The 228,460-nt window shown below is 66.9% G+C and carries 215 protein-coding genes, 7 tRNA genes and 2 pseudogenes (2 of these 224 only partly in view); 141 read left to right on the forward strand and 83 right to left on the reverse strand.

Features of this window, described 5'->3' with window-relative positions; genetic code table 11:
* From recX to FOF45_RS12945, 5 genes are all read left to right on the forward strand, one after another.
* Positions 1–333 carry the 3' portion of a recombination regulator RecX gene (gene recX / locus FOF45_RS12925; protein ID WP_158985493.1) on the forward strand. 168 nt of this gene lie to the left of the window's left edge, so 333 of the gene's 501 nt are visible here — the last part of the coding sequence; the start codon falls outside the window, past its left edge; the stop codon is at positions 331–333.
* A 150-nt stretch (positions 334–483) separates the two neighbouring features.
* The gene (gene alaS / locus FOF45_RS12930; RefSeq protein WP_425481926.1) at positions 484–3,171 is read left to right on the forward strand and encodes an alanine--tRNA ligase; all 2,688 of its coding nucleotides are present in this window, start codon (positions 484–486) and stop codon (positions 3,169–3,171) included.
* 141 nt (positions 3,172–3,312) lie between these two features.
* Complete coding sequence (gene csrA, locus FOF45_RS12935) at positions 3,313–3,519, forward strand: carbon storage regulator CsrA (protein WP_158985497.1); 207 nt, start codon at positions 3,313–3,315, stop codon at positions 3,517–3,519.
* A gap of 66 nt (positions 3,520–3,585) precedes the next feature.
* Positions 3,586–3,678, forward strand: a tRNA-Ser gene (locus tag FOF45_RS12940).
* 174 nt (positions 3,679–3,852) lie between these two features.
* Positions 3,853–3,929: transfer RNA gene (locus tag FOF45_RS12945), tRNA-Arg, on the forward strand.
* Between the two features lie 120 nt (positions 3,930–4,049).
* Here the strand turns inward: FOF45_RS12945 and FOF45_RS12950 are convergent.
* Together FOF45_RS12950 and tviB are read right to left on the reverse strand one after the other, a co-directional pair.
* Entirely contained in the window at positions 4,050–5,117 is a 1,068-nt protein-coding gene (locus FOF45_RS12950) for an NAD-dependent epimerase (protein ID WP_158985499.1), read from the reverse strand.
* Between the two features lie 3 nt (positions 5,118–5,120).
* Positions 5,121–6,389 carry a Vi polysaccharide biosynthesis UDP-N-acetylglucosamine C-6 dehydrogenase TviB gene (gene tviB / locus FOF45_RS12955; RefSeq protein ID WP_425481959.1) on the reverse strand — a complete coding sequence of 423 codons (1,269 nt, stop codon included), beginning with the start codon at positions 6,387–6,389 and terminating at the stop codon, positions 5,121–5,123.
* A 317-nt stretch (positions 6,390–6,706) separates the two neighbouring features.
* On the opposite strand from tviB, the gene FOF45_RS12960 reads away from it, so the two are divergent.
* Together FOF45_RS12960 and FOF45_RS12965 are read left to right on the forward strand one after the other, a co-directional pair.
* Positions 6,707–7,510, forward strand: coding sequence for a 4'-phosphopantetheinyl transferase family protein (locus FOF45_RS12960; protein ID WP_158985501.1), 804 nt, complete (start codon positions 6,707–6,709; stop codon positions 7,508–7,510).
* 141 nt (positions 7,511–7,651) lie between these two features.
* Positions 7,652–9,046, forward strand: a complete 1,395-nt coding sequence (locus FOF45_RS12965) for a TIGR03013 family XrtA/PEP-CTERM system glycosyltransferase (RefSeq protein WP_325063857.1) — start codon at positions 7,652–7,654, stop codon at positions 9,044–9,046.
* A 230-nt stretch (positions 9,047–9,276) separates the two neighbouring features.
* On the opposite strand, the gene FOF45_RS12970 is transcribed toward FOF45_RS12965, so the two are convergent.
* Positions 9,277–9,981, reverse strand: a complete 705-nt coding sequence (locus tag FOF45_RS12970; protein ID WP_158985503.1) for a J domain-containing protein — start codon at positions 9,979–9,981, stop codon at positions 9,277–9,279.
* A 374-nt stretch (positions 9,982–10,355) separates the two neighbouring features.
* Between FOF45_RS12970 and FOF45_RS12975 the strand changes: the two genes are divergently transcribed.
* From FOF45_RS12975 to FOF45_RS12995, 5 genes are read left to right on the forward strand one after another with little or no spacing between them, the layout of a single operon-like run.
* Positions 10,356–17,678 carry a polyketide synthase gene (locus FOF45_RS12975; protein ID WP_158985505.1) on the forward strand — a complete coding sequence of 2,441 codons (7,323 nt, stop codon included), beginning with the start codon at positions 10,356–10,358 and terminating at the stop codon, positions 17,676–17,678.
* Positions 17,675–23,803, forward strand: a complete 6,129-nt coding sequence (locus FOF45_RS12980) for a non-ribosomal peptide synthetase (RefSeq protein ID WP_158985507.1) — start codon at positions 17,675–17,677, stop codon at positions 23,801–23,803. Before FOF45_RS12975 ends, FOF45_RS12980 begins: the two co-directional genes overlap by 4 nt.
* A complete protein-coding gene (locus tag FOF45_RS12985) occupies positions 23,800–24,609 on the forward strand; it encodes an alpha/beta hydrolase family protein (protein WP_158985509.1) in 810 nt (269 codons plus the stop codon). The genes FOF45_RS12980 and FOF45_RS12985 overlap by 4 nt, the downstream gene beginning before the upstream one ends.
* Positions 24,606–25,466 (forward strand): alpha/beta fold hydrolase, encoded by an 861-nt coding sequence (locus tag FOF45_RS12990; RefSeq protein ID WP_158985511.1) that lies wholly within the window; start codon positions 24,606–24,608, stop codon positions 25,464–25,466. The genes FOF45_RS12985 and FOF45_RS12990 overlap by 4 nt, the downstream gene beginning before the upstream one ends.
* A 4-nt stretch (positions 25,467–25,470) precedes the next feature.
* Positions 25,471–26,964: an oligosaccharide flippase family protein gene (locus FOF45_RS12995; RefSeq protein ID WP_158985513.1), complete on the forward strand. Its 1,494-nt coding sequence runs from the start codon at positions 25,471–25,473 to the stop codon at positions 26,962–26,964.
* Between the two features lie 204 nt (positions 26,965–27,168).
* On the opposite strand, the gene FOF45_RS13000 is transcribed toward FOF45_RS12995, so the two are convergent.
* From FOF45_RS13000 to FOF45_RS13010, 3 genes are all read right to left on the reverse strand, one after another.
* Positions 27,169–27,357 (reverse strand): hypothetical protein, encoded by a 189-nt coding sequence (locus tag FOF45_RS13000; protein WP_158985515.1) that lies wholly within the window; start codon positions 27,355–27,357, stop codon positions 27,169–27,171.
* A 146-nt stretch (positions 27,358–27,503) separates the two neighbouring features.
* On the reverse strand, positions 27,504–28,016 hold the full coding sequence (locus tag FOF45_RS13005; RefSeq protein ID WP_158985517.1) for a Cif family virulence factor: 513 nt from the start codon (positions 28,014–28,016) through the stop codon (positions 27,504–27,506).
* Positions 28,017–28,104: 88 nt separating this feature from the next.
* On the reverse strand, positions 28,105–29,985 hold the full coding sequence (locus FOF45_RS13010) for a right-handed parallel beta-helix repeat-containing protein (protein ID WP_158985519.1): 1,881 nt from the start codon (positions 29,983–29,985) through the stop codon (positions 28,105–28,107).
* A gap of 122 nt (positions 29,986–30,107) precedes the next feature.
* Between FOF45_RS13010 and FOF45_RS13015 the strand changes: the two genes are divergently transcribed.
* The gene (locus FOF45_RS13015) at positions 30,108–30,836 is read left to right on the forward strand and encodes a YdcF family protein (RefSeq protein ID WP_158985521.1); all 729 of its coding nucleotides are present in this window, start codon (positions 30,108–30,110) and stop codon (positions 30,834–30,836) included.
* A gap of 4 nt (positions 30,837–30,840) precedes the next feature.
* On the opposite strand, the gene FOF45_RS13020 is transcribed toward FOF45_RS13015, so the two are convergent.
* From FOF45_RS13020 to FOF45_RS13070, 11 genes are read right to left on the reverse strand one after another with little or no spacing between them, the layout of a single operon-like run.
* Positions 30,841–32,088, reverse strand: a complete 1,248-nt coding sequence (locus FOF45_RS13020; RefSeq protein WP_158985523.1) for a glycosyltransferase family 4 protein — start codon at positions 32,086–32,088, stop codon at positions 30,841–30,843.
* Positions 32,088–33,215, reverse strand: a complete 1,128-nt coding sequence (locus FOF45_RS13025) for a glycosyltransferase family 2 protein (RefSeq protein WP_158985525.1) — start codon at positions 33,213–33,215, stop codon at positions 32,088–32,090. Before FOF45_RS13025 ends, FOF45_RS13020 begins: the two co-directional genes overlap by 1 nt.
* Positions 33,212–33,976, reverse strand: a complete 765-nt coding sequence (locus FOF45_RS13030) for a polysaccharide deacetylase family protein (RefSeq protein WP_158985527.1) — start codon at positions 33,974–33,976, stop codon at positions 33,212–33,214. Before FOF45_RS13030 ends, FOF45_RS13025 begins: the two co-directional genes overlap by 4 nt.
* Position 33,977: 1 nt before the next feature.
* The gene (locus tag FOF45_RS13035) at positions 33,978–35,012 is read right to left on the reverse strand and encodes a polysaccharide deacetylase family protein (RefSeq protein ID WP_158985529.1); all 1,035 of its coding nucleotides are present in this window, start codon (positions 35,010–35,012) and stop codon (positions 33,978–33,980) included.
* Complete coding sequence (locus tag FOF45_RS13040; RefSeq protein WP_158985531.1) at positions 35,009–36,364, reverse strand: O-antigen ligase family protein; 1,356 nt, start codon at positions 36,362–36,364, stop codon at positions 35,009–35,011. The genes FOF45_RS13035 and FOF45_RS13040 overlap by 4 nt, the downstream gene beginning before the upstream one ends.
* The gene (locus tag FOF45_RS13045; RefSeq protein ID WP_158985533.1) at positions 36,345–37,496 is read right to left on the reverse strand and encodes a glycosyltransferase; all 1,152 of its coding nucleotides are present in this window, start codon (positions 37,494–37,496) and stop codon (positions 36,345–36,347) included. Before FOF45_RS13045 ends, FOF45_RS13040 begins: the two co-directional genes overlap by 20 nt.
* Positions 37,493–38,695, reverse strand: coding sequence for a glycosyltransferase (locus tag FOF45_RS13050; protein WP_158985535.1), 1,203 nt, complete (start codon positions 38,693–38,695; stop codon positions 37,493–37,495). The genes FOF45_RS13045 and FOF45_RS13050 overlap by 4 nt, the downstream gene beginning before the upstream one ends.
* The gene (locus tag FOF45_RS13055) at positions 38,661–40,019 is read right to left on the reverse strand and encodes an outer membrane beta-barrel protein (protein ID WP_158985537.1); all 1,359 of its coding nucleotides are present in this window, start codon (positions 40,017–40,019) and stop codon (positions 38,661–38,663) included. Before FOF45_RS13055 ends, FOF45_RS13050 begins: the two co-directional genes overlap by 35 nt.
* Positions 40,020–40,038: 19 nt before the next feature.
* Positions 40,039–40,791 carry a P-loop NTPase family protein gene (locus tag FOF45_RS13060; protein WP_158985539.1) on the reverse strand — a complete coding sequence of 251 codons (753 nt, stop codon included), beginning with the start codon at positions 40,789–40,791 and terminating at the stop codon, positions 40,039–40,041.
* The gene (locus tag FOF45_RS13065; RefSeq protein ID WP_158985541.1) at positions 40,791–42,377 is read right to left on the reverse strand and encodes an XrtA system polysaccharide chain length determinant; all 1,587 of its coding nucleotides are present in this window, start codon (positions 42,375–42,377) and stop codon (positions 40,791–40,793) included. Before FOF45_RS13065 ends, FOF45_RS13060 begins: the two co-directional genes overlap by 1 nt.
* Before the next feature lie 11 nt (positions 42,378–42,388).
* Entirely contained in the window at positions 42,389–43,009 is a 621-nt protein-coding gene (locus FOF45_RS13070; protein ID WP_158985543.1) for an XrtA/PEP-CTERM system exopolysaccharide export protein, read from the reverse strand.
* Positions 43,010–43,272: 263 nt separating this feature from the next.
* On the opposite strand from FOF45_RS13070, the gene galE reads away from it, so the two are divergent.
* Positions 43,273–44,358: a UDP-glucose 4-epimerase GalE gene (gene galE / locus FOF45_RS13075; RefSeq protein ID WP_158985545.1), complete on the forward strand. Its 1,086-nt coding sequence runs from the start codon at positions 43,273–43,275 to the stop codon at positions 44,356–44,358.
* Positions 44,359–44,395: 37 nt separating this feature from the next.
* On the opposite strand, the gene FOF45_RS13080 is transcribed toward galE, so the two are convergent.
* From FOF45_RS13080 to FOF45_RS13110, 7 genes are all read right to left on the reverse strand, one after another.
* On the reverse strand, positions 44,396–46,192 hold the full coding sequence (locus FOF45_RS13080) for a sulfatase-like hydrolase/transferase (protein ID WP_158985547.1): 1,797 nt from the start codon (positions 46,190–46,192) through the stop codon (positions 44,396–44,398).
* 178 nt (positions 46,193–46,370) lie between these two features.
* On the reverse strand, positions 46,371–47,222 hold the full coding sequence (locus tag FOF45_RS13085; protein WP_158985549.1) for an alpha/beta hydrolase family protein: 852 nt from the start codon (positions 47,220–47,222) through the stop codon (positions 46,371–46,373).
* Positions 47,215–48,033: a bifunctional hydroxymethylpyrimidine kinase/phosphomethylpyrimidine kinase gene (thiD, locus tag FOF45_RS13090; protein WP_158985551.1), complete on the reverse strand. Its 819-nt coding sequence runs from the start codon at positions 48,031–48,033 to the stop codon at positions 47,215–47,217. Before thiD ends, FOF45_RS13085 begins: the two co-directional genes overlap by 8 nt.
* Positions 48,030–48,710 (reverse strand): YoaK family protein, encoded by a 681-nt coding sequence (locus tag FOF45_RS13095; protein ID WP_158985552.1) that lies wholly within the window; start codon positions 48,708–48,710, stop codon positions 48,030–48,032. The genes thiD and FOF45_RS13095 overlap by 4 nt, the downstream gene beginning before the upstream one ends.
* Positions 48,711–48,967: 257 nt before the next feature.
* Positions 48,968–50,365: a PhoH family protein gene (locus FOF45_RS13100; protein WP_158985554.1), complete on the reverse strand. Its 1,398-nt coding sequence runs from the start codon at positions 50,363–50,365 to the stop codon at positions 48,968–48,970.
* Between the two features lie 133 nt (positions 50,366–50,498).
* Positions 50,499–50,981 (reverse strand): peroxiredoxin, encoded by a 483-nt coding sequence (locus FOF45_RS13105; RefSeq protein WP_158985556.1) that lies wholly within the window; start codon positions 50,979–50,981, stop codon positions 50,499–50,501.
* Positions 50,982–51,055: 74 nt separating this feature from the next.
* Positions 51,056–51,616, reverse strand: coding sequence for a glycine cleavage system transcriptional repressor (locus FOF45_RS13110; RefSeq protein WP_158985558.1), 561 nt, complete (start codon positions 51,614–51,616; stop codon positions 51,056–51,058).
* Positions 51,617–51,819: 203 nt separating this feature from the next.
* Between FOF45_RS13110 and dapA the strand changes: the two genes are divergently transcribed.
* Positions 51,820–52,725 carry a 4-hydroxy-tetrahydrodipicolinate synthase gene (gene dapA, locus FOF45_RS13115; RefSeq protein ID WP_158985560.1) on the forward strand — a complete coding sequence of 302 codons (906 nt, stop codon included), beginning with the start codon at positions 51,820–51,822 and terminating at the stop codon, positions 52,723–52,725.
* 19 nt (positions 52,726–52,744) lie between these two features.
* Positions 52,745–53,245, forward strand: coding sequence for a hypothetical protein (locus FOF45_RS13120; RefSeq protein WP_158985562.1), 501 nt, complete (start codon positions 52,745–52,747; stop codon positions 53,243–53,245).
* A 101-nt stretch (positions 53,246–53,346) separates the two neighbouring features.
* On the opposite strand, the gene fdxA is transcribed toward FOF45_RS13120, so the two are convergent.
* Both fdxA and FOF45_RS13130 read right to left on the reverse strand, forming a co-directional pair.
* The gene (fdxA, locus tag FOF45_RS13125; protein WP_158985564.1) at positions 53,347–53,670 is read right to left on the reverse strand and encodes a ferredoxin FdxA; all 324 of its coding nucleotides are present in this window, start codon (positions 53,668–53,670) and stop codon (positions 53,347–53,349) included.
* Positions 53,671–53,812: 142 nt separating this feature from the next.
* Positions 53,813–53,888, reverse strand: a tRNA-Glu gene (locus tag FOF45_RS13130).
* A 142-nt stretch (positions 53,889–54,030) separates the two neighbouring features.
* Here FOF45_RS13130 and pcnB point away from each other — a divergent pair.
* The 7 genes and pseudogenes from pcnB to FOF45_RS13165 form a co-directional block, all read left to right on the forward strand.
* A pseudogene (gene pcnB, locus FOF45_RS13135) lies at positions 54,031–55,335 on the forward strand (polynucleotide adenylyltransferase PcnB); the annotation flags it as partial.
* On the forward strand, positions 55,332–55,856 hold the full coding sequence (folK, locus tag FOF45_RS13140) for a 2-amino-4-hydroxy-6-hydroxymethyldihydropteridine diphosphokinase (protein WP_158985568.1): 525 nt from the start codon (positions 55,332–55,334) through the stop codon (positions 55,854–55,856). The pseudogene pcnB and the gene folK, both read left to right, overlap by 4 nt.
* A gap of 25 nt (positions 55,857–55,881) precedes the next feature.
* Entirely contained in the window at positions 55,882–56,700 is an 819-nt protein-coding gene (panB, locus tag FOF45_RS13145) for a 3-methyl-2-oxobutanoate hydroxymethyltransferase (RefSeq protein ID WP_158985570.1), read from the forward strand.
* Positions 56,701–56,723: 23 nt separating this feature from the next.
* Entirely contained in the window at positions 56,724–57,572 is an 849-nt protein-coding gene (gene panC, locus FOF45_RS13150; RefSeq protein ID WP_158985572.1) for a pantoate--beta-alanine ligase, read from the forward strand.
* Positions 57,573–57,731: 159 nt separating this feature from the next.
* Positions 57,732–58,112 (forward strand): aspartate 1-decarboxylase, encoded by a 381-nt coding sequence (gene panD, locus FOF45_RS13155; protein ID WP_158985573.1) that lies wholly within the window; start codon positions 57,732–57,734, stop codon positions 58,110–58,112.
* A gap of 7 nt (positions 58,113–58,119) precedes the next feature.
* Positions 58,120–59,631, forward strand: a complete 1,512-nt coding sequence (gene pgi / locus FOF45_RS13160; RefSeq protein WP_158985575.1) for a glucose-6-phosphate isomerase — start codon at positions 58,120–58,122, stop codon at positions 59,629–59,631.
* Positions 59,632–59,725: 94 nt separating this feature from the next.
* Entirely contained in the window at positions 59,726–60,214 is a 489-nt protein-coding gene (locus FOF45_RS13165) for a hypothetical protein (RefSeq protein WP_158985577.1), read from the forward strand.
* Positions 60,215–60,217: 3 nt separating this feature from the next.
* Here the strand turns inward: FOF45_RS13165 and queG are convergent, their stop codons facing one another.
* Positions 60,218–61,282 carry a tRNA epoxyqueuosine(34) reductase QueG gene (gene queG / locus FOF45_RS13170; protein ID WP_158985579.1) on the reverse strand — a complete coding sequence of 355 codons (1,065 nt, stop codon included), beginning with the start codon at positions 61,280–61,282 and terminating at the stop codon, positions 60,218–60,220.
* Positions 61,283–61,327: 45 nt separating this feature from the next.
* Here queG and FOF45_RS13175 point away from each other — a divergent pair, with 45 nt between their 5' ends.
* The 6 genes from FOF45_RS13175 (at position 61,328) to FOF45_RS13200 (ending at position 68,936) form a co-directional block, all read left to right on the forward strand.
* Positions 61,328–62,821 (forward strand): NAD(P)H-hydrate dehydratase, encoded by a 1,494-nt coding sequence (locus tag FOF45_RS13175; protein ID WP_158985581.1) that lies wholly within the window; start codon positions 61,328–61,330, stop codon positions 62,819–62,821.
* Positions 62,818–63,294 carry a tRNA (adenosine(37)-N6)-threonylcarbamoyltransferase complex ATPase subunit type 1 TsaE gene (tsaE, locus tag FOF45_RS13180; protein WP_158985583.1) on the forward strand — a complete coding sequence of 159 codons (477 nt, stop codon included), beginning with the start codon at positions 62,818–62,820 and terminating at the stop codon, positions 63,292–63,294. The genes FOF45_RS13175 and tsaE overlap by 4 nt, the downstream gene beginning before the upstream one ends.
* Before the next feature lie 87 nt (positions 63,295–63,381).
* On the forward strand, positions 63,382–65,037 hold the full coding sequence (locus tag FOF45_RS13185; RefSeq protein WP_158985585.1) for an N-acetylmuramoyl-L-alanine amidase: 1,656 nt from the start codon (positions 63,382–63,384) through the stop codon (positions 65,035–65,037).
* Between the two features lie 92 nt (positions 65,038–65,129).
* Positions 65,130–66,977, forward strand: coding sequence for a DNA mismatch repair endonuclease MutL (mutL, locus tag FOF45_RS13190; RefSeq protein ID WP_425481928.1), 1,848 nt, complete (start codon positions 65,130–65,132; stop codon positions 66,975–66,977).
* Positions 66,977–67,930: a DUF1684 domain-containing protein gene (locus tag FOF45_RS13195; RefSeq protein WP_158985587.1), complete on the forward strand. Its 954-nt coding sequence runs from the start codon at positions 66,977–66,979 to the stop codon at positions 67,928–67,930. The genes mutL and FOF45_RS13195 overlap by 1 nt, the downstream gene beginning before the upstream one ends.
* Positions 67,931–67,949: 19 nt before the next feature.
* Positions 67,950–68,936, forward strand: a complete 987-nt coding sequence (locus FOF45_RS13200) for a TraB/GumN family protein (protein WP_158985589.1) — start codon at positions 67,950–67,952, stop codon at positions 68,934–68,936.
* Positions 68,937–68,955: 19 nt separating this feature from the next.
* Here FOF45_RS13200 and rnfB read toward each other — a convergent pair whose 3' ends face one another.
* The 3 genes and pseudogenes from rnfB to FOF45_RS13215 all read right to left on the reverse strand — a co-directional run bounded on the left by rnfB (position 68,956) and on the right by FOF45_RS13215 (position 72,062).
* Positions 68,956–69,366: an Rnf electron transport complex subunit RnfB gene (gene rnfB / locus FOF45_RS13205; protein WP_158985591.1), complete on the reverse strand. Its 411-nt coding sequence runs from the start codon at positions 69,364–69,366 to the stop codon at positions 68,956–68,958.
* Between the two features lie 32 nt (positions 69,367–69,398).
* Positions 69,399–71,501, reverse strand: a pseudogene (metG, locus tag FOF45_RS13210) (methionine--tRNA ligase); the annotation flags it as partial.
* Positions 71,502–71,624: 123 nt separating this feature from the next.
* Positions 71,625–72,062: a DUF2147 domain-containing protein gene (locus FOF45_RS13215; protein WP_158985595.1), complete on the reverse strand. Its 438-nt coding sequence runs from the start codon at positions 72,060–72,062 to the stop codon at positions 71,625–71,627.
* A 406-nt stretch (positions 72,063–72,468) separates the two neighbouring features.
* Between FOF45_RS13215 and apbC the strand changes: the two genes are divergently transcribed.
* From apbC to FOF45_RS13230, 3 genes are all read left to right on the forward strand, one after another.
* Positions 72,469–73,329 carry an iron-sulfur cluster carrier protein ApbC gene (gene apbC, locus FOF45_RS13220; protein ID WP_158987503.1) on the forward strand — a complete coding sequence of 287 codons (861 nt, stop codon included), beginning with the start codon at positions 72,469–72,471 and terminating at the stop codon, positions 73,327–73,329.
* A gap of 68 nt (positions 73,330–73,397) precedes the next feature.
* Entirely contained in the window at positions 73,398–73,967 is a 570-nt protein-coding gene (gene dcd, locus FOF45_RS13225) for a dCTP deaminase (protein ID WP_158985597.1), read from the forward strand.
* Positions 73,968–74,101: 134 nt separating this feature from the next.
* A complete protein-coding gene (locus tag FOF45_RS13230) occupies positions 74,102–74,878 on the forward strand; it encodes a M48 family metallopeptidase (RefSeq protein WP_158985599.1) in 777 nt (258 codons plus the stop codon).
* Positions 74,879–74,941: 63 nt separating this feature from the next.
* On the opposite strand, the gene FOF45_RS13235 is transcribed toward FOF45_RS13230, so the two are convergent.
* Genes FOF45_RS13235 through FOF45_RS13270 form a run of 9 tightly spaced genes read right to left on the reverse strand, consistent with a single transcriptional unit; the run spans position 74,942 to position 81,306 of the window.
* Positions 74,942–75,235, reverse strand: a complete 294-nt coding sequence (locus FOF45_RS13235; protein WP_158985601.1) for a hypothetical protein — start codon at positions 75,233–75,235, stop codon at positions 74,942–74,944.
* Positions 75,236–75,261: 26 nt separating this feature from the next.
* On the reverse strand, positions 75,262–75,918 hold the full coding sequence (gene pcp, locus FOF45_RS13240; RefSeq protein WP_199244484.1) for a pyroglutamyl-peptidase I: 657 nt from the start codon (positions 75,916–75,918) through the stop codon (positions 75,262–75,264).
* Between the two features lie 7 nt (positions 75,919–75,925).
* Entirely contained in the window at positions 75,926–76,891 is a 966-nt protein-coding gene (locus FOF45_RS13245) for a DUF979 domain-containing protein (RefSeq protein WP_158985603.1), read from the reverse strand.
* Positions 76,878–77,588, reverse strand: coding sequence for a DUF969 domain-containing protein (locus FOF45_RS13250; RefSeq protein WP_158985605.1), 711 nt, complete (start codon positions 77,586–77,588; stop codon positions 76,878–76,880). The genes FOF45_RS13245 and FOF45_RS13250 overlap by 14 nt, the downstream gene beginning before the upstream one ends.
* Positions 77,585–78,340, reverse strand: a complete 756-nt coding sequence (locus tag FOF45_RS13255) for a 5-oxoprolinase subunit PxpA (RefSeq protein ID WP_158985607.1) — start codon at positions 78,338–78,340, stop codon at positions 77,585–77,587. Before FOF45_RS13255 ends, FOF45_RS13250 begins: the two co-directional genes overlap by 4 nt.
* A 20-nt stretch (positions 78,341–78,360) precedes the next feature.
* Positions 78,361–78,525, reverse strand: coding sequence for a LiaI-LiaF-like domain-containing protein (locus FOF45_RS18190; protein WP_199244485.1), 165 nt, complete (start codon positions 78,523–78,525; stop codon positions 78,361–78,363).
* A gap of 26 nt (positions 78,526–78,551) precedes the next feature.
* Positions 78,552–80,216, reverse strand: a complete 1,665-nt coding sequence (gene pxpB, locus FOF45_RS13260) for a 5-oxoprolinase subunit PxpB (protein WP_158985609.1) — start codon at positions 80,214–80,216, stop codon at positions 78,552–78,554.
* Entirely contained in the window at positions 80,213–80,641 is a 429-nt protein-coding gene (locus tag FOF45_RS13265; RefSeq protein ID WP_158985611.1) for an HIT family protein, read from the reverse strand. Before FOF45_RS13265 ends, pxpB begins: the two co-directional genes overlap by 4 nt.
* The gene (locus tag FOF45_RS13270) at positions 80,638–81,306 is read right to left on the reverse strand and encodes a dienelactone hydrolase family protein (protein WP_158985613.1); all 669 of its coding nucleotides are present in this window, start codon (positions 81,304–81,306) and stop codon (positions 80,638–80,640) included. Before FOF45_RS13270 ends, FOF45_RS13265 begins: the two co-directional genes overlap by 4 nt.
* A 135-nt stretch (positions 81,307–81,441) precedes the next feature.
* Here FOF45_RS13270 and rimO point away from each other — a divergent pair, with 135 nt between their 5' ends.
* Entirely contained in the window at positions 81,442–82,773 is a 1,332-nt protein-coding gene (gene rimO / locus FOF45_RS13275) for a 30S ribosomal protein S12 methylthiotransferase RimO (RefSeq protein WP_158985615.1), read from the forward strand.
* 168 nt (positions 82,774–82,941) lie between these two features.
* Here the strand turns inward: rimO and FOF45_RS13280 are convergent, their stop codons facing one another.
* From FOF45_RS13280 to FOF45_RS13300, 5 genes are all read right to left on the reverse strand, one after another.
* Entirely contained in the window at positions 82,942–84,174 is a 1,233-nt protein-coding gene (locus FOF45_RS13280) for an MgtC/SapB family protein (RefSeq protein ID WP_158985617.1), read from the reverse strand.
* A gap of 50 nt (positions 84,175–84,224) precedes the next feature.
* Positions 84,225–84,695: a GNAT family N-acetyltransferase gene (locus FOF45_RS13285; RefSeq protein WP_158985619.1), complete on the reverse strand. Its 471-nt coding sequence runs from the start codon at positions 84,693–84,695 to the stop codon at positions 84,225–84,227.
* Complete coding sequence (greB, locus tag FOF45_RS13290; RefSeq protein ID WP_158985621.1) at positions 84,682–85,194, reverse strand: transcription elongation factor GreB; 513 nt, start codon at positions 85,192–85,194, stop codon at positions 84,682–84,684. Before greB ends, FOF45_RS13285 begins: the two co-directional genes overlap by 14 nt.
* A gap of 86 nt (positions 85,195–85,280) precedes the next feature.
* Positions 85,281–85,772, reverse strand: a complete 492-nt coding sequence (locus FOF45_RS13295; RefSeq protein WP_158985623.1) for a copper resistance protein NlpE — start codon at positions 85,770–85,772, stop codon at positions 85,281–85,283.
* A gap of 33 nt (positions 85,773–85,805) precedes the next feature.
* Positions 85,806–87,344, reverse strand: coding sequence for a helicase HerA-like domain-containing protein (locus FOF45_RS13300; protein WP_158985625.1), 1,539 nt, complete (start codon positions 87,342–87,344; stop codon positions 85,806–85,808).
* A gap of 228 nt (positions 87,345–87,572) precedes the next feature.
* Here FOF45_RS13300 and FOF45_RS13305 point away from each other — a divergent pair, with 228 nt between their 5' ends.
* The 3 genes from FOF45_RS13305 (at position 87,573) to FOF45_RS13315 (ending at position 90,522) form a co-directional block, all read left to right on the forward strand.
* Entirely contained in the window at positions 87,573–89,126 is a 1,554-nt protein-coding gene (locus FOF45_RS13305) for a transglycosylase SLT domain-containing protein (protein WP_158985627.1), read from the forward strand.
* Positions 89,127–89,224: 98 nt separating this feature from the next.
* Positions 89,225–89,875: a DUF6891 domain-containing protein gene (locus tag FOF45_RS13310; protein WP_158985629.1), complete on the forward strand. Its 651-nt coding sequence runs from the start codon at positions 89,225–89,227 to the stop codon at positions 89,873–89,875.
* Complete coding sequence (locus FOF45_RS13315) at positions 89,851–90,522, forward strand: lysoplasmalogenase (protein ID WP_158985631.1); 672 nt, start codon at positions 89,851–89,853, stop codon at positions 90,520–90,522. Before FOF45_RS13310 ends, FOF45_RS13315 begins: the two co-directional genes overlap by 25 nt.
* A gap of 108 nt (positions 90,523–90,630) precedes the next feature.
* On the opposite strand, the gene asd is transcribed toward FOF45_RS13315, so the two are convergent.
* Both asd and FOF45_RS13325 read right to left on the reverse strand, forming a co-directional pair.
* Entirely contained in the window at positions 90,631–91,473 is an 843-nt protein-coding gene (gene asd / locus FOF45_RS13320; RefSeq protein ID WP_158985633.1) for an archaetidylserine decarboxylase, read from the reverse strand.
* Between the two features lie 72 nt (positions 91,474–91,545).
* Positions 91,546–92,199 (reverse strand): SCO family protein, encoded by a 654-nt coding sequence (locus FOF45_RS13325; protein WP_158985635.1) that lies wholly within the window; start codon positions 92,197–92,199, stop codon positions 91,546–91,548.
* A gap of 86 nt (positions 92,200–92,285) precedes the next feature.
* On the opposite strand from FOF45_RS13325, the gene prmB reads away from it, so the two are divergent.
* The 8 genes from prmB to FOF45_RS13365 all read left to right on the forward strand — a co-directional run bounded on the left by prmB (position 92,286) and on the right by FOF45_RS13365 (position 100,616).
* Complete coding sequence (prmB, locus tag FOF45_RS13330; RefSeq protein ID WP_158985637.1) at positions 92,286–93,227, forward strand: 50S ribosomal protein L3 N(5)-glutamine methyltransferase; 942 nt, start codon at positions 92,286–92,288, stop codon at positions 93,225–93,227.
* Between the two features lie 249 nt (positions 93,228–93,476).
* Positions 93,477–94,580: a chorismate synthase gene (gene aroC / locus FOF45_RS13335; RefSeq protein WP_158985639.1), complete on the forward strand. Its 1,104-nt coding sequence runs from the start codon at positions 93,477–93,479 to the stop codon at positions 94,578–94,580.
* Complete coding sequence (locus FOF45_RS13340) at positions 94,573–95,604, forward strand: 2-hydroxyacid dehydrogenase (RefSeq protein WP_158985641.1); 1,032 nt, start codon at positions 94,573–94,575, stop codon at positions 95,602–95,604. Before aroC ends, FOF45_RS13340 begins: the two co-directional genes overlap by 8 nt.
* Before the next feature lie 69 nt (positions 95,605–95,673).
* Positions 95,674–96,033: an NIPSNAP family protein gene (locus FOF45_RS13345; RefSeq protein WP_158985643.1), complete on the forward strand. Its 360-nt coding sequence runs from the start codon at positions 95,674–95,676 to the stop codon at positions 96,031–96,033.
* 82 nt (positions 96,034–96,115) lie between these two features.
* A complete protein-coding gene (locus FOF45_RS13350) occupies positions 96,116–97,141 on the forward strand; it encodes an aspartate-semialdehyde dehydrogenase (protein WP_158985645.1) in 1,026 nt (341 codons plus the stop codon).
* A 111-nt stretch (positions 97,142–97,252) separates the two neighbouring features.
* On the forward strand, positions 97,253–99,127 hold the full coding sequence (locus FOF45_RS13355) for a type IV pilus assembly protein FimV (RefSeq protein ID WP_233264144.1): 1,875 nt from the start codon (positions 97,253–97,255) through the stop codon (positions 99,125–99,127).
* A 38-nt stretch (positions 99,128–99,165) separates the two neighbouring features.
* Positions 99,166–99,975: a tRNA pseudouridine(38-40) synthase TruA gene (gene truA / locus FOF45_RS13360; protein ID WP_158987509.1), complete on the forward strand. Its 810-nt coding sequence runs from the start codon at positions 99,166–99,168 to the stop codon at positions 99,973–99,975.
* Positions 99,972–100,616, forward strand: coding sequence for a phosphoribosylanthranilate isomerase (locus FOF45_RS13365; RefSeq protein WP_158985647.1), 645 nt, complete (start codon positions 99,972–99,974; stop codon positions 100,614–100,616). Before truA ends, FOF45_RS13365 begins: the two co-directional genes overlap by 4 nt.
* Positions 100,617–100,806: 190 nt before the next feature.
* On the opposite strand, the gene FOF45_RS13370 is transcribed toward FOF45_RS13365, so the two are convergent.
* Positions 100,807–101,688: a LysR family transcriptional regulator gene (locus FOF45_RS13370; protein ID WP_158985649.1), complete on the reverse strand. Its 882-nt coding sequence runs from the start codon at positions 101,686–101,688 to the stop codon at positions 100,807–100,809.
* Positions 101,689–101,765: 77 nt separating this feature from the next.
* Here FOF45_RS13370 and trpB point away from each other — a divergent pair, with 77 nt between their 5' ends.
* The 4 genes from trpB (at position 101,766) to glmM (ending at position 106,351) form a co-directional block, all read left to right on the forward strand.
* Positions 101,766–102,974, forward strand: a complete 1,209-nt coding sequence (trpB, locus tag FOF45_RS13375) for a tryptophan synthase subunit beta (protein WP_158985651.1) — start codon at positions 101,766–101,768, stop codon at positions 102,972–102,974.
* Between the two features lie 127 nt (positions 102,975–103,101).
* Positions 103,102–103,902 carry a tryptophan synthase subunit alpha gene (gene trpA / locus FOF45_RS13380; protein WP_199244487.1) on the forward strand — a complete coding sequence of 267 codons (801 nt, stop codon included), beginning with the start codon at positions 103,102–103,104 and terminating at the stop codon, positions 103,900–103,902.
* Positions 103,903–103,992: 90 nt separating this feature from the next.
* The gene (gene accD / locus FOF45_RS13385) at positions 103,993–104,883 is read left to right on the forward strand and encodes an acetyl-CoA carboxylase, carboxyltransferase subunit beta (RefSeq protein ID WP_158985653.1); all 891 of its coding nucleotides are present in this window, start codon (positions 103,993–103,995) and stop codon (positions 104,881–104,883) included.
* A gap of 127 nt (positions 104,884–105,010) precedes the next feature.
* Positions 105,011–106,351 carry a phosphoglucosamine mutase gene (gene glmM / locus FOF45_RS13390; protein ID WP_158985655.1) on the forward strand — a complete coding sequence of 447 codons (1,341 nt, stop codon included), beginning with the start codon at positions 105,011–105,013 and terminating at the stop codon, positions 106,349–106,351.
* Positions 106,352–106,397: 46 nt separating this feature from the next.
* On the opposite strand, the gene FOF45_RS13395 is transcribed toward glmM, so the two are convergent.
* A complete protein-coding gene (locus FOF45_RS13395) occupies positions 106,398–108,251 on the reverse strand; it encodes a DUF3413 domain-containing protein (RefSeq protein ID WP_158985657.1) in 1,854 nt (617 codons plus the stop codon).
* 158 nt (positions 108,252–108,409) lie between these two features.
* Between FOF45_RS13395 and FOF45_RS13400 the strand changes: the two genes are divergently transcribed.
* Positions 108,410–109,363: an isopenicillin N synthase family dioxygenase gene (locus FOF45_RS13400; RefSeq protein WP_158985659.1), complete on the forward strand. Its 954-nt coding sequence runs from the start codon at positions 108,410–108,412 to the stop codon at positions 109,361–109,363.
* Positions 109,364–109,367: 4 nt separating this feature from the next.
* On the opposite strand, the gene FOF45_RS13405 is transcribed toward FOF45_RS13400, so the two are convergent.
* Positions 109,368–109,907, reverse strand: coding sequence for a DNA-deoxyinosine glycosylase (locus tag FOF45_RS13405; protein ID WP_158985660.1), 540 nt, complete (start codon positions 109,905–109,907; stop codon positions 109,368–109,370).
* Positions 109,908–110,011: 104 nt separating this feature from the next.
* On the opposite strand from FOF45_RS13405, the gene tpiA reads away from it, so the two are divergent.
* From tpiA to FOF45_RS13495, 18 genes are all read left to right on the forward strand, one after another.
* Positions 110,012–110,764 carry a triose-phosphate isomerase gene (gene tpiA / locus FOF45_RS13410; protein ID WP_158985662.1) on the forward strand — a complete coding sequence of 251 codons (753 nt, stop codon included), beginning with the start codon at positions 110,012–110,014 and terminating at the stop codon, positions 110,762–110,764.
* A gap of 57 nt (positions 110,765–110,821) precedes the next feature.
* A complete protein-coding gene (gene secG, locus FOF45_RS13415; RefSeq protein WP_158985664.1) occupies positions 110,822–111,289 on the forward strand; it encodes a preprotein translocase subunit SecG in 468 nt (155 codons plus the stop codon).
* Between the two features lie 125 nt (positions 111,290–111,414).
* A tRNA-Leu gene (locus FOF45_RS13420) sits at positions 111,415–111,499 on the forward strand.
* Positions 111,500–111,654: 155 nt separating this feature from the next.
* Complete coding sequence (locus FOF45_RS13425; protein ID WP_158987513.1) at positions 111,655–112,011, forward strand: NADH-quinone oxidoreductase subunit A; 357 nt, start codon at positions 111,655–111,657, stop codon at positions 112,009–112,011.
* On the forward strand, positions 112,002–112,574 hold the full coding sequence (locus FOF45_RS13430) for a NuoB/complex I 20 kDa subunit family protein (protein ID WP_158985666.1): 573 nt from the start codon (positions 112,002–112,004) through the stop codon (positions 112,572–112,574). Before FOF45_RS13425 ends, FOF45_RS13430 begins: the two co-directional genes overlap by 10 nt.
* A 1-nt stretch (position 112,575) precedes the next feature.
* Complete coding sequence (locus FOF45_RS13435) at positions 112,576–113,304, forward strand: NADH-quinone oxidoreductase subunit C (protein ID WP_158985668.1); 729 nt, start codon at positions 112,576–112,578, stop codon at positions 113,302–113,304.
* The gene (locus FOF45_RS13440; RefSeq protein WP_158985670.1) at positions 113,301–114,605 is read left to right on the forward strand and encodes an NADH-quinone oxidoreductase subunit D; all 1,305 of its coding nucleotides are present in this window, start codon (positions 113,301–113,303) and stop codon (positions 114,603–114,605) included. The genes FOF45_RS13435 and FOF45_RS13440 overlap by 4 nt, the downstream gene beginning before the upstream one ends.
* A gap of 30 nt (positions 114,606–114,635) precedes the next feature.
* The gene (nuoE, locus tag FOF45_RS13445; protein WP_158985672.1) at positions 114,636–115,163 is read left to right on the forward strand and encodes an NADH-quinone oxidoreductase subunit NuoE; all 528 of its coding nucleotides are present in this window, start codon (positions 114,636–114,638) and stop codon (positions 115,161–115,163) included.
* Positions 115,164–115,176: 13 nt separating this feature from the next.
* A complete protein-coding gene (gene nuoF, locus FOF45_RS13450; protein WP_158985674.1) occupies positions 115,177–116,544 on the forward strand; it encodes an NADH-quinone oxidoreductase subunit NuoF in 1,368 nt (455 codons plus the stop codon).
* The gene (nuoG, locus tag FOF45_RS13455; RefSeq protein ID WP_158985676.1) at positions 116,541–118,769 is read left to right on the forward strand and encodes an NADH-quinone oxidoreductase subunit NuoG; all 2,229 of its coding nucleotides are present in this window, start codon (positions 116,541–116,543) and stop codon (positions 118,767–118,769) included. Before nuoF ends, nuoG begins: the two co-directional genes overlap by 4 nt.
* A 2-nt stretch (positions 118,770–118,771) precedes the next feature.
* Entirely contained in the window at positions 118,772–119,866 is a 1,095-nt protein-coding gene (nuoH, locus tag FOF45_RS13460; RefSeq protein ID WP_158987515.1) for an NADH-quinone oxidoreductase subunit NuoH, read from the forward strand.
* Positions 119,867–119,879: 13 nt separating this feature from the next.
* On the forward strand, positions 119,880–120,368 hold the full coding sequence (nuoI, locus tag FOF45_RS13465) for an NADH-quinone oxidoreductase subunit NuoI (protein WP_158985678.1): 489 nt from the start codon (positions 119,880–119,882) through the stop codon (positions 120,366–120,368).
* 12 nt (positions 120,369–120,380) lie between these two features.
* A complete protein-coding gene (locus tag FOF45_RS13470; protein WP_158985680.1) occupies positions 120,381–121,016 on the forward strand; it encodes an NADH-quinone oxidoreductase subunit J in 636 nt (211 codons plus the stop codon).
* Positions 121,013–121,339, forward strand: coding sequence for an NADH-quinone oxidoreductase subunit NuoK (nuoK, locus tag FOF45_RS13475; RefSeq protein WP_158985682.1), 327 nt, complete (start codon positions 121,013–121,015; stop codon positions 121,337–121,339). The genes FOF45_RS13470 and nuoK overlap by 4 nt, the downstream gene beginning before the upstream one ends.
* A gap of 4 nt (positions 121,340–121,343) precedes the next feature.
* Positions 121,344–123,518: an NADH-quinone oxidoreductase subunit L gene (nuoL, locus tag FOF45_RS13480; protein ID WP_158985684.1), complete on the forward strand. Its 2,175-nt coding sequence runs from the start codon at positions 121,344–121,346 to the stop codon at positions 123,516–123,518.
* A 52-nt stretch (positions 123,519–123,570) separates the two neighbouring features.
* On the forward strand, positions 123,571–125,067 hold the full coding sequence (locus tag FOF45_RS13485; protein WP_199244571.1) for an NADH-quinone oxidoreductase subunit M: 1,497 nt from the start codon (positions 123,571–123,573) through the stop codon (positions 125,065–125,067).
* Positions 125,068–125,078: 11 nt separating this feature from the next.
* Complete coding sequence (nuoN, locus tag FOF45_RS13490) at positions 125,079–126,539, forward strand: NADH-quinone oxidoreductase subunit NuoN (RefSeq protein ID WP_158985686.1); 1,461 nt, start codon at positions 125,079–125,081, stop codon at positions 126,537–126,539.
* A gap of 86 nt (positions 126,540–126,625) precedes the next feature.
* Positions 126,626–126,702 (forward strand) — tRNA-Met (locus FOF45_RS13495).
* Here FOF45_RS13495 and FOF45_RS18530 read toward each other — a convergent pair.
* Positions 126,659–128,191, reverse strand: a complete 1,533-nt coding sequence (locus FOF45_RS18530) for a recombinase family protein (RefSeq protein ID WP_425481960.1) — start codon at positions 128,189–128,191, stop codon at positions 126,659–126,661. The two genes, FOF45_RS13495 and FOF45_RS18530, sit on opposite strands and share 44 nt — an antisense overlap.
* An 804-nt stretch (positions 128,192–128,995) precedes the next feature.
* On the opposite strand from FOF45_RS18530, the gene FOF45_RS13510 reads away from it, so the two are divergent.
* On the forward strand, positions 128,996–129,346 hold the full coding sequence (locus FOF45_RS13510; RefSeq protein ID WP_158985688.1) for an Arc family DNA-binding protein: 351 nt from the start codon (positions 128,996–128,998) through the stop codon (positions 129,344–129,346).
* Positions 129,347–129,396: 50 nt separating this feature from the next.
* Here FOF45_RS13510 and FOF45_RS13515 read toward each other — a convergent pair whose 3' ends face one another.
* From FOF45_RS13515 to FOF45_RS13525, 3 genes are all read right to left on the reverse strand, one after another.
* Positions 129,397–129,798, reverse strand: coding sequence for a hypothetical protein (locus tag FOF45_RS13515; RefSeq protein WP_158985690.1), 402 nt, complete (start codon positions 129,796–129,798; stop codon positions 129,397–129,399).
* A complete protein-coding gene (locus tag FOF45_RS13520; RefSeq protein ID WP_158985692.1) occupies positions 129,795–130,280 on the reverse strand; it encodes a hypothetical protein in 486 nt (161 codons plus the stop codon). The genes FOF45_RS13515 and FOF45_RS13520 overlap by 4 nt, the downstream gene beginning before the upstream one ends.
* Positions 130,281–130,360: 80 nt before the next feature.
* Complete coding sequence (locus tag FOF45_RS13525; RefSeq protein WP_158985694.1) at positions 130,361–131,017, reverse strand: S24 family peptidase; 657 nt, start codon at positions 131,015–131,017, stop codon at positions 130,361–130,363.
* Between FOF45_RS13525 and FOF45_RS13530 the strand changes: the two genes are divergently transcribed.
* From FOF45_RS13530 to FOF45_RS13720, 39 genes are all read left to right on the forward strand, one after another.
* Positions 131,016–131,267 (forward strand): transcriptional regulator, encoded by a 252-nt coding sequence (locus tag FOF45_RS13530; RefSeq protein WP_158985696.1) that lies wholly within the window; start codon positions 131,016–131,018, stop codon positions 131,265–131,267. The genes FOF45_RS13525 and FOF45_RS13530 overlap by 2 nt on opposite strands.
* Positions 131,268–131,509: 242 nt before the next feature.
* Positions 131,510–131,896: a hypothetical protein gene (locus tag FOF45_RS13535; RefSeq protein ID WP_158985698.1), complete on the forward strand. Its 387-nt coding sequence runs from the start codon at positions 131,510–131,512 to the stop codon at positions 131,894–131,896.
* Positions 131,897–132,255: 359 nt separating this feature from the next.
* Positions 132,256–132,531 (forward strand): hypothetical protein, encoded by a 276-nt coding sequence (locus tag FOF45_RS13540; RefSeq protein ID WP_158985700.1) that lies wholly within the window; start codon positions 132,256–132,258, stop codon positions 132,529–132,531.
* Between the two features lie 14 nt (positions 132,532–132,545).
* On the forward strand, positions 132,546–133,412 hold the full coding sequence (locus FOF45_RS13545; RefSeq protein WP_158985702.1) for a hypothetical protein: 867 nt from the start codon (positions 132,546–132,548) through the stop codon (positions 133,410–133,412).
* Positions 133,409–135,208, forward strand: coding sequence for an AAA family ATPase (locus FOF45_RS13550; RefSeq protein WP_158985704.1), 1,800 nt, complete (start codon positions 133,409–133,411; stop codon positions 135,206–135,208). The genes FOF45_RS13545 and FOF45_RS13550 overlap by 4 nt, the downstream gene beginning before the upstream one ends.
* Positions 135,209–135,556: 348 nt before the next feature.
* Positions 135,557–135,844 (forward strand): helix-turn-helix domain-containing protein, encoded by a 288-nt coding sequence (locus FOF45_RS13555; protein WP_158985706.1) that lies wholly within the window; start codon positions 135,557–135,559, stop codon positions 135,842–135,844.
* A gap of 31 nt (positions 135,845–135,875) precedes the next feature.
* Entirely contained in the window at positions 135,876–136,370 is a 495-nt protein-coding gene (locus FOF45_RS13560; RefSeq protein WP_158985708.1) for a hypothetical protein, read from the forward strand.
* Complete coding sequence (locus FOF45_RS13565; RefSeq protein WP_158985710.1) at positions 136,370–137,116, forward strand: ribonuclease H-like domain-containing protein; 747 nt, start codon at positions 136,370–136,372, stop codon at positions 137,114–137,116. Before FOF45_RS13560 ends, FOF45_RS13565 begins: the two co-directional genes overlap by 1 nt.
* Positions 137,113–137,304, forward strand: coding sequence for a hypothetical protein (locus tag FOF45_RS13570; RefSeq protein ID WP_158985712.1), 192 nt, complete (start codon positions 137,113–137,115; stop codon positions 137,302–137,304). Before FOF45_RS13565 ends, FOF45_RS13570 begins: the two co-directional genes overlap by 4 nt.
* Positions 137,301–137,885 carry a GIY-YIG nuclease family protein gene (locus FOF45_RS13575; RefSeq protein WP_158985714.1) on the forward strand — a complete coding sequence of 195 codons (585 nt, stop codon included), beginning with the start codon at positions 137,301–137,303 and terminating at the stop codon, positions 137,883–137,885. The genes FOF45_RS13570 and FOF45_RS13575 overlap by 4 nt, the downstream gene beginning before the upstream one ends.
* Positions 137,875–138,384 carry a hypothetical protein gene (locus FOF45_RS13580; RefSeq protein WP_158985716.1) on the forward strand — a complete coding sequence of 170 codons (510 nt, stop codon included), beginning with the start codon at positions 137,875–137,877 and terminating at the stop codon, positions 138,382–138,384. The genes FOF45_RS13575 and FOF45_RS13580 overlap by 11 nt, the downstream gene beginning before the upstream one ends.
* Positions 138,385–138,526: 142 nt before the next feature.
* Positions 138,527–138,784, forward strand: coding sequence for a hypothetical protein (locus tag FOF45_RS13585; RefSeq protein ID WP_158985718.1), 258 nt, complete (start codon positions 138,527–138,529; stop codon positions 138,782–138,784).
* Positions 138,781–139,251 (forward strand): hypothetical protein, encoded by a 471-nt coding sequence (locus FOF45_RS13590; protein WP_158985720.1) that lies wholly within the window; start codon positions 138,781–138,783, stop codon positions 139,249–139,251. The genes FOF45_RS13585 and FOF45_RS13590 overlap by 4 nt, the downstream gene beginning before the upstream one ends.
* An 86-nt stretch (positions 139,252–139,337) precedes the next feature.
* Positions 139,338–139,416 (forward strand) — tRNA-Gly (locus FOF45_RS13595).
* Between the two features lie 2 nt (positions 139,417–139,418).
* Positions 139,419–139,499, forward strand: a tRNA-Trp gene (locus tag FOF45_RS13600).
* Positions 139,500–139,532: 33 nt separating this feature from the next.
* Positions 139,533–139,721, forward strand: coding sequence for a hypothetical protein (locus FOF45_RS13605; RefSeq protein ID WP_158985722.1), 189 nt, complete (start codon positions 139,533–139,535; stop codon positions 139,719–139,721).
* Positions 139,718–140,191 (forward strand): lysozyme, encoded by a 474-nt coding sequence (locus tag FOF45_RS13610; protein WP_158985724.1) that lies wholly within the window; start codon positions 139,718–139,720, stop codon positions 140,189–140,191. Before FOF45_RS13605 ends, FOF45_RS13610 begins: the two co-directional genes overlap by 4 nt.
* Positions 140,192–140,294: 103 nt before the next feature.
* Positions 140,295–140,420, forward strand: coding sequence for a hypothetical protein (locus FOF45_RS18445; RefSeq protein ID WP_267902654.1), 126 nt, complete (start codon positions 140,295–140,297; stop codon positions 140,418–140,420).
* 273 nt (positions 140,421–140,693) lie between these two features.
* A complete protein-coding gene (locus FOF45_RS13615; RefSeq protein WP_158985726.1) occupies positions 140,694–141,281 on the forward strand; it encodes a trypsin-like serine peptidase in 588 nt (195 codons plus the stop codon).
* On the forward strand, positions 141,281–141,619 hold the full coding sequence (locus FOF45_RS13620; protein WP_158985728.1) for a hypothetical protein: 339 nt from the start codon (positions 141,281–141,283) through the stop codon (positions 141,617–141,619). The genes FOF45_RS13615 and FOF45_RS13620 overlap by 1 nt, the downstream gene beginning before the upstream one ends.
* 95 nt (positions 141,620–141,714) lie before the next feature.
* Entirely contained in the window at positions 141,715–141,915 is a 201-nt protein-coding gene (locus FOF45_RS13625; RefSeq protein ID WP_158985730.1) for a hypothetical protein, read from the forward strand.
* Positions 141,916–142,062: 147 nt separating this feature from the next.
* Entirely contained in the window at positions 142,063–142,413 is a 351-nt protein-coding gene (locus tag FOF45_RS13630) for a terminase small subunit (protein WP_158985732.1), read from the forward strand.
* 29 nt (positions 142,414–142,442) lie between these two features.
* Positions 142,443–143,714 carry a phage terminase large subunit gene (locus tag FOF45_RS13635; RefSeq protein ID WP_199244488.1) on the forward strand — a complete coding sequence of 424 codons (1,272 nt, stop codon included), beginning with the start codon at positions 142,443–142,445 and terminating at the stop codon, positions 143,712–143,714.
* A complete protein-coding gene (locus FOF45_RS13640) occupies positions 143,714–145,882 on the forward strand; it encodes a portal protein (protein ID WP_158985736.1) in 2,169 nt (722 codons plus the stop codon). Before FOF45_RS13635 ends, FOF45_RS13640 begins: the two co-directional genes overlap by 1 nt.
* The gene (locus FOF45_RS13645) at positions 145,879–146,172 is read left to right on the forward strand and encodes a hypothetical protein (protein ID WP_158985738.1); all 294 of its coding nucleotides are present in this window, start codon (positions 145,879–145,881) and stop codon (positions 146,170–146,172) included. The genes FOF45_RS13640 and FOF45_RS13645 overlap by 4 nt, the downstream gene beginning before the upstream one ends.
* 189 nt (positions 146,173–146,361) lie before the next feature.
* On the forward strand, positions 146,362–147,297 hold the full coding sequence (locus FOF45_RS13650) for a hypothetical protein (RefSeq protein WP_158985740.1): 936 nt from the start codon (positions 146,362–146,364) through the stop codon (positions 147,295–147,297).
* Between the two features lie 21 nt (positions 147,298–147,318).
* Complete coding sequence (locus FOF45_RS13655; protein ID WP_158985742.1) at positions 147,319–148,287, forward strand: SU10 major capsid protein; 969 nt, start codon at positions 147,319–147,321, stop codon at positions 148,285–148,287.
* A gap of 82 nt (positions 148,288–148,369) precedes the next feature.
* Positions 148,370–148,660, forward strand: coding sequence for a hypothetical protein (locus tag FOF45_RS13660; RefSeq protein WP_158985744.1), 291 nt, complete (start codon positions 148,370–148,372; stop codon positions 148,658–148,660).
* The gene (locus FOF45_RS13665) at positions 148,660–149,292 is read left to right on the forward strand and encodes a phage adaptor protein (RefSeq protein WP_158985746.1); all 633 of its coding nucleotides are present in this window, start codon (positions 148,660–148,662) and stop codon (positions 149,290–149,292) included. Before FOF45_RS13660 ends, FOF45_RS13665 begins: the two co-directional genes overlap by 1 nt.
* On the forward strand, positions 149,292–150,776 hold the full coding sequence (locus FOF45_RS13670) for a hypothetical protein (RefSeq protein ID WP_158985748.1): 1,485 nt from the start codon (positions 149,292–149,294) through the stop codon (positions 150,774–150,776). Before FOF45_RS13665 ends, FOF45_RS13670 begins: the two co-directional genes overlap by 1 nt.
* On the forward strand, positions 150,769–151,692 hold the full coding sequence (locus FOF45_RS13675; protein WP_158985750.1) for a hypothetical protein: 924 nt from the start codon (positions 150,769–150,771) through the stop codon (positions 151,690–151,692). The genes FOF45_RS13670 and FOF45_RS13675 overlap by 8 nt, the downstream gene beginning before the upstream one ends.
* Entirely contained in the window at positions 151,693–152,271 is a 579-nt protein-coding gene (locus FOF45_RS13680; protein ID WP_158985752.1) for a hypothetical protein, read from the forward strand.
* Positions 152,271–152,699, forward strand: coding sequence for a hypothetical protein (locus tag FOF45_RS13685; RefSeq protein ID WP_158985754.1), 429 nt, complete (start codon positions 152,271–152,273; stop codon positions 152,697–152,699). The genes FOF45_RS13680 and FOF45_RS13685 overlap by 1 nt, the downstream gene beginning before the upstream one ends.
* Positions 152,700–152,711: 12 nt before the next feature.
* Positions 152,712–153,236: a hypothetical protein gene (locus tag FOF45_RS13690; protein WP_158985756.1), complete on the forward strand. Its 525-nt coding sequence runs from the start codon at positions 152,712–152,714 to the stop codon at positions 153,234–153,236.
* The gene (locus FOF45_RS13695; RefSeq protein ID WP_158985758.1) at positions 153,233–154,147 is read left to right on the forward strand and encodes a hypothetical protein; all 915 of its coding nucleotides are present in this window, start codon (positions 153,233–153,235) and stop codon (positions 154,145–154,147) included. The genes FOF45_RS13690 and FOF45_RS13695 overlap by 4 nt, the downstream gene beginning before the upstream one ends.
* Entirely contained in the window at positions 154,147–155,673 is a 1,527-nt protein-coding gene (locus FOF45_RS13700) for a D-Ala-D-Ala carboxypeptidase family metallohydrolase (RefSeq protein WP_158985759.1), read from the forward strand. Before FOF45_RS13695 ends, FOF45_RS13700 begins: the two co-directional genes overlap by 1 nt.
* Positions 155,673–157,631, forward strand: coding sequence for a hypothetical protein (locus tag FOF45_RS13705; protein WP_158985761.1), 1,959 nt, complete (start codon positions 155,673–155,675; stop codon positions 157,629–157,631). The genes FOF45_RS13700 and FOF45_RS13705 overlap by 1 nt, the downstream gene beginning before the upstream one ends.
* A gap of 201 nt (positions 157,632–157,832) precedes the next feature.
* Entirely contained in the window at positions 157,833–159,365 is a 1,533-nt protein-coding gene (locus tag FOF45_RS13710; protein WP_158985776.1) for a glycosyl hydrolase family 28-related protein, read from the forward strand.
* A 617-nt stretch (positions 159,366–159,982) separates the two neighbouring features.
* Positions 159,983–160,219: a hypothetical protein gene (locus FOF45_RS13720; protein ID WP_158985780.1), complete on the forward strand. Its 237-nt coding sequence runs from the start codon at positions 159,983–159,985 to the stop codon at positions 160,217–160,219.
* A gap of 23 nt (positions 160,220–160,242) precedes the next feature.
* Here FOF45_RS13720 and FOF45_RS13725 read toward each other — a convergent pair whose 3' ends face one another.
* Positions 160,243–161,199 carry an SOS response-associated peptidase family protein gene (locus FOF45_RS13725; RefSeq protein WP_158985782.1) on the reverse strand — a complete coding sequence of 319 codons (957 nt, stop codon included), beginning with the start codon at positions 161,197–161,199 and terminating at the stop codon, positions 160,243–160,245.
* Positions 161,200–161,341: 142 nt separating this feature from the next.
* Here FOF45_RS13725 and FOF45_RS13730 point away from each other — a divergent pair, with 142 nt between their 5' ends.
* The 8 genes from FOF45_RS13730 (at position 161,342) to FOF45_RS13770 (ending at position 167,837) form a co-directional block, all read left to right on the forward strand.
* The gene (locus FOF45_RS13730; protein WP_158985784.1) at positions 161,342–161,746 is read left to right on the forward strand and encodes a response regulator; all 405 of its coding nucleotides are present in this window, start codon (positions 161,342–161,344) and stop codon (positions 161,744–161,746) included.
* A gap of 835 nt (positions 161,747–162,581) precedes the next feature.
* Positions 162,582–163,589 carry an SDR family oxidoreductase gene (locus FOF45_RS13735; RefSeq protein ID WP_158985786.1) on the forward strand — a complete coding sequence of 336 codons (1,008 nt, stop codon included), beginning with the start codon at positions 162,582–162,584 and terminating at the stop codon, positions 163,587–163,589.
* A gap of 131 nt (positions 163,590–163,720) precedes the next feature.
* On the forward strand, positions 163,721–164,173 hold the full coding sequence (locus FOF45_RS13740) for a PA2169 family four-helix-bundle protein (protein ID WP_158985788.1): 453 nt from the start codon (positions 163,721–163,723) through the stop codon (positions 164,171–164,173).
* 42 nt (positions 164,174–164,215) lie between these two features.
* Positions 164,216–164,488, forward strand: coding sequence for a hypothetical protein (locus FOF45_RS13745; RefSeq protein WP_158985791.1), 273 nt, complete (start codon positions 164,216–164,218; stop codon positions 164,486–164,488).
* Entirely contained in the window at positions 164,488–165,690 is a 1,203-nt protein-coding gene (locus FOF45_RS13750; protein WP_158985793.1) for an NAD(P)/FAD-dependent oxidoreductase, read from the forward strand. Before FOF45_RS13745 ends, FOF45_RS13750 begins: the two co-directional genes overlap by 1 nt.
* Before the next feature lie 58 nt (positions 165,691–165,748).
* Positions 165,749–166,171, forward strand: coding sequence for a helix-turn-helix domain-containing protein (locus FOF45_RS13755; RefSeq protein ID WP_158985795.1), 423 nt, complete (start codon positions 165,749–165,751; stop codon positions 166,169–166,171).
* Between the two features lie 531 nt (positions 166,172–166,702).
* Positions 166,703–167,311 (forward strand): type II toxin-antitoxin system MqsA family antitoxin, encoded by a 609-nt coding sequence (locus FOF45_RS13765; protein ID WP_158985799.1) that lies wholly within the window; start codon positions 166,703–166,705, stop codon positions 167,309–167,311.
* Positions 167,304–167,837, forward strand: coding sequence for a protein-export chaperone SecB (locus tag FOF45_RS13770; RefSeq protein ID WP_158985801.1), 534 nt, complete (start codon positions 167,304–167,306; stop codon positions 167,835–167,837). Before FOF45_RS13765 ends, FOF45_RS13770 begins: the two co-directional genes overlap by 8 nt.
* A gap of 114 nt (positions 167,838–167,951) precedes the next feature.
* On the opposite strand, the gene FOF45_RS13775 is transcribed toward FOF45_RS13770, so the two are convergent.
* The 3 genes from FOF45_RS13775 to FOF45_RS13785 all read right to left on the reverse strand — a co-directional run bounded on the left by FOF45_RS13775 (position 167,952) and on the right by FOF45_RS13785 (position 169,336).
* On the reverse strand, positions 167,952–168,287 hold the full coding sequence (locus tag FOF45_RS13775) for a hypothetical protein (protein ID WP_158985803.1): 336 nt from the start codon (positions 168,285–168,287) through the stop codon (positions 167,952–167,954).
* A 195-nt stretch (positions 168,288–168,482) separates the two neighbouring features.
* Entirely contained in the window at positions 168,483–168,842 is a 360-nt protein-coding gene (locus tag FOF45_RS13780; protein ID WP_158985805.1) for a hypothetical protein, read from the reverse strand.
* A gap of 98 nt (positions 168,843–168,940) precedes the next feature.
* Positions 168,941–169,336, reverse strand: a complete 396-nt coding sequence (locus tag FOF45_RS13785) for a hypothetical protein (RefSeq protein ID WP_158985807.1) — start codon at positions 169,334–169,336, stop codon at positions 168,941–168,943.
* Positions 169,337–169,810: 474 nt separating this feature from the next.
* Here FOF45_RS13785 and rimP point away from each other — a divergent pair, with 474 nt between their 5' ends.
* The 9 genes from rimP (at position 169,811) to FOF45_RS13830 (ending at position 180,162) form a co-directional block, all read left to right on the forward strand.
* Positions 169,811–170,386: a ribosome maturation factor RimP gene (gene rimP, locus FOF45_RS13790; RefSeq protein WP_158985809.1), complete on the forward strand. Its 576-nt coding sequence runs from the start codon at positions 169,811–169,813 to the stop codon at positions 170,384–170,386.
* 60 nt (positions 170,387–170,446) lie between these two features.
* Positions 170,447–171,934 (forward strand): transcription termination factor NusA, encoded by a 1,488-nt coding sequence (nusA, locus tag FOF45_RS13795; protein ID WP_158985811.1) that lies wholly within the window; start codon positions 170,447–170,449, stop codon positions 171,932–171,934.
* Between the two features lie 89 nt (positions 171,935–172,023).
* Positions 172,024–174,639 (forward strand): translation initiation factor IF-2, encoded by a 2,616-nt coding sequence (infB, locus tag FOF45_RS13800; protein ID WP_158985813.1) that lies wholly within the window; start codon positions 172,024–172,026, stop codon positions 174,637–174,639.
* Positions 174,640–174,644: 5 nt separating this feature from the next.
* A complete protein-coding gene (rbfA, locus tag FOF45_RS13805; protein ID WP_199244490.1) occupies positions 174,645–175,019 on the forward strand; it encodes a 30S ribosome-binding factor RbfA in 375 nt (124 codons plus the stop codon).
* 158 nt (positions 175,020–175,177) lie between these two features.
* A complete protein-coding gene (gene truB, locus FOF45_RS13810) occupies positions 175,178–176,137 on the forward strand; it encodes a tRNA pseudouridine(55) synthase TruB (protein ID WP_158987523.1) in 960 nt (319 codons plus the stop codon).
* Between the two features lie 172 nt (positions 176,138–176,309).
* Complete coding sequence (gene rpsO / locus FOF45_RS13815; RefSeq protein ID WP_158985815.1) at positions 176,310–176,570, forward strand: 30S ribosomal protein S15; 261 nt, start codon at positions 176,310–176,312, stop codon at positions 176,568–176,570.
* A gap of 183 nt (positions 176,571–176,753) precedes the next feature.
* Complete coding sequence (gene pnp / locus FOF45_RS13820; RefSeq protein WP_158985817.1) at positions 176,754–178,862, forward strand: polyribonucleotide nucleotidyltransferase; 2,109 nt, start codon at positions 176,754–176,756, stop codon at positions 178,860–178,862.
* A gap of 218 nt (positions 178,863–179,080) precedes the next feature.
* A complete protein-coding gene (locus FOF45_RS13825; RefSeq protein ID WP_158985819.1) occupies positions 179,081–179,725 on the forward strand; it encodes a DUF5671 domain-containing protein in 645 nt (214 codons plus the stop codon).
* Positions 179,722–180,162 (forward strand): hypothetical protein, encoded by a 441-nt coding sequence (locus FOF45_RS13830; protein ID WP_158985821.1) that lies wholly within the window; start codon positions 179,722–179,724, stop codon positions 180,160–180,162. The genes FOF45_RS13825 and FOF45_RS13830 overlap by 4 nt, the downstream gene beginning before the upstream one ends.
* A gap of 3 nt (positions 180,163–180,165) precedes the next feature.
* Here the strand turns inward: FOF45_RS13830 and FOF45_RS13835 are convergent, their stop codons facing one another.
* The 3 genes from FOF45_RS13835 to FOF45_RS13845 form a co-directional block, all read right to left on the reverse strand.
* Positions 180,166–180,573, reverse strand: coding sequence for a hypothetical protein (locus FOF45_RS13835; protein WP_158985823.1), 408 nt, complete (start codon positions 180,571–180,573; stop codon positions 180,166–180,168).
* A gap of 67 nt (positions 180,574–180,640) precedes the next feature.
* Positions 180,641–181,909 carry a sensor histidine kinase gene (locus FOF45_RS13840; RefSeq protein ID WP_158985825.1) on the reverse strand — a complete coding sequence of 423 codons (1,269 nt, stop codon included), beginning with the start codon at positions 181,907–181,909 and terminating at the stop codon, positions 180,641–180,643.
* Positions 181,906–182,610 carry a response regulator transcription factor gene (locus FOF45_RS13845; RefSeq protein ID WP_158985827.1) on the reverse strand — a complete coding sequence of 235 codons (705 nt, stop codon included), beginning with the start codon at positions 182,608–182,610 and terminating at the stop codon, positions 181,906–181,908. Before FOF45_RS13845 ends, FOF45_RS13840 begins: the two co-directional genes overlap by 4 nt.
* Before the next feature lie 308 nt (positions 182,611–182,918).
* Between FOF45_RS13845 and FOF45_RS13850 the strand changes: the two genes are divergently transcribed.
* From FOF45_RS13850 to FOF45_RS13860, 3 genes are all read left to right on the forward strand, one after another.
* Complete coding sequence (locus FOF45_RS13850) at positions 182,919–183,659, forward strand: phosphatase PAP2 family protein (RefSeq protein WP_158985829.1); 741 nt, start codon at positions 182,919–182,921, stop codon at positions 183,657–183,659.
* On the forward strand, positions 183,656–185,347 hold the full coding sequence (locus FOF45_RS13855; RefSeq protein ID WP_158985831.1) for a phosphoethanolamine transferase: 1,692 nt from the start codon (positions 183,656–183,658) through the stop codon (positions 185,345–185,347). Before FOF45_RS13850 ends, FOF45_RS13855 begins: the two co-directional genes overlap by 4 nt.
* Before the next feature lie 161 nt (positions 185,348–185,508).
* Positions 185,509–187,008: a ComEA family DNA-binding protein gene (locus tag FOF45_RS13860; protein WP_158985833.1), complete on the forward strand. Its 1,500-nt coding sequence runs from the start codon at positions 185,509–185,511 to the stop codon at positions 187,006–187,008.
* Here FOF45_RS13860 and dinB read toward each other — a convergent pair.
* The gene (gene dinB, locus FOF45_RS13865) at positions 187,005–188,120 is read right to left on the reverse strand and encodes a DNA polymerase IV (RefSeq protein WP_267902655.1); all 1,116 of its coding nucleotides are present in this window, start codon (positions 188,118–188,120) and stop codon (positions 187,005–187,007) included. The genes FOF45_RS13860 and dinB overlap by 4 nt on opposite strands.
* Before the next feature lie 171 nt (positions 188,121–188,291).
* Between dinB and FOF45_RS13870 the strand changes: the two genes are divergently transcribed.
* From FOF45_RS13870 to FOF45_RS13885, 4 genes are all read left to right on the forward strand, one after another.
* A complete protein-coding gene (locus FOF45_RS13870) occupies positions 188,292–190,988 on the forward strand; it encodes a bifunctional acetate--CoA ligase family protein/GNAT family N-acetyltransferase (RefSeq protein WP_158985835.1) in 2,697 nt (898 codons plus the stop codon).
* Positions 190,989–191,087: 99 nt separating this feature from the next.
* A complete protein-coding gene (locus FOF45_RS13875; RefSeq protein WP_158985837.1) occupies positions 191,088–191,261 on the forward strand; it encodes a DUF1328 family protein in 174 nt (57 codons plus the stop codon).
* A 530-nt stretch (positions 191,262–191,791) separates the two neighbouring features.
* Positions 191,792–192,562: a TerC family protein gene (locus tag FOF45_RS13880; RefSeq protein ID WP_158985839.1), complete on the forward strand. Its 771-nt coding sequence runs from the start codon at positions 191,792–191,794 to the stop codon at positions 192,560–192,562.
* A 187-nt stretch (positions 192,563–192,749) separates the two neighbouring features.
* Positions 192,750–193,058 carry a hypothetical protein gene (locus FOF45_RS13885; RefSeq protein ID WP_158985841.1) on the forward strand — a complete coding sequence of 103 codons (309 nt, stop codon included), beginning with the start codon at positions 192,750–192,752 and terminating at the stop codon, positions 193,056–193,058.
* A gap of 21 nt (positions 193,059–193,079) precedes the next feature.
* On the opposite strand, the gene FOF45_RS13890 is transcribed toward FOF45_RS13885, so the two are convergent.
* The 20 genes from FOF45_RS13890 to FOF45_RS13985 all read right to left on the reverse strand — a co-directional run bounded on the left by FOF45_RS13890 (position 193,080) and on the right by FOF45_RS13985 (position 216,512).
* On the reverse strand, positions 193,080–193,973 hold the full coding sequence (locus tag FOF45_RS13890; RefSeq protein WP_158985843.1) for a hypothetical protein: 894 nt from the start codon (positions 193,971–193,973) through the stop codon (positions 193,080–193,082).
* 49 nt (positions 193,974–194,022) lie between these two features.
* Positions 194,023–194,679 carry a glutathione S-transferase family protein gene (locus FOF45_RS13895; protein WP_158985845.1) on the reverse strand — a complete coding sequence of 219 codons (657 nt, stop codon included), beginning with the start codon at positions 194,677–194,679 and terminating at the stop codon, positions 194,023–194,025.
* Between the two features lie 163 nt (positions 194,680–194,842).
* Positions 194,843–195,895 carry a polysaccharide biosynthesis/export family protein gene (locus FOF45_RS13900; protein ID WP_233264146.1) on the reverse strand — a complete coding sequence of 351 codons (1,053 nt, stop codon included), beginning with the start codon at positions 195,893–195,895 and terminating at the stop codon, positions 194,843–194,845.
* Positions 195,896–196,185: 290 nt separating this feature from the next.
* The gene (locus FOF45_RS13905) at positions 196,186–196,950 is read right to left on the reverse strand and encodes a YdcF family protein (protein ID WP_158985847.1); all 765 of its coding nucleotides are present in this window, start codon (positions 196,948–196,950) and stop codon (positions 196,186–196,188) included.
* A 15-nt stretch (positions 196,951–196,965) separates the two neighbouring features.
* Positions 196,966–198,027, reverse strand: coding sequence for an EpsG family protein (locus FOF45_RS13910; RefSeq protein WP_158985849.1), 1,062 nt, complete (start codon positions 198,025–198,027; stop codon positions 196,966–196,968).
* Positions 198,024–198,896 carry a glycosyltransferase family 2 protein gene (locus FOF45_RS13915; RefSeq protein WP_233264147.1) on the reverse strand — a complete coding sequence of 291 codons (873 nt, stop codon included), beginning with the start codon at positions 198,894–198,896 and terminating at the stop codon, positions 198,024–198,026. The genes FOF45_RS13910 and FOF45_RS13915 overlap by 4 nt, the downstream gene beginning before the upstream one ends.
* A complete protein-coding gene (locus tag FOF45_RS13920; RefSeq protein WP_158985853.1) occupies positions 198,857–200,026 on the reverse strand; it encodes a polysaccharide pyruvyl transferase family protein in 1,170 nt (389 codons plus the stop codon). Before FOF45_RS13920 ends, FOF45_RS13915 begins: the two co-directional genes overlap by 40 nt.
* On the reverse strand, positions 200,023–201,342 hold the full coding sequence (locus tag FOF45_RS13925) for a lipopolysaccharide biosynthesis protein (protein ID WP_158985855.1): 1,320 nt from the start codon (positions 201,340–201,342) through the stop codon (positions 200,023–200,025). Before FOF45_RS13925 ends, FOF45_RS13920 begins: the two co-directional genes overlap by 4 nt.
* Positions 201,327–202,502, reverse strand: a complete 1,176-nt coding sequence (locus FOF45_RS13930; RefSeq protein ID WP_158985857.1) for a glycosyltransferase family 4 protein — start codon at positions 202,500–202,502, stop codon at positions 201,327–201,329. Before FOF45_RS13930 ends, FOF45_RS13925 begins: the two co-directional genes overlap by 16 nt.
* A 307-nt stretch (positions 202,503–202,809) precedes the next feature.
* Entirely contained in the window at positions 202,810–204,015 is a 1,206-nt protein-coding gene (locus FOF45_RS13935) for a right-handed parallel beta-helix repeat-containing protein (protein WP_158985859.1), read from the reverse strand.
* 234 nt (positions 204,016–204,249) lie between these two features.
* The gene (locus FOF45_RS13940; RefSeq protein WP_158985861.1) at positions 204,250–205,293 is read right to left on the reverse strand and encodes a right-handed parallel beta-helix repeat-containing protein; all 1,044 of its coding nucleotides are present in this window, start codon (positions 205,291–205,293) and stop codon (positions 204,250–204,252) included.
* A 28-nt stretch (positions 205,294–205,321) separates the two neighbouring features.
* Entirely contained in the window at positions 205,322–206,758 is a 1,437-nt protein-coding gene (locus FOF45_RS13945) for an asparagine synthase-related protein (protein ID WP_158985863.1), read from the reverse strand.
* A 4-nt stretch (positions 206,759–206,762) separates the two neighbouring features.
* Positions 206,763–209,027, reverse strand: a complete 2,265-nt coding sequence (locus FOF45_RS13950; RefSeq protein WP_158985865.1) for a polysaccharide biosynthesis tyrosine autokinase — start codon at positions 209,025–209,027, stop codon at positions 206,763–206,765.
* A 127-nt stretch (positions 209,028–209,154) separates the two neighbouring features.
* On the reverse strand, positions 209,155–211,569 hold the full coding sequence (locus tag FOF45_RS13955) for a UDP-N-acetylglucosamine 2-epimerase (RefSeq protein WP_158985867.1): 2,415 nt from the start codon (positions 211,567–211,569) through the stop codon (positions 209,155–209,157).
* Between the two features lie 272 nt (positions 211,570–211,841).
* The gene (locus FOF45_RS13960) at positions 211,842–212,276 is read right to left on the reverse strand and encodes a low molecular weight protein-tyrosine-phosphatase (RefSeq protein WP_158985869.1); all 435 of its coding nucleotides are present in this window, start codon (positions 212,274–212,276) and stop codon (positions 211,842–211,844) included.
* A 75-nt stretch (positions 212,277–212,351) separates the two neighbouring features.
* The gene (gene ligD, locus FOF45_RS13965; protein WP_158985871.1) at positions 212,352–213,218 is read right to left on the reverse strand and encodes a non-homologous end-joining DNA ligase; all 867 of its coding nucleotides are present in this window, start codon (positions 213,216–213,218) and stop codon (positions 212,352–212,354) included.
* 27 nt (positions 213,219–213,245) lie between these two features.
* On the reverse strand, positions 213,246–214,142 hold the full coding sequence (gene ku, locus FOF45_RS13970; RefSeq protein WP_158985873.1) for a non-homologous end joining protein Ku: 897 nt from the start codon (positions 214,140–214,142) through the stop codon (positions 213,246–213,248).
* A 129-nt stretch (positions 214,143–214,271) separates the two neighbouring features.
* Positions 214,272–214,793, reverse strand: a complete 522-nt coding sequence (locus FOF45_RS13975; RefSeq protein ID WP_158985875.1) for a hypothetical protein — start codon at positions 214,791–214,793, stop codon at positions 214,272–214,274.
* Between the two features lie 188 nt (positions 214,794–214,981).
* The gene (gene wrbA, locus FOF45_RS13980; protein ID WP_158985877.1) at positions 214,982–215,581 is read right to left on the reverse strand and encodes an NAD(P)H:quinone oxidoreductase; all 600 of its coding nucleotides are present in this window, start codon (positions 215,579–215,581) and stop codon (positions 214,982–214,984) included.
* A gap of 229 nt (positions 215,582–215,810) precedes the next feature.
* Positions 215,811–216,512 carry a pirin family protein gene (locus FOF45_RS13985; protein WP_158985879.1) on the reverse strand — a complete coding sequence of 234 codons (702 nt, stop codon included), beginning with the start codon at positions 216,510–216,512 and terminating at the stop codon, positions 215,811–215,813.
* Positions 216,513–216,637: 125 nt separating this feature from the next.
* Here FOF45_RS13985 and FOF45_RS13990 point away from each other — a divergent pair, with 125 nt between their 5' ends.
* On the forward strand, positions 216,638–217,555 hold the full coding sequence (locus FOF45_RS13990; RefSeq protein ID WP_158985881.1) for a LysR family transcriptional regulator: 918 nt from the start codon (positions 216,638–216,640) through the stop codon (positions 217,553–217,555).
* An 18-nt stretch (positions 217,556–217,573) separates the two neighbouring features.
* Here FOF45_RS13990 and ligD (FOF45_RS13995) read toward each other — a convergent pair whose 3' ends face one another.
* A complete protein-coding gene (gene ligD, locus FOF45_RS13995) occupies positions 217,574–220,132 on the reverse strand; it encodes a DNA ligase D (protein ID WP_158985883.1) in 2,559 nt (852 codons plus the stop codon).
* Between the two features lie 161 nt (positions 220,133–220,293).
* Here ligD (FOF45_RS13995) and FOF45_RS14000 point away from each other — a divergent pair, with 161 nt between their 5' ends.
* The 4 genes from FOF45_RS14000 (at position 220,294) to FOF45_RS14015 (ending at position 224,106) form a co-directional block, all read left to right on the forward strand.
* Positions 220,294–220,923 (forward strand): glutathione S-transferase family protein, encoded by a 630-nt coding sequence (locus FOF45_RS14000; RefSeq protein WP_158987529.1) that lies wholly within the window; start codon positions 220,294–220,296, stop codon positions 220,921–220,923.
* Positions 220,920–221,702, forward strand: coding sequence for a hypothetical protein (locus FOF45_RS14005; protein WP_158985885.1), 783 nt, complete (start codon positions 220,920–220,922; stop codon positions 221,700–221,702). Before FOF45_RS14000 ends, FOF45_RS14005 begins: the two co-directional genes overlap by 4 nt.
* A gap of 183 nt (positions 221,703–221,885) precedes the next feature.
* The gene (locus tag FOF45_RS14010) at positions 221,886–223,481 is read left to right on the forward strand and encodes a POT-type proton-dependent oligopeptide transporter (protein ID WP_158985887.1); all 1,596 of its coding nucleotides are present in this window, start codon (positions 221,886–221,888) and stop codon (positions 223,479–223,481) included.
* 19 nt (positions 223,482–223,500) lie between these two features.
* Positions 223,501–224,106: a rhomboid family intramembrane serine protease gene (locus FOF45_RS14015; protein ID WP_158985889.1), complete on the forward strand. Its 606-nt coding sequence runs from the start codon at positions 223,501–223,503 to the stop codon at positions 224,104–224,106.
* A 34-nt stretch (positions 224,107–224,140) separates the two neighbouring features.
* Here FOF45_RS14015 and FOF45_RS14020 read toward each other — a convergent pair whose 3' ends face one another.
* On the reverse strand, positions 224,141–224,326 hold the full coding sequence (locus tag FOF45_RS14020; protein ID WP_158985891.1) for a hypothetical protein: 186 nt from the start codon (positions 224,324–224,326) through the stop codon (positions 224,141–224,143).
* A 218-nt stretch (positions 224,327–224,544) separates the two neighbouring features.
* Between FOF45_RS14020 and FOF45_RS18375 the strand changes: the two genes are divergently transcribed.
* The 5 genes from FOF45_RS18375 to cfa form a co-directional block, all read left to right on the forward strand.
* Entirely contained in the window at positions 224,545–225,267 is a 723-nt protein-coding gene (locus FOF45_RS18375; RefSeq protein WP_158985893.1) for a hypothetical protein, read from the forward strand.
* A gap of 35 nt (positions 225,268–225,302) precedes the next feature.
* Positions 225,303–225,581 carry a GNAT family N-acetyltransferase gene (locus FOF45_RS14030; RefSeq protein ID WP_158985895.1) on the forward strand — a complete coding sequence of 93 codons (279 nt, stop codon included), beginning with the start codon at positions 225,303–225,305 and terminating at the stop codon, positions 225,579–225,581.
* A gap of 160 nt (positions 225,582–225,741) precedes the next feature.
* Positions 225,742–226,455: a pseudouridine synthase gene (locus FOF45_RS14035; RefSeq protein ID WP_158985897.1), complete on the forward strand. Its 714-nt coding sequence runs from the start codon at positions 225,742–225,744 to the stop codon at positions 226,453–226,455.
* Between the two features lie 80 nt (positions 226,456–226,535).
* Positions 226,536–227,396: a DUF3298 and DUF4163 domain-containing protein gene (locus FOF45_RS14040; protein WP_158985899.1), complete on the forward strand. Its 861-nt coding sequence runs from the start codon at positions 226,536–226,538 to the stop codon at positions 227,394–227,396.
* Positions 227,397–227,474: 78 nt separating this feature from the next.
* Positions 227,475–228,460 carry the 5' portion of a cyclopropane fatty acyl phospholipid synthase gene (gene cfa, locus FOF45_RS14045; protein ID WP_158985901.1) on the forward strand. It continues 142 nt past the right edge of the window, so the window shows 986 of its 1,128 coding nt (coding positions 1–986); the start codon lies at positions 227,475–227,477; the stop codon falls past the right edge of the window.

The following is a 228,460-nucleotide window of genomic DNA, read 5'->3' on the forward strand; positions in this document are numbered from 1 at the left end:
AAGGCCGCGGTAGATCGGTTGGCGGGCGAGGGCTGGCAGAACGACATCCGTTTCGCCGAAAGCCTTGTTCGCAGCCGTGCGGGCAGCGGTTACGGCCCGCTCCGCATCCGCGCGGAGCTGGCCACGCATGGCCTCGACCGTGAGGCCATCGAGCGGGCAATGGACACCTTCGAAGGCGACTGGGCCGAGGCTGCGCGCGATCTCGTCCGCCGCCGCTTCGGCGCGTCGCTGGACGACCTTGCCGCGCGCCGCAAGGCCGCCGATTTCCTCCTGCGCCGCGGCTTTGACGGGGCCAGCGTCCGCGCCGCGACCCGGTTCGATCCGGAGGACTGAGACCCGGGTCGTTGCAGTCCCGCACCCGCCCTGTACGCGTCCCCGGATGGCCGACCTTTTCACGCGAGCGCGACCTCCACTGTCCTGCTACGCTAACCGGCTTTCGGCCTTGGGTTGCCTGCTCCAGTCGACGCCCCCATCGTGAGGGGCATGGACCGGTCCGTGTCAGTCCGGCCCCGTCCCCGACTTCGCGCGACAGGCATGAAAACCACTACCGAAATCCGCAGCGATTTCCTCGAATTCTTCCGTAGCAAGGCCCACACCATCGTGCCCTCGGCACCGCTGGTGCCGGCCAACGACCCGACGTTGCTGTTCACCAACTCGGGCATGGTCCAGTTCAAGAACGTGTTCCTCGGCAGCGAGAAGCCGGGCTACGTGCGCGCGGCCGACGTGCAGCGCTGCCTGCGTGCCGGCGGCAAGCACAACGACCTCGATCAGGTCGGTTACACCGCGCGCCACCACACCTTCTTCGAGATGCTGGGCAACTGGTCGTTCGGCGACTACTTCAAGCAGGACGCCATCGCCTGGGCGTGGGAACTGCTGACCGGTGTGTGGGGCTTGGCGCCCGAACGCCTGACCGTCACGGTCTACCACACAGACGACGAGGCCTACGAGATCTGGAACAAGCGCATCGGCGTGCCCGCCGAGCGCATCATCCGCATCGGCGACAACAAGGGCGCGCCGTTCGCGTCGGACAATTTCTGGCAGATGGCCGACACCGGTCCCTGCGGTCCGTGCACTGAAATCTTCTACGACCACGGTGCGCACATCGCTGGCGGTCCTCCGGGCTCGCCCGATGAGGATGGCGATCGCTTCATCGAGATCTGGAACCTGGTGTTCATGCAGTTCGACCGCCAGCCCGACGGCACGCTCGTGCCGTTGCCGGCGCCGTGCGTCGACACGGGCATGGGCCTGGAGCGTCTCGCCGCCGTGCTGCAGGGCGTGCACGGCAACTACGAGATCGACCTGTTCCGTCACCTGATCGCCAAGGCCGCGGAATTCACCGGCACCGCCGACCTCGACAACAAGTCGCTGCGCGTCATCGCCGACCACATCCGCGCCTGCGCGTTCCTGATCGTCGACGGCGTGCTGCCCAGCAACGAAGGCCGCGGCTACGTCCTGCGCCGCATCATCCGTCGCGCGTTGCGCCACGGCTGGATGCTCGGCCAGAAGGGGCCGTTCTTCCACAAGATGGTCGCGCCGCTGGTCGAGGTGATGGGCGATGCGTATTCCGAACTGACCGCCAAGCGCGAGTTCGTCGAGCGGGCGCTGCTTGCCGAGGAAGAGCGCTTCGCCGAAACGCTCGACGCCGGCATGCGCATCTTCGATGAAGTCGCCGCGCGTTCGAATACCACGATCCCCGGCATCGACGCGTTCCGCCTGTACGACACCTACGGCTTCCCGGTCGACCTGACCGCCGACATCGCGCGTGAGCGCGGCCTGTCGGTGGACATGGACGGTTTCGACGCGGCGATGGAGCAGCAGCGCGAAACCGCGCGTGCGGCCGGCAAGTTCGGCAATGCGACGACGATGCCCGCGGAGCTCGCCGCGCAGCTCGCGCCGACCCAGTTCCTCGGTTACGACAAGCTCGTCGATGACGGGCTGGAAATCGTCGCGCTGCTGAAGGACGGCCGTCCGGTCGACCGGATCGAAGCGGGCGACGAAGCGGCGGTGATCCTCGATCGCACGCCGTTCTACGCCGAAAGCGGCGGCCAGGTCGGCGACACCGGCGATGTCGAACTCGCTGCGGCCCGCTTCGCCGTGCGCGACACGCTGAAGTTCGCCGGCCAGTTCCACGGCCACGTCGGAAAGCTCGCGTCCGGTTCGCTGCAGCGCGGCGACCGCGTGCGTGCCACGGTCGATGGCGTGCGTCGTGCGGCGACCGTGCTCAATCATTCCGCGACGCACCTGTTGCACTCGGCGCTGCGCGAAGTGCTCGGCGACCATGTCACCCAGAAGGGTTCGCTGGTCGCGCCCGACCGCCTGCGTTTCGACTTCTCGCACTTCGCGCCGGTGAGCGCGAGCGAGCTGGCCGAGATCGAGCGCCGCGTGAACGAGCAGGTCCGCAAGAACCATGCCGCCGAAGTGCACCACATGGGCATGCAGGAAGCGCTGGATTTCGGCGCGATGGCGCTGTTCGGCGAGAAGTACGGCGACCGCGTGCGTGTGCTGCGCATGGGCGAGGCCTCCACCGAGCTGTGCGGCGGCACGCATGTTTCGCGTACCGGTGACATCGGTTTGTTCAAGATCGTGTCCGAAGGCGGCGTGTCCGCCGGCGTGCGCCGCATCGAGGCGCTGACCGGGCAGGGCGCCCTCGACTACGTGGCCGAGGAAGAACACCGTCTGGAGGAGGCCGCGCGCCTGCTCGGCGGCAATGCCGCTGACGTCGCCGACAAGCTGCGCAGCCTGCTCGATCGACAGAAGAAGCTGGAGCGCGAGCTGGAATCCCTGAAGTCGAAGGCGGCGTCCGGCGCGACCTCTGATCTGGCGGCCTCGGCTGTGCAGGTGGGATCGGGAGTGAAGGTTGTGGCGACCCGTCTGGAAGGTTTCGACGCCAAGGCGCTGCGCGATGCGGTGGACCGCCTCAAGCAGCAGTTGGGCGATGCGGTGATCGTGTTGGCCGGCGCCAGCGAGGGCAAGGCGGCCCTGGTCGCGGGCGTGAACGGAAGCGCGGCGGGCAAGGTGAAAGCGGGGGAACTCCTTGCGCACGTTGCCGGTCAGATCAACGGCAAGGGCGGTGGTCGACCCGACATGGCCCAGGGTGGTGGCGATGATGGCCCGGCCCTGGTCCAGGCACTTGCCGCCGTCGCCGGATGGGTGGAAAACAAGCTTGTCTGAATGGTGAGCGCGGACCCTTCGCGGTTGCGGGGCGGTTTGGCCCGCCGCTAAGATGGCTCACGTTTATTTGTGGAAATCCGTGGCGCTCCCGGGAGCGCCCACTTGCCGGACCCCGAAGGGCCGGTCATAGGAGATGTTTAGATGCTGATCCTGACGCGTCGCGTCGGTGAGACCTTGATGATCGGCGACTCGGTGACCGTCACCGTGCTCGGCGTCAAGGGAAACCAGGTGCGTATTGGCATTACCGCACCGAAAGATGTCGCGGTCCATCGTGAAGAGATCTACCAGCGCATCCAGCGCGGCGAAGAGCCCGCGGATGGCGATGCTGGCAAGCACAACGCGGGCTGACAAAATCGTTTGCCGAGCGCGAAGCGAGCCGTTATGCTTTGCGCCCGCACCGCTTTGAGGCATCGCGGAGACTTGCCCGAGAGGCCGAAGGGGCTCCCCTGCTAAGGGAGTATGGGGTCAAAAGCTCCATCGAGGGTTCGAATCCCTCAGTCTCCGCCAGTTCCATCGGATCGGGTCGGATCCTTCCGGATGCACGGCATCCGCGACGGGTTCGCACCTCATCCACGCGAATCGCTGGTTCGCGCACTGTCGAAACCGCCACATGCGGCCAGACAGAAATGTTCGAAAAATGTTTGACGAATCGGAAACGGTCCTTCATAATTTTTCAACTCAGCGCCCGTAGCTCAGCTGGATAGAGCACCAGGCTACGAACTTGGTGGTCGGGAGTTCGAATCTCTCCGGGCGCGCCACACAAAAGCAGAAGGGCCGATGATCATCGGCCCTTCTGCTTTTTTCTTTCCGGCTATTTCTTCGACGCCTAACGTCCGCCGACCTGCGGAGTGCGAACGAATCCGTCGTGAGCGAAGCGATCAGCCGCCCACCGCGTTCGCTTCGCGCGCTTCATGCGCCGCGAATCGTGCGCCACGCACAACGCCGTAGTAATCGCAGTACCAGTCGACGAAGTTCGCCACGCCCTCTTCCACGCGCACGCTCGGCGCATAGCCCATGTCGCGCGCGAGATCGCTGCAGTCCGCCTCGGTGGATGGCACATCGCCGGCCTGCAACGGCAGCATCCGCATCGTCGCCTTGCGGCCCAGGCAGTCTTCGAGCACTTCGATGTAGCGAAGCAGATCGACGCTCTCGTGGCTGCCGATGTTGTACAGCCGGTACGGCGCCACGCCGCTGCTGGCCGGGTCGGGTGTGTCGCCGTTCCAGCGATCATCAATGCCGGGCACGCGATCGAGCGCGCGCACCACGCCGCCGACGATGTCGTCGATGTAGGTGAAGCTGCGCTTGTGGCGCCCGTGGTTGAAGACCTGTATCGGCTCGCCCGCGAGGATCGCGCGCGTGAACAGGAACAGCGCCATATCCGGACGACCCCACGGGCCGTACACCGTGAAGAAGCGCAGGCCCGTGCTCGCGAGGCCGTAGAGGTGCGCGTAGCTGTGCGCCATTGCCTCGTTGGCCTTCTTGGTCGCGGCGTAGAGCGTGAGCGGATGCTCGGTGGACTGGTGTTCGGAGAACGGCATCGTCGTGTTCGCACCGTACACCGAACTGGTCGACGCGTAGACAAGATGTTCGACCTCGTGGCGGCGTGCGCCTTCGAGCACGTGCAGGAAACCGGTCACGTTGCTCGACACGTACACATGCGGATTCTCCGCCGCGTAACGCACGCCGGCCTGCGCCGCCAGGTGCACCACGCGCTGCGGTCGGTGTTCGCGGAACAGCGCCTCGACGGCGTCGCGATCGGCCAGGTCGCCATGCGCGTGCGTGTAGGCGCAATGGCCTGTGAAACGTGCAAGTCGCGCACGCTTGAGGCTCACGTCGTAGTAGTCGTTGAGGTTGTCGAGCCCCACGACCTCATCGCCGCGCTTCAACAACTCCAGCGCGACGTGCGATCCGATGAAACCGGCGGTCCCGGTGACGAGGACTTTCATGGGTCACAGTCGCCCGTCGACTGCATCGCGCGGCAGCACGTACTTGACGTCGTAGACGACCGACGTCGGCTTGCCGAGCGCGCGCACGCCAGTCGCGCCAAGCGCGGCGAACTCGCGATGCGCGACCGCGACGATCACCGCGTCGTATTCGCCCGCCGTCGGCACTGGTGTCGGCTCGATGCCGTACTCGTGCATGGCCTGTCGCGCATCGACCCACGGATCGTGCACATCGACGTTCGCGTTATAGCCCCGTAGTGCCTGCACGATGTCGACCACGCGCGTATTGCGCAGGTCCGGGCAGTTTTCCTTGAACGCGAGGCCGAGGATCAGGATCCGCGCGCGCACCGGATTGATGCCCTTGCGCACCATCAGGCGCACGACTTCGCTGGCGATGTAGGCGCCCATGCCGTCGTTGGTGCGGCGGCCAGCGAGGATCACGTCCGGGTGGTGGCCGATCTCCTGCGCCTTGTGGGTCAGGTAATACGGATCCACGCCGATGCAATGACCACCGACCAGGCCGGGACGGAAGGGCAGGAAATTCCACTTCGTTCCCGCCGCCTGCAGCACTTCCAGCGTGTCGATGCCGAGCTTGTTGAACAGGATCGCCAGGTCGTTGACGAGTGCGATGTTGAGGTCGCGCTGCGTGTTCTCGATGACCTTGGCCGCCTCGGCGACCTTGATCGAACTGGCCTTGTGCGTGCCGGCCTCGATGATCGAACCGTACAGGCGATCGACGAACTCGGCCGCTTCCGGCGTGGAGCCCGAAGTGATCTTGAGGATGCGCGTGAGCCGGTGTTCCTTGTCGCCCGGGTTGATGCGCTCGGGACTGTAGCCGGCGAAGAAATCGCGATTGAACACCAGGCCCGACGCGCGCTCCAGGATCGGCACGCACACTTCCTCGGTGCAGCCGGGATACACCGTCGATTCGTACACGACGACGTCGCCACGCTTGAGTACCTTGCCCAGCGCTTCGCTCGCGCGCGCCAGCGGACCCAGATCCGGACGCTTGGCCGCGTCGATCGGCGTGGGCACGGTGACGATGTAGACGTTGCATCCGCGCAACGTTTCCAGCTCGCTGCTGAAGCGCAGGCGCCGCGCGGAGGCGAGTTCATCGGCGTCGACTTCCAGCGTGCTGTCGCGTCCGGCGCGCAGTTCGTCCACGCGCAGCGCGTTGATGTCGAAGCCCACGGTGTCGTAGCGATGTCCGAACGCCACCGCGAGCGGCAGCCCGACGTAACCCAGCCCGACCACGCCGACACGCGCGGTTTCCAGCAGCGGTGGCGCGAGGGTGTCGCTGGCGCCGTGCGCGGCCGCCTGCGCGTCACGCATCGGCCGATGGACGGCGCGTTCTCCGATATCGGTGGTGTCCATCCGCGGCTCAGTCGAAGTGGTGGCGTTCGAAACGCATGCACGATCCCCTGGCGGAAACCGGATCGGAACGTCCGCCTCGAGACAGGTAAACGCAGCGGCGCGCCCGGACAGGACGCGATGCGCGATTCGCGCAGTGTCTGTCCTGATCCCGATGCCGCCCGCGTTCCAGATCGATGTATCCGTGGCAGTGCCGGCACGGGCCGGACAGGGGCGAGGCAATGGTGGCAGTCGCATGGCGGCAGGACGAACCGGCGTGTCGACTCCACCAGGCCTTTTTCTGCGAGCCGATGGCGGTGGAGCGCTGCACCGTGGCCGTGGTCGAGCTGCGCGAGTGGCAGCCCTGGCTCGATGACGCGTGGGGGCTGCTCGACGCATCCGAACGCCAGCGCGTCAGCCAGCGCCGCATTCCCGCGGATCGCGAAGCGCTTGCACTCACTTACGCGCTGCACCGTCTGTTCGTCGCCAACGCCATCGCGGTTCCGCCGGCGTCGGTGAGCATCGGTCGCGACGCGAACGGCTGTCCCTGGCTTCCCGGTCACGAACTGCACGGCCGCGCCCTCCACACCAGCCTCAGCCATGCCGACGGCGTGGCCGCATTCGCGCTGTGCGCGCGTGGCCCGGTGGGCGTGGACATCGAGGCCGCGTTCCGCGCCGGCGAATTGCCGGGCATCGCCGCCAGCGTCTGCCATCCGTCGGAACTGCAGTCGCTTGCTGGCTTTCCAGAGCCGGCCTACAGCCGTGCCCTGTTGTCGTTGTGGGTGCGCAAGGAGGCGCTGTTGAAGGCCGAAGGGATTGGCCTGGCGCGCGAAATGAACACCTTCCGGGCCAGCGCCGGCGAAACGTTTCCACTCACCGGTCGCACGCGGGATGACACGGCGTGCAGCGTGCGGCTGGCGATGCTCGATATCGGCGAGCGATGGACCGCGGCGGTCGCCACGCCGGGCGATGCCGCGGTCGAATGCCGACACCTGCGCCCGGACGTTGGCCGGATCGCCGACGGCAGGGCGTTACAGGTGTCGTGAGCGCGTCGGGGGGAACGTCATGACCACCGTGACGGAAGACGCGCGGCCCCAGCGGCCAGGATTCCCCGAACCGAGCGAACTGCAGTGTGCCAACCGTGCGCGCGCCGGAATGCGCGCGCACCGAGTCAGGAGTGCGGTCCCATGATGTTCGGCAAGGCGAGCATGAAAAACCGGGCAGCGATGCTGCTGTGGTTGCTGGAACTGTTGCTGGTGATGGCGGCGGTGATCGGCGCGGCGTACCTGCGCTTCATGAACGATCCCGAGGGCCATGAGATCTTCTCTGAGAACATCGCGCTGCGCGCCTTCCTGGTCGGCATGTTCGCGACCACGGCGATGGCGGCGCTGGGCCTGTACGAGGTCCACGTCCGCCTGAACCGCTTCGAATTCGCGCTGCGCCTGCTGGTGTCGTTCGCGATCGGCGGCATCGGCCTGATGGTCCTCTACTACCTGCTGCCGATGGCCTACATCGGTCGCGGTGTCATCGTCATCGCGATGGTGCTGGGCATCGTCGCCATCGGGCTGCTGCGTTTCTGCATGGTGCACCTGGTGCGCGGCGACTTCTTCAGGCGGCGCGTGCTGGTGCTTGGCGCCGGCCACAACGCAGACCTGATCAATACGCGACTGCGCCGCGACAGCGATCGTCGCGCCTTCACGCTGGTCGGCTTCGTGCCGATCCCGGGACAGGAATCGACGGTGCCGGCAGCAATGCAGGTCGCGCCGACGGATGGACTCGCCGCGCTCGCGAACCGGCTGCAGATCAGCGAAGTCGTGGTCGCGCCGGACGAGCGCCGCGGCGGCCTGCCGATGGAGGAGATGCTGACCTGCGTGCAGCGCGGTGTCGCCATGACCGATCTGTCGACGTTCTTCGAACGCGAGGCAGGCATCGTCACGACCAACCTCGTCGATCCGTCATGGTTGGTGTTCTCGGGCGGCTTCGATCACTCCACCTCGCGCTGCTTCAACAAGCGCGGCTTCGACATGCTGGCGGCGTCGCTGTTGTTGCTGCTGACGTGGCCGCTGATGGCGCTGGTGGCCGTGTTGATCCGCCTGGAGTCGAGCGGCCCGATCCTCTACCAGCAGACGCGCATCGGCGAAGGCGGCCGCCCGTTCGAACTGGTGAAATTCCGCAGCATGCGCGTGGACGCCGAAGGCGACGGTGTCGCACGCTGGGCGCAGCGCGGCGACGACCGCACCACGCGTGTTGGGCGCTTCATCCGCCTGACGCGACTGGACGAACTGCCGCAGCTGTTCAACATCCTGCGCGGCGAGATGAGCATCGTCGGCCCGCGCCCGGAGCGTCCTCAGTTCGTCGACATGCTCAGTCGCGAGATCCGCTACTACGCCGTGCGCCACTGCGTGAAGCCGGGCCTGACCGGTTGGGCGCAGCTGCGCTATCCGTACGGCGCGTCGGTGCGCGATGCCGAGGAAAAGCTGAAGTTCGACCTGTTCTACGTGAAGAACCACGGCCTCGTGTTCGACCTGATCATCCTGCTGCAGACGGTCGAGGTGGTGTTGTTCCAGCGCGGGTCCCGGTAGGGCGAAACACGGAAGCTCTCCCCATCGAAGATCGTGAGAAGGTCGACGAAGTCAGACCCGCACGGCAATCGCTCCCCCCTCTCCCCTTGCGGGAGAGGGCAAGGGGAGAGGGCAAGGGTGCCGGGAGCTCCGGCGCATCGCATGTCCACCCCTCTCCCTGGCGCTTCGCGCCTGTCCCTCTCCCGCAAGGGGAGAGGGGGCAATCGCGGGAGGGTCGTGTGATGCGCCCATCACGGCTCCAACACTTCTTCCTCTTCATGCACCGGCCGCGGCGTCGGTGTCATCAGGCGGTTCGGCGGCACGCTGGCCCAGTCGACCACGTGTCCGTCCTCGAAGCGCACCCACGACGACCCGTAGTTCCAGACGCCGTCCTGCACGCGTTCGGGTTGCCCCTGGATCGTGATGACCGAAGCCTCTTCCATGCCTAGTTCCAGTCGCGGCGCATCCGGCGCGGCCTCGGCGACAGCGCCGCCGCCGTCCTGGTGGGACGGTGCACTCGTCTCCGACCAGTGCAGCACGACCATGATCACCACCAGCGCGAGAATGCTTAGCGTGGCGATGCGCGACATCGGGCGCGTCTGTTCCGCGCGCGTGGCGAGTGACCGCGCACGCGTGCCGGAACCTTCGTCGGGCGCACGCTGCGTCGGCGGTACGTATGCAGTGCCGAAACCGCCCGTGCTCGCAGGCGCTGGCGCGGGCCCGCGTTGGACCGCGCCGGGCAGGCGGCCGTGGATGCGGTGGAAGCGGATCGCACCCGAGTACAGCGCGGTGAGTTCGGTGAGCGCGCGATGCGCGTCGCTGGACGAATCCTGTTCGAGATGACGATCGGGGTGGAGTTCGCCCACGCGCACGCGGTACGCGCGCTTGAGGTCTTCGAGGCTGCAGTCCGGATGCAGCCCGAGCTGCAGGTACAGAAGCGCGAAGTCCTGGCTCATGGGGCCCCCTTGTCGCGCCCATCCTAGCGTGAGTCCCGCGCGCCCGCATCGTCGCCGCGATGGCCGTTGTCGAAGGCGCTAAGCGTTTGGATGGGATGAGAGGGGCAGGGATCGGCCGGACGGCGGTGCGCATCGGCCATGCCGTACACGCGGGGTGAGCGATGTCGTGGGTGTTCGACCAGTGCAGGGCCCAGGTTCGGACCATCTCCGGTCCGACGAGTGGTCGACGCGACACCCGAACCAGCCGCGCCCAATGACGCGACGTAGCGACCGGACACCCGGCCCGACGCCTTCGACAGGCGATGCGGTGCAGGTGGAAACGTGGCCGCGGCCGACGGCGTGATGCGTCGACGGCCGACCGAAGGAGCAAGTGGATGAGCACGCGGTTGGAAGCGAAACAGGACAAGCACGCGGCCGCTCCGGCGCCAGCGATCGACTCGGCACTGCTGGACGTGCTGCCGCAGCACGCGGGCGATGATGATGGCACGCAGTCGTTCGCACTCGATGCGAACACCGCCGCTGCGTTGCGCGCGACTGGCGTCGATGCATCCGGCCTCATGGCGGTTGCGCTCGCCATCGTCGAATCGCGCCTGTGCGGTGCAGTCGATGTGCTCGTCACCCACGTGGCCGGTGGAAACATCGCCCAGCAGCGCATCGCGCTCGGCAACGAACATACGCTCGCGCTCGCAGCGCAGCTGTCGTCCGCCAGCGGTGCGCTGCAGCCGGCGGTGTGGGCCGCACTCGACACCGACGGGATTCCCGCCGAAGTCGCCTCGTCCTGGCATCTTGTCCTCGACGACGATGCCCGCATCGACGTGGAATACCGTGAACCACTGACCGCCGCGAGCGTGGCGGTGCTCGGCGAATGCGCGCGGCGCGCGCTGACTGCCATCGCGCAGTCACCCGGCGCCATCGGCGCCGATATCGACGTGCTCGATCCGGCCGACCGCGAACGCCAGCTGCGTGAGTGGGGAGTAGCACCACCTGCGCGCACGACGTTCGACACCGTGCACGACTGCTTCGCGCAGGCGCGCGACCGCTGGCCCGATTCCCTCGCCATCGTGCACAACGAAGACTCGGTGACCTACACCGAACTCGACCATCGCGCCGCATCACTCGCCACGCGCCTGCGCGCGGCGGGCGTCGGCGTTGGCGACATCGTGGGCGTGGCGATTCCGCGCTCGCTGGCGGCACTGGTCGCGATGCTCGGCGTGATCAAGGCCGGCGCGGCGTACCTGCCGCTCGATCCGACGCTGCCCGCGGACCGCCTGGCGTTCATGGCGCAAGACGCGTCGATCCGTGCGGTGATCATCGACGGCGCCCGCGACGTGGCGGTGCCGGCGCAGTATCCGCGCGTTGCGGTCGATGGCGACGACGCGCCGGGAACTCCTGCCGAAGGAATCGACGGCGACAGCCTTGCCTACGTGCTGTTCACGTCCGGATCGACCGGCGTGCCGAAGGGCGTGGAAGTCCGCCAACGCTCGCTCGTGCGCCGGCTGCACGGCATCGATTACGTCACGCTTGATGCGCAGACGCGCATGCTGCACTCGGCGCCGCTGGGTTTCGACATCTCCGGGCTGGAGATCTGGGGCACGCTGTTCAACGGCGGCACGATCGTCGTGCATGACGAAACCGTGCCGACCGCCGCGCGCCTGCGCGCGACGGTGGAGCGCCACGCCGCGAACGCCGGCATCATGGCGGTGGCGTTGTTCAACGCCATCGTCGACGAGGATGCGCACATCTTCGCCGGGCTGCGCGACATCATCATCGGCGGCGAATCGCTGTCGGTCGATCACGTGCGCCGCATGCAGGCGATCGCGCCGGAGCTGCGCATCCACAACGGCTACGGTCCGACAGAGTGCACGATCATGTGCACGTCCTATGAGATCCCGCGCGATCTCGCCGCCGACACCACCTGCATCCCGATCGGACGCACCCTGCAGGACGCGAGCGCCTATGTGCTCAATCGTCGCCTGCAGCCGGTGCCGGCCGGCGTCATCGGCGAACTCTGCGTGGGCGGCGTCGGCGTCGCCCGTGGCTACCTGCAGCGTCCCGAGCTCAACGCCGAGCGCTTCGTCGCCAATCCCTTCGTCACGGAACCGGACATCCTCTATCGCACCGGAGACTACGTGCGCTATCGCCAGGATGGGCAACTGGAATTCGTCGGTCGCACCGATGCGCAGGTGAAGATCCGCGGTTACCGCATCGAGCTGACAGAAATCGAGGCCGTGCTCGCGCGTCATCCCGCAGTGGCGTCGTGCACGGTCGTCGCGCGAGCCGATTTCCCCGGCGAGAAGCGGCTGGTCGCGTACTACGTGCCGACGGTGGTCGAAGCGGGCGCGACACAGCTGCGCGCGCACCTTGCCGCAGCGCTTCCTGCCTTCATGGTGCCCACGCGTTACGTCTGCCTGCTGGATGAGCTGCCGCTGACCGCCAATGGCAAGGTCGATCGCCGAGCACTGCCGGCGCCGGACCGCAGCCGACCCGAACTCACCTGCGACTACGCCGCGCCGGCGACGCCGCTCGAAGCACGCCTGTGCGATGCGTTCGGCTCGCTGCTCGACGTCGAAGGCGTGGGTCGCGACGACAACTTCTTCGAACTGGGCGGCAGCTCGCTGCTCGCGGTGCGCCTGGCCGAACACATCCGCAACGAAGGCTGGCAGTCCGGATCGCCCGATCGTCCCCGCGTCGCAGCGCCGACCATCTTCCAGCACCCGACGCCTGCGCGTCTGGCCGCTGTGCTGGACGGCGACACGGCCGCGAATGCATCGCGGACCGCGCGTCGCAACGTGTCCGACATCGTGCGCGAACCCATCGCGATTATCGCGATGGCCGGCCGTTTCCCGGGTGCCGACGACGTCGAGGGCTTCTGGAACAACCTCTGCGAAGGCCGCGACTCGATCACCAAGTTCCGCATCGACGAGCTGGATCCGTCGATCGGCGCGTCCGATCGCAATGACCCTTCGTACGTCGCCGCGCGTGGTGTGATCGAGGGCGTGGAACTGTTCGACGCCGCGTTCTTCGGCATCGGTCCGCGCGAGGCGGAGCTGATGGACCCGCAGCAGCGCATCTTCCTGGAACTGTGCTGGGAATGCCTGGAACGCGGCGGCCACGTGCCCGACGCGACGGCCACTGCGGATGGCACGAACATCACCGGCATCTTCGCCGGCATGAACAACGCGACGTACTTCCAGCGCCATGCGTCCGTGCATCCGGAACTGGTGAACCGCGTCGGCGCACTGCAGGTGATGCTCGGCAACGAGAAGGATTACATCGCCACGCGCGTGGCGCACAAGCTCAACCTCACCGGTCCCGCGGTCAGCGTGCACAACGCGTGCTCGACCTCGCTGGTGGCGATCGCGCAGGCAGCTGAGAGCCTGCAGTCCGGGCTGTGCGACATGGCGCTGGCCGGCGGCATCGCGGTGACGTGCCCGCCGCGCAGCGGGTATCTGTACCAGGAAGGTTCGATGCTGTCGCCCGACGGGCATACGCGTACGTTCGATGCGCAGGCCAAGGGCACGGTGTTCGGCGACGGCGCGGCGGTCGTGCTGCTCAAGCGGCTGTCCGATGCGATCGCCGATGGCAACACGGTGTACGCGGTGATCCGCGGCGCCGCGCTCAACAACGACGGCGCCAACCGCGCCAGCTTCACCGCACCGAGCAGTGAAGGGCAGGCGGCGGTGATCGCGCTGGCGCACGACAAGGCCGGCGTCGATCCGCGCAGCATCGGCTACGTCGAAGCGCACGGCACGGCGACGCCGCTCGGCGATCCCATCGAGATCGAAGGCCTGACGCGCGCATTCCGTCGCGGCACGCAGGACACCGGCTTCTGCCGCATCGGCTCGCTCAAGAGCAACGTCGGCCACCTCGTCACCGCAGCCGGCGCCGCGGGCGTGATCAAGACCGCGCTGGCGCTCCACGAGAAGCGCATCCCGGCCAGCATCCATTTCGAATCGCCGAATCCGTCGATCGACTTCGCTGCGTCGCCGTTCGTCGTCAACGCACGCATGAGCGCGTGGGACAGCGATGGCGCACCGCGTCGCGCGGGCGTGAGTTCGTTCGGCCTGGGCGGCACCAATGCGCATGCGGTGCTCGAGGAAGCGCCGTTGCTGCCTGCGTCAGATGCGGGCGACGGCGCGCAGCTTCTCGTGCTGTCGGCGCGCACGCCGGCCGCGCTGGGCAACGCGGTGAACCGGCTGGTCGATCATCTCGAAACGAACCCGCACGAGAACCTCGCCGACGTGGCGTGGACGCTCGCGGTCGGACGCAAGGCCTTCTCGCACCGCATCGCGGTAGCGGCGGACGACGTGGCCAATGCGATCGAAACGCTGCGCGCACCCGACACGCAGGCCGAGGCCGCGCGAAGCCGTCCCACGCGCGCGGGCGAAGTCGTGTTCATGTTCCCGGGACAGGGCGCAACCTATGCCGGCATGGGTCGCGGGCTGTACGCGAGCGAAGCCGTGTTCCGCGACGCCGTGGACGAATGCGCGACAGTGCTCGGAACCGAGCTCGGCTTCGACCTGCGCGAGGTCATGTTTGGCGACGACGCGCAGGCGCTGTTGCCGACCTCGGTGATGCAGCCGGCGACGTTCGTGATCGAGTACGCGCTGTCGCGGCTGTGGATGAGCCGTGGCATCGATCCGGCCGTGATGATCGGCCACAGCGTGGGCGAGTTCGTTGCCGCCACGCTGGCCGGCGTGTTCGAACTGGGCGATGCACTGCGGCTGGTCGCGCGTCGCGGTGCGCTGATGCAGGCGCAGCCGCCGGGCGCGATGCTCTCGGTCCGGCTGCCCGCGCAGAAGGTGCTCGAGCGCCTGCCGCAGGGCCTCTCACTGGCTGCGGAGAACTCGCCGCTGGCTTGCGTGGTGGCCGGTCCGGCGGACGACGTGGCGGCGTTCCAGGCGCAGCTGGAAGGCGAGGGCATCGCCTGCCGCGCGTTGCGGACCTCGCATGCGTTCCACTCCGCGATGATGGAGCCGGTCGTCGCGCCCTTCCGCGAGGCGGTCGCCGCGGTGCGCCTGAACGCGCCGACGCGCCGCATCGTCTCCACCGTCACCGGCGATTGGCTCGACGACGCCTCCGCCACCTCGCCCGATTACTGGGCCCGACACCTGCGCGAGCCGGTGCGCTTCGCGCCCGCGCTGCAGTGCCTGCTCGACGTGCCCACGCGCGTGCTGCTGGAAGTCGGCCCGCGCGCGACCCTCAACGCGCTCGCGCGCCAGCAGCCTGACGTGCAGAAGCAGCGCATGGCCGTGGTCGCCACGTTGGCCGACAACCCGGCCAGCGAGCGCCGCGACGTGCTTGCCGCCGCCGGTCGCCTGTGGAGCACCGGCGTGGCGATCGATCCGGCGGCCTTCGACCGCCGCGCGATCCGCCATCGCCTGCGCCTGCCGACCTATCCGTTCGAGCGACAACGTTATTGGGTTGAGGCCATCGCGGCGGCCGCGTCGAACGTGATCCCGCATCCGGCCGTCGCGGCCACCGCCAGAACAACGACCGTATTGGAGACCGTCATGCCGCAGTCCACGCCCTCGACCGCCGTCGCCGTCCCGACCGCCGCTACCGCCGCTCCCGGCCGTCGTGAGCGTCTCGTCGGGCAACTGCGTGGCCTGTTCGAGAACGTCGCCGGCTTCGACATGGCCGATGCCGACGTCGACACCAACTTCATCGAACTCGGGCTGGACAGCCTGATGCTCACCCAGGTCGCGGTGCAGTTGCAGAAGACCTTCGAGGTGCCGGTCGGATTCCGCCAGCTGATGGGCGACTGCTCCAGCCTGGACCGCCTCGCGGCGATGCTCGACGAGGCGATGCCGGCCGAAGCCGCGCCGGCGCCCGTGGCGGCCGTCGTCGCTCCGGTCGCCGTCGCGCCGCCGGTCGCTGTGGCCGCGCCCATCGCGATGCCCGCGCTCGACGGCGGCAACGATTTCACCCGCCAGGTGATCGCCCAGCAGATGCAGCTGATGGCGCAGCAGCTCGCGTTGCTGTCCGGTGGCGCAGTGGCCGCGCCCGCGCCGGTCGTCGCGCCGGCGCCTGTGGCGGTGGCTGCTCCGGCACCCGCGCCGGCGCCCGTCGCTGCACCGCAGCCGGTCGCAGTCGCGCCCGCGAAGCCCGCCGAAGGCGAGGAAGACACCGGCGCGGTCCAGCAGAAGTACGACGTCAAGAAGGCCTTCGGTGCGATCGCGCGCATCGACAACAACGCCGACCTCGAACTCACGCCGCAGCAGAAGACGCGGCTGGACGCTTTCTTCGACCGCTACATCGCGCGCACGCGCAAGTCGAAGGAGTACACCCAGCAGCATCGCGACCGCCTCGCCGATCCGCGTGTGGTCAACGGCTTCCGTCCGCTGACCAAGGAGATCGTCTACCAGATCGTGGTGGAGCGTTCGAAGGGCTCGCGCGTGATCGACCTGGACGGCAACGAGTATGTCGATGCGCTCAACGGCTTCGGCATGAGCCTGTTCGGCTGGCAGCCCGACTTCGTCCTCGACGCCGTGCGCGAGCAGCTCGACAAGGGCTACGAGATCGGACCGCAGCATCCCGTCGCCGGCGAAGTCGCCGACCTGGTGTGCGAGCTGACCGGGCACGAGCGCGCCGCGTTGTGCAACACCGGTTCCGAAGCAGTGCTTGGCGCATTGCGTGTCGCGCGCACCGTGACCGCGCGAAGCACGGTGGTGCTGTTCACCGGTTCCTACCACGGCATCGTCGATGAAGTGATCGTGCGCGGCACCAAGTCGCTGCGTGCGGTGCCGGCCGCGCCGGGCATCCTGCGCAACACCGCCGAGAACGTGCTGGTGCTCGACTACGGCACGCCCGAATCGATGGAGATCATCCGTTCGCGCGCGAAGGAGATCGCCGCGGTGCTGGTCGAGCCGGTGCAGAGTCGGCGTCTGGACTTCCGCCCGGTGGAATTCCTGAAGGAACTGCGCGAGGTGACGCGCGACAACGGCGCGCTGCTGATCTTCGACGAGGTGGTCACGGGCTTCCGCTCCAATCCGGGCGGCGTGCAGGCCATCTTCGGCATCAAGGCCGACCTCGCGACTTACGGCAAGGTCGTCGGCGGCGGCTTCCCGATCGGCGTGATCGCCGGCAAGCGCGAGTACATGGACGCGCTCGACGGAGGCCATTGGCAGTACGGCGACGATTCGGTCCCGACGGTGGGCGTGACGTACTTCGCCGGCACCTTCGTGCGCCATCCGCTCGCGCTGGTCGCGGCGAAGGCAGTGCTTGAACACTTCAAGCGCGATGGCGGCGAGCTGCAGAAGCGTCTTAACGCCAACGCCGAAGCATTGGCTAACGACATCAACGCCTATTGCGCGGACGTCGGCGCACCGGTTTCGGTCAAGCAGTTCGCCTCGGCGTGGAAGACCCACTGGCACGAGAACCATCCGCTGCAGGACCTGCTGTTCGCACTGATGCGCCTGCGCGGAATCCACATCCTCGACAATTTCCCGTGCTTCATCACCACCGCGCACAGCGATGAGGACCTCGCACGCATCGCCACGGCGTTCAAGGAATCGGTCGCGGAACTGCAGGACATGGAGCTGCTGCCGCGCCACGCCGCGACGCCGCGCACGGTGATGGATGCGAGCAAGCCGGTCGTGCCGGGCGCGCGCCTCGGGCGTGAACCGGACGGCACGCCAGCCTGGTTCGTTCCCAATCCGGAGCAGCCCGGCAAGTACATGAAGGTGAGCGCATGAATGCAATGGTGCTGGACAAGGCCGGCGGCGCCAGTACGACGGTCGACTACGATCCCTTCGCCGACGGTCCGTTGTCGCGCGTCGCGCCGACCACCGAACCGCAGCGCGAGGTATGGCTGGCCGACCGGCTCGGGCGCGATGCCTCGCTGGCGTACAACGAGTCGATCTCGCTGGACTTCCGCGGCCCGCTCGACGTGGCCGCGCTGCGTTCCGCGCTGAACGCGCTGGTCGGACGTCACGACATCCTGCGCGCGAACTTCGGCCCGGACGGCAAGACGCTGTGCGTCGGCGATGCGCGCGATATCGAGCTGCCGCTGATCGACCTGTCCGCGCTCGACGCCGACACGCGCGCGCAACGCATCGCCGCGCACGCGCGCGAGGTGGTGGAAGCACCGTTCGATCTCGACCACGGCTCGCTGCTGCGCAGCGAGCTTCTGCGCCTGTCCGCCAACGAACACCTGCTTGTGCTCACCGCGCATCACATCGTCTGCGACGGCTGGTCGTGGTGGGTGATCGTGCGTGAGCTCGGCACGCTGTACACGCAGGCGCTGGGTCAGCAGGCCGCGCCGCTGCCGGCGGCGGAATCGTTCGCCGATTACGCGCTGGCCGAAGCCGAGCACCCGCACGGCGCGGCCTTCCGCGCCGACGAGGCCTACTGGCTGCAGCGCTTCGCCGACAGCGGCCCGATCCTCGACCTGCCCACCGATCGCGCGCGACCGTCGCGTCGTACGTTCCCGTCGGTGCGCGAGGATCATCTGCTCGACAACGACCTCGTCGCCGCGATCCGCCGCCTCGGCGCGCGGCAAGGCGCGAGCCTGTTCGCGACGCTGCTCGCCGGTTTCGCCGGCCTGCTGTCGCGCCTGACTTCGCAGAACGACGTGGTCATCGGGATTCCCGCCGCGGGCCAGTCGGTGGACGGCCACGACCATCTGGTCGGCCATTGCGTGAACCTGCTGCCGCTGCGCTTCGAACTGGATCCGTCGCAGCCGTTCGAACTCGCACTCACGCAGGCGCAGTCCACGCTGCTCGATTCGATCGAGCACCAGCGCTACACCTTCGGCACGCTGCTCAAGAAGCTGCCGCTGCAGCGCGATCCCGCGCGCCTGCCGCTGTGCAGCGTGATGTTCAACATCGACCAGGCGATGGACCAGGAGAGCACCGGCTTCCACGGCCTGGGCATGCGCCTGATCACCAATCCGCGCAGCTACGAGAACTTCGAACTGTTCGTCAACGCGGTACAGGTGCAGGGCGGCATGCGCCTGGAGTGCCAGTACAACACCGACCTGTTCGACAACGCGACGATCCGCCGCTGGATGGCCGCGTACGAAACCCTGCTGCGCGCGGCCGTCGCGCGCCCGGACCTCGCGTTCGGTCGTCTGTCGGTGGTGTCGGAGGACGCGCGTGCGGAACTGGTCGCGCTGCAGCCCGAAGCGACGCCGTTCGATCGCGAATGCCGCATGCACGAGTCGTTCGAGCGCCAGTGCGACCGTACGCCGGATCGCATCGCGGTCGAGTTCAATGGCGAGTCCGTGCGCTACGACGCGCTGGAGGCGCGCGCCAACCGCATCGCGCATTTGCTGCGCGCACGCGGCGTGCATCGCGGCACGCTGGTCGGGCTGGTGCTCGATCGCGGCGTGGACATGCTCGCAGGCCTGCTGGGCGTGCTCAAGGCCGGCGCGGGCTACGTTCCACTCGATCCCAATTTCCCCGCCGAGCGCCTGGCCTACATGGCTGGCGACGCGGGCCTGGCCGCTTTGCTGACGACCAGCAAGCATGCCGGTCACTTCGACCTGCGCGGCCGTCCGGTGCTGTCGCTCGACGAACTGGACGACGAACTCGCCGCGCAGCCGGCCACGCGCATCGGTCGCGACGACGGCGCGGCGCAGGCCGAATCGGTCGCCTATGTCATCTACACCTCCGGCTCCACCGGCCGTCCGAAGGGCGTGCAGGTGCCGCACCGCGCGGTCAGCAACTTCCTTGTCAGCATGGCGCGCGAACCGGGGCTTGGCGCGGACGATCGACTGGTCGCGGTGACCACGCTGTCGTTCGACATCGCGGTACTCGAACTGCTGCTGCCTCTGAGCGTGGGCGCGCGGATCGTGCTGGCCGACCGGATCACCGCCGCCGACGGTGTCGCGCTGAAGGCGCTGATCGCCAGCAGCGGTGCGACCGTGATGCAGGCGACGCCGGCCTCGTGGCGGTTGCTGCTCGACGCGGACTGGAAGGGCGATGCGACGTTCAAGATCCTGTGCGGCGGCGAAGCGCTGCCGCAGGATCTCGCCGCGCAGCTGCTGCAGCGCTGCAGTTCGCTGTGGAACGTGTATGGCCCGACCGAGACGACCGTGTGGTCGACCTGCTCGCGCGTGGTCGCGGCGGAGGCGGGGAAGAACCTCGACATCAACATCGGCCGTCCGATCGCGAACACGCAGGTGTGGATCCTCGATCCGCGCGGCGAGCTGTGCCCGCTCGGCGTGCCGGGCGAAATCTGGATCGGTGGCGACGGCGTCACCCAGGGCTACCTCAATCGTCCCGAACTGACCTCCGAGCGTTTCGTCGACGATCCGTTCTCGAGCGCGAATGGTGCACTGCTGTATCGCACCGGCGACCGTGGCCGCTGGCGCGCCGATGGCGTGCTAGAACACCAGGGGCGCCTGGATTTCCAGGTGAAGGTGCGCGGCTACCGCATCGAACTGGGCGAGATCGAAGCGCTGCTCGCGGCGCATGCGCAGGTCGCGCGCACCGTCGTGGTCGCGCGCGAGGATCGTCCGGGCGACGTGCGCCTCGTGGCGTACGTGGTGGCCGAGCGCGGTGCATCGCTCGACGATGCGGCGCTGGCGTCGTACCTGAAGGGGTCGCTGCCGGACTACATGATCCCGCAGCACATCATGTTCCTCGACGAGATCCCGCTGCTTCCCAACGGCAAGATCGACCGCAAGTCGCTGCCGGTGCCGGACATGGCGGTCAAGCTGGCGGGCGAACGCGTCGCGCCGCGCAACGCGCTGGAGCGCACCATCGCCGACGCGATGGCGCAGGTGCTCGGCGTGGCGGAAGTGGGCGTGGACGATGATTTCTTCTCGCTCGGCGGCCACTCGCTGCTAGCCGCGCAGCTGACCTCGCGCATCAACAAGGAGCTGGGCATCGCGCTGTCGCTGCGTGCGCTGTTCGACGGCCCGACCGTCGCGAAGCTCGCGCGCATGGTGCAGGGCATCGATGGCGAGGCCGTGCCCAAGCGCGAGCCGATCAAGCCGCTCGCCGACCGCACGCGCGGGCCGATGTCGGTGATGCAGGAGCGCCTGTACCTGCTGGAACAGTTCAATCCCGGCCAGATCACCTACAACACGCCCAGTGCGCATCGCCTGCGTGGACCGTTGCAGCTGGACGCGTTCCAGAGTGCGATCGACGCGATGGTCCAGCGCCAGAGCGTGTTGCGCACGACCATCGGCCTGGTCGATGGCGAGCCGATGCAGATCGTGCACGACGTGGTCGATGTCGACATCACCGACGTCGTCGACGTCAGTCACCTGCCCAGGGACGAACGCGAAGCGGAAGTCTCGCGCCGCATGGACGCGCTGATCCAGACGCCGTTCGAGCTCGACCGCGCGCCGCTGATCAAGTCGCGGCTGTTCCGGCTTGGGCCGGAAGAGCACGTATGGTTCTTCATGACCCACCACCTGATCTGGGACGGCTGGTCGTTCGACCTGATGTACACCGACATGGCCGAGCTGTACGCCGCGCAGCTGGAAGGCCGCGAAGCGAAGCTGCCCGAGCTGACGGTGTCGTATGCGGATTTCTCGGCCTGGCACCACGAATGGCTGCAGGGGCCGGAGTACGCGAAGCAGCTTGCGTTCTGGCGCGAGCGCCTCGGTGGCGCGGGGCAGGGCGTGGAAGCGCTGCCGACCGACATGCCGCGTCGTCCGGGCATGTCCGGGCGCGGTGTGACGCATCGCATCGTGGTCGCGCAGGACGTGACCAGTGCGCTGCACGACACCGCCAAGCAGGTCGACGCGACGCTGTACATGGTGCTGCTGACCGCGTACTTCGCGCTGATCAGTCGCACGTCCGGCCTGCGCGAACTGATCCTCGGCACGCCGGTGCGTGGCCGCAACACGGCCGAGGTGGAGAACCTGATGGGGTACTTCACCAGCCTGTTGCCGCTGCGCATGGATATCGATCCGTCGATGACCTTCGCAGAAGCCGTGAAGAAGGTGAAGGATGTGGTGCTCGACAGCTTCGCGCATCCGGACATCCGCCTGGAGGATCTGGTGCGCGAGTTGAGCGTGCGCAGTCGCGAAGGCGGCGCGGTGCTCTACCACGCGCTGTTCTCGTTCCAGGACATCCGCCAGCGCGTGTGCGACTGGGGTCCGCTCACGCACGAGCGCTATCCGGTGTTCCAGACCGCGTCCACGCAGGACCTGGGCCTGTGGTTTGTCGAGCAGGACACGGGCCTGTCCGGCGGTTTCATCTACAACGCCGACATCTTCCTCGACGAGACCGCGGCGCTGCTTCGCGACCGTTACGTCGCCGTGCTCAAGGCGCTGGGCCGCGATCCGTCGCTCACGCTGGAACAGATCACGCAGTTCGATGATGGCCAGCCGCTGCAGTTCGGTCGCAGCATCGACGAGGTGCCGGTCGCATCCACGCCGGAAGCGGTCGCGCTGCGCGCCGATGATGCGCTGGGCGACGAGCTCGATCCGCTCGGCACGAAGCTGCTCGAGATCTGGCGCGACCTGCTGCGCAATCCGGCGATCGGCCCGGACGATGACTTCTTCTCGCTCGGGGGACATTCGTTGCAGGCGGTGCAGATGTTCCACCGCTTCAACCGCGAGACCGGCATCAACCTGCCCCTGGCGACGCTGCTGACCGCGCGCACCGTGCGCGCGCTCGCGTACGAGTACCACCGCGCTGGTGCCGATTCCGAGTCGCACGACGACGAAGCGCGCCCGGATCCGTGGGCGCCGCTGGTGGCGATCCGCCCGCAGGGCGAGCAGCTTCCGCTGTTCCTGGTGCATGCGGTCGGCGGCAACGTGCTCAACTACCGGCCGCTCGCCGACGCGATGCCCGCGGGCATCCCGGTGTACGGCCTGCAGGCGCTGGGGCTCGATGGACGCACCGCGCCGATCGACAGCGTCGAGAAGATGGCCGAACGCTACGTGCGCGAGATCCGTGCCGTGCAGCCGCACGGTCCGTACCACCTCGCGGGCGGTTCGATGGGCGGCATCATCGCCTACGAGATGGCGCAGCAACTGGCCGACGCGGGCGAGACGGTCGGTCTGCTCGGCCTGGTCGATACCTCGGCGGAGTTCGGCATCCGTTATCGCGACGAAGCACGGCGTGGACTGTCCGCGCGCGTGCAGCGGCTGCGCCGGCGCATGCAGGGACAGTCGCTGGGCGAGCGCATCGCCACCATCGGCGGTGTGGTCAATGGACGCTTGCAGGCGCGTCAGATGCGCCAGCAGGCCGATCAGGCGCGTGAGGCCGGTGAGGCGTTGCCGCACAACGTGCGCTACGCGGAGCTCGAAGCCACGCACATGCGCGCGTACGTGAAGTACGTGGTGCGTCCTTACCCGCATTCGATGGTGCTGTTCCGCGCTGCCGAACAGCCGCCGGAACTGCGCGACAAGCCGTCGCTGGGCTGGGAGCACATGGTCGGCGGCGTCGAAGTGGTGTCGATCCCGGGCGATCACCGCGTGATGATCGAATCCCCCGCGCTGGTGACCAAGCTGAGCGCGGCGATCCTGCGCGCGCAAGGGCGCGAGGAAGCGCAGGAAGCGGCATGGAACGCGCCGCAGGCCGACATCGAGGACGCGCAGGCGGTGCAGGGCGATGATCCGCGTGCGACCTACCTGCGTGCGCTGTGGAAGGAGTTGCTGGGCGTGGACGTTACCCCGGACGACAACTTCTTCGACCTCGGCGGAAACTCCATGCTCGCCGTGCAGATGTCCAGTCGTGTCGCGAAGGACACCGGCGTTCGCATCCAGCTGATGCGCCTGGCGGCACAGAACCTCGCGCAGATCGCCGCGGACCTGCCCGTGCAGTTCAGCCGCGAGGAGAAGCCGAGCGGTGTCGGTGCGCGGATGGCGCGGCAGATGAAGCGCCTGCTGCGCACGCCGGGGACGGTGGAATGAGCGCGCCGTTCTTCTTCGGCGAACACGGCCGCACGCTGTTCGGGTTGTTGCACGGACCCGCGGACGACGCGGTCGAGCCGGCGAGTGGCCTGCTGCTGTGTGCGCCGCTGCTGCAGGACGGCATCCGCAGCCATCGCGCGATGTGGGCCCTCGGCGAAGCGGTGGGGCACTTCGGCATTCCGACGCTGACCTTCGACTGGTACGGAACCGGTGATTCGGCCGGTGAGGACCGCGAGCTTAGTGTTCCGGGCATGCTTGCCGATCTCGACACCGCTGCCGCGGCATTGCGCCAGCGTGGCGGTTCACCGCAGCTGCAATGGCTGGGCCTGCGCAGCGCGGCGATCCCGCTGCTCGCGTACCTGGCGCAGCAGCGTAACGCGGTCGATGTGGTGTTGTGGGATCCGCAACTCGACGGACGCCGGCTGGTCGATGGCTGGCGTGAACAGCATCGCCAGCAACTCCACGAAAGCGGTCGCTACGTCAACGCGAAGCATGAAGCCGATGCGGACGATCTGCTCGGATTCGCGGTGGAGCCATCGCTGCTCGCCGAGCTCGCCGTGATCGATGCGACGCGCCTTGTGTTGCCCAGCGGCAGCCGCGTGCGCATGGCGGTGTGGGAAATGGACGAAGAGCTCGACCGCTTCGCCCAGGCGCAGCGCGCCAATGGCGTGTCTGTCGAGGCCGTGCTGCTCGATGAAGGCGAACGTCCCGAATGGAACGTGCCGTCGCGATTCGGTGGACAGGTGTTCCCGCGTCGCGCCGTCGCACAACTGGCGCAGCGCATGACCGCACAGGTGCCGTGGTGAATCTGCAGATCGAGAATCCCGAAGTCGTCGGCGAAGCCGTCGTGGCCGGACTGGCCGACCGCTTCGCCGGACAGGCACACCGCTTCGGCGACGGACTGGTCGGCGTGGTCACGCACGCCGGCCCGTCCGCGTCGAAGACGGGCGTGCTGTTGCTCAACGCGGGCCTGACCCGCCACACCGGTCCGTTCCGCGTGCACGTCGAACTGGCGCGCACACTGGCCGAGCAAGGCTTCCCGGTGCTGCGTTTCGACCAGGGCGGGCTGGGCGACAGCGACATGCCGATCCGCGCCGGCGGTGACCGTCGCCAGCGCGAGATCGACGCCGCGATGCGCCTGCTCGCCGAACAGACCGGCGTCACCCGCTTCGTGCTGTGCGGGCTGTGCTCCGGCGCCGACGACGCGTTCCACATTGCCGCGGCGCATCCGCGCGTGGCGGGCGCGATTCTGCTGGATGGCGTGGCGTATCCGACGCCTGGCTTCTGGCTGCGGCACGCGCTGCCGCGCATCTTCAACGCGGCCAAGGTGCTGCGCTACATCGCCTCGCGCCGCAACGCGGGGCCGTCGCTCGCGGACTTCCGCGATTGGCCCGAACGCGCGCAGGCGCGGCGCATGCTGTCCGACATCGTCGGCCGAGGCGGGCGCCTGCTGTTCGTGTTCACCGGTGGCGCGTACCACTACTTCAACCATCGCGCGCAGCTGGCCGCGTCCCTCGGCCGCGACGCACAGTCGCCGCAGGTGAGCCTGGAGTTCTGGCGCGAGTACGACCACACCTTCTACCTGCGCAAGCACCGTCGCGTGCTGATGGCGCGGATCGTCGCCTGGATGCGCGCCGAGTTCGGTGCCGTGAAGGCCGATTGAGCCCATGAGCGGATCCCCCGGACTCGGCAGGCACTACCTGCGCTATTCCACCGCCAATGCGCTGGTGATGCTGGCGGGCGTGGTGTCGTTCCCGCTGCTGACGCGGCTGCTCGACAACACCCAGTACGGCATCCTCGGCTACTACGAAACGTGGGTGCTGATGGCGGTGGCGATCGCCAAGCTCGGTGCGCAGCATTCGATCCAGCGCTTCTATCCGCACGGCGCCGACGGCGAACGCCTGAAGGCGTTCGCGACCAACCTGTTCTACCTGCCGATGATCGGCTCGCTGGTGCTTTGGGCGCTGGTCGGTGCGGCGGTGGTCGTGCACGGACAGCTGACCGGCAACGGCCATTCGCCGGTGTTCTGGATGGCGCTGGCGATGACGCCGCTGCTGGTCTATTCCAGCCTGGTAGAAACCGTGCTGCGCGTGACCGAGCAGTCACGCATGGTGATGTTCACGCGCGTAGCGTGGCGCTGGCTGCAACTGGCGCTGATGCTGGGCGCGGTGCTCGCGCTGCAGCACACCGCCGCTGCCGCCTATGGCGGCAAACTGCTGGCGGTGGTGATCGGCGCGGTGTTCTACATCGCGTGGGCGCAGCGCAACCTGCATTTCTCACGGCGCACCATCGACACGAGCGAGATGCGCCAGTCGTTCTCCTACGGCATGCCGCTGGTGGCGACGGAAATCCTGGCCGTGGCGCTGGTGTCGATCGATCGGCTGATGCTCAAGGGCCTGTCGGGCGACTTCGCCGTGGTCGGCATCTACAGCGTCGGTGCGGCGCTGGCGATGCAGGTGCACATGTTCATGAACCTCACCGTGTTCGAGTCGTTCACGCCGATGGCGAACCGGCTCTACACCACCGACGGCGCCGCCGCGGTGCGCGCGCTCAAGGCGCGCATGCTGATGCCGATGACCTACGCGGCGATCGGTGTGGCCCTGCTGCTGTGGTGCCTTGGCACCGACCTGATCATCGCGCTCAGCGGCCACGGCAAGGAGGCGTCGGGGCCGGTGTTCCAGCTGATGGGCGCCATGAACGCGATCCTGCCGGTGATGCTGGTGTGCGGTTTCGGCCTGGTGCTGGAACGGCGCACCAAGACCGTGCTCGCGTTGATGTGCGGTGCGGTCGCGATCAACGCGCTGCTCAACTGGTGGTGGATCCCCGCGTTCGGCGTGATGGGCGCGGCGTACGCGACGCTGGTCAGCTCGGCGGCGTCCAGCACCGCCGCCTACGTGCTGGTGGAGCGCTCGCTGCGGCAACTGCCCGACCGGCGCACGCTGCTCACCACGACCGCGGCGCTGATCGTCGGCGCGACCGGCGCATGGCTCGCCTTGCGACTGGGCCTGAGGCCGGGCTGGCAGCGCCTGATCGTCGGAGGGATGCTGATCGGCGGACCGTACCTGCTGACGCTGCTCGTGCTCGACGGACGCCTGCGTGCGCTGATCCGGCCGAAGCTGAAGGCGGTCGAGCAGCGCGTCGGCGCAGGCGTCACGGGCTGACCAGGGTGGATGCCAGGTGCGTCGCTTTTCGCGCCTGACGAGTCGCTCAAGCAGACAGACGCTCCGACGGGACGCGATCAACCCCCGCGAAAAGCCCTTCCTTCGGGGCTTTTTGCGCTTCCGTCGACGCAGGATGCCGCGTCGTACCCGCCCAAAGCGTCGTGCGTGACGAATAAAGCGCCACGCGCGACGCAATCCGCATTGTCACGCAGCGAAAAAAGCGCCGCCGTCGGCATCCGATGCGGGTCGCTTGCCGCGAATTGCGGCAGCGATGGCGCTTTTTTCGCCATCGCCGACGCTTTTCGCGCCGACCCATGACGCATTTTTCGTCACCGCCGGCGTTTGAAGCGGGTGGAGCGGCGCGCACGTCGCCTCGTACGACGCTTTTTTCACCAACGCAGGCGCTTTTGCGGCGACGGGAGGCGGTTTCGTCAAGGCAGCGGCCGTAGCCCGGGTAAGCAAAGCGCACCCGGGAGGGGGGCGGTAGGCACGCACCCCGGGTGCGGCCTGCGGCCTTACCCTGGCTACTGGCGTTCGCGTCAGTCCGCGTTCTTCGCCGGCGGCAGGATCACCGAGTACGCCAGCGAGGTGATCTTCCAGCCCGCTTCGGTGCGCACCATCAGCCAGCATTCCTTGCCCCAGTTGGTCGCCGTGCCGTTCGACAGGAAGGTGTAGTCGAAATTCACCGTCGCCACGTCGCCGTCGGAATCGATGCGGACGTTGGAGAACGTCTCTTCGCTGGCATTCTTGCTGGCGACGATGCCGTCGATGAAGGCGACCGGATTGTTCTCCTGCTTGAAACGCGCCTTGACCGCCTGCGGTCGCGTCGTTTGAAGCTGCGCCAGGCTGCGATCTTCCAGCACGCTCTGCCACGGCACGTCCTGCTGCACGAACAGGCCGAGGAAGCGTTCCCGGTCCTTGTCGATGATGGCCGTGCGGAACGACTCGATGGTCGCGCGGATCCCGGCATCGTCGGGCGCGGCGTGCGCGGGGACTGCGAAGGCAAGGGCGAACGCCAGCGCGGACGCGTGGATCAGGGAACTCAGTCGCATGCATGCTCCGGTCGGATGGCCGCAGCGGATGCGCGGCCCGGAGCGGTTTACCGTGTCGCGGGCGTTCGGGCAAGGGTCCGTTGCGTGCTCAGCCCGCTTCGACGCGACGCTGCCGCTTGCGCACCATCGCGGCGATGCCGGCGGTGAGCAGGGACGCGGCAGCGACCATGCCGATCGCCGTCGCCGAGGATTCGCGTGGCGCGGAGAGGCCGGCCGATCCTGCGTCGGCGGCGTTGGACCCGGCGTCGCTTGACGATGCCCCCGGCGCGCTTTGCGTCGTGGCGCCGTCGGTCTTTCCCGCAGCCGGTGCGGTGGCGTGCGCGCCCTGGTACTCGATCGCGCCGATGTCGGCCGCCGCGCCCATCGGGCGGGCGTGGCGGTTGAAGTCGGAGGTGACGCTGGTCGGCTGGCGCGCCTGGTCGATCAGCGGGCTGCCCGCGCGCGGCATCGCGTCGAAATCGTCGAGCTTCATGCCGGTGAGCATCGGGTCGCGTCCGCACACGTTGCCGGGCGGGCACTGGTCGTCCTTGACGTTCCAGAACGCGTTGCCGGCGAAGCTCACCACCGCTTCGCTCTCGTCGGCGTAATGGCCACACGCACGGCGGTCGCCGTCGCTGGCGGTGACGTCGGTCTGTCCAATCAGCGCGTTGTTGTGGATGTCCACGCGCGAAGTCGCGTTGCCGCCGGCGGTGAGGATCAGGCAGTCGCCTTCGCCGGTGATGGTGTTGTGGCGCACGGTCGCGGTCTGCTTCGGGCCGATGCCGACCGATAGCGCGTTTCCGTAGGCGCGGCACATGTCGCCGTCGCTCATGTCGTACTTGCCGTGGAAGTACGCGCACTGGCCGATGATCACCGAGTTCTCGATCAGCGCGTTGCCGGCGGTCTTGATCTGGTTGCCGGCGTTGGCGGCGGCGTAGACGCGGCGCACGACGACGGTCGCGGACTTCGATTCGTCGGTGTAGAGCAGGTCCAGTCCGTCGGAGGTGTTGTGGTGGATGCGCGAATCCTCGACGAGCCAGTGGCCGTTGGTCTTGCCGGTGCCCAGACCGTCGCCGTAGCCGCCTTCTTCCTGCGCCCAGCACGCATAGGGCTCGCCGGTCTGCCAGCGCTCCGCGCAGCCGTTCCATGCGATCTCGACGTTGCGGAACACGATGTCGCCCTCGTTCGAGCTTTCGCCTTCGCCGACGTCGCCGTCCCATCCGGCCCATCCGTTGGCGACGATGCGCACGCGTTCGATCGTCCAGTCGGTGAGGCCGCCGGCCATGATGCCGCGGCCTGACAACCCGTGGACGTTGATATCGTGCAACCACACGTTGCGCGAGTGCTTGGCGCCGATGCCGATCGAGCCCCATTGCCCGAACGGCGGCTGGTCGCGCTCGCAGCGCACCGCATCGTTGGCGTGGAATTCCACGCAGTCGCTCTTGTCGGTGATCTCAAGGCAACCGACTTCGACGTTGTCGGCGTCCTGCAGGTTGAACACAAGCTCGACGCGTTCGGTGCCCCAAAGCTTCGGCGGCGCCTTGCAGCCGGTGTCGTGGCCGGCGCCGAGGATGCGCGTGCGTGCGCCGGGCTTTCCGCTCGGTGGCGAGGCGGGATAGCAGTCGTAGGGCGAGCTGCGATCGCAGCGCATGCTGGCCCGCGACAGACCCGGCGAGCCCCAGCCGATCATGTATTCGCCGGGCCCGATGATCAGCGTGTCGCCGCCGTCGATGCGCGGGCGGTCGCTGGTCGGCAGCGCGTAGTTGGGGTGGGACCAGGCGCAATCGACGTTCTTGCCGCTGCCGGGATACGCCACGTCGGCGCGGCCGTTGCATTGTTCGTCGTCGCCGCCGTCGGTGCGGATGTAATACGTGGCAGCGGAGGCATCGCCGGACGCGACGAGGGCGGACACGATGAAAGCCGCGGGCGCGATCGCGCACCACGACAGCAGGACGAGGGCGGCGGCCCCAAGGCGCGGAACGGAGGTCATGGCGTTTCCCAGGCGGGGGCGGGGCGGGCGCTGGTGCCCGATACCGTGAAGAACGCGTTGCGGCGCGCGCGACGGCCTCGGCATGTGCGCGGACCGCCCCGTTCATGCAAGACTGCGGCGCCATGCACCACCTCCTGCTATCGCCGATGACCTGGGGCCTGTTGTGGCTGGCCGTCGCGTGGTGGACGTGGTCGCGTGCACGCACCGCATGGCGGGCGCTGCTGGTGGTGGCGGGCGTGGTCATCCTGCTGCTGTGCACGCCGCTGGGCGCGAACGCACTGATCCGCTGGGTCGAGTCGGGCGTCGCACCGGCGCAACGCTGCGCCGCGCAGGACGACGCGCCCATCGTGGTGCTGTCCGGTGGCCTTGAGGATGAGCCGCGCGCGAGCGACGACTACATCGCCCTGACGCCGTCGAGCTGGCGCCGCGTGCGCAGCGGCGTGGAGTCGTGGCGACGCAGCCCGCAGGCGCTGCTGGTGCTCGCCGGCGGTGGCCCGTTCGAAACGCGCGAGGCAACCGTGCTGGCGTCGCTGGCGCGAGAATGGGGCGTGCCCGCGGACCGGATACGCACCGAAACCGCTTCGACGAACACGTGGGAAAGCGCGCGTGCGTTGCGCGGGACGCTGCCGCCGCGCGTGCGCGTGGTCAGCTCGGCCACGCACCTGCCGCGTGCGCTGATCGCGTTCGAATCCGCGGGCTTCCAGCCGTGCGCCTGGACCAGCGACTCGGCCTACGTCGCACCGGGCAGCGTCGGCTATTTCCTGCCGCAGCTGTCGGCCATGCAGAAGACGCACCTGGCGTTGTACGAAATGCTCGGCACGCTCAGCTATCGCTGGCGATCGCGCGACTGATCGACTACGCGTCGACGGGGGCGAGGCGTTCGCGTACTAGCGGTGCGATCTCGCCCGAACTCGTCAGCAGCGGTTCGTAGGCGCGCAGGAGGCGCGCGCCGATGGCGTCCCAGCCGTATTCGCGTTCGGCCAGCCGGCGTGCGGCCTCGCCCATGCGCGCGGCGCGATCGGGCGAGGCGAGCAGGGCCAGCGTGGCCTGCGCGAAGGACTCGGCGTCGTCCGCGAACACCGCACTGTCGCCATGCCGCAACGAGATGCCTTCGCTGCCGACCTGCGTGGTGACGATGGCCTTGCCCAGCGCCATCGCTTCCAGCACCTTCAATCGCGTGCCGCTGCCCGCGCGCAACGGCACGACATAGACCGACGCCGCGTGCACGTGCGGTCGCAGGTCGTCGACGAAGCCGGTGAGCGTGACATTGGCCGCGACCGCTTCCGGTACGCTGAATCCGTCCGCCTTGCCGACCAGCACGAAACGCGCATCGGGCCGCTGCGCGAGGATCCGCGGGAAGACCTCACGCAGGAACCACTCCACGCCGTCGCGGTTCGGGAACCAGCCCATCTGCCCGACGAACACCAGCCCGCCCGACGCCACGCCGTGCGCGGCAGGCCGGTTCGATTCGAGGTCGACGCCATTGGCGACGACATGCACGGGGCGGCCAGGCGCGAGTTCGCGCAACGCGAGCGCGTCGACTTCCGAACACGCCAGAACCGCGTCCGCGCGACGGCAGGCGCGCTGTTCGAAGTGGCGCAGGCGCGGAACCTGACCGGCAAGAAACGCGCGCGCCCACGGTCGTGGATCGATCTTCGAGCGCGTGTCGAGCAGGTGGTGTTCGACGTTGTGCGCGTTGAGCACCACCGGCACGCCGGCGGGAACGCAGTCGGCATGCGCCATCAGCGGAAGCATGTCGACATGGACCAGATCCGCGTCGGACGCCAGTTGCGACAGACGCGCGCGCAGGGCACGGCTGTCGTACTTCGCCACCAGGAATGGCGTGCGGGTGAACGTGCCGCGCAGCAGTGCACCGGCGAGTGCGAAGGGTGAACGTTCGGAAGGAATGCGGAACGTTTCCACGCGATGCATCGCCTCGTACAGCGGCGCGGCCTCGGCGGGCAGGTCGTCGTTGCGCTGGAAGCTCAGCAGCGTGACATCGTGGCGCGACGCCATCGCACGCAGCAGGTGCCAGGCGCGCAGCTGGTGGCCTTCGCGTGGCGGGAAGGGCAGGCGGCTGGTCAGGACGAGGATGCGTGCCATCAGTGCTTCTTCCACAGGCGCGAGGGATCCATCGCGAGCGAGGCGGGCAGCGACAGCAGCGCGGCGAAGTTGAGCATCACGAAGCTGCTCGCCGCCGGTAGCAGCGGCAAACGTGCGGCGAGCTTCGGCAACACCAGTCCGGCCAGCGCGCCGCCATAGCCGAGCAGCTGTGCGATGAACGCCACGCGGTAGATCGGCCCCGGCGCGAACGCCGACGCGGCCAGCGCGGCCAGCAGCGCCCACGGCACCAGCAGGCGCAGGAACTTGTGCGAGAACCACGCGAAGAACACCGGATTGCGCAGCGGATTCAGCAGCCACGGCAGGCGTGCGACCAGCTGCCAGTTGCCCGCGAGCGTGCGCAGCTTGCGCTGGAATTCCTCGTCCACGCTGCTGCTGGCCCGGTCGAACGCGATCGCGTCGCGGGCCATCCACACTTGATACCCGGACCACAGCACCTGTAGCGGCATCCACATGTCGTCGAGCACCGTGCCCGGCGGCATCGGTCGGAACAGGCTGCGCCGCATCGCGTGGATCGAACCGCTCACGCCGTGCAGCCAGCCCAGCTTCGCTTCGTCCGAACGCAGCCGCTTCTCCATGCGCCAGTACAGGCCCACGCCTTCGCCGGTGCCGTGCGTGGCGGTGGCGATCACCAGTTCACCGCTGACCGCGCCGACCGACGGATCGGCGAACGGAGCGACCAGTGCGCGCAGCGCGCCGGGCGCGAAACTTTGGCGCACGTCGGTGAAGACGACGATCTCCGTATCGACGTGGCGCAGCGCGGCGTTGATCGCCATCGCCTTGCCGACGTTCTCCGGCAACGCAAGCACCTGCACGCGCGGATCGTCGATCGCGGCCGCACGCGCGGTATCGTCGCGGCTGCCGTCGCTGACCACCAGAACGCGCAGGCGGCCCGCAGGATGGTCCTGTTCGAGAATGTCGCGCACGCGTGCGGCGATCCGTGCTTCCTCGTCGTAGGCGGCGATGACGACGGTGACGTCGCCGTCCGCCGACCCTTCGAACGGCACTTGCCCGTAGCGCCGCGCCAGCAACGCAGCCAGCATCGGATAGCCGGCATAGGCGTAGATCACCAAGGCGATGCACAGCCAGAAGACGATCTGCGTGCTCATAGCAGCCGCTCGCGCAGGCGCTGGTAACCCTCGTTACCGAGCACGCGCTTGGGGAAGGCCAGTGCCGCGTGGCGCGCCTGCATCCAGCGCGGTGGCAGTCCGCGCCATTGCACCAGCGCGGCGAAGTCGTCGAGGGACAGATCGCGGGTGACCGGAAGTCGTTGCAGCCATCCGTCGCCGCGCAGGCGCCGGTTCGGTCCCGGCACCGATCCGAGCAGATGGCGGTAGCCGAGTCGCTGCGCGGCCGCGAACTCGCGTTCGCCACCGCGTCCGCCCGGAAGCGCGAGCGATTCGATCGGTCGGCCGCAGATCGCCTGCAGGCGACAACGGCTGTCGTCGAGTTCGGCCGTCATCGCGCTCGTGTCCAGATCCTGCAGGAACGCATGGGAGCGTCCGTGCGAGCCGATGCCCATGCCGGCGGCGGAAAGACGGCGCACGTCGTCGGCGGACACCATGCCGGGCTGGCCGATGAAGTCGCTGGTGATGAAGAACTCCGCGATCATCCCGCGCTGTTGCAGCAGCGGTAGTGCGACCTCGACGTTGGACACGTCGCCGTCGTCGAAACTGATCACCACGCGGCGCTCGTCGCGCGATGGCGCGGCGGTGCTCGCTTCGTCCAGGCGCAAGGTGCGATGGCGGTGCTGCAGCAGCCAATCGAGCTGCCGCGCGAACTGCTCCGGATGCACGCTGTAGACCGCATCGAAGCGCCCGCGCGAGGCAGGGTCGCGATGCAGTCCGTGGTACATCAGGATCGGCAGCATGTCAGGCGGCCCTCATGCTGCGCAGCCAGCCCAGCATGCCGCTGGTCTCGCTGAAGAAGAGCGCCTTGGACAGTCGACCGGACGGCGCGAGGAAGCGCTGTTCGTGCACGTTGAAGCGCAGCAGGCGATAGGGATCCGCGCCGGGACGGTTGATGCCTTCGATCGATGTCGTCGCCGTCTCGAAGCCCGCTTCGCGCACCAGCCGTACGTCGCGTTCGCCAAAATCGGCGGCGCTGCCGTTGGGATAGGCGAAGTGGCGAGGCGGCGCGCCGAGCTCGGCCTCGATGCTCGCGCGCGACAGGCCGATCTCCTCGCTCGCCGCGGCTTCGTCGAGGCGGCTGAGGATCGCGTGGCTGCAGGTGTGCCCGCCGATCTCGATGCCGCCCGCGGCGAGTCGCCGCACGTCGTTCCATTCGAGCATCTCGCGATGCTCGTGCGGCAACGGACGCGGCCGCGCCTGCTCGCACACGTGGTCGATCCACGCTTCGAGTTCGGCCGGTTCCAGCTGCTTCAGGCGCGGCGGCAGCAGCGTGTAGAGGCGCTGGCGATCGTCGGCGAGCGCCAGGTCGAAATGGCCAAGCCCGAGACCGCCCAGGTCGATCTGGTCGCGGCTGCGCGACTCCACCGCATGCACGAGCCGATACGCCCAGATCGGTTCGCCGCCGATGTGGCCGGTGGCGACGTACACCACTGCCGGCACCTGGCCCAGTTGCGGATCGATCAGTCCGAGGTTGTCGCGATAGCCATCGTCGAAAGTCAGTGTGTAGCGCACGCGTTGCGTGGCGACGGGCGAGAGTTCGCGCAGGCCTTCGCCCAGTCCGACCAGCGCGTCGCGGCCGCGCAGCCAGGCGACCATCTGCCGCAGTTGCGCGCGCGACAGGCTGAGCGGGTAGGGGTCGTGGTCGTCGCGCAGGCGATGCAGCATGAGGATGACCAGCCCCGCGCCGCTGAGGCGGCGATACAGCGCGTCCATCCCGCTGTAGTGGCTGCCCAGCGCCAGTGCGTAGCGCAGCCATGCGCGCAGTTCGGCGATCATCGGTTCGGTTCCTCCGGCGGCAGGTGGCGCGCCTTCACGACCAGGGCCACGTAGGCCCAGAAATAGGCGACTACCGGGTAATACGTGAAACGGTCGCCGAACAGGTTGCTGATCACCATCGACACCCACGCGCCCATTAGCCCGAGCGCGAGCGCGTATCGCCAGGTGCCGGATTGGGAATGGGTCAGTTCGCGCAGCGAGGTGCGCAGCACCGCGATCAGGATCCCGAGCAGCACGATCGCGCCGAGCACGCCGCCCTCGCTGAGCATGCGGATGTAGAGGTTGTGGGTGTCACGGCCGTACGGGTTGATCTCGCGATGGTGGAAGGTGTGGTAACCCGTTCCGACCACCGGATTGCGCAGGAAGTTGGCCCAGGCGATCTTCCAGTATTCGATGCGCAGCTCCGTGCTCTCGTCGCGCTTGCCTTCCTCGACCGTGGTGCTGTCGAAGCGCTCGACCACCGACTTGGGCAGTACGGCGGGCAGCAGCACCACGGCCAGCATCAGCGGCAGGATAAGTTTCATGCGGCCGCGCCAGACCATGATCACCACCACCATGCCCATGATCAGGCTGATGTAGGCCGTGCGCGAATAGGCGTACAGCACGCCCACCACCATGCAGGCGATGCCGCCAGCAAGGATGATCCGCCAACGCCGCGACAGCCGGCACGCCAGCAGCAGCGCGAACAGAACCACCGCGACGGTCACGCAGAATGCGGCGAACTCGTTGGCGCCGAGCAGGGCGAAGGTGCCGCTGATGCGCAGGTCGTCGGTGTAGTGCGTGCTGGCGACGCTGACATGCTGGTTCCACACCACCTTGGCGATGTAGGGCAGCGGCACCAGCGTGGCCAGCACCACCAGGCGCACGCCGTTCCAGTCGCGCACGCTCATCTGCACGACGAAGACGACGAACAGGCCGACCAGATGGTCCTTGAGCTGGTTGAAATGGTTGGCCGGATCTTCCACGAAGTGGAAGCCGACCAGCATCGACAGCACCATGTACACCGCGTACAGCATCGTCCAGGTGTTGACTGTCTCGCCGGGTGCGAGCTTGCCGCCCTGCGCCATCGCGACGAACAGCGACACCAGGAACATGATGTTGAGGAAGTTGAAGCCGCCGCCGATGTTGGGCAGGTAGCCGGCGGTGATGTTCTGCAGCGGCAGCAGGATCAGGAACAGGTACAGCGCCCAGTTGCGCGGTGCGCGGGCGGTCCGTGGACGTGCGGCGGGGATGGCCTTTCCGGGTACGCCTGCGCGCGGCGGTGCCGCGTGCGACGCGGTCGGCATCGCACCGCGCAGGGCGCGTGCGGCCAGCGGAAAGCGCGAGCCGGAATCAGGACGCGCGCCGGGCATGGGACTTCTCCAGCAGCGTGGCGTACAGGTCGAGGTACGCGCGCGCCATGACCTGAGAGGAATGATGTTCCAGCACGTGGCGGCGCGCGGCGACGTCGCGTCGCGCGGGCTGCGCGCAGGCATCGAGCAGCGCCGCTTCCAGCGCGCCAAGGTCGGCCGGCGGGACGACGCGGCCGTGCTCGCTACGTTCGAGCAGGCGCGGCACGTCGCCGACCGCGCTGGCGACGACCGGCACTTCGCAGGCCATCGCTTCCAGCACCACCAGCGGCATGCCTTCGGTGAGGGAAGGCAGCACCAGCGCATGCATCAGGCTGTAGAGGGCGGGCATGTCGGTGCGGCGGCCGAGGAAGCGCACACGCGCATCGAGCTTCAGCTCCGAAGCGAGCGATTCCAGTGCTTCGCGTTGCGGCCCGTCGCCTATCACCAGCAGCACTGCATCGGCATCGCGCGCCGCGACGCCGGCGAAGGCGCGCAGCAGCAGGGCGATGTTCTTCTCCGGCGACAGCCGTCCCACTGCGGCGAACACGCGTGCCGACGGCGACAGGCCGAGTTGAGCGCGAAGCGCGGAAGCCGCGTCGTCGTCCCGCCGCGGGCAGTCGATCCCGTTGTCGACGTGGCGGATGCGCGAGCGCGGAATGCCATTGCGCACCAGCCGTTCGGCCTGTTCCGCCGCGACCACCACGAGGGCGTCGAAGCGGCGCAGCAGCGCCAGTTCCAGTCGCGTGTACAGGCGCAGCGAGGTCGAGTTCTCGACCCAGCCGTGCAGCGTCGCGATCAATGGCGCGGATTCGCGCCGCGTCGCGAGCCAGGCGTAGAAGGCGCTCTTGTAGTCGTGCACGTGGACGACCGGGACGTGGCCGTCGCGGCGTGTCGCACCGACTTGCGCCGCCAGTGCGAGCACGGTACTGGCATCGACGCGCCCTCGACACGGCAGCAGTACTGCGTCCTGCCCGCCGGTCGACGCCGCATCGTGCAGCGGCTGGTCGTGCATGCGGTAGTTGTTGATGCTGAGCAGGCGTCCACGCACGCCCTGCCGCGCCAGCGCCCGGTCGAGCGCGAGCACGACGCGGTCGGCGCCATACAGGCCGGCGCTGGACCGGACCTGCAGCGCGAAGGGCCGCGGTGCGTTCATGGCCGACCCAGCAGTCGCCGGTAGAGCTGGTCGAAGGCGAGCACCATGCTGTCCAGCGAGAATTCGCGTTCGATGCGCGCGCGCGCGGCCAGGCCCATGCGCCGGCGCACGTGCGCCGACTCAGCCAGTCCGTGCAGCGCGGCCGCGAGCGAGATCGGATCGTGCGGCGGCACCAGCAGGCCGGTGATCTCGTGTTGCACCAGATGCAGGTTGCCGCCGACCGCGGTCGCCACCACCGGCAGACCGCAGGCCATCGCTTCGAGGATCGCGTTCGACATGCCTTCGCTGGAAGAGGGCAGCACCAGCACGTCCATCGCCGCCAGCAGTTCGTCCACGTCGTCGCGGAAGCTCAGCAGCTTCACTGAGTCCTGCAGGCCGAGCGTGGCGATCTTCGACTGGACTTCGGGCAGCAACGGACCATCGCCGATCAGCAGCAGGCGCGCGTTCGGGATCGAGCGATGCACGTCGACGAATGCATCGAGCAGATCGACATGGCGCTTCACCGGCTGCATCCGCGCGACGCAGCCGAACACGATGTCGTCCGCATCGAGGCCGAGGCCGCAGCGCGCATCGAGCCGGCGCTGCAATGGCGCGGGTGCGTAACGGCGCGTGTCCACGCCGTTGGGGATCCAGGTCATGCGCAGAGGATCGAGGCTTTCGCCCAGTGCGAGCCCGCTGAGGATCTGCCGCGCCGGCGCGACGACGGTGTCGTAACGCGGGTTGAGCCGACGGAACAGGTGCTGCAGGCGCGTGCTCTTCTTGAACCCCATGTCGCGCCGGTTGGAGATGTACACCGTGCCGTTCCGGCGCGGCAGCAGCGCGTTGAGGATGTCGGCCTTCTCATGCTGCGACTGGACCACGTCGAAGCGCTCCGAGCGCAGCATCCGCGCCAGTTGCATCCAGGCACGCAGGCCGCTGCGGTCGTACACCGCGTGCACGGGCAGCGACAGCAGGCGAAGGTTGGAGCGCGTGAGCAGCTCGTGGCCGTGGTTGCCCGGCATCTTCTGCTCGTGCAGCTGCACCAGCGTGATCCGATAGCGATCCGATGCCAGCCTCGTCGCGAGGTTCTGCAGGAAACGTTCGCTGCCGCCGGGCGCGAGCACCGGCGTGTCGGTCAGCAGCAGCAGCCGGATGCGCTTGTCGGCGACGGCGGCGACCGCGGACTCAGCGGGTATAGCGAACGCTGAGGATGGCAGCATTCTCGTCATAGCTCGCTTCGGGGACGTTGCTGTTGCGTTCCTGGTGGCGCAGGTCGAAACCGACGCTCCAGTGGCGGGTGAAGACCTTGACCAGGCCGATGTAGACCGAGAAGTCGTCGTCGTCGCGGTCGAAAGTGTCGAAGGTGCGGTAGCCGGCGGAGAGCGAGCCGGTGAGGAACAGCGAAGGCTGGATGCTCCAGCTCAGGCCGATGCCGATGCCGTAGCTGCCTTCGCTTTCGGCAGTCGGATCGATGTAGTCGTTGTCTTCGTAGTACGGGCGCACGCTCGCGTTCAGGCGGTCGCCGTCGTAGCGGTAGCCGATTTCGACGCGACGCTGCCGGTACAGGTCCGGGCCGATGGTCACGTCGCTCGGGTCGGGCGATGCCGGCGGCGTGATCGGTCCGCCTTCGAGCGGTACGCCGGTCGGACTGGTCGCGTCCGTCATCAGCTCCTGCGCGGCGTCGGAGAACTGGTAGTACAGCGCCGCGTCGAGCGTGCTGCGCGGACTCGCACGCCAGGTCAACACGGTGCGGAACAGCGGCGCGTCGTCCTTGGTGTTGAAGTCGGTCAACTCGATCCACGAGTAGCCCGCGCGCATCTCGAGGTTGAGGTTGGCGAGGTTGCGGTTCCAGGTGAAGTACGTGTCCAGGCGCTGGTAGTCGGCGCCGAGCGTGTCCAGGCTCACCTGGTCGTATTTGACCTCGCTGCCTTCGACGGTGAAGGCGAAACGCGTGGTCGGGCCGGGCTCCTGCCACAGCGTGAACGCGGCGTTGTAGCGATCGCCGTTGAAGTCGTCGGTCTCTTCGGCCCAGTAGTTGTTGTAGCGCAGGTCCAGGCGCATGCGCGTGGCCGCGCCGGGGCGCAGGTTGAACTGCGTGCCGGCGACGAACACGTTGACCTGCTGCTGGTTGTTCGGTGCGTCGGCGGCGAGGACGTCGATCGGCTCGTAGTTCGCGTAGTCCTCGAGGATGAACTTGAGCCGGTTCTGCCAGGTGTCCCAGGTGAAGGTGCCGACGAGGTTGGCGCGGAGGTCGTCGTCGAAGATGTCGCCGGTGTAGTACAGGTACTCGGCGCCACCGCGCGCGGTCAAGCTGGTGTTGCGGCCGGTCTGGACGATGTCGAAGGCGAGGTCCGTGCCGAGCGTGCTTTCTTCCTGCGGGTTGGTTTCGGTCAGCGCGATGTTGTCGCTGTGTTCGACCCGGCCGCCGATCGAATAGTTGATCTGTGCCGCCCGCGCTCCCGGAGGGATCGCGGTCAGCAGGGCAATGCAGAGTGCGGATCGACGGGCCGGGCCCGCGACCGGAATGAGTCTTCCGCTGACCATTCGGTATCCCCCAGGGAGGTCACACGCCTTCGTTGAAGACGACGCCGGCGAACTTGCCCGGTTCGAAGTTCGCCGCCGCCTGCGCGATCGTCGCCGCGGTGTCGCGCCCGTAACCGGCGACGAGGATCACCACGTCGGCGATGTCGGCGAGGATCCGCGCGTCGGGCGTGCCGCGGACCGGCGGACCGTCCAGGAACACGTAGCAATCCGGGTGCCGGCTGCGGATCGAATCCAGCAACAGGCGCATGCGGAACGAGGAGAAGTATTCGGACCCGAACTCGCGCGTCGTGCCGGCCGGGATCAATCGAAGACCGTTGACGCCGGTGTCGTAGATCACGTCCGACAGTTCGCCGTCGGGGTTCTCCAGGTACTCGACCAGCCCGCCTGCTGACGTGTCGATCTGCATCGTCGCGTCCTGCGACGGATGACGCAGGTCGCAATCGACCAGCAGCGCGCTCTTGGTTTCGTCGAAGGCCATCGCGGTGGCGAGGTTGCGCGCGACGAAGCTGCCGCCGCTGCCGGTGCTGACCGGCACGACCAGTGCGACGAAGGTGCCTTCCATCGCCGACAGCAGTCGCGTGCGCAGTTCGCGGAACGCGTCCACTTCCGGGCGCGAGACCGCGCCGCGGTGGATGGTCGCGCGGTCTTCCAGCTGGCTCGGCGTGAGCGCCGTGGCGCCGGCTGCGCGGGTGATGGCATGTTTGCCGTCGCGTTCGCGTGCCTGGTCCCAGGCGCCGGCGTCGAGATCGGGAACGGGTTGAGGCGCGCTCATCAGGTGTTCACCAGTTTCAGGACGAGGGTCAGGCCGTAGATCAGGGGCACCAGCAGGAAGATCATCGCGGCGATCACGTAGCGACGGGTCCCCTGGCGCCGCGACGGAGCGGTGGCGTAGCGCGGGACGGCGCCGAGCACGGGCAATCCCGAGGCGGTTTCGATCTGGAACGGCGAACGCACGCGCGGATCGAGCCGAACGAAACCGAACAGGAGCACCAGCGGTGCCAGCGCCGCGGCGCCGAGGCCAGCGCTCGCCACGTGCACCAGGCGCAGGCCGACGCCACGCAGCGGATAGCTCGCCGGTTCCTGTATGCGGAAACTCAGGCCGCGCTGTTCCGCGTCGAGGCTCATCGACACGCGCGCGTTCTCGCGGCGCTTGAGCAGGTCCTGGTAGAGATCGCGATTGACTTCGTAGTCGCGCGACAGCTCGGCCATCGTGCTTTCCGATGCGGCGATGTGGCGGCTGCGCGCCAGTTCCTGGTCGAGCAGCGCCTGGCTGGTGCTGATGCGCGAATTCACCGCAGCGGCCTGGCGGCGGTTCTCGGAGATCTTGCTCTTGATTTCGCCGTACAGCGGATTGAACGACGCCGAGCCGCCCAGCGCGGTGCCGCTGCCGTCGGGCGCGGGCGCCGCCGTGCCGGCGGTCTTGCGCGCCTGCTGGCGCGCGTCCTCGCGGCGCAGTTCGTCCTCGAGGTCGCGGATCTGGTGCTGCACGCGGACCACGTCGGGGTGCTGCTCGGTGTAGTTCATCAGCAGGCGGTCGTGCTCGGCTTCCAGCTCGGCCATGCGCGCGAGCAGCTGGCCAGAGCGCGTCTGCACGACGTTGATCTCGTTCTCGCCGGACAGCTGCGAATCCAGCGCGTTGCCCTGCGAATTCAGGTCCATCAGCTCCATGCGCGAGGTGTCGACCATGCGGCGCAGCTCGCCGATGCGCGAGTTGACGTCGCCGTCGATGCCGGGGCGCGCGTCGGGATTGGACTTGCGGTAGGCCTCGAGCTTGGATTCGGCGTCGATGAGCTTCTTGTGGTACGCGCGCACCTGCGAATCGATGAAGTCGTAGGCGTCGCGGCTCTCGCGTTCCTTGGTCGCCAGGCTTTCCTGGATGATCAGGTCGGCGAAGCGCTTGGTCACCGCGTGCGCGCGCGACGCGTCGGTGTCGGTGTACGACACGCGGATCAGGTTGTCGCGCGGATTGGAGATGATCGTGCGGCTGGTGATCAGCTCGATGATCTGGTCCTGCTGCAACGGCGTCGGGTTCTTCGCCATCCAGCCGCCGGTCTGCAGGATGTCGTTCATCACTTTGCGGCTGAAGGCCACCTCGCGCGTGATCGCGGCGCGGCTGACCGTGCTGGTCGGCACGGCGCGGCCTTCCATCAGCGGTTTGATGATGTTGCTTTCCTCGACCAGGATCGTCGTCTGCGAGTTGTACTTCTTCGGCAGCAGCAGGCCGAACAGAAGCGCCGCCAAAGCGATCAGCGTGAACACCGTCGCCAGAAGCACGGGACGGCGGCGCCATTCCTCGAACGCGACCGGCACCATCGCCGCGACCGCGGACGGACGGGTTTCCGGGACCACCAGGTCCATCGACGACCCGTTCACAGCGTGCGTTCCGGAACGGTGATGACGTCGCCCGGCGCCACCTTGAAGTTCGTGGTGAGGTCGCCGTCCTCGAGGATGTGGTCCAGGCGCACCGCGTAGCTGCGCGTGCCTCCGCCGGTCTTGCGATAGAGGTCGGACTTCGCCGGCGCGGCGAACTCGGTCACGCCGCCAGCGGCGAGCACGGCATCGAGCACCGTCATGCCCTGACGGAACGGGATCGAGATCGGCTGGCGCACCGCACCGGTCACGCGCACGCGCGAGAGGTACTCATGGCTGCGCAGGTCGGTGAGGATCACCGCCACCTGCGGATCGCGCACGTAGACGGCGAGCTTGGTCTGGATTTCCTTGGCGACTTCGCCCGGCGTACGGCCGCCGGCCGCGACGTCGCCAACCAGTGGCACCGAGATCTTGCCGTCCGGGCGCACCGGGACGGTGATGCCGAGTTCGGGATTGCGCCACACCGAGACCTGCACGATGTCGTCGATGCCGATCTGGTAGGCATCGACCAGGTTCTCGCTCTCCGCCGGCGGCGGCGCACCGGCGCTACCGCCGGACGACGCGCACGCGGAGAGGACGATCGCCAGGGCGATGGTGGTTACGAGGCGGAACAGTGGCATGTCGGAAACCCCCTTGCATCTCGATATCCAGCAACGCGACGGAGGCCGCGATCCGGCCATCTGGACGTGCCGCGCCGCCTGTCGGAAGGCTCGCCGGATTGGGCTGCCGGAATTCGCCGCGTCCTGCGTTCCAAGACACAGGACACCGGAGGGAACCGGCGTCCGGGGAGCAACCTGCGCATGCCGGCAGGGTGCATGTGCACAGCGGATGCGCGTGGGCGCGTTCGCGGTGCGTCGTCCTGTCAGGGTAGGGGCGTCATTCGATGCGAATCCTCGTATGCGGTGGAGCCGGTTACATCGGCAGCCACACCTGCGTGACGCTGGCCGAGCGCGGCCACCATGTCGTCATCGCTGACAGCGGTGTCAACAGTTCGCCGCGCGTGGTGCCGCGACTGCAGCGGCTGATCGGCACGCCTGTGCCGGTGCATCGCGTGGACATGCGCGATCGCCAGGCGCTGGGTGCGCTGTTCGCGGCGTACCGTTTCGACGCAGTGCTGCATTTCGCCGCGCTCAAGGCGGTCGGCGATTCCTGCCGTCGTCCGCTGGAGTATTTCGACAACAACATCAGCGGCACCATCGTGCTGTTGCAGACGATGCAGCAGGCCGGCGTGCGCCGTCTCGTGTTCAGCTCATCGGCCACTGTGTACGGCGAGCCGGCACAGGTTCCGGTGCGCGAGGACGCGGGCCTGCAGGTGATGAATCCGTATGGACGCACCAAGCTGGTCGCCGAACAGCTGATCGGCGACCTGTGCCAGTCCGATCCGGAATTCCGCGCGGCCAACCTGCGCTACTTCAATCCGGTCGGCGCGCACGCCTCGGGGCTGATCGGCGAGGATCCGTGCGGCGAACCGAACAACCTGATGCCCTACATCTGCCAGGTCGCGGTCGGACTGCGCGATCGCCTGCGCGTGTTCGGCGGTGATTACCCGACCGTCGACGGTACCGGTGTGCGCGACTACATCCACGTCGTCGACCTTGCCCGCGCGCACGTCGATGCGCTGGAATGCATGGCGCGCGCGGATCGCAGCTTCACCGTCAACCTCGGCACCGGTCGCGGCGTGAGCGTGCTGGAACTGGTTCACGCGTTCGAACGCGCTTGCGGGCGAACGATTCCGTACGAGATCGTCGAACGCCGCAGCGGCGACGCCGCCGCCGTGTTCGCCGATCCGGGGCTGGCGCACGAACTGCTCGGCTGGCGCGCGGAACACGACGTCGACGACATGTGCCGGGATGCGTGGCGCTGGCAGTCGATGAACCCGGATGGCTATCGCTCCGCATCGCGCCGGGTCGCGGTGCCGCGCGTGCGACGCACGCGTGCGGACGGAATGCTGGCACCGGCGCGCGCTTGAGCGCGCTTCGTCGAAGCGCGCTTACCACACCTGAGTCCTAATCCGATCCGCTGGCGCCGCTCGCGGCGATGGCCTTGTCTTCATCGCCGGCGAGCGCCTGCTGCAGGCCATCGCGCAGTTGCGCGGGCTTGCCGATCGAATTCCACACCGGTTCGCGGCCGAAGCGGACGAAGTAGGTGGACAGGAACGCAGGCGATCGGTCGGGCAGCGTGGCGAACAGGTCCGGTTCGAAATTGCCGTCCGCGGCCGGTGCGCCATAGCCCATCAGCGTGAGCAGCGTCGGATAAATGTTGAAATGACCGGCCTTGTCCTGGTTGCGTTGCGCGGCTTCGCGCAGGCGTGCGGACAGTTGCGGATGGCGCGTGACGGCGGCCAGCGGCACGCGTCCTTCGCCGGGCGAGGCGGGGCCGATGGTGCAGTGCGTCTGCATGCCGGCGCTGCCGTCTTCGTGGAAATTCTGGCCGTGGTCGGCGGTGTAGAGGATCAGCGTTTCTTCCAGCGCAATGCCCGACAGCGCCTCGCGGAAGAACGTGCGCGTGTTCCATGCCACGCAGTTGCGGTAGCTGTTGACCTGGCGCCAGCGCTGCTCGGCGTTCTCGGCGAGCCGGTAACCGGAATCGTCCGGGTCGACTTCGTTGGAGAAGTACGTGCGGTCCATCGTCGGCGAGTACAGCGTCGCGTCTGCCGGGTACTTGCCTTCGTATGGGAAGTGGCAGCCCATCTTGTTGACGTAGATGAAGCTGGGGCGCTCGCGCGCGAGCATGCGGTTGAGCAGGCGGCCTGCCTCGACATCGCGGCGTTCGGGCGCGAAGCCGGTATCGACCTGCACGAACTCGTCGATCTCGGCGACTTCGCGCTCGTCCATGAAGTTCTGCAGCTTGCCGCCCTCGCGCTGCGCGTCGAGGTAGATGGTGCGGTAGCCGGCCTGCGCCGCGTAGCGCCAGAACGAGGGATTGACCTGCAGGTCGCGCAGGTAGCTGTCGCGCGTGACGCCGTAGCGCACGCTGGCGTTGGACGTGGACGAGCAGTTGGCCGAGGACGCCGCGACGCCGAAATTGAACAGCGCGGCGCCGAGCGGACGCAGGCCGGTTTCCACGCCGTCGTCGACGTTGAGGTCCACGTAGTCGCCGCGCACGCTTTCGTCCATCACCAGCACCACGTGCCGCAGCGGACGCGTGCCCGCGTGGCGACGGGCGATGTCCTCGCGTTGCGGCGCGGCCGGCGCCAGCAGTTTCTCGGCACCCAGCACCGTCGCGAAGGCGGCCGGGTTGTACTGGCCCGGGAAGCCGTTGGAGCCTTCGCCGCCGCGCAGGTACAGGATGCCGGCGATCGCCAGCACCGGCAGCAGCTGCAGCACGCCGGCATTGCGCGCCAGCAGGCGCGGCAGGCGGAATCGGATGGACGAGGCTTCCAGCCACGGCGGCAGGTTGATCGCGACCACGCCCAGCAGCGACCACGCCGCCGCTTCGATCACTTCCGCATCGTGGAAGCCCGTCAGGTTGCCGATGAAGCCGATCAGGCCCAGCAGCTGTTCGAACTCGGTCAGGCCCAGGTGGCGCGAGGAAATCAGCGCGTGCGCCAGGTTGAAGGTGCTGCACAGGAAGAAGACCGCGCTCCACACGACACGCGCGAGCGGGCGCGCGTGGAACGCGAGTACCAGCATCGACAGCACGCACAACAGCCAGACCGCGGCGAACACCGCCAGGCCGGGTTGCAGCCCGATGTGGGCCACGCGCTCGGCCAGCATGCGGTTGGTGCCGAGCAGATAGACCGCGATCAGGACCAGCTTGACGGCGATCCATACCGCCGGTGCCTTGACGATCCATCTGCCCATTCGATCGAGCCCCCCGTGGTGCGCGCCCCCGCGACGGCGGGACCGCTTGGTCAGCCCGGCTGCGTTGGCCGGGATCCGGCCCGTCCCCTCGTCGTACGACGGGAAGACGGTCCTCGTTCTGGGGGAACGCAGATCGGCGGCCGGTACGGTCGCGCCGGTGACAAACGGTGGTGGGACGTCAGTTGATCAGGACGGCGGCGACCGCCTGCGGCTGCTTCATCCACGCGTAATGGTCCGCGCGCGTGCCCAGCGCGGCCGCGCCGAGCACATCGACGCGCGTCGCGCTGCGGCGCAGCTTGGACAGCAGGAAGCGCAGCGAGGATTCCGGGCCGAGCCAGTCGCTGTCGAGCACGACCGCGTGCGCATCGATCGCGAGCGCGGCCATCGCCGCTTCCAGGTCGACGTCGATGCCGGCACCGGCGTAACGACCGCTCAGGCCGGTACGGCTCCAGTCGCGGATGACGCCGCGCGCTTCCTGTCCGCCGAAACCGATGCGGCGACCGGGCAGGGCGCCGTGGTGATCGGCCAGCCACGCGAGGAAGCGGTAGACGAACGGCAGCCACCAGCGCGTGCGCAGCGGGAACGCGCGCCAGTACGGCGCACCGCTGCCGACCAGCCACAGCCGTTGCGCCGATCCCGGCGCGAGGCCGAGCCGGCAGCAGGCGAGCTGTCCACCGAGGCTGTGTCCGCCGACGATCCGTGGTGCGCCGGGCGCGTGCTGTTCGACCAGCGCTTCGCTGGCGGGAACGTCGAGCGTGAGGAGCTCGCGATAGCCCCAGTCGCTGTCGCGCGTCGCCCGCAGCGAACTGGAACCGCCGCCGCGCCATTCGTGCAGGAACACCGCGATGCCACGCGCGGCGAGCTCATCGGCGAAGGGAATGTAATGCTTCGAGGCGATGCCCAGCGCGGGCAGCCACAGCAGGCTCGCGCGCGGTGCCGTGGGCACGCGCGCGATCACCTGGTAACGATGGCCGTCGGCGCTTTCGGCGTCGAGTTCGAGCGATCGCACGGTCTTGGTCACGTCATCCATGCGCGCCGGCTCCGAAGTGGTCGAGGACGAGGACGTCGCCGCGCCCGGGGCGGTAGCCGCCGCGCAGCGCCGCATGCACGTAGTCGGCCGCACCCTCGCAGCTGCGGCGCAGGTCGTGGCCCAGGCACAGCCGCGCCGCGACCGCGGACGCGAGCGTGCAGCCGGTGCCGTGCGCGTCCACCTGCAGGCGCGGGTGTGCGAAGCCGTGCACCGTGTCGCCGTCGGCGAACAGATCGACGACTTCACCGTTTGCAGCGGCCGGCAGGTGGCCGCCCTTGAGCAGCACCGCGCGCGCGCCGAGTGCGCGCAGCGCGTCGAGCGCGGCATGCATCGCGTCGAGGTCGTCGATGCCGCGGCCGATCAGCAGTTCTGCTTCCGGCAGGTTGGGCGTGACCAGCGTCGCCATCGGGATCAACCGCGTGCGCAGCGCGTCGAGTGCGCTTGCTTCGAGCAGGCGCGCGCCGGAGGTGGACACCATCACCGGGTCCAGCACCACGTGCGCGGGGCGGTAATGCGCGAGCGCGTCGGCGACGGCGTGGATCACCTCCGCGTTGGCGAGCATGCCCAGCTTCACCGCGCCGATGGCGAAATCGTCGAAGCAGGCGTCGATCTGCGCGCGCAGGAAGCCGACGTCGGGCACGTGCACCGCGGTGACGCCGCGCGTGTGCTGCGCGGTGAGCGCGGCGATCGCGCTGAGGCCGTGCACGCGATGCGCGGCGAAGGTCTTCAGGTCGGCCTGGATGCCGGCACCGCCGCCGGAGTCGGAGCCGGCGATGGTCAGCGCGCAGGGCGGGAGGGTGGCGTCGTTCATGGCGACAGTGTGCCTGCCGGACCGCGACGGTGGCGATAGGCGGCGTAGGCCACGCCAGTGACGCCGGTGAGCAGCGCGGGCAGGTACAGCGTGCGGTAGGCGAAATGCGGGAACAGCAGCGCGCCGATCACGCCGCCGGCGAGGAAGCCGCCGATGATCGCCAGGCACAGCCACAGGCGGCGCGGTTCCGCGTGCACGCCGCGCAGGCGATGGCCGAGGAACACGCCCAGGTCGGTGAACATGCCTGTGAGGTGCGAGGTGCGCACGAGCGCGCCGCTGTAGGTCGCGGTCATCGCGTTCTGCAGGCCGCAGGCCATCGCCGCGAGCGCGGCGCCGGCGATCTGCTGGCGTTCGAACAGCGGCACCGCCGTTGCGAGCAGGATGGCTTCGATCGCGAGCGCGACGCCGTAGCGGCGCCCGAGTCGCAGCGTGCTGTCCTGGATGATGAAACCGCTGAGCACGGCGCCGCCGACGAATGACAGCACGACGATCAGCAGGTGCCAGCTCGATCGCGCATCGCCATGCGCGATCGCCGCGCCGAGCAGGGTGGTGGTGCCGGTGAGGTGCGTCACGGCCTGGTGTTCGAAGCCGAGGTAGCCGACGACGTTCACCATGCCCGCCACCAGCGCGAGGCTGGCGGCGCCGACCCAGACCCAGGTGGGCAATCGCGTGATCAACGGAGGCCTCGGCTCGGCGTGTGTGTGGAGGGCATTGTGCAATGGAGGTTGGAGAGCATGTTTGCTTCCACCTCTCCCCTTGCGGCGACCGCAGGGAGTGCAGAGCTGAGAGGTCGCCATGCGCAGCATGGCGGGAGAGGGGGGGGCGCGAAGCGCGCGACTGCTGCGCGCACCCCTCTTCCGGCGCTTCGCGCCACCTTCTCCCGCAAGGGGAGAAGGGAAAATCAACAACGTGCACTGTGAGAGTGGTAGTCCCTTCAGAGCACCTCGGACGCGTAATCCGCCAGGCGCGAACGCTCGCCGCGACGCAGCGTCACGTGCGCGCTGTGCTCCCAGTTCTTGAAGCGGTCCACCGCATACGTCAGGCCCGAGGTTGTTTCGGTCAGGTACGGTGTGTCGATCTGCTCCACGTTGCCCAGGCACACGATCTTGGTACCGGGGCCGGCGCGGGTGATCAGCGTCTTCATCTGCTTCGGCGTGAGGTTCTGCGCCTCGTCGAGGATCAACCAGCGGCTGAGGAACGTGCGGCCGCGCATGAAGTTGAGCGACCGGATCTTGATGCGGCTGGCGAGCAGGTCGTTGGTCGCCGCGCGGCCCCAGCTGCCGCCTTCCTGGTTGTGGGTGAGCACTTCCAGGTTGTCGGTCAGCGCGCCCATCCACGGTGTCATCTTTTCCTCTTCGGTACCGGGCAGGAAGCCGATGTCCTCGCCCACGCTCACCGTCGCGCGGGTCATGATGATCTCGCGGTAGCGCTGCTGGTCCATCGTCTGCGCCAAGCCCGCGGCGAGCGCGAGCAGCGTCTTGCCGGTGCCGGCGGTGCCGAGCAGGGTGACGAAGTCGATCTCCGGGTCCATCAGCGCGTTGAGCGCGAAGTTCTGCTCACGGTTGCGCGCGGCGATGCCCCACACCGCGTGCTGGTGGTGGCGGTAGTCGTCGACGATCTGCAGCACCACCTTCTCGTCGTTGAGGCGCGAGACCTTCATCTCCGATTCGTCGTCGCCCGGCAGGAACAGGAACTGGTTCGGATGCCAGTCGTCGTTCTCCTGGCGGTTGATCTCATAGAAGGTGCGACCCTTCTCGGTCCACGACTTCAGGTCCTTGCCGTAGCGCTGCCAGAAATCCTCCGGCAGCGCGGTCGCGCCGGTGTAGAGCAGGCTGAAGTCGTCGAGCGCGCGGTCGTTCTCGTAGTCCTCCGACACGATCCCGGCGATCGACGCCTTGATGCGCAGGTTGATGTCCTTGGAGATGAACACCACCGGCACGCCGGGGTCGCTTTCCTTCAGCGAGAGGATCGACCCAAGGATGTGGTTGTCCGGGATCACCGCGCCGAAGCGGCGGCCGGCGTCGAAGTCGCGGGTCTGGAAACGCAGCTTGCCGATGCTCTGCGCGCCGCGCAGCTGCAGGCCCTGCGGTCGGCTGAGCGGGATGCCGGTGGAGATCTCGTCGGTGCCGGTGCCTTCGATCAGTTCGTTGAGGAACCGGCTCACCTGGCGCGCGTTGCGGCTGGCTTCGGAGTTGCCCTTCTTGGCGTTGTCGAGTTCCTCGATGACCTGCATGGGCAGGAAGACATCGTGCTCCTCGAATTTGAACAGCGCGGTCGGGTCGTGCATCAGGACGTTGGTGTCTAGCACGTAGATCCGCTTGCTTCTGGTCATCGAACACTCCGATGCGGGTTGTGCGTGGAGAACGGACTGCGAAGGGGTGTTGCAAGGTGCGGGCCACGCGCGCACGGCGACGCTGCCGTGGCCCGCGGGGCGGGACGACAGGGCGAGGGGCGGGCGAGGTGGGTCACTGCGATGCGGCGGCCTTGAGGGCGTCGAGCACGGCTTGGGCGTGCCCGGGGACTTTCACCGGGCTCCATGACTGGGCGATGACGCCGTCGGGCGATATCAGGTAGGTGCTGCGCACGATGCCGAGCACCTTGCGGCCGTACATGTTCTTTTCCTTGATCACGCCGAACGCGTTGCACAGCGCTTCGTCGGCGTCGCTGACCAGGTCGAACTTGAATCCCTGCTTGGCGCAGAAGTTCTGGTGGGATTTGATCGAATCGCGCGAGACGCCCAGCACGGTCGCGCCGAGCTTGCGGAACTTCGGCAGCAGGGCGTTGAAGTCGATGCCTTCGGTGGTGCAGCCGGGCGTGCTGTCCTTCGGGTAGAAGTACAGCACCAGCCACTGCCCGGCGAAGTCCTTGAGCCGTGTGGTTTCGCCGCTGGACAGCGCCAGGGGCAGGGCGGAGACGTCTTTCGGGATTCGGTCGCCGGTGTCCAGCATCGCTCTCTCTTCGGTACTGCGTAGACCTCTGCCTGCCACGTTGCCTTGTCGCGGGGCTTTGCGCAATCGGTCAATCAGAACTTCATGGGGTCCATGATCGCGTCGAGGTTGAGGTGGTCGCAGAATTCCAGGAAATCGTCGCGCAGAGCGGCGATGTGCATGCTCGACGGCACCCCGATGGTGATCTGCGCCGAGAACATCTCCGCCCCGGTCTGCATGGCGCGGTAGCGCGAACTGTGCAGGCTCTCGATGGTGATGCCCTGGCGGTCGAAGAAGTCGGCCAGCTGGAACAGGATGCCCTGCTTGTCGGCGGCCACGACCTCGACCACGTACGGCAGCAGGTTCGACTGCGCCTGCTTGGCGCCGGTGCGGTACCACACCAGCTTCAGGCCTTCCTCGCGCTCAAGGCGGGTGAGCATGGCTTCGAGCTTGGCGACCGAGTCCCACGAGCCCACCGCGAGTGCGGTGACCGAGACGTCGCGGCCGACCGTGGCCAGGCGCGCGTCCACCAGATTGCAGCCCGAATCGGCGATGCGCCGCGTCACCGATAGCAGCGGCGACTCCGGATGCGTCGTGTAGGCGTTGATCAGGAGGTGGTTTTCGTTCGGCGACGGCCGGGCAGCGGAATCGGTCAAGGCGGCGCCTGTCCTGGTGGGCCCTGGGGCCCGGATACTGAATGGTGGCCCGTGAGGGGCTTGTGCTTGCGGGCAGCATACTTGCCCGCGCTTTCGGGCCGCAAGTAACATCCCGGGCAATTCCCGGGAGATCGCTGAGCGATCGGCCCCGCATCAACGGCCCGCGCGACTGCGCGGAAACTCCTGCAGACGGACACGGAACCTTGCGACTTTCCGGCAGTATCACCGCGTTGGCGACGCCTTTCACGGCGACCGGCGAGATCGACCTCGACGCCTGGCAGCGCCTGCTCGACGCGCAGCTCGAAGGCGGCACCCAGGCCATCGTCGTGGCCGGTTCCACCGGCGAGGCCGCCGCGTTGTTCGACGCCGAGTACGACACGCTCCTGCGCAGCGCGGTTGAACGCGTCGCCGGACGCATTCCGGTGCTCGCCGGCACCGGTCTGTCGAACACCGCCAAGACCATCGAACTCACGCGCCACGTGGCCGCGCTCGGCGCCGATGCCGCGCTGGTGGTGACGCCGCCGTACGTGCGTCCGACACAGGCTGGCCTGATCGCGCATTACCGCGCCCTCGCCGACGACGGCGCATTGCCGCTCGTGCTCTACAACGTGCCCGGTCGCACCGGTGGCGATCTGCTGCCGGAAACGGTGGCCGAACTCGCGCCGCATCCGCAGATCGTCGGCATCAAGGAAGCGCGCAGCGAAGCTGAGCGCATGGCCGCGCTGCTGGCGTTCAAGGACGAGGGCTTTTCGGTCCTGAGCGGCGACGACCCGACTGCCTGCCGTTCCATGCTGGCCGGCGCGGACGGCGTCATCTCCGTCGCTTCGAACGTGCTGCCGCGCGCCTTCCGCCGCTTGGCCGACCTCGCGCGCGGTGGCCAGCGCGACGCCGCGCAGGCGCTCGATGCGCGCATGTGGCCGGCTTACGACTTCCTCGGCGTCGAGCCCAACCCGATCCCCGTCAAGGCGCTGCTGGCGCGACAGGGCATCGGTCACGGGCTGCGCCTGCCGCTGCTGCCGTTGTCGGCGGCACATGCCGACACGGCGGCGAACATCGCCGCGCTGGTCGGCGAACTCGAACTGGAAAGCCGCGAATCGCTCGTGGCCTGAACCCCTGCAGGAGACTTACATGCGTTCCAACGTTTCGCTGTCCCGCGCCGCCGTGGCCGCTGTGTTGCTGGCCGGCATCGCGCTCGGCTCCGGCTGCAGCTGGTTCCGCAAGACCGACAAGCTGTACGCCCAGAGCCCGGAAACGCGCCCGCTGGAAGTGCCGCCGGACCTCGATCTGCCGCGCACCGACACCGCCGTCAACGTGCCCTCGCAGGCCGCCGCCGGCGCGATCAACTCCGGCCAGGCCTCGGGCGGCTTCACCGTCGCGGGCAGCCGCGATGAAGCCTTCGCCAAGGTCGGCGAAGCGCTCGCCGCCGTGCCGGGTGTGACCGTCACCAGCAGCGCGCAGGCGCTGGGCGTGTACGACGTCTCTTTCGACGGCAGCAACTTCCTGGTCCGCGTCGCCGGCGCCGAGGACGGTGCCTACGTGTCCGCCGTCGACCCGCGCGGCCTGCCGGCCACGGGCGACGCGCCGAAGAAGCTGATCGACGCGCTGCGCACCACGCTCACCGGCCGCTGAGCGGTTCCGGATCATGCAACGCAAAACGGGCGCCGCGAGGCGCCCGTTTTCATTGCGGTGTCCGGATGCGCGAACCGCGTCGCGCGCCGGACCGTCCGTGCTCAGCGCTCGAGCTTGTCGAGCTTGCCCGGCTTGCCTTCCCAGTCCTTCGCGTCGGGCAACGGGTCCTTGCGGGTGGTGATCACCGGCCAGGCCTTGGAGAGTTCCGCGTTGAGCGCGACGAACGCCTCCTGTCCGGCCGGCACGTCGTCCTCGGGGTAGATCGCGTTGATGGGGCATTCCGGCTCGCACAGCGTGCAGTCGATGCACTCGTCCGGGTCGATCACCAGGAAATTCGGGCCTTCGTGGAAGCAGTCCACCGGGCACACCTCCACGCAGTCGGTGTACTTGCACTTGATGCAGTTCTCGGTGACGACGAAGGGCATGGCGATGGTTCCGTGAAGAAAGGCCCGCGGGTCGCGCCCGCGGCAACCTGCATAGTTTAGCGATTCGGCCCCGCCGACCCCAAGCCGGGGCTGTGCGGGATGCAACGAAAAAGCCCGCGCATCGCTGCGCGGGCTTCGGATTTGGTACTCCCAACGGGATTCGAACCCGTGTTACTGCCTTGAGAGGGCGGTGTCCTAGGCCTCTAGACGATGGGAGCGGATGGAGCGGTAAACCCCGCGTCGGCTCTCAACGTAACGCGGCTTGCTAGTATATGCGCCGCCGTAGCCTCAGGCAACGGCCTACTTTCCAAGGACCCGCGGCATGCCCGCCTGATGCGACACGACATCCAACCCCATTTCCAGATCGTCCCGCGCGACCAGCACAACGTCTCGCGCCGCGACATCAGCCCCAACGCCCTGCGGGTCCTGTACCGGCTGCGCGAGGGCGGTTTCGACGCCTACCTCGTGGGTGGCGCGGTGCGTGACCTGCTGATCGGTGGCCATCCCAAGGACTTCGACGTCGCCACCAACGCGACGCCGGAAGAAGTCCGCGGCCTGTTCCGCAACTGCCGACTGATCGGGCGCCGCTTCCGGCTTGCGCACGTGGTGTACGGTCGCGAGATCATCGAAGTCGCCACGTTCCGCGCCAACAGCGACGACGGCAGTGGCGACCGCGAGCTGCACGAAGGCGGCCGCGTGCTGCGCGACAACGTGTACGGCTCGATCGAGGACGATGCGATTCGTCGCGACTTCACGGCCAACGCGCTGTATTACGCGATCGAGGACTTCTCGGTGCGCGACTACACCGGCGGCTACGAAGACGTGCGCAACCGCCTCATGCGCACGATCGGCGATCCGGAAACGCGCTATCGCGAGGACCCGGTGCGCATGCTGCGCGCGGTGCGCCTGGCGGCGAAGCTGGATTTCCAGATCGAGGCCGCGACCGCCGCGCCGATCCCGCAACTCGCGCCGCTGCTGCGCGAAGCCGCGCCGGCGCGACTGTTCGAGGAGTGCCTGAAGCTGTTCCTGTCGGGCCATGCGGTGCAGAGCTTCATCGGCCTGGAGCGCCACGGCCTTCTGCAGGCACTGCTGCCGGAAACCGCGGCCGCGCTCAAGGCCAACCGCAGCGGTGCACTGCGCCGCATGTTGCTGGAAGGCCTGAAGGGCACCGACACGCGCGTTGCCAACGACGAGCCGGTTTCCCCGGCATTCCTGTTCGCGCTGCTGCTGTGGCCGGCCTACTGCCGCGCGCTGGCGACGCTGCAGGCGCAGGGCGTGCATGCGGCCGAGGCGCAGCGTCGCGCCGCCGACCGCGTCACCGTGCACCAGCTCGAGACCATCGCATTGCCGCGCCGTTTCTCGCTGCCGATGCAGGAAATCTGGCTGCTGCAGTCGCGCTTCTCGCAGCGCCAGCGCAAGCGCGTGTTCCGCCTGCTCGCGCATCCGCGTTTCCGCGCGGCGTTCGATTTCCTCAACCTGCGCATGGCCGCGTCCGACGAACACGCAGAGGACGTCGCGTTCTGGCGCGAAGCGCAGGAAAAGCCCGGCGATGCGTTGGGCGCGCAGCTGGATGCGCAGCGCCAGGCCGACGTCGATGGCGAGTCGGGCGATGCGCCGCGCAAGCGCCGTCGCCGTCGCCGCAAGAGCGCCGCCGGCGACGAATGAGCGATCCCGCCGTCGCCTTCGTCGGGCTGGGCAGCAATCTCGGCGACAGCATCGCGATCGTGCGCGCCGCCCTGGCGGCGCTGGACGAATTGCCCGACACGCGCGTGCTGCGCGCGTCGTCGCTGTATCGCACCGCGGCGTGGGGCGTGACCGCCCAGCCGGACTTCATCAACGCGGTGGCGATGCTGCAGACCGCGCGCGCGCCGCAGGAACTGCTGCTGGACCTGCTCGACATCGAGCGGCATGCCGGGCGCCACCGCCTGGCCGATGGCAGCGACCGCTGGGGCCCGCGCACGCTCGATCTCGATCTGCTGGTGTATGGCGATCGCGTCATCGACGAACCGGGCCTGCACGTGCCGCATCCGCGCCTGCGCGAGCGCGCGTTCGTGCTGGTGCCGATGGCGGAAATCGCGCCCGATGCGCTGGTGCCGGGCGTCGGCCCGGTCCGCCAGGCGCTGGCGGCGATGGAAAGCGCCGAGGTGGAGGGGGTAACGTATGCGCAACCCCACGACCGCGCCTGAGCGTTCGCTCCGGCGCTGAACCTCCATGTACAGCGGAACGCCCAACGAAAAGCCCTGGACCGTGCCGGCGCTGGCCGACGCCAAGTGCGGCGGCCGCAAGCTGGTGATGCTGACCTGCTACGACGCCAGTTTCGCGCGCACGATGGACGCCGCCGGCATCGACCTGGTGCTGATCGGCGATTCGCTCGGCATGGTGGTGCAGGGGCACGACAGCACGCTGCCGGTGACGACGTCCGACATCGCCTACCACACCGCCTGCGTCGCGCGCGGCCTCGACAAGGCATTACTGATCGCCGACCTGCCTTTCCAGGCCGATGCCACGCCCGAGCGTGCACTGGATGCATCCACCGCGCTGCTGCAGGCGGGCGCGGCGATGGTCAAGCTGGAAGGCGCGGGGCACAAGCTCGAAGTGATCCGCTTCCTCGTCGAGCGCGAGATCCCCGTGTGTGCGCACCTGGGCCTGACCCCGCAATCGGTGCTGCGCCTGGGCGGCTACAAGGTGCAGGGGCGCGATGAAGCCGCCGCCGCACGCCTGCGCGAGGACGCGAAGGCCGTGCAGGACGCAGGCGCCACGTTGCTGGTGCTGGAATGCGTGCCGACGCCGGTCGCCGCCGCCATCACCAAGGATCTGACCATTCCCACCATCGGCATCGGCGCCGGCCCGCAGTGCGATGGCCAGGTGCTGGTGCTGCACGACCTGCTCGGCGTCAACTCGGGCCACCGTCGCCCGCGCTTCGTGAAGGATTTCCTGGGCGAGGGCGGGTCGGTCCTCGGCGCGTTCCAGGCCTACGCGACGGCCGTCCGCGAAGGCAGTTTCCCCGACGCAGAACATTCCTACGCCTGACCACGGCGACGAAAGACAGCACGATGATCGAAATCCTGACCGAACTGGCCGCGCTGCGCGCGCGCGTCTCGCAGTGGCGCCGCGAAGGGCTGCGCATCGCCTTCGTGCCGACGATGGGCAACCTGCACGACGGCCACTTCTCGCTGGTGAAGCTCGCGAAAACCCACGCCGATCGCGTGGTCGCCAGCGTCTTCGTCAATCCGACCCAGTTCGGACCGAACGAGGATTTCGCCCGTTACCCGCGCACGCCCGAGGCCGACGCACGCGGACTGGAAGCCGCAGGTTGCGATGCGGTGTGGCTGCCGTCGGTCGAGACGATGTACCCCTACGGCGTCGACGCGACCGTGCGCGTGCAGGTGCCGGGCGTGACCACCACGCTGGAAGGCGCGCATCGTCCGGGCCATTTCGACGGTGTCGCGACGGTGGTGTCGCGCCTGTTCAACCAGGTCCAGCCGGACGTGGCCGTGTTCGGCCGCAAGGACTACCAGCAGCTGGCCGTGATCCGCTACATGGTCCGCGACCTGGCATTCCCCATCGAGATCGTCGGCGCTGACATCGTCCGCGAAGGCAACGGCCTGGCGATGAGTTCGCGCAACCAGTACCTGACGGACGACGAGCGTGCACACGCCTCCCGCATTCGCCAATGCCTGTTGGGCATGGCGGCCGCCCTCCGTTCCGGGCAGCCGCGCGCGGAGATCGAACAGCAGGCCGCTGAACGCCTGCGCGCCGACGGCTTCGATCCGGACTACGCCGCCGTCCGCCGTCCCGACCTGACCGAGCCCGACGAGGGCGAACGCGGTCCGCAGGTCGTCCTGATCGCCGCCCGGCTGGGCCGGACCCGACTGATCGACAACTTCGAATTCGAGACCTGAAAGACGGCCCGGCGACGGTCGGGCAAGGGCCCCCAGCGATGGCCTGAACCGTTCCATCCGCGTCCGCAATCGTCGGCGCGGGGTGATGTTGCGGTGCGCCATGCGCTGCTAGACTTGGCCGATCACACGTCCGCACGTCCGCGGCCGGAGCCGAACACCATGCAACTCAACGTCCTCAAGGCCAAGATCCACCGCGCCACCGTCACCCATGCCGAGCTGCATTACGAAGGCTCGTGCGCGATCGACGGCCGCCTGCTCGACATCTCGGGCATCCGCGAGTACGAGCAGATCCACATCTACAACGTCAACAACGGCCAGCGCTTCGTCACCTACGCCATCCGCGGCGAGGAAGGCAGTGGCGTGATCTCGGTCAACGGCGCCGCCGCGCACTGCGCGCAGCCGGGCGACCTGGTCATCATCTGTGCCTACGGCCTGTGCGACGAGGCCGAAGCGGCCAAGTACAAGCCGACCCTGGTCTACGTCGACCGCCACAACGCGCTGACGCACACCAACCGCTCGATGCCGGCACAGGCCGCCTGACCGCCGAATGAGCACCGACGCCCGTCTGAGCCAACTCCGCGCCCAGGCCGGGCGTGCACTCGACACCCCGCTGCAGAAGCTGATCGCCGACGATCCTGCGCGCGCGCAGGATTTCGTCGTCCGTGTCGGGCCGATCTACGCCAACTTCGCCCGCCAGCGCTACGACCGCGACGCGCTGACCGCGCTGTTCGCCGCCGCCGAATCGGCGCACGTGCCGGCGCGGCTGAAGGCCCTGTTCGACGGCGAGAAGATCAACGTCACCGAAGACCGCTCGGTGCTGCACACGGCACTGCGCAGCGATCTGTCCGATGCGCCGGTCGCGAAGCAGGCGCATGCGCAGGCGCTTGAAGCCCGTGTACGCATGCGCGCGCTGGTCGATGAACTGGCAGCGAGCGACGTCACCGACATCGTCAGCGTCGGCATCGGCGGCTCCGACCTCGGCCCGCGCCTCGCGGTCGATGCACTGAGCGGTCCGGCTCCGGGCCGCTTCCGCGTGCATTTCCTGTCGAACGTCGACGGCCACGCCGCGCAGCGCGTGTTGGCCGGACTCGATCCGAAGCGCACCGCCGCGGTGCTGATCTCCAAGACCTTCGGCACGCAGGAGACGCTGCTCAACGGCACGATCCTGCGCGACTGGCTCGGCGGCAACGAGCGTCTGTACGCCGTGTCCGCCAACGTCCAACGCGCCGCCGACACCTTCGGCATTCCGCCCGAACGCATCCTGCCGATGTGGGACTGGGTCGGCGGGCGCTACTCGTTGTGGTCGGCGGTGGGTTTCCCGATCGCGCTGGCTATCGGCATGGACGCGTTCGAGTCGATGCTCGACGGTGCCGCGCAGATGGATGCGCACGTATTGCGCACGCCGCTGCCGCGCAACCTCGCCGCATGGCACGCGATGACCGCGGTGTGGAACCGCAACCTGCTCGGCTGCGCGACGCAGGCCGTGCTGCCGTACGACGAGCGCCTGAAGCTGCTTTCGAATTACCTGCAGCAGCTGGTGATGGAAAGCCTCGGCAAGTCGGTGCGCATCGACGGTTCGCCGGTCGAAGTCGAAACCGTACCGGTGTGGTGGGGCGGTGCGGGCACCGACACGCAGCACAGTTTCTTCCAGGCGCTGCACCAGGGCACATCGATCGTGCCGGCCGATTTCATCGGCGTGGTGCGCGCCGACGCGCCGTATCCCGACAACCACCGCGCGCTGCAGGCCAACCTGCTGGCGCAGACCGAAGCCTTCGCCAACGGTCAGGCCAGTGAGGACTCGCACCGGGCGTACGCGGGCGGCCGTCCGACCACGACGATCCTGCTCGACGCACTCACCCCGGAGTCGTTCGGCGCGCTGCTCGCGCTGTACGAGCACAGCGTGTTCCTGCAGTCGGTGATCTGGGGCGTCAACGCGTTCGACCAGTTTGGCGTGGAGCTCGGCAAGCAGGTCGCCAGCCGCCTGCTGCCGGCGCTGGCCGGTGAGGCGCAGGCCGACGATCCGGTGACGCGTGCGCTGCTGGAACAGCTCCGCGGCTGACGCTGGCACCGGTTGCGCCGCGCCTGTGCCGCGGGTCCGCGAAACCGGATAGAGTGCCGCTCACATTGACGTCGGCATTCAGGGGGAAGCCGCGATGAACTGGAAGAAGAATGCCGTGCTGGCCACGGCCCTGGTCGCATGCGCGGCCGGCGCGGTGCCGACGGCCTCGGCCGGCGAACATGGCGACAAGCTGTCGATGTGCATGCAGGCGACGCTCACCGCCGACGACAAGCGCATGCTCACGCAATGGATCTTCGGTGCGCTCGCTGCGCATCCGGCCGTGGCGCACATGTCCGCCGTCACCGAAGTGCAGCGCAAGGAATCCGACGTGGCGATGGCGCGCATGTTCGAACGCCTGCTCACCAAGGATTGCCGCAGCGAGGCGGTCAACGTCCTGCGTCTGGAAGGTACCGAGTCGTTCGGTAACGCTTTCACGGCGCTGGGCGAAATGGCCGGGCGCCAGATCTTCGAGGCCCCCGAAGTCACCGCAGTGGCCGGCCGCATGGTCCAGCAGATCGACCAGAAGGCCATCGAGAAGGCATTCACGGATGCCGCGCCGGGCCGCCCGAAGACGGGCAAGTAAGCCTCAGAAGCTGCCGTGGCGATGCAGGGCCCACTCGATGTGTTCGCGCACGAGTGGGCTTGCCGATTCGCGGCGTGAGCGCAGCGCTGCGATGACCTCCGGCGTGGACGGTGCATTGCCCAGTGCGACGGCGATGTTGCGCAGCCAGCGCTCGTAACCGCTGCGACGGATCGCCGATCCCTCGGTGCGTTGCAGGAATTCCGCCTCGCTCCACGCGAACAGCTGCGCCAGCGTCGCCTTGTCCAGGTCGTTGCGCGTGCGGAAATCGGGTTCGTCGGTGCGCTGGGCGAACTTGTTCCAGGGGCAGATGAGCTGGCAGTCGTCGCAGCCGAAGATGCGGTTGCCGATCGGCGCGCGCAGTTCCTCCGGGATCGCGCCTTCGTGCTCGATCGTGAGGTAGGAAATGCAGCGTCGTGCGTCGAGGCGATACGGCGCGACGATCGCCTGCGTGGGGCAGATGTCGATGCAGCGCCGGCACGTGCCGCAATGCGCGCTCGCCGGCGGATCGACCGGCAGCGGCAGGTCGACATAGATCTCGCCGAGGAAGAAGAACGAACCGCCGTCCTTGTCGATCAGGCAGGTGTGCTTGCCGATCCAGCCCAGCCCCGCATTGCGCGCGAGCGCGCGCTCCAGCACCGGTGCAGAATCGACGAACACGCGATGCCCGAACGGTCCGACCTCCTCGGCGATGCGATCGGCCAGTCGTTGCAGTCGCTGGCGCATGAGCTTGTGATAGTCGCGCCCCAGCGCATAACGCGCGACGTAGGCGCGTTCGCCGTCGTCGAGCGTGTCCCAGGCCTCGTCGCTGTCGCGGCCGTAATCCAGTCCGACCGAGACGACGCGGACCGTGCCTGGATGTAGTTCCTGCGGACGCGCGCGCAGGTCGCCGTGGCGCGCCATCCAGTCCATCGAACCGTACAGGCCCTGCGCGAGCCAGTCGCGCAGGTGCGCCTCGTCTTCGCCCAGTTCGATGCCGGCGATGCCGCATCGCTGGAAGCCGAATTCCCGCGCCAGTTCGCGCACGCGCTGCGCCACGGCGACGGGATCGGCCGTGAGCGGTATCGGCATTGGCGGAACGACGGGTTTCACGATACGCAAGTATAGAATCGCTGGATGTCTTCCGATGCCTTCCCGTTCGCCCAGGCGCTCCACGGCGCGGTCGCGCTGCGCACCGTGGAAGCGCGCGCAGCCGTTGCACTGGGCGATGCCTTCGAACTGATGCGCCGCGCCGGCCAGGCCGCGTGGCGCGACCTGCTCGCGCATTGGCCGCAGGCGCAGCGCATCGTGGTCGTGTGCGGCCCGGGCAACAACGGCGGCGATGGCTACGTGCTCGCGCGTCACGCGCACGAAGCGGGACGCGAGGTGACCGTGGTGCGCTGGCCCGACGCCGCGCCGCGCAGCGAGCTCGCGATGCGCGCGGTGGAGGCGTTCGGCGGCCGGGTCATCGCCTTCGACGGACGGCTTCCCGATGGCGATGTGATCGTCGATGCGCTGTTCGGTATCGGCTTGTCGCGCGCGCCGGACGAAAGCGCGCAAGCGCTGATCGCGGCGATCAACCGCGCGGGCGTGCACGTGCTCGCGCTCGATGTTCCCAGTGGCCTGGATGCGGAGCGCGGCAGTGTTCCCGGCGCCGCGGTCGTCGCGACGCGCACGGTCGAATTCATGGCCTGCAAGGGCGGGCTGCGCACCGGTGCGGCGCTCGATCACACCGGCGCGCTGGCGCTGGCGACGCTCGGACTCAACGCATCGGATTTCGCAGGCTGCGAACCCATCGCCGAACGCATTACGCCGATGGACCTGTCGCGCTGGCTCGGCCCGCGTCCGCGCGACAGCCACAAGGGGCGCAACGGTCGTGTGCTGTGCATCGGCGGCGAACACGGCAGCGGCGGCGCGATCATGCTGTGCGCTCAGGCCGCGTTGCGCAGCGGCGCGGGGCTGGTCGAAGTCGCCACGCGCGAGCGCCACGTCGCACCGTTGCTCGCGCGCCTGCCCGAGGCGATGGCCCACGAAGTCGGCGACGAAGCCGCGCTGCGCGAAGCACTCGGTCGCGCCGATGCGATCGCGCTCGGGCCAGGCCTGGGTCGCAACGAATGGGGCCTGCAGCTGTACGAGCGCGCGGTGGCGAGCGGCAAGCCGCTGCTGCTCGATGCCGATGCGCTGAACCTGCTTGCGACGAAACCATTCGCATTGCCGGCCGATGCGGTGATGACGCCGCATCCCGGCGAAGCCGCGCGATTGCTCGGCAGCACCACCGCCGATATTCAGCGCGATCGCTTCGCGGCTGCGCACGCGTTGTCCGAACGCTACGCCTGCGTGGTCGTGCTCAAGGGTGCGGGCACGATAGTCGCCGCCTCGCACGAAACGCCGCGAGTGATCGGCGCGGGCAATCCGGGCATGGCGGTGGGCGGCATGGGTGACGTGCTCAGCGGTGTGATCGCAGCGTTGCGCGCGCAAGGCATGAATGCATTCGATGCCGCCAGTTCCGGCGCATTGCTGCATGCCGCCGCGGGCGATGCGGCCGCGCATGAAGGCGGCGAACGCGGTCTGCTGCCTTCCGACCTGATGCCGTGGCTTCGACACTTCGTCAATCCGGAACCGATGCGATGAGCGAACGCTGGCTGCCCGATGCCGATGCAACCGATGCGCTGGGACAGGCGCTTGCACGCACGCGTCCGGCGAATGCGGTCGTGCATCTGCATGGCGATCTTGGTGCGGGCAAGTCGACGCTTGCGCGCGCGCTGTTGCGCGCACTCGGCGTGCAGGGTGCGATTCGCAGTCCGACGTACACGCTGGTCGAACGCTATCCGCTCAACGACGGCGGCGAAGCGTGGCATCTCGATCTGTACCGCATCGCCGACGCGGGCGAACTCGAATTCCTTGGGCTCGATGGCGCGGAAGTGCGGTTGTGGCTGGTCGAATGGCCCGAGCGCGGGGCAGGGCAGCTGCCCAGGCCGGACCTTACCGTCGAGCTGGCGATGCGTGGCACCGGCCGCGTGGCGCGCCTCGTGGCGGGGTCGGAGGCCGGCCGGAGCTGGGTCGAACGGGCCACCGCCGCCCACGGAGTTGCGGCCGACTCCTGAACGGATTTGCAGGAATGAACGGCAGGTACCGGATTCGTAAGGAAAAAGTGCTTGCAAAAGTAATGTTGCGGTGCTTGACTACAGGCCATGCGCGTCAAGGCCGCCACCGTCCAGAAGTTTCTGCTCGGCCTCGCGCTGCTGGCGGCCCTCGCGTGGAATCTCGCCCACGCCAGTGAAATCAAGGGCTTGGAGCTGAGCGACGGAGCTACGGGTACCCGCGCCGAAATCGCCCTCGACCGCGACGCCGCCTTCAAGGTCATCAACCTCAAGGGACCGGACCGTCTGGTGATCGACCTGCCGGCATCCAGCCTGTCCCGCCAGTTCCGCATTCCGACCGCGATCGGCGTGATCAAGTCGATCCGCACCGGCGAGCCGGCACCCGGTACCGCGCGCATCGTGTTCGACCTGGCCCAGCCGGTCGCCGTGCTGAAGCCGCGCATCGAGCAGTCCGGCGACGGCGCACGCCTGGTGCTCGAATGGCCGGGCGACGGTGCGTCCTCGGCGCCGATCGCTGCCGCACCTGCCGCTGCGACGCCGACGACCGCACCCGCTGTTGTCGCTCCCGCTCCGGCCACGACGCCCGTCCAAACGCCCACGCCCGCGGAAACCGCTGCGGCGTCTTCGGCCGCCACGACGCGCCTGATCACCGAGATCGTCGCCCGCAACGGCAACGCCCCGGCCACCGAGACCGTCGCGCCAGCACCGGCTCAGGCCGTTCCGGCGACGACTGCCGGCGCGTCCACGCAGACATCGACGCCCGCGAGCGCTGCTCCGGTCGCCGCGACCGTCGTGCCCGCTGCCAAGCCACCGGTCGCGACCACCATTGCGACCGGCGTTCCGACCCGCATCGCCACCGGACAGCCCACGCCGATGCCGGGCGCGAGCGTCGTGGCCACTGCTCCGGCCACGTCGGCGACCGACGGCGCGATCACAGCGGCGGCTCCGGCCAAGGCAATCAAGGACATGCGCGGCCGCGGCATGCGCCCGCTGGTGATCGCCATCGACGCGGGCCACGGTGGCCAGGATCCGGGTGCGCTCGGCCCGAGCGGCAAGCGCGAGAAGGACGTGACCCTCGCGATCGCGCGTGAGCTCGCCCGCCAGATCAATGCCACGCCTGGCCTGAAGGCCTACCTGACCCGCGACAACGACGTGTTCATCCCGCTGCCGCGTCGCGCCCAGCTGGCGCGCCAGGCCAAGGCCGACATGTTCATCTCGATCCATGCCGACGCGGCCGAGAACCGCTCCGCGCGCGGCTCGTCGGTGTACGTGCTGTCGCTCAAGGGTGCGTCGTCGCAGCGCGCGCGCTGGCTGGCCGACAAGGAAAACTCGTCCGACCTGATCGGCGGCGTGCGGCTGGAACAGACCAGCAACACGCTGGCGTCGGTGCTGCTCGACCTGACCCAGAGCGGCCACATGAAGGCCTCCGAGGACGCGGCGTCGCACGTGCTGGACGGCCTCAAGCGCGTCGGTGCGAACCACAAGCCGAACATCGAGCGCGCCAACTTCGCCGTGCTGCGCACCTCGGACATGCCGGCGATGCTGGTCGAGACCGCCTTCATCTCCAATCCGGACGAAGAACGCCGTCTGATGGACCCCGCGCACCAGCGCAACCTGGCGCGCGCGGTGCTCGACGGCGTCAACACCTACTTCATCCGCCAACCGCCGCCGGGCACGTTGTACGCCGCGCGCGCCGACGCGCAGTACGCCGCGTCCGACGCGGGCATCGGCGGCGGAAGCCTCTGATCGCGGCCGGGACCGGAATCGGCGACGCAACTGCGACGCCGTCGGCCAATGCCGGGGCTGCGTCGGCTATCATCGCGACCAATTCCCAGACGATGCCCCGCAGCGTCGCCGCCGTGCCGATCCGCCAGCTCCCCGACACCCTCATCAACCAGATCGCCGCCGGCGAGGTCATCGAACGACCTGCGTCGGTCGTGAAGGAATTGGTCGAGAACGCCCTCGATGCCGGCGCGCGCCGGATCGACATCGACCTGGAAGAGGGTGGCGTGCGCCTGATCCGCATCCGCGACGATGGCGGCGGCATTCCGCCCGACGAATTGCCGCTGGCGATCCAGCGCCATGCGACCAGCAAGATCGCCTCGCTCGACGACCTCGAAGGCGTGGCGACGCTCGGTTTCCGTGGCGAAGCGTTGCCGTCGATCGCCTCCGTCAGCCGTTTCGCGCTGACCTCGCGCCGCAATGGCAACGACCACGCCGCCACGCTGGAAGTGGATGGCGGCCGCATCGGCGCCGTGATGCCCAAGCCGCATCCGCAGGGCACCACGGTCGAAGTGCGCGACCTGTTCTTCAACGTGCCCGCGCGGCGCAAGTTCCTCAAGGCCGAGCGCACCGAGCTGGGTCACATCGAGGAATGGCTGCGCCAGCTCGCGCTCGCCCGTCCCGACGTCGAGCTGCGCGTCTCGCACAACGGCAAGCCGTCGCGGCGCTGGAAGGGCGAGGGCGACCTGCTGTCGGAAGTGCGCCTGCACGAAGCGCTGGGCGAGGAATTCGCGCGCAATGTGCTGCGCATCGAACACGAGGGCGCCGGCCTGCGCCTGCACGGCTGGATCGCGCAGCCGGCGTACAACCGCGCCAGCGCCGACCAGCAGTACCTCTACGTCAACGGCCGCGCGGTGCGCGACCGCAGCATCTCGCATGCGATCAAGCAGGCGTATTCGGACGTGCTCTTCCACGGACGCCAGCCGGCGTACGTGCTGTTCCTCGAACTCGATCCGCGCCGCGTGGACGTCAACGTGCATCCCGCGAAGCACGAGGTCCGCTTCCGCGATGCGCGCCTGATCCACGATTTCGTCTATCGCACGCTGCAGGATGCGCTGGCGGGAACGCGCGCCGGCAATGTCACGGGCGTCGCTGCGATGCCCGGGCAGGCGATGTCGCCGATGGGCGCGACGCAGGCGTTCGCCGGCAATGGCGGTCCGATGCCGTCCTGGCCCGAGCGCGCCTCGCAGGCGCCGCTGCCGATGCAGGTGGCGGAGACGCGCGCCGGTTACGCCGCGCTGTACGCCGGACCGTCGCTGCGTGCGGAATCGCCGATGCCTGTGGCATCGATGCCGCTTGCCACCGGCGAGGACGCGACCCTGCCGCCGCTCGGTTATGCGGTGGCGCAGCTGCATGGCATCTACATCCTCGCCGAGAGTGCCGAAGGTCTGATCGTCGTCGACATGCACGCCGCGCACGAACGCATCGGCTACGAGAAGCTCAAGTCCGCGCACGACGGTGAAGGCCTGCGCACGCAGCCCTTGCTGGTGCCGGCGACGCTGGCCGTCTCCGAACGCGAGGCCGAGGTCGCCGAGCGCGAAGGCGACACGCTGGCCGCGCTCGGGTTCGAGGTGAGCCGCAGCGGTCCGCAGTCGCTGACCCTGCGCAGCGTGCCCGCGCTGCTGGCGCATGGCGACGTCGAGGCGCTGCTGCGCGACGTACTCGCCGACCTGCGCGAACACGGCGAGTCCCGCCGCGTCGCCGCCGCGCGCGACGAACTGCTGGCGACGATGGCCTGCCACGGTGCCGTGCGCGCCAACCGTCGTCTCACTTTGCCGGAAATGAACGCACTGCTGCGCGAGATGGAAACCACCGAGCGCTCCGGTCAGTGCAATCATGGCCGTCCCACCTGGGCGCGTTTCACCCTGCCCGAAATCGACCGCTGGTTCCTGCGAGGACGTTGATGACTGCTCATGCGAAGGCTGCTCTGGGGATTGCCGTAGTGATCGCGTTGGCGCTCGCGGCCACTGGTTGTGGCAAGCAGGACGACAAGGTGTCGGACGAACAGGCCCAGGCGACTCAGGCGGCCTTCAATCAGGAGCTGCAGCTGTGGCGCCAGCAGCGCGTCGCCGGCCTGACCAAGCCCGACGGTTGGACCAGCCTCGTCGGCCTGCACTGGATCGAACCGGGCGCGCACTACATCGGCTCGTCCGCGGGCAACGGCATCGAACTCGCAGTCGGCCCTTCACATTTCGGCATGATCGACCTCGCCAACGGCCGCCTGCGCTTCGTGCCGGAGAAGGGCGTGGCGATGACGCTCGACGGCGCGCCGCTCACCGGAGAGACGATCCTGCGCGCCGACGATGCGCCGGCCGGTCCGAGCGTGATCACGTTCGACGAAGGCAAGGGCATCGCCACCGTGATCAAGCGCGGTCCGCGCTATGCGCTGCGCGTGAAGCATGCCGACGCGGAGACGCGCACCGGCTTCCGCGGCCTGGAGTACTGGCCGGCCAGCAGCGACTGGCGCGTGACCGGTCGTTTCGTCGCGCACGAGCCGGGCAAGACGCTGGAGATCGCCAACATCATCGGCACCACCGACGCGGTGCCGAACCCGGGCGCGATCGAATTCGAGCGCGAGGGCAAGACCTACCGCATCGAGGCGCTCGACGAAGGCGCCGAGACGCTGTTCCTGGTGTTCGCCGATCGCACCAGCGGACACGGCAGCTATCCGGCCGGTCGCTTCCTCGACGTCCCCAAGCCGGGCGTTGGCGGCACGGTGCTGGTCGATTTCAACCAGTCCTACAACCCGCCCTGCGCGTTCACGCCGTTCGCGACGTGTCCGCTGCCGCCGCCGGAAAACCGCCTGGATCTGCTGGTGCAGGCGGGCGAGAAGACCTACGCCCATGCCGCCCCGTGATGCCGAGAGCCGCCCTGCGATGCGCCGTCTGAAGATCCTCGGCCTGTCGCTGCTGGCCGCGGCCGGCCTGATGTCGGTGGCGTTGGCCGTCGAGCAGGCAAAGTCGCCTGCGCCGACGGCCGCGACCGTCGCGCCGGCCAAGGCGCCGCCGGTGCCGCTGTTGTGGAAGGTCTCCGACCGCGACAACGCGGTGTACGTGCTCGGCTCGTTCCACCTGCTCAAGCAGGACGACTATCCGGTCTCGGCCGACATCGACCGCGCGTTCGAGGCCTCCGGCAAGATCGTCTTCGAAGTGCCGCCGGAGGAAATGAACGATCCGGCGATGGCGCAGAAATTCCTCGCCGCCGCCGGCTTTGCCGACGGTCGCACGCTGAGCCAGGTGTTGCCGGCGTCACTGCGCGAGAAGTTCAATCGCATCCTTGCCCAGCGCGGCGTGTCGATCGCGCAGTTCGACGGCTACGAGCCGTGGTTCGTGAACCTGTCGCTGATGCTCGGCATTTCGCAGCAGATGGGCTTCCGCCCCGAACAGGGGCTGGACCAGTACCTGATGCAGCAGGCGCTCGCCAAGGGCAAGCCGACCGGCGGACTGGAATCGATCGACACCCAGTTGCAGGTGCTCGACTCCACGCCGATGACGGAACAGATCGCGTCGCTGAAGGAGTTCCTCGACAAGCCGACCGAAATGCCCGGCATGCTCGGCGACCTGCACGATGCCTGGCGCAGCGGCGATCTCGCGCGTCTGGACGCGCTCAGCCGCGAAGACATGCTCGAGAAGACGCCGCAGACGTACCGCCTCATCAACGTCGAGCGTAACGACGCGTGGGTGCCGCAGATCCAGCAGATGCTGGACGGCGTGAAGAAGGGCGAGACGCTCGTCGTGGTCGGCGCGCTGCACCTGCTTGGCGACGACGGCGTCATCGAAAAGCTGCGTGCGAAGGGCTACACCGTGGAGCGGGTGTGCTCGGCCTGCGCGGTTCCGGCAGTCGGCGCGGCCGAAGCGAAGTAACGCGCGTTGCCGGCGCGCGTCACGCCGCCGGCAACATCTCGATGCAATCGACCGGGCACGCCGGCACGCACAGCTCGCAGCCGGTGCACAGCGGTTCGATGACGGTGTGCATGTGCTTGGAGCCACCGACGATGGCGTCCACCGGACACGCCTGGATGCACTTGGTGCAGCCGATGCAGTCGGCTTCCACGATCACCGCGACGATCGGCGCCTTGTGTTCACCGCGACTGCGATCGTAGGGCTTGGCTTCGACGCCCAGCAGGTTCGCCAGCGCACGCGCACCGGCGTCGCCGCCCGGCGGGCAACGATCGACGTCCGCCTCGCCGCGCGCCATTGCCTCCGCGTACGGGAGGCAACCCGCGAAGCCGCATTGCCCGCATTGCGTCTGCGGGAGGATGCGGTCGAGTCGTTCGATCAGGTCGGTGCTCATGCGTCCTCTCCCGCCGGGAGAGGCAGTGCGCTTCAGCGCACCGGCATGCCCGGCTGCACGCCGGCGTCGGCGTCGAGCAGGTGCAGCGAGCCACCGTCGAAACCGGCCGAGAGGATCATGCCCTCGCTGATGCCGAAACGCATCTTGCGCGGCGCGAGGTTGGCGATGAACACCACGTTGCGACCGATCAGCTTTTCCGGCTCGCCGTAGGAGCCGCGGATGCCGGAGAAGATCTGGCGCTTGCCCAGCTCGCCCGCGTCGAGCTCGAAACGCAGCAGCTTGTCGGAACCATCGACGAACTCGCAGGCCACGACCTTGCCCACGCGCAGGTCGAGCTTGGCGAAATCGTCGATGCCGATGTACGCGCCATCGACGGCCGGGGCAGGCGCGGCAGCTTTCTCCGCCTTCTCCACCTTCGCCCGCGCAGCGACATCGGTCTTCGGGGCTTCGGGCTTCAGGGATTCCTTGGAGGCTTCGATCATGGTTTCGATGTGCTTCGGGTCGATGCGGGTGAACAACTCGTTGAACGGCAGCATGGATTCAATCGGCTGACGGAGATCGTCCCAGACGGGCGCCCGGTCGAGCTTGAAGAGCTTCAGCGCATTGCCGCAGAGAGTCGGACAGATGGGATACAGGCAGATCGCCAGGCGATAGAACGCCCGCAGGACCTCCGACGCGACAGCATGCAGCTGAGTGAGTCTTGCAGGGTCCTTTGCGAGAGCCCAGGGCGCCTGATCGTTCCAGAATTTGTTCAGGTCATCTGCGGTCGCCATGATGTTTCGAGCGATGAAGCCGAAGTTCCCTTGCTCGTACCAGCCGTGGATGTGCGGGATGTCCTCGAGGATCTGCTTGTCCAGTTCCAGGGTGCCTTCGAATCGCACCCCGTCCTCGGGATACAGGCGCCCGTCGAAGAGCTTGGTGATGAACCCCGAAGCCCGGCTGGCCAGGTTGACGAACTTGCCGACCAGATCCGAATTGACGCGCGCGACGAAGTCACTCAGGTTCAAGTCGAGATCGTCGACGCCACCGGACGACTTTGCCGCGTAGTAGTAGCGCAGCGCTTCCGGATCCAGCCCCGCGTCGAGGTAGGTGCGCGCCATCACGAAGGTGCCGCGCGACTTGGACATCTTGGCGCCGTCCACGGTCAGGTAGCCGTTGACGTGCAGGCGCGTGGGCGCGCGGAAACCGGCGCCGTGCAGCACCGCCGGCCAGAACAGGCCGTGGAAGTTGACGATGTCCTTGCCGATGAAGTGGTGCAGTTCGGCCTGGCTGTCGCGCGCGAGGTAGGACCAGAAGTCGAGCCCTTCGCGCTCGCACAGCGCCTGGAAGCTCGACAGGTAACCGATCGGCGCGTCCAGCCACACGTACAGGTACTTGCCCGGATGTCCGGGGATCTGGAAGCCGAAGTACGGCGCATCGCGCGAGATGTCCCACGCGCGCAGGCCGCCGTCGGCATCGAGCCATTCCTGCAGCTTCGCCTTCACGCCGGGCAGGGCGACATCGCCGGCCAGCCATTCGCGCAGGAAGCCTTCGAACTGGCCGACCTCGAAGAAGAAATGCTCCGACTCGCGCAGCTCCGGCGTGGCGCCGCTGATCACCGAGCGCGGTTCCTTCAGCTCGGTCGGCGAGTAGGTCGCGCCGCAGTTCTCGCAGTTGTCGCCGTACTGGTCGGGCGTGCCGCAGTTGGGGCAGATGCCCTTCACGTAGCGGTCCGGCAGGAACATGCCCTTGGCCGGGTCGTACAGCTGCGCGACCGAGCGGCGGCGGATATGACCGTTGTTCTCGAGCTTGGCGTAGATCGCCTCGGTCAGGACGCGGTTGCGCTCTGAATTGGTCGAGTCGTAGTGGTCGAAGGCCACCCCGAAATCGGCGAAATCGCGCTCGTGGCTGGCCTGGATGCCGGCGATGAAGTTCTCCGGCGTCGTCCCGGCCTTCTCGGCGGCGAGCATGATCGGCGTGCCGTGGGTGTCGTCGGCGCAGACGTACCAGGCCTTGTGTCCGGCCATTCGCTGCGCGCGGCACCAGATGTCGGCCTGGGTGTAGCCCACCAGGTGGCCAAGGTGCAGCTGCCCGTTGGCGTAGGGCAGGGCGCAGGAAACGACGAACTCGCGTGACATGGGTCTGGCTGGCGATGGCTGGCGAAAAGAGCCGCGATTATCGCACGCGCTCCCCGTTCAGCCCCGACACCGCGCGCATGCCGCAAAACGAAAACGCCCCGGACTGGCCGGGGCGTCGGATTCCGCGGGTTGCGCGAAGGATCAGCGGCGATTCCAGGTCTGGCTGCGACCCAGCAGCGAGAAGCCCATGAAGCCGCGCACTTCCAGCTTCTTGCCGTCGGTCGACGGGGTCACCTTCACCGAGTAGATCTTGCCGCTGGCCGGATCGAGGATCTGGCCGCCCTCCCACACGTCTCCCTTCTGCTTGATGCCCCACAGGATCACCATGCCCTTCACCGGCTTGTCCTTGCGATCGCCGGAGCACTTGTCGCAGACCGGGTTCGGGCCGCGGTCGGACTGCAGGATCTCGGTGACGCGGCCGGCGAGGCTGCCGTCCTTGGCCTGGTAGATCTCGACCACGGACTTCGGCTTCTGGGTCTTGTCGTCGACGGTGGTCCAGGCGCCGACGGGCGTGTTGTTCTGCGCGAAGGCGCTCAGCGGCAGGGTCAGCAACAGCAGGGCAAGCAACTTGGTACGCATGTGTCCCCTCCCAGGGATTCGGTAGCGGCCGCGCTGAGCGCGCGGTTGGGGCAGTTATACCGCATCCGTCGGCGTACGGACTTCGCGCGGCGGCACGTTCCCGACCGGCCTTCGCGATGATCTCCGTCAGGCAGGAGCACGGCCGGAACCCGTAAAATCACGGGCGGAATCATCCCCCAGCCAGGCCGTCCCCGTGAGTGAATCCCTGCAAGCCCGCATTGCCGCGTTGTCCCTGCCCGACGTGGGCCTGACCCTGGCCGAGGCCGGCGTCCGCATCCGCGCCGTCGCCAACGACGGCCGGGCGGTGGTCGAACTGACCCCGGGCTTCCCCTGCGCGACACTGCGGCCGTGGCTGGAAGCGGAAGTCGCCCGCGCGGTGCAGGCCGAAGGGCTGGCGCTGGCGCGGCTGGAACTGCATCCGCGCATCGTCTCGCACGCGGTCCAGCCGACCCTGTCGCCGCTGACGAACGTACGCAACCTGATCGCCGTGGCCTCGGGCAAGGGCGGTGTCGGCAAATCGACCACCGCGGTGAACCTCGCGCTGGCGCTGGCCGCCGAGGGCGCGCGCGTGGGCGTGCTCGACGCCGACATCTACGGCCCCAGCGTGCCGACCATGCTCGGCCTGAGCGGTCGTCCCGACAGCCCCGACGGCAAGACCATCGAGCCGATGCACGCGCATGGTGTCGAGGCGATGTCGATCGGCCTGCTGATCGAGCAGGACACGCCGATGATCTGGCGCGGTCCGATGGCGACCTCGGCACTCACGCAGCTGCTCGGCGAGACCCGCTGGGGCGCCGAAGCGGGACTGGACTACCTCGTCGTCGACCTGCCGCCGGGCACCGGCGACATCCAGCTGACCCTCGCGCAGAAGATCCCCGTGGCCGGCGCCGTCATCGTCACCACGCCTCAGGACGTGGCGACGCTGGACGCGAAGAAGGCGCTGAAGATGTTCGAGAAGGTCAACGTGCCGGTGCTGGGCCTGGTCGAGAACATGGCCGTCCATGTCTGTTCCAACTGCGGCCACACCGAACACGTGTTCGGCGAGGGCGGCGGCCAGCGCATGGCCGCGCAGTACGGCGTCCCGCTGCTGGGCAGCCTGCCGCTGGAAATCGGCATCCGCGAACAGGGCGACGCCGGCGTCCCCATCGTCGCCGCCCAGCCGGACGGCGCCGCCGCCGCGGCCTATCGCCTCACCGCGCGCCGCCTGGCGATCGAGCTGGCGCGCCGCCCGCGCGTGGCCACGCCGCTGTCGGCCTCGCTGGTGTGACGCCTCTGGCCGCGGCCTGCCGCGGCTGACACAATCGCCCTTCCTTGCCCCCGAGTCGCCCGCACCGCATGAGCATCAAGTCCGATCGTTGGATCCGTCGCATGGCCGAACAGCACGGCATGATCGAGCCGTTCGAGCCGGGCCAGGTCAAGACCGGCGCCGACGGCCACCGCATCGTCAGCTACGGCACCTCCAGCTACGGCTACGACGTGCGCTGCTCGCGCGAGTTCAAGATCTTCACCAACATCAACTCGACCATCGTCGATCCCAAGCATTTCGACAGCGGCAGCTTCGTCGACGTCGAGGGCGATTACTGCGTGATCCCGCCGAACTCCTTCGCGCTGGCGCGCACGGTCGAGTACTTCCGCATCCCGCGCGACACCCTGGTGGTGTGCCTGGGCAAGAGCACGTACGCGCGCTGCGGCATCATCGTCAACGTGACGCCGCTGGAACCGGAGTGGGAAGGCCACGTCACGCTGGAGTTCAGCAACACCACGCCGCTGCCGGCGCGCATCTACGCCAACGAAGGCGTGGCGCAGATGCTGTTCTTCCAGTCCGACGAAGTCTGCGATACCTCGTACAAGGACCGCGGCGGCAAGTACCAGGGACAGGTCGGCGTCACGCTGCCGCGCACCTGATCGCGACAGTCCGTATCCGCACGCGCTTGATCGCGCGTGCGTCGATCGCGGCACCGGAATTGTCTGATGGGAACCGATGCGTCATGGCCGCCACAATCGGCCGGACGCAATCGCGCATACGAAGGAGCGGAACCATGAACACCATAGCGAAGCCGCGCATCGTCGCACTGGCCTGCACGCTGTGCCTGATCGGCACGGCGCACGCCGGCAAGCTCAGCGACCTGCTGAACAACCAGAACCTGCAGAAGGCGGGTGTCCAGGCGGTGCAGGGCCTCACCATCTCCGACGCGCAGGTCGCGCAGCTGGGCGCGGAGTCGGTCGCGAAGATGGACCAGGAAAATCCCGTCGCGCCGGCCAGCAGTCCCTACGCCAAACGCCTGGCCAAGCTGACGCAGGGCATGCAGAACGAAGACGGGATGGCGCTGAACTTCAAGGTCTACCTCGTCAAGGACATCAACGCCTTCGCCGCGCCCGACGGTTCGGTCCGCGTGTTCGCCGGCTTGATGGACGCGATGGGCGACGCTGAGCTGATGTCGGTGATCGGTCACGAGATCGGTCACGTCAAGCACGGCCACAGCAAGGAACACTACCGCGCCGCCTACCTCGCCAGCGCCGCGCGCACCGGCGCCAGCGCGATGGGCGGGACGGTGGGTTCGCTGGCCGCTTCCGACATCGGCGCCATCGGCGAAGCGGCGCTCAACGCGAAGTTCAGCCGCGCCAACGAGACGCAGGCGGACGAGTACGGCGTCGACTTCCTGCGCCGGCACAAACTCGACCCGCAGGGTTCGGTGCGTGCGATGCAGGTGCTGTCCGCGAAGGGCGGTTCGGGCAAGACCGGCTTCTTCGACGATCACCCGTCCTCGCCGGAACGCGTCAAGCACCTGCAGCAGTACATCGCGAAGAAGAAGTAAGCCCGTCTGTCACGGGCTTCGACGCAAGGGCCGCCGGGAGGCGGCCTTTGCATTGGTGCGGCATCAGCGCCGCACGTAGGTGACGAAGAATCCCTGCAGGTCGCCGTTCTCGGTGTAACCGACCACGCTCACGACATCGAAACCGTTGGCGTTGAACGCGCGGTGGGACTGGTTGAGTTCGGTCGCCGAGCCGCTCTTGCGCGCGCCCAGGTCGACGTCGACATAGAGGCTGACGGTGCGCTGGCCGCTGCCCGCGGCTTCGGCTGCTTTCTTGTCGTAGAACGACTGCGAGGCCGCGATCGCGAGCGCGGGCATGAGCAGCGCCGCGGCCAGCGCGGTGGCGAAGATCTTGCGCATGAGGTGTTCCCCTGTGTGGTGCGTGTCTAGTGCGTGGTGCCCGCTGCGAGGCGGACGTCGTGATCGACCGTGAGCGCCACAGCGACGGCCAGGCGCAATGCCTGGGTCACCACCGTTGGCGGCAGGCTGGGAGCGCCCGGATGCCGCGCGGCCTGGGCGGGAGCATACGGAATGTGGACGAATCCGCCGCGGACCTGCGGCACATTCCGCAGCGCGTGCATCAATCCGTAGAAGACGTGGTTGCAGACGAAGGTGCCGGCGGTCTGCGAGATCTCCACCGGGAATCCCGCCTCGCGCAGAGCTGCCAGCATTGCCTTGATCGGCAGGTCGCTGAAGTACGCGGCCGGGCCGTCGCCGCAGACCGGTTCGTCGATCGGTTGCGCGCCGGCGTTGTCGGCGATGCGTGCGTCGTCCACGTTGATGGCGACGCGTTCCAGCGAGATCTGCGCGCGCCCGCCGGCCTGGCCGACGCAGATGACCAGCGCCGGTTCGAGTTCGTCCAGCGCCTGCCGTAGCGCCGACAGCGACGCGCCGAACTCGACCGGCAAGCGACGAGCGACCACGCGATGGCCTTCGATGGTGTCGCCATCGAGCGCGCGCACGGCGTCCCAGCTCGGGTTCTCGTCCTCGCCGCCGAACGGCGCGAAGCCGGTGAGCAGGACGGTGGGAATGCGCTTGCTCATGGGCCGATCATCGGAAGGCCAGCCAGTACATCAGCAGCAGGTTCACCACGAGCAGCGGAATCGCGGTCGGCAATTGCGCGCGGATCACCGCGTTGGGATCGTCCAGTTCCAGCAGCGCGGCAGGAACGAGGTTGAAGTTGGCCGCCATCGGCGTCATCAGCGTGCCGCAGTAGCCGGTCAGCATGCCGAGGGAGCCGAGGATCGCCGGTGCCGCACCGTGCTGCTGGATCAGCAACGGCAGGCCGATGCCCGCCGTCATCACCGGGAATGCGGCGAACGCGTTGCCCATGATCACGGTGAACAGCACCATGCCCAATCCGTAGGCCAGCACGCACGCGACGCGACTGTCGGATGGGATCACCGCCGACACCAGCGACGCGACCGCTTCGCCTACGCCGCTGGCCGCGAACACGCCGCCCAGTGTCGCCAGCACCAGCGGCAGCAGCGCAGCCCAGCCCATCGTGTCGAGCAGGCGACGTCCTTCGCCGAGCGCTGCGACGGGACGTTCGCGCGTGACCAGCACGGCGACGATCGTCGCCAGCACGCAGGCCAATGCGAGGCCGATGAGCGTGATGCTGCCGGCACCGAACAGCTTTGTCCCGCCGATTGCGAGCGTCGGCCCGAACAGCACGATCAGCACCGTCACCGCCGGAATCAGCAGCGCCGGCCAGAACAGGCGATGGCCGAGTCGCTGCGCGGAGGCGAGGCGTTGCGCTTCGGGCGCTTCGGCGATGTGCTCGCGGCGCATGCGCGTGGCCAGCAGCGCCAGCGCGATCACCGCGGCTCCCGCCAGCTGCGAGGGCAGGGCGTTGCCGAGCTTGGAGGCATCGAGGATGGGTTTCCCGCTCGCGAACAGCACCGCCAGCAGGCCCCAGAACGCCGCGTGCGCGAAGCGGCGTTCGCGGAGGTTGCGGCCGCCCGCGTACAGCAGGAACAGCGCGAGCAGCAGGTAGAAGTGCTCAATCGACAGCATCGCGCGCCTCCGCCGTCGTCGCCTTCTCTGCCATTCGACGGTCGAGCGCGCGCTGGAAGAACACGATGCGCACCGCATGGATCACGAACGCCGCGATCGCGGTCGGGATCGCCCACAGCGCGATCTGCAGCGGTTCCAGCACGATGCCGTGCTCGGCGTAGAAACCCTGGATCAGCAACACGGCGCCGAACGCCAGGAACACGTCCTCGCCGAAGAAGCGGCCGACATTGTCCGTAGCGGCGGCGAGCGCATGGACCTTCTGCGTGTCCTCGCGCGTGACCGGGCCATTCGGTTTGGACGCGGCGGATTCCGCCATCGGCGCGAGCAGCGGTCGCACCGTCTGCGCATGCCCGGCGATGTCGATCAGGCCGAGCATGCTCAATCCCTGTCGCGCTGCGAGATACCCGGTGAGCAGGCGCGCGAGGGTGAGGCCGCGCCACCGCGCGATCCAGCGCAGCGCGTGCTCGCGCAGGCCGGCGCGTTCGAGCAGACCGATCGTGGGCAGCGTCATCGCGAACATCAGCAGTGCGCGGTTGGAGACGAAGCTCTCGCCGAGCAGCGCCAGCAGTTCGCCGATCGACTTGCCCGCGGCGAGTCCGCTGACCAGTCCCGCACTCACCACCACGATCACCGGATTGGCGCGCAGCACGAAGCCGACCACGACCCACGCAACGCCGAGCAGCGGCCAGTAGTTCATGCCGTCGCCCCGAACGACACCACCGCGATCCCGTCCGCCTCAAGTGCCCCGCGCACCGCGCGCGCGAACGCGACCGCATCCGAGCGGTCGCCATGCAGGCACAGCGTGTCGGCGCGCAGCGGCACGATGCGACCGTTGCTGGCGACGACCTCGCCGCGTCCGGCCAGTCGTCGCACCTGCGCGATGGAGGCATCCAGCGAATCGATCACCGCGCCCGGCGTGCCGCGTGGCAGCAGCCGTCCGCGCGCGTCGTAGCCGCGTTCGGCGAAGACTTCGTGGGCGACACGCAGGCCACGCGCGGCGCCGGCCTCGGTCAGCGCCGAACCGGACAGTCCGAACAGCACCAGTGACGGATCGAATTCCGCGACCGTGGCGGCGATGGCATCGGCCACCGCGCGGTCGTCGGCGGCGACGTTGTAGAGCGCGCCGTGCGGCTTGACGTGCGCCAGGCGCACGCCTTCCTCGTCCGCGATCGTGGTCAGGCGCCGGATCTGCTCGCCCACCATGCGCGCGATTTCGGCCGCGGGCACGTCGAGCGCGCGCCGGCCGAAGTGCTCACGGTCCTCGTACGACGGATGGGCTCCCGCGGCGACGCCGTGCGCTCGACACAGGCGCAGCGTCGCGCGCATCGTCGCCTCGTCGCCGGCGTGGCCGCCGCAGGCGATGCTGGCCGAGCTCACCAGCGGCAGGATCGCCGCGTCGTCTCCACAGCCTTCGCCGAGATCGCAGTTGAAGTCGATGCGCGGGTTCACGTCGCAGGCAGGGCGCGGCGTCAACCGCGCTTGAACAGCATGCCCAGGCCGACCACGATCAGGATCGCGGGCCACCAGGTCATGAGCAGGCGACCCAGGCTCATGTCGGTGAAGCCGAGGTTGTTGAGCAGGAACAGGGTGCCGATCACGACCAGCACCAGCGCGCCGACGATATGGGATTTCATGGAAGTCCGCTTTGAAGGTTGAGGGTTCAGACCGCGGCGAGGCGCGCGTCGATCATCACGCCGATTCTGGCGAGCCGCGCACGCGCAGCGCAAGCCAGCCGATGGGCGGTCGCCGGATCGCAGGGCGCGAAGTGCAGCGTCTGTCCCGGAATGCACTGCGCCAAGCGCGGCAGGTCGGCGGCGATGACGTGGCCGAGGCGGGGGTAGCCGCCCACGGTCTGCGCATCGGCCATCAGCACGATCGGGCAGCCGTCGGCCGGCAACTGGATCGTGCCCGGTGCGACCGGCTCGGACACGCCGTCGGCCGGCGGGGCGGGGAGGGGATCGCCCTGCAGGCGCAGGCCTTGGCGGTTGCTGTTCGGATTCACCTGCCATACGCGCCGCGCCAGCGCGGAAGCCGCCGGATGCGCGGACGGGCAGTAGCGGATCGGTGCTTCGACCGGTTCATCGTGTGCGGGATCGATCCACCAGACAGGCGCGTTCAGGCGCGGAACGCCGGTCATCGCGCCTTCGCCGAGCGCGAGCACGTCGCCCGCCGCCAGCGGCCGTCCTTCGCCGCCGCCGAAGCCGCCGCGCAGGTCGGTGCTGCGGCTGCCCAGCACGGGGTCGACGTCGATGCCGCCGTCGATCGCCAGCCATGCGCGCGCGCCGTCGTGCAGTGCGCCGAGTTCGAGGGTGCCCGCCGGAAGTTCGACCGGCCGGCCCATCGGTACCGGTTCGCCGTCGAAACGCGCCGACACCCGCGCGCCGAGCAGGGCGATGCGCACCGGCGCGTCGAACTGCAACGTTGGTCCGCGCAAGGTCAGCTCAAGCACGGCCGCATCGTCCGGATTGCCGACCAGCCGGTTCGCCAGCGTCGCCGCGCCGGTGTCGAGCGCGCCCGCGAGCGCGACGCCGACATGGCGCCAGCCACGGCGTCCCGCGTCCTGGACCGTGGTCAGCAGGCCCGGCCTGAGCACGCGCAGCGTGCGTGCGTCGCGATGTCGCGAATGCGATGTCACGGGTACGTCTGCGGCAGTGCCTTCGCTCTCGACGAAGCGTACGCGGTCGCCCGGTTGCAGCAGCGTCGGCGGTTGCCGGTGCGGATCGAACAGCGCCAGCGGCGTGCGTCCAAGCAGACGCCAACCGCCGGGACTTTCGCGCGGGTAGATGCCGGTCTGTGCGCCGCCGATGGCCACGCTGCCGGCGGCGACGCGCGCGCGCGGCGTCGCCAGTCGCGGCAGCGCGAGGGCGGGATCCAGCCCCGACAGGTAAGGGAAGCCCGGCGCGAATCCGATCATCGCCACGGTGTAATCGCCCGCGCCGTGGCGTTCGACCAGCTGTTGCGGCGACAGGCCGAGTTCGGCGGCGGCGGATTCCAGGTCAGGACCGTCATCGCCGCCGTAACGCACTGGAATCTCGACGATTCGCGCGGACGTCGCGGGTGGGTTGCCGGCGTCGACGTCCTGCGTCATCGCGAATGCGAGCAGTGCCTCGTGCACGTGTGCCGGGTCCGTCGCGGCATCGACGAACACGCCAAGGCTCGCGAACGCCGGAACGAGGTCGCGCAGCCACGGCGGATGGGCCCTACGCAGGCGCGCCGCCATCGCGTGCACGCGTGCGTTGAGCGCGGGGTCCAGCCGCTCGCCGAAGCGCAGCAGCCAGGCGTCGTCGGCCAGGCGTTCGACGTCGCAGACCGCGGGAACGGTCACTTCGGCAGCGCGTCCTGCAACTGGCGGATGCGCGCGACCAGTGCCTCGGGCGAGTACGGCTGCGCGGTCGCGGTGCCCCATACCGGGCGCGGCCACGCGATGTCGTCGGGGAATCGCGCGATCACGTGCACGTGCAGTTGCGACACCACGTTGCCCAGCGCCGCGACGTTGAGCTTGTGCGGCTCGAACGCCGCACGCAGCGCATGGCACGCGGCGTTGATCTCGTGCAGCAGCGTCGCCTGCTGCGCCTCGTCCAGATCGATCAGTTCGATCGCCTCGGCAACGCGCGGCACCAGGATCAGCCACGGATGGTTGGCATCGTCCATGAGGCGCAGTTCGCTGAGCGCGAAGTGCGCGACCGGATGCGTGTCCTGTGCGAGCTGCGGATGCAGCTGCCAGGGTTCGTGGGCTCCGCCACGGTTCATCGCAGGTTCTCCTCGAGGAAGTCGAGCGTGCGTTGCCACGCCAGTGCGGCCGTGGAGGGATCGAAGACGTGGTTGTCCACGTCGCGGTTGAATGCGTGGCCGACGCCCGGATAGACGTGCACCGTCGCGCTTGGCTGCTTGAGGCGATGCTGTTCGATCGCCTCGGGCGGGATGCTCGTGTCCTTGTCGCCGAAGTGGAACATCATCGACGTGCGCAGCGGTTCGTCGAGGAAGGGCAGCGTGCGGGCGCCGTAATACGACACGGCCGGCAGCCCGAGGCGCGCGTTGGCGAGGAAGGCCACGCTGCCGCCCCAGCAGAAACCGACCGCGCCGACGCGCAGGCCTTCCTGCTGCAGTTCCTCGGCCGCGACGCGCACGACGTCCACCGCGCGATCGAAGCCCAGTTCGTTGCGCAGGGCGACGCCGCGCTGGGTGCCGGCCTCGTCGTAGTCGAGCTCGACGCCCGGTGCGACCGGGTCGTACAGGGACGGTGCCATCGCCGTGAATCCGGCCGCGGCGAGGCGTTCGGTGACGGCGCGGATGTGCGCATTTGCGCCGAAGATCTCCTGCAGCACGACCACCGCGCGATGCGACGGGACGCCCGGATCCGCGCGCCAGGCGCGGACGGGGCCGTGTGGGGTGTCCAGATCGATCCAGCGGGACATGGGTCTGTTCAGTTTGAATGGGGGGACAGGGCAGGCCGATTCTAGCTCCGGGGCTATAATCCGCAGCCTTCCCGTTCGCCGCCCGCCGTCCTTCCGGATGGCCGGCACGCCTGTTTCTCTGTCAGCGGTACGTCCATGTCCCTCGCCAATCCCAAAGTCGGTTTCGTCAGCCTCGGTTGCCCCAAGGCGCTCGTCGATTCCGAACGCATCCTCACCCAGCTGCGCGTGGAGGGCTACGACATCGTCCAGACGTACGACGACGCCGACGTGGTGGTGGTCAACACCTGCGGTTTCATCGACTCGGCGGTGACCGAATCGCTGGACGCCATCGGCGAAGCGATGGCCGAGAACGGCAAGGTCATCGTCACGGGCTGCCTCGGCAAGAAGCCTGAGCAGATCCGCGAAGCGCATCCGGACGTGCTCTCCATCAGCGGTCCGCAGGACTACGGCAGCGTGATGAGCGCCGTGCACGCGGTCCTGCCGCCGAAGCACGATCCGTTCCTCGATCTGGTGCCGGACACGGGCATCAAGCTCACGCCGAAGCACTACGCGTACCTCAAGATTTCCGAAGGCTGCAACCACCGCTGCAGCTTCTGCATCATCCCGTCGATGCGCGGCGACCTCGTCAGCCGCCCCGTCGATCAGGTGCTGCGCGAAGCCGAGAAGCTCGCGATGGGCGGGGTCAAGGAACTGCTGGTCATCTCGCAGGACACCAGCGCCTACGGCGTGGACGTGAAGTACGCCGAACGCGAATGGCGCGGAAAGTCGTACCAGACGCGCATGAAGGCGCTGTGCGAAGGCCTGGGCGAACTCGGCATCTGGACGCGCCTGCACTACGTGTATCCGTATCCGCACGTGGACGAGATCATCCCGCTGATGGCGGACGGCAAACTGCTGCCGTACCTGGACATCCCGTTCCAGCACGCCAGCCCGCGCATCCTCAAGCTGATGAAGCGCCCCGGTGCGGTCGACAAGACGCTCGAACGCATCCAGCGCTGGCGTTCGATCGCGCCGGACATGGCGATCCGTTCGACCTTCATCGTCGGTTTCCCCGGCGAGACCGAAGCGGAGTTCGAGGAGCTGCTCGATTTCCTCGACGAAGCGCAGCTCGACCGCGTCGGCGCGTTCGCCTATTCGCCGGTCGAGGGCGCCACTGCCAACGCGCTGCCCGACGCGGTGCCGGAAGAAGTGAAGCAGGAGCGCCTGGCGCGCTTCATGGAACGGCAGGCGGAGATTTCCGCCGCGCGCCTGGAGGCGAAGGTCGGCACGACCCAGCGCTGCCTCGTGGACACGCTCGACGGCGAACTCGCGATCGCGCGTTCGATGTACGACGCGCCGGAGATCGACGGCCTGGTGCAGATCCAAAACGGCTTCATGGCCGGCCTCAAGCCGGGCGAGTTCGTCGACGTCGAGATCCTCGGCAGCGACGAGCACGACCTGTTCGGCGAGGTTGCGTTCGACGATTGAGGCGACAGCGGTGTCGATGGTCGCCAGCTTCTGCCCGTCGTTCCCGCGAAGGCGGGAATCCAACTGTGCGTGCTTCACGCTCTCCGGAGGACGGAATCGGATCAGCGGATTGGATCCCCGCCTTCGCGGGGATGACAGCAGGAATCCGACGGGGATGACGGCACGCCCTCAGCGCGTAACCACCCACGTAACCGCGGCGCATGCCAACGCCATCCCGACCAGTCCGCCGGCGACGAGGAATCCGTAGCGCCGGTGGCCGCTGGCGAAGGCCAGCACCGACTTGGCTGCCGCGCTCGACGAGAGCAGCCCGGCGATGCCCCATTGCGCATGCTCCAGGCTGAGGCCGCCACCGGCCGACAGCTGGGCGATGCTCGCCGCTGCGGCATGCAGTTCGGCCAGTGCGACCAGCATCGCCGTGACCAGCGCGCCGGCATCGCCGAACACGCTGCGCAGCCACGCCGACAACACGAGTACCGCGGCGATGATCGCCGCCAGCAACAACGCGTGGCTGAGCTTGAACGCGCGGGCCTGCGGCTCGCGTGGCAGTTCCGGTGTTTCGCCTTCCTTGTGCAGCCCGATCGCCGCGATGGCGAGCAGCATGCCGACGGCCGCGGCCAACGGCCACGCGCTGGCGCGCAGTAGTGCCGGCGATGCGGCGGCGAGGATACCGACGAGCAACAGCAGCGAGGCGAGGTTGGACAGCAGCGCGGCCGATGCGGCGGTGTTCGCGAGCCGCGCGTCGTCGCGCGTGCGCTGGCCGAAGCCGGCGACGGCCGCGGTGGATGATGCGAATCCCGAGAAGAATCCCGCGACCGGCAATCCCCATCGCGCACCCACCGCACGCAACGCGATGTGGCCGAGCATGCCGACCGCCATCACCAGCACCACCAGCTTCCACAGCCGCGACGGCACCAGCACGCCCCACGGATCGACCGGCTCGCCTGGCAGCATCGGCAGAACCACCAGCGCGGACGCGGCCAGCAACAGACCGTCCTGAACCTCGCGCTCGCTGACGATGTCGCGTGCGAATCGCTGCAACGGCTGCTTGGCGAACAGCAGCACCGCCGCGATCACGCCCAGTCCGGCGGCAAGCGCCGCGTCCTGTTGCGCGAGCGCGGCCAGCATCGTGGTGACCAGCAACGCCATCTCGCCGGTGAGGCCCGGGTCGGAGTCGCGCGTGCGCATGTGCGATGCGACCGCGAGCGCACCCACGGCCAGCACCACCGCCACCAGCGCCGCACCGCCGAAATCCGCCGCCACGCCCGCGGCGAGGGCGACCATCGCGTGCGTGCGCACGCCGGCCACGGTCGCGCCGCCGCCGACATGGTGGCGTTCGCGCACGACGCCGATCAGCAGGCCGATGGCCAGTGCGGTGAACAGGTTCTGCGGCTGGATGTCCATGCGGCTCCCGAAACGATGCGTGCAACGCTACCGCAGCCGGCGAGCGCGCGTCATGCCTGGGGACGCCACACCATCGGCGTGGACGGGATGCCGCGCTCGCGATCTTCCTCGCCGACGGCCTGGAAGCCGAGTCGCCGATACACCTCCAGCGCATGGCGCGAGGCGTTGACCGTCACCGGTGCGGCGGGATCGGCATGCGCGCGTACCGCTTCCCAGAGCCAGCGGGCGATACCGGAACGTTGCGCGTCCTCGCGCACGAACAGGTGATACAGGTGCGAAGGCAGGCGCAATGCGGCGACGCCGACGATCTCACCGTCGCGTTCGGCGACGAGGTAGCGATGACCGTCGCGCAGGCGTTCGGCGGTAGGCGCTTCGGCCATCGAATCGAGCAGTTCCGCCGCACCTTCCGTGGTGCAGTCGCCGGCGATCCAGCGCTGCGTGAGACCGACGACCAGCGCGCTGATCGCGGTGGCATCGGCCGGCACCGCGTCGCGCACGATGATGCCGTCAGCCGCCGTCATCGCCGTAGGCGACATCGACGATCACGAAGCGCGCCGCACCGCCGGGCAACACCGCCTCGAACTCGTCGTCCAGCCGCTTCTTCAGCATCGCGCGCGCCAGCGGCGAATCGATGCTGATCCAGCCGGATTTCGCGTCGGTCTCGTCGGGGCCGACGATGCGGTAGCGCTGGCTCTCGCCGCTGGTGGTCTGTTCGATCTCGACCCAGGCGCCGAAGAACACGGCGTCCGGGTCGCTCGGCATGGTATCGACCACGCGCAGCGAGGGCAGGCGCTTGCTGAGGTAGCGCACGCGCCGGTCGATCTCGCCGAGCTGCTTCTTGCGATACGTGTATTCGGCGTTCTCGGAGCGGTCGCCTTCTGCCGCGGCGGCGGCGAGCGCCTTCACCACTTCCGGCCGCTTCACGCGCCACAACTCATCCAGCTCGGTCTTGAGCCGGTCGTGGCCGCCGCGCGTGATCAGCGCGGTGCTGCTTTCCGAGGGTGGTCGCCAGCGACCCATGCGTTGCTCCGGTGATGCGTGCCGCACATGGTGGCGCATCCGGCGCGAAGCGCAATCGTCGCGATGCGCTTCACGCGGCGTGCGCGTTACTGCGCCGTGCGCTTGAGGTTGTAGGGCAGGTTGCTTTCGATCGCCTTGCCCTGCTGGTCGAGCTGGCGGATCTCGTCCTTCGACAGGATCGCGAACAGGCGGTCGTTGTCGCTCTTGCTGTTCGGATCCAGACGCAGGCGCGTGTCGCTCTCCTCGACGGTCCACGTCCCGTCGCCCTTGTTCGGCGGTGCGGGACGGTCCTGGTAGGTCTCGGTCAGCGTGTAGGTGCCGTCGGCGGCGAGCACGATGCGCGTGTCGATGCCGGGGCAGTCGGCGCAGGGCAGGGTGCCGGCGAACGTGCCGGCGAAGGCTTTCGCATCGAACGGCGCGGCGGCAGTGGCGGCATCCGCGGCCGGCGCTGGCGTAGCCGGTGCGGCTTCCGTTGCCGGCGTGGCGGACGTTGCAGGTTCGGCCGGCGTCTGCGGCTTGCAGGCGACGAGGGCCAGCGAGGTCAGTCCGGCGAATGCGAGATAACGGGCAGCTTTCATGTGAAGGTGCTCCTTGCGTCGGGGGATGGGGAACTAACGACGGCTTCCGCCGAAAATGCTGCCCAGCAGGCCACGCACGATCTGCTGGCCGATGCGGCTGCCGACGGTGCGCGCGGTCTGCTTGGCCATCGTCTCGACCATGCCCTGGCGGCGCTTCGTGCCGAACACGGCGTCTTTCACGGACTGGCCGAAGCCGCTGTCTTCGGTGTCGTCCTGTTCGCGCGTGCGCGCCGGCGGTGCCTTGGCCTGTTGCGCGGCGGATTCGGCGCGCGTGGTGAGCATCTCCGCCGCCGAGTCGCGATCGATGCGTTCGTCGTACTTGTGCCCGACAGGGCTGCCCGCGCGTACCTGCGCGCGCTCGGCATCGGTGATCGCGCCCATCCGGCAACGCGGCGGTGCGACCAGCGTGCGCTCCACCGGCATCGGAATGCCCTTGTCCTGCAGCGTCGAGACCAGCGCTTCGCCCGTGCCGAGTTGCGAGATCGCCTTGGCGACGTCGAGCGCGGGGTTGGGCACGAAGGTCTCGGCCGCGGTCTTCACCGCCTTCTGGTCGCGCGGGGTGAATGCACGCAGCGCATGCTGCACGCGGTTGCCGAGCTGGCCGAGGATGTCGTCGGGCACGTCGTCGGGGAACTGCGAGCAGAAATACACGCCCACGCCCTTGGATCGGATCAGGCGCACCACCTGTTCCACGCGCTGCTGCAGCGCCGGCGGCGCGTCGTCGAACAGCAGGTGCGCTTCGTCGAACACGAAGACGAGCTTGGGTTTGTCGAGGTCGCCGACTTCCGGAAGTGTTTCGAACAGTTCCGACAGCAGCCACAGCAGGAAGCTCGAATACAGACGCGGCTTCAGGATCAGCTGCTCGGAGGCGAGAATGTTGACCACGCCGCGACCATCGGGTGTGGTGCGCATCAGGTCGGCCAGTTCCAGCGCTGGTTCGCCGAAGAACATCTCGCCGCCTTCCTGCTCCAGCCGCAGCAGCGAACGCTGGATCGCGCCGATCGACTGCGCGCTGACCAGGCCGTAACGCGTGGAGATGTCCTTGCGTTCATCGGCGACCAGGCCGAGCAGAGCACGCAGGTCTTCGAGGTCGAGCAGCAGCAGGCCGCGGTCGTCGGCCAGCTTGAACACGATGTCGAGCACGCCGGACTGGGTGTCGTTGAGTTCGAGCACACGCGCCAGCAGGGTCGGGCCCATCTCGCTCACGGTGGTGCGCACCGGGTGCCCCATCTTGCCGAACAGGTCCCAGAACACCGTCGGGTTGGCTTCGTTGGCATAGCCCTCGATGCCGATCTCCGCCACGCGCGCCTGCAGTTTCTCGTTGCCGGTGCCAGCGACCGCCAGGCCGGCGACATCGCCCTTCACATCCGCCAGGAACACCGGCACGCCAAGCCGCGAGAAGCCTTCGGCCAGCGTCATCAGCGTCACCGTCTTGCCCGTACCGGTGGCCCCGGCGACCAGCCCGTGGCGATTGCCGAACTTCGGCTGCAGGTACACGTGGCCCTGCGAGTCGGGCAGGGACGTCGGCGTGGTGACGGCCTTGCCGATGAGGATGGGGAGCGTGGAGTCCATGTCCGGTTCCGGGGGAAGGTGCAGGGATTGTGGACGAGCGCGGCGGCGCGGCGGAAGCGTGCCCTTCACATGCGCGCCAGCCGGGACTTTTTCCCATGTTCTGCCCGCGAGGCGCGCTGGCGGCGTGACGGCGAGCCCGTTCATGCATCCGGATGTCGACAAGGCTTGCCGCGGCTCGAAGCGCGCGGCTAACCTGCCGGCTGCCCCCGCTGTCGCCCGTTGCCGTCCATGCCTGTATTTGCCCGTCCTTCCGTCGCGCTGCTCGCGCTCGGCCTGGTTGTCTCCGTTCCCAACGCCCACGCCCTTTCCAAGCGCGACCAGGCCGCGGTCGATGTCCTCAACCAGCGCATGCAGGCGGCGGAGACACGCTATCGCCAGGGCCTGGTACAGATCGGCAACGCCGATCCGGCCGGACGGACCGAGGTGGACGCCGCGCTGGAGGACATGGAAGACGTGATGGCCGCCTGCGTGAAGCAGAAGGGCTGCTCGCCCACGACCATGCTCACCGCCTACAAGCGCCTGCTCAAGCAGAACGCCGACGTCGCCGCCGGCGACGAAGTGCCCGAGGACAACGACGACGAAGGCGCCGGCAGCATCACCGCCGACGTGCCCGAGGCCGCGCGCGCCGCCGCGCTGCTCAGCGCCGACGGCCAGCAGTTCGTGAAGATGGTCCAGTACAACCCGGCCGTGCAGGCCGGCATCCGTCGCTGGCTGACCGACATGCGGCCGGCACTGATGGACACCTTCGAGAACTACCAGTACCTGCGCCAGAACATGTGGCCGCAGTTCCAGCGCGCCGGACTTCCGGAGGCACTGCTGTTCGGCGTGATGGCGAAGGAATCCAACGGCCGCGTGCATTCGACCTCGCGTGCGGGCGCAGCCGGCCCGATGCAGTTCATGTACTCGACCGGCCGCCGTTTCGGTCTCGGCGAGGACGGCACGGGCTTCGACACGCGCTACGACGCGCGCGCTTCCTCGCAGGCGGCGGCGTCGTACTTCAACGAGCGCCTGGGCCAGCTCAACCGCAGCATCGAACTGTCGCTGGCCGCGTACAACGGCGGCGAGGGTCGCGCGCAGCGCGTCTACAACAGCTCCGGCGGCCGCAATTTCTGGGACGAGTCGGTCTACAACCAGTTCCCGGCCGAAACCCGCGACTACGTGCCGATGGTGATCGCCGCGGCATGGCTGTTCCTGCATCCGAAGGAATACGGCCTGACCCCGCCCAAGGTCGATGCGCGCCCGGCGCCGTTGCGCCTGAGCAAGGGCAGCTCGATCTACGAGCTCACCATCTGCCTGGGCAACGGCGGCACGCGCGATGGATTCATGCGCGCACTGCGCAATCTCAACCCGCGCTACGAAGCCGATCGCTGGCTGCCGGCCGGCACTACGCTCAGCGCAACCAGCAAGATCGTCGCGCTGTACAACCGCCATTGCATCAGCGGCCAGCGCGCCGACCTGGCGCACACGCTCGTCACCAGCGATGCGAGTTCCGCCATCGTCCGCACCGGCCCGGTGACGCCGCTGCCGGACGACGACGCGGTGTACGAGGCCGAAACCGCCGGCACCGGCGCGGCCGGCGCGACCGCCGCCAGTGCCGCGCCCAAGCCGCGCAAGCCGGCGCGTCCGGGCTCGTACACGGTCAAGCGGGGCGAAACCCTTACCGCGATCGCGCAGAAGTTCCAGTGCGATACCGGCGACCTCGCCAAGGCCAACAAGCTCAAGGCCCCGCGCTACGCGATCCGCCCCGGCCAGAAGCTCAAGCTGGACGGCTGCGAGGGCTGAGGCCCGCACGGGCGAATGCCCGCCAGGCCCGGACGGTTGAGCCCGGGCCCCGGACGGAGGAAGCTACGCCGGTCGAAGGGGACGACAGGGGGATGGGCATGGCCTGGAACTGGATCGCCGGACTGTTCCGGCGCCGCGACGCTGCCGCGCAGCCGGACGACGCCGCGAAGCAGCAGGAACTCCTCGAGGAACTGCGCAGCTACATCGTCCGCGACCTGCGCGGCGGTTACCTCGAGGTCGACACCATCGTCGACAACGCGCTGGAAGTGATCGACGCACAACCGCACGGCGCCGACGAACTGCGCGCCCACGCGCAGCAACTCTTGCAGTCGGAAATCGCGGCCTACCGTCTCGACGCGGCCGGCTGGCCCGACGTGACCGACCACGACCGCCTCGAACAGGCGTTCTCCACGCTGGAGACGCAGGGCGTGGTGTGCCGGCAGAACTTCACCTGCTGCGGCACCTGTGGCGTGGCGGAGATCGGCGACGAGATGCATGCGACGCGCGAGCGCGGCGGCCCCGTCAACGGTTACGCGTTCTTCCACATGCAGGACACCGAGAGCGCCATCGACGGCTACGGCCTGTTCCTGAACTACGGCGCGGTCGAGGAAGGCGAGGCGGCGGCGGTGTCGGTTGCACGCAGCATCGTCGATACGATCTCCTCGGTCGGCCTGCCGGTGGAATGGGATGGCGACTGGGGCAAGCGCATCTTCGTGAGGCTGCAATGGCAACGACGACTGGCACTGTGACACGCACGGGTTCCTTCACATGGGCGGTGGCGATCGCCGCCGGCCTCGCCATCGCCGGTGCGTACCTGCCGGCGATGCCGTGGCTGCACTGGCTGTTCAAGCCGCTGACGACACTGCTGATCGCGTGGAGCGTGTGGCGGATGGCGTCCGCCGTGCCGCGCTATCGCACGTGGTTGCTGGTCGGGCTGGTGCTGTCGACGTTCGGCGACGTGTTCCTGATGTTGCCGGTCGATGCGTTCGTGCCGGGCCTGGCGAGTTTCCTGCTCGCGCACCTGGCGTACCTGCTGGCGTTGCGCCAGCGCGGGCGGTGGTTCGCGTCGTTGTGGCCGTTCGCGCTGTACGCGCTCGTCGCGGGCATCGTGCTGTCGCAGCTGTGGCCTGGGTTGCCGGATGCGCTGCGCGTGCCGGTGGTCGTCTACGTGGTCGTACTCGCCGCGATGGCGGCGCAGGCGCTGGCGGTGTGGTGGCGACAGCGCGATGCCGCCAGTGCGAGCGCGGCCATCGGTGGCGCGTGCTTCGTGCTGTCCGATGCGTTGCTGGCGTGGGACCGCTTCGTCGTGCCGTTCGCGGCGGCGTCGGCTGCGGTGCTGGCGAGCTATTGGCTCGCGCAGTGGGGACTCGCGCGCTCGCTTCCGCCGCGCGATTGAGTAGCCCGGGTAAGCGAAGCGCACCCGGGTTTGCATATCACCTCGCGTGACATCCCCGGGTGCGCTTCGCTTACCCGGGCTACAGAGCCTGCAAGGCGATCCGTCGATTCAGCGACGCGTGGCGAGCTTCTCGCCCAGCCGCACTGGCGATTCCGCGCCCAGCGACGGATTCATGGCCGCCACGCCCGGCGGCAGCAGCACGATCACGGTCGAGCCGTAGTTGAAGCGCGCCATCTCGGCGAAACGCTCCAGGGTGATGCCCTTGCCGCGATAGTCCTTGCGGTTGATGCGGTCGCCGTATCGCGGGATCTCCACGCCGCTCCACACCGTTTCCACGCCCGACACCAGCAGCGCGCCGACCATCACCATCGCCATCGGGCCGAAGTCGGTGTCGAAGTGGCACACCAGCCGCTCGTTGCGCGCGAACAGGCGCGGCACGTTGGCCACCGCCGCGGTGCCGACGCTGAAGAGGCGGCCGGGCACGTGCACGGTCTCGCGCAGCGTGCCGGTCCACGGCATGTGCACGCGGTGGTAGTCCTTCGGCGACAGGTAGACCGTGGCGAACAGGCCGCTGTTGAACGGCTCCGCGGCGGCTTCGTCGCCGAGCAGTTCGCTCGCGGTGAACGACTGGCCCTTGGCCTGGAAGATGCGGCCGTTCTCGATCGGCCCGCACTGGCTGACGTGACCGTCGGCCGGCATCAGCAACGCGCGCGGATCGGCATCGGGCACGCGTGCGCCCGGCTTGAGCGCGCGGGTGAAGAACGCATTGAACGTGGGGTAGGCTCGCGGATCGGGTTCGGCGGCCTCGCCGAGGTTCACGCCGAAGCGGCGCGTGACGGTGTCGATCAGCCACTGCTTCAGGCCGGGCGATTCCGAATACGCGAGCGAACGGGCCATCGACGACAGCAGGCGGTGCGGCAGGACGTAGGTGAGGGCAGTGACCAGGCTCATGGATTCGACGTGTGTGCGGAGGCTGCCGGCGCGCGTGGCCGGCGTGCGGGATGCGTGTGGCGTGCCGCGAGGTTAGGGCGCGGCCGGCGACGCCTGCGTCAAGGCGGTCATGTCAGCGGCGATGGCCAGCGGCTCGAACGGCGGCTGCACGATGCCGGCCATGCGCCCCTGCGGATCGAGCACGGCCATCGAGGCGCTGTGGTCCATCGAGTACTGGTCGGCCGGGATGCCCTCCGGCGCCGGCACCTTGGCGAACACCATGCTCAGCGACTTGGCGAAGTTCTCCAGCGCGGGCACGTCGGCGGTCGCGGCCAGTGTGTCGCGGTGGAAGGCGTGCGCGTACGAGCCGATCAGGTCGGGCGTGTCGCGCTCGGGATCGACCGAAACGAACAGCAGGCGCGGGCGCACGGATTCCGGCAGCGCGGCCCACTGCTTCTGGGCCTTGGCCATTTCCGCCAGCGTGGTCGGGCACACGTCCGGGCAATGGGTGAAGCCGAGGAAGACCAGGGTCCAGTGGCCCTTCAGTTCGCCCGGGACCAGCGCGGTGCCGTCGGACTGGCGCAGGTTGAAGGTCGGCAGTTCGCGCGCCGGCGAGAACAGGCGCACGGCCCGCGTCTGCGGCAGCGATGGCCCGGCAGGCGGCGCGAAGAAGTGCTGCGCGGCCCACAGGCCGAGGGCGGCGGCCAGCGCGGCGATCAGGATGTAGACCGTGGTGCGGTTGAACATGGCGTGGACGGGGCGATGAGGATGCGCCGGGCATGATACCGGGCGCGGCCCCTTATAATCGCCGACCCCCTCCGCAAGGCCCCGCCATGACCGGCATCGCGACCCCCGAGACCGTGCAGTTCCAGCAGGTCTCGATCATCGACCTGATCCGCTACGGCGGCAGCCGCTTCAACGAGGCCGGCCTGACCTTCGGCCACAGCTACGACAACGCACTGGACGAAGCGACGCAGCTGGTCCTGCACGCGCTGCACCTGCCGCACGACCTGAGCCCCGTGTATGGCGCCTCGCGCGTCACCGCGGACGAGCAGGCGCGCGTGCTGGCGCTGTTCGAGCGCCGCGTGCGCGAGCGCGTCCCGGCCGCCTACCTGACCGGCGAGGCCTGGTTCGCGGGCCTGAGCTTCAAGAGCGATGCGCGCGCGCTGGTGCCGCGTTCGCCGATCGCCGAGCTGATCACGACCGGCTTCGAGCCGTGGCTGGGCGGTCGCGAAGTCGAACGCGTGCTCGACCTGTGCACCGGTTCGGGCTGCATCGCCATTGCCACTGCGCACTACCACCCGCACTGGGAGGTCGACGGCGTCGACATCAACGACGACGCATTGTCGCTGGCGAAGGAAAACAAGGAACGCCTGCACGCGGGCAACGTCACCCTGCGCAAGTCGGACCTGTTCGAGGGGCTGAAGGGCCAGGTCTACGACCTGATCGTCACCAATCCGCCGTACGTCACCGACGACGAGACCGATGCGCTGCCGAAGGAATACTCCTTCGAACCCGAACTCGGCCTGCGCGCGGGCCACGACGGCCTCGACCTCGCGCTGAAAATCCTGCGCGACGCGCCGGACCACCTGAGCGAGCAGGGCCTGCTGATCTGCGAAGTCGGCGAAGCGGAAAACGCGCTGGTCGAACTGCTGCCGGAGCTGCCGATGGCGTGGGTGGAATTCAAGGTCGGCCAGATGGGCATCTTCGTGGTCGAACGCGCGGACCTGGTCGAGCATCACGCGAAGATCAAGGCGCTCGCGGACGCACGCTGAGGCATCCTCTGCTGTTCCCTTCTCCCCTTGTGGGAGAAGGTGCCCAAAGGGCGGAAGAGGGGTACGCGCAGCGTGCACGGCTTACCCCTCTCCCTGGCCGCCTGCGTCGGCCTGTCCCTCTCAGCTCTGCACTCCCTGCGGTCGCCGCAAGGGGAGAGGGAGGCAAGCAAGGCACTTGCTTCTCACAACGGTCGCAGCAGCAACCAAATCCGATTGCTACAGTTGGGCCTGACCTGAGCGGATCCTCCCGTGTCCAGCAACAGTTTCGGCAAGCTCCTCACCGTCACCACCTTCGGCGAAAGCCACGGGCCCGCGATCGGCTGCGTGGTCGACGGTTGCCCGCCCGGCATCGCCATCGCGCCGGAGGATTTCCGCCACGACCTCGAGCGTCGCGCCACCGGACGCACGCGCCACACGTCGCAGCGCCATGAGGCCGACGAGGTCGAGATCCTCAGCGGTGTGTACGAAGGCGTCACCACGGGCACGCCGATCGCGCTGCTGATCCGCAACACCGACCAGCGCAGCAAGGACTACGCGAAGATCGCAGAGCAGTTCCGGCCCGGCCACGCGGACTACACCTACTGGCAGAAGTACGGCATTCGCGATCCGCGCGGTGGCGGGCGTTCGTCCGCGCGCGAGACCACCATGCGCGTGGCCGCGGGCGTGATCGCGAAGAAGTGGCTGGCCGACCGCCACGGCGTGCACGTGCAGGGCTGGCTGTCGCAGATCGGCGAGATCGTGCCGCACGGCTTCGATCTGTCCGCGGTCGAGAACAACCCGTTCTTCTGGCCCGACACGCGCCAGGTGACGGAGCTGGAGCTGTACATGGACGCGCTGCGCAAGTCCGGCGATTCGGTCGGCGCGCGCGTGGACGTGATCGCGACGAACGTGCCGCCCGGCTGGGGCGAACCGATCTACGGCAAGCTCGACGGCGAACTGGCCAGCGCGTTGATGAGCATCAACGCGGTCAAGGGCGTGGAGATCGGCGACGGTTTCGGCGTGGTCGCGCAGAAGGGCAGCGAACATCGCGACCAGATCACGCCGCAGGGCTTCGCCAGCAACCACGCCGGCGGCATCCTCGGTGGCATCAGCACGGGCCAGCCGGTGCGCTGCTCGGTGGCGTTCAAGCCGACGTCGAGCCTGCGCCTGCCGATCGACAGTCTCGACATCCACGGCGATGTCGCCGAAGTCGTCACTACCGGTCGCCACGATCCGTGCGTCGGCATCCGCGCGACCCCCATCTGCGAGGCGATGGTCGCACTGGTGCTGATGGACCAGGCGCTGCGCCACCGCGCGCAGTGCGGCGACGTCGGTGAGGTCACACCGCGTGTTCCCGCACAGCGCGATGGCTGATACACGGCTACGCGTCTGGGTCTCGCAACCGCTGTTCGGCGACATCGTTGGACGGCTGCGCGAGCACTTCGACGTGGTCGAGACCGCGCGCGTGGGCAAGCATTCGCCACAGGACATCGCGCACGCGCTCGCGGGCTGCGACGGCGCACTGGTCACGCTCAACGATCCCATCGGCGCCGCCGAGGTCGCGAACGCGCCGCGCCTGCGCGCCATCGCGAATGTCGGCGTCGGCTACAACAACCTCGATGTGTCGGCGCTGACGGCGGCGGGCGTCGTCGTCACCAACACTCCCGACGTGCTGACCGAAACCACGGCCGACTTCGGCTTCGCGCTGATGATGGCCGCCGCGCGCCGCATCACCGAGGCCGAACGCTGGTTGCGCGACGGCCAGTGGCGGCAGTGGAGTTTCGAGACGCTGCTCGGCAGCGACCTCCACGGCGCGACGCTGGGCATCCTCGGCATGGGCCGGATCGGGCAGGGCATCGCGCGTCGCGCGTCGGGTTTCCGCATGCGCGTGCGCTACCACAACCGCTCGCGCCTGCCCGCCGACGTCGAACGCGATTGCCGCGCTGAGTACGTCGACCTCGACACGCTGCTGTCCAGCGCCGACCATCTCGTGCTGGTTCTGCCGTATTCGCCGGCCGTGCATCACCTCATCGATGCCACTGCGCTGGCGAAGATGAAGCCCACCGCGACGCTGACCAACATCGCGCGTGGCGGCATCGTCGATGAGGACGCGCTGGCCGAAGCGCTCGCCAGCGGTCGCCTCGCCGCGGCCGGACTGGACGTGTACGAGGGCGAGCCCGCGGTGAACCCGCGCCTGCTCGCCTTGCGCAATGTCGTGCTGACGCCGCACATCGCGAGCGGCAGCCTCGCCACGCGGCGCGCGATGGTCACGTTGGCTGTCGACAACCTGATCGCTGCGCTCGGCCACGGCCCGGACGCGGGACGTCCGCCCACGCCGGTGAACGCCGACGCACTGGCGGCGCGGGATGCGAAAACGGGACTCAAACGCGGCGCCTGACTCGCTCCGCCACCGTTCGATCCGCCGGATAATTGCCGGCACCCGCTACGCCAATCCACGCCGTCCGCCATGCAGCGACTCGTCCAGATCCGCTCCTACCAGCTCAGGCCGCACGCGCGCGCCGCGTTCCATCGCGCGTTCGTCGAGCAGGCCGTGCCGATGCTGCGCGAATGGGGCCACGACGTGGTGGCCTTCGGGCCGTCGCCGCACCAGGCCGAGGGTTATTTCCTGATCCGCGCCTACGACGACCTGGCCGACCTGGAATCCCGCCAGGACGCCTTCTACGCCTCGCCGCAATGGCGGCAAGGTCCGCGCGAAACCGTGCTGGCGATGATCGAGCAGTACCTGGATGCGGTACTGTGGCTGTCTCCGGACGCCATCGAGGACCTGCGACGCCGCAACGGCGGCAGCGCGGGCCCGTCCGGCTGAGCGCGGACACGCATGCAACACCCTCCGGAATGGGTCCGGCGGTTCCACACGCGGTACTTCCAACCACGACAAGAAGGAAACAATGAACGCCAAGAACTCCTGCAACGTAGCCATCGTCGGTGCGACCGGCGCCGTCGGCGAAGCGATGCTGCGCATCCTCGTCGAGCGGAAATTCCCCATTGGCAACTTGCACCTGCTGGCGAGCGCCCGCTCGGCCGGCGAGAAAATCGAGTTCGGCGCGAAAAAAATCGTGGTGGAGGACCTGGCGACGTTCGACCCGTCCAAGGTCGACATCGCGCTGTTCTCGGCCGGCGGCAGCGTGTCCAAGGAATACGCGCCGAAGTTCGCCGCGGCGGGCGCGGTGGTGATCGACAACTCCTCGGCGTTCCGTTACGACGACGACGTGCCGCTGGTCGTGTCGGAAGTGAACCCCGAACAGGTGAAGAACCGTCCGCGCGGGATCATCGCCAACCCGAACTGCTCGACCATGCAGATGCTGGTCGCGCTGGCGCCGATCCACCGCAAGGCCGGCATCGAGCGCATCAACGTGGCGACCTACCAGTCGGTCTCCGGCGGCGGCCGTTCGGCGCTGGAGGAACTCGGCCGGCAGACCGCTGCGCTGATGAACTTCCAGGACGCGGATCCGCAGCGCTTCCCGGTGCAGATCGCGTTCAACCTGATCCCGCACATCGACGACTTCCAGGACAACGGCTACACCAAGGAAGAGATGAAGCTGGTGTGGGAGACGCGCAAGATCCTCGGCGACGACAGCATCCAGGTGAACCCCACCGCGGTGCGCGTGCCGGTGTTCTACGGGCACTCCGAGGCGGTGAACGTCGAGACGCGCGAGAAGATCAGCGCGGCGCAGGTGCGCGAGATGCTGCTGTCCGCACCGGGCGTGGAAGTGGTGGACGAGCCGAAGGCGGGCGGTTACCCGACTCCGGTGACCCACGCGTCCGGCAACGACCCGGTGTACGTCGGCCGCATCCGCGACGACTACTCGCATCCGCGGGCGGTCAACCTGTGGATCGTGTCCGACAACATCCGCAAGGGCGCGGCGCTGAACGCGGTCCAGGTGGCCGAGCTGGTCCTGGCCGAACGCGGCTGAGGCGGGCGTAGCCCCCAATCCGTCGCCGATGTCGCAATCGGCGGCGGTTTCAATTGCTACCGGACCCGCCGACGGCTAGAGTCGCGCCGGGGGACGGGCACGGGATCCGAAGTGAAACAACAGGTTGTCAAACAAAGCTCGGCCAGACGCTACGCGCGCACCGCGCTGGGGCTGGCTCTGGCCTTGGCCAGCGGCGCGGCTTCGGCGCTGGGCCTGGGGCAGATCGAGGTCAAGTCCCGGCTCGGCCAGCCGTTCCTGGCCGAGATCCCGATTATTTCCAGCGATCCGAGCGAACTGGAGAACATCCAGGCCGAGCTCGCCTCGCCCCTCGTCTTCGCCCGCATCGGCCTGCAACCGCCGATGGGCCTGGTCGCGCAGTTGCAGTTCACCTCGGCGCTGGACTCCGCCGGCCGACCGGTCATCCGCGTCACCACCGAGCAGCCCGTCACCGAACCGTTGCTGACCTTCCTGGTCTCGGTCGACTGGGGCCAGGGCCGGCTGGTGCGCGAATACGCCGCGCTGGTCGATGCGCCGCGCACGGTGTCCGCGCCGCTGCAGCCGCAGATCGACGAGACCGTCGTTTCCGCACCGAACACCATCGAGCGGCCGGTCGAAGCCGCGCCGCCCGCCACCGAGCCGCCGCCGGAAGTCGCGAGCGAGGAAACCACGGCCGAAGAAGGCACCGGCACGGAAATCGCGCCGACGCCCGAACCACAGCCGCAGACCCAGGTCGCGGTGGCGACGCCGCCGCGCGCGCCGGTGCCCGACGTGGCCCGCGAGCTGTCCGGCGACTACGAAGTGCGCCGCGGCGACACGCTGTCGCAGATCGCCGGCCGCATGGAAGGCGAGGGCTTCACCCTCGACCAGGCCATGATCGCGCTGTTGCGCGCCAACCCCGATGCGTTCATCGGCGGCAACATCAACCGCCTCAAGGCCGGCGCGGTGCTCGCGCTGCCGCCGGGCGACGAACTGGCCAGCGTCGATGCCAGCCAGGCACGCCGTCTGGTGGCGAGCCAGGTCCAGCAATGGCGCGATGCGCGCCGCGCGGTGCCGCAACCTGCGCTGGAAGGCGACATCGTCGCCTCCGCCGCAGCGGCGACGTCGGCGGGTGCGACACCAGCGAGCAGTGGTGCAACGGCGTCGGCAGCGGGCGGCACGACCGCGGATGCGCGTCTGGAAATCGTCCCGCCCGGCGCGAGCCGCGCCACCCAGGCGGGAACGCAGTCCGGCATCGAGGCCGGTGGTGAGGGCGAGATGCTTCGACAGGAACTGCAGCAGAACCAGGAAACCATCGCGGCCCGCGAGGCCGAGGTGAAGGAACTCAAGAGCCGCGTCGCCGAGCTCGAACAACTGCAGCAGAAGCAGCAGCAGTTGATGGCGATGAAGGACAGCGAACTGGCCGCCGCGCAGCAGCGCCTGGCCAAGAGCAACAACGAAGCCGCGCCGTCCGGCGGCTCGGCCCTGCCGTGGGCCATCGGCGGCGGCGCGCTGCTGCTGGTGCTGGTCGGTGGCTGGCTGTGGCGTCGTCGTCCTTCGAAGCCGGTGTTCCGCGCGCCGTCCGCCGCTGCGCCGTCGATCGCCGATGCGTTCGCCGAACCCTTGGCCGACGAGCCGGAAGCGGTCGAGGCCGCGATCGTCGAAGCGCAGGCGGAAGAAGCGCGCGTGGAGGAAACGCCGCGCGCTGCTGTCGTCGAATCCGATGAGCCGCCGTTCGAACTCACCCCGCAGCCGACCCGCGCGCGTCCCGCGCCGACACCGTCCGCACCGATCGCGCCGGCCTGGCACGTCGCCTCCAATGGCGGACGCCGTGGCCACGTCGAACCGACTCTGGCGACGCAGCCGGGGCAGGAGCGCCTGGAACTCGCGCGCGCCTACCTCGACCTGGGCGACACCGAAAGTGCGCGCCAGCTGCTCAGCGAAGTCGTGATCAACGGCGATCTGGCCGCGCGCCAGCAAGCGTCGCGGATGCTGCAAGAGCTGGATTGACCGTGGCGCAGGACACGTCCGGCGTCGACACCAACACGCTGGACGCACCGCCGGCGCGGCGTTTCGCGCTCGGCGTGGAGTACGACGGCAGCGGTTTCTGCGGTTGGCAGCGCCTGAGCAAGCACGGCGAACCCGAACGCGAAGGCGAGGAAACCCTGCAGGCGGCGCTGGAGAACGCGATCTCCTTCGTCGCCGGGCATCCGGTGGAGACCATCTGCGCCGGCCGCACCGACGCCGGCGTGCACGCGGCCTGCCAGGTCGTGCATTTCGACAGCCATGCGCAGCGCGATCCGCGCAGCTGGATGCTCGGCGTGACCAGCCGCCTGCCGCCGCAGATCGCGGTGCGCTGGGCGCAGGCGGTGCCGGACGATTTCCATGCGCGCTTCTCGGCGCGTGCGCGCCGCTATCGCTACCGCATCCTCAATCGCCCGATACGTGCCGCGCTGCAGCGCCAGTACCTGAGCTGGGAACGCCGTGCGCTCGACGCCGACGCGATGCATCGCGCCGCGCAGGCACTGCTCGGCGAGAACGACTTCTCCGCGTTCCGCACCGTGCACTGCCAGTCGCCGCACGCGTTCCGCGAGTTGCAGCAGATCCTCGTCACCCGCAGTGGCGACGTGGTCGAAGTGGAAGTGCAGGCCAACGCGTTCCTGCACCACATGGTGCGCAACATCGTCGGCAGCCTGCTGATGGTCGGCAGCGGCGAGAAGCCGGAGGGCTGGATCGCGGAACTGCTCGCCGGTCGCGACCGCACCGTCGCCGGTCCGACCGCACCGCCGACCGGATTGCTGTTCCTCGGCCCGCGCTATCCGGCGCAGTGGGGCCTGCCCGCAGAGGTGACGTTGTGAACGCACCGCTGCGCACGCGCATCAAGTTCTGCGGCATGACCCGCGCGCAGGACGTCGCGCTCGCCTGCGAGCTGGGCGTCGACGCGGTGGGTTTCGTGTTCGCCGCGCGTAGCCCGCGCCGGCTCGGGGTCGATCAGGCCGCGGCGCTGCGTACGCACACAATGCTGTTCGTCGATGTCGTCGCGCTGGTGATGGACAGCCCGGCCGAGCTCGTGCGCGAGGTGATCGCGCAGGTGCGGCCGACGCTGCTGCAATTCCACGGCGATGAGGATGCGGCGTTCTGCCGCAGCTTCGGCCTGCCGTACCTCAAGGTCATCGCGATGGGCGAGGGCGGCGATGCGGCGACGCAGGCGAAGGACCATGCGGACGCATCGGCATTCCTGCTCGACAGCCACGCGCGCGGAGCCGGTGGCGGCACCGGCAGGCCCTTCGACTGGACACGCATTCCGCGCGATCTCGGCAAGCCGTTCCTGCTCGCTGGCGGCCTCGGCCCGGACAATGTGTTCGACGCCATCCGCGATGTGCACCCGTGGGGTGTGGATGTGTCCAGCGGCATCGAGTCCGCACCGGGTGAGAAGGACGCAGCGAAGATGCGTCGCTTCGTCGAGGAAGTGCGGCGCGCGGATTCGCTGCGCGGTTGATTCGTTGGCTGATCGTTCCTGTGCAGGCGGGAGTCCAGCGTTTCTCGGCCTTTTTGCTGTCATTCCCGCGAAGGCGGGAATCCAACCAACAGACGCCATTCCGCTCTATGCAACGCTTGATGCCCTGATGCGTGGATTCCCGCCTTCGCGGGAATGACAGCACCTTCCATGTCGGCATGCGCTTCACACATTAGGCCAGCTCACCGCGCAGCCATTCCGCCAATCGCGCCACGCGCGGATCCGTACTGCGCCTGGGCGCGACCAAAGCCCAGCGGCCGTCGGTGTCGACGAATCCCCACGGTGCGATCAGGCGCCCGGCGCGCATGTCCTCCGCGACCAGCGGTTCCGGTGCGATCGCCACGCCCAGCCCCGCTTCGGCGGCTTCGAGCAGGTAGTACAGATGCGCGAAGCCGGTTCCCAGCTGTAGTGCCGACGGATCGAGTCCGTTGCGCCGCGCCCAGTCGCTCCACGCTTGCGGGCGTGAGGCGGTATGCAGCAACGGCAACGCCAGCAGCGCGTCGGGCGAGGCGTCGCGGAGGCGATCGACACCGGCGAAGCGCGGGCCGACCACCGGTCCGATGCGCTCGATCGCCAGTTCGTGCACCTGCCACTCCGCGGGCCACGGTGGTTCGGCGATGAGCAGGGCCGCGTCCATGCCGGCGAGGCGTGCGTCCGGAACGGTCTCGCTGGGCGACAGATGCAGGGTGAGGTCGGGCATATCACGGGCGAGCCGGTCCAGGCGCGGGATCATCCAGCGCGCCAGCAGGCTGCCCGGACAACCAAGCACAAGCGGCGCGTGCGGGCGGCGGCGCAGTTCGGTCCAGGCCTGGCGTAGCGGGGCGAACGCGACCTCGGCAGCTTCGTGCAGGCGATGGCCGGCGGGGGTCAGTGCCAACCCGCGGCCTTCGCGCACGAACAAGGGCGTGCCCAGCGCCTCTTCCAGCGCCTTGAGATGCCGGCTGACCGCACCGTGGGTGACGTGCAGCTCCTCGGCAGCGCGGCTTACGCTGTCCAGCCGGGCCACGGCCTCGAAGGCGCGCAGGGCGTTGAGCGGGGGCAGGTCGCGGCTCATGGATGTGTGAGTAATCCTGACAGGTCGTGCCGATTTTATGCATGGTCTGTGCGATCTGTCGCCGATAAAGTCACGGCATGGAGATCACCGACTTCCACGCTTGGCCGGACGCCGCCGGTCACTTCGGCCGCTACGGCGGGCGCTTCGTCGCCGAGACCCTCATCGGTCCGCTGGAGGAACTGGCCGCCGCCTACGACGCCGCCCGCGTCGATCCGGCGTTCAACGAGGCGTTCGATCGAGACCTCGCCCATTACGTCGGCCGTCCCAGTCCGATCTACTTCGCGGAGCGGCTCAGCCGCGAGGTCGGCGGCGCGCGCATCCTGCTCAAGCGCGAGGACCTGAACCACACCGGCGCGCACAAGATCAACAACACCATCGGCCAGGCGCTCCTCGCCAGCCGCATGGGCAAGACCCGGATCATCGCCGAGACCGGCGCCGGCCAGCACGGCGTCGCCAGCGCCACGGTCGCGGCGCGGCTCGGACTGGAATGCGTGGTCTACATGGGCGCGACCGACATCGAGCGCCAGAAGATCAACGTCTACCGGATGAAGCTGCTCGGTGCGACGGTAGTGCCGGTGACCAGTGGTTCGGCGACGCTGAAGGATGCGCTCAACGAAGCGATGCGCGACTGGGTGACGAACGTGCGCGACACGTTCTACATCATCGGCACGGTCGCCGGCCCCGATCCGTACCCGCGCATGGTGCGCGACTTCAATGCCGTGGTCGGCCGCGAAGCGCGCGCACAGATGCTGGCCGAGTACGGGCGGCTTCCCGACGCGGTGACTGCGTGCGTGGGCGGCGGCAGCAACGCGATCGGCATCTTCCATGCCTTCCTCAACGATCCGTCGGTGCGCCTGGTCGGCGCCGAAGCGGCGGGCGAGGGCATCGCCACCGGCCACCATGCGGCGTCGCTCGCGGCCGGTCGTCCCGGCGTGCTGCACGGCAATCGCACCTATGTGCTGTGCGACGACGACGGGCAGATCATCGAAACCCATTCGGTCTCGGCCGGCCTGGACTATCCGGGCGTCGGGCCGGAGCACGCGTTCCTCAAGGATGCTGGCCGCGCGCAGTACGTCGGCGTCAGCGACGACGAAGCGCTTGCCGCGTTCCACCAGCTGTCGCGCACCGAAGGCATCCTGCCCGCGCTCGAATCCAGCCATGCGATCGCGCAGGCGATCAAGCTCGCGCGCGAACTCCCGCCCGATGCGATCGTGCTGTGCAACCTGTCCGGTCGCGGCGACAAGGACGTGCACACCATCGCCGCGCGCGAAGGGATTTCGCTCTGACCCAGAACCCATCGACGTCAGCGCCCTGCAAGGGGAAGGTCGGGGAGGCGGCGGGCCCCTCCCTCCTCCATCCCGCCGGCTTCCGGGCCTTCCCCTTGCAGGGCGCGACGAACCACGGCGGATTGCCATGAACCGGATCGACCGACGCTTCAACCAACTGCGCGAGGCCCGCCGCAAGGCGCTGGTACCGTTCATCACCGCGGGCGATCCCTCGCTGGAGGCGACCGTACCGGTGATGCACGCGCTGGTCGAAGCCGGTGCGGACGTGATCGAGCTGGGCGTGCCGTTCTCCGATCCGATGGCCGACGGTCCGACCATCCAGCGCAGTTCCGAACGTGCACTCGCGCGCGGCGCCGGACTGGCGTTCGTGTTCGACAGCGTGCGCCGTTTCCGCGAATGCGACGCCGATACGCCGGTCGTGCTGATGGGCTACCTCAATCCGGTGGAGATCCGCGGCGCGGAGCGCTTCGCGCGCGAAGCCGTGCACGCGGGCGTCGACGGCGTGCTGCTGGTCGACCTGCCGCCGGAGGAATCGTCCGAGGTCCGCGCCGCGTTCCAATCGCACGGACTCGCGCTGATCCTGCTCGCGTCGCCGACCACCACCGACGCGCGCCTGCGCCTGCTCTCCGACGATGCGCAGGGCTACCTCTACTACGTCAGTTTCGCCGGCGTGACAGGCGCGGACCGTCTCGACACCGGCGCCGCATCCACGCACCTGCAGGCCATTCGCCGGCAGAGCCGGGTGCCGGTGGTCGCTGGCTTCGGCATCAAGGACGCGGCCAGTGCCGCGGCGATGGCGCGCGAGGCGGACGGCGTCGTGGTCGGCAGTGCGCTCGTGGCCGAACTGGCCGATGCGGCCGATCCTTCCGTGCAGGCCCGTACGTTCCTGGCACCGTTGCGCGCCGCCCTGGACGCCACCACGGGCTGAGCGGCCTTCGCAGGTCTCTGCGCTAAACTGGCCCGCTCGGCCGGACCCCACTCCGGCTTTCACCAAGCCTGAACGGGGAATACCCAACGCATGTCCTGGCTCAAGAAACTCATGCCCTCGGGCATCCGCACCGAAACCGGCGCGTCCAAGCGCCGCAGCGTGCCCGAAGGTTTGTGGGAAAAGTGCGACCGCTGCGGCGCGGTGCTCTACCGCCCCGAACTCGAGGAGAACCTCGAGGTCTGCCCGAAGTGCAGCTTCCACATGCCGATCCGCGCGCGCGTTCGGCTGACGGCGTTGTTCGATGCGGACAGCACGCGCGAGATCGCCGGCGAGCTGGGCCCGACCGACGTGCTCAAGTTCCGTGACCAGAAGAAGTACTCCGATCGCATCAAGGCCGCGCAGAAGTCGACCGGCGAGCGCGACGCGCTGGTCGCGATGGAAGGCACGCTCAAGCAGCGTCCACTGGTCGCCGCCGCGTTCGACTTCCCCTTCATGGGCGGCTCGATGGGTTCGGTCGTCGGCGAGCGCTTCACCCGCGCTGCCGAGCGCGCGGTCGAGCTGGGCTGCCCGATGGTGTGCTTCACCGCGACCGGTGGCGCGCGCATGCAGGAAAGCCTGTTCTCGCTGATGCAGATGGCCAAGACGTCCGCCGCTCTCGCGCGCATGCGTGCGAAGGGCCTGCCGTTCGTCTCGGTGATGACGCATCCGACCACCGGCGGCGTGTCCGCTTCGTTCGCGATGCTGGGCGACCTCAACCTGGCCGAACCGGAAGCGCTGATCGGCTTCGCCGGCCCGCGCGTTATCGAGCAGACCGTGCGCGAGACGTTGCCGGAAGGTTTCCAGCGTTCGGAATTCCTGCTCGAGCACGGCGCACTCGACCAGATCTGCGATCGCCGCGAACTGCGCGACCGCCTCGCCACGCTGATGGCGTTGATGATGAAGCAGCCCGCGCCCAGCGACGAGCCCGAGGCCGCGGCGTGACCCATCGGCGCTCGTGCCTGCGCCGGGACAGGTGCAGGGGCAGGGCGCCGATGCACGTCTCTTTCCAGATCGTCCCTTTCCATATCGACTCCGTTCCCGCGCCGCGGGAACGCGAGGGAGCAAGCCGATGAGCCGCAAGTATTTCGGAACCGATGGCATCCGTGGGCGCGTGGGCGAAGGTCCGATCTCGGCCGACTTCGTCCTACGCCTGGGTAATGCCTACGGCCACGCGCTGCCGCGCCGCGACTGGCGAAATCCGGTGGTGATCATCGGCAAGGACACGCGCATCTCGAACTACATGTTCGAGGCCGCGCTCGAAGCCGGTCTCGTCGCCGCGGGCGTGGACGTGCAGTTGATGGGCCCGATGCCGACGCCGGCCGTGTCGCACCTCACGCACTCCATGCGCGCCGACGGTGGCATCGTCATCTCGGCCTCGCACAACCCGCATCACGACAACGGCATCAAGTTCTTCTCGGCCGAAGGCGAGAAGCTGGACGACGCGACCGAGCTGGCGATCGAGGCGGCGCTGGAACAGCCGTTCCGCACCGTGCCGTCCGAGCAGCTGGGCAAGGCCGTGCGCACGCGCGACGCGCTGGGCCGCTACATCGAGCACTGCAAGTCGTCGGTGCCCAAGGGCTTCGACCTCGGCGGACTGCGCATCGCGATGGACTGCGCCAATGGCGCGACCTATCAGCTCGGTCCGCTGGTGTTGCGCGAGCTGGGCGCGCGCGTCGACGCCATCGGCATCGATCCCAACGGCATCAACATCAACGACGGCGTGGGCTCGACCCATCCCGAGACGCTGGCCGCGCACGTCCGCGCGACCGACGCCGATGTCGGCATCGCCTTCGACGGCGACGGCGACCGCGTGCTGTTCGTCGACAGCGACGGCGTGGTCTGCGACGGCGACGACCTGCTGTACGTGCTTGCCAGCGACTGGCAGGCCAGCGGCCGCCTGAGGGGCCCCGTGGTCGGCACGCTGATGACCAACTACGCGCTGGAACGCGCCTTCGCCGAACGCGGCATCGGTTTCATCCGCGCCAAGGTCGGCGACCGTTACGTGCACCAGCAGCTGATCGCCAACGACGGCGTGCTCGGCGGCGAAGCGTCCGGCCATCTGCTGTGCCTGGACCGCGCCAACACCGGCGATGCCATCGTCAGTGCGCTGCAGGTGCTGGAAGTGCTCAAGCGTCGCGGCATCTCGCTGCGGCAGGCGCTGGACGGCTTCAGCAAGGTGCCGCAGAAGACCGTCAACGTGCGTTTCCAGGGCGATTCGCGCCCGGTCGAGGCCGCGTCGGTGCAGGCCGCACTTGCGGATGCGCAGGCGGCAGTGGCCGGTCGCGGTCGTGCGTTCCTGCGTCCATCGGGCACCGAGCCGGTGGTGCGCGTCACGGTCGAAGCCGACGACGCCGGCCTGATGCAGTCCACGCTCGATCGTCTCGCCGCAGCGGTCCGCGAAGCGGTGTGAGGCATTCCGCCCTCCCGCAACGGGAGGGCGTTCCATATCGCAAGACTCAGCGCTTCTGAAATCGCGTGAGCTGCTCCCACGAACTGCTCACTGCGTGCGGCGAAACTTCGGCGTCGTGGAGCGCACGGTATTGGCGATCGACCACCGTGGCCGATCCGAAGTTGTCGAACAGGTAGATGCGCTCGCCGTCGCGGATGCCGCGCTGCGACCAGCTTTCCACCAGCAACGGGCGTGTCGCCGGGATATTCCCGAACAGGTCCACGCCGGTCGAATAATCCGCGGTGTCGTTGCGGCAGTTCAGCGCATGGCGCATCACGGTCGGGACGAAGTCCTCGTGCGAGGTCGGCGCGGTCGTCACGCCCGGCGCGCGGCCCGGCCAGTGCAGCACGAACGGCGTGCGCAGCTGCCAGTCGGAGAAGTTGCCGTTGTGGCCCCAGTAGTTCTGGCGCAGCTCGTTGAACTCCTCGCCGTGGTCACCGGTGATGAGCACGACCGTGTTGTCGGCGATCGCGCTGTGCTTCAGTGCATCGAGCAGCTGGCCGATCATCTGGTCGCTGTAATGCACGGCCGCGCGGTAGCGGTTGAACTCCGGCGTCGGGTCGTGCTCAGGCCCGAGCTTGAGGAAGTTAACTTCCTGCGCCATCGGCTGGAACGGCGACTGGAAGCCTTCCGGCAGGTGGTACGGCGCGTGCGGCGCATCGAGGAACACGAAGCCGAAGAAGCGTTCGTTCGCCGAATGGTTGCGGATGTCCGCCTGCAGGCGATCGACCACGTAGCGGTCGCGTTCCGCGCGACCCAGTTCCGACGGCGCGTTGACGATGCGATCGCGCACCTGCGCGAACACCGTGCGGTCGAATTCCGGGCTGTACAGCGGGGCGCTGCCGTAGATGTGCATGCGGTAGCCATCGCGCTGCATCAGGTCGATCATCGCCGAGCCGCGCTGCTGCGCGAGCATCGCCTGCCAGTAGCCGCCGGGCAGGCCGTACATCAGGCCGAACAGGCCGAAGCGCGTGGCGTTGCCGGTGCTGACGTGGTTATCGAAGCGCTGCGCGTCCTGCGCATAGCGCGCGGTGTTGGGCATCACTTCGGGAACGAGCATGTCGTGGCGCAGCGATTCGACCATCACCACCAGCACGTTCAGCGCCGGGCGCGCATCGCACTGCAACGACTGGCGTGGATAGCCGAGCACGTTGTCGCCGGCATTGGGAAGCGTCGACGCGCTCGCCGTGTGCACACCCAGGCGCGCCAGCGTGTCCTTCATCGTGATCGGCTGCGCCCACGGGATGTAGGCCAATTGCGCGAGCACCGCGCGATCGCCGCGCGCATCCGACACGGCCGTCATCACCTGGCCCAGGGCCAGCCACACCGCCACCGCCCACCAGGCGCGGCGGATGCCGATCAGCCCGGGGCGACGGTCGAGCGCACGCCACCACAGTCGTGCGGCAAACGCCTGCAGCGCGAACAGGGCAACCACCGCGAATGCGATCAGCACCCACATGCCGGCCGAGAACGTGACCTGGTCGCTCAGCGCGCCGCCGAAGATCATGTTGGCGACCATCGCGTTGAGGTGGAACCGGTACAGCTCGAACACCTTCGCATCCGCCAGCAGCAGGCAGATCCACAGCGACTGCAGCGCCACGGCGGTGCCGATCATCCAGCGCGGATTGCGGACCAGACGGCCCACCACCCACGCGGGCAGTGCCACCAGCGCGCCGAAGAAGATGAAATGACCGGGTAGGGCGAGCAGCAGGAACAGCGCCGAGCGCCAGTCCGACGCGGCGCTGGCCAGCGGGATGTTGCTGCAGGTGATCAGCGACCCGAGCAGGGCATTGGCGAGGATGAAGCCGGTCAGCCAGGCGGAGCGGTGTCGCGGCGACGCGGCGGCGGAAGCGGGGTCCATTCGTCGAGCAGGCCAAGCAATGCAAAGGGGGCGACATTATCTCGTAACAATCCCGTGCTGACGCGGCCTGGGGTGGCCAGCCTGAACCGCCGTTTCAGCCGGGCGGGGCGGCGTATCATGTGCGGCCCGCCTTTCCATCCTTTCCGCAGGTCCGTCCCGTGAACCGAATCCCGACCCTCGACATCCGCCGCTTCACCGATCCGGCCGCCCCCGGCGACCGCGAGGCGTTCGTGGCTGAACTCGGGGCGGCCTATCGTGAATGGGGCTTTGCGGGCATCCGCGGCCACGGCATCCCGACCGAACAGATCGACGCCTCCTACGACGTGTTCAAGCGCTTCTTCGCGCTGCCGGACCAGGCCAAGGCCCGCTACCACGTGGCCGGCAGCGGCGGCGCGCGCGGCTACACGCCGTTCGGCGTGGAGACCGCCAAGGACTCCAAGCACTACGACCTGAAGGAGTTCTGGCACGTCGGCCGCGAGATCCCGCGCGACTCGAAGTACGCCGAGGTGATGCCGGCCAACCTGTGGCCGGACGCAGACATCCCGGGCTTCCGCGACCAGGCCTACGGCCTGTACGAATCGCTGGACCAGCTGGGTTCGCGCGTGCTCAGCGCGCTGGCGCTGCACATCGGCCTGCCGGAGAACTACTTCGCCGACAAGACCAATTCGGGCAATTCGATCCTGCGTCCGATCCACTATCCGCCGATCACCGCCGACGACATCCCCAACGTGCGCGCCGGCGCGCATGAAGACATCAACCTGATCACCTTGCTGGTCGGTGCCAGCGCGGAAGGCCTGGAAGTGCTGTCGCGCAAGGGCGAGTGGGTGCCGTTCACCGCCGACGCCGACACCATCGTGGTCAACATCGGCGACATGCTGCAGCGCCTGACCAACCACGTGTACCCGTCGACCACGCACCGCGTGGTCAACCCGCCGGGCGAGAAGGCGCGCCAGCCGCGTTACTCCACGCCGTTCTTCCTGCATCCGAATCCGGACTTCCTGATCGACGTGCTGCCTTCGTGCATCACTCCGGACAACCCGAGCCGCTATCCGGAACCCATCACCGCGCACGGCTACCTGGAAGAGCGCCTGCGCGAGATCAAGCTGAAGTAAGCCTTCAGCGCACGTCGATTCCCGCCGCCTGCAACGCCTCGCGCCAGGCGGCGAGCTTGGCCGCCGGCGGTATCGAAGCGTTGGCCGGGCTGGTCGAAGGCAAGCGCCGCGAAATCGCGCCGAACCCGGCCAGCGACGGCGCGAAGCGCGCATACGCGGCTTCCGCCTTCGCGCCGTTGAACAGCACCGTGCGCACGTCGCGGTGCTGCGCGAAAAACGCGGTGAAATCGTTGGCCTGTGCGGTGTCGTCGCGGATCGCCGAATCCAGGCTGCCTTCGCGCTCGCAACGATCGAGCACGTCCCACAGCGCGATTCCTGCATCGAGGAGTCGCTGCAATCGATCCTCGTAGGGCAGGGTGGGTGCGGCGCCGACCAGTTCGCCCATGATCGGCCAGAAGCGGTTATGCGGGTGCGCGTAGTAGCGCTGCGCCTGCAACGAGGCCGCGCCCGGCATGCTGCCCAGCACGAGTACGCGCGCATCGTGCGCCGCGACGGGCGGGAAGCCTTGCAGGAGCGGCCGGTTTTGCGACGTCGATGCGGTCATCGGATCGGATTCTCGCCGACGTGGAGTAAACTTGCCGCCGCTCGCGGCCCCGGTCGCCGGCATCGCACCCGAACACGTTGCACCGAACACGCTAAGGAGTGGCCATGCGCCGCAGAATCGTTGCCGGAAACTGGAAGCTGCATGGCGATCGCCGCTTCGCCCAGGAGCTGCTCGACGCACTCGTCGCGCGCGACCTGCCGTCGTCGGTCGAATGCCTGATCCTGCCGCCGCTGCCGTACCTCGCGGAGCTGATCTCCCGCTACGGCGACCGCGGCCTGAAGTTCGGCGCGCAGGATGTGAGCAGGAACCAGAAGGGCGCGTACACCGGCGAAGTGTCCGCCGCGATGCTCAAGGACGTCGGTGCGGTCTACGGTCTTGTCGGCCACTCCGAGCGACGCCAGTACCACGGCGAGACCAGCGAGCTGGTCGCGCGAAAGTTCCTCGCGTGCAAGGCGGCCGGACTGGTGCCGATCCTGTGCGTCGGTGAAACCCTGGGCGAGCGTGAGAACGGCCAGACCGAGTTCCGCATCCAGGAACAGTTGGAGCCGGTGTTCGACCTGGGCGGCAAGGACGCGCTGGACGGTGCGATCGTGGCTTACGAGCCGGTCTGGGCCATTGGTACCGGCAAGACCGCCACGCCGGAACAGGCGCAGGAGGTCCACGCATTCATCCGTAGCGAAATCTCTGCGCGCGATGCTAGAATCGCTGGCTCGCTGCCGATCCTGTACGGAGGTAGCGTGAAGGCCGACAATGCCGCCGCGCTGTTCGCGCAGCCGGACGTCGATGGCGGCCTGGTCGGAGGCGCCTCGCTGGTCGCCGACGATTTCCACGCCATCGCGGTTGCGGCGGCGCCCTGACGAAACGCGGACCTGTCCGCCGGACGTCGTTCTCGAGACGAATAGCAGAATCCAACGATGCTGTTGATCCTCAACGTCATCTACGTGCTGATCGCAATCGCGATGATCGCGCTGATCCTGATGCAGCGCGGCGCGGGTGCGCAGGCCGGTTCCGGCTTCGGCGGCGGCGCCTCGGCGACGGTCTTCGGCGCGCGGGGTTCGGCGAACTTCCTGTCCAAGGCCACGAAGTGGCTGGCGATCTCGTTCTTCGTGATCAGCATGGGCATGGCCTGGTACGCGACGCGCAAGGCGGGTGGCGATGCGGCTCCGACGCAGGCTGCCGGCGGCATGATGTCCGAAGCGCCCGCGGTTCCGGCGCAGGGCGGTACTGCCCCGGCCGTGCCGACCGCTCCTGCGGCCACGGTGCCGCAGGCGCCGGCAACGCCCGCTCCGCAGGTCGAAGTACCGGCAGCGCCGGCACAGCAGGCCCCGGCCGCGACGCAGTCGCCTGAGTCGGCAAAGCCCCAGCCCCCTGCGGGCGGCTGAGGCAACGCGGTAACATTTGTTTTCATCGGCCCGGCACGGAAGGCCGGGTACGGTCAGCGATGGCCGGAAGCGACCGCAGCCTGCAATGGCACGGTCGAGTCAGGACGACACAACTTGGTTTGATTGCCCAGGTGGCGGAATTGGTAGACGCACTACCTTGAGGTGGTAGCGACGTAAGTCGTGGGGGTTCGAGTCCCCCCTTGGGCACCACACCGTAACAACTCGAAGACCTGCAACACCTAGCACCACCGACCGAGGTGCGGCACGCACGGCGGGCCGACTCTCGCGCGGGGATGACCCAGGCGGCTACCGCCGAGCCAGATCGCCACAGGGCGACCGAGCTAAACGAAGCGAGAGAACAACGAGTGCTGGCCGAATACCTGCCGACCCTGCTGTTCCTGATCGTCGCCGGAGGTATCGGCGTCGCCCTGCTGGTGGTGGGCAAGGTGCTCGGCCCCCAGCGCCCGACCCTCGAAAAACTCGCACCCTACGAGTGCGGCTTCGAAGCGTTCGAGGACGCGCGCATGCAGTTCGACGTGCGCTATTACCTCATCGCCATCCAGTTCATCATCTTTGACCTGGAAATCATCTTCATCGTGCCCTGGGCTACCGTGTTCCGAGAACTCGGTCCGGTCGGCCTCATCGAAATGGGCATCTTCGCCGGCATGTTGCTGCTCGGCTTCGTCTACGTCTGGAAGAAGGGAGCACTCGAATGGGAGTGATCCAGAGTGTCTCTGAGTTGATGCACAACCCGCTGCCGGAAGGGCAGCTGGATGACATCCTTCGCCCCGAGGGCGACAACCCGCTGCTGCAGAACGGCTTCGTCACCACCAGCATGGATGCGCTGTGGAACTGGGCGCGTACTGGCTCGATGTGGCCGATGACCTTCGGTCTGGCGTGCTGCGCGGTCGAGATGATGCACGCCGGTGCAGCGCGCCTGGACCTGGACCGCTACGGCGTGGTGTTCCGCCCGTCGCCGCGCCAGTCCGACGTGATGATCGTGGCCGGCACGCTGGTCAACAAGATGGCTCCGGCGCTGCGCAAGGTCTACGACCAGATGCCCGATCCGAAGTGGGTCATCTCGATGGGCAGCTGCGCCAACGGCGGCGGCTACTACCACTATTCGTACTCGGTGGTGCGCGGTTGCGATCGCATCGTGCCGGTCGACGTCTACGTCCCGGGCTGCCCGCCGACCGCCGAAGCACTGGTCTACGGCATCCTGCAGCTGCAGAAGAAGATCCGTCGCGGCACCAATTTCGGCGACAACAAGCAGGGCGTGCGCTGACATGGCAGAGACCGCACAAGCGTTCGCCGATCGCCTGGGCGCGCGTTTCGCCGAGGCGATGGTCGTCGTCGCACAGCCGCGCGGCGAGATCACCGTCGACGTCGCCGCGTCGCAGTGGCTCGCCACCGCGATCGCCCTGCGCGACGAGTTCGGTTTCGAGCAGGCGGTCGACGTCAGCGGCGTCGATTACCTCAGCTACGGCAGCGACGAGTGGGACACCGACGTGTCCTCGGAAGGCTTCTCGCGCGGCGTGGAAGGCAAGAGCGCCGGTCGTTTCGTGTGGGGCGAGCAGCCCAACGGCGCGGCCGCCGCACCGGAGCGCCGCTTCGCCGCGGTCGCGCACCTGCTGTCGTGCCAGCACAACCGTCGCGTGCGCCTGCGCACCTTCGCCGACAACGACGATCTGCCCGTGGTCGATTCGCTGACCTCGGTGTGGCCGGGCTTGAACTGGTTCGAGCGCGAGGCGTTCGACCTGTACGGCATCGTCTTCGAAGGCCATCCGGACCTGCGCCGCATCCTGACCGACTACGGTTTCGTCGGCCATCCGTTCCGAAAGGACTTCCCGCTGATCGGCAACGTCGAAGTGCGCTACGACGCCGACAAGAAGCGCGTGGTGTACCAGCCCGTGTCGATCGAACCGCGCGTGGGCGTGCCGCGCGTGATCCGCGACGACGCCCGTTACGAGACCGCGCAGGGCGAGGCCGCGCAGCGCGCCGAGGTGAAGAAGTGAGCGCCCAGCTTTCCAACGGCAAGTCCAACACGTCGGGCCTCGGCAGCGGCGCCGAGATCCGCAACTACACGCTGAACTTCGGCCCGCAGCACCCGGCCGCGCACGGTGTGCTGCGCCTGATCCTCGAGATGGACGGCGAGGTCGTGCATCGCGCCGACCCGCACGTCGGCCTGCTGCACCGTGGCACCGAGAAGCTGGCCGAGTCCAAGCCGTTCAACCAGTCGATCGGCTACATGGATCGCCTGGACTACGTGTCGATGATGTGCAACGAGCACGCCTACGTGCGCGCGATCGAGACCCTGATGGGCATCGAGGCGCCGGAGCGTGCGCAGTACATCCGCACGATGTTCGACGAGATCACCCGCATCCTGAACCACCTGATGTGGATCGGTTCGAACGCCCTCGACCTTGGCGCGATGGCGGTGTTCCTGTACGCGTTCCGCGAGCGCGAAGAGCTGATGGACTGCTACGAGGCGGTCTCCGGCGCGCGCATGCACGCGACGTACTACCGCCCCGGCGGCGTGTACCGCGATCTTCCCGATCGCATGCCCAAGTACAAGGAATCGCCGTGGCGCAAGGGCGGCAAGCTCAAGCGCTTCAACGAGTGGCGCGAAGGTTCGCTGCTGGACTACCTGGAAGCGTTCACGGACGACTTCCCCAAGCGCGTCGACGAATACGAGACGCTGCTCACCGACAACCGCATCTGGAAGCAGCGCACGGTCGGCATCGGCGTGGTCTCGCCCGAGCAGGCGCTCGCGTGGGGCATGACCGGCGCGATGATCCGCGGCTCCGGCATCGCCTGGGACCTGCGCAAGAACCAGCCGTACGCCAAGTACGCCGAAGTCGACTTCGACATCCCGGTGGGCGTCAACGGCGACTGCTACGACCGCTACCTGGTGCGCGTCGAGGAGATGCGCCAGTCCAACCGCATCATCAAGCAGTGCGTGAAGTGGCTGAAGGCCAATCCGGGCCCGGTCATCGTCGACAACTTCAAGGTCGCGCCGCCCAGCCGCGAGGACATGAAGGACGACATGGAAGCCCTGATCCACCACTTCAAGCTGTTCTCGGAAGGCTATTGCGTGCCGGCCGGCGAGACCTACGCCGCGGTGGAAGCGCCCAAGGGCGAGTTCGGCTGCTACCTGGTCTCGGACGGCGCCAACAAGCCCTTCCGCGTCAAGCTTCGCGCGCCGGGCTTCGCGCATCTTTCGTCGATGGACGCCATCGTCAAGGGCCACATGCTGGCCGACGTGGTGGCCATGATCGGCACCTACGATCTCGTGTTCGGCGAGGTCGACCGCTAAGCGCGGCGACCCGTTGAGGAATCTGCACAAATGAAGGCGACCGGAAATTTCGAGGCCTGTCAGCACGTCGACCCGCTGGTCGCGTTGTCCGACAAGACCCGCGCGCACATCGACCACTGGCTGGCCAAGTTCCCGCCGGACCGCAAGCGTTCGGCGGTGCTGCAGGGCCTGCATGCCGCACAGGAACAGAACGGCGGCTGGCTCAGCGACGAACTGATCGCGGCCGTGGCCAAGTACCTGGGCCTACCGCCGGTGTGGGCCTATGAGGTCGCCAGCTTCTACTCGATGTTCGAGACCGAGCAGGTCGGCCGCAACAACGTCGCCTTCTGCACCAACATCAGCTGCTGGCTCAACGGCGCCGAGGACCTGGTCCGCCACGCCGAGAAGAAGCTCGGTTGCAAGCTGGGCGAGTCGACGTCCGACGGCCGCGTTTTCCTCAAGCGCGAGGAAGAGTGCCTGGCCGCGTGCTGCGGCGCGCCGGTCGTCGTCATCAACGGTCACTACCACGAGAAGCTCGACGCCACGAAGGTGGACGAGCTGCTCGACGGCCTGAAGTAAGGCGGTCCTCCACATGGCGCACGAGCATCACGACTACTCGCAGGGCTACGGCCCGGTCGGTCCGGCCCCGCAGGAGCACAGCGTCGTCTACACGACGTTGCACTACGACACGCCGTGGTCGTACGAGAACTACCTCAAGACGGGTGGTTATGCCGCCCTGCGCAAGATCCTGAGCGAGAAGATGGATCCGGCCGCGATCGTCGACATGGTCAAGGCGTCCGGCCTGCGCGGCCGTGGCGGCGCGGGCTTCCCGACCGGCCTGAAGTGGAGCTTCATGCCCAAGGGCAGCGGCACCCAGAAGTACATCCTGTGCAACTCGGACGAGTCCGAGCCGGGCACGGCCAAGGACCGCGACATCCTGCGCTACAACCCGCACTCGGTGGTCGAAGGCATGGCGATCGCCTGCTACGCCACCGGTTCGACGGTCGCCTACAACTACCTGCGCGGCGAGTTCCACCACGAGCCGTTCGAGCATTTCGAGCAGGCGCTGAAGGAAGCGTACGAGCACGGCTGGCTGGGCAAGAACGTGCTCGGCAGCGGCGTGGACATCGACATCTACGGCGCGCTCGGCGCCGGCGCCTACATCTGCGGTGAGGAAACCGCGCTGATGGAGTCGCTGGAAGGCAAGAAGGGCCAGCCGCGCTACAAGCCGCCGTTCCCGGCCAACTTCGGCCTGTTCGGCAAGCCGACCACGATCAACAACACCGAGACGTACGCCTCGGTGCCGGCGATCATCCGCAACGGCGCGGAGTGGTTCCTCAACCTCGGCAAGCCCAACAACGGCGGCCCGAAGATCTTCTCGGTCTCCGGCCACGTCGCGAAGCCGGGCAACTACGAGATCCGTCTGGGCACTTCGTTCTCGGAACTGCTGCAGATGGCCGGCGGCATGCGCCCGGGCCGCAAGATCAAGGCGGTCATCCCGGGTGGTTCCTCGATGCCGGTGCTGCCGGGCGAGACCATGATGGGCCTCACGATGGATTACGACTCGATCCAGAAGGCCGGTTCGGGCCTGGGTTCGGGCGCGGTCATCGTGATGGACGACACCGCCTGCATGGTGCGCGCCTGCCAGCGCATCGCGCGGTTCTACTTCAAGGAAAGCTGCGGCCAGTGCACGCCGTGCCGCGAAGGCACCGGCTGGATGTACCGCATGCTGACCCGCATCGTCGAGAAGCAGGCCACGCTGGACGACCTGCAGATGCTGCGCGCGGCGGCCGGTCAGATCGAAGGGCACACCATCTGCGCCTTCGGTGAAGCCGCCGCCTGGCCGGTGCAGGGCTTCCTGCGCCATTACTGGGACGAGTTCGAGTACGCGATCGTGAACAAGCGCTTCCTGGTGGACGACCAGCGCAACGGCACCGTCGTCGAGAAGGTGGCTGCATGAGCGCGCAACCCGTCAATCCGAACCTTCCGCCGGATCACGTCACCGTCTTCATCGACGGCGTCGAGATGGCCGCGCCGAAGGGCTCGATGATCATCCAGGCCGCCGACAAGGCGGGCATCGCGATCCCGCGTTTCTGCTATCACGACAAGCTGGCCATCGCGGCGAACTGCCGCATGTGCCTGGTCGAAGTCGAGAAGATGCCGAAGCCGGCGCCGGCGTGCGCCACGCCGGTCATGGACGGCATGCGCGTTTCGACGCGCAGCGACAAGGCGCTGAAGTCGCAGCGCAACGTGATGGAGTTCCTGCTGATCAACCATCCGCTCGACTGCCCGATCTGCGATCAGGGCGGCGAGTGCGAACTGCAGGATCTGTCGCTGGGCTACGGGCGTTCGGTCAGCCGTTTCGCCGAGCGCAAGCGCGTGGTGCCGGACGAGGACATCGGTCCGCTGGTCGCCACCGAGATGACCCGCTGCATCCAGTGCACGCGCTGCATCCGCTTCACCGCGGAAATCGCCGGCACGTACGAACTGGGCGGCATGTACCGTGGCGAGAACCTGCAGATCGGCACGTACGACGGCAAGCCGTTGACGACCGAGCTGTCCGGCAACGTCATCGACGTGTGCCCGGTCGGTGCGCTGACCAACAAGGTGTTCCAGTTCAAGGCGCGTCCGTGGGAACTGATCGCGCGCGAATCGCTGGGCTACCACGACGCGCTGGGCAGCAACCTGTTCCTGCACGTGCGCCGCGGCGAAGTGCTGCGTACCGTGCCGCGCGACAACGAAGCGGTCAACGAATGCTGGCTGTCGGACCGCGACCGCTACTCGCACCAGGGCCTGTACGCGGACGACCGCGCCAGTGCGCCGATGGTCAAGGAAAACGGCGAGTGGCGTGATGCCTCGTGGGAGGAAGCGCTGGCGAAGGCCGCGAAGATCCTGCGCGACAACGGCGCGGACCGCCTCGGCATCCTCGCGCATCCGGCGACCTCGAATGAGGAGGGCGCGCTGCTGGCCCGCCTGGCCGAAGCGCTGGGCACCGGCAACATCGACCACCGCATCGCGCAGCACGACCTGAGCGACGCGGCCACGGCGACCCCGTTCGCCACGCCGGTCGCCGACATCAACCACGCCGACGTCATCGTCATCGTGGGCTCCAACCTGCGCCACGAACTGCCGCTGGTCCACCAGCGCGTGCGCAAGGCCTGGACCCACGGCGCGAAGGTGCACGTGGTCAACCCGGTCGATTTCGACTTCACCTTCGACATCGCCAGCAAGCGCATCGTCGCGCCGTCGCAGATCGCGGCCGCGCTGTCGGATCAGGCGCTGGTCGACATCGCCAAGGCCGGTACCCGCGCCGTGGTGATCGTCGGCGCGCTGGCCGAGAACGGCGCGCATGCCGCCGCGATCCGCAAGGCCGCCGCGGATTTCGCCGTCGCCACCGGCGCTTCGCTCAACCGCATCCCGCAGGGTGCCAACGCTGTCGGCCTGTCCGACTACGGCGTGCTGCCGACCGCGCGCGACGCGCAGGCGATGCTGGCCGACGCGCGTTCGGCCTACATCCTGTACGGCATCGAGCCGGGCCTGGACTTCGCCGACACCGCGACCGCGATCAAGGCGCTGAACCCGGCCCAGGTCGTGGCGTTCAGCACCTTCGCGTGCCGTTCGACCCGCGCCGTCGCTGACGTGATCCTGCCGATCGGTCTGCTGCCGGAAATCGATGCGACCCTGACCAACCTCGACGGCCGCCAGCAGGCGACCGTGGCCGGTGGCAAGCTGCCGGGCGAGGCGCGCGCAGGCTGGCGCGTGCTGCGCGCACTGGGTGGCGAGCTGCAGGCCAAGGGCTTCGACTTCGTCGACCTGCCGGGTCTGCGCGCGGGCATGAAGATGCACGAGGTCCAGGTCGCCGCAGGCAAGGCGCCGAACCTGTCCGGCGACGGTCTCGAAGTGGCCACCAGCGTCGCGATCTATCGCAGCGACGCCGTGGTGCGCCGTGCGGCCGCGCTGCAGTCGCATCCGCTCAACGTCGAGCCCAAGGCCGTGCTGCATCCGCAGGACGCGTCCGCGCTGGGCCTCGCCGACGGCGTGGTGGCCAAGTTCAACACCGCCGCCGGAACCGCGACGTTGCCGGTCGTCGTGAGCGACAAGGTCGCGCGCGGCACCGTGTGGGTCGAGAGCGGCCACGGCGCCACCGCGCCGATGTCGGGCCGCGTGCAGGCGGGGAGGGCATGAGCATGACGAATGGACTGTTCACCACGCAGATCGTCGACCCGCTGCGCGAGTTCTTCCTGTCGTTCGGCATGATCGGTGCGATCGTCTGGATCGTGCTGAAGATCCTGCTGATCGCGATGCCCGTGATCATCAGCGTGGCGTTCTACGTGGTCTGGGAGCGCAAGCTCATCGGCTGGATGCACGTGCGCCACGGACCGATGTACGTGGGCCGCGGCATCCTCCAGGCATTCGCCGACGTGTTCAAGCTGCTGTTCAAGGAAGTGATCCAGCCGACCAAGGCCGAGAACTTCCTGTTCAAGCTCGCGCCGCTGATCGCGCTCGCGCCGGCGTTCGCCGCGTGGGCGGTGGTGCCGTTCGACACGCAGGTCGTGCTGTCCAACGCCAATGCCGGCCTGCTGTACCTGCTGGCGATGACCTCGCTGGGTGTGTACGGCATCATCCTCGCCGGCTGGGCGTCGAACTCGAAGTACGCGTTTCTCGGCGCGATGCGCGCCGCCGCGCAGGTCGTCTCGTACGAAATCGCGATGGGCTTCGCGATGGTCGGCGTGATGGTCGGCGCCGGTAGCCTCAACCTCACCGACATCGTGATGGCGCAGTCGGGCAACGGCGGCTTTACCGAGTGGTTCTGGGTGCCGATGGCGCCGCTGTTCGTCGTCTACTTCATTTCCGGCGTGGCCGAGACCAACCGCGCGCCGTTCGACGTGGTGGAAGGCGAGTCGGAAATCGTGGCCGGCCACATGGTCGAGTATTCGGGTTCGGCGTTCGCGCTGTTCTTCCTCGCCGAATACGCGAACATGATCCTGATCAGCTTCCTGACCTCGATCTTCTTCCTCGGCGGCTGGCTGTCGCCCATTCCGGCGTCGTGGATCCCGGACGTGCCGGTTATCAGCACCGTGCTGAGCGATGGCTGGTGGTGGCTGTTCGCGAAGGTGGCCTTCTTCGCCAGCTGCTTCATCTGGTTCCGCGCCTCGTTCCCGCGTTACCGCTACGACCAGATCATGCGCCTGGGCTGGAAGGTGTTCATCCCGCTGACCATCGCCTGGATCTGCGTGGTGGCGGTGATGGCGTACTACGGCATCTTCGAGCCGGGCAAGTAAGGACCAGTCAGGCATGAATCGCATCGTTTCCTACTTCAAGAGCCTGCTGCTCATCGAGCTGCTGCAGGGACTGGCCCTCACGGGCAAGTACCTGTTCAAGCCGAAGTACACGCTGATGTACCCGATGGAGAAGACGCCGCAGTCGCCGCGCTTCCGCGGCGTGCACGCGCTGCGTCGTTATCCTAACGGCGAAGAGCGCTGCATCGCCTGCAAGCTGTGCGAGGCGGTGTGCCCGGCGCTGGCGATCACCATCGACTCGACCAAGCGCGAGGACGGCACGCGCCGCACCACGCGTTACGACATCGACCTGTTCAAGTGCATCTTCTGCGGCTTCTGCGAAGAGTCCTGCCCGGTCGACTCGATCGTCGAGACGCACGTGCACGAGTACCACTTCGACAAGCGCGGCCAGAACATCCTCACCAAGCCGCAGCTGCTGGCGATCGGCGACCGTCTCGAAGCCGAGATCGCCGAGCGCCGCGCCGCCGATGCCCCCTTCCGCTGAGGCCTGACGAACATGGATCTCGCCCAGATTGCCTTCTTCGTCTTCGCAGCGGTGGCCACGGCCGCCGCGGTTGGCGTCATCAGCGTGAAGAACCCGGTGCACGCGGTGCTGCTGCTGGTGCTCACGTTCTTCTCCGTCGCGTGCACGTGGATCATCGCCGGCGCCGAGTTCCTCGGCGTGGCCCTGATCCTGGTCTACGTCGGTGCGGTGATGGTGCTGCTGCTGTTCGTGGTGATGATGCTGGACATCGACACCGCGCCGCTGCGCGAGGGTTACGTGCGCTACCTGCCGGTCGGCCTGGTGGTCGCGGTGATCATGCTCGTGGAGATGCTCACCCTGATCGGCGTGAAGGCCAACGTCGCCACCGCGTTCCCGGCCGATCCGTCGGCGGGGGGCAACACGCAGTGGATCGCACGTGCGCTGTTCACCGAGTTCCTGCTGCCGTTCGAAGTGGCCGCGGTCATCCTGACCGTCGCCGTGATCGCGGCGGTCACGCTGACGCTGCGCCGCCGCGTCGGCGCGCGCCACCAGAGCCCGTCGGCGCAGTCGCGCGTGCGCGCCGCCGATCGTGTGCGCATCGTCAAGATGGACGCCGTGAAGCCGGTCGCGCCGGTCGCGGACGTTCCGGCAGAGGAGGGAAAGCCGTGAGCGAATTCTTCGGAGCCGGGCTCGCGCTCGGCCACTATCTCGCCCTCGGCGCAGTGCTGTTCTGCATCAGCGTCGCCGGCATCTTCCTGAACCGGAAGAACGTGATCATGCTGCTGATGTCGCTGGAGCTGCTGCTGCTCGCGGTGAACATCAACTTCGTCGCGTTCTCGCGCCAGCTCTCCGATCCGGCCGGCCAGGTGTTCGTGTTCTTCATCCTCACCGTGGCCGCCGCCGAGGCCGCCATCGGCCTGGCGATCCTGGTCACGCTGTTCCGCAACCGGCGCACGATCAACGTCGCCGAAATCGACACCATGAAGGGCTGACGCAGTGGAGCACGCCATCTCCAAGACCGTCCTGCTGGCCATCGTGCTGGCGCCGCTGCTGGGCGCCATCATCGCCGGCCTGTTCCGCCGCCAGGTCGGCCGCGCCGGCGCCCACTGGGTGACCATCCTTGGTGTCGCCGCGAGCTGCATCCTGTCGATGCAGGTGCTGTGGCAACTGCTGCAGGGTGCCGCGCCGTTCAACGAGAACGTCTACACCTGGTTCCAGGTCGGCGGCTACGAGGCCCACATCGGCTTCATGGTCGACAAGCTGACCGCGATGATGATGGTGGTCGTCACCTTCGTCTCGCTGCTGGTGCACATCTACACCATCGGCTACATGGCCGAGGACGACGGTTACCAGCGCTTCTTCAGCTACATCTCGCTGTTCACCTTCTCGATGTTGATGCTCGTGATGAGCAACAACTTCCTGCAGCTGTTCTTCGGCTGGGAAGCGGTGGGCCTGGTGTCGTACCTGCTGATCGGTTTCTGGTTCAAGCGCCCGACCGCGGTGTTCGCGAACCTGAAGGCGTTCCTGGTCAACCGCGTCGGCGACTTCGGCTTCCTGCTCGGCATCGCCGGCGTGCTGTACGCGTTCAACTCGCTGGACTACGGCACTGTGTTCGCACGTGCGGGCGAGCCGGGCATCGCCGCCGCGCAGTTGCAGCATGCCTGGCCGGTCCTGGCGCAGGCGGACAACCTGTTCCATTCGATCGGCGGCTGGTCGCTGATGACGGTCATCTGCATCTGCCTGTTCATCGGTGCGATGGGCAAGTCGGCGCAGGTTCCGCTGCACGTGTGGCTGCCGGATTCGATGGAAGGCCCGACCCCGATCTCGGCACTGATCCACGCCGCGACGATGGTGACCGCCGGCATCTTCATGGTCGCGCGCATGTCGCCGCTGTTCGAGCTGTCGCAGACCGCGCTGCTGTTCGTGTTGTTCATCGGTGCGACCACGGCGTTCTGGACCGGCCTGATCGGCATCGTGCAGAACGACATCAAGCGCGTCGTCGCGTACTCCACGCTCTCGCAGCTGGGCTACATGACTGTCGCACTCGGCGTGTCGGCGTACAGCGCCGGCGTGTACCACCTGATGACGCACGCCTTCTTCAAGGCGCTGCTGTTCCTCGGCGCCGGTTCGGTCATCATCGGCATGCACCACGAGCAGGACATGCGCCGGATGGGCGGCCTGAAGAAGTACATGCCCATCACGTACTGGACGATGCTCGTCGGCACGCTGGCCCTGATCGGCACGCCGTTCTTCAGCGGCTTCTACTCGAAGGACACCATCATCGAGGCCGCCGCGCACCACGCGCACCAGTCGCACCATTGGATCGCGACCTACGCCTACTGGGCCGTGCTGCTGGGCGCGTTCGTCACCGCGTTCTACAGCTTCCGCCTGCTGTACCTGACCTTCCACGGCAAGGAACGCTTCCACGATCCGGTGCCGGACCACTACGTCGCGCCCGAGGCCGATTCGACCGAGCACGAATCCGCGCTCGCCGAAGAGCACGGCCACGGTGCCCATCACAACGACGCGCATGGCCACGGCCATGACGACCACCACGCGCACACGCCGCACGAGTCGCCGTTGGTGGTGACGGTGCCGCTGGTCCTGCTGGCGATCCCGTCCGTGCTGATCGGCTACCTGACCGCCGGCCCGATGCTGTTCGGCACCGACATGGGCGGCCATCACACGCAGCTGCCGTACTTCCTCGGCGCCATCGACCTCAACGCTGCACGCGACACCGTCGCTCAGGTAGGCGCCGAGGTGTGGCACGGTCCGGTCAAGTACGCACTGCACGGCTTCAAGGCCCCGGCGTTCTGGTTGACGCTGGCCGGCTTCGCGCTCGCGACCGTCATGTACTGGTGGAAGCCGGAGCTGCCCGCGAAGGCGCGCCGCATCTTCGCCTGGCCGGTGCGCGTGCTGGAGGCCAAGTACGGCTTCGACAATCTGTGGATCGGCGGTTTCGCCGGTGGCGGCCTCGGTCTGGGCAAGGTGTCGCGCGCCATCGACACGCACGTCATCGACGGTGCGGCGGTCAACGGCAGCGCCCGCGTTGTCGACCTGGTTGCACGCCTGACCCGCCGGATGCAGTCCGGTTACCTCTATCACTACGCCTTCGCGATGATCCTCGGCCTGATTGCTTTGCTGGCCGTTCTGATCCGCTTCTGGCACTGATTTCCGACAAGGACCCGACGTGAACTCCGAGCCCTTGCAAAGCACTTCCTTCCTGCTCAGCGTACTGATCTGGCTGCCGATCCTCGGCGGCGTGGTCACCCTGGGCTTCGGCAACGAACGCGCCGGCGCGGCGCGCTGGTTCGCCTCCGCGGTCGCGCTGGCGACGCTGGTGGCCAGCGTCGCGCTGCTCACCGGTTTCGACTGGACCACGCCGGCGATGCAGTTCGTAGAGAACCGCGAATGGATCCCGGCGTACGACATCCGCTACCACCTCGGTGCCGACGGCATCTCGGTCGCGCTGATCGTGCTGACCACGCTGACCACGCTGTTGGCGATGGTCGGTGCCTGGACCTCCGTCGACAAGCGTGTCAGCCAGTATTACGCCGCGTTCCTGGTGCTCGAAGGCCTGATGATCGGCGTGTTCTCCGCGCTCGACGCCATGCTGTTCTATGTCTTCTTCGAAGGCATGCTGATCCCGATGTTCATCATCATCGGCGTCTGGGGCGGCCCGCGTCGCGTGTACGCATCGATCAAGTTCTTCCTTTACACGTTCCTCGGCTCGCTGTTCATGCTGATCGGGCTGATCTACCTGTACCTGAAGGGCGGCAGCTGGCAGCTCGCGGACATGTACGCGCTGCAGCTCAACGCCACCGAGCAGATGTGGTTGTTCTTCGGATTCCTGGTCGCCTTCGCGGTCAAGGTGCCGATGTTCCCGGTGCACACGTGGTTGCCGGATGCGCACGTTGAGGCGCCGACCGCCGGCTCGGTGATCCTGGCCGCGATCATGCTGAAGATCGGTGGCTACGGTTTCGTCCGCTTCGTCCTGCCGATCGTGCCGGATGCGGGTGCCGAGTGGGCGTGGCTGGTGATCGCGCTGAGCCTGATCGCGGTGGTCTACGTCGGCCTGGTGGCGCTGGCCCAGGACGACATGAAGAAGCTGATCGCGTATTCGTCGGTCTCGCACATGGGCTTCGTCACCCTGGGCACCTTCATCTCGTTCGCACTGGTACGCGACGCCGGTAACACCGACGCGGCGCGCCTGGGCCTGCAGGGTGCGATGGTGCAGATGATCAGCCACGGTTTCGTGTCGGGCGCGATGTTCTCCTGCGTCGGCGTGCTGTACGACCGTATGCACACGCGCATGATCAAGGACTACGGCGGCGTCGCCAATGTGATGCCGTGGTTCGCCGCGTTCGTCGTGCTGTTCGCGATGGCCAATTCGGGCCTGCCGGGCACGTCGGGCTTCGTCGGCGAGTTCATGGTGATCCTGGCCAGCTTCCAGCAGCATCCGCTGGTGGGCTTCGTCGCCGCGAGCACGCTGATCATCGGTGCTGCGTACACGCTGTGGCTGGTCAAGCGCACCATCTGGGGCGAGGTCGGCAACGCGCACGTGGCCGAGCTGGAGGACATCAACCCGCGCGAAGCCGTCGTGCTGGGCGTGTTCGCCGCCGGCGTGCTGGTGCTCGGCATCTGGCCGAAGCCGCTGACGGACCTGATGGAACCGTCGATCGCGAACCTGGCGATGCAGATCGCCGCGTCGAAGCTTTGAGGTTGTAGCGCATGAACATGCCTGTACGCACCGTCGCCGACCTGTTGCCGCTGCTGCCCGAGCTGGTGGTGATCATCGGCGCGTTCGCGCTGCTGATGCTCGATCTGTTCATCGACGAACGCCGTCGCGTGATCAGCCACGTGTTCGCGATCGGCGTGCTCGCCATCGCCACTTTCATGGTCGCCACCGGCGTGGGCGGGCAGGGCACCGTGTTGAGCGGGATGTTCATCCGCGACACCGCCGCCGACGTCATGAAGGTCGGCATCGGCGTCGTCGGCATCCTGTCGATGATCTACACCTGGCCTTACTTGCGGGCCCGCGACCTGTACAAGGGCGAGGTGTCGGTGCTGATGCTGTTCGCCACGGCCGGCATGATGCTGCTGGTGTCGTCGGGCAGCCTGGTCATGGTGTACCTCGGCCTGGAAATGCTGGCGCTGTGCTCGTATGCACTGGTCGCGATCGACCGCGACAGCCCGCTGGCCTCGGAAGCGGCGATCAAGTACTTCGTGCTCGGCGCGCTTGCCTCGGGCCTGCTGCTGTACGGCCTGTCGCTGGTCTACGGCGCGACCGGCACCCTGCAGCTCGACGGCATCGCCGTTGCCGCGCAGGCCCGGCTCCAGGACAGCTCGGCCTCGTCGCTGATGCTGATCACCGGCGTGGTGTTCATCGTCGCCGGCATCGCCTTCAAGTTCGGCGCCGCGCCGTTCCACATGTGGCTGCCGGACGTCTACCACGGTGCACCGACGCCGATCACGCTGTTCATCGGCTCCGCGCCGAAGCTCGCCGCATTCGGTATGACCTACCGCCTGCTCGAAGTCGGGGCCGCTCCGTTCGAGGACCAGTGGCGCCTGATGCTCGCCGCCATCGCCGTGCTGTCGCTGGCGATCGGCAACCTGAGCGCGATGGTGCAGACCAACCTCAAGCGCCTGCTCGCGTACTCGACGGTCTCGCACGTGGGCTTCCTGTTCGTCGGCCTGGCCGGCGGCGGGCGCGAGGGTTTCGCCGCGGGCCTGTTCTACGCAATCAGCTACGCGATCATGTCGGCCGCGGCCTTCGGTGCGATCGTGGTGCTCTCGCGTCGCGGTTTCGAAGCTGACCGCATCGACGACTACAAGGGTCTGAACGCACGCAATCCGTGGATGGCAGGCCTGGTCCTGTGCGTCATGGCGTCGCTGGCCGGCGTGCCGCCGTTCCTGGGCTTCTGGGCGAAGCTGGCGGTGCTGCGCGCCGCGCTGCAGGGCGACATGCTGTGGCTGACCATCGTCGGCGTCGTGTTCGCGGTGGTTGGCGCGTTCTACTACCTGCGCGTCATCAAGGCGATGTATTTCGACGAGCCGGAAGGGCAGGCGATGGAAGCCAGCAACGACCGTCCGCTGCGCATCGTGTTCGGCGTGAACGCACTGGCGCTTCTCGCGCTGGGCCTGGCGTGGAATCCGATCATGATGTGGTGCCAGCGGGCGTTCGCCGGCTGAGTGCAGTCGCAAACGCAGGGCCGATTCAATAATTCATGAATCGGGCTTGCGCAGTTTTAAGTCGGCCGTTATGATGGTCGGCCTGATGCGGGGTGGAGCAGTCTGGCAGCTCGTCGGGCTCATAACCCGAAGGTCGCAGGTTCAAATCCTGCCCCCGCTACCACATTTGAAGCATCAGACGGAACGGCGATCTCTGCAAAGAGGTCGCCGTTTTTGTTTATGACTCTGGCATGCGCACCGAGAAGCTCTCGCACTGCCGCGCGAGCCGCTGGGACGTCTCTGGCGCTGTCCGCGAGAGACGTGGTGAGGCGATGCCAGGTCTCGCGAGCACGCGGCAAGATTTGCTCTGGCTGAAGCTGTCGAGCATGGCGCAGGGCTATCTCTGCGTCCTGCACTGCTCGCTCCGATGCGATCAACTCAGACTTGGTGCTGGGCGTGAGGACTCCTGCCTTGATAGCGCGCATTACGTTCTCACGAATTCGTTCAGCCTCCGCCACTCGCCGTTTAGCAGCGTCCAGATTCGGGCCTGCGCTTTTCAGGGCAATCGCTGTCACCTGCTCAAAACGCTGGAACGCCTCCTCCGTGAGGATCTCTTCCCGGATGCCGGCCAAGAGCCGCTCTTCGGCCACCACGCGGCGGAGCCGTACTTTGCTAGCGCATGTACCACGGTCGCGAGCAATTGAACACGCGTAGTTGTACTTATCGACCACGACCATTGGGCCGCCGCACTCGCCACAGCGCAGCAGGCCGCTTAGAAGGTGTCTTGGCGGCCGACCGGGGCCCGGTTTCCCGCTGTCCTTCCCACGCACGCCCATGCGTGCCTGTGCGGCGCACCAAGTCGCCAAATCGATGATCGCCAGCTCAGGGTGCTCAGTGGTCACCCATTCTTCGCAGGGACGCTCCTGGCGCACGCGACGGCCGGTATCGGGATGCTTGATCCAGCGGCTCCGGTTCCAGACCTGGCGGCCTACATAGATGGGGTTCGCGAGGATGCCAATCCCGCGGCGCAGATCTCCATGTATCGCGGTCATTGCCCACGACGAGCCACGGGAGGACGGGATGCCATCGCGGTTGAGGCCGGCCGCGATCGCACGAGGGCTAAGGCCGTCAATGAACTCGGCGAAGATCCGGCGCACAACGTTGGCCTGTGCCTCGTCGATGGCGCGCTGACCCACACTCGTGACCGTGTAGCCGTAGGGCAGGCCACCAGCGCTCGCGCCGGCCAGTGCGCGTCCTGTGAGGCCTCTGTGGGTCTTCTCCCTGAGGTCGTCGAGGTAGAGCTCGCCCATGATCCCGCGGAGCCCTACCTCAGCCGTATGCCCCTTCCGAGCCGTGTCCACTCCATCGCTAACACCAATCAGGCGGACGCCCGCGAAGGTCAGCCGTTTTACCTGGCGTTGCGCCTCGACGCTGTCACGGCTCAAGCGAGAGAGGTCGTCGACGAGGATGACGTCGTATCGCTCAGCCTTCGCGAGGAGCGCGCGGTATCCGGGGCGGTCGAGCCGCGCGCCGCTGATGGCCGCATCGGTGTAGATCGTGGGCTCCGGCCATCCCTGCCGTTCGCAGTAGGCGCGGCAATTGCGGAGCTGGTCTTCCAGGCTGGCCGCCCGTTGCTGGTCCGAGCTGTAGCGCGCGTAGGCTGCCGTTCGCATGCGCGGAGATTAGGCAGCGCGCTCGTAATCGGGCAACGGGACGGGATTCGTGCAGTTCTCGCCCGAAGGCTCATTAGCCGAGTCGCGCAGCCGCAGATAATCCTCCACAGCCTTGTGAGCTAACGCATCAATCAGGCGGAGATGAGTTGCGCTGAGCCCGCGTTCTGACATGGTTAGCCGGCCTGAGCTAGCGCTTCCTGTTGTGCCTTTCGCAGCGCGCGACAGAGCTCCGCAACGCGATCAGCGGGGATCCAAATCGAACTCTCTTGGCCGCGGGAGTTCTGGTTGATTTCAATAAGCCCACCTTCGTGGACTTCGACGTGGGTTTCGTCGACTGATTGAATGACTCTCATGCTGCTTCTCTCGTAGGGAGCAGTGCGGCCTCAGCGAGCAGGCGTCGGCGTATTGAAGGGGCGATTCTTCCGAGGAGGTCCAGCCTGGCAGGGAGGTCGCGCAGATCAATCTCCACCCACTCAACGACCTTTCCGCTCCGAGTGCGAATCAAGCGGAGGGAAGGGGCGTCGACGCCGCAAAGCCAGGTGTCGAACGCTGGCTCACCAGGGCCGTCAGGCGAGGCCTTCGTACTTCTCCGCAACCCAAGTGACTGATCATTCGACATTACTGCGGCCTCATTGCCGTATAGCACAATATATAGCACCATTCGCTTGGCTGGTGCAAGCACATGTGCTATGCCATGATTGATGAAAGCAGCCTACCCCCGGTTTAGGGATGTGTCAGCGCTTTTTTGATGTCAGTCACGACCGGTGACGGGCGGCAGAACCACGGGAAAACTGGCTCGAACGAATGGCGCGAACCGATCCACAGGTAAACGTAAGGCTGCCCGAGCCGCTGTTGGAGCGGCTTCGGGTCGCAGCAGACGCAAACGGTGCGTCTCTGACGGGCGAGATTGTCAGACGCCTGGAAGCGAGCTTTCCGAAATCGTTTGACCTCTTGAAGCTCGAACAGCGGCAGAGAGACCTGCAGTTGTTTCGCGAGCGTCTTTATGACGTTGAATGGCGCTTGCTGTTGCGCGAGGCGTTGGCGCCGGACGAGCGCGGCAAACTGGAAGCCGAGCAGCACGTGTTGCACGAAGAGTTGCTTTCAATCCAAGGCGAGATTGATCGCATGTACGCGAGCCTTAACAGTGGCGAATGAGAGAAGGCCCGCAGCGCGGGCCTTTTCAAGTTTCCTTCGGCGGATCAGCTTCAGCCAGATCGGAGGCCATCAAGTGCCAACGTTGCCTGCCGCAGCAGGTAGGCGTTAGCAACTCGCAAGCCTTCGCGTTGTGTCGGACACAGGGCGCGGTACGCGACTGCTTCGCAGTTGATCTCAGCGTCGGCCTTATGCACCTCGTCTGCGCTGAGAAGGCTGCCGATGATGCTGGCGCCGGTTACACATGCGTCGAGTTCCTTCAGGACGCGCAGGACGTCGGCTGGGATCGCCTGGCTTCTTTCGTCCCAATACTGATCCATCCAAACTTCGCCGCCTTCGTTGAGCGAAAGCTGCATCCGCTCGCTCTGGCGGGGAGTCTCCTGAATAAGCGCAGCCGCTGCATTTGCAGCCGTCGTAGCGAACTGCCCAACGTTGCCGTGTCCACGGTCGCTCATGACAGTGCCTCCTTCGATCGAACGAAGTAGGCCGGAAGATCCTTGTCGTCCGAAGCGCGACCGATGAGGATGAAATAGCACTCTTGGACCAATGCCCAGGCCATTTCCGTCAGCTGGCGTAACGGCTCAACGTCAACTTCCTTCGCGCTCGCGATGACACTGAGCAAGTTGTCGGCGCGGCAGAGGTTCTCAATAAGGAACTTCTGCCGGGGAAACACCGCGCCGGGCTCCATCACGGCAAATGCTGTGCTCGTGGTGAGAGCCCGCGCCATTTCGGCGAGGGCTTGGAATTGCTCGTTGTTGAGGCCATTCGCCTCGAACAAGACGTTGAGTAGCGCTTCGGCGCGCTCCAGGTCCTTCGTAACGGCAAAGACGTCTGCCGGCGAAGCTCCTTCACGATTGAGCAGTGCGCTGGCAGCAGCATGAGCCGCTGTCTCGACGGATTGGCCTGGATGGGCTTGGTAGGCGGCACGTTCGATCATGGGATTGATCCTCCCCGCCCGGAATGGGCGGCGGGATCAGTAAAGCATCGCTTTATCTCGGCTGTCAAGCAATGCTTGATTCAGCCCTCCCAGCTCCCGATCCACCGGACCCGGCCAAGAATGGTGATGGGGTGATGCGAGTCTTCCATCTTCCGCGGCTTCGACCAAGCAGGGTCCGATGCGGGGTTGAGGGCATCGAAGAATGTGTCGCCTCCGAGTTCGACGCAGCGTTTCACCGTCGGGCTTTCGTTCCCGAGTCCCGCTGCCACGACCACAAACAGACGGCCATCCTCCGGTATGCGATCCTCCGGATCGTAAAGCGCTGAGTCTCCGGGGTTGAGCCTGGGGAGCATGGTGGAGCTCTCCTCGCGGATTACAGCTAAATTGCCCGGAAGCCTGCCCAAGATTGCCCCCCAGTCCCCCTGGGGCGGCTCCTGCTCGCCGGTCAAGAAGTAGTGGACCGACCGGCCTGACATCAAGGCAAGTCCTGCCAAGGATTTCTTGCCAATCCGACCCGTGGATTCCCACCCGGTAACGGCTTGTGGGCTCACGCCAAGCCGATCTGCGACCTCGCTCTTCGAATAAGGGAGGTCGGCAATGGCCTTCTTTAGCCGCTCGGCCACAGCTGCGTTGTCGGTTGAGATATCAAGCATAAGTTGATGATTGTCCGCAATATGAAGGTCTGTCAACAAAAAATGCTTGATCGACGAATCAAGGGATGCTTTAATTCGCTTCATGGATGCTTTATCTCGCGCAATCGCCGCAAGCGGCGGCAAGCAGAAGGGACTGGCGGAGGCGCTGGGCATCACTGCTCAGGCGCTTAACCAGTGGATTAGGGCCGGGAAGCCAGTTCCGCCGAAGCATTGCCCCCGCATTGAGGGCGAGACCGGGGTCCGGTGCGAGGAGCTCCGCCCCGATCTGACTTGGGTGCGCGGGGGCGACGGCGCGGTACTCGCATATCAAGTGCAGCTCTACGTAGACAACTAAAGCGGCCGATGTCGCTGGAGGGCGCGGTCGTGGCAGGTGAGATCTACGTGGACGCTTCCTCGGCCTTGGGTGCGGTCCTTGTCGATCGCGCAATTCGCGGTGCGGCTTCAGATGTCGAGGCGATGCCTCAAGGGTCTCGGCAAGTTCGTGTGACACGGTCGTTGCTCATGGCTGACGGCTTTTTTTTGTAGCCGCACAAGGCTGTCCCACGCCGTCCCACGGCGGGGGAACGAGAGGGAAAGATGCAAATTCCGCTGTTCTACGACACCTACGAAGACGCTATCCGGGACACGGTCCAGGCGCTCGGTGGCTTCAAGAAGGTGGGCTCAATGCTCTGGCCCGCGGTAGCTGCAGATGACGCTGGCCGGAAGCTCGCCGCCTGCCTGAATCAGGACAAGCGCGAAAAGCTCGACCTCGGTGAATTGCGTCTGATTCGACGCGAGGCCCGCAAGGTGGGGGTGCACATCCTTGCCGCCTACGAAGCGCGGGACTCGGGCTATGCCGATCCGCAGCCGATCGCACCTGAAGACGAAGCCGCCCAGTTGAAGCGGGAGTTCATCACCGCGGTGAAGGCGCTCGAAACGATCCAGGCCCGAATGGGCCGGAGCGCATTGCTCGGGGATACCTGAGATGCAAATGGCGGGATTGCGCGGTCGGCAATCCGTCAAATGGTCGAGGGAACCTGACCCGCAGTAGTAGCAAGGGTAGGGCAGCACCGGCACGCAAAGGGGCACGCCGGTTGAAGGAGGCAGTAAAGGACGCCCCTCAAATCGCCATCTAGAGGCAACCGATCATGTTTGTGATTCCCCATCTCGTAAAAGCCCTCCGACGAATCCTCAGCCGCTCAGTCCCGGCAGAGGCCGTCGTCACCGCCCCGCCAGCCCGTCCGATCGCGCCGCCAGTTCTTCGCGCGCTCAGACCAAAGACCGCCCCGCCGCGCGATCCCGCAAACGATGGAGACGTCGGCACGCAGCACGTCTCCGATGTCATGGACAAGGTCATGCGCGAACTGCGACTCCGCAGAGACCGCCCATTGGTTCGGGTCAACGAGGAGCCATCCGCAGTCAACGGATACGCCATCGGCTTTGTCTTCGCCGACCGCGTCCACGGCGGCTTCGAGTACGACTTCTACTGCCGAAGCCCTCTCGACGCCTTGGACTGGGTACGCCAGACGGCGGGCAAGACCTGGGTCACGACCGAGCACTTGGAACAGTTCGCTGACCTGGCCCTCTCGCGTTTCGACCCTCCGCGCAAAGCTGCCTAGGAACCTGCAGTCCCGTGAAGACCGACATTCGCATCAATACCGAGTTGTTCGCGCACCCAAAATACAAGCGGCTGCTGCGACGACTAAGTTGGTGCGGCTGCGCTCACTTGCCTCATCTCTTTGCATGGGCAGCGGCGAACAGGCCGGACGGCGACTTGTCCGGTCTCACCGACGAAGACCTCGAACTTGCTGTGAACTACCCGCCCGGCCAAGGGGCATTCATCGCGATTCTCGCGGAAATTGGCTTCCTGGAGGGAGAGGAGGGCGCTCGCCAAATCCATGACTGGGCGGAGCATCAGCCGTGGGCGTCAGGCAGCTCGCTTCGTGCGGCAAGGGGCAAGTGGAACTCCATCAAGCGTCATCACGGCGAAGCTGAGGCAGATCGCCAAGTGCCTGAATGGGCTGCTCGGAGGAATGCAGACAGCAGCAAAATCGATGCTGCTAGCAATGCTAATAGCAATGCAGACAGCCTGCTGCCAGCAATGCTAGGGAACGGCTGTAGCAATGCTCCATATCCGTCTCCGTCTCCGTCTCCGTCTCCGTCTCCAAAAGCAAGAGCTATTGCGCAGCAAGCTGCGCGAAGTGGTCGGTCGCGAGTCGCGTACACGGAAACCTTCGAGCGCTTCTGGGCGGCTTACCCCAATCGCAAGGGCAAGGCCGTGGCTTTCAAGGCCTGGGTGAAGCTCCAGCTCGACAGCGAAGTGGAGGCGTTGATCACTGACGTGACGGCGAGACACGCACGCGATCGTGACTGGCTGCGTGATGGCGGAGCGTACATCCCGCATGGCTCCACCTACCTCGCCCAACGGCGCTGGGAGGACGAGATCACATCCGATGGTCCCGGCTCACGGTCGGTCGAGGCTTGGGAGATTGCGGAATGAAGGCTGCCGAGCTCGCCGCGATGCTTGCCCGTGACGCTGAAGGCGTTGCAAAAATACTGCTGCCGAACGGGAAGCGCGAAGGTGCGGAATGGCGCGCTGGCTCTCTCGACGGTGAGGCCGGCAAGTCGCTGGGCGTCCACCTGACGGGCCAGAAGGCCGGCGTGTTCTGCGACTTCGCCACGGGCGAGGGTGGCGATCTGCTGGACCTGTGGGCCGCTGTGCGCGGTGTCGGCATTGGCGAGGCCTGCAATCAGGTGCGCGACTACCTGGGTGTTCGCGATGCGCGCGTGGACAATCCGAAGCCGTCGTACAGCCGTCCGAACCGCGATGGTGTGAAAGGGCTGAACCATTCGCACCTGCTGTGGTTGACCGATGAGCGCGGCCTGTCTGCCGACTCCGTGCGCGCCTACCGCCTCGCCAGCAAGGGTGTGGATGTGGTGTTCCCGTCGCTGGTGGATGGAGAGCTGGTTGCGGCCAAGTACCGCCGCGTCCCGGACAAGACGTTCCGAGTGGATGCGAACTGCGAACCGGTGCTGTTCGGTTGGCAGGCGATTCCGGCAGCCGCGCGCTCCGTCCTGATCGTTGAGGGGGAGTTGGATGCGGTTGCTGCGCACACGTTGGGTCAGCCGGCGCTGTCGGTTCCGTTTGGCGGCGGCACTGGCGATAAGCAGGCGAAGTGGATTGCTGCAGAGTACGACCGCCTCGCACCGTTCGACCGGATTTACCTGGCCCTCGATACGGACGGACCGGGTCAGGAGGCGACTGCCGAAATCGTGAAGCGCCTTGGGCGCGAGCGCTGCTACGTGCTTGAGCTACCCCACAAGGACATCAATGCTTGTCTGCTCGCCGGTATGAAGACGGGCGAGCTCGCCGAGCTCGTGCGACACGCAAAGACGATGGACCCGGAGGCTTTGCGCCAGGCGTCTGAGTTCGGTGAAGAGTTGATCTCAGCTTTCGCGGACAAGCCTGGACAGGAGCGGGGCATCCGCCTGCCTTGGGACAAGTGCGGTAACGACGTGATTCTCCGCGCCGGCGAGGTGTCGCTGTGGCTGGGCGTCAATGGACACGGCAAATCGCAGGGGATGGGGCAGGTCACGCTCGGTGCGCTTGTGCGGGAGTTCAACTGCTGCGTTGCTTCGATGGAATTCAAGCCGGTGAACTGGTTGAAGCGCATGGTGCGTCAAGCAACGGCGACGGAGCAGCCCGCGCCGGCTTACATTCGCCACGTCGCGGCCTGGTTCCACGACAAGCTGTGGGTGTTCGACGCCACTGGTACGGCGAAAGCCGACCAGATCCTAGAGGTCTTCGCCTACGCCGCACGTCGCTATGGCGTGTACTTCTTCCTGATCGACAACCTGGCTAAGTGCGGGTTCGCGGAGGACGACTACAACGGCCAGAAGAACTTTGTCGATCGCCTGACCGATTTTGCGAAGGCGTACGGCGTGCACGTTGCTCTAGTGCACCACATGCGGAAGGGCGAGAGCGAGGACAAGCCTGGCGGAAAGCTCGATGCAAAAGGCTCGGGCGGCATTACGGACATGGTGGACACGTGTGCCGTGTGGTGGCGCAACAAGCCCAAGGAGAAGTCGCTGAAGGCCGCCCGGATGAAGGGCTTGGAGCCGGACCAGGAAATCGCGGCGAAGCCAGACGCGCTCCTTCTCTTCGACAAGCAGCGAAACGGAGAGTGTGAGCCGACGTACGGGCTGTGGTTTGACCAGGCCTCGCTCCAGTTCCTCGGAGGTGAGGATCATCGCCCGTATCGTTTCATCGCGTTCCGACAACTGGAGGCTGCATGAAGATATCGCTGGGTGCGCTCATTCGCGCATGGATGATCCCGAACAAGGCGCCGAAGTTGGATTCTGCTCGCGTCAACTACTATCGCGAACTTTCCTCACTAACAGCTGGAAAGAGTCTGCCAGCAGGTCAGGATAAGTGCCCGGGTCAAGTTGACCCGAAAGCCGGACCAATTGGGAGTGGGCAATAAGGTCCGCCAGTACCAGTTCCATGTGCATTGCCAACTCCTCGCGTTGCTGCGGAGGGAGGGTTCGCGCTATCCCCAGCGCAAGCGCCGTTACGGCATGGATCTGCGCTTGGAGGAAAGGAATTGCCTCTATGTCATCTGACATAACAAAGTCCCCTCGGGCGTGAGCAGGGCCATTCTGAAGATCGCTTTGAGTAGCGCGCTGGGCAGAGAGCCAACATACGTTGAATTCTCTGCCTACTTGCAGGCGCTGCGCAACCACGGCGGAGATCGCGTCTACATTCCGCAGCGCGAAACGCCTGATGCGGACCAAGCCGCGAAGATCCTTGAGCTTCGTCGCGGCGGCATGAGCATTCGCAAGATCGCGCGCGAAGTGCGGACGAGCAAGTCACAAGTGCATCGAGCGCTGTCCCAAAACCCGGACTTATTTGTGGACAAGGAAGCGGCTTAACTGGCATCAATCCTAAGTGGGTTGATGCACAGTGAACGCACAGGTACGAACGTTCGACAGCGGCGCGACCCGCAACCTCGACGCCGGCAAGCTCGATTTCGAGGGGTTCCTTAGCCCGTTGGTACTTGAGCGCTACGCCCAGTACATGCACAAGCATCGAGAGCAGGCGGACGGCACGCTCCGCGACTCGGACAACTGGCAGAAGGGAATCCCGCTGCCGGTGTACATGAAGTCGGGGTGGCGGCACTTCTTCGATTGGTGGAAGGAACATCGCGGCCTCGACACTGAGGCTGGCATCGAGGACACGCTGTGCGCCCTGCTGTTCAACATCAGCGGGTATCTGCACGAGTACCTGAAGGCGCAGGCGCCGGCCGTCGAACAACGTCTAACTGCGTTCGCTGCCGCCGTCTACGCCGACCCCATTGCCGCCATCCACGCCCACGTCCCGCCCTACGCGGAGCGCGACTCGGACGAGCCGATGGGGCTTACGGCGGGTGAGGCGATTACGGCCGGGGGCACGGACTGATGCGCCTCCTGACGATTGACGTGGAAACGCGGCCAATCGAGTCCCGTCACTGGGGGCTATGGGCGCAGAACATCGGCATCAACCAGATCCGCGATCCTGGTGGCCTCCTGTGCTTCGCTGCCAAGTTCCACGACGAGCGCAGCGTCCGTTTCCACTCGCTGTGGGAGGATGGAGAGAAAGCAATGGCCCGCAGCCTGTTCCGTCTGTTCGATGAGGCGGACGCTGTGGCGGGTTGGAACAGCGACAAGTTCGACATCCGTTGGATTCAGGCGCAGTTCCTGAAGCACGGACTGAGCCGGCCGTCTCCGTTCGCGAAAGTGGACCTGATGAAGTCGGTCAAGAAGCAGGTCTACCTGCCGTCCTACAAACTGGACTTCGTGGCTCGGTGGCTTGGTATTGGCGCCAAGGTCCGCACGGGCGGCTTCGACCTGTGGAACGACGTGCTCGACCAGTGCCCGAAGGCGTACGCCAAGATGCGCCGCTACAACATCAACGACACCAAGCTCACGGAAGCCGTGTTCGACCGGCTTAACGCGAAGGGGTGGGTGCTCGGCCTGCCGAATGCATCGGTCGAGGGCGGCCTGTGCTGCGTCAACCCGATGTGCCAGAGCGAGAACCTGATTCGTCGCGGCTACGGCACCAGCAAGACGCGGAAGTACCAGCGCTGGCAGTGCAAGGACTGCGGCACGTTCATGAGCTCGACCAAGAGCGAGCCGGGTAGTGCGGCTCTGAGGCAGGCGGCATGACCCACTTCATGCGCTGGGTTCACCGCTTCTGCGTCGCCCTCCAATCCGTAAGCGCCATCGGTTGGGCGTGGGTCTACGTGCAGCAGCCGTACTGGCTCGCACTGTTCAACTTTACGTGGTGCATCGCATTCGGAGCCTACAGCTACAACGCGCTGCGGGCGGAGAGGAAGGGCGGGGTGCAGGCATGAGGGGGCACGTTTACCCAGAGGTGTTCGAGGCTGTGTACACAGACCTGCCTCGCCTGGAGGATCTCGACAGCAATCAGCGGGGATTCGCCGAGCGTCTAGTTGATCGCTTGTACATGCATTACCCGGAGGGCGACCACGACCGGCTCGTGGAGGCGGCAGTCAAGGGAGCTCGCGCCAACCTGGCGACTGCTCGCGTAGCCGCAAAGCGAATTGCCGAGCTACACAACGGCCCGGCGTACTGCTACTTGGCCTTCTATGGGCTTGGTGGGGTCGCCAACTTCGTGAAGATCGGGATGACCCGACATCCGGAGAAGCGTCTATATGGCATGGCGACCGGTAACCCGTTGGATTGCCTCTGGGTGTACGTCTCAAGGCTGCCCGTCGCGAAGTCGGCGTTCCGTGTCGAGCAAGAACTGCACCGCCACCTCGATCCCAACAAGCGTCGCGGCGAATGGTTCTCAGTCGGTGAGACAGACGCGGGAGGTGCGGCTGCGCTGGCTCGTCAACTTCATGCGGTGGCTGTGGACGCTGACAGGGACGCGAGTGAGTTCACGCTGTTGGGGTATCGCGATGGTCGCTAAGCCTATGGAAGGGGATGGTCCGCAGGCGCGCGATCCGTACTCCAACGACAATCACGTCACCATCGCCGAGCTGATTTCGAGCTGCGACGACAATGCCGACCTCCTGGGGGCGCTCTCGTTCTCGCGCGGCTGGACCGAAGACGTGCCGCGTGATCGTCTGCAGCCGTGGCAGCAGATCGGGCCGGAAGTGCTGTGGGCGGTAAATCGCCAGACGGATGCCGAGCTTCCCAGGGTCGGCCCAGTCGTGTCGGACTACGTGTGCAATCTGCGCTGGGTGCGCCAGAAGCGCCTCAGCCGCCTGCAGATCGAGTCTGCTGTTTACGACGCGTTTGAGCGGATTGTCTATGGTGAATGCATGACCGCCGACCTGTCGGCGATGATGGTTGCGTGCCGTAAGGAGACGTTCCTTGACCTTCGCGCCGAGGCGGTCGCCTTCATGGTGTTCTCGATGGGCATGTCCGAAGCGCGCGTGCGTGACCAGCTCCGAAACGGGAACTGAGCACCACCCGAAAAACGTCATACTCATAGAAAGAACGTCAAGTTTTGCCCTGCCTCGGGACTGAAACGGCGCTGCGCAACTAAGCGGGCCCCGAACACCGCAGGAGCCGCGAAAGCGCGCAGGGCTCCTTTCAAGGACCGCCATGACCCGCCCCACACTCACAGTTGTTGAGGGCGGCGGCAAGCCCGAGCCTGATCCGGAGATCATCGAAATTTTCGAGTCGTTCCTGACTCGCGCCAAGGCGGGAGAGTTCGAGAACGTCTTGGTGGCGGTGGACAAGGGCGCTGGCACCATTCCGGAGTGTGTGGTCCGCGGCGAGGACGATCTGCAGATGATCTGCGTCGCTGAACTGCTGCTGCATCCGGCCAAGATGCTGGCGCTGGGGTACGAGCCGGAATGACCACGATCGCGTGGGACTCCCGCTACGGCGAAATGGCCTCGGACACGCAGGTCACGTCCGGCAACCGGAAGCTGCGCGGCCACAAGGTGCTGCGCCTTCCCTGTGGGGGCCTGATGGGGTCCAGCGGCAACTGGGCGCAGATCGTGAAGGTTCAGCGCTGGGCCGAGAAGGGATTTCCGCCCGACGACAAGCCCGAGTTCGACGATGACGCCGAATTCGAATGCCTGATCGTGAAGGGCGACGGGTCGATCTTCCTTCTGGACGACGACCTGGAGCTGATGCCCTTCCACGACGAGTTCATCGCGGTGGGCAGTGGCGGCACCTTGGCTGTAGCGGCTATGGAGTGCGGCAAGTCCCCTGCGGACGCGGTTCGGGTGGCGGCGAAGTTCGATGCTGCTACCAGCGAGCCGGTCGAGACGTTCGCGCTTGAGCCGAAGAAGGCCAAGGCGAAGCGTCGCAAGAAGTGAGACTGATGGGCCTTAGCCAAGTGGTAAGGCGGCGTGCTTTGAACTCGCCATGCGTAGGTTCGATTCCTACAGGCCCTGCCAAGCAAGCGGGTCAACTAGCGCAAGGGGCGCGCAGCAGCCTTCCAAGCTGACGACCGCGGAGTTCGACTCTCCTGGCCCGCTCCAAACAACCTTCGGGTAGCTCAATCAGGCAGAGCAGCGGCCTCCAAAGCCGCCGGTTGCAGGTTCGATTCCTGCCCCGTTGGCCACACACAGACGCACTGCGTCACAGGGGAGAAGCAGTGCGCAACGAACTAAGCGAGGCCGTAGGGGCCGCGACGATCAAGTCTGCGCCACCGATTGCGGTGGTTGGCGCGAGTGTCGCTGGCTGGGGCGTCCAAGAGTGGATGTACTTCACGACTACGGTCTACGTGGTCGCCCAGCTCGGCTATTTGCTGTGGAAGTGGTGGCGCGAGGCTAAGAAGAAGTGAGCAAGGGCAAGGTCATCGTAGGCGGCGCTGGATTGGCTGCCGTGCTTGCGCTGGCCGCTCCGCTAATCCAGAGATACGAGGGGCTGAAGTACGACGCCTATCTCGATCCGGTTGGCATTCCGACAGCCTGCTGGGGCCATACAGGCCCCGACGTGAAGATGGGGCAGCGCTACACGCGCGCCCAGTGCGAGGCGTGGCTAGAGCAGGACATGCACGAGGCCAACGCCATCGTGCGGCGCTGCATTCCGGGTGATATGCCGCAGGGCGTCGAAAGTGCTCTGACGTCGGCCGCGTTCAACATCGGCCCGAAGGTCGTGTGCGGCTCAACGTTGCAGGGCTACGCGCTGGCGAGCAACTGGCAGGCCGCGTGTGCCGAGCTGAGCAAGTGGAAGTATTCGAAGGGCAGGGTCTTCAAGGGCCTTGTCTTGCGTCGCGCCGATGAGCGCCGCATGTGCGAGAGCGGGCTGTGACCACCCAACTCCTAATCGGCTTCGTCGCTGGCGTCATAACGATATGCGCCGGAGTGGCCGGCCTCCTGATGTGGCTGCTGCGTAGCGCTACGAGGAACAAGTGATGGACAAGACCAAGGCCAAGGTGATTGCGCTGATTGCCGTGTGCGGCGCTGCGCTCGTGGCGCTGGGCGTGTGGACGGCGGATAGCTGGGCCGGCCTCATCGGCGTGATGTTCGGGGCGATGTGATGCCCGGGCAGGAATGGAACGCTCGGCTGGCGCAGGTCGCTGCTGAGGGTGGGTTTGCCATGACCTTCGCACACCGCCAGCTTATGCACGGCGACCCAAGCAAGTTCACTTCTGGCCAAGCTACCACCGCTGCTGAAATCCGCCGGCCAGTGACGCGCGCCGACTTCGGCCCCTCCGGCGAGGTGGGTGACAAGTACTTCCGAGAGTTCTTGGCGCGAGACCAAATGCAGTTCCCCTGCGGCTGGGACGAAAGGGATTACAAAGGGGTCTGATGTGAAGTGGTTGCTGCTGACGCTGGCCTTTCTGATCGGAGGCTGCGGCGGCGGCGCATCCTTCCCGAAAGACTGGGACATCGAGAACTACACCCTGTCGCTTGAGTTCGAGCGGACGTGGTGCAGCGGCACGGCGGTAGGCAAGCACACGATCCTGACGGCGACGCACTGCCTTGGAGGTGGCGCGCTGGTCAAGGTCAACGGGGAGCCGGTGAAGGCTTCCAGCCACGTAGACGACGGCGCGGACCACTCGCTAGTGGTGGTGGACAAGACGTTTCGTACGTGGGCGCGCATGGGCCGCAAGCCTGTGCAGACGCAGCGGGTTCGACTGATCGGCACGCCCGGTGGCGAGGCTGATGTCTACCGCGAGGGCTACGTGGCCCGCGTGCGTGGGGACGAGGTGTGGTTCGTGTCGCCAGGATTCGGCGGCGATAGCGGCTCGGCCCTGTTTGATGACGGCGGCCGGATCGTTGCCGTGCTGTCTGGGGCGCGTACGTGGGTCGATTACCGTTCGGGCTCAGTCTTCACAGTCGTGGTGGCGTTCCCGATCAAGTTCACCGAGAAACAGTGGAAGGCGGCCGGTGTCTGATGAGCTGGAAAGCGGCTGGTGCGTTGATCCTCTTAATTGCCGCGTTTGCATTGGGCTGGTATTCGGGCGCGTTAGCTGGCCGCCTCGGCAAGGCGAATGCTGCCCAGAAGGCAACGGCCGAACGGCTGAGCGAAGTGCTGAAGGCGCAGGAAGCCGACAAGGCCCGCGCCGAGAAGCTGCAGAAGACGCTGGACAAGCTGCCGAGGTCGCAGGGGGTGATCCGTGAAGTCGTACGTGAGAACCCTAGCGGCTGCGTGCTGCCTCAGCCTGTTGTTGACGGGCTGCGCGACGCAATACGCAAGGCCAACGCCTCCCGAGAAGTGTCCGCCAATCCCTGAGGACGTCGATTCTCAGGTGGATAGCGTCATCAAGGAACTGTTGGCGTGGTTCATCGACGAATACACCCGCTGCGCCGCCAAGATCGACGCCCAGCATGAGTGACTACGCCCCCGACCTGTACGACCAGGCAATCGATCTACTGAAGCAGTGCCGCGACCACAAGCAGCTCTGCGTGATCCTGCGCTGGGACGGCGACACGCTCTTCGTGCACTGCCAGAACAGTGAGGACGTGCTGCCTATGTGCCGCAAGGTGGTGGATGCGCATGACACTCCGGAAGGGAGGACGGTGAATTGAGCGGCAAAGGCAGCAAGCCGCGCCCCTTCTCGGTGAGCGCGGACACGTTCGCAAGCAACTTCGATTCGATTTTCCGCAAGGACGCGGGGGCCAAGGATGGCCCGACTATTGAGGGCCAAGCCGCAGAGCAGCCCGAAGGACTGACTGATGGCAAGGCCGCCGATCTTCGAGACCCCGGAGCAGTTTGAGGAAGTAGCTAACACCTACTTCGCCACCTGCGAGGCCAAGGAACGGCCGTATACGGTCAATGGGTTGGCGCTGGCGCTTGGGATGACCCGGGAAACGCTTCTTCGCTATGGCGAGAAGCCGGAGTTTTCTGACGCCGTAAAAGCCGTCAGGGCTACGCTTGAGGATTACTGGGAGCAGCGCCTTGCTGGGCCTAACGCGGCCGGCACGATCTTCTGGCTGAAGAATCAGGGGTGGTCGGACAAGACCGAGCAGACCATCACGGCCGAGGTCGTGAACAAGGTCGAGCGAACGATTGTCAAGCCTGCCTGATGGCGGTTCTGAGCATTCCAACGGCTGCCGTGTACGAGCCGCTGATCGCGCCTGCGCGCTACAAGGGTGCATGGGGCGGGCGAGGGTCGGGCAAGTCCCACTTCTTCGCTGGCAAGCTGATCGAGGACGCGCTGGCTGAGCCTGGGGAGCATGGCGAGGGGTTGCGAGCCGCCTGCATTCGAGAGGTGCAGAAGGATCTGGCGCAGTCCAGCAAGGCGCTTATCGAGGCCAAGCTGCGCGACTTCGGGCTTGGTGAGCGGCACGGCTTCAAGGTGTTCCGCGATGTGATTCAAACGCCCGGCGACGGGCTGATGATCTTCAAGGGCATGCAGGACTTCACGGCCGAGTCTGTGAAGTCTCTGGAGGGGTTCAAGCGGGCGTGGTGGGAAGAGGCGCAGACGGCCTCCAATCACTCGCTGAACCTGTTGCGGCCGACCATTCGCGCCCCGGGCTCGGAACTGTGGTTTAGCTGGAACGCGCGCCGCAAGACTGATCCGGTCGATGTGATGCTGCGCGGAGTCGAAATCCCCACAGGCGCGGCGGTTGTTAAGGCGAACTGGCGCGACAACCCGTGGTTCACGGCCGAGCTTGAGCAGGAACGACTGGACTGTCTGCGTATGCAGCCGGACCAGTACGAGCACATTTGGGAGGGTGGCTACATCACCGTCTCGGAGGGCGCGTACTTCGCCAAGCAATTGGCCGAGGCGCGGGCTCAAGGGCGAATTGGTGTCGTTGCGCGCGATCCGCTGCTGCCGATCAAGGCGTATGCGGACATCGGCGGCACGTCTCGCCGGTCTGACGCCTTCGTGTTTTGGATGGTCCAGTTCGTGGGCCAGCAGATTCGCGTGCTGGACTACTACGAGGCCGTGGGACAAGAGATCGGCGAGCACACGCACTGGTTGCGCTCTAAGGGCTATGAGCGGGCCGAGATCATCCTGCCGCACGACGGCATCAACCACGACCGCGTGTACCGCGTGACTTACGAGAGCGCCTTCAGGGACGCGGGGTTCCAAGTGCGGTCGCGAGAGAACATGGGAGCAGGTGCTGCGAATGCCCGCATCGAGGCTGTGCGCCGCGTGTTCCCGCAGATCTGGTTCAACGAGGCCACGACCGAAGGCGGTCGCGAGGCGCTCGGCTGGTATCACGAGAAGAAGGACGAGGTTCGAGGCATTGGCCTTGGGCCTGACCACGACTGGTCGAGCCACGCATCGGATGCATTCGGCGAGATGGCCTCGGACTACGTCAGCAGGCCCGTTGCGGCGAGCGACGCGCCTATCAACTACAAGAGACTGACCCGCTAATGGCATACGGCAAGGAAGCCGCCAAGACGAAGCGCGAGAAGATGACCGACGAGGAAGTCGGCGCTATCGCGGTTCAGGCGCTGCAATCGTCGCTGGGCGGCCCAGGCACGGAAGTCAGCCAGGCGCGCCTGCGCAATCTTGAGTATTACAACGCCGAGGCCACGGGGGAGCTTGCGCCGCCCGAGATCGAGGACCGCTCCGATTTCGTTGCCACGGATGTGGCCGACACCATCGAGGGCATGCTCCCGCAGTTGATGCGCATGTTCGTGGCATCGGACGATGCGGTCGAGTTCGAGGCCAAGCGCCCCGGTGCGGAGCCGATTGCCAAGCTGGCGACGGCCTACATCAACCACCTGTTCTACACGCGCAACGATGGCGTGAGCATCGTCTACGACTGGTTCAAGGACGCACTGCTGCAGAAGGTCGGGTTCGTGAAGGTGTGGGCTGAGGAAGAGTCGGACGACGCTCGGCAGACGTTCGAGGGGCAGACCGAAGAGCAGTTGGTCATGCTGGCCCAAGAGGGCTGGCAGTTGGACGGTGAGCCCGAGGTTGACGAGACGGGCGGCCTGATCTTCACCGTCACCAAGGAAGACCGCCGCACTTGCATCAAGGCCGAGGTGTGCCCGCCTGATGCAGTGCGCGTCGATCCGAACGCCCGCTGGGGTGGCGATCCGGCGCTGATTGGCCATGTGTTCCGCCGCCGCAAGTTCGAGCTTGAGCAGGACGGGTACGACCTGTCCGACCTGCCGCGTGGCAGTGGCGAACCGGCCGACAGCGAAGAGACGCTGGAGATGCTGGGCCAGTCGATGGACTCGGATGCCTATGCCGAGCCCACGGAGAGCCATTCGCTCTACAACTGCGCCGAGGTCTACATGCAGTTGGACCGTGACGGCGACGGCACGGCCGAATGGCTGAAGATCTGCCTCATCGAAGACACGCTGGCCCGCTACGTCGATGATGACAAGGCGGCGATCGAGCAGGTGGACGGCCACCCGTTCGTGTGGATCTGCCCAATCCCGCGTCCGCACGCGTTCTTCGGAGACTGCCCGGCTGATTTCGCCATCGGCCCGCAGAAGCTACGCACCAACACGGTGCGCGGCATCCAAGACAACCTGATGTTGACCGTTAACCAGCGGACCTACATCAACCTGGACGCCGAAGTGAACATGGCGGACTGGCTGGAGAACCGTCCGGGCGGTGCGATCCGTGGCCGCGGCCCGGCCAATACCGCTATCCAGCCGCTTGTGCAGCCGAACCTGAGCGCGCCGGCCTACCAGTTCAACGAGTGGCTTGAGGACTGGCGCGCGACGCGCACGGGCTTCACCAAGTATTCGCAGGGCACGGACGCCGATTCGCTGAACAAGACGGCGACGGGCGTCTCGATCATCACGCAGAAGTCCGACATGCGCATGGAGCTGATGGCGCGCTTCTTCGCGGTGGGCATGAAGCAGCTGTTCGCCAAGATGCTGAAGCTGGCGGTGCGCCATCAGGACCGTGAAGAGCAGATGCAGGTGGCGGGCGGGCAGTGGGTGGCGCTGAACCCGTCCGAATGGCGCGACCAGTTCAACGTGAAGATCAACGTTGGCCTCGGCACCGGCTCCAAGGAGCAGCAGGCCCAGCGCATCATCGGCCTGCTCCAGACGCAGCTACAGGCGGCTCAGTTCGGCGTCATCACGCCGGAGAACATCGCCGAGACGGTGCGCTTGTACGTCGAGGCGAACGAGTTCAGCAACCCGGAGCGCTTCGTTAGCCCGCAGCCGACCGGCATGCCGCCGACTCCGCAGGCTTATCAGGAAGAGAAGCAGCAGGTCATGCAGTCCGTGCAGAAGATGCAGGAAGAGCTGCAGCGCCTGTCGCAGGAGAACGACGGCCTGAAGACCGACCAGACCACGAAGATGGCCGAGTTGGAGCTGAAGGCGCGCGAGCTGGACCGGAAGGACCAGGAGATCGCGCAGAACGGCATGAAGGCGGCGGCCGAGCTTGACCTGAAGCGGGATAGCCAGCAGGTGCAGACGGCCAAGACGGCACAGGAAATGGCCCGCGGGGACGATGAAGACGCCAAGGTGGCCCAACTGCAGGATCAGGTGGCGCAGCTCACACAGGCCGTGCAGTACCTGCTGCAGCAGATCGCCCCGCCCGACGGCGCACAGGAGCAGATTCCGGCGTGAGTACGTCACAAGAGCTTGAGCGCGGTCGATTGGCTGCCGAAGTCCTCGAAAACCCGGTCTTTCGCGAAGCGTTCGACCAGATGAGAGCGGAGATTGTCTCGAAATGGCGAGCAGAAAAGGACGAAAGGGTGCGGGACTGGCTGTGGACGCTGGATCAGGCGACCAAGCGGGTCGAGTCGATCCTGACGGACACGATGAACACCGGGCTTCTGGCGCAGAAGCAGTTGGAACTGGAGCGCAGCCGGGCCGAAAAGTTTGGCGCGACGTTGCGGAAGATCTCAGGGCGCTAGACCGGCCCGATAACCCCGTGTGCCGCGTGACGTGGCCGCATGGGGATGCCCCGGAGCTGTGGGGCGGCGTGTATGGCAACGCCAAGGTTGTAGCCGGGGAGTTCGCCTCGGCACAAACATCGGATGGAGTGATCCACCCGCTGTAAGCAAGGCCGCACGGATGCGGTGAAACACAACAAGGAAGTACCAATGTTCGGTGACGTGGAAACACAGCCGGGCGAAGGCGCGCTGTCGCTTTCGGACCTGGCCGATCAGATGGATGAGAGCCCGGAGCTGGAAGAAGAGGGCGCGCCGGACGAACTGGATAGCGAGGAATCCGGCGAGTCCGAAGAGGTGGAAGAGTCCGAAGAGGGTGCAGATCCCGAGGAAGAGCAGCAGGAAGAAGCCACCGTCACGCTGAAGCACGACGGCAAGGAAGTAAGCCTGAAGCAGTCCGAGGTGGTCGAGCTGGCCCAGAAGGGCTTCGACTACTCGCAAAAGACGATGGCGCTGGCCGAGGACCGAAAGGCCGTCGAGCAGGCGCACACCGCCGCTGCCGAGGTTTGGCAGCAGAACATGACGGCGCTGGAGCAGACGGAAGACCGCCTGCAGGCGTTCGTGCAGTTCATGGAGACGCAGGTTGGCAATCCGCCGCCCATCGAATGGGCCTCGGAGAACGCTGGCGTCTACCTCGCACACAAACAGCAGTACGAAGACCGCAAGGGCCAGTTGAAGGAGGCCGTGGCGGCCGTCGAGGCAGTTCGTCAGGAAGCGCAGCGGAAACGCCAAGCGCGGATCAACGAAGAAGCCGCGGCGACCGACAAGGCATTGCGAGACACCCTGCCGGGCTGGAACGACACGATGCTCAAGGAGCTGGGCGACTACATCGGCAGTGCCGGGTTGTCCGCGCAGATCTCCCCCGAGTTCTTCGTGCAGAAGGGGCTGTGGCTCCTGGCGCACAAGGCCAAGGCGTTCGATGCGCTGCAGGCCGAGAAGGCCAAGCTCAAGCCCAAGACCGAGCTGAAGAAGGTTCAGAAGCCTTCGCAGTCTCACACCCCCAACCGAGCAGACGCACGGCATGGCGAGGCGCTGAAGCGCTTCAAGTCCAAGCCGTCGATCAACACTCTCGCCGATCTCATGGATTGAGATCGCCAAGGACATACGGAAATGCCTACCAACACCCTGATTACCCCGAGCGTCGTAAAGGTCAAGGAAGACGTCCTCGACCAGATCTTCAACTTCAACCCGGACGATGCTCCGCTGGTCTCGATGATCGAGCGCACGGACATCGACAACGTGTACTTCGAGTGGCAGCGCGACAGCTATCGCGCCCCGGACCCGACTCGGGCGGCCATTGAAGGCGCGGACGCGACCTACGCCGCGCAGACCCAGCCGGGCCTGCTGAACAACCGCACGCAGATCTTCCAGGACACCGTTTCGGTGTCGAACACCGCCGAGCGCGTCAAGAAGTACGGCCGTGCGAAGGAAGGTAAGCGCCTGCGCATGAAGAAGATGATCGAGCTGAAGCGCGACATCGAGGCGGCTGCGATCGCTTCGGGCGCGACTGTCACCGGTACGTCCGGTGTCGCGGGCCGCCTGCGCGGTCTGTACGGCTTCATCACCAACGACGTGCTCGGTGCCGGTGGCGTGAGCCCCGATCCGACCACGAATACCGCGCCGGTTTCCGGTACGGACGTGGCGCTGACCGAGACCATGCTGAAGACCGGCCTGCAGTCGTGCTACGAGAACGGCGGCTCCGGCTCCATCGTCATGTGCTCGCCGGCCCACAAGGTCAAGATCTCGACCTTCACCGGCAACGTGCAGCGCACCAACGAAGTCGGCTCGAAGCAGGCCGCAGTGCTGAATGCCGCGTTCGACTTCTACCGCGGCGACTTCGGCGTCACCAAGATCGTCCCGAACCGTGTGATGAGCACGGCCGTGGCGGGTCTGAACGACACGCTGTACATCCTCGACGCCGACAAGCTGGCCCTTGCCCAGCTCCGACCGTTCGAGAGCGAACAGCTCGCGACGGTCGGCGACGCGGCCAACTGGCAGGTGCGCACGGAAGTGTCCCTGGTGGTCCGCGACGAGAAGCCGCTGTACGCGATCCGCGACATCACCGTCTCGGGTTCGTAATCCCCAGGATGGGGCTTGGCCGCATGGATGCGGCATTGGGGGCTGGCTTCGGCCAGCCCCCTTCTTATTTCAGGGATGAGCGATGACGAAGGCATGGATTGACGTCTTGGATGACGAGCGCACTGCGTTTGTGCATGCCGTCTCAGGCGAAGACCTCGACACGCTCGCCACCTACTGCCGCGAGGCGGGCGATACGCACCGCACTGGCGGCGACATGAAGCACGTAGCCCGCGTGGATGGGGCTGTAATCATCGACTGGTGCAACAAGCGTGGCATCACGTTCGGCGCGTTCATGCGCGACGAGGCGTTGATTACGCAGTTTTTGAATGACCCGCAGAACGACCCGTTCCGCATCTGGAAGGGCCGCGTCTGATGCAGTTCACCAACTACACCGACTTCAGGATTGCGGTCCTGAAGATGCTCGACGGAGACGACGTTTCGGCGACGTTCTCGCATGAGACCCTCGACCTGTTGATCGCGCTGGGTGAGTCGCGGGTCTATGAAGGCGTTCCGGGCCGCTCTGGCTTGCGCGCATCGACCATGCAGCAGCCGATTACCGGCACGGTGACGGCCAATGCCGTTGCGTTGCCTGCCCGGTGCCTCGCGCTGGAAATCGTCTGGTTCGACCCGGACAGGCCGCTGGAAATCGTCACCGAGAACGAGCTGCGCGACAAGGCGCGGTGGAATCACGGCGGCGATGTGCGCCAGTGCGCGCAGGCGGGCGAAACGCTGATCTTCGGGCCGGACGCGGCGGATGGCGCTGCTATCGGCGGCCGCTTCTACCAGCGCCCCTTGGACATCAAGACCAGCGGCCTGAACTCGACGTTCAACCGCTACCCCGAACTGTTCATGTTCGGCGCACTCGCTGAGTCCGCGATGTTCCTTGGCGAGGACGCGCGACTCCCAACGTGGGAGGCCATGTTCATTCGCTGGCTCGACAAGGCGAACGACATCGAGCGCAACCGCGTTCTGGCGGGCTCCAGGTTGACTCAGAAGGCCCGCTGATGGCGCGCTCCAACTTCCTCGGCGGGGCGTACACGCTCCGCTCCGTGCCGTTGGCTGCGCAGACGTGCATCGGCCTGTATTTCGAGCCGAGCGAGGTTGAGCAGGGGAAGGGAGCGTTCCTTGGCACACCCGGCCTGCTGCGCAAGGTGTCGTTCCCGAAGAACCGATGCCGCGGTCTGTTGGCGGCGGGCGGCAAGGCGTGGGCCGTGTACGGCAACGGCGTGTACCGCTTCGACACGTACTTCAACCCCGTCTTTGTGGGCAACCTCCCGAACGACGACGGCGCGTGCCAGCTTGTCGCGAACGTCGATCACCTGCTCGTCGCGCACCAGAACGGCTGGCACTCGGTCAACCTGACCTCTTCCGCCTTTGCGGAGGTGACGAACGCTCCGACGATGAGCGACGCGTCCTTCATCGACAACTATCTGGTTGGCGCGAAGGAAGACGGCACGTACGTCTGGGCGGCGGTAAACGGCATCACGATCGATCCGCTGAACTTCGCATCTGCGGAGGGCAATCCGGACAAGATCATTCGCACGCTGGCCGATCACCGCGAGCTGTGGCTGTTCGGCGCTACCTCTGTTGAGGTCGCCGTGGTCACATCCGACCCGGATCTGCCGTTCACGCGGACCTCGTACATCGAGCAGGGCATTCTGGCCCCGAAGTCGGCCGCCAAGGAGGACAACAGTGTCTTCTGGCTGGGCCGCAACGACAGCGGGCAGGGCGTGGTGTACGTGGCAGAGGGTTACATCCCGCGCCGCGTCAGTACGTTTGCCATCGAGCAGGCGATTGAGGGTTACGCCAACCCGGAACAGGCGACCGCCTACACCTACCAGCAGGACGGCCATCACTTCTACGTCCTGAACTTCGCCGAAGCGACGTGGGCGTTCGACATCAACACCCAGATTTGGCACCAGCGCGCCTATCGGGACACCTCGACGGGTGAGCTGACCCGGCATCGCGGCGAGTCGCACTGCTTCTTCGGCGGTATGCACTTGGTTGGCGATTACGTCGATAGCCGCCTGTTCGCGCTGGATCTGGACACCTTCACCGACGACGGCGACCCGATCTACCGCGAGCGTGCGTGGCACGGGCAGGAAGCCGAAAACCGCTGGGTCACGTACAACCGTGGCGAGCTGATCGGCGAGATGGGCGTGGGCAACGGTGGCCGCGTCAGCTTCTTCGATGCGCTGCTGGATGAGTTGGGGGATGAAATCCTCGACGAAGGCGGCGAAATCATCGACGCGGACAACCCGACCGATCCTGGCGCAGACCCGATGGTCTACCTGCAATGGTCGGATGACGCGGTGGCATGGGGAAGTGCCCACCCGCGCCGCCTCGGAAAGATCGGCGAGCGCACGAACCGCGCTATCTGGCGTCGCATGGGTCGATCCCGTCGCCGCTACTACAAGCTCTGGACGAGCGAGCCCGTGCGCATCGCGTGGTACGGCTTCAACTACGACACGGAAGTCTCGAATGGCTAAGATCAGCGCCTATGGGCCGGCAGCGACGCTAACAGGGGTCGAGATGATCCCGGCAGTGCAGGGCGGTGCGACCGTTCGCCTCACTCCGGCACTCATCGCCACCTACGCCTTCTCGCCATACGGCGTGAACACTTTCCCGGCGCGCGGCAGTACCGGTGCGCTGGAGCCGAAGCCGATTACGGACTACGCGCTCACCCTGCTGGATGACGTGAATGCGGCCGGCGCTCGCCTCACGCTGGGTGCGGGCACGGTCAACAGCGTGGCCGTGGCGAACGCTACTGGCATCACCTGGGCGGGCGGCCCGATTACTGAGTCCGGCACGCTCACGCCGACCCTGTCCGCAAACCTGCAGGCGTGGCATGGACTGGCGACCAGCGCCAAGCAGGACGCAGACGCTGATCTGACGGCCGTAGCGGCGCTTTCGACCACTGGCATGGCCGCGCGCACCGGTGCCGGTACGTGGGCCGTGCGCACGATTGCAGGCACGTCTGGGCGCATCACCGTCACCAACGGCGATGGCGTTGCCGGTGCCCCGACCATCGACATTCCGACCACCCTCATCACGTCAGGCACCTACACGCCGACGCTGACCAATGGCGGCAACGTGGCAACGTCCACTCCTTTCACCTGCCAGTACCTTCGTACTGGCAACACGGTGACTGTGAGTGGGAAGTTCGACCTGACCACGACGGCGGCTGCCGGTACGCAGTCGACAATCAACGTCAGTCTTCCGATTGCCTCCAACCTGGCGAATCAGAACGAACTGGCCGGCACAGCTGCCGGTTTTGCGGGATCGTCGGTTGAGTCGTGCGGCGTCTTCGGCGACTCCACGAACGATCGCGCCACGGTCAGCTTCTACGCGACTCAGACCGGCTCGCGGTCGTTCTTCTTCCAGTTCACCTATAGGGTTCAGTAATTGAGCCTGACCACGGCTGCACGCAACCAGGCGCTCGACGCAATCACCATCGACACCATGAGCCTACACAGCGCCTTCCCGGGGCTGACGGGTTCGGGTGAGTTGACGGGTGGCGGCTATGCGCGGGTGTCCTGCACGTTCAACGCAGCTTCGGCTGGCGTACGCAACCTGTCGGCCCCGGCCAACTTCACCGTAGGCGCGACCCACACCGTGCGCTGGGTCGGTCTGTGGGCAGGCTCCATCTTCAAGGGCCTCGCCCCTAACGGCGGCTCCCCGCGTGAATTCCAGATCAACCTGTCGAACGACACGGTTACGGCTCCGGCGCACGGTTACGCGGACAACGACACCATCACCTTCTACGGCGGCACGATCCCGACCGGGCTGAACGAGGGCGAGATCTACTTCGTCCGCGACTCCACGACCGACACGTTCAAGGTCGCGGTTACGGCTGGTGGGCTGGCTATCGACATCACCGGCCAGCCGGCTCCGGACTGCGTGGTCTCTCGCATCACCGAATCGGCCTATGGCGGAGCGGACACGCACACGGTCAATTCGTTCTCCATCGGCGCGGTGTTCTGATGGCTGTTGTCGATTGCCAGATCAAGTTTGGCATCGCGACTACGGCATCCCCGACTGCATGGGCGGGCGGTGGCGGGCGTCGCAACGTCTCGGACTGGCTGCCCCGCATCGATGAGCCGTTGGCCGAGGTGCGTAACGGCAAGATCTACATACTCCCGCGCTGGTACAAGCTCATGGGCGCATTTGCCGACCGTTTGGGCGGCATCAACGGCCCCAGCATCCCACAAGTGCAAGGCGTGATTACGAGCACTCAGGTGCAGTTGGCGGATACGACGAATTACGCCATCGCGGTGTCGGATTTCGCATCGCAGATCGCCACGACAGCGGCCACGACCGCAGAAGTAGCGCAGACGGCCAGCCTGCCGGGCTCGGGAACGATCCCTGAGCCGGGTGAGCCGCCGCCGCGTCCGGGCTCGCACGCCCTCTAACAAGGAAGACGGATGGATTGCACGGATGCAGTCACGTTCTACGACGTGACGCTGGACCTTACGCCTGCGCGCGAGGAAATCGCTCCGGTTCATGTCATTGGCCCGGCTCCGACGCGCGAGAAGATCTTCCAGCTTCAAGACCTGCTGTTGCAGTTCCCGCAGGTCGAGAACGAGCCGGAACACTACTTCGCAGACGGCATCTACGGCCGCGCCCTACCGATCAAGGCCGGCAGCATCATCGTCGGCAAGATCCACCGGCATGAGCACATCGTGATGCTCATCAAGGGCTCGGTCACGGTCAACACGGACCGGGGCATGGAGACGATCACGGCCCCGCACATTTGGGTTGCCGCCCCCGGCGCAAAGCGGGCGTTCTACGCCCACGAAGACAGCCTGCTGTTCACGGCGCACACCAACCCAAACAACGAACGCGACCTTGAGGTGATCGAGGCGCATGTAATCGAGCCGGAAGGGCTGCTGACGCATGCCCCCGAGGTTTCGGAGTTCACGGACGAGCTTCAGGGGATGTTTGTATGACATGGATTGTTGCCGGCGTAACGGCCGCTGCGACCATTTACGGTGCCAACAAGGCGTCGAAGGCGTCGAAGAGCGCAGCGAACACGTCTGCCGCCTCTGCGGACAAGTCCGCGCAGGTGCAGTGGGACATGTTCAACCAGGCGCGAACGGACAACGAGCCGTTCCGTCAGGCGGGCATCACTGGCCTGCAGGAGTACATGACGCTGCTCGGCCTGCCAACGTCGAACTTCAGCACGGCGACGGCTGGCGGTCCCATTGAGTGGTTCAGGGACGGCGATCAGGTCAACCGTGCGCTCTACACGTCCGATCCGTCGTATCGCACGGCGTGGGACGAGGTGGCGAAGTTCCACAACTACGCGCCGGGCAATGCCTTCACGCGCGGCGAGGACTTCGGAAAGCTCGCCTCGCACATGCAGGAGGTGTACGACCGGGTGAAGCCGGTTGCGGCCCCTGCAACGGGCGCAGGCGTGTCCACGACGCAGGCGCAGGCGTTCGACCGCTTCCGCAACCAGCCGGGCTACCAGTTCGGCTTGACGGAAGGCGTGCGCGCTCTGGACAGCTCTGCCGCGGCTAGCGGCGGCCTGTTCTCGGGCAAGGCCGGCAAGGCGTTGACGCAGTTCGGCCAGAACTACGCCGACCAGCAGGGCTACTCGCCCTACATGAACCGTCTCGCGTCACTCGCTGGCATCGGCCAGACGGCCACGAACCAGAACAACGCGCTGGGGCAGGCGACTGCGGGCAACGTCGGCAACGCACTGATGAACGCAGGCAACGCCCGCGCCTCTGGCATCGCAGGCAGTGCGAATGCATGGGGCAGTGCGCTCGGCCAGTTGGCTGGCATCGGTGGCTACGCATACGGCAACCGCGGCGGCAGCAGCCCGGGCCTCTTCGACCGCTGGGGTGGCATCTAATGGCGCAGATCGACACGCCCAACATTTTCGGCCAGTTCCTCCAAGGGCAGCAGGCAGGGCAGGAGCAGCGCCGCAAGCGCACGCTCGGCGAATTCCTACAGCCGGCGCTTGGTGGCGATCAGTCCGCACTGTCTCAGGTCTACGGCGTCGATCCGGATGCCGGTCTGCAGGTGCAGGGCATGGCGAGCAAGCAGAAGGCCGCTGATCGCGATTCGCAGATTGCGAACCTGTCGCAGCTTGCGCGCATCTACCCGAGCGCTCCCGAGCAGATGAAGGGCCACCTCTACGGTCAGATCGTTGATCTTACCGAGGGCCTTGGCATGGCTGCGCCGGGATCGCTCCCGCGTCAGCATGACCCCGCGCTGGATGCGAACTTCAACAAATTCCTTGCGTCGGTTTCTGGCGATCAGCAGCCGGAGCAGTTCACCCTTGGCCCGGGCGCGAAGCGTTTCGATGCATCCGGGCGCGTAATCGCCGAAGTTCCGTTTGCACCGCCATCCATGCAGTACGTCGGCGTTCCTACGGGCGATGGTGGCGAGCAGAAGATGCTGTTCGACCCGCGCGCCGGTAGCTTCTCTGCGCCGAATTATGGCGTTGAGGGCGGTGCTGTCTTGGACCCGACGCAGGACTTCCCGCGTCTCGCCTCCAACGGCGCACAGGTGACGAGCCTGTACCGCGACCCGGAACGTAACGCAAAGGTGGGCGGCGCGGCCAACAGCCAGCACATGGCCGGCACTGGCGGCGACTTTGTCGTCCCGCCCGAAGAGAAGGCGCAGTTCATCGCGCTTGCGAAGCAGATGGGATACGAGGCGATTGACGAGGGCGACCACGTCCACGTCGAACTGCCCCGTGGCGCGCAGGCCGCTAATCGCTTCGGTCCGGGGCAGGGGCTCGGCCGCACGCCAGCGAAGGACAGATCGTTTAGCCAGCTTTCTCCGCAAGAAGCGGCCGCAGCGGGCCTCCCTCCTGGCACTGTTGCCCAGCGCAACAATGAGACAGGCCAAATCTCTGTCGTCTCCAAGCCCGATGCACGCGCTGGCACTGGCGTGACGCCATTGTCTGCAGGCGAGGCCGCGAAGGTTCGCCGTGACTTCAAGGAGACGAAGGACGCGCTCAACACCTTCAAGGCGTTTGATGCCGCGCTGGGCGAGATCAGCAAGGCCGATAGCGTTTTGGATGGCGCATCGCGCGGCCGGCTGGGCAACGCCTACAACAACGCCCGCGCCGCCCTTCGCATCATCTACAACACTGGCGTCCTTCAGCCGGGCGAACTGCCGATGCTCAACCAAGCGCTGGCCGATCCGAATGGATTCGCGGCGCTCGCCGATCCGCGTTCCCGTGAGCAGATTCAGGGCCAGCTTGACGAGCTGTATCGGACGATTGCTCGCGGCATCGAAAACCAAGTGGCGAGCTATCCGCAAATCTTCAACCAGCAGCGGTTTGACGACTTCCGCCGAAACGCCGAGCCCACTAAGGCCGCGAGTCCCGCCCCGGCGCAGTTCACTGGATTCCGAGTTCTCGACTAATGCCGATCAAGCGTGTTCAGTTCCCGGACGGGAGCATCAAGCGCGTAGAGGTGCCTGAGGGCGCTACGAACGAGCAGATCATCGCGTTCGTACAGTCTCAGCATGCGCAGCCCAAGGCCGCGCCAAAGCAGGCTGGAAACCGGACTGCCCAGCTTGCCGGACGCTCGGTTACACAGGGCGCTGCCGGCACGCTCGACATGATCGATCAAAGCGTGAAGTCGCTACCGGGCATGAGCTTGTTCAAGTTCGCGACCAATCGACTGCCGACCATTCGTGAAGCTGCACAGGCATTTCTGACCAGCCGCGATGTCGCGCGCCCGGAGACTCGTGGCGAGCGCATCGCGTCAGACGTTGGCGAGGCTGTTACTGGAGCCGCCCTTACTGGTGGTGCGGGGGTAGCATCTGGCGTGCGCGCCCTCGGCGCTAATCCCGTCATGCAGGCCATTAGCGCAGCAACGGGCGCAGGTGCGGCGAGCTATGCCAAGGAAGAGGGTGCCAGCCCGTTGGTGCAGTCGCTGCTTGGACTCGCTGGCGGGCTCGCTCCCGGCGCTGCCCGCTACACCGCCGCGGCCGGCGCGAGGGGCGTTACGCGAGGTGGCGAAGCGGGGCGTCAGCGGGTGCAGTCGAATATCGCTGACTTCGAGGCCGCAGGCACCACCCCAACCGTGGGGCAGGCGACTGAAGGTCGGCTTGCACGCGCTCTGGAATCGGCGCTTGCTCGCACTCCTGGTGCTGCTGGAGTGATGGCCGGGAAGAGCGAGCAGCAGGCGGCTCAGATTGGCAGCCGACTGGGCCAGATGGCTAATGAACTGTCGCCGCGTGCGGACGCAGTGACGGCTGGCCGCGCAATCCAGCGTGGCGTTGCGGGTTCCGCAGACGACACCTTCGCGAGCCGCACTGGCGCGACCTCCAACGCACTCTACCGTCGCCTCGACCAAGCCATGCCGCAGGGGAACATCCCGGTGGCGAACGCTGGGGCAACCATCGCCGACCTCAATCCCGAGATTGTCGGCGCGCCAGCGCTCTCCCCACTGTTCCAGAACGCCCGCCTGCGCGGCATTCAGGAGGCTTTCGGTAAGGACGCCACGCCTGCGTCGCAGGGCCTTGGCGGCCCCGTCTCGCAGCGTCTTCCGTATGAGGGCGTGAGCAAGCTCCGCACGCTGGTCGGCAAGGAAGTCGAGCGCGGCGTGTTCAACCCGGACGTGCCTGTTCGTGACTGGCGTCAGCTCTATGGCGCGCTTTCTGAGGACATCCGCAGCGCAGCGGAGGGTGCTGGGCCTGAGGCCATCGGGGCCTTCAACCGAGCCAATCGCTACTACCGGGCCGTGCAAGACCGTAGTGATGCCATTTCCAGCATCGTCAATCGCGACACGCCAGAAGCGATCTTCCAAGCAGCTACGCAGGGCACGAAGGAAGGCGCGTCTACGCTCTCCGCCATGATGAAGAGCCTGCCGGAAGGTTCGCGCAAAGAGGTTGCGGCCGCCGTCCTAAACCGCATGGGGCGCGCTACCAGTTCGAACCAGAACGCGGCCGGCGACGCCTTCAGCACCCAGACCTTCCTGACGAACTGGAACAACCTGAGCCCCGCAGCCCGCTCGGCGCTGTTCAATCGATTGGGGCCGGAATTCCGCAGCCAGGTGGAGTCCATCACGCGAGTCGCGGACAACCTGCGTCAGGGCTCCAAGGTGTTCGCGAACCCGAGCGGCACCGGCGCGGCTGTCACTCAGGCTGCCGGCATCGGTTCACTCGCAACAGCTGGGCTGACGGGCAACTACCCGGTGGCTGGCGGCATTCTCGGATCAATGGCCGCGGGCAACCTTGCGAGCCGAGCCATGACTAGTCCTAACCTCGTCAACTGGCTTGGGCAACAGACGCAGTTTCAGCGAGGCAGTGGGATTCAGGCGCTGTTGCTAACTGCGAAAGAGGAAGAACAAGGTCGCCGACGCGCAGGCAATTAAGCCAAGGATAGATGCGATCAGCGCGTACGCCTGAAGTTCGCTGATCACATCGGCGTCTTCCTTCCCGAACAACACGACATACCACCTCCGAGCGGTTTCTCCCGGGGTCTCTGACTTCTTGGACATGTCGCCTTCCATCAAGGCGAAACCTACCACAAGCCCCCGACCCCGGGGGCTTTGACATTTCAGGAGCCGCCAAGGATGGCGACCGCACTACTCAGCCCCACCGCGAAGCAGCAGTTCCTTCTGGACGACGGTACGCCGGCAGCCGGGGCGAAGCTCTTCACCTACGCGGCGAATTCGACCACGCCGCAGGCCACGTACATGAATCGGGCGGGGACGGTGGCAAACACCAACCCGATCATTCTGGACGCGCGTGGTGAGGCGATCATGTACCTCACCCCAGGGGTGGTCTACGACTACCACCTCTACACCGCTGATGACGTCCTGATCTACACCCGCGAGGACATCATCGCGGACGCAGGCGACGCGGATGCGATTGCCTTCCTGCAGGACGGTTCGGGCGCGGTTGTCCGCAGCATCCAGTCCCGCCTGCTCGATACGGTCAGCGTCAAGGACTTCGGCGCGGAAGGCGACGGGGTTACGGACGACACGCTGGCGATCACCAACGCGCTGGACTTCTGCAACACCGGCAACGCTCGAACGCTGTTCTTCCCGCCCGGTACGTACTGCATCTCCACGAACATCCTGATCCAGCGGCCCCTTTCGCTGAAGGGCTCGGGTGCGGGCTACCCGGGCTACGTGGGCACGCTTGCCCAGACGGTCGGCACCACGATCAAGTGGACCGGCGCGTCCTATGCCGGCGCGATGTTCAACTTCAACAACATTGACTACGGCTCCGTCGGTATCGAGGACATCACTATCGATGCGGACAGCCTCGCCGACTACACCCTGCTGATCGATAACGTCGTCGGCTGGTACTCCAAGAACCTCATCTGCCGCAACTACCGCTTCGTCGGCCTGACCTTGCGCGCTACGGGCGCTGCTGGCCCGTACGGCGGCAAGACGATGAGCTTCTCAACATTCATCAATACAACGTTGCAGTCAGGCGTGACCACGGCGAAGGCCGGTCTTTGGCTGACGGGGAACACGGGGCAGGGCAACGCCTGCCACGTCGCCTTCTATAGCACCAACATTCAACACGGCGGCGCGTCGCACGGCATCTACTTGGGTGGCTGCGACAACATCTCCATGCACATGACCATGATCAACGGCGCGCCGGGGACGACGGGTTATGGCGTGTACGTCGATCCCACGGAGATGACGAGCTTCCCGATTGGCAACTCGTTCTACCACCTGCAGTCGATGCGCGGCTGGTATCAGCCGGCCAGTACGGGAGTTGAGCCGGCGCACATCTACCACTACTCCACGGACAACGGCCAGCCGCTACCGATCACGAACGGGACCAACCTGTTCTACATCACCGACCGCATGCAGATGTGCGGCGTCCGGTCGATTAGCCGCGGCAGCGTGCCGGGGCAGGGTAGCAACCTCATCCATGACTTCACGATTCCGAGCGGGACGGCGAACTACACCGTTACCCTCCCGAACACCGAACTGGACGCGAATTACATGATCTTGCTGTCGGCAAAGGGATCGGGCGTTCTGCCTCCGCACAACATCAGTAATAAGACGACGACCAGCTACCGAGTCGACATGACTCCAGCAGCCGCCACGGATGTGCCGTGCGACGCGCTGATGATCCGCTACTGAGCGGCTAATGAACCCAGACGGCCGGCCATGCGAATTGCTGCGGCTCTCCTGCGCTCTGCTGCCGCGCACTATTGGTCCGGTATCACTTTGCGTCCACGTGCCGGTGGGCAGACTTTTTTCGCCTCGCGGCGTCATGACCCACATGTAGCCCGGGGACTCCGATCCAAGGACGGGAGATGCCCGAGGCGGCGGGAGATCCGCCTCGGGCCTTTTTGTGGTGTAGCAATGGCCGCGGGCTGTCGCACCCAGTGAGACGGCCGGGCATAGGATGGCCTCATGCTCCCCGCCGGCTTCCACTTCCAGCGTTACATCGACGGTCCCGGCCTCTACCTGGGCGACCGCGCCGTCGCAGCGGCATGCCTGGCCAACTACGATCCTGACTCCCCTTGGCGGCTTTGCCTGAATCCGACTGGGTTACCGCGCTACGTCTTCACCCGGACGGAAGCTGGCGCGACTCGGTATATGGAGGCATGGGCGGTGAAGTGGGAGGCCGCGATCCGTGAGGCAGTAGAGCGCGGGCGGAACGGCCGTGAGCCGTCGGCCGTCACCGGTGGTGGCGAGCATGTCGATACCACCCATCCCCGCCGCGGATCGCGCCGCAAGATGAGGCTCCCGCCATGACCACGAAGCTCGCCTGGCCCCAAATCGAACCCCAGCTCCGGCAGCTACGCCTGTCCGCTGACGACCTGAAGGATCGCTTCCCCGAGGAGGGCGACTTCATGCCGCGGTTTGCGGACCTGGCCGACGAGATCCTCGAAGCGGCGAACGACGCCTGCATCGAGGACGCCAGCGTGCGAATCACCGACATGCTCATTGAGCTAGGCTATGTGCCCGACGAACATCGGCAGCACTGATCCATTCCTCATGCGCAGGCATGCTAGGCGGCCAAGCGGTGCTCGTAGTACGGGTGCCGCTTGTCCTCCAAGATCATGTCCATCGCGGCTAGATTCGTCGGGTCGGGATTGAGCCAGGCATCGACGTGCTCCGGCTTGATGTTGATGATCGTCCGATCGTGCCCCGTCATAGCCACCTCTGGCTCGGGAACATCTGTAATGGCAGCGCACGACAGCAGTTCCTCAACGCCATCGGCCCAGCGGAACCAGAGGACGGGGATGTAAAGAGGCTCTCCCGTCTGTGGGGTGAATTCCAGCTCGATGCTCCGGGGTCGCTCGCCCTCGTTCAAAGCTCGATGCTCGTAGTCGTGCTGAGCGACGCTCTCGTAGAAGTGCGTTGCGACCATGATTCCGTGATGGTGGCCGTAGAGCTTCCGCCAGACCGTCTTCAGGTTGTCTCGCCTGGCGTTGTATGTGCCCGGCTTTGCCTTTTCGTCTGCAAGCGTCCAGCCAGGTAACCGGCACTGGTAACGCATCGGTTTGATGACCTTGCGGCCGTCCTCCTGCACCATCACCAGCGTGTAATCGCCAGGCCAGATCCGGTCGTCATCCTCGGCGGCTTCCACCCGAAGCAGTTTCGCGCCCTTGGCCGACTCAGCGGCGATCCGGTTCTGTGCGATGCGGATGACCTCCTGTGACTTTTTGGTAACCCGCTTCTGGAGGGCGGACTCGGCCTCGACGATCTTGGCCTGCTGCAGGGCGACGCGCTCCTCGATGCGAGCCAGCTCCGCATCGCGAGCCTCGTCGATCATCCGCTTCACTTGGGACTCGAACTCGTCGCGAGGCTCGGCGAAGGCTTGCTCAATCGCTTTGGGAATCTTCGGGCTGCTGCCCTCCCGGCGCTCCCAGAAGATACGCGTGAAGTCGCCTACGCTAAGGATGGCGCCAAATTGGCGGGTGAACTTCTTGTAGTCGGCCCATATCTGGGCGGAATAGCACATGGTTACATCCCGCAGGGGGTAGCCGGACTATACCGCCGTCTCGGCGCCCTTCACCGCAGTTTGACGGCACCATTTCTACGGTCGCGCCCAGAGGAGGCGGTCAAGCTTGCAGGAGCGTTAAACAGACAGCAGAGGTGCCACCATGCGATCGCTCTTGTTTGTGGAAGACAACGAGTTGTTGGCCGAGACGGCCGTGATGGCGTTGACCGACGTGGGCTTAGAAGTTCGGGCCGTCAGAGATGCAGAGAGCGCATGGGCGCTGCTTGAACAGCGACCATTCGATGCCGTGGTAGTCGATGTCCATCTTGCAGATGGCATTAGCGGGATCGAGCTGACCCGCAGAATATTGAAACACCACCCCGAGCTATCCGTAGTGCTGACGACCGCGTACGAAACCTCGGAGGTGGCCCTCCCTGACGGCGTCGTAGTGCTTCGGAAGCCCTATCTATTTCGGGAGCTCGTGCTCGCCGCTACTGGCGAGCAGGTGCCTGACCTGTCGGGCGCGATTACGGCGAGCGACCGTTCCGATGGCCATCGCGCTGTGTAACGCCGAGTTGCCCACAGCGGTAGAGCATTGGCCGGAGGCGTTAATGCTTGCTGGCGGTTTCACATTGCGCTAGCGAAGGTCAGCGTACACGTGCAGGGCCCCTAACCTTGGGGCGTTAGTGGAACAGTAATGACGAGCAGGGAACTAGACGGGCGTGCGTACCGCCTTTTGATCGGTGCGATAGGCGAGGGTGCACATGAGCTGTATGGGGCAAATTGGCGGCGTGCGGAAGCTGCGACCCTGGAACTTTGGAAGGCCTATTCGCATGCTACGGGGCTCACTTGGGCAGACGTACGAGGGGATATTCATGAGGCATGGGAGAAGGCGCGCTTCTCACTAGTAAGTCACTAAGCGCCAAGAGCCATGTCCAGCGCTTTGGGGCGATCAGTGAGCGGCAGATGAACCCAAGGAGCGCTTGGGGCGCGTTTTCACAGTCCCATCTGCGCGACTCAGGCCGACTGGGCGCATGAACTTGGAACGCGACTATCGCAAGAAGGAGCGCAAAGCGAGCGCTCGCATTTGGCAGGGTGCCGTGGTCGCGCTAGCGGCACTTCTACTCAATGGACTCTTCGCAACGATAAGTAGAGGGACTGGGGACGTTCTGAGGACCATCGTAGACATCCTCGGATGGGTCGTTCCGTTCGGATTGTTCGCGATCGCGTTCGCGCTAGTCATCAGCGGCGCGTGGATGATCTGGCGACTCCGCGCCGCCTTCCCCTCGGCGCGCGGGTAAGCCCGCAACGCGCCGCGGGCTTCTGCGCACGGGCCAGGCTGCCATCACGCAGGGCCCACGCGATCTCCTAGCAACATGCATTCTCCCTTGTGGAGACTGCCAATGAAATCGACCAAGAGCTCCAAACCGAACGCCTCGCTGCGTGGCCAAGCTGCAAAAACGGCTGCCCGGCAACGCAAGCTGCAGGACGTGATTGATAGTAAGGACGCGCGTACCAAGCCTACGAAGGGCGAGAAGGGTGCCGTCCAGGCGGGCGTGAAGATGCAGCCCGTCAAAATGCCCACGCAGCATTTGGACAAGCCCGGTAGCGAAGCCGACCTACGGTTGTCGCCGGCATTCGAGGCGTGGGATTACGCGGGCAGCGGAAAGCTAGCGGGATTTGCCGCCATCGTCACGGGTGCTGATTCGGGTATAGGCCGAGCCGTAGCTGTGTTGTTTGCCCGCGAAGGTGCCGACGTCGCCGTGCTGTATCTGAATGAACACGAAGATGCCGAAGAGACGGCGCGCTGGATCCAGCAAGAAGGCCGTCGTGCCATCCTAATTTCCGGCGACGTCCGCGACTCCAAATTTTGCAAGCGCGCTGCCGACAAGGTAGCCAAGACGTTCGGAAAGATCGATGTGCTGGTCAACAACGCGGGGTTCCAACTGCACGCAGACCGTCTCGAGGATTTGAGCGATGAGCATCTGCAGGAGACCCTTCAGACCAACGTGGTCGGTTACATTCAAATGGCGCGGGCGTGCTTACCGCATATGCAACGCGGCGCCTCAATCGTCAATTGTGGCTCGGTCACGGGCCTGTTCGGTAGCCCAAAGCTTATCGACTACTCAGCCACCAAGGGCGCGGTGCACGCATTCACAAAAGCGTTGGCAGCCAACCTCCTTGAGCGCGGGATTCGAGTGAACGCAGTTGCGCCTGGACCTGTCTGGACGCCGTTCAATCCTGCCGATAAGCCGGCCAAGGAGGTGGCAGAGTTTGGGAAGGATAGCGCTATGGGCCGCCCCGCACAGCCCGAGGAACTATCGCCGGCGTTCGTCTTTCTCGCCTCTCCGGTCATGTCGTCTTATATCAACGGCATTGTTTTGCCCGTCATGGGCGGACCAAAGGGCTGAGTACACCCGGCACTGCAACTGGACCAACATTCATGCATGGTGTCAGTAGGGTGTGAACACATTGCCGTTCACAACGTCGTCGCTGTGCGCATGTTGATACTCGGGTCTCGTATCCCTTAGGAAGTGCCAGCATGTCAAAGAACGACCACGAAATCCGGCTCATCAATGGATTGATCGAAACGACGATCGATAGCGTCAATGGCTATCGGGAAGCCGCCGAAGACGCTGAGAACCCTGACTTCCGGACACACTTCTCGCGAAGGGCAAGTGAGCGTCAAGCGGCAGCGGCAGCAATGCAGGCCTACGTCGTATCGTTGGGTGGCAAGGCTGAAGACGAGGGCACCGTGCTAGCATCCGCACATCGAGTATTCGTCAACCTGCGCGCGTCGATGTCGAAGGGCGACGAAGCGATCGTCATGGAGGTTGAGCGCGGAGAGGACCACATCAAGCACAAGTTCGAAGATGCACTCAAGGATGCCGAACTCTCGCCCCCCGCCCGCGATGTGGTAACGAAGGCTTATGCCTCGGTGCGCGAAGGTCACGACGAGATGAGCCGACTCAAGCATAGACTCGAAGGCAAGTAGGGCGCGTCGCGAGACATTAGGCCACGGGTTGCGGGGCGCTGCATGGGTCCGGATGTCATCGGCTGGCTATCATCGGCGGTACTCTTGGCGACACTGATCCGCCAAATCGTCGTAACGGCACGCGACCCAGACGCGCGTGCCGTTTCGCGCTGGCTATTCTTGGGTCAATGTGTTGCCTCGGCGGGTTTCGTGGCATACAGCCTGCTGGTCGGTAACGGTGTTTTCATCGCTACGAACGCCGCCATCCTTCTCACGGCAATCGTGGGCCAAGTCATGGTGTCGCGCCGCAAGCGCGACCACGCGGAAGACCGCTAATGGACTTGAAGAGCGGATATCCGTTCTGGGCGATCAAGAATGGGCTAATGCATCCGTTCGGCCCCCTAAAGTGCGACTTGCGCTGCGAGGTTGCGGTCATCGGAGGCGGGATCACCGGGGCCATCGTCGCTGATGCGCTCGCCACGGCCGGCTATGAGGTCGCGGTGTTCGAGCAGCGGGACATTGGATGGGGCAGCAGCGCGGCCAGTACCGCGCTGCTGCAGTACGAGATCGACACGCACCTAACCGAGTTGTCTCGTACGCACGGCGAGGCGAACGCGGTCTCCGCCTATCGTGCGTGCGAAGCGGCCATCGAGGACCTGGGCGACCTTGCGCGCGACGTGCGCGATGTCGACTACGGTCGTAGCGACAGTCTGTACTTCGCCAGCCGACGATGGCACGTCGCGCGACTGCGCCGGGAGTATGAGGCGCGACGGCACGCGGGACTGGATACGCACTGGTTGGAGGGCGACGCTATCGCATCGACCTACGGATTCCATGCTCCGGCGGGTCTGCTCACGCACGCTGCCGCCCGGTTGGACCCGTACCGCTTGGCGAATCGGCTCTTGCAGCGTCTGAGCAAGCGCGGCGCCAGCGTTCACGTCCTCACCCGGCTAATGCCAAGCCGCATCACGCCCCGCCAAGTGAGGCTCACGAGTGAAGACGGCTTGACCGTGACTGCAAGTCACGTCGTAGTCGCCACTGGTTACGAAGCACAACGCTGGATCGATCAAGACCTCGCCCGAAACCGCAGCAGTTACGCCTGCATCTCCGAACCGCTAGAACTCGGGGCGTTGTCGAAGACGATGCTATGGGAGACAGCGCGGCCGTACGTATATGTTCGATCGACAGGCGACTCGCGCCTGCTGGTGGGCGGCGAGGACGATGCAATTGACATACCCAAGCGGCGCGACGCTCGAGTAGAGAAGAAGGCGGGTCTGCTTGTAAAGCGCATTGGCAGCCTGTTTCCCCAACTCGCCCTGCGGCCGGCCTTCAGCTGGGCCGGCACGTTCGCGGAAACGCCGGACGGTCTGCCGTATTTCGGACCGCACGAACAATGGGGGCCGCGGGTGCTCTTCGCGATGGCTTATGGAGGCAACGGCATTGTGTACAGCATGATCGGGGCCGAACTACTGAAAGCGCACCTCGAACGGCGACAGCATCCACTCAAGCGTCTCTTCGGCTTTGAACGGATCCGCTGACTGCTCCAAGGTCAGGACTGGATGGTAGGGTGGGTGTCCCACTATATGGTGAAGAAGCATGCCCAACCTCGGAACTGTGCTCAAAACAGAGATCTCCCGGCTAGCGCGCAAGGAAGTGCGTGGGGAAGTCGAAGCTTTAAAGAAAGCCAGCAGCACCTACCGCCGTGAGATCGCTGAGCTGAAGCGCCAGGTTGCAAACCTTGAGCGGGCCGTCAAGCAGACCGCAAAGGCGCTCCCGGCGCAACCAGTGAAGCAAGCGGATCATGGGCGGATTCGATTCAGTGCAAATGGCCTGAAGTCGCATCGAGCGAGGCTGGGGCTGTCCGCAGCCGACTTCGGCGCTCTTGTCGGAGTAAGCGCCCTGTCCATTTACAACTGGGAGCGTGGCAAAGCAGCGCCCAGGCAGGCGCAGCTCCAGAAGTTGGCGAATGTGCGAGGGCTCGGGAAGAAGGAAGCGAGAGCTCGCCTCGAAAGGTCATAGCACAGAGGGCGGCGGGCAAGGGGGCGTGGAGTCGCTCGACGGCATTCCCCCTAGCAGGCGCGTCGCTGTGGGCTGAGTGCGCAATGGCTGGGCACCGCCGATTTGCGAGGGTGGGCGGCGAGTAGTGGTCGCAGGGCTTGATGAGACCGTCATTGCAGTGTGAAATACCCGGACTGCTAACCACGGTGGTTGATTTCACTTGGTACCGGGCCCACTATATCCGCTAAGCCAGATCAATGACCTCGCAAAGGTGTGCAAGGTCGTGTTCTCGGAGAACGCGGAAGATGACTACCAAGCACTGGGGTTCAGCCTTGCGCAGGCTTGTGATTGCATCGCGCACATCTGCGGTAGCGAGTACAGAGCGAGCCTTCGTTATGACCGCAACGGTGTCATCTTTTCTTGGGACGACTACGTCACCACATATCGAGGCCCGAATGGGCTGACCACGCTATACGTCAAGCTCCGTATACCGAGCCCATCGGTCGTCGGTCACGTTTATTGCACTTCATTCCATCCGCCCAAGGTCGCTCCATGAGTGCCATTTGCCCAGCCTGTGAAACCGGAACTTTGTCGCCGGTGGTCCGCGATAAAAAATTGTCCTATGAAGGGGCTACGTTGCTGGTGCCTGGCGTCGAAGCTTCTGTCTGCTCTGTGTGCGAAGAACGCGTCGTTCTGCCAGAGCAAGCCAGACGCAATGATCGGCGCTACGCCGACGCCAGACGGGCGCATGACGGCCTTTTGACCTCTGAAGAGATTGAAGGCTGGCGAACCCGTTTTGGGCTGACGCAACAGCAGGCCGCACAGCTTCTGGGCGGCGGTGCTAATGCGTTCTCCAAGTACGAACGCGGAGAAGTGACGCAGTCCCGCTCGATGGATTTGTTGATTCGCGCTAGCTCAGAGATCGAAGAGGTTCGAGTGTTTCTGGGGCAACGCGCGAGCTTGGCTTTCGGCCCACCCCAGGTGTGGGAGACAGTAAAAGAGGTTGACGTCGCGCCTGCTAGATCAACTCCGAAGAAGCGCGAATCAGCTGAAGTGGTGCTACTTAAGGTCAAGAAGGCACTCAGTAGCGCGCAGGCCACAAACGATGGCAAGTGGCATGTGGATGATGGCGAAGCGGAGCTAAGGCTGAAGTATGGCTAAGAAGACGAAGGTCTTTGATCCTACCGAGTACTTTGCGCTACATGACATAGCGCTCTGGACTACTTCATTGCAGCGCGAGGCCGAATTTCAGCCAGAGCTACATGAGGGAAAGACCACTATCCAAACCATGAGGTCCGTAAAGGCCGAAGGGTTCACCGGCACGTTGGAGACAGGCGAGGAGCTGAACTTCATTCAAGCGCTCGTCACGTTCGGGATTCGCTCGGTGTTCGGACAGGAGGAAGGCGACTCAGAAGTACTGCACTCTCTGGAGGCTACTTTCGCAGTCGATTACCAAATCATTGCCTTGCCTGATGAGAAGGACTTTCAACGCTTCCTATCGATCAACTGCCCCCATCAAGCGTGGCCGTTTTGGCGGCAGCACGTCTATGACACATTTAAGAGGGCTTCGCTGCCCGTGCCTTTGGTGCCCCTTCTTAGCTCGGGCCAGGTAGGAAAGCGCCCAAGGAAGGTGTCACGAATCGTGCGATATCCTGAACCAGTAGGCCCAACCGCGCCGGCCAAATAGCCGAGCACATCGCAATCGGCGAGGGGCGCGGCTTCATTCGAGATGCGCGCCGGCGAAGCAGTCAGAAGCTGCGAGCGCTCATTCACTGGTCTCACTGCCGGCTAGTCGTGCAGTTCAACGTTGGTTGCCTTTTGCCAGAGCGAGCGCCGCACGAAACACCTCGCACTGCCTCATATTTCCGTAGCCAGTGAGGTGGCGCATCAGGCCTGTGGGGAGGGCAAAGCCTTCTTCGTAGAACGAGGACGAGCCATCGCCACAAAGAGGGCAATAGGCCCGCGGTGCGCCAAAGGGCTGGCCTTGGTAAGTGGCCTGAATGACGTTCTGGCATTGCTCGATGAGCTTCTCGGCAGTTTCCGACGCCCAGTCCCAGAGGGGCTGATCGCTTGGGCGGCCGTAGTGGCTCATTAGAAGTTTCTTCGCCTCGGGTGGCATCAGGTTGATGATCGCCATCCGAACCGTCCACAGGTCGTCGCGGAGCCTCCCCAACTCCGCCTGCATTTCCGCGTACGGCGTAGGCCCCCTGCGCGCACCCATGTCCTAGCTCCTCTCGCGGCAGAATCAGCGAAAGGTCTCCTCTTGGAAGGAGCGGCAACAGTGCCGGCCCGCTACCAAATATGGAATGGGCTGGTCGAGCAGAGGTTTGGATCAATCTCTGAGAGCTTGCTCCGGCCTTTCAGGCTCGGCAGGAGGGGGCGTCTGTGCCTCCAACAAGCTTATTTCCGGCACCTTTGGCAAGCTTGGTAGGTCTGGAAGGTCGGGAATCCCCGCAGCTTCCATGAGTGCCTTCTTGGTGCAATAGCGCGCGTACTCCTGCAGATCCCCAGCGAGGTCGCTCGGTCCTATCGCGGCTATGTACCACTTTCGGATGATCGTTTCGTTCTTCTTGACGTCAAAGCCTACGGACAGGTGGGCAATCCCCATTTCATAGAAGACGCGCTCGGCGCATGCTCCGCCTGAAATGAGCATGAGCAAGGCCGACATCATTGCTTGCGCCACGAGCTTCATTGATGGGCTCCCGATTCTCCTTGGGCCCAACGGCGAGCTGAATCTTCTCCGGCCAGCAGAAGTGCCGGCGCTACCAATTTCGAAGGGGGCCAAGCACGCTACGTTGCCGGCGCTTCCCCGATGATCTCAGCCAAGCTGTCGATCGACAGGCGAAGGTTGTTGTTGCTGGTATCGAAGGCGCACATGGCGCAGGCTTCAACGAACTCCTCGCTTACCATGAGACCGTCGCCCTCCGGGCGCACATGGGCGGAGAGACGCGGATCGGCTGCGGCCTCCTCAAGTGCCTGGCCGAAGTGCATTACCCGGCACATGAGTGAGTGCTGCTGGTCTTCGGGGAGGTGCCGGGTCTCCCTGACGATCGCCATCATTCCCCGGTTGATGGGGATATTGGTAAGCGCGAATCCCGACCCCATCTCTGGGTCTGGGCGCGGGATATGGCTCCCAGGCATCTGGCCCGACCCCGCGGCTTCGAACAGCCGAATACCGAATTTCATTAGGTCGGGTGGTACCGGCTGGATGAATCGGCTGACGTCCATGCTTCCTGCTTCGGCTGGGGTGGATGCTTCCAAACGGTAGGCCTGAATGGGTCTATCGGGGGGTTTGCGCCCGTCAGGGTCCATCCGCTATCATGCGCGGCTTGTGGTACCCAGCGGGATTAGGACCGGTTCGCTCAGATAGAGCACGGAGCCTGCCCCCGCTACCAGCTTCGGCCGGGACCTGAGGGTCCTGTGGAAAGCCTGAAAAACAGGCTTTCCCAAGGCCAAAGGCCGGGCTTGGTGGTTGCGCTCTGCTCGCGCGACCACACCGACATCCAGCTGTACGGACAAGGGGCCCGCAAGGGCCCTTTGTCGTTTTCGTGCCTGTCGGGCACGTGCTTCCGAAGTGCGTGTTCCGCAAGGCCTTGCATCATCGTGTGGCGCGGCGGCATCGCCGTCGTCGAGCCATCCATCATCGAGGAAGTCAGACGCGTGACGGATAAAGCAGTCGAGATCGCGAAGCTCCTCGCCCCGACCATCGAGTCGCTGGGCGTGGAACTGCTGGGCGCCGAGTACCTCGCGGCGCCGGGCAGCGCGGTGCTGCGCCTGTACATCGACGTGCCGGCCGAGCAGGCCGTCGGCGAGGATGGCCAGCCGCGTTCGGTCACCATCGAGGACTGCGAAGCGGTGAGCCGTGAAGTGTCCGCGCAGCTCGACGTCGAGGATCCGATCAGCGGGCAGTACACGCTGGAGGTCTCCTCGCCGGGCCTGGATCGTCCGCTGTTCACGCTGGCGCACTACCAGCGCTTCGCGGGCGAGAACGCGAAGGTCGGCCTCAAGCTTCCGCAGGACGGCCGTCGCCGCCTGCAGGCGCAGATCGCGCGCGTGGAAGGCGAGAACGTGGTCTTCGTCCTCGACGGTAACGAGTTCGTCGTAGCGTTCGGCAACATCGACAAGGCGCGACTGGTCCCCGACTGGGCCGCGCTGGGTTTCGCCCCGGTCAAGCCGGGCAAAGACAAGCCGGCGAAGGGCGCGCCCAAGGGCGCCGCTTCGAAGGCGAAGAAATAACCAACCAATTCACCATCCAATGCCGGCGGCCCATGTCGCCGACCGTGCGGAGTTAGAAAGATGAGCAAGGAACTGTTGCTGGTCGTGGATGCGGTAGCCAACGAAAAGGGCGTGCCGCGCGAGGTCATCTTCGAGGCCATCGAGGCTGCGCTCGCGTCCGCCGCGAAGAAGCGCTACCACGACGAGGACGTGCTGGTGCGCGTCACCATCGACCAGAAGGACGGCAGCTACGAAACCTTCCGCCGCATGGAAGTCGTGGCCGACGACGTGGTCATGGAATCGCCGGACCGCCAGGTGCGCCTGATGGACGCGATCGACGAGGTCGAGGGCGTCGAGGTCGGCGACTACATCGAGGAGTCGATCGAGAACCCCGAGTTCGGCCGCATCGCCGCGCAGGCCGCCAAGCAGGTGATCGTGCAGCGCGTGCGCGAGGCCGAGCGCCAGCAGGTCGTTGACGCGTGGAAGGATCGCGTGGGCGAGCTGGTCACCGGTGTGGTCAAGCGCGTTGAGCGCGGCAACATCTACGTCGACCTCGGCGGTAATGCCGAAGCCATCATCCCGAAGGACAAGGGCATCCCGCGCGACGTGCTGCGCACCGGCGACCGCGTGCGCGGTTACCTGTTCGACGTGCGCAGCGAGCCGCGCGGCCCGCAGCTGTTCATCAGCCGCGCGGCGCCGGAATTCATGATGGAGCTGTTCAAGCTCGAAGTACCGGAAGTCGGCCAGGGCCTGGTGTCGATCAAGGCCTGCGCCCGCGATCCGGGCGATCGCGCCAAGATCGCCGTGCTCGCGCACGACAACCGCACCGATCCGATCGGCGCGTGCATCGGCATGCGCGGTTCGCGCGTGCAGGCCGTGAGCAACGAGCTCAACGGCGAGCGTGTCGACATCGTCCTGTGGTCGGACAACCCCGCCCAGTTCGTCATCAACGCGATGGCGCCGGCGGAAGTGCAGTCGATCATCGTCGATGAAGAGAAGCATTCGATGGACCTGGCCGTGGCCGAGGATCGCCTTGCCCAGGCGATCGGCAAGGGCGGCCAGAACGTGCGTCTGGCCAGCCGCCTGTCGGGCTGGCAGCTCAACGTGATGACCCAGGACCAGGTCACGGCGAAGTCGGAGGCGGAGCAGACTGCCGCACGCCAGCTGTTCCAGGACAAGCTGGAAGTCGACGAGGAAATCGCCGGCATTCTGGTGTCCGAGGGCTTCAGCACGGTCGAGGAAATCGCATACGTGCCGGTCGGCGAGCTGCTCGCGGTGGAAGGCTTCGACGAGGACATCGTCGAGGAGCTGCGTTCGCGTGCCCGCGACGCGCTGCTCAACGAGGCGCTGGCCGCGGAAGAGGTGCTCGAGGAGCACCAGCCTGCCGCCGACCTGCTCGAACTCGATGGCATGGACGAAGCCACCGCCTACGCGCTTGCCGCGCGCGGCGTGGTGACCCGCGACGACCTCGCGGACATGGCCACCGACGAACTCACCGATGTCGAAGGCATCGACGAGGGCCGTGCCGCCGCGCTGATCATGGAAGCGCGCAAGCACTGGTTCGAATGAATACCGCGTCGGTCTGCCCTGGAACACGGGGTTAGAATGACGTCAACACGCGCGGGATACGTCCCGCGTCACGAGGACACGGAATCCGAATGTCGCAGCAAACCACCATCCGCAAGCTGGCCGAACTGGTGAACACGCCGGTCGAGAAGTTGCTGGAGCAGCTGGCCGAGGCCGGCATGACCTTCAGCGGCCCCGACCAGGTCGTCACCAGCATCGAGAAAGTCAAGCTGCTCGGCTTCCTCAAGCGTGCGCACGGCAAGGCCGACAAGGCCGAGACGGGCGACGACGCCGCGAAGAAGATCACCCTCAACCGCAGCCGCAAGCAGGAAATCACCGTCGGCGGCGGCAAGAACAAGACCACGGTCGACGTGGTCGTTCGCAAGAAGGTGACCCTGGTCAAGCCGACCGAATCGCAGTCCGGCAACCCGGACGACGAGCGTGCCGACATCCTGCGCAAGCTGGAGGAATCCAAGCAGCGCAACCTCGCCGAACAGCAGCGCCTGGCCGCCGACGACAAGCGTCGCGCCGACGAGGCCGATGCGGTCCGTCGCGAAGCGGAGGATGCCGCGCGCCAAAAGGTCGAAGCGGAAGAGCGCGCCAAACTCGCCGACGCCAGCAAGCTGGCTGGCGACAGCGAAGAGCCCGTGCGCAAGGTCGCCACCCCCGGTCATGGCCACGGCCACGGCCATCCGAAGCCCGCGCCCGCACCGGCGCGTGCCGCCGAAGCCGCGCGTGGCGCACCGGCGCACAAGACCCGCGGCTCGCACGCGATGGTGTCGACGGTCGAGGACGACGATCGCACCAACCGCTTTGCCGGCCAGATGCACCTGAGCGCTTCCGAGCGCGCGCGCCGCACCAGCAGCTCGCGTGGCAAGGCCAAGCCGACGCGCCGTCAGGCCGAACAGTCGCGCTCCGGCAGCGGCTTTACCCGTCCCACCGCGCCGATCGTGCGCGAGGTCGCCATCGGCGAAACCATCACCGTCGCCGACCTGGCGCAGAAGATGGCGCTGAAGGGCGGCGACGTGGTGAAGGCGCTGTTCAAGATGGGTGTGATGGCGACCATCAACCAGTCCATCGACCACGACACCGCCGCGCTGGTGACCGAAGAACTCGGCCACGTCGTGGTCAAAGCCGATGCCGAGACCGCGGAAGACGCGCTGCTGGCCCACGTCGAGGAGACGCAGGGCGAGAAGACGTCGCGTCCGCCAGTGGTCACCATCATGGGCCACGTCGACCACGGCAAGACCTCGCTGCTCGACTACATCCGCCGCACCAAGGTGGCCTCCGGCGAAGCCGGCGGCATCACCCAGCACATCGGCGCGTACCACGTCGAAACCGACAAGGGCGTCATCAGCTTCCTCGACACCCCGGGCCACGCGGCATTCACCTCGATGCGCGCCCGCGGCGCCAAGCTGACCGACATCGTGGTGATCGTGGTGGCCGCCGACGATGGCGTCATGCCGCAGACGAAGGAAGCCATCCAGCACGCGAAGGCTGCTGGTGTGCCGCTGATCGTGGCGATCAACAAGATCGACAAGTCCGATGCCGACCCGCTGCGCGTGAAGAACGAGCTGCTCGGCGAGGAAGTCGTGGCCGAAGAGTTCGGTGGCGAGACCCAGATGGTCGAGCTGTCGGCCAAGACCGGCCAGGGCGTCGACGATCTGCTCGATGCGATCTCGCTGCAGGCCGAAGTGCTTGAGCTCAAGGCCACGCCGACCGGCCGCGCCAACGGCACGGTGATCGAATCCGCGCTCGACAAGGGTCGCGGTCCGGTTGCCACCGTGCTCGTGCAGCAGGGCGAGCTCAAGAAGGGCGACTACCTCGTGTGCGGCGTGCAGTACGGCCGCGTGCGTGCGCTGTTCGACGAAACCGGCAAGCAGGTCGACGCCGCCGGTCCGTCGATCCCGGTGCAGGTGCTCGGCCTGTCCGGCGTGCCGGACGCGGGCGACGACTTCGTGGTCGTCGACGACGAGCGCCTGGCCAAGGACGTCGCGCAGCAGCGCGACGCCAAGCGCCGCGAATCGCGCCTGGTCGCCGCTGCGGGCAACCGCATGGAAGACATCATGGCGCAGATGGGCAAGGGCGAGGGCCAGCTGAGCCTCAACCTCGTCGTCAAGGCGGACGTGCAGGGTTCGGTCGAAGCGCTGCGCCAGTCGCTGACGGCGCTGTCCAACGACCAGATCCGCATCAACGTGATCAGCTCCGGCGTGGGCGGCATCACCGAGTCCGACGCCAACGCCGCGCTCACCGCGAAGGCGACGATCATCGGCTTCAATGTCCGCGCCGACGCGTCGGCGCGCAAGGTGATCGAAGGCAACGGCCTGGACCTGCGTTACTTCTCGATCATCTATGACGTGATCGACCAGGTGAAGCAGGTGGCCTCGGGCATCCTCGGCGTCGAGATCCGCGAAGAGATCATCGGCACCGCCGAAGTGCGCGACGTGTTCCGCAGCTCCAAGTTCGGCGCGGTCGCCGGCTGCATGGTGGTCGAGGGCGTGGTCAAGCGCCACAAGCCGATCCGCGTGCTGCGCGACAACGCCGTCATCTTCGAGGGCGAGCTGGAATCGCTGCGTCGCTTCAAGGAGAACGTCGAAGAGGTGCGCAACGGCACCGAGTGCGGTATCGGCGTGAAGGCGTACAACGACGTCAAGCCGGGCGACCAGATCGAGTGCTTCGAGCGCATCGAAGTCCAGCGCACGCTGTAATCGACATGCCAGGCAAATCGTTCCATCGCACCGACCGCGTTTCCGCCCAGCTCCGCAGGGAGCTGGGCACGCTGGTGCACGAGGCCGTGCGCGAGCATGGCCTGCCTTCCGTCAGCGTGTCCGACGTCGAAGTCACGCGCGATCTCGCGCACGCCAAGGTCTTCGTCACGGCGTTGCAGCAGGAGCGTTCCAAGGAAGCCGTGAAGGCGCTGAAGGAACTGGCTCCGCAGATCCGCTTCCAGCTTGGGCGCGCCGTGAAGATGCGCCACGTGCCCGAACTGCATTTCCACTACGACGATTCCGTCGACCGTGGCGAGCGCATCGACAACCTGCTGCGCGACGCGCCGCCGGCCCCGGGCGACGACGCCTCCGAAGACTGAGCCTCCCGCGACGCGGGCAGGCCTTCCCACCCAACGCCATCCCGATGCGACCGGACCCGCGTCCGGTCGTGATGCACCGCCGCTTTGCCGACGCCCCGGTTCGGGCGCAAGATCGGCGGTCACGGCGCGCGCCGGAGGCTGGCATCCGCGGACGATCCATGACGAAAGCCAAGACCCGCTTCCGCTCCCTCGATGGCCTCCTGCTGCTCGACAAGCCGCAGGGCCTCAGTTCCAACCAGGCCCTGCAGCAGGCGCGCCATCTGTTTCGCGCGGAGAAAGGCGGGCACACCGGCAGCCTGGATCCGCTCGCCACCGGCCTGCTGCCGCTGTGCTTCGGCGAGGCGACCAAGATCGCCGGACTGCTGCTTGGTTCGGCCAAGGCCTACGAGACCACCGCCGTGCTCGGCCTGACCACCGACAGCGACGACGCCGACGGCGCGCCGCTGCGGGAGCGTCCGGTTCCGGCGCTGGACGAAGCGACGATCGAAGCCGCGCTCGCGCCACTGCGTGGTGCGATTCGCCAGCGCGCACCGATCTACTCCGCGCTCAAGCAGGGCGGTGAGCCGCTGTATGCGAAAGCTCGTCGGGGCGAGGCCATCGAAGCGCCCGAGCGCGACGTCGTGGTGCACCGGCTGGACCTGATCGACCGTGACGGCCCGCGCCTGCGGCTGCACGTCGAATGCGGTTCGGGCACCTACGTGCGCAGTCTGGTGCGCGACCTCGGCGAGGCGCTGGGCTGCGGCGCGCACGTGGCGACCTTGCGCCGGCTTTGGGTCGAGCCGTTCAGGCAGCCCAGGATGTTCACCCTGGACCAACTGCGCGAGCTCGTGGCCGGGCAGGGCGAGGCAGCGCTCGAAGCCTGCCTGTTGCCGATCGAGGCCGGCCTGTCGGCGTTTCCCCGCGTCGCGCTGGACGCGGACGCCGCACGCCGGCTGGGGCAGGGACAAACCGTGGACTGTGCGGAAGGCGACGAGGGCGTGGTCGCGGTGTTCTCGATGCAGGGGCTGTGCCTGGGCATGGCCCAGCGCGACGGCTCGCGGTTGTCACCGCAGCGGCTGTTCCGGTGGGCCGCGAATCCGGCGATGCCGGCTGAACAGGTCGTCACGCCATCGGCGTGAACAGCGGAAATGTCGCGAGCGGGTCGCATTCGACGGACCGGGCTGCTACAATTTCGCCGCTTTTCAAGCACCTAAGTAATTCCCTTTCGGCAATCGGCGGGCCAGGCGGTGCGTCGGCGCGGAACGTCCGCGACCGATTCGCTTCTGCAGGCTACGCATCAAGAGGCAATACATGTCCATCGACACCAGCAAGATCATTGAAGACAACAAGCGCGGCGCCAACGACACCGGTTCGCCGGAAGTCCAGGTCGCCCTGCTGACCGCCCGCATCGAACAGCTGACCGGTCACTTCAAGCTCCACAAGCAGGACCACCACAGCCGTCGTGGCCTGCTGCAGATGGTCAACCGTCGTCGCAGCCTCCTCGACTACCTGAAGCGCAAGGACCATGAGCGCTACAAGGCCCTGATCGAGAAACTCGGCCTGCGTCGTTAAAGCAGTACCAACCGCGGCGCAGCGATGCGCCGCGGTTCGTTTTTGAGCTTCGCTCGCTTTTCGCACGATCTTCCGGACGTCGCCCCGTGCACGTCCGCGACCATTGAATCCAGGCCGCCAGGCGGCCGACCGGAGCGGGGCAAGGGCCTCGACCGGAACGCATCGAAACGATAGGAACCCACCGTGGCAAAAATCACCAAGACCTTCCAGTACGGCAACCACCAGGTGACGCTGGAAACCGGCGAAATCGCCCGCCAGGCCAGCGGCGCCGTCGTCGTCAAGATGGACGGGACCGTCGTGCTGGTCACCGCCGTCGCCGCCAAGAGCGCGCGCGAAGGACAGGATTTCTTCCCGCTCACGGTTGATTACCAGGAGAAGTTCTACGCCGGCGGCCGCATCCCCGGTGGCTTCTTCAAGCGCGAAGGCCGCGCGACCGAGAAGGAAACGCTGATCTCGCGCCTGATCGACCGCCCGATCCGTCCGCTGTTCCCCGAGGAATACAAGAACGAAGTCCAGATCATCGCGACGGTGATGTCGCTGAATCCGGAAGTCGATGGCGACATCCCGGCGCTGATCGGCGCGTCCGCCGCCCTCGCGCTGGCCGGCACGCCGTTCCAGGGTCCGATCGGCGCCGCCAAGGTCGGCTACAAGAACGGCCAGTACCTGCTCAACCCGACCGCCACCGAGCTGGTCGACTCCGACCTGGAGCTGGTCGTCGCCGGCACCTCCAACGCCGTGCTGATGGTCGAGTCCGAAGCGAAGATGCTGTCGGAAGACGTGATGCTCGGCGCCGTGACGTTCGGTCATCGCGAGATGCAGAAGGTCATCAACGCGATCAACGAGCTGACCGTCGAAGCCGGCACCAAGCCGTCGACGTGGGCCGCTCCGGAAAAGAACGGCGCAATGATCGCGGCGCTCAAGGAAGCCATCGGCGGCAAGCTCGCCGAAGCCTTCCAGATCCGCGACAAGCTGCAGCGCCGCGACGCCATCGCCGCGATCAAGAAGGACACCATGCAGGCCCTGGCCGGCCGCGCCGAAGCCGATGGCTGGAACGGCGCCGACATGGCCAAGGAGTTCGGTGAGCTCGAGTACCGCACCATGCGCGACTCGGTGCTCGACACCAAGATCCGCATCGATGGTCGCGACCTGACCACCGTCCGCCCGATCGCTTCGCAGGTTGGCGTGCTGCCGCGTACCCACGGCTCGGCGCTGTTCACCCGCGGCGAGACGCAGGCGATCGTGGTCGTGACCCTGGGCACCGCCCGCGACGGCCAGATCATCGATGCGGTCTCCGGCGAGTACAAGGAAAACTTCCTGTTCCATTACAACTTCCCGCCCTACTCGGTGGGTGAGTGCGGCCGCTTCGGTGCGCCGAAGCGTCGCGAGATCGGCCACGGCCGCCTCGCCAAGCGCGGCGTGCTGGCGACGATGCCGTCGCTGGAAGCCTTCCCGTACACCATCCGCGTCGTCTCGGAAATCACCGAGTCGAACGGCTCCTCGTCGATGGCGTCGGTCTGCGGTTCCTCGCTCGCGCTGATGGACGCCGGCGTGCCGGTGAAGTCGCCGGTCGCGGGCATCGCGATGGGCCTGGTGCTGGAAGGCGACCGCTACGTCGTCCTGTCCGACATCCTGGGTGACGAAGACCACCTGGGCGACATGGACTTCAAGGTGGCCGGTACGAAGGAAGGCATCAGCGCCCTGCAGATGGACATCAAGATCCAGGGCATCACCGAAGAGATCATGAAGACGGCCCTCGCCCAGGCGAAGGAAGGCCGCCTGCACATCCTCGGCGAGATGGCCAAGGCCATCACCTCGCCGCGCGGTGAGCTGAGCGAGTTCGCGCCGCGCCTGCTGACGATGAAGATCCATCCGGACAAGATCCGCGAAGTGATCGGCAAGGGCGGTTCGACCATCCAGGCCATCACCAAGGAAACCGGTACGCAGATCGACATCCAGGACGACGGCACCATCGTCATCGCCTCGGTCAACGCCGCCGCTGCCCAGGCCGCGAAGGCGCGCATCGAGCAGATCACGTCGGACGTCGAGCCGGGCCGCATCTACGAAGGCAAGGTCGCCAAGATCATGGACTTCGGCGCGTTCGTCACGATCCTGCCGGGCAAGGACGGCCTGGTGCACGTCTCGCAGATCTCCAGCGAGCGCGTGGAAAAGGTGTCGGACAAGCTGAAGGAAGGCGATGTCGTGAAGGTCAAGGTGCTGGAAGTCGACAAGCAGGGCCGCATCCGCCTGTCGATCAAGGCCGTCGAGGAAGGCGAGGGCGTCGCCGCGGAGTAAACCGCGCACGCCAGCGACCAACGTCGCGAGACACGGAAAAGCGGGCTTCGGCCCGCTTTTTCTTTGCGCGATCGTCGGGTAATTCCAGGTTCTATCGGAAGCGGTATCGCGATCCGGCCCGTCGCGGCCGTCAGGTGCGGGGGTGGCGGCATCGCGGAGGCCCGGCACGCCCGCCAGGGCCCTGCTACGCTTCGTCCGTCCACAGGGGAGGATGGTGCATGGCATCGGGTTCGCAGGAGCTGGAGCGCTTCGTCTACGAGGCGCTGGTACGCGGGGAAACCCGGGAGTCGATCGCGCAGGCGCTGAAGGCCGCGGGTTGGCGCGATGAGCAGACCCGGGGCGTGATGGACGCCTATGCCGACACGCCGTTCCCGATTCCGGTGCCGCGGCCGCGCGCCTCCGTGTCGGCGCGCGAAGCGTTCCTGTACCTCGTGCTGTTCACCTCGCTGTACTTCGCCACGTATCACCTCGGCAGCCTGCTGTTCGATCTCATCAACCGCGCCTGGCCCGATCCGTCCGAACAGGAGCTCATGGGCGGCGCGCTCAGGGAATCGATGCGCTGGTCCACCGCGGCCATCCTCATCGCGTTCCCGGTGTTCGCCTACGTTTCGTATTACGTGTCGAAGGAAGTCGCCCGCCATCCGATCAAGCGCCTCTCGCCGGTGCGACGCTGGCTCACGTACCTCACGCTGTTCGTCGCGACGACGGTGCTGATCTGCGACATGACCACGCTGGTGGCGAGCGTGCTGGGCGGCGAGCTGACCACGCGCTTCGTGCTGAAGGTTCTGGTGGTCGCGGCCATCGCCGGCAGCGTGTTCGGTTACTACCTCTGGGACCTGCGCCACGAGGAGACCGACGCATGAGTCATCCGGCCGTGGGACGCTGGCTGCTGATCGTGGCCGGCATGGTCGTCATTGGGACCGTGGTGATGGCGGTCATCAGCATCGGCTCGCCGCATTCGCAGCAGCTGGCGCGGCAGGACGAACGCCGTGTCCGTGACCTGGACGTGCTGGAGGACGAGATCCGCGAGTGGGCGAAGGATCGGAGCACGCTTCCGACAGATCTGGCGTCGCTGGCGGGACGTCCCGGTGTGCGACTGTCCGTGGCCGATCCGGTCACCAACCTGCCGTATGCCTACGAGGTGCTCAGCCCCCGCACGTTCCGCCTGTGCGCCACCTTCGAAACCGACACGGCGGAAATTCGGTCCGGACGCTGGGATCGCCCGGCCTGGCGCCACCCGCGCGGCAAGTACTGCTTCGACCGCGTGCTGGAGCGCGAGGACGGAGCGCCGGAGAAGTAAGCCTCAGCCGCGCGCGGGTGCACGCCGCGCGCGGCGCACCAGCGCGGTCGCCGATGCGATCGCGAGTGCGCACAGCACGGCTACCACCGTGGCCAGGCTCAACGCGATCCAGGCATCGCCGCGCCCACCACTGAAGACCAGCGTGAGGTTGCCGGCCATCGCCACCGAGACCGGCAGCCAGACCACCGCGAGCGCCAGCGCGCCCAGCGCGGCGACGCGCACCATGCCGCGTCGTCCCGCCAGCAGCACCGCCGCGCCCGCGAGAGCGCACAGTCCGACCGCCGCCAGCGCATTGCCGAGCGGCAGTCCGCCGGGCAGGGTGTGTTCCAGCCACGGTGCGCCCGCCACCAGCGAGGCGACGGCGAACATACCTGCGGCGAGCAATGCCGCGATCTTCCATCCGTGAGCCATGCCTGCGGTTCCGTGTGCGGGTGGGGCGGAGCCTAGCAGGGCGAACGGAACCGACAAGGCGCATCGGTCATGCGAAGCGCAACGTGGTCGTCGTCCCCCGGCCCTGGTCCGAGGCGAAGTCCAGTCGCCAGCCCAGGTGTTCGCACAGGCGCGAGATCAGGTCCAGGCCGATACCGCCGCCGTCGCGTCCGCCGCCGCGCGCGATCTTCGCGTAGATCGCGCTGATCTCCTCCGGCGTCATGCCGTGGCCGGGGTCGTCGATGACCACCGTTGCCGGCGATTCCACCCGCACACTGATGCGCCCGCGGTCGCTGTGCTCGATCGCGTTGCGCAGCAGGTTGCCGATGGCGGCCTGCACGATCGGCAGCGGCGCGAGGATCTCACTCGGCGCCATCGCTCCGATCTCCAGGCGCAGGTCCTTGTCGCGAGTGAGATGGCGATGCGCGTCGACGATCTCGGGAATCAGCTGCTCCAGCGCGACGCGGTCGCTGCTGCGCGCCAGCCGCGCCGGGTCCTTCGCCAGCACCAGCAGCACCGAGATCAGGTCTTCGACCTCGCGCGCCGTGCGCTGGATGCGCGCGAGCTGGCCGCGCGCCTGCTGCGGCAGGTCTGGCTGCTGCAACGCGATCTCGCTCGCGCCGGCGATCACCGCGATCGGCGTGCGCAACTCGTGGCTCGCGCTGTCGATGAAGGCGCGTTCGCGTTCGACGAAACGATCGTTGCGCTGCAGGTAATCGTTGACCGCATCGGAGATGACGACCATCTCGGAGCTGGCATTGCCCGGCACTTCCACGCGCTGGCCCGGCTGGTCCGGACGCAGCGCTGCGATGTCGCGCGCCACGTCGCGCAGCGGCCGTACCAGCCGGTTCACGCTGAAACCGATGGCGATGCCCAACAGCACGATCATCGTGACCGCCGAGCCCATCACGGTCAGGCTCATGTCGAACTCGCGCTGCTCCAGGTCGGTGATGTCGAGCGCCAGGATCAGCGGGCGGCCGTCGACCTCACGCACCAGTGCCACCCGTTCGACGCCGTTGACGAGGATCTCGTCGTGCACGCCCGGCGGCAGTCCGCGCAGCGCCTCGGGCAACGTCGTCGGGTCGACGCCGTCGTAGAACGCGATGTTGGACGTGTCGACCCAGCGGAAGTTCGGATCCTGGCGACGCAGCTCGACCAGGTGGTCCATCTCCGAATCGAGCAGCGTCTGCCAGACCAGCTGTTCGGCGTGTTCGTTGACGATGAAGCCATGCGCGATCACCGCCAGCGTCAGCACCACGACGTAGCCGATCAGCCCGAGCACGATGCGCTGGCGAAGGCCGGAGCGTGACGCGCTCATGCGTCTTCTTCCATCGTCGTCTCGACCGGTGCGGACTCGACGATGCGATAACCGACGCGCGGCAGGGTCTGGATCAGCTTCACCGCGAACGGACCATCGACGCTGCGGCGCAGTTCGTAGATGTGGGAGCGCAGCATGTCGCCGTCGGGTGGATCGTCGCCCCATAACGCCTGTTCGAGGCGCTCGCGCGTGACCGCGGCGGGACTGGCCTGCATCAGCACTTCGAGCAGTTTTCGGCAGGCGGGATACAGATGCAGCAGGCGGCCGCCGCGCGTTGCCTCCAGCGTCGACAGGTCGTAGCGCAGATCGCCGACCTGCAGCACACGCGAGCGGCCGCGTCCGTGCGAACGCGCGACCAGTGCTTCCAGCCGCACTTCCAGTTCGGGCAGGTGGAAGGGCTTGGTCAGGTAATCGTCGGCGCCGGCGCGGAAACCGGCGATCTTGTCGGGCAGCTCGTCGCGCGCGGTCAACATCAGCACCGGCACGTCGCGGCCGGCCTGGCGCAACTGGCTCAGGACTTCGCGTCCGTCCATGCGCGGAAGCATCCAGTCGAGGACCACCGCGTCGTACTCCTGCGCGACCGCCAGGTGCAGACCGGTCTGCCCGTCCGGCGCGGCGTCGAGCACGTGGCCGCGCGCTTCGAAATACTCGAAGAGATTCGCGACGAGATTGCGGTTGTCTTCCACCACCAGCAGGCGCATGTCGCCGTCCTTTCGATGACGCGGCCAGGATCGGCCAGCCGTCCAGTATTCGCCGCGTTTCGTGGGAAGAACGTCGGAATCCGGTGAGCCTTGCGCGGATGATTCAGTGACCGCATCGCATCGCGACGCGAAGCTGAATCTCGCCCGCTTGCACGACGCGGAATGCCTTCGAATACGACCGCTCTCCGACACCACGGTTTCGATGATACGCGCCGTCCCGACTCCTGTGCTGTCCGATGATCCGTCCACCCTCGATGATGCGCCGCGTACGCAGCGATTCCGCCCGGCCGATACCGGATGCGACGACCGTGCCGTTCGTCGTCCGCCACGACGCGCGCTTCTTCCTCTTGCACGCCTGGCTGCCGTTGGCGGTGTTCGTCGCGCTGGTGGTGGTCACGATGGGCATGGGGGGCGACACCTGGCTGGCCGACCGGCTCTATGCGTGGGAAGGCCATCGGTGGCAGTTGCGCGATGCCTTCCTGACGGACGCGCTGATACACGGGATCGGTCGCGATCTGAGCGCACTGGCATGGGTAGGCGTGCTGATTGCATGGCTGGTGGCGCGTTCTCGCGAACGCTGGGCGCGATGGGCCAAGCCGCTCGCCTACCTGTGGATCGCCACGGGCGTGGCCGCGGTGTCGGTCGCATGGCTCAAGTCGTGGTCGAACATGGACTGCCCGTGGGATCTGGTGCGTTACGGCGGCCAGCGTCCGTACGTTGGGCTGTTCGACCTGCGCCCGCTGCACCTGTCGCGCGGCGCGTGCTTTCCGGCAGGACACGCCAGTGGCGGTTACGCGTGGCTGTCGTTGTACTTCTTTCTGTGGACCGTGAGACCCCGCTGGCGCTGGCTCGGCCTCGCACTGGGCATTGCGGTCGGTCTGGTGTTCGGCATCGGCCAGCAGTTGCGCGGTGCGCATTTCCTCTCGCACGACGTGTGGACACTGGCGATCTGCTGGACAGCCGTGCTGTCGTTGCATCTGGCCTTCTGGCATCGGTCGGACGACGCGCCGCGCGCGCTCGTTTCGCATTCGTTCGTGGCGGTCCGATGAGCTCCGTCGTCCGCTATCGCACGCGCGTCGACGCTGCCGGCGAGCTGGTCAGGCGCCTTCAGCCGTTCCTCGCGCGGCGTCCCGAAATCACGGTCGAACGGCTTGCGATAATCGCCAGCGGATTCTTCACCGTGTTCTGCAATGTCGCCTTCTTCCGTGCGGTGGCGGCGACCGGCACGCTGTCGGGATGGAGCGGCGCGATGACCGGCGTCGCGCTGGCGGTGATGATCGCCGCGCTCAACGTGGTGCTGCTGTGCCTGCTGCTCAACCGCTGGAGCGCGAAGCCCGTGTTGACGGTGCTGTTGCTGGTGACCGCCGTCGCGACGCACTTCATGGGTCAGTACACGGTCTATCTCGACCCCGACATGCTGCGCAACATCCTGCACACCGACGGCAAGGAGTCTGGCGAGCTGATCTCGTTCGGCGTGTTGCCGCCTCTGCTGTGGCTGGGCGTGGTGCCATCGCTGATGGTGTGGCGCGTGAAGTTGCGCGCCCGCCCGCCGATGCGCGCAGTCGCGGTGCGTATCGCGTGGGTCGCCGTCGCTTCGGTGGTCGCTGTCGGCGCGGCGTTGTCGTCGTTCCAGAACATCTCCGCGCTCATGCGCAACCATCACGAGGTGCGACACCTCATCACGCCGGGCAACTACCTCGTGTCGCTGGGGCGTGTCGTGCTCGACGACCAGGCCGACCGTAACCGCCCGCGCATGCCTGTCGGCACGAATGCGCATGTGGTCGGACGCGCGCCGGGCACGAAGCCGCGCCTGCTCGTGCTGGTGGTCGGCGAGACCGTTCGCGCGCAGAACTGGGGACTCAACGGTTACGCGCGCCAGACGACGCCCCAGCTGCACGACATCGATCCGGTCAACTTCCCGCACGTCACGTCGTGCGGTTCCGCGACCGAAGTGTCGGTGCCGTGCATGTTCTCGCCGTACGGTCGCGCGCACTACGACGAGGAGCGCATCAAGCATTCCGAATCGCTGCTGCACGTGCTCGAACACGCCGGCATACGCACGCTCTGGCGCGACAACCAGACCGGCTGCAAGGGCGTGTGCGAAGGGCTCGCCTACCAGTCCTTCGAGCATGCGCAGGATCCGCAGAGCTGCGACGCCGAAGGCTGCCTGGACGAAGTGATGCTGGACGGACTGGCGGAGGAGGTCGCGCAGCGTCCCGGCGACATGGTCGTTGTGCTGCACCAGCTCGGCAATCACGGTCCGAGCTATTACAAGCGCTATCCCGCACGGTTGCGCCGTTTCGTGCCCGCGTGCGGGACGGCGGAGCTCGGTCGATGCAGTCGCGAGGAGATCGTCAACGCCTACGACAACGCGGTGATGTACACGGACGAGTTCCTCGCGCGCACGATCCGCTCGCTCGCCGCGCGCACCGATCGCGACACTGCACTGATCTATGTGTCCGACCACGGCGAATCGCTCGGCGAGAACGGCCTGTACCTGCATGGTGTCCCGTACGCGATCGCACCGGACACGCAGACGCGCGTGCCGATGGTGATGTGGCTGTCCTCCGGTTTCGCCGCCGATCGCGGCGTCGACCTTGACTGCATGAAGCGCGAGAGCAGTGCGCCGGCCAGCCACGACAACCTGTTCCACTCGGTGCTCGGGCTGATGCAGGTCAGCACGCCGGAGTACGACCCCACGCTGGATCTGTTCGGCCGCTGCGTCCCGCACGCCTGACACGCGGCTGCCTGTCGTCGCAGCGGACTGCGTTTTTCGCACAGGAAGGCGACTGCAACAGGATCGCCGCCCGGGCAAGTGTCGCCAGTGGGCGGCCGCCTGGCAGGCGCGAATCCCGCACGCAGGCGCGATCCTGCGGGGATGGCGAGGAGGTCGGTGCGATGAGTAAGACGGCAGGGTGGGTCGTGGGGCTGGCGATCGCGCTGGCCACGTCCGCGACGCAGGCAGCTGAACTGGGCGTGCTCGCGCCCGTGATGGCCGAGGGGCAGCCGCAGGTGCAGGCCGATCCCAAGGGCAAGCCGGCGCCGGTGGTGACGCGCGTGCGCTCGGGCGAACTGTTCGATCTGGTCCAGCGCGAAGCGCGGGAAGGTTTCCTCGCCACCGTGCTGGCACTGGATGAGAGCGCGCAGCGAATCGCGGGCGCGAAGACGCTCGTGCCGACCTGGCTCTACCTTTCGGCCGAAGACGGCGGTTTCGCCCGGCGCGGCTTCTGGCTCGAAGAGGACGGCAAGCGTCGCTACGTCGATGAGCTGTTCGTCGATCTGGTCGTCGATGCGGACATCGTGGCCGACGGCGGCTTCGAGGAAATCTTCACCCACGAGATGGGTCACGTGTTCCTGCGTCGCCTGTTCCCGGGATTGCCGTACGGCTATTCGCGCACACCGCATAGCAGCATGAGCGTGACCGATTATCCGACCGCTTTCGACGAAGGTTTCGCCACGCATTTCCAGAGCGTGGTGCGCCGCCATTCGCGCAACGAGCGCCTGCGCGCGCAGACGGAAGGGCTGGAGGACAAGCCGTTCCTGCCGTACTGGCTGAGCAATCTCGACCGCAGCGGTCGCATCGACGGCGTGCGTCGAAACCGCTTCGTGCAGGCGCAACTGGTGCCGCCGGGCAACGCCGGTGAAGCGCTGGCGCGTGCGAACGAGAGCACCGCCTTCGATACCGCGCGGCTGAAGAACGGCCAACAGATGCTGTCGTCGGAGGGTGTCATCGCGACGCTGTTCTATCGCTGGCTCGCACCCGGCGCGGGTGATCGCGATGCTGTGGTCGCCCGCTACGCGCCGCTGTTCCGCACGCTGGCGCGATCGGCGACGTGGAAGATCGAGCCGGATACACCGGTGTTCCTCGAAGTGGTCGAGCGCTACTGCGCGGACGTGCCGGACGACTGCGCCCGCGTGCGCGGCATCGTGCTCGATACCACCTACGGCGCGACCGCCGATCCCGCGCTGGCACGCGCGAGCGAAGCGATGGCCGAGCGCGGCCGCATCGGCGACATGGCCGGTTATGTCGAACGGCTCAAGCCGGCGCGCGCGCAGATGGCGCAGTTGCACAAGGACGTGGCGGCGTCGCCGTCGAAGCTGCGCGCGGCGCTCGGTCCCGACCTGTGGCTGATGGGGCGCAGCGCGACGAAGCTGCCCGGCATGCCATCGGACGAAGTGCCGGTGAACCTCAACACCGCGCAGGCCGAGGCCCTGCGCGCGTTGCCGGATCTCGACGATGCGGCCATCGCACGCGCACTGGAAAGTCGCCGCAGCGACGGTGCATTCCGCGACCTTGCCGACTTCGTCGCACGCAGCGGGCTGGATGCGCGCAAGGCCGACGCGTTGCAGCAGGCGCAGCGTGCGATGCAGGCGGCCGGCCTCTACGACCGCCGTTAGGGCTCGTCGCCGATGCTGGCGGATGCGGCGAACAGATCGCGCTGCGCAATCGCCTCATGGCGCTCGCCGAAACCCGACAGGCCGACGCCGACCAGCCGGTAGCGCGTGTCGTCCGGCAGCGGCACGCGCGCGCGCAGCTCGCAGGCGATCTCGGCCAGCTGCGCCAGCGAGGTCGGACGCTCCACCGGTGTGAGGCTGCGGGTAAGGATGCGGAAGTCGGCGGTCTTGAGCTTGAGGACGACCGTGCGCGCGACGCGTTCGGGATCGCGTTCGAGTTCGCGCCCGTAGCCTTCCCAGGTCTTCTCCGCGAGCCGGCGGATGTGCGACTCCAGTTCGCCCAGCGGCAGGTCGCGTTCGAACGTGTCCTCGGACGAGATCTGCAGGGTGGGGCGGTAGGGTTCGACCGGATTCTCGTCGATGCCCAGCGACAGCTCGTACAGGCGCCGGCCCCAGCGACCGAAGCGCAGCTCCAGTTCCGCCTCGCCGAGCGTGCGCAGGTCCGCGACGGTGGCGATGTTCAATTCCTCCAGGCGCTTTTCCATGACCTTGCCCACGCCCGGCAGACGACCGACCGGCAACGGCGCGAGGAAGGCTTCGATCTGATGGGGGCGGATCACGAACAGCCCGTCGGGTTTGCGCCAGTCCGAGGCGATCTTGGCGAGGAACTTGTTGGGCGCCACGCCGGCCGACGCGGTGAGCTGCGTCTCTTCGCGGATCGCCTCGCGGATCGACTGCGCCGTCGCGGTCGCGGTGGGCAGCCCGGTCCGGGTCCGGGTGACGTCGAGGTAGGCCTCGTCCAGCGACAGCGGTTCGATCAGGTCGGTATGGCGTTCGAAGATCTCGCGCACCTGGCGCGAGACTGCCTTGTAACGAACGAAGTCGGGCGGCACGAACACCGCCTGCGGGCACAGGCGTTCGGCCCGGATCGCCGGCATCGCCGAGCGCACGCCGAAGCGCCGTGCTTCGTAGCTGGCCGCACACACCACCGAGCGCGCACCACGCCAGGCCACGACCACCGGCCGGCCACGCAGGCTCGGGTCGTCGCGCTGTTCGACCGACGCGTAGAAGGCGTCCATGTCGACGTGAAGGATCTTGCGGCTGGTGGAGGTCACGCGAGCGACGGTCACACCGGTACCGGGCGGCGTGTTAGTGAAAATACTAACGCCGTGCGCGGACGGCGTCGATTGGTTCGCGCCGGTCGTCCGGGAGGCCGGTTCGCCTCTTCGATCTTGAGATCGCTCAAGATGCGTCGACACGGATCGGCGCAGGATGATCGCGAGTCCATGAGTACCTATTCCCTGCAATCGCTGTTCGCTCCGGCCTCCGTCGCCGTGGTCGGCGGGAGCCCGCGCCAGCGTTCGATCGGCCGCGCCGTGGTGCACAACCTGCTGGCCGGCGGATTCGCGGGGCGCATCGGCGTGGTGAACGGGCGTCATCGCGAGATCGAAGGCATCGCCACGGTCGCTCGCCTGCAGGATCTCGACTTCACCCCGGAACTGGTGGTGATCGCCACGCCCGCGGCGATGGTGCCCAAGCACGCGCGCGCCGCGGCGGAAAAGGGCGCTTCGGCCGTGGTGGTGACCACGACCGGCCTCGGCCAGGGCGAGGGCTCGTTGGCGGAGGAGTTGCAGGCGATGGCGCGCGCGCATTCGCTGCGCGTGGTCGGACCGAGCAGCCTCGGCGTCATCGCACCGCATTCGCGGCTCAACGCCAGCTTCGCCGCGCACGGCCCGCAGCCGGGCGACATCGCGCTGATCTCGCAATCGGCCGCGATCGCCGCCGCGCTGGCCGAATGGGGCGCGATCCGTTCGATCGGTTTCTCCGCCGTCGCCGCGCTCGGCGATGCGATCGACGTGGATTTCGCCGACCTGCTCGACTACTTCGCGCGCGACCGCCACACCCGCGCGATCCTGCTGTACGTCGAATCGATACGCGACGCCCGCAAGTTCCTCTCGGCTGCGCGCGCGGCGGCGCGATTGAAGCCGGTGGTGGTGGTGAAGTCCGGCCGTCACCAGGCGCGTGCCACGGCCCCGGCGACCCACGCGGCCGCGCTGGCGACGCCGGACGCGGTGTATTCCGCCGCGTTCCATCGCGCCGGCATGCTGCGCGTGCGCGCGCTCGACGAACTCTTCGCGGCGGCCGAAACCCTGGGCCGCACCGACACCTTCCCCGGGCCGCGACTGGCGATCTTCGCCAACGGCCGCGGCACCGGGCAGCTCGCCGCCGACCGCCTGCTCGACATGGGCGGCACGCTGGCGACGTTGTCGGACGCGACGCGCGAGGCGATGGCCGAGATCGCTTCGGCCGCGTGGCCCGGCACGAACCCGATCGACTTCTACGGCGATTCCGACCACGCCTCGTACGCTGCCGCATTCCGCGCGCTGATGTCCGATCCGGGCAACGACGCGATCCTCGTGCTCAACGTGCCCACCGCACTGATTGACGCCGAGAGCCGCGCGCGCGCCCTTGCCGAAACGCGCAGTGCGCTGCCACGCGAGATCGCCCGCAAGCCGGTGTTCGCGGTCTGGCTGGGAGCGGACGAAGACGCCATCGCGCACCTCAATGCCGCGCGCATTCCCAGCTACGCCAGCGAGGCCGAGGCGGTGCGCGGCTTCATGTACCTCGTGCGCCACCGCGAAGCCAAGCTGACGTTGATGGAAACCCCGCCGAGCCTGCCCGACGACCTCGTCGTGGACATGGCGACGGCGCGAACGATCGTCGACACCGCCATTGCCGCGGGACGCCGTTGGCTCGATCCGGTCGAGGCGTCGCGCGTGCTCGGCGCGTACGGGATCCCGATCACGCCGGTCGCGCTGGCGCGCGACGCCGACGAAGCCGCGCGCGTGGCAGAGCCGATGCTCGCCGACGGCGCGGCGGTCGCGGTGAAGATCCTTTCGCCCGACATCGACCACAAGTCGGACGTCGACGGCGTGCGCTTGAATCTGTTCAGCGCGCAGGCGGTGCGCGAGGCCGCCGAGGGCGTCCTGCAGCGTGCACGCGCGGCGCGACCGGACGCGCACATCGAGGGCGTCACGATCCACCCGATGGTCGTGCGGCCCAAGGCGCGCGAACTCATCGCCGGCGTGGTCGACGATGAGACGTTCGGTCCGGTCATCGTGTTCGGACGTGGCGGTACGGCGGTGGAGGTGATCGACGACAAGGTGCTGGCGCTGCCGCCGCTGGACCTGCGTCTGGCGCACGAAATGATCGCGCGCACCCGCGTGTCGCGCGTACTCAAGGGCTACCGAGACGTGCCCGCCGCCGACGAGCGCGCGGTCGCGCTGGTGCTGGTCAAGCTCGCCCAGCTGGTGGCGGACGTGCCCGGCATCCGCGAGATCGACATCAACCCGCTGCTCGCCGACCGCGACGGGCTGGTCGCGGTGGACGCACGCATCGGGGTGTCGGCCTCGCGTGCGCTGCACAAGGGTCCGGGTCACCCGCGCTTCGCGATCCTGCCGTACCCGAAGGAGTGGGAACGCACGATCACGCTGTCCGACGGCGCGCAGGCGTTCGTGCGCCCGGTGCGGCCGGAGGACGAGGAGATGTTCCGCGTGTTCTTCGGCCGCGTGTCGGACGAGGACCTGCGCATGCGCTTCTTCCAGACCGTGCGCAATTTCACCCACGAGTTCATCGCCCAGCTCACCCAGCTCGATTACGCGCGATCGATCGCGCTGGTGGCGGTCGATCCCGACAGCGGCGAGATGCTCGGCGCGGTGCGCATCCACGCCGACGCCAATTACGATCACGGCGAGTACGGCATCCTGGTGCGTTCGGACCTGAAGGGCCACGGGCTGGGCTGGCAGCTGATGCAGATCATGATCGAGTACGCGCGCTGGCTCGGCCTGCGCGTGGTGCAGGGCGAGGTGTTGCAGGAAAACCGGACCATGATCGAGATGTGCCGGCGCCTGGGGTTCTCCGTCGTCACCAACCCCGACGACCCCAGCCTCGTGGACGTGACCCTGCCGATCGTGCGCGGCTGACCGGCGCGTCGCGACGATGAACGGCGCGCGCGGTCGCTCACGCCCGGCCGACGTCGCGCTGGCTAGCGTGGAACCTCCCGATTCGACGGAGTCGACGCCATGTTCAAGTGGGCCATCATCTTCGCGGTCATCGGCCTGATCGCCGGTGCGCTGGGTTTCACCGGCGCCGCCGGCGCGGCGATGGGCGTGGCCAAGTTGTTGTTCTGGGTGGGTTTGGTGATCGCGATCGTTCTGCTGATCCTCGGCCTGACGGTCGCGCGCAAAGTGACATGACGCATCGTCATGAGTGCATGACGCAAATGCGCGGCGAATCCGCGCCGCTGCAATGCAGGTTTCGCCGCGCCTTAACCTTGCTGCGGCGATGCTGATCACCCGAAGGCCCAGGTATCCCCCGATGAGCTCCCGGAAGCCCGCCCCCGTGAAGGCTTCACGCCCGCGTGTTCCCCGCGTGCCGGCTCGGCCGCCGCGCCGGGACGACCCGCCGCCGCGGCTCACCCGGGCGGATCGGGCCGAACAACAACTGCGCCTGCGGCGACTCAGCGCGGGGTATGCCTGAAGCGCCATTCACGCGGGTCGCGCGCTCACGGCGGCGACCGTCGCGAAGGGCGTGCTAGGATCGCGGTTCGAAGGGGAGTAGCTCCAACGTGCTGTCGCCGTCACTACGAGGGTTTTTCCTCCGGTGCAGCAGCGGGCCGACCGGCCTGTGAGCAAGACCTTCGCCGTTCCACGGCGAAGGTGCGTCCCGAGATTCCCAGGGTGCGTTTCGTGCGTGGGCCTGCAATTCCACGACACGACGACACCCGATGGAAATCCTACTCAATCCCGAAATCTGGATCGCACTTGCCACGTTGACGGCGCTCGAGCTCGTGCTCGGCATCGACAACATCATTTTCATCTCCATCCTCGCCGGTAAGCTGCCGTACGAGCAGCGCAACAAGGCGCGCCGCCTGGGCATCACGCTCGCCGCGGTGACCCGCCTGGGCCTGTTGCTCACCATCGCCTGGATCATCGGACTGACCGCGCCGCTGTTCTCCGTGATGGGCCATGAGTTCTCGTGGCGCGACCTGATCCTGATCGGCGGCGGCCTGTTCCTGATCGCCAAGGCCACCCATGAGATCCACCAGAAGCTCGAGGGCGCCAGCGAATCGGTGAGCGCCGGCTCGGTCGCGACCGCCACCTTCGGCAGCGTGATCGCTCAGATCATGGTGCTGGACATCGTGTTCTCGCTCGACTCGATCATCACCGCGGTCGGCATGGTCGACCAGCGCTGGGTGATGGTCACCGCGATCCTGATCTCCATCGTCTTCATGCTGATGTTCGCGCGTCCCATCGGCGATTTCGTCGAGCGCCACCCGACGGTGAAGGTGCTCGCGCTGAGCTTCCTGATCATGATCGGCCTGGTGCTGATCGCCGACGGTTTCGGCCAGCACATCAACAAGGGCTACGTGTACACGGCGATGGCCTTCTCGGTGTTCGTGGAGATGGTCAACCTGTGGATCCGCAAGCGCGAGCAGCGCAAGGTCCAGCCGGTCAAGCTGCACGAGCGCTACACGGAAAGCGGCACTACCGAGTGACCCCGCGGGCCGGCGCGCGAAGGCGCGTGCCGGCCCTGTTCCCGCGACCGGAGGGGCGATCCGACGGACGGTCGTGATTCCGGTCGCAGTTGCCGCCTCCCGGGGCTTGATCGCGGCGCGCGCACTCCCTGTAATGACCGCGCCCGTGGCGAATCAGCCGCGCGGTCCATCCTGGGGAGGAAGGGACATGATCCGAGCCGCAACCGCGCTCGCCCTGCTGGCGAGCGGGTTCGCCTTTGCGGGCGAGTTGAGCCACAAGTCCAGTTACAGCGCGCAGTCGCTCAAGGAGCGCGGCATCGTCTCCGTGCAGGCGCTGGTCGGCGAGTACGCGTCGAGCAATCGCCTCACCCTCGATCCGCACAAGCCCACCGTGTTCCTCATCGACGGCAAGTACCAGATGCTGTCGGCCGAAGAGCGCGACAGTGCGCTGGTCGCGGCGGGTTCGGTCGAAGTGATGAGCGATGGCGAGGCCGTCGTGGTCGACGTGCGCAACTGAGCAGGCGCTGCGCGCCCGGGCTCAGTAGAACGCGACGCCCGGGCGCAGCAGCAGCTGGAATACCAGCAGCAGCGCGATCGCCGCCAGCAGCGGCAGCACCAGCGATTCGATCCACGAACCCGACGGCCGCGCATCGCGCACGTACCACGCGCCGGCGACCATCCACGCCGCGCCGATGAAGCCGACGACCACCGGCAGGAACACCACTTCCAGCGCTTCGCGCGGCACCCGGAACGGGATCACCAGCGCGGTGCCGATCAACACCGGCAGCATCACGGCCTGCACGACGAAGCGCGTGCGCGCTGCGGCGGTGGCGATGTCGTCCGCGCTCGTGGCCAGTTCCAATACCGGCCGCAACAACGCTAGCGCGACCAGCGGCATCGAGACGAGACAGAGCAGGGCGACGAAGTGCTTGGCGGCGACGGACAGGTGCAGGTAGTCCATCGCCATGCCGACGTCGCTGCCAGCGCTGACCGCGCCTATCACGCCCTGCGGCAGCGCCATCAGCAATCCGCAGTAACCCATCCACAACAGGAACAGACGCACCTGCATCGAGCGCAGGTTCGCGCGGCGCAGCAGTGCCAGGCATAACAGTCCGGCGAGGATCGTCGCGAGCGCGCCGGTGCCCTGGAACAGGCTGGCCAGCGCGTGCTGTCCTTCCCAGCGATGGTTGTTGTGGAACAGCGTCGGCCGCAGGCCCGGCGTGAGCGCCTTCGGTAGGACCAGGAACAGCTCCTGGACGAAGAAGATGAGGTTGAACGCCAGCGTGTAGAGCAGCGCGGACACCGCTACCAGCGTCCAGTTCCAGGGGCGTCGCGCGACAGGTGCTTCGTCGCGCGCTCTGCGCCATCCCGCCACGCCGAACAGCAGCGGTCCGAGGATCAACACCAGCACGAGGGCGACGAGGAGCAGCATGGGCGACCTGTACGGAAGCGAGGCCGCCATCATGCCTCCTGCGCGCGCGTCAGTCGCGGTCCGGTGCGCCCAGCGGAAAGAACGAGCGGTACGGACGCGCCTCGTCGACCGCACGCGCGAACGCCGGGCGCGCCAGCAGGCGCTGCCGGTACGCGAGCACGCGCGGGAACGCGTCGCCGATGCGATGCGTCCAGTCCGCGTAGAACAGGAACGGGCCGGCGCCGCAGTCTGCGAGGCTGAAGTCCGCGCCGGCCGCCCATCCGCGGCCTTCGAGCCGCTTCTCCAGCCACGCGTACGCCTTTTCCAGCTGCGCGCGTGCTTCGGCGACACCGTAGGGATCGCGGTCCGCTTCGGCGCGGATCGCATCGAACACGATCTTCTGCTGCGGCGTCGACACGTAGTTGTCGAAGAAGCGGTCCATCATCCGCACTTCCAGTGCCTCGTGCGGATCCTGCGGAACCAGCGTCACCGGGCCGGGATGGTAAAGCTGCAGGTATTCGATGATGCAGCTGGCTTCCAGCACGACGCGCCCGTCTTCGACCAGCACCGGGAAACGCTGGATCGGCCACATCGCGGCGAGTTCGCGCCAGGCCTCGCACTGTGGCGAATCGAGCAGGCGCATCCGGAACGGCGTGCCGTTCTCGTACAGCGCGGTCAGCACCTTCTGGCAATACGACGAGAAGGGATGTGCGTACAGCTCCAGCATGGCGTTCTCTCCGGGCAAGGCGGGTTGCCTGTCTCTCCACCGACGAACCGGTGTCGGCGAAATCGACAAACGCCAGCATGCCGCGATGCGGTGGAGAAATGGAGAGATGCGAAAGCCGGCGGTCGCGCGACCGCCGGCTTGCTGTGCGCCGGGCCCCTTGGCGTCAGCGCGTGATGTCGTACTGCGCGGAGGCCGCGTTGGTCAGGATCGCCGACAGCGGCAGCAGCTGCGACAGGAAGCGGTTCCAGCGCGTCACGCCAGCCGGGCCGACCCACACCACGTCTCCGGGCTTCAGCCGGAAGCGGTCGCCCAGCGCGAACGCGGCCGGCGATTTGGCGTTGAGCTGGTAGACCGTCGCCGGGGTCTGCTCCAACTCCTCGATGCCGCGGATCACGTAAACCGCTTCGCCCTTCGAGGTCACCGGGTTGAGGCCGCCACTGCGGCCCAGCGCCTGGGTGAGGGTCATGTCGGTGGTCTTGAAAGTGAGCGCCTGCGGACGCACGACCTCGCCGATAACGTAGACCTCCTTGCGATCGTTGAACGGCAGGAACAACCGGTCGCCTGGCTTCAGATACAGGTCCTGCGCGATCCGGCCGTCACGATTGAGTGCGTCGAGATCGAGCGGATAGTTGCGTCCGTCGCGCGTCAGCACGAAGCCGGCGAGATCGGCCTGCTCCACGTCGATGCGCGCACGACCGATGGCCTGCGACAGAGTCAGCGGAACCGTGGTCAATTCCTGTGGCGTCGTGTCCTCGAACGCGCCCTGCAGCGCCACGCGACTGCCGAAGCCGACCACGTTGACATCGAGCTGCGGGTTCTGGATGTACTTGGCGAGGCGACTCGTGAGCGTACTGCGCAGGTCTTCGATGGACATGCCACTGACGTTCATCTTGCCGGCGAACGGGAAGTAGAACGTGCCGTCCGGCTGCACGAGTCGGCCGTTGGTGACGGCCTGCTGCTGGTTGCCTGCCGGCGTGGTGAGTTCGGGATGATCCCAGACCGTGACGATCAGCGTGTCGCCGGGCTGGATCCGGTAGGCCTCGCCCGTGTAGCCACTGAGTTCGGTCGGGATCGTCGCGACTCTCGCCGGCGCCGCGACCACCTCGGGCGTGATGGTCACCATCCTCACATCGTTGCCGACGGCCTGCGAGTCCTGCACGTCGCTGCGCGACATCTGCTGGCCGGGTACGCAGGCCGAGAGCGCGAGTACCGACATGGCGACCGAACAGGAAAGAAGGAATGTCTTCAATGCGTGGCCCTCGAGTTCATGGCACGGCATCGCCCGATGCCATCGTCACGCGTCCCTGTTCGACGTGCCGGATTGATCGTCCGCTGCATCGATCGTCGTGATCGAGCGTCGTGCATGTCCTGCGTAGTCCATCGCGCATCGCATGTCGCATCGAAAGCGTATAGCGCGCATGGCGGATATCGCGTGACGAAATGGGCCCGTGGTCCGGAAACATTCAGTATCGCGACGAACACATTGCTGAAGATGCATGCGATCGTTCAGTTCTGTAGACGTGCCATCACGATCGCACCGAATTCCTTGATCGCACGACCACTACGCCATAGCGCGCTGCGCGAAGGGATCCAGCGTTGTGTCCAGCGATCGCGTCGCGCGCGTTCCGGAACAGGGACCGGGATCACATCGACGTTCTCATTGCTGAACTGCAGTACGGCGCGCGGCATGTGCAGCGACGACGTGACGAGCAGCACGCGATGGAATCCGTGTTCGTCCGCGAGCGCGGCGGTGTAGCGGGCGTTGTCGCGCGTGTTGCGGCTCTGGTCTTCCAGAAGCAACGCGGATTCCGGAACGCCGAGGCGGCCGATCGCGTGCGCCATCCGGCGTGCCTCGCTTGCGTCGCGCTCACCGCCGTTATCGCCGCCGCCAGAGAGGATCACCACCGGAGCGCGACCTGCGAGCCATGCGCGCGCACCCGCAGCGAGGCGGCTGCTTTCCAGGTCGTCTGCGCTGACGTTGGGGCGGTTGATCCACCGATAGCTGCTGCCGCCGCCGAGCACCACAATCGCATCGGCCTGCGGAAGTTCGCGTTCTTCGACCACGCGATAGCGCTGCTCCAGTCTCCCGCGCACCCAGTCGGACGCGACCGGTATCGACAGCAAGCCGGACCACGCCATCGCCAGCACCGCAACCACCATCCCGGTCCTGTGCTGGCGCAGCAGCAAGAGCGCCGTCGCCGCGAACAGCAGCAACAGGGTCAGGGCAGGCGGATACGTCAGGACGACGGCGAACTTCTGCAACGACTGCATGCGCGGGACGCTTCCTCAGATCACGATTTCGTGGTTGACGTAGTAATAGAACAGCGCGCACGACGCCAGAAGGCCGAACCTGAGCAGCAGCGGGTGTCGCACGATCGGGATACGGCTGTGGAAGATCATGGCCGCGAGGATGAGCGACACCGACAGCCATGCCGGCAGTAGGTAGCGGTTGGAGAAGAAGCCCCAGCCGATCCCGAAGAACGGCAGCATCATCGCCAGGTACACCGCGGTGCTGTCCTTGATCTTCTGCCTGACGTCGGCGCGCACCAGCGGCGCAAGCGCATGCGGGAGCATGTACCAGAAGATCGAGAACACCGCGAAGTCCACGCGAACGCCGGAGCGCGAGAAGGAATTGGCGGTGTAGCTCATCACCACTTCGTAGAGCGTGGGCAGGAGCGCGCGCACCAGCATCATCGAAACGCCGCTGACGTACATCGCGAACGCGACCAGGGCGATCACCCGTTGCATCCGCGTGCCGAACAGCAGCACGGGAGCGAACACGAGATAGAGCAGCGAGGACAGGTGCAGGCTGCTGGCAAGTGCGCCGTACAGAAGGAAGCGTCCCCACTGCCTGCGCTGGAACGAGAGCAGCGACGTGAACACCAGCAGCGCGGCGAGGCCCTGGCGCACGGCATTGATCGAGGCGTTGACGAACATAGGCGACACGAACAGCAGCATCACTGCCACGCCGAGGAACGTCAGGTAGCCACGTGTGTCGCCGAGGTAGTCGAAGTAGCGCCGGGTCGACACGACGATCGTGCCTAGCAACAGCAGGAACAGCGCCGTCTGGTAGCCGGTGACGCCGACGCCGAGTTTCCACAGGGCGTAGGTGAGGTAGACGAAGCCGGGCTCAAGGCGTGTTTCGACGCCTTGCTCATTCAGCCCTTCGAAGAAGCCCGCATAGGTGTTGGTATCGGTGCCGATGTCCAGCGGACGCGTGCCCACCAGCCAGCAGGCGAACACCGCCACCGCGAGCAGTAGCATGACGCTCAGTACACCGGCAGCCGGCGCATCGATCGCGCGTCGCGGATGCAGGGCGTAGGGCGGGATCTGCGGATGCGTGCTCATGAGGCGATACCTCCCGCCTGTGCGCGACGCAGCGCCAGCAGCAGGCGTTGTCGCGACTTTCGCAGCATGCCGACGCTGCGCGCGAACAGGTGCTCGGGCAGCGTCACCAGTCCCTGGCGCAGCAGTTCACGCCGAACCTCGCGACCCGCCCGATGCATGGCCTTGAGATCCTCGCTCAGGCCGCCGGCACCGTAGTTCGGCTTGTGCCAGTACGCCAGCACCTGGTCGAGCTTGGCGCAGCGGAAGCCCGAGAACGCGATCTGGCCCCACAGCAGGAAGTCCTCGACACGCCGGTACTTCTCATCGAATCGGAACGGAAGGTCGCGACGCAGCACGACCGACGCGGTAGGGAAGGGGTTGTTGAGCAGCAGGCGCCGGCGCGGCACGATCCGTGTCCGCGCCTCGCGCGGGGCATCCGGCAATCGCGAATCGCGCTCGCGCACCCGCATCGGATGGGCGATCAGCGCGATCGTCGGATCCGTCTGCAGCGCACGCGTCTGCAGTTCCAGTTTGGTCTCCGCCCAGGTGTCGTCGGAGTCGAGGAATGCAACGTAGTCCTCCGAAGCGCGTTGCCAGCCGGTATTGCGTGCGAGCGACGGACCGCCGTTCTCGGTCAGCGAGATCACTTCGATCCATCCGGCGGGATATTCGCTCGCGATCGCGTGCAGCACTTCCGTCGTGCCGTCGCCGCTGGCGTCGTCCACCAGCAGCACCTGCCGTGGCGGCAGCGTCTGCGAGGCGATGGACGCCACGGCTTCGCCGATCGTCGCCCCGCACCGGTAGCAGGGCACCACCACGGAGATCGGAGCGGTGAAGTTTCGCGACGGCATCAGGCGGCCTGCGTCGTGCGTGCGGGTGAGGTCGACCATGGTGCGCATTGGAATATGTCCTGCGCCTCCTGTGCGTAAACGTCGGGTGAAACCGCGGGTCGCGTGGCGCCGTCGTTCAGTAATGCATCCAGCGCATGCAGGAACGAAGACTCGTCGATGTCGGGACGATCGAAGCGCAGCGTGTGCGGCAGCCCGATGTCGTCGGCGAAGTCGCGGCACTTTGGGTGGTAATCGACGATTCCGAACGGCACGCCGCACAGATAGGCGACGATGGCACCATGCAGTCGCGCGCTGATGAACGCATCGCACTCACGGATCGCCTGCACGATCATCAGCGGATCGCCCCCGGCGTACTCGCGAATCCGTACCGGAACGCCGCGCGAACGCAGGCGCTCGCACAGCTCGCGCGACAGGGCAGCGTCGCCGTGGCGAGGGTGGCCGTTGAGACTGAACACCTCCACCTGCAGCGGTGTGCGCGCCGACATGCGCGACAACGCGGAGATCGCCGCGTCGTGCCACTGTGCCGGTGATGGCGAGGGGTGGTCGTCGCGTACGGTGTAGCTGCAGGGAGCGAGACCAATGCACGGCACGCTGCGGTCGCTGCCGGTGGAAGGAATCCATCCCGGGTCCGCGCTCACCAGCGGCAGCAGGCCGGCGAGATCGCGGCCCGCATGGGTGATGTGCTCCACGCCCATGCGTCGCGCCAGTTCGAAGGAGCGCCGGTCGCGCACGGAGAGGTAGGTGAAGTGGCGGACGAAGTTCGCGGCGGTCTCTTCGCCGGCCGCATCCGCGAACGGGCCGATGGAAACGCCGACCGCCGCCAGCTGGAGCTTGCCGCTGCGTTGCGCCGACAGCATCATCGGTTGCCGGAACGACTCGCGCGCGTTGATCACCGAACCGCCGCCCATCACCAGCACGTCGGCTCCACGCAGCCCGCGCGCGAAGCCGAACAGCCGCGCGGCCTTGCCGACGGCGCCGCTCGCACCGTAGAACGTGCGCGGAAGCGGCCACGTCGAATCCGCACCGGCACCGGCGAGCGGCGGCCCGATGACGCACGGATCGGCGTTCCAGTAGCGGCGCGCGGCGGCCGAGCACAGCACGCCGAACAGGTCGTCACCGAAGTTGCACATGCCGTAGTAGCCGGTAAAGGCGGCACGCAATGCATTCATCCGGCAGTCTCCTCGCGATCGACGATACGACGCACGCCCCACCACATCGACAGCAGCAGCATGGCTTCGGCGATGACCGTCGCCCATGCGGCGCCGATGCCGCCGAAGCGCGGGATCGCGAGCCAGTTCAACACCACGGCGACGAGCGTGGCGACCAGCATCGCGACGACGCGATAGCGCATGTGGTTCTCCGTGAGCAACGCCGATCCGACGGCGGTGGACAGGAAGCGGATCGGTACGCACAGGCTGAGGATGCCGAGCAGTATCGCGACGTCAGCGTAGGCCTGGCCGAACGCCAGCGGCACCAGCCACGGCGACACCAGCGCCAGCACGAGCCCCACGCCGAGGCCGGCCGCGAGCATCGCCAGGTTGCCGACGCGATATACGCGACGGAAACGCACGCGATCATGCACCGCCCAGCGATGCAGGCGCGACAGCAGGAACTTCTGGTACACGGTCGCCGGGAACAGGTACAGCGCGGTCATCACCGCCAGCGCGACACCGTAGTGACCGGCCTGCTCGTTGCTGTGCAGGTACTTCAGCAGCACCGTGCTGACCTGGAAGAACACCGGGTACAGCACAGCCGCGACGCCATAAGCCCAGGCCTGCGACCACAGCTGCATCGCACCGGGAGTGTCAGCCGGAAGCCCATCGGAACCCATATCGGGACGTGGTCCGTGGCCGCGCAGCTCCATCCGTCCGTGCTGCATCGCCGACAGTTGCGGCAAGGCGAGCGCGGCGATGAGCAGCGCGACCAGTCCATAGCCGAGCGCCGCCGCCTGCGCGTTGGCGAGCGGCCACGCCAACAGTGTCGCGGCGACTGCGAGACGTCCGGCCGGCATCAGCAGCTGCCATCCGGCGAGTGCGCGGTGCCGCTCCTCCAGGCGCAGCTTGGTGCCGACGATGTCGATCGCGAATACGCCGCCGATCACGGGCGTCAGCAGCAACAGCGTCGTGCGCGTCGGTCCATCGACCGCCGTGCCGTAGAGTGCCCACGCGATCACTGCGCCGATCGCGAGCGCGCCGGTGATCGCCGAGAAGCGCAACGCGGGCCGCAGCCAACGGTCTGCCTGCCAGCCTTCGTGGCCATACGCCTTGAGCCGGAACTGCGACAGACCGAACCCGGCCAGTGGCGCGATCACGCTGACCGTCGCCAGCGACGACGCGAACAGGCCGTACTCCGTCGGTCCGAGTCGTCGCGCCAACAACAACTGCGCGAGGAACACCATGCCCGCGCCCGCGAGCGTGGCCAGCCAGAGCAGGCTGATCGCCACGGCCGCCGGTCGCCATGCCTTCACGTTCATTCGCGTGCGCATTCAAGTATCGCGTCGCGCACGCCGAGCGGCTGCGCGAGTAGCTCTTCGTAGACCTCCAGCGTCCTGCCGATCACGAGGCGTTCGTCGAAATGCCGGACGGCGCGTTCCCGCGCCTTCGCGCCCAGTCGCCGCACGAGGCCGCGGTCGTCGTCGAGCTGCATGAGCAGCGCCGCCAGCGACGGCGCGTCGCGTGGCGGAACCTGCAGGCCATCGACGCCATGCGCGGTGACGACCTCGCGGCAGCCGGGGAGGTCGGTGGTGACGATGCACAGGCCGCTCGCCGCGCCTTCGATCAGACAGCGCGGCACGCCTTCGCGGTAGTAGCTCGGCAGCGCCATCACGTCCACCGTGCGCAGCAGCGACGGCATGTCGTCGACGTGGCCGAGCCACTCCACCAGTCCCTCGCGGTGCCACTGTTCGGCATCCTCGCGCGCGTACGAACTGGGATTGCCCGGATCGGGCGTGCCAGCGAGGAGGAACTCGACCTTCCGTCCACGCGCCTGCAACATGCGCGCGGCTTCGACGTACTCGCCGATGCCTTTCTCGCGCAGCAGGCGTGCCGCGAGCAGCACACGCAAGGGACGCTGTGCTTCGACGTCATCGCACGGCTGGAACCGTTCGGTGTCGACGCCGGAGCTGCGGATCACGCGGATGCGATCGGGTGCGACGAGGCGCGAATCCGTGAGCGCGGCCGCATCGTCCGGGTTCTGCAGGATCACGCGCGAATGGCCGGCGCCAAGCGTGCCGCGCATCAGCAGGCTGACGACGGGACGCAGGATGCGTGCCTTCATGCCATTGCTGGCGTACACGTAGCCCATGCCCGCGACGGCGTTGACCACCGCCGGAACGCGCGCGAAGCGGGCGGCAAGCGCGCCGTATACCGCGCATTTCACCGTGAAGTTGTGGATCAGGTCGGGCGCTTCGCGACGCAGAAGCGCGGTGAGATGGCGGATCGTGCCGGCCTCGCGCAGTGGATTGAGGCTGGCGCGGTCGAGCGGCAGCGTGATCCAGCGGATGCCGTGCTGGGCGAAGCGCTCACCGAACTCGCCTTCGGGCGAGATCATCAATACCTCGATCCCATGCGCCTGAAGGTGCTTCGCCGTGGAAAGACGGAAGTTGTAGAGGTACCAGTCGGTGTTCGCGAAAAAGGCAATGCGCATCGGCGTGGCTTGCCGCGCGTCGCGTGATGAAGCGGGCGATGCGAGCGGCGTTTCGTCCGGATCGGGAGGTCGTCCGGATCATAGCCAGTGCGTTCGCACGGCCTCTCCACGTTCTGCTCATCTTTCCATCGGCACGTGAACGAGCGCGCGTCGAGCGGTTTCGATCGACACACTTGCACGCTGCGTCACGGATTCATCCACGCGCATACACGCCGAATCGACATAGCACAACGCAAGCACGAAAACGGCCGGGCATGTGCCCGGCCGTTCCGTTCGCCTGCGACACGTGCCCGCGAGGGCGCGTCCGTTATTTCGCGTACTGGTTGCTGGTGACGCGGATGTCGGTGCTGTCCGCCGTCTTCTGGATGTGCGCGCCGTTGCCGTTGTTGCCACCGACCAGGCCGGTCATCGTGACCAGAGGATTCTGCGCCGTGTTCACGCCATGCATGCGCGTGTGGTTGTTGCGGAACACGTTGCCGCTGGCCTGGTAGGACTTGGTCGCCGCGCTGAACATCACGCCGTAGAGGTAGTTGTGCTGGAAGCGGTTCTGCGCGATGTAGCCACCGGTCGGGGTCACCGTCAGGATGCCGTAGCCACCGTTGTATTCGATGGTGCAGCCCTTGACCGTCACGCCCTTGACGCGCTTGTAGGCAAGGATGCCGTTGCCCTTGTTGTTGCGGATCAGGCAGTTCTCGATGTGGACCGTTTCCGTCGTGCGCGAATCGCCCGAGTCGGGTTCGATGTCGATGCCGCACTGCGGGGCGATGCCGTTGGTGTCGCTGAACTCGCTGTCGTAGACCTTCACGTTGGTCGCGCAGCCGATGGTCAGGCCCTGGCGACGGTTGTTGGTCGAGACGATGTTGGTGATGATCACGTCGTTGCACGGGATCGTCGGCGCGCCAGTCACCATCGCGCCGCCGATCGACAGACCGTCCCCCCAGCAGTTGGACAGGTGGATGTCACGCACCGTCACGCGCGAGGAGCCGCGGATCATGATGCCGTGGCCCCATTCGCCGGTCGTGCCCAGGTGGGTGTCGCGATCGCCGATGATCTGGCCGCCGGAAATCTCCACGTCGCTGACCTTGTAGACCATCAGCACGTAGGCGCGTTCGGCGTTGTTGCGCTTGGCGCGCAGGCGCGCGCCCGAGGCGAGCTGCAAGTGCATCTTGCTGCGCAGGCGCACGTTCACGGTCGGGTCGAGGACGTAGTCGCCGGCCGGAACGGTGACGGTGCCGCCGGACGAGGGCAGGGCGTCGATCGCCGCCTGGAAGGCGGCTGTGTCGTCATTGCTGCCATTTCCGAGCGCGCCGTAGCTGCGAACGCTCACGCTGGCCGTGCCCCGTGCGCGTGCTGCGGGCGTGTAGGTCGAGGCGGTCGTCGCGCCGGTGGCGGCGAAGACCTTGCCGATGCCGGCGAAACCCAGCACGGGCGGAATGGATAGAAGCAGCGACTTGCGGATGAATTCGCGACGTTCAGGGGCGGTCGCAGACGCCGTTGCGCGGGTGTCGTTCACTATCGGTACCGGTGTGTTGGTGCCTTCGCCAACACATGCGGCGAAGACCGGGAGGCGATCGTTCAGATCATCACGCCACGATCATGTTCGTGACTTGCCGTGCACCTTATCGGAACGAAGATGAATTTCATCCCGCAATCCGCATATCTGTGGACGCGTCCGAAGAATGCGCGACGGCTTGTTCAGCCTGCCGCGCATTCAAGTTCATGAAGCGGGGTCGGACGCTGCGCTGCGTCAGTCGAAGTAGCGATTGCTCTTGTCGACGCGGATCGACACTGTCGATTCGCCGATGGAGACGTGGCGCTTGCCCTTGCGCGTGGCGCCGTCCGGCGTGCGACCGCGTGGACCGTTGTCGTTGAACTCGTTCCTGGCGATGGTCAGCCCGCGCGTTCCCGGACGCACGCCGACACCGCCGAGTCCGTTCAGGCGGATGCGGTTGCCCTCGATCACGCAATCGCTGGCGCCAAGGGTGAGGATGCCGTGGCCGCGGTTGGATTCGATGGTGCAGTCGCGGACCACCGCATTGGACACGCGCTTGTAGAGCTGGATTCCCGCGCCGCGATTCCCGTGCACGGTGCAGCGCTCGATCCGAACGTCGTCGGCGATGTCGCCCGCATCGGGCTCGATGTCGATGCCGCAGCCGGGCAGGGTGCCGCCGGTGTCGGCGAAAGTGGAGTCGAACACCCGCACGCGCCGCGAGCGGCCGATGGTCAGGCCCTGGCGACGGTTGCCCACGCATTGCACGCGTTCGATCACGACATCGCGACTGGGTGCGATGGCGCCACCGGAGTCGTTCGCGCCGCCGATGGAGATGCCGTCGCCCCAGCAGTGCGAGATGTGGATGTCGTGCACGCTCACGCCGGTGGAACCGCGGATCATGACGCCGTGGCCCCACTCTCCGGTCGTACCCTTGTGAGCGGCGCGTTCGCCGATGATGCGCCCGCCCGAGATCTCGACCTGTTCGACGCGATGCGCGTTGAGCACGTACGCACGCTCGGCCGCGTTCGGCTTGGCCAACAGTCGCGCGCCCGAAGCGAGCGCCAGGTGCATGCGGCTGCGCAGGCGCACGCCGACGACGGCGTCGATCAGGTAGTCGCCGGCCGGAACCTGCACCGTGCCGCCCGCATCGGGCAGCGCGTCGATGGCCTGCTGGAATGCGCGCGTGTCGTCAGTCTTGCCGTCACCGCGCGCGCCGTGTGCGCGCACTTCGATGGCCGTTCCGCCGCGCTGGCGCGCCTGTGCGAGCGCGAGCGACGGCCACGCCGCTGCGAGCAGCATCGCTGTCGCGAATCGCCTTCGGCTGTGGTCAGGCATAGGCGCGCAGCGGTTCGGCGACGTTCCCATGCTGGGTCGTCGCATTGCTGTCGAGCCACGGCAGGACGATCGCGAGCAGATAGAAGCGCGAGGCGTGGTACTTGTTGTCCAGACGCGAACGATTGCGGTCGAGCCATCCGACCGCACCCGGCAGGAAATCGCGCGAGCGTTCCGCGAAATCGCGGACGCGGTCGAAGCGGGTTCGCGCCAGGCCGCGCACGTCGAAACGGAAGCTGCCCTTGCTGCGAACGTAGGGCAGGTCGTCGAAGCGGCTGGCGATGTGCTCGCGGATCAGCAGCTTGTTGAGCTTGGTGATCGGGTCGACCTTCTGGTAGCGCGGCACTTCGCGATGGATCCACTCGCGCAGGTCGAGATCGCAGAACGGATAGGCTGCCTTCAGCGACAATGCCGCTGTGGTGTACAGGCCCTTGGCGAACGCACCCGCGGAGCCGGCGATCGACGTCGACATGTCGCGCCATTCCCACGGGCTGGTGGCTGAACCGATCTCGTCCTTGAACAGTTCCAGCCGCTGGCGCGACGCCTGTGCGATCTCGCGGCCGAACAGCTCGTCCACTTCGTCGTCGCCGAAGCGCGAGCCGGGGAAGACACGTTCGATCGGGTTCATGCGCAGCGTGCTGAGCAGGTAGCAGAGCTTGAAGCTGCGATCGACGCCCGGCAGTTCGGACAGTCGACCCGGTAGCGGCAGGTCGCGCGAGAGCCGACGGATCCAGTGCTGGCTGCGGCTCATCGGCGTGCCGAAGTAGCTGTCCGCGCCGAGTCCATCGATCACGCCGTCGCCGCCGTGGCCCGCGATCTCGGTGCCCAGGTCCACGCATGACAGCAAGGCGAAATCCGCGGTGAGCAGCGGCATGCGATCGACCACGGCGAGGTAGCGGTCGTACGCGCGCGCGGGATCGCACACCAGCGATTCGTGGCGCAGGCCGAGCGTGCGTGCCACGTGCGTAGCGGATGCGACCTCGTCTTCCTCGGTGCCGCCGAGATAGGTGATGCAGGTCGTGTCCGGGCGCGCATCGGCGATGGCGATGGCAAGCGTGGTCGAATCCTTGCCGCCACTCTGCAGCAGCCACGGCGAGCGCATGTCGTGGCAACTGCGCTCGATCGCCTGACACAGCAGGCGGTGATAGCCGGCCACCCAGTCCTGTTCGGATCTCGGATGCTCGGGGACTTCGCCCGCGTTTCGGAACTTGAAGTGGAAGTGCGGCGCGGTGTGCATGTCGTCGTGCGGGCAGAAGCCGAACGTGACGAGGCGGACACCCTCGTAGATCGAGTACGGCGGATACACGAAGGCGTTGCGCAACAGGTCCGCGACCGACACCGGATCGACCGGCGGGCGTGGCCCACCGTTGCGCATCAGCCGCGAGAAGTCCGGCGTGCCGTAGTAAGGGGACATGGTGATCTGTGCGCGCATGGGATCACCGTGCCGGGGCCGGATCACGCACCGGCTGGTAGTCGTAATAGGTGTACGCGTACTGGCCAGAGCCACGCTTCTGCACCGCGTTGAAGATCGCGCCGCGCACTTCCACGCCGTTCTGCTCGAGGCGTTGCTTCGCAAGCGCGATCTCGCGCTGCTGGTTGAGGCCCCAGCGCACGACCATCAGGCAGGTGCCGATGTGGTGGCCGATCACCGCCGCGTCGGTCACCGCCAGCACCGGCGGCGTATCGATCACCACGATGTCGTACTTCGGGGCGAGGCTGTCCAGCAGCGCGGTGAATCGCGGATGCATCAGCAGCTCGGACGGATTCGGCGGCACCGCGCCGCGCGAGATGAACGACAGGTTGTCGGTGCCCGGCACCGTGCGCACCGCCGTCGTGGCATCGATCTGGCCCGAGATCAGCTCGGACAGGCCATTCTCCGAACGAGTGCCCAGTGCCTGGTGCAGCGTGCCGCGACGCATGTCCGCGTCGATCAGCAGCACCCGCTGGCCAGCCTGCGCGATGGTCACCGCGAGGTTCGCGCAGACGAAGGTCTTGCCGACACCCGGACTCGGCGCAGCGATCATCAGGATGTTGTTCTTCATCTCGAAACGGGCGAAGTGCAGGCTCGTGCGCAAGGTGCGCAGCGCCTCCATCGCAAGGTCGGACGGCGAGCGGAAGGCGAGCAGGCGTTGCTTGCCGTCGCGGCGGCGCTGGCCCGGCTGCGCCGCGATCTGCTTGCCCTTGGCGCTGAAGGGAATCGACGCATACACCGGCAGGCCGAGCAGTTCGATGTCCACCGGATCCTCGACGCCGCGGCGGAACATCTGCCGGGTCAGGACGAAAGCGACCATCAGCATCGCGCCGAGCAGCGTGCCACCGGCGATGACCAGCAGCGGCTTCGGCCACGACGGGCTGTCCATGTTGACGTCGGCCGGGTCGATCACCCGCGCGTTGCCGACCGCGCTGGCGGCGGCGATGTTGAGCTGCTGCGCCTGGTCGAGCAGGTTCGCGTACGTCTGGTTGATCACCTCGACATCGCGGTTCAGGCGGAACAGACCCTGCTGGGTATCGGGCAGGTTGCCGATGCGTCCGGAGATCTGGTTCTTCTTCGCTTCGAACTGGCCGATCTGGCGCATCAGAGACTGATACACCGGATGCTCTGGCGTGTACTTGCTGGCGATGTCGGCGCGCTGCACCTGCAACTGCTGGATGCTCGTTTCCAGCGCAACGCTCTGGTCGAGCAGCGCCTTGTTCTGCATGCCGACATCCATCGTCTGGGTGCGCGACTGGAACTCGTTGAGGCGCTGCTGCGCGTCGGCGAGTTCACGGCGCACCTTGGGCAGCTGTTCGGTCACGAACTGCAGGCGCTTGGCCGCTTCGGCCGAATTGCGCGCGACGTTCTGGCGCACGTAGGCCTGGGTGAGCTGGTCGAGCACCTGCTTGGCGCGCAGCGGGTCGGCGTTCGCGTAGGTCAACGCGATGATGCCGGAGTTGCGACCCTGCTCGGTGACCGTGATGTCGTTCTTCAGCTCCGACATGATCGCCATCGAGTTCAGCCGCTTCACGTCGAAACGCGTGCCGGGATTGGCGACCAGGCGTTCGACTTCGAGCGTGATGCCGCGGCCGTTGCTCGCGACCTGCCCGACGCGACCTTCGAGCAGCGTGTTGCCTTCCGGATCGAGTAGTTGGTAGCGGCCGCGCTCACCGGCGACGAGCTGCAGGTTGATGCCGGTGAGCTGTTCGGGAAGATCGAAGCGACCGATGCCGATCTGCTCGCCGCCCCAACCGTAGCTGGCAAGACCGAGGAACGGCGGCGCGAGATCGCCCGCGTCCAACCGCTGCTGCGCGCGCGCGACCATGTCGCCGATCACCGGCATGCGCACCGGGCGTGCGACGGTGTCGAGGTCGAGGCGTTCGATCGCTTCACCAAGCACGCGACGCGAGGTCAACAGCTGCGTTTCGGTCGCGGCAGGTGCGTCGACAATGGGCGGCGCCGGCGTGTTCTCGTGGTTCGACAGACCCGGCACGGTCGGCGGGCGCGCTTCCACCTGCACGACGGCGTTGGCCTCGTACTTGGGGGTCACCAGCAGCACGTACACCGTGGCGGCGACGAAGAACGCGAGCGTGCCGACGAGGATCGCCCACTTGTTGTCGTTGAGCGTGGAGACGAGGGTCGGGATGTCTATGTCGTCATCACGGACCGCGGTCGCGGCAGGCGCGGTGTAGGCGGGGTCCGCCCGGGAAATCACGTGAGTGCTCATGGTTCGTCACCGTAGGGAGTGGGCAGGACAGGCGGGAGCGCACACAGGGACGTCGCGCTCCGCATGGTTCGCAGCCAGGACCGGACGGTCGTCGGCAGGTAACGCAACGGTCTCGCGCACGCACGGGTCATGTGACCTCCCAGGCGTGTCGCGTTCCGGACTGGTTTGGCGAACCTGCGTCGCGCGACGGAGTCGTGGATGCATGGGCTGCGGAACGCAGGCCCGCCAAGGCATCGGCGACGCGATTGGACGCGTCGCCCGTTTGGTTGGAAGCGCCCGTCTGCGCGGAAGCGAACGGTGCGCGATTGGGTCGCCCCGCTTCAAGCAGGCGCTGCACGTCGACGGCGATCTCGTCCGCGTTTCCGCCGAGCAGGTGCACGGTCGGGCGCACGCCTTCGGGCAGGTGCAGCGGTTCCATCGCCAGCAGCGGGACGTCCATCGCGCAGGCTTCGCTGTAGAAGTGCGGCGCGATGTACGCCAGATGCGCGCGGCCGAGCAGGAACACGCCCGCGAGATAGTCCGGGGCGTCGATGCGGTGCAGGTTCGGTGTCGGTAGGCCATTGACGGCAGTCGCGACGCAGACCACGTCGAGGTCCGGTCGCTGCGCGGCGACCTCGCATGCGGCGACCATCAGCGAGTCGGCGTGCACGTCTTCTTCGTCGCGCGGCATGACAAGCAGCAGCGGCTGTCCGTCGCGCAGGAAGGCGAAGCGTTCGGCGAAATCGCGGCCGAGGTCGCTGTCCGGGTGCAGGTCCTGCAGTGCGGAATGGAGCGTGTCGAGCGCCGCGCCGCCAGTGACGATGACGCGATTGGCGGGCACGCCCTCGGCGACGAGCTGGCGACCGGTCGACTGGTCGGGCGCGACGTGCAGCGATGCGAGCGCGCGCGCGATGCGCCGGCCCGGATCGTCGGCGGATGTCGGCGCACCCGCACTCTGTCCACCGTCCACGCACACCACCGGGACCTGGTGGTAGTGCGCGGCGAGCGTCGCGGCCAGCGTGGCCGGCGCATCGCCCGGCACCACCACCAGGTCCGGCTGCACCCGGGTCATCACATCCTTCATGCCGCCGAGCGCGCTGGAGGTGACCTGCACGGGATCCTCGCTCGCCGCGGGTACCGCCAGATGCACGTCGGCCGAGAGGTCGAACAGATGCAGCACCTGCGGCGTGTCCTGTTCCGCATCGACCGACACGCACACCGTGGTCTCGAAACGTTCGTCGCGTACGAGTCGCTGTGCGAGCGGCGCCATCTGCACCGCGTCCGGCGAATCGGGCAGCACGCACAATGCACGTACAAGCGTCGCCGGCTCACCGTCCGCGGCAGGTGCGGCGTCGATCAGCGATGCGGCCGAGGGCAGGGCGATGCCGGCGCGCGTGGGCATGTCGTAGTAGCGATCGTCGTCCTCGTCATCGAATCGTGCGAGCCCGGCAAGGAAGGAGATGCCGTGGTTCGTCGTGAGCGGAGCCGGTGGCGGCGTCGGCACTGGTCTGGCTTCACGCGTCGGCCAGCGCCCGCGCATGCGCATCAGCGCCTTCGGCACCCACCACACGTGCAGGGCGAGCACCAGCACGAACGCGGCCAGGCCCAGCGACTGCGGCACGTTGCGCAACGCGAAGCCGAGCAGCAACAGCAATCCGGCGATGCCGACCATGCTGGCCAGCACGATGCGCGGCGGCATGCCGGTGTCGCACAGCAGATGGTGCAGGTGCTGGCGATCGGCGCGGAACGGCGAGCCGCCGGAGCGGATGCGGCGGTACATCACCGCCAGCGTGTCCATCACCGGCAGCGCGACGCACCAGAGCACGTCCGGCGGCGACATGCGGCCGACGTTCGGATGGCTCATGTAGACCAGCGCCCACGCCATCAGGAAGCCGATCAGTGTGCTGCCGGCGTCGCCCATGAACACCTTGCGTCCATCCGGCCAGCCCATGTTGACGAACAGATAGGGCACCAGCGCCGCGAACAGAACCTGCAACATCAGCAGCACGCCCGGTGCGGACCAGGGCGCCTGGTTGAACATGCCGATCGCGACGATGCACACCATCGCCATCGACGCCGCGAGGCCGTCGATGCCATCCATCATGTTGAACGCGTTGATCAGGCCGATCACCGCCACGATCGTGAACGGGATGCCGAACAGGCCAAGATCGATGTGGCGCGTGCCGATGATCTCGCCCAGGTCGCTGACGTAGAAGCCGGACATGAAGATCACGAGGCCGCAGGCGCCGGCTTCGATCAGCAGGCGCGAGGTCACGCTGAGGTCGCTGGCGTCGTCGAGCGCACCGGCGGCGACAATCAGCACGCTGCCCGCGAGCAGGCTGGTGACGAAGCCGTCGAAGTAGCCCAGGTAGCTCAGGCCGACGAGCGTGCCGAGGAAGAAGCACAGCCCGCCGATCAGCGGGATGCTCCCGCGATGGCGCTTGCGCGCGTCGGGCCGGTCCACCAGTCCGATCTTCCTCGCCCACGGGCGCATCGAGAAGATCGCGAATAGCGTCACGGCCAACGCGATTGCGCTGGCAGCTACCAGCTTGGGGTCCGTCATGCACGCACCTCGGATCAGAACGTGGGGTGTTGGATTCCGTGTGCGTGTGCACTTACGACCACCAACTGCTTCGGCATGAAGGCATCGCGTTTCATGTTCCTGTTTCGATGCCATGCCTCCGTGCGCGAACGAATCTATGGAGCGCGACTTGATGAAGAGATGAAAATGAGCAGGTTCACCGCAGTGAACTTCATCATCGCGATAGGTTGTGTTCAGATGAATGAATCAATTCACTGCTCGAGCACAACGCTGAAGCGAATGGAATGTGCGTGTCACAGTTTCGTTTGCCATTCGCTGTTACATGTATCGAGCGAGTCGTATGTCGCATCGAAGCAGGAAATGTCGCGACCGTAAGGGTCGTCGATATCTTCGCCACCGTTCCAGTGCGAGAACATCAGCACGCGACCGCGCAGCACTGGGCACGACGCGAGCGTCGCGGCGACCTGTCGCTGCTCCATCGCGAGCACGAGGTCGAAGCGCTGCAACAGTTCGCGCGTGGCCTGTCGGCCGATGTGCGCGGCCGCGCTCAAGCCGTGTTCGAGCAGTACCTGTTGTGCTTTCGGATCGACGGGCGAGCCCTGCATTGCGGCGAGCCCGGCGGATTCGACGACGATGTCGTCGCGACCCAGGCGGTGGCGCAGCATGGTTTCGGCCATCGGACTGCGGCAGATGTTGCCCTTGCAGATGATGAGCAGGCGAAATGTCATCGTTTCACGCTAGCAGATGACATGCGATGGGCTACGAACCCGAAGTTCACGCGTGTAGTCGCAAGGGTTCGACGTTCAGCCGGGCTCGTTCGGCAACGTCTGGCGTACGCGCGCGAATCCACTCCACGGCTCACGGCGCAGCAACCGCGCGCGGCGCAAGGCCTTGCGCAGATCGAATGCCGCTGGCTCGCGCACGCGGCCAAGATCGTCCCAGCTCAGCGGCATCGCCACGGGCGCGCCGGGTCGTGCGCGCAGCGACCAGCCGGTGACGCTGGTCGCGCCGCGCGCGTTACGCAGCCAGTCGATGAAGATGTGGCCCTCACGCGCCGACTTGCTCGCGGTGGCGACGAATCGCTCGGGCGATTTCGCCACCAGCGACTCGGCGAACGCATCGCTGAATGCTTTCACCTGCGTCCAGTCCGGGCCGCGCCTGATCGGCACCACCACGTGCAATCCCTTGCCGCCAGACAGTCGCAACCAGCTGCGTAGTCCGCGCGCGGCGAGTTCGTCGCGCACCTGGCGCGCCGCGGCCTTCACTTCGTTCCAAGCGATGTCCGGTGCGGGGTCCAGGTCGAACACCAGCCGATCCGGGCTTTCGACATCATCGATGCGCGCGCCCCATACGTGGAACTCGAGCGTGTTCATCTGCACCAGTTCGAGCACGCCCTCGATGTCCTCGACGTAGAGGTAATCGCCTTCGCCTTCGAGTTCGCGCAGGCGGATCGCGTGGACGTGTTCGCCCAGCGAATCCGCGTGGTGTTTCTGGAAGAAGCAGTGGCCGTCGGCGCCATCCGGGCAGCGCACCAGCGAGAGTGGGCGCTGGACGAGTTCGGGCAACAGCCATCGCGCGACGGCGCGGTAATAGTCGGCCACTTCGCCCTTGGTGATGCCCGCGCCGGCGAACACGACGCGGTCGGGACTGGTCAGCCGGGGCGTCGTCATGCGTCGGCGCGGCGATGATCGTGCGGATCAGGCCGACTTGCGTCCGGTGCGTTTGCGCGCGGTCGTCGTGGTCGTCTTCTTCGCGGGTGCCTTCTTGGCGGCCTTCTTGGCCGGCGGAGGCTTGCCTCCCTTCTTCTCCAGGCTGCGCTTGAGCAGGTCGGCGAAGTCGATGACGTTGGTCGCGGCGTTTTCCGGCAACGATTCCTCGGCAGCCGGCTTGCGCACCACATGCTTGGACTTGACCCGATCCTCGATCACCTTCGTCAGGCGGTCGCGGAAATCGTCCTTGTAGTCCGCCGGATTCCATTCCGAGCTCATCGACTCGATCAGCTGCTTGGCCATGTCGACTTCGCGCGCGGTGATCTTCCACTTCTCCATGCCGCCTTCGGGCAGCTTGTATTCCTCCGGATCGACCAGCTCCTGGGCGAAGCGCAGGATCAGCAGCAGCAGCGCGTCGTCGCGCGCGACGACCGCGGCGAGGTATTCGCGCGTGCGGATGACGACGCGGCCGACGCCGGCCTGGCCGGTGCGCTTGAGCACTTCACGCAACAGCACGTAGCCCTTCTCGGCCTTCTTGCCCGGTTCGAGCACGTAGGGTTTCTCGAAGTATTCCGGCCCGATCGACTCCAGCGGCACGAAGGTGTCGATGTCGACCGTTTCCTTGTGGTCGGGCGAGGCGGCGGCGATGTCCGACTCCTCCAGTACGACGTAGCTGCCCTTGTCGTACTCGAACGCCTTGACGATTTCCTTCCACGGCACTTCCTCGCCGGTCTCGGCGTTGACGCGCTCGTAGCGGATCGGGGCGTTGTTGCGACTGTCGAGCATGCGGAACGACAGATCGACGCGACGCTCGCCGGTCATCAGCTTGATGGGGATGTTGAGCAGACCGAACGACAGCGTTCCGGTCCAGATGGGGCGGGCCATGAGACACCTCTCCCGGCTGCGATTCTCGGGGCGGGGACAGGAACTTTCCGGCGAGGCGCGTTGGCGGGCGGTGAAAACAGCCGCCCCGGCGTGGCCGGGGCGTGAATGCGGGGGGCGATGGCGGGGCGGTCAGGCCAGGCCGGCGCCCGGCGTGGCGGCCCTGCGGACGCCGCGCATGCGCCACAGCTGCCAGATGGCTCCGATCAGATAGGCCACGAAGGCGGTACCGATCGGGCCGAACAGGCGCGGGTCTTCCGGGTTGGCCGCGTACGGCGCACCCAGCGGGATGCGGGTCAGGGTTTCGACCGACGCCGGGATGAAGTGGAAGAACAGCGCGGTCAGGTTGGACAGCACCGCCACATAGCCAGAGAAGCGGCCGAAGGCGTTGCGGCGGTCGGCGAGCCACGCCAGCGCCAGCACGCCCAGCGTGATCAGGCTCAGCACGTGCGGCACGCCGAATCCGCCGTGGCGGAAGATGAAGAGGCCGGTGAAGGCCGCGCCGACGGTGAACCAGAAGAAGGTCGTACCGGCCGTGGTGTCCAGGCGGATTTGGCGATGGCGGAACAGTGCGACGAAGCCGGCGAAGAATCCGACCAGTGCGATCAGCGTGTGCAGCGCACCGAAAGCGGTGATGTTCAGCAGTTCGAGCATGGCGTCACCTCGTGAGGAATGCGGGACGGTTCAGATCTCCGGAACACGGAACACGAACAATCCATCGCACTCCCCGGGACCGCACCTCCAAGGATGCAGTGGCCGGAGGCGGCGGTGATCGCCACCGATCGGATCGATGGCCCACCGGTCGCGGGCCGGCGTCGCGTGGACGCCGGCCGCGATGGCGATCAGCCGTGCAGGCGGATCGCGGTCTCGGCGACGACGCGGCCCTGGTAGCGGGCACCGTCGAGTTCGTTCTGGGTCGGCTGGCGCGAACCGTCGCCGCCGGCGATGGTGGTCGAGCCGTACGGCGAACCGCCGGTGACTTCGTCCAGGCGCATCTGGCCGGCGTGGCCATAGTCCAGGCCGACCACGACCATGCCGAAATGCAGCATGTTGGTGATGATCGAGAACAGCGTGGTTTCCTGGCCGCCGTGCTGCGTGGCGGTGGAAGCGAAGGCCGAGCCGACCTTGCCATGCAGCGCACCGCGCGCCCACAGGCCGCCGGCCTGATCGAGGAAGTTGGCCATCTGCGAGGACATGCGGCCGAAGCGCGTGCCGGTGCCGATGACGATGGCGTCGTAGTTGGGGAGATCGTCGATGGTCGCGATCGGCGCGGCCTGGTCGAGCTTGTAGTGCGAGCGGCGTGCGACGTCTTCCGGTACCAGTTCCGGCACGCGCTTGATGTCGACCTGCGCACCGGCGCCTCGCGCGCCTTCGGCGATCGCCTGCGCCATCGTTTCGACGTGCCCATAGGCGGAGTAGTACAGGACCAGGATCTTGGCCATCGGTGTTCCTCGATGCAGTTGGGGATGGATGTCCGCCCCTCGTCGCCACGATGCGGGGCGTGAGGGGAGGTGGATTGGATGGGGTTGCTGTTGTGCTTGCGCTTTCCCTCTCCCCTTGCGGCGACCGCAGGGAGTGCAGAGCTGAGAGGGACAGGCCACCGCAGGTGGCCAGGGAGAGGGGTAGGGTGCGCACTACGCGCGTACCCCTCTTCCGGCGCTTGAGCAAAACTTACGGCGCGCTGTCGACCAGCACGACCTCGGCGTCTTCGATCGCCTTGACCGTGATCGCACCTTCGTTGCGGATCGCTGCGCCGTCGCGCGCTTCGAGGCGCACGCCGTTCACTTCGATCGCACCCTTGGCCGGCACGAGGTAGCCGTAGCGATCGCCGCCGAAGTCGTACTGCGCCGATTCGCCCGCGGCGAGGTTCAGGCCCAGCACGCGCGCGTTGGCGCGGATCGGCAGGGCGTCTTCGTCACCGGCGATGCCGCTGGCGAGGGTGACGAAGCGCCCGGAGCGGTCGCCCTTCGGGAAGGGCTTGCTGCCCCAGGTCGGAGCGCCGCCGCGCGCATCGGGGATGATCCAGATCTGGAAGATGCGCGTGGTGATCGGCTCCAGGTTGTATTCGGCGTGCTGGATGCCGGTGCCGGCGCTCATCACCTGAACGTCGCCGGCCTCGGTGCGGCCACGGTTGCCCAGGTTGTCCTGGTGCGTGATCGCGCCGTCGCGGACGTAGGTGATGATTTCCATGTCCGAATGCGGGTGCGGCGGAAAGCCGGTGTTGGCGGCGATCGTGTCGTCGTTCCACACGCGCAGGGCGCCCCAGCCCATGCGGGCCTGGTCGTGGTAGCTGGCGAACGAGAAGTGGTGCTTGGCATCGAGCCAACCGTGGTTGGCTCCGCCGAGGGAGTTGAACGGGCGACGCTCGATCATGGCCTTGCTCCGGAAGTGGTGGAGGAGTGGCGCCAAGATAGGCGTCCCCGGTAGTCTTGAGAATGGAACGAATCGAATATGATCGTTTCCATTCCTTGCATGATCACGACGGAGCCACAGCGACCATGAAACTGCCCGACCTGGAAGCCTGGGCGATCTTCGCCAAGGTCGCCGAAACCGGCTCGTTCGCGCGCGCCGCGGGCGAGCTGGGCCTGTCTCAAGCGACCGTGTCCAAGGCCATCACGCGTCTGGAAACGCGGCTGAAGACGGTGTTGTTCCATCGCACGTCGCGGCGCATGTCGCTGACCGAAAGCGGGCGCGGCGCGCTGGAACGCGCCAGCCGCATCCTCGCCGAGGGCGAGGCGGTGGAGGCCGAGGTCACCGCGCAGGCGGCCAGCCCGCGTGGACAGGTGCGCATGGCGGTGCCGATGTCGTTCGGCATCGAACACCTCGCGCCGGTATTGCCGGATTTCATGGCGCGCCACCCCGACGTGTCGCTGGAGATCGATTTCGACGACGGCATGGTCGATCTGGTCGGTGGCGGTTTCGATCTCGCGCTGCGCATTTCGGCGCTGGCCGATTCGAGCCTGCTCGCGCGCCGCCTGTGCGGCGTGCGCGTGCTGCTGGTGGGGGCGCCCGAGTACCTGGAACGCAATGGCCGCCCGCGCCATCCGCGCGAACTCGCTTCGCACAACGCGCTGTTCTACACGCTGTCGCGCTTCGGCAGTGCGTGGCGATTCCACCATCGCCGCCACGGCGATTTCTCGATCAGCGTGCCGGCGCCACTGCGCGTCAACAACGCCGAGGCGCTCAATCCGGCGCTGTTGGCTGGGCTCGGGTTGGCCCTGCAGCCGGAGTTCCTGATCTGGCGCGAGCTCAAGGCGGGCAAGCTGGAAATCGTGATGCCGGACTGGTCGCCGCCGCCGATCGCGCTGCACGTGGTCACACCGCCCGGACGCGTGCGCCCGGTGCGCGTGCAGGTGTTGATCGAACATCTGGTGAAGAAGTTCGAGAAGGCGCCGTGGGCAGAGCGCGAGGGCTGATGGTCGCGCGTCTTCGTTTCATTCCGCACCGGCGAAGCTCGCCAGGTTCTGCCTGAGTTTTGTCATGCCGGCCCACGGATCCTTGCGCCGTCGCTTCAGGCGCTCGGGAACATCCGCGAGGGTGAAGGCGTCGCCGCGCTTGAGCGCGCCCAGTTCGTTCCACGCCAGAGGCATCGCCACCGGAGCGCCCGGACGTGCGCGCAACGAGTATGAGGCCACGGCGGTCGCACCCCGGCCGTTGCGCAGGTAGTCGACGTAGATGCGCTTGTTGCGCAGCCGCTTGCTCGCGACCGAGAGGAAGCGATCGGGCTCGGACTGCGCCATCACTTCCGCGAAGCTCTGCGCGAACCGCTTGACCAGTGTCCACTCGTCTACAGGGGCCAACGGCACCACCACATGCAGGCCCTTGCCGCCGGTGGTGCGCAGGAAGGATTCCAGTCCGATCTCGTCCAGTCGTCGGCGCACGTCGAGCGCGGCGCGCTTCACTTCCGCGAACGGAACATCGGGGCCGGGATCGAGATCGAACACCACGCGGTCGGCGCGATCGGGATCGTCCGCGTGCGCACCCCAAGGGTGGAATTCCAGTGCGTTGAACTGCACCAGTTCCATCAGCGCGGCGGCATCGTCGACGACGAGGTAGTTGGCATTGTTGCCGGTCTCTTCCTTCAGCCGAACGAAGCGCACCAGCTCCATGCCGGGCGTGTGGTGTTTTTGAAAGAAGCACGCGTTGGCGGTGCCGGATGGACAGCGGATGATCGACAGCGGCCGTCCGGCGATTTCCGGCAGCAGGTGGTCCATCACCGCGGTGTAGTAGTTGGCGACGTCGAGCTTGGTGTAGCCGTCGTCGGGATAGAGCACCTTGGTAGGGCTGCTGAGTTTCGGCGGCGTGCGCGCGATTGGCTTGTTCAATCGGGGCGCCGTCTTCTTCGTCGCCTTGCCGCGCGTCGTGGCCGCATTCGCCTTCGTCGCGCCGCGCGATCCGCTGTCGCTGTCGCGCAGGTCATCGACCGATTTATCGTCGCGCACCGCCTTCAGCGACGGCTGGCGCAGCAGTCCCTGTCCGCCGACGCCGCGGAAGTTCACCTCGACCACGAAGCGCGGATCGAACCACTGCGCGCTGCGCAGGTCGGTGTCGTTCTCCGGCACGAACACGGTCGGTTCCTTGCGGCCGGCGCGACCGATGCGGCGGGTGAGTTGCTTCAACAGTTCGTCGGAAAAGCCACTGCCGACGCGGCCGACATAGCGCCAGCCGTGCTCTCGGTCGGGCGTGGCGAGCAGCAGCGAACCGAAGCCGCTGCGACTGCCCTTGGGCGCGGTATACCCGACGACGGCGTATTCGTCGCCGTGCAGCGCCTTGGTCTTGCGCCAGTCGTCGCCGCGGCCGGGATGGTAAGGACGGTCCGCGCGCTTGGAGATGATGCCTTCGAAATCCTGCTGGCTGGCCAGCGCGAATGCCTCCTCGCCGTCGCCGACCGCGTGCGAGCTGTATGACAGATGGCGCGTGCCGTCGCCGAGCACGTCCTGCAGCAGCGCCTTGCGTTCGACGAGTGGCGCGTCGGCGATGTCGATGCCGTCGATGTGGAGCAGGTCGAAGAGCGCATAAGAGAGCGAGCCCATCTTCTCGCCCGACAGCGTGGCCTGCAGCAGGTTGAAATCCGCGCGCTTGCCGGTGCCGGCGATCAGCTCGCCGTCGAGTGCCGCCGATTGCAGGCCGAGGGCTTCGATCGCGGCGGTGATCTCCGGCACCTTGGCGGTCCAGTCCAGCGCGTTGCGCGACCACAGCCGCGCCTTGCCCTTCGCGACCGTCGCGACGATGCGGTAGCCGTCCCACTTGATCTCGTGCAGCCACTGTTCGCCCTGCGGTGGCGCATCGCCCAGGCGCGCAAGCTGCGGCGCGAAGAACTCCGTCGGCGCGGCGGCCTTGCGCGCGCCAGGCAGCTTTGCCGCACGTTTCGCCCAGTCGCGCTTCTTCGTTCCGGCCAGCACGGGCACGCCGGTGCGCGACTTGCGCACGGCCTTGCCGCGACCGGCGCGTTTCGCGTCTTCTTCTGGAGGCGGCGTGACATCGGCGAGTAGGTCGTCGGCCTCCAGCGTGCCGGCATATTCGTCGCGATCCTTGAACAGCAGCCACTGCGGCTGGCGCGCGGCCTTGCCCGAGCGCACCAGGTGCCAGCCGCCCTTGAGCTTGTCGCCGAACAGTTCGAAATGCAGGTGGCCCTTGGCGAGTTGCGCTTCGGGATCGTGTTCGGTCGACCAGACGCCGTGGTCGAACTGCGCGACGTGGCCACCGCCGTAATGGCCCTTCGGGATTTCGCCTTCGAAGCCCGCGTAATCGACCGGATGGTCCTCGACTTCCACCGCCATGCGCTTGACCGTCGGGTCGTAGCTCGGACCTTTCGGCACCGCCCAGCTCTTGAGCGCGTCGCCGATTTGCAGACGGAAGTCGTAATGGCGACGGCTGGCGTGATGCAGCTGCACGATGAAGATCGCGCGCTTGCCCTGCGGCAGGCGCTTGCCGGGCTCCGGTTCGCGGGTGCCGGAAAATTGACGCTTGCGGCGGTATTCGGCGAGGCTCATTGGCACGACGCGCGGAGCAGGGGGCTCCACCATCCGACGGAGGCGGTGGACGCGATGCGAAAGCCGCGACGGCGATAGCACTCTACGCGCGTGTCACACGATTGGCCTGCCCGGATGGCGTAACGCATGCCATCATTCGACCCTCGCAAGGGGGAATGCGCATGTACAGCCTGTACTACTCGCCGGGGGCGGCGAGCCTGGTCGTCCATTGGTTGCTAATCGAACTCGGCGTGCCGCACGAACTGCGCCTGGTCGATACGCAGGCGAAGCAGCAGAAGAGCGCCGAGTACCTCGCGCTCAATCCCAATGGCGTCGTGCCGACGCTGATCGACGGCGGCACGCCGCTGTACGAAGCCGCCGCACTGGTGCTGCACCTGGCCGACCGCCATGCCGATGCCGGTTTCGCACCGCAGCCCGGCGACGCACAGCGCGGCGCCTACCTGCAGTGGATGTTGAACCTCGCCAACACGCTGCAGTCGCCGCTGCGACTGTGGTGGTATCCGCAGGACATCGACGAATCGCTCGCGGACGCCGTCCGCGACGGCGCGCGTCGCAAGATCGAAGCGACGTGGGATCGCCTCGACGCACATCTCGCCGCGAACGGGCCGTACCTGCTCGGCGAACGCCTGAGCGCGGCCGACTTCTACCTGGCCATGCTGATGCGCTGGACCCGCAGCATGCCGCGTCCGGGCCATGAGTGGCCGCACCTGGCGGCGCTCGCGCAGCGCATGAAGGCGCGACCGTCGTTCCGCACCCTGTACGAACGCGAGGGATTGACCGAATGGGCATGACCGCATCCCGCTGGCGCATTGCCGTTCCGTGCCTGCTTGGCCTGCTGCTGGTCGCGGGCTGTAAGGAAGTGCAGGACATCCGCGAAGAGATGGGCTGGAGCAAGCAGCGCGAAGCTCCGCCGCCGCCGCCGGTGGTCACGCTGGAAACGCACTGGCTTCCGTCCGACAGCGTCGTCGACGGACAGTCGCAGGCGCAGTGGGTCGTGCGCTGGTGGCAGTGGGCCGGACGTTTCGGCGACGAGGCGCCGTACGCGGACCAGGACGGCAGCCGCTGCGCGATGCACCAGGACGGGGCGGTGTGGTTCCTGGCCGGTACCACCGGTCGCGGCGATGCCGTGCGCAACTGCACGATCCCGGCCGGTCGCCACGTCTTCGTCCCGCTCATCACCTGGGCGATCGACGGTGGGGATGCGGGCGGCGGGATGTCCTGCGAAGAAAAGCAGGCCGCGAGCGCGCGCCTGGCCGATCACGTGAACACGGGCCTGGTGCTGATCGATGGTCGTCCCGTGGGCCAGCTGCAGCGCATGCGCGTGGCCGCCGGCGACTGCTTCGCGCGGTCGCCCGACCTGCCGGCGTCGTCGAGCGACGGCTACTGGCTGATGCTCAAGCCGTTGCCGCCGGGGCCGCACCAGCTCGCCATTACCGCCGCATACAAGGAAGGGCCGCGCAGCATGATGCAGAACTTCCGTTACGAGCTCGACGTGCAGGGCGATCCGGACGTCTCCGACGGTGACGAGATGGTGCTCGACGACGCTGCCGAGACGGCCGCGACACCGTGAACACGCCGGGCGGCGGGCGCGACGCGCCGCCGCCCGCGACGGCGCCAACCGCGGAATCAAGCACTTCGCTTGCCGGCATCGCCTTGCTACTCTCCGGGCACGGCGGAGGCAGGCCACGGCCCCTTCGCTGATTTTTTGCCCACAGGACGGATTCCGGGCGATCACCAGCACAGGCAGGACCGGATGACGATTTCCGCAAGCGCAGCAGCCACCGATACCCGGGCGCCACTTCCGCGCCAGATTCCCTACATCATCGGCAACGAGGCCTGCGAGCGCTTCAGTTTCTACGGGATGCGCAACATCCTGGTGCAGTTCCTGGCCAGCAGCGCGATGCTCGCCTACCTGCCCGAGGCCGAGCGCCAGGGCATGGCCAAGGAGGTGTTCCACACCTTCGTGATCGGCGTGTATTTCTTCCCGCTGCTGGGCGGCTGGCTGGCCGACCGGTTCTTCGGCAAGTACAAGACCGTCATGTGGTTCTCGCTGATCTACTGCGCGGGCCACGCGTGCCTGGCGATGTTCGAGAACAATCGCAGCGGCTTCTATACGGGGCTGTTCCTGATCGCGCTGGGATCGGGCGGCATCAAACCGCTGGTGGTGTCCTTCGTCGGCGACCAGTTCGACCAGTCGAACAAGCACCGCGCGCGCAGCGTCTTCGACGCGTTCTACTGGATCATCAATTTCGGCAGCTTCTTCGCTTCGCTGCTGATGCCGATCTTCCTGCGCAGCTACGGGCCGGCGATCGCATTCGGCATCCCCGGCGCGCTGATGTTCGTCGCCACCTTCATCTTCTGGCTGGGCCGCAAGCAGTACGTGAACGTGCCGCCGACCGCGGCCGATCCGAATTCGTTCCTGCACGTGGCGCGTACCGCGCTGCTGGCGCAGGCGCCGGGGCAGGGACGTCCGGGGCTGGTGGTGGCGGCGATCGGTGGCGTGCTCGCGCTGGGCGCGCTGCTGCTGATCCCGCAGCTGGGTTTCGTGATCTGCGCGTGCCTCGCGCTGGGCCTGGTCATCGCCTTCGGCGGCATGGGCACCTCGATGCAGCTGGATCGGGCGCGCGGCCGCCATCCGGATGCGTCGGTCGATGGCGTGCGCGCGGTGCTGCGCATCCTGATCGTGTTCGCGCTGACCACGCCGTTCTGGTCGCTGTTCGACCAGAAGGCGTCGACGTGGGTGCTACAGGGCAACAACATGGTCATGCCGCACGACGCGTGGTGGTGGCCGAGCTGGCTGGTCAAGGACGCCGCGCAGATGCAGGCGCTGAACCCGGCGCTGGTGATGCTGATCATCCCGTTCAACAACCTGGTGCTGTACCCGGCGCTGGCGCGCATGGGCTTCAATCCGACGCCGCTGCGGCGCATGGGCGCGGGCATCGCGTTCTCGGGCGTGGCGTGGATCTTCGCCGGCCTGCTGCAGCTGTGGATGGACGGCGGCGATCCGGTCTCGCTGGCGTGGCAGATGCTGCCGTACGCGCTGCTGACCTTCGGCGAGGTGCTGGTGTCGGCGACCGCGCTGGAATTCGCCTACAGCCAGGCGCCGCAGGCGATGAAGGGCGTGATCATGGCGTTCTGGTACCTGGCCAGCACGTTCGGCAACCTGTGGGTGCTGCTGACCAACGCCGGCGTGCGCAACGAGACGGTGACCTCGCATATCGGCGCGACCGGCCTGAGCGAGAACGCCTTCCTGATGTTCTTCTTCGCCGGCTTCGCGTTCCTCGCGGCGGTGGCGTTCGCGCTGTACGCGCGACGCTATCCGATGCAGGACAACTACCGCACCGCGTGATGCGCAGGGGATCCGAGCGATGCTGACCTTCCTGCTGATCGGCGTGACCGTGCTGGTGTCTTGGCTGGCGTTCGAGCGGCCGCGCCTGCTCGACCGCCTGATCCTGTGGCCGCCGGCGATCGACCGGAAGAAGCAGTACGACCGGCTGGTGACCCACGGCTTCATCCACGCCGACTGGACCCACCTGCTGTTCAACATGATCACGCTGTACTTCTTCGGTCGGCAGATCGAAGCCGTGATGGCGAAGCTGATCGGTCCGGTGGGATTCGTGCTGTTCTACCTGTCGGCGATAGTGATCGCGATCCTGCCGACCTACCTGCGCCACCGGCACGATCCGCACTACCGCAGCCTGGGGGCATCGGGCGCGGTGTCGGCGGTGCTGTTCGCCTACATCCTGCTGGCGCCGTGGACGCTGATCTTCGTGTTCTTCCTGCCGATGCCCGCCATCCTGTACGCGGTGATGTACGTGGGGTATTCGTTCTGGATGGACAAGCGTGGCGGCGACAACATCAACCACAGCGCGCACCTGTCGGGTGCGGCCTACGGCGTGCTGTTCATGCTGCTGATGGAACCGCGCATCGGCGCGGTGTTCCTGCAACGACTGATGAGTCCGTCGTTCGGGTGACGCAGGGCGGGGCGCGAAGCCCCGCGTTCGTGCGTCAGGCGGCGCGCAGGCCGGCTTCGGCGGTGGCTTCGCCGTAGGCCTGGATCAGGCGGTTGTAGACCTCGGCGTCGATCTGGGCGGTCTCGATCGAGTCCTGCTTGCCGTTGCGCGCCAGTTCGTACAGGCGCGACATCAGCTGGTCGTCGCTGACGTGGTCGAGGGTCAGGTGATGCACGTTCATGGGATGTGCTCCGTAAGCGTGAAATCCGGTAATTGATCACGCAGATTCCGTGCCATACGTCGCGACGGGCTTCCGGCTGGAGCAGGGTGACGCGACCGGTCACACCTGGTCGCTGCGGGTTGGGTCGACTGACGCGACGGGTCGCCCGGTCCGATCACTTGGCATGAATGTCGCGCGTGTTATCCCGACCTCACCCCCGATTGCCCAGGAGTCCAGGCATGGCGATGAGGAAGGCCGGCAAGACCACCGCCCGCAAGTCCACCGCGAAGAAGGCCGCGGCCCGCAAGACCGCGAAGAAGGCCGTGAAGAAGGCCGCCAAGAAGTCGGCCCGCAAGGCACCGGCGAAGAAGGTGGCGAAGAAGACCGCGAGCAAGGCCGCGAAGAAGACCACGGCTCGCAAGGTCGCGGCGAAGAAGGCCACGAAGAAGACCACGGCGCGCAAGACCGCCGCGAAGAAAGCGACCCGCAAGGTCGCGAAGAAGGCCGTCGCCAAGAAGGCGGTGAAGAAGGTCGTGCGCAAGGCCGCGTCGAAGAAGGCCGTTCGCAAGACCGCGAAGAAGACCACCGCCCGCACCGGAACCGCCCGCAAGACCGCGGCGAAGCGGACCGCATCCAAGGCCACCGCGCGCAAGGCGACGGGTCGCAAGACGACGACTGCCGCCCGCAAGCGCACTCGCACCGCGAAGCCCAGGATCACCCCCGAGCAGGCCCTGGCCAACACGCTCGAACTGCTCGCCGCCAAGCACGAGCGCGACCATCAGCCGCAACCGTGGCAGCAGCTCGATCCGCAGCAGACCCACGCGCCCAAGCCGGGCTTCCAGTCCGACAGCGCCTCGGCGAAGGCCAACGAGCTGCACGCGGCCGAAACCCGGATGCAGGCCATCCAGGGCCACATGGGCAGCCAGGACCGGCGCAACCAGGGCAAGCGCGATGCGCGCTGAGCGATGATGGCCACTCCTCCCGCACAGGCCCGCGCATGACCACGCACAACATCCAGCACGACGCCGCGACGGGCGTCTTCAGCACCACGGTCGACGGCGAGATGGCCGTGCTCGAGTACCACCGCGAAGGCGAGCACATGGTCATCGTCCACACCGGCGTGCCCGACGCGATCGGCGGTCGCGGCATCGCCGGCGAGCTGGTCCGGGCCGCGTTCGAGTACGCCCGCTCCCAGGGCTGGCACGTCCGCCCCAAGTGCGCCTACGCGGCCGGTTGGGTGGAGCGTCATCCCGAGTACAACCAGCTGCTCGGCTGACCCCACGGAGGTGGCTTCCTGCGCGGCAGGCGCCCGCAGACAGTCCGCGCAGGATGCCGCCTCCACCCCCGCGCGACACCGGAATGCTGCGCGCGGGCCGCAGGTGTGACAGCATTCGCGCCCCATCCCCCGAACCGCGGCGCCTCCGGCGCCGGCCCGCATGCGCCTGAACAAGCACATCAGCGACACCGGCTTCTGCTCGCGACGCGAGGCCGACCGCCTCATCGCCGAAGGCCGGGTCACGGTCAACGGCCTGCGCGCCCGCGTCGGCGCCGAACTGGGCGAGGGCGACCAGGTACTGGTCGACGGCCAGCCGCTGAAGGTCCGCACCGCCGCCAAGGGCAAGCGCCAGCACGTCTACATCGCGCTCAACAAGCCGGTCGGCGTCACCAGCACGACCGAGTCGGGCGTGAAGGACAACATCGTCGACTTCGTCGGCCACGAGCGCCGCATCTTCCCGATCGGCCGCCTCGACAAGGATTCCGAAGGGTTGATCCTGCTCACCAGCAACGGCGACATCGTCAACGAGATCCTGCGCGCCGAGAACAAGCTGGAAAAGGAATACCTGGTCGCGGTCAACCACGCCGTCACCGACGAATTCCTGCGCGGGATGGCGCGTGGCGTGCCGGTGCACGGGCAGATGACGCTGCCGTGCCGGACCGGCCGGCTGGGCAAGTTCGGTTTCCGCATCGTGCTGGTGCAGGGCCTGAACCGGCAGATCCGCCTGATGGCCGCGCACTTCGGCCTGCGGGTGAAGCAGCTGCTGCGCGTGCGCATCGGCAACGTCAAGCTCGGCCACCTCAAGCCGGGCCAGTGGCGCAACCTGACCGACGCCGAACTGCAGGGACTGTTGCCCCAACGCGACCAGTGGTGAGGACGCCTGAGTGGTGAAAAGGCTGTGATTCGGGCATCACGCCCGCGTCGCTAACCTTTCGCCATGACAAGGGATTGCCCATGAAGCGACTGTTCTGGCTGTGTGCGTTGGCGGTGGCATTGGCGGCCTGCCAGCGAGAATCTCCCGCCCCGCCGTCAACCACGACTCCAGGCGCCGCTCCGCAGACCGCACCGGCCGCGCCGGACGCCACCGTACCCGCGACGCGACTGGACGACGTCTCCGAATCGACCGCGGACTACATCATCGGCATCAGCTATCAGGTCTCCACCGCGCGCTATCCGGGACTCGCGGCGGAACTGAAGCGTTACGCCGACAACGCTCGCGCGGAACTGATCGAAGCGGCGAAGGCGCGTGCCCAGCCGGGCGGCGCGACCAGCGCGCCGTACGACCTCTCGCTCACCTTCACCGACGTCATGGAAACGCCATCGGTGGTCGCAGTGGCAGCCGACGGCAGCAGCTACACCGGCGGCGCGCACGGAGCACCGCTGATCGCGCGCTTCGTCTGGCTGCCGCAGACTGGGCGCCTGTTGACCTCGCGCGAGCTGGTGCCCGGCGCCGACGGCTGGAAGGTGATTTCCGACTACGTGCGCGAGCAGTTGCACGCCGCGCTGTCGCAACGCGTCGATGCCGACGCGCTGCCGCCGGAGGAACGCGAGGAGGTGGTCAAGAACGCCTCGCGCATGATCGACGACGGCACCCAGCCGGATCCGGCCGACTTCGCCCTGTTCGAACCGATGGCCGCGCCGGACGGGCGCCTGGCCGGGCTGCGTTTCGTGTTCGCGCCGTATCAGGTTGGACCGTACTCGGACGGCACCCAGACCGTCGAAGTGCCCGCCGAGGTGCTGCTGCCGCACATCGCCCCCGAATTCAGGACGCTGTTTGCCGCCCCCGCCCTGAACAGCGCTGACGCTTCGCGCTAGCATCAAGGTTCATCCTGTCCGCACGACGCGGACGCCGGTCTGGAGCCGGCATCGTTCGTCCACAGCCGCGGGGTCGCCATGTCCGCATTGCGCAGTCGGGTCGAGCAGTTGTTGTCGTTGGCCGATATCCGCGTCGGCGGGGATCGGCCCTGGGACGTGCAGGTCGGCGACGAGCGCTTCTACGCGCGCGTGCTGGGGCAGGGGTCGCTCGGACTGGGCGAGTCCTACATGGACGGCTGGTGGCGCGCGCCGTCGCTCGACGAGTTCCTCTACCACGTGCTCGCCGCCGACCTCGACCAGAAAGTGCGCGGCGTAGGCGTGGCGATCGACGCGCTTTGGGCGCGCCTGCGCAACCTGCAGAGCCGCGGACGCAGCTTCCAGATAGGTGAGCGCCATTACGACCTCGGCAACGATCTCTACCGCGCCATGCTCGGGCAACGCCTCGTGTACAGCTGCGCCTACTGGCGCGATCGTTTCGGCCGCGCGCTGGACGACCTGGACGCGGCGCAGGAAGCCAAGCTCGACCTGGTCTGCCGCAAGCTCGGCCTGCAGCCCGGCATGCGCGTGCTCGACATCGGCTGCGGTTGGGGCGAAGCGCTGAAGTTCGCCGCGGAACGCTACGGCGTGAGCGGCGTCGGCGTGACCGTCTCGCGCGAGCAGGCCGCCTACGCACGCGAGCTGTGCGCGCACTTGCCGATCGAGATCCGCCTGCAGGATTACCGCGAACTCGACGAACCGTTCGACCGCTCGTTCTCGCTGGGCATGTTCGAGCACGTCGGCGTGAAGAACTACCGTACCTACTTCGAAGTCGCGCGCCGCTGCCTGGACGACGACGGCATGTTCCTGCTGCACACCATCGGCACCAACCGTTCGGTGCACCACACCGATCCGTGGATCGCCAAGTACATCTTCCCCAACTCGATGCTGCCCTCGGCCGCGCAGATCACCGACGCGAGCGAGGGCCTGTTCGTGATGGAGGACTGGCATAACTTCGGCACCGATTACGACCGCACGCTGCAGGCGTGGCGCTCCAACGTCGAACGCGCGTGGCCGGACCTCGATGA

The sequence above is a fragment of the Lysobacter panacisoli genome, assembly GCF_009765165.1.
Classification (GTDB): Bacteria; Pseudomonadota; Gammaproteobacteria; order Xanthomonadales; family Xanthomonadaceae; genus Lysobacter_J; species Lysobacter_J panacisoli.

Coding starts and splice junctions, on each gene's coding strand:
- alaS (WP_425481926.1), top strand. CDS start 484: ATGGACCGGTCCGTGTCAGTCCGGCCCCGTCCCCGACTTCGCGCGACA.
- csrA (WP_158985497.1), top strand. CDS start 3,313: ATGCTGATCCTGACGCGTCGCGTCGGTGAGACCTTGATGATCGGCGAC.
- FOF45_RS12950 (WP_158985499.1), bottom strand. CDS start 5,117: ATGAAAGTCCTCGTCACCGGGACCGCCGGTTTCATCGGATCGCACGTC.
- FOF45_RS12960 (WP_158985501.1), top strand. CDS start 6,707: ATGGTGGCAGTCGCATGGCGGCAGGACGAACCGGCGTGTCGACTCCAC.
- FOF45_RS12965 (WP_325063857.1), top strand. CDS start 7,652: ATGATGTTCGGCAAGGCGAGCATGAAAAACCGGGCAGCGATGCTGCTG.
- FOF45_RS12970 (WP_158985503.1), bottom strand. CDS start 9,981: ATGAGCCAGGACTTCGCGCTTCTGTACCTGCAGCTCGGGCTGCATCCG.
- FOF45_RS12975 (WP_158985505.1), top strand. CDS start 10,356: ATGAGCACGCGGTTGGAAGCGAAACAGGACAAGCACGCGGCCGCTCCG.
- FOF45_RS12980 (WP_158985507.1), top strand. CDS start 17,675: ATGAATGCAATGGTGCTGGACAAGGCCGGCGGCGCCAGTACGACGGTC.
- FOF45_RS12985 (WP_158985509.1), top strand. CDS start 23,800: ATGAGCGCGCCGTTCTTCTTCGGCGAACACGGCCGCACGCTGTTCGGG.
- FOF45_RS12995 (WP_158985513.1), top strand. CDS start 25,471: ATGAGCGGATCCCCCGGACTCGGCAGGCACTACCTGCGCTATTCCACC.
- FOF45_RS13005 (WP_158985517.1), bottom strand. CDS start 28,016: ATGCGACTGAGTTCCCTGATCCACGCGTCCGCGCTGGCGTTCGCCCTT.
- FOF45_RS13010 (WP_158985519.1), bottom strand. CDS start 29,985: ATGACCTCCGTTCCGCGCCTTGGGGCCGCCGCCCTCGTCCTGCTGTCG.
- FOF45_RS13015 (WP_158985521.1), top strand. CDS start 30,108: ATGCACCACCTCCTGCTATCGCCGATGACCTGGGGCCTGTTGTGGCTG.
- FOF45_RS13020 (WP_158985523.1), bottom strand. CDS start 32,088: ATGGCACGCATCCTCGTCCTGACCAGCCGCCTGCCCTTCCCGCCACGC.
- FOF45_RS13025 (WP_158985525.1), bottom strand. CDS start 33,215: ATGAGCACGCAGATCGTCTTCTGGCTGTGCATCGCCTTGGTGATCTAC.
- FOF45_RS13030 (WP_158985527.1), bottom strand. CDS start 33,976: ATGCTGCCGATCCTGATGTACCACGGACTGCATCGCGACCCTGCCTCG.
- FOF45_RS13035 (WP_158985529.1), bottom strand. CDS start 35,012: ATGATCGCCGAACTGCGCGCATGGCTGCGCTACGCACTGGCGCTGGGC.
- FOF45_RS13040 (WP_158985531.1), bottom strand. CDS start 36,364: ATGCCCGGCGCGCGTCCTGATTCCGGCTCGCGCTTTCCGCTGGCCGCA.
- FOF45_RS13045 (WP_158985533.1), bottom strand. CDS start 37,496: ATGAACGCACCGCGGCCCTTCGCGCTGCAGGTCCGGTCCAGCGCCGGC.
- FOF45_RS13050 (WP_158985535.1), bottom strand. CDS start 38,695: ATGCTGCCATCCTCAGCGTTCGCTATACCCGCTGAGTCCGCGGTCGCC.
- FOF45_RS13055 (WP_158985537.1), bottom strand. CDS start 40,019: ATGGTCAGCGGAAGACTCATTCCGGTCGCGGGCCCGGCCCGTCGATCC.
- FOF45_RS13060 (WP_158985539.1), bottom strand. CDS start 40,791: ATGAGCGCGCCTCAACCCGTTCCCGATCTCGACGCCGGCGCCTGGGAC.
- FOF45_RS13065 (WP_158985541.1), bottom strand. CDS start 42,377: ATGGACCTGGTGGTCCCGGAAACCCGTCCGTCCGCGGTCGCGGCGATG.
- FOF45_RS13070 (WP_158985543.1), bottom strand. CDS start 43,009: ATGCCACTGTTCCGCCTCGTAACCACCATCGCCCTGGCGATCGTCCTC.
- galE (WP_158985545.1), top strand. CDS start 43,273: ATGCGAATCCTCGTATGCGGTGGAGCCGGTTACATCGGCAGCCACACC.
- FOF45_RS13080 (WP_158985547.1), bottom strand. CDS start 46,192: ATGGGCAGATGGATCGTCAAGGCACCGGCGGTATGGATCGCCGTCAAG.
- FOF45_RS13085 (WP_158985549.1), bottom strand. CDS start 47,222: ATGGATGACGTGACCAAGACCGTGCGATCGCTCGAACTCGACGCCGAA.
- thiD (WP_158985551.1), bottom strand. CDS start 48,033: ATGAACGACGCCACCCTCCCGCCCTGCGCGCTGACCATCGCCGGCTCC.
- FOF45_RS13100 (WP_158985554.1), bottom strand. CDS start 50,365: ATGACCAGAAGCAAGCGGATCTACGTGCTAGACACCAACGTCCTGATG.
- FOF45_RS13105 (WP_158985556.1), bottom strand. CDS start 50,981: ATGCTGGACACCGGCGACCGAATCCCGAAAGACGTCTCCGCCCTGCCC.
- FOF45_RS13120 (WP_158985562.1), top strand. CDS start 52,745: ATGCGTTCCAACGTTTCGCTGTCCCGCGCCGCCGTGGCCGCTGTGTTG.
- fdxA (WP_158985564.1), bottom strand. CDS start 53,670: ATGCCCTTCGTCGTCACCGAGAACTGCATCAAGTGCAAGTACACCGAC.
- folK (WP_158985568.1), top strand. CDS start 55,332: ATGAGCGATCCCGCCGTCGCCTTCGTCGGGCTGGGCAGCAATCTCGGC.
- panB (WP_158985570.1), top strand. CDS start 55,882: ATGTACAGCGGAACGCCCAACGAAAAGCCCTGGACCGTGCCGGCGCTG.
- panC (WP_158985572.1), top strand. CDS start 56,724: ATGATCGAAATCCTGACCGAACTGGCCGCGCTGCGCGCGCGCGTCTCG.
- panD (WP_158985573.1), top strand. CDS start 57,732: ATGCAACTCAACGTCCTCAAGGCCAAGATCCACCGCGCCACCGTCACC.
- pgi (WP_158985575.1), top strand. CDS start 58,120: ATGAGCACCGACGCCCGTCTGAGCCAACTCCGCGCCCAGGCCGGGCGT.
- FOF45_RS13165 (WP_158985577.1), top strand. CDS start 59,726: ATGAACTGGAAGAAGAATGCCGTGCTGGCCACGGCCCTGGTCGCATGC.
- queG (WP_158985579.1), bottom strand. CDS start 61,282: ATGCCGATACCGCTCACGGCCGATCCCGTCGCCGTGGCGCAGCGCGTG.
- FOF45_RS13175 (WP_158985581.1), top strand. CDS start 61,328: ATGTCTTCCGATGCCTTCCCGTTCGCCCAGGCGCTCCACGGCGCGGTC.
- tsaE (WP_158985583.1), top strand. CDS start 62,818: ATGAGCGAACGCTGGCTGCCCGATGCCGATGCAACCGATGCGCTGGGA.
- FOF45_RS13185 (WP_158985585.1), top strand. CDS start 63,382: ATGCGCGTCAAGGCCGCCACCGTCCAGAAGTTTCTGCTCGGCCTCGCG.
- mutL (WP_425481928.1), top strand. CDS start 65,130: ATGCCCCGCAGCGTCGCCGCCGTGCCGATCCGCCAGCTCCCCGACACC.
- FOF45_RS13195 (WP_158985587.1), top strand. CDS start 66,977: ATGACTGCTCATGCGAAGGCTGCTCTGGGGATTGCCGTAGTGATCGCG.
- FOF45_RS13200 (WP_158985589.1), top strand. CDS start 67,950: ATGCGCCGTCTGAAGATCCTCGGCCTGTCGCTGCTGGCCGCGGCCGGC.
- rnfB (WP_158985591.1), bottom strand. CDS start 69,366: ATGAGCACCGACCTGATCGAACGACTCGACCGCATCCTCCCGCAGACG.
- FOF45_RS13215 (WP_158985595.1), bottom strand. CDS start 72,062: ATGCGTACCAAGTTGCTTGCCCTGCTGTTGCTGACCCTGCCGCTGAGC.
- dcd (WP_158985597.1), top strand. CDS start 73,398: ATGAGCATCAAGTCCGATCGTTGGATCCGTCGCATGGCCGAACAGCAC.
- FOF45_RS13230 (WP_158985599.1), top strand. CDS start 74,102: ATGAACACCATAGCGAAGCCGCGCATCGTCGCACTGGCCTGCACGCTG.
- FOF45_RS13235 (WP_158985601.1), bottom strand. CDS start 75,235: ATGCGCAAGATCTTCGCCACCGCGCTGGCCGCGGCGCTGCTCATGCCC.
- pcp (WP_199244484.1), bottom strand. CDS start 75,918: ATGAGCAAGCGCATTCCCACCGTCCTGCTCACCGGCTTCGCGCCGTTC.
- FOF45_RS13245 (WP_158985603.1), bottom strand. CDS start 76,891: ATGCTGTCGATTGAGCACTTCTACCTGCTGCTCGCGCTGTTCCTGCTG.
- FOF45_RS13250 (WP_158985605.1), bottom strand. CDS start 77,588: ATGAACTACTGGCCGCTGCTCGGCGTTGCGTGGGTCGTGGTCGGCTTC.
- FOF45_RS18190 (WP_199244485.1), bottom strand. CDS start 78,525: ATGAAATCCCATATCGTCGGCGCGCTGGTGCTGGTCGTGATCGGCACC.
- FOF45_RS13265 (WP_158985611.1), bottom strand. CDS start 80,641: ATGAACCGTGGCGGAGCCCACGAACCCTGGCAGCTGCATCCGCAGCTC.
- FOF45_RS13270 (WP_158985613.1), bottom strand. CDS start 81,306: ATGTCCCGCTGGATCGATCTGGACACCCCACACGGCCCCGTCCGCGCC.
- rimO (WP_158985615.1), top strand. CDS start 81,442: ATGTCCCTCGCCAATCCCAAAGTCGGTTTCGTCAGCCTCGGTTGCCCC.
- FOF45_RS13280 (WP_158985617.1), bottom strand. CDS start 84,174: ATGGACATCCAGCCGCAGAACCTGTTCACCGCACTGGCCATCGGCCTG.
- FOF45_RS13285 (WP_158985619.1), bottom strand. CDS start 84,695: ATGACGGCGGCTGACGGCATCATCGTGCGCGACGCGGTGCCGGCCGAT.
- greB (WP_158985621.1), bottom strand. CDS start 85,194: ATGGGTCGCTGGCGACCACCCTCGGAAAGCAGCACCGCGCTGATCACG.
- FOF45_RS13295 (WP_158985623.1), bottom strand. CDS start 85,772: ATGAAAGCTGCCCGTTATCTCGCATTCGCCGGACTGACCTCGCTGGCC.
- FOF45_RS13300 (WP_158985625.1), bottom strand. CDS start 87,344: ATGGACTCCACGCTCCCCATCCTCATCGGCAAGGCCGTCACCACGCCG.
- FOF45_RS13305 (WP_158985627.1), top strand. CDS start 87,573: ATGCCTGTATTTGCCCGTCCTTCCGTCGCGCTGCTCGCGCTCGGCCTG.
- FOF45_RS13310 (WP_158985629.1), top strand. CDS start 89,225: ATGGCCTGGAACTGGATCGCCGGACTGTTCCGGCGCCGCGACGCTGCC.
- FOF45_RS13315 (WP_158985631.1), top strand. CDS start 89,851: ATGGCAACGACGACTGGCACTGTGACACGCACGGGTTCCTTCACATGG.
- asd (WP_158985633.1), bottom strand. CDS start 91,473: ATGAGCCTGGTCACTGCCCTCACCTACGTCCTGCCGCACCGCCTGCTG.
- FOF45_RS13325 (WP_158985635.1), bottom strand. CDS start 92,199: ATGTTCAACCGCACCACGGTCTACATCCTGATCGCCGCGCTGGCCGCC.
- prmB (WP_158985637.1), top strand. CDS start 92,286: ATGACCGGCATCGCGACCCCCGAGACCGTGCAGTTCCAGCAGGTCTCG.
- FOF45_RS13340 (WP_158985641.1), top strand. CDS start 94,573: ATGGCTGATACACGGCTACGCGTCTGGGTCTCGCAACCGCTGTTCGGC.
- FOF45_RS13345 (WP_158985643.1), top strand. CDS start 95,674: ATGCAGCGACTCGTCCAGATCCGCTCCTACCAGCTCAGGCCGCACGCG.
- FOF45_RS13350 (WP_158985645.1), top strand. CDS start 96,116: ATGAACGCCAAGAACTCCTGCAACGTAGCCATCGTCGGTGCGACCGGC.
- FOF45_RS13370 (WP_158985649.1), bottom strand. CDS start 101,688: ATGAGCCGCGACCTGCCCCCGCTCAACGCCCTGCGCGCCTTCGAGGCC.
- trpB (WP_158985651.1), top strand. CDS start 101,766: ATGGAGATCACCGACTTCCACGCTTGGCCGGACGCCGCCGGTCACTTC.
- trpA (WP_199244487.1), top strand. CDS start 103,102: ATGAACCGGATCGACCGACGCTTCAACCAACTGCGCGAGGCCCGCCGC.
- accD (WP_158985653.1), top strand. CDS start 103,993: ATGTCCTGGCTCAAGAAACTCATGCCCTCGGGCATCCGCACCGAAACC.
- glmM (WP_158985655.1), top strand. CDS start 105,011: ATGAGCCGCAAGTATTTCGGAACCGATGGCATCCGTGGGCGCGTGGGC.
- FOF45_RS13395 (WP_158985657.1), bottom strand. CDS start 108,251: ATGGACCCCGCTTCCGCCGCCGCGTCGCCGCGACACCGCTCCGCCTGG.
- FOF45_RS13405 (WP_158985660.1), bottom strand. CDS start 109,907: ATGACCGCATCGACGTCGCAAAACCGGCCGCTCCTGCAAGGCTTCCCG.
- tpiA (WP_158985662.1), top strand. CDS start 110,012: ATGCGCCGCAGAATCGTTGCCGGAAACTGGAAGCTGCATGGCGATCGC.
- secG (WP_158985664.1), top strand. CDS start 110,822: ATGCTGTTGATCCTCAACGTCATCTACGTGCTGATCGCAATCGCGATG.
- FOF45_RS13430 (WP_158985666.1), top strand. CDS start 112,002: ATGGGAGTGATCCAGAGTGTCTCTGAGTTGATGCACAACCCGCTGCCG.
- FOF45_RS13435 (WP_158985668.1), top strand. CDS start 112,576: ATGGCAGAGACCGCACAAGCGTTCGCCGATCGCCTGGGCGCGCGTTTC.
- nuoE (WP_158985672.1), top strand. CDS start 114,636: ATGAAGGCGACCGGAAATTTCGAGGCCTGTCAGCACGTCGACCCGCTG.
- nuoF (WP_158985674.1), top strand. CDS start 115,177: ATGGCGCACGAGCATCACGACTACTCGCAGGGCTACGGCCCGGTCGGT.
- nuoG (WP_158985676.1), top strand. CDS start 116,541: ATGAGCGCGCAACCCGTCAATCCGAACCTTCCGCCGGATCACGTCACC.
- nuoH (WP_158987515.1), top strand. CDS start 118,772: ATGACGAATGGACTGTTCACCACGCAGATCGTCGACCCGCTGCGCGAG.
- nuoI (WP_158985678.1), top strand. CDS start 119,880: ATGAATCGCATCGTTTCCTACTTCAAGAGCCTGCTGCTCATCGAGCTG.
- FOF45_RS13470 (WP_158985680.1), top strand. CDS start 120,381: ATGGATCTCGCCCAGATTGCCTTCTTCGTCTTCGCAGCGGTGGCCACG.
- nuoN (WP_158985686.1), top strand. CDS start 125,079: ATGAACATGCCTGTACGCACCGTCGCCGACCTGTTGCCGCTGCTGCCC.
- FOF45_RS18530 (WP_425481960.1), bottom strand. CDS start 128,191: ATGCGAACGGCAGCCTACGCGCGCTACAGCTCGGACCAGCAACGGGCG.
- FOF45_RS13510 (WP_158985688.1), top strand. CDS start 128,996: ATGGCGCGAACCGATCCACAGGTAAACGTAAGGCTGCCCGAGCCGCTG.
- FOF45_RS13515 (WP_158985690.1), bottom strand. CDS start 129,798: ATGAGCGACCGTGGACACGGCAACGTTGGGCAGTTCGCTACGACGGCT.
- FOF45_RS13520 (WP_158985692.1), bottom strand. CDS start 130,280: ATGATCGAACGTGCCGCCTACCAAGCCCATCCAGGCCAATCCGTCGAG.
- FOF45_RS13530 (WP_158985696.1), top strand. CDS start 131,016: ATGGATGCTTTATCTCGCGCAATCGCCGCAAGCGGCGGCAAGCAGAAG.
- FOF45_RS13525 (WP_158985694.1), bottom strand. CDS start 131,017: ATGAAGCGAATTAAAGCATCCCTTGATTCGTCGATCAAGCATTTTTTG.
- FOF45_RS13535 (WP_158985698.1), top strand. CDS start 131,510: ATGCAAATTCCGCTGTTCTACGACACCTACGAAGACGCTATCCGGGAC.
- FOF45_RS13540 (WP_158985700.1), top strand. CDS start 132,256: ATGGACAAGGTCATGCGCGAACTGCGACTCCGCAGAGACCGCCCATTG.
- FOF45_RS13550 (WP_158985704.1), top strand. CDS start 133,409: ATGAAGGCTGCCGAGCTCGCCGCGATGCTTGCCCGTGACGCTGAAGGC.
- FOF45_RS13565 (WP_158985710.1), top strand. CDS start 136,370: ATGCGCCTCCTGACGATTGACGTGGAAACGCGGCCAATCGAGTCCCGT.
- FOF45_RS13570 (WP_158985712.1), top strand. CDS start 137,113: ATGACCCACTTCATGCGCTGGGTTCACCGCTTCTGCGTCGCCCTCCAA.
- FOF45_RS13575 (WP_158985714.1), top strand. CDS start 137,301: ATGAGGGGGCACGTTTACCCAGAGGTGTTCGAGGCTGTGTACACAGAC.
- FOF45_RS13580 (WP_158985716.1), top strand. CDS start 137,875: ATGGTCGCTAAGCCTATGGAAGGGGATGGTCCGCAGGCGCGCGATCCG.
- FOF45_RS13585 (WP_158985718.1), top strand. CDS start 138,527: ATGACCCGCCCCACACTCACAGTTGTTGAGGGCGGCGGCAAGCCCGAG.
- FOF45_RS13590 (WP_158985720.1), top strand. CDS start 138,781: ATGACCACGATCGCGTGGGACTCCCGCTACGGCGAAATGGCCTCGGAC.
- FOF45_RS18445 (WP_267902654.1), top strand. CDS start 140,295: ATGGACAAGACCAAGGCCAAGGTGATTGCGCTGATTGCCGTGTGCGGC.
- FOF45_RS13620 (WP_158985728.1), top strand. CDS start 141,281: ATGAGCTGGAAAGCGGCTGGTGCGTTGATCCTCTTAATTGCCGCGTTT.
- FOF45_RS13625 (WP_158985730.1), top strand. CDS start 141,715: ATGAGTGACTACGCCCCCGACCTGTACGACCAGGCAATCGATCTACTG.
- FOF45_RS13630 (WP_158985732.1), top strand. CDS start 142,063: ATGGCAAGGCCGCCGATCTTCGAGACCCCGGAGCAGTTTGAGGAAGTA.
- FOF45_RS13640 (WP_158985736.1), top strand. CDS start 143,714: ATGGCATACGGCAAGGAAGCCGCCAAGACGAAGCGCGAGAAGATGACC.
- FOF45_RS13650 (WP_158985740.1), top strand. CDS start 146,362: ATGTTCGGTGACGTGGAAACACAGCCGGGCGAAGGCGCGCTGTCGCTT.
- FOF45_RS13655 (WP_158985742.1), top strand. CDS start 147,319: ATGCCTACCAACACCCTGATTACCCCGAGCGTCGTAAAGGTCAAGGAA.
- FOF45_RS13660 (WP_158985744.1), top strand. CDS start 148,370: ATGACGAAGGCATGGATTGACGTCTTGGATGACGAGCGCACTGCGTTT.
- FOF45_RS13665 (WP_158985746.1), top strand. CDS start 148,660: ATGCAGTTCACCAACTACACCGACTTCAGGATTGCGGTCCTGAAGATG.
- FOF45_RS13670 (WP_158985748.1), top strand. CDS start 149,292: ATGGCGCGCTCCAACTTCCTCGGCGGGGCGTACACGCTCCGCTCCGTG.
- FOF45_RS13675 (WP_158985750.1), top strand. CDS start 150,769: ATGGCTAAGATCAGCGCCTATGGGCCGGCAGCGACGCTAACAGGGGTC.
- FOF45_RS13685 (WP_158985754.1), top strand. CDS start 152,271: ATGGCTGTTGTCGATTGCCAGATCAAGTTTGGCATCGCGACTACGGCA.
- FOF45_RS13690 (WP_158985756.1), top strand. CDS start 152,712: ATGGATTGCACGGATGCAGTCACGTTCTACGACGTGACGCTGGACCTT.
- FOF45_RS13695 (WP_158985758.1), top strand. CDS start 153,233: ATGACATGGATTGTTGCCGGCGTAACGGCCGCTGCGACCATTTACGGT.
- FOF45_RS13700 (WP_158985759.1), top strand. CDS start 154,147: ATGGCGCAGATCGACACGCCCAACATTTTCGGCCAGTTCCTCCAAGGG.
- FOF45_RS13705 (WP_158985761.1), top strand. CDS start 155,673: ATGCCGATCAAGCGTGTTCAGTTCCCGGACGGGAGCATCAAGCGCGTA.
- FOF45_RS13710 (WP_158985776.1), top strand. CDS start 157,833: ATGGCGACCGCACTACTCAGCCCCACCGCGAAGCAGCAGTTCCTTCTG.
- FOF45_RS13720 (WP_158985780.1), top strand. CDS start 159,983: ATGACCACGAAGCTCGCCTGGCCCCAAATCGAACCCCAGCTCCGGCAG.
- FOF45_RS13725 (WP_158985782.1), bottom strand. CDS start 161,199: ATGTGCTATTCCGCCCAGATATGGGCCGACTACAAGAAGTTCACCCGC.
- FOF45_RS13730 (WP_158985784.1), top strand. CDS start 161,342: ATGCGATCGCTCTTGTTTGTGGAAGACAACGAGTTGTTGGCCGAGACG.
- FOF45_RS13735 (WP_158985786.1), top strand. CDS start 162,582: ATGAAATCGACCAAGAGCTCCAAACCGAACGCCTCGCTGCGTGGCCAA.
- FOF45_RS13740 (WP_158985788.1), top strand. CDS start 163,721: ATGTCAAAGAACGACCACGAAATCCGGCTCATCAATGGATTGATCGAA.
- FOF45_RS13745 (WP_158985791.1), top strand. CDS start 164,216: ATGGGTCCGGATGTCATCGGCTGGCTATCATCGGCGGTACTCTTGGCG.
- FOF45_RS13750 (WP_158985793.1), top strand. CDS start 164,488: ATGGACTTGAAGAGCGGATATCCGTTCTGGGCGATCAAGAATGGGCTA.
- FOF45_RS13755 (WP_158985795.1), top strand. CDS start 165,749: ATGCCCAACCTCGGAACTGTGCTCAAAACAGAGATCTCCCGGCTAGCG.
- FOF45_RS13765 (WP_158985799.1), top strand. CDS start 166,703: ATGAGTGCCATTTGCCCAGCCTGTGAAACCGGAACTTTGTCGCCGGTG.
- FOF45_RS13770 (WP_158985801.1), top strand. CDS start 167,304: ATGGCTAAGAAGACGAAGGTCTTTGATCCTACCGAGTACTTTGCGCTA.
- FOF45_RS13775 (WP_158985803.1), bottom strand. CDS start 168,287: ATGGCGATCATCAACCTGATGCCACCCGAGGCGAAGAAACTTCTAATG.
- FOF45_RS13780 (WP_158985805.1), bottom strand. CDS start 168,842: ATGAAGCTCGTGGCGCAAGCAATGATGTCGGCCTTGCTCATGCTCATT.
- FOF45_RS13785 (WP_158985807.1), bottom strand. CDS start 169,336: ATGAAATTCGGTATTCGGCTGTTCGAAGCCGCGGGGTCGGGCCAGATG.
- nusA (WP_158985811.1), top strand. CDS start 170,447: ATGAGCAAGGAACTGTTGCTGGTCGTGGATGCGGTAGCCAACGAAAAG.
- infB (WP_158985813.1), top strand. CDS start 172,024: ATGTCGCAGCAAACCACCATCCGCAAGCTGGCCGAACTGGTGAACACG.
- rbfA (WP_199244490.1), top strand. CDS start 174,645: ATGCCAGGCAAATCGTTCCATCGCACCGACCGCGTTTCCGCCCAGCTC.
- truB (WP_158987523.1), top strand. CDS start 175,178: ATGACGAAAGCCAAGACCCGCTTCCGCTCCCTCGATGGCCTCCTGCTG.
- rpsO (WP_158985815.1), top strand. CDS start 176,310: ATGTCCATCGACACCAGCAAGATCATTGAAGACAACAAGCGCGGCGCC.
- FOF45_RS13825 (WP_158985819.1), top strand. CDS start 179,081: ATGGCATCGGGTTCGCAGGAGCTGGAGCGCTTCGTCTACGAGGCGCTG.
- FOF45_RS13830 (WP_158985821.1), top strand. CDS start 179,722: ATGAGTCATCCGGCCGTGGGACGCTGGCTGCTGATCGTGGCCGGCATG.
- FOF45_RS13835 (WP_158985823.1), bottom strand. CDS start 180,573: ATGGCTCACGGATGGAAGATCGCGGCATTGCTCGCCGCAGGTATGTTC.
- FOF45_RS13840 (WP_158985825.1), bottom strand. CDS start 181,909: ATGAGCGCGTCACGCTCCGGCCTTCGCCAGCGCATCGTGCTCGGGCTG.
- FOF45_RS13845 (WP_158985827.1), bottom strand. CDS start 182,610: ATGCGCCTGCTGGTGGTGGAAGACAACCGCAATCTCGTCGCGAATCTC.
- FOF45_RS13855 (WP_158985831.1), top strand. CDS start 183,656: ATGAGCTCCGTCGTCCGCTATCGCACGCGCGTCGACGCTGCCGGCGAG.
- FOF45_RS13860 (WP_158985833.1), top strand. CDS start 185,509: ATGAGTAAGACGGCAGGGTGGGTCGTGGGGCTGGCGATCGCGCTGGCC.
- FOF45_RS13870 (WP_158985835.1), top strand. CDS start 188,292: ATGAGTACCTATTCCCTGCAATCGCTGTTCGCTCCGGCCTCCGTCGCC.
- FOF45_RS13875 (WP_158985837.1), top strand. CDS start 191,088: ATGTTCAAGTGGGCCATCATCTTCGCGGTCATCGGCCTGATCGCCGGT.
- FOF45_RS13880 (WP_158985839.1), top strand. CDS start 191,792: ATGGAAATCCTACTCAATCCCGAAATCTGGATCGCACTTGCCACGTTG.
- FOF45_RS13885 (WP_158985841.1), top strand. CDS start 192,750: ATGATCCGAGCCGCAACCGCGCTCGCCCTGCTGGCGAGCGGGTTCGCC.
- FOF45_RS13890 (WP_158985843.1), bottom strand. CDS start 193,973: ATGCTGCTCCTCGTCGCCCTCGTGCTGGTGTTGATCCTCGGACCGCTG.
- FOF45_RS13895 (WP_158985845.1), bottom strand. CDS start 194,679: ATGCTGGAGCTGTACGCACATCCCTTCTCGTCGTATTGCCAGAAGGTG.
- FOF45_RS13900 (WP_233264146.1), bottom strand. CDS start 195,895: ATGTCGGTACTCGCGCTCTCGGCCTGCGTACCCGGCCAGCAGATGTCG.
- FOF45_RS13905 (WP_158985847.1), bottom strand. CDS start 196,950: ATGCAGTCGTTGCAGAAGTTCGCCGTCGTCCTGACGTATCCGCCTGCC.
- FOF45_RS13910 (WP_158985849.1), bottom strand. CDS start 198,027: ATGAGCACGCATCCGCAGATCCCGCCCTACGCCCTGCATCCGCGACGC.
- FOF45_RS13915 (WP_233264147.1), bottom strand. CDS start 198,896: ATGGTCGACCTCACCCGCACGCACGACGCAGGCCGCCTGATGCCGTCG.
- FOF45_RS13920 (WP_158985853.1), bottom strand. CDS start 200,026: ATGAATGCATTGCGTGCCGCCTTTACCGGCTACTACGGCATGTGCAAC.
- FOF45_RS13925 (WP_158985855.1), bottom strand. CDS start 201,342: ATGCGCACGCGAATGAACGTGAAGGCATGGCGACCGGCGGCCGTGGCG.
- FOF45_RS13930 (WP_158985857.1), bottom strand. CDS start 202,502: ATGCGCATTGCCTTTTTCGCGAACACCGACTGGTACCTCTACAACTTC.
- FOF45_RS13940 (WP_158985861.1), bottom strand. CDS start 205,293: ATGCTGCTCGCAGCGGCGTGGCCGTCGCTCGCGCTCGCACAGGCGCGC.
- FOF45_RS13945 (WP_158985863.1), bottom strand. CDS start 206,758: ATGCGCGCACAGATCACCATGTCCCCTTACTACGGCACGCCGGACTTC.
- FOF45_RS13950 (WP_158985865.1), bottom strand. CDS start 209,027: ATGAGCACTCACGTGATTTCCCGGGCGGACCCCGCCTACACCGCGCCT.
- FOF45_RS13955 (WP_158985867.1), bottom strand. CDS start 211,569: ATGACGGACCCCAAGCTGGTAGCTGCCAGCGCAATCGCGTTGGCCGTG.
- FOF45_RS13960 (WP_158985869.1), bottom strand. CDS start 212,276: ATGACATTTCGCCTGCTCATCATCTGCAAGGGCAACATCTGCCGCAGT.
- ligD (WP_158985871.1), bottom strand. CDS start 213,218: ATGACGACGCCCCGGCTGACCAGTCCCGACCGCGTCGTGTTCGCCGGC.
- ku (WP_158985873.1), bottom strand. CDS start 214,142: ATGGCCCGCCCCATCTGGACCGGAACGCTGTCGTTCGGTCTGCTCAAC.
- FOF45_RS13975 (WP_158985875.1), bottom strand. CDS start 214,793: ATGCTCGAACTGCTGAACATCACCGCTTTCGGTGCGCTGCACACGCTG.
- wrbA (WP_158985877.1), bottom strand. CDS start 215,581: ATGGCCAAGATCCTGGTCCTGTACTACTCCGCCTATGGGCACGTCGAA.
- FOF45_RS13985 (WP_158985879.1), bottom strand. CDS start 216,512: ATGATCGAGCGTCGCCCGTTCAACTCCCTCGGCGGAGCCAACCACGGT.
- FOF45_RS13990 (WP_158985881.1), top strand. CDS start 216,638: ATGAAACTGCCCGACCTGGAAGCCTGGGCGATCTTCGCCAAGGTCGCC.
- ligD (WP_158985883.1), bottom strand. CDS start 220,132: ATGAGCCTCGCCGAATACCGCCGCAAGCGTCAATTTTCCGGCACCCGC.
- FOF45_RS14000 (WP_158987529.1), top strand. CDS start 220,294: ATGTACAGCCTGTACTACTCGCCGGGGGCGGCGAGCCTGGTCGTCCAT.
- FOF45_RS14005 (WP_158985885.1), top strand. CDS start 220,920: ATGACCGCATCCCGCTGGCGCATTGCCGTTCCGTGCCTGCTTGGCCTG.
- FOF45_RS14010 (WP_158985887.1), top strand. CDS start 221,886: ATGACGATTTCCGCAAGCGCAGCAGCCACCGATACCCGGGCGCCACTT.
- FOF45_RS14015 (WP_158985889.1), top strand. CDS start 223,501: ATGCTGACCTTCCTGCTGATCGGCGTGACCGTGCTGGTGTCTTGGCTG.
- FOF45_RS14020 (WP_158985891.1), bottom strand. CDS start 224,326: ATGAACGTGCATCACCTGACCCTCGACCACGTCAGCGACGACCAGCTG.
- FOF45_RS18375 (WP_158985893.1), top strand. CDS start 224,545: ATGGCGATGAGGAAGGCCGGCAAGACCACCGCCCGCAAGTCCACCGCG.
- FOF45_RS14030 (WP_158985895.1), top strand. CDS start 225,303: ATGACCACGCACAACATCCAGCACGACGCCGCGACGGGCGTCTTCAGC.
- FOF45_RS14035 (WP_158985897.1), top strand. CDS start 225,742: ATGCGCCTGAACAAGCACATCAGCGACACCGGCTTCTGCTCGCGACGC.
- FOF45_RS14040 (WP_158985899.1), top strand. CDS start 226,536: ATGAAGCGACTGTTCTGGCTGTGTGCGTTGGCGGTGGCATTGGCGGCC.